Consider the following 221,076-nt stretch of genomic DNA (forward strand, 5'->3'; position numbering starts at 1 on the left):
CGCGCATGCGGCAGATGGCGTCGTTCACCTCGACGGCCAGGCCCGACGGCACCTTGCCGCCGTTGTCGTCGAGCTCGTGCACGCTGAAGTCGACGCGGTAGCTGGCGCAGCAGGCGCCGCATTGCTGGCAATCGGACATGCGGCGGCTGGCTGTGCTGCTGTTCGTGACGCTCGGTGTGACGCTCAGAGCCTGCCGAGCAGCAGGAACTCCATCAGCGCCTTTTGGGCGTGCAGCCGGTTTTCGGCCTCGTCCCACACCACCGACTGCGGGCCGTCGATGACCTCGGCCTGCACTTCTTCGCCGCGGTGGGCGGGCAGGCAGTGCATGAAGAGGGCGTCGGGCTGGGCCGCGCGCATCATGTCCTCGTCGACGCACCAGTCGGCGAAGGCCTTGCGGCGGGCCTCGTTCTCGGCCTCGTAGCCCATGCTGGTCCAGACGTCGGTGGTGACCAGGTCGGCGCCGCGGCAGGCTTCCATCGGGTCCTTGAAGACCTTGTAGCTGTCGCCCGAGCGGATGCCGGCGATCGACTGGTCGACCTCGTAGCCGCTGGGCGTGCTCACGTGCACCGTAAAGCCCAGGATCTCGGCCGCCTGCAGCCATGTGTTGGCCATGTTGTTGCCGTCGCCCACCCACGCCACGGTCTTGCCCTGGATGGAACCGCGGTGCTCGATGTACGTGAAGATGTCGGCCAATATCTGGCAGGGGTGGAACTCGTTGGTCAGGCCGTTGATGACGGGCACGCGCGAGTGCGCGGCGAAGGTGTCGATCTTGGTCTGCTCATAGGTGCGGATCATCACCAGGTCGACCATGCGGCTGATGACCTTGGCGCTGTCCTCGATGGGTTCGGCACGCCCGAGCTGGCTGTCGCCCGTGGTCAGGTGCACCACGCTGCCGCCGAGCTGGTACATGCCGGCCTCGAAGCTCACGCGGGTGCGCGTGCTGGCCTTCTCGAAGATCATGGCCATCGTGCGGTCGGTCAGCGGCTGGTGCTTCTCGTAGGTCTTGAACTTCTTCTTGATGACCGCCATGCGGTCGAACAAATAGACGTACTCGTCGGCCGTGAGGTCCGAGAACTGCAGGTAGTGCCGGATGGCATGCGGCGACGTGGTGGTGGCGGTAGTCGAGGCGGTCGTCATTGGGCGGCAGGCTCCGACAGGAAGTTTTTGACGATGGGCGCCAGGATGGCGACGATTTCGTCGGCCTCGGCAATGCTCAGGATGAGCGGAGGCACCAGGCGAATGACCTTGTCGGCCGTCACGCTCAGCAGCAGGCCGGCGTCGCAGGCGCGGTTCAGGATCGCGCCACAGGGGCGGTCGAGCTCGATGCCCAGCATCAGGCCCTGGCCGCGGATGTCGCTCACGCCCGGCAGCTCGCCGATCTCGCGCTCCAGCGCGGCCTTCAGGTGGGCGCCGACGGTGGCGGCGTTCTCGAGCAGCTTGTGCTCTTCCATGATGCGGATGGTTTCCACACCGGCGCGCATGGCCAGCGGGTTGCCGCCGAAGGTGGTGCCGTGGTTGCCCGGCCCGAAGATGTTGGCGGCCTTGGGGCCGGCCACCACGGCGCCGATGGGCACGCCCGAGCCCAGGCCCTTGGCGAGCGGCATCACGTCGGGCTTGATGCCCGCCCATTGGTGGGCGAACCACTTGCCGGTGCGGCCCATGCCGCACTGCACTTCGTCGATCATCATGAGCCAGTCGCGCTCGTCGCACAGGGCGCGCACCTGCTTGAGGTATTCAACGCGCATCGGGTGGATGCCGCCTTCGCCCTGGATGGTCTCGAAGAACACGGCGACCACGTTGGGGTTGCCTTCGGTGGCTTTCTTCAGCGCTTCGATGTCGTTCAGCGGCACGCGGATGAAGCCCTCGACCAGCGGGCCGAAGCCGGCCTGCACCTTGGGGTTGCCGGTGGCCGACAGGGTGGCGATGCTGCGGCCGTGGAAGGCGGCTTCGTACACGACGATCTCGGGGCGCTCGATGCCCTTGTCGTGGCCGAACTTGCGCGCCAGCTTCAGGGCGGCTTCGTTGGCTTCGAGGCCGGTGGAGCAGAAGAAGGCGTTGGTGAGGCCGGACAGCTCGGTCAGCTTGGCGGCCAGTTGCTCCTGGCCGGGCACGTGGTAGTAGTTGGAGCTGTGGATCAGCTTGGTCAGTTGGTCGTGCAGGGCGGGCACCAGCTCGGGGTGGTTGTGGCCCAGCGTGTTCACGGCAATGCCGCCGAGGCCGTCGATGTAGGCCTTGCCCGTGGTGTCCCACACTCGGCAGCCCTGGCCGTGCGACAGCGCGATCGGCAGGCGACCGTAGGTGTTCATGACGTGGGGCGAGGTGGGCTGGGCAGTGGCGCTCATTCGGTATCTCCAGTAAGGGAGCACGAATTCTAGGCGCGCGATTTGACGGCTTCGTTGAGGATTGCGCATCACAGCAATGCCCGATGTTCAGGATGCAAAAAGTGGCGCGGATACAATCGCTTGCTGCACCGCAGCACCTGTTCCGGTCGCCTCAATCAACGATGATTTCCCCCACAGCCAAAGAAATCTTCATCCAGGGCATCACCCGCGATGGCCGGACCTTTCGCCCGAGCGATTGGGCCGAGCGCCTTGCCGGCGTCATGAGCTCCTTTCGCCCCGGTGGCGCCTTTCCGGGCAGCTACCTGAGCTATTCCCCCTGGTGCGTGCCCACGTCCATCAACGGCGTGAAGTGCGTGATCGTCAACCGCGACCTGCGCGACGCCGAGCCCATGGCCTGGGACTTCTGCGTGAACTTCGCCAAGGACAACGACCTGCAGGTGTCCGAGGTGTCGCCGGCGCCGCCCGCACCCGCCATGCCCAAGGCCGCGCAAACGCCGGTGGCCGCCACGGTGCGATCAGACCCGGTTGCCCCCGTGATCCCGGTCGAGCCGCCCAAGCCCTGAAAACCGAGCGCCCATGAAAAAACCGCCCGAAGGCGGTTTTTTACACTTTGCTGCAGCGCACCCCGATCAAACGGCGGACCGGAGAATTCCGGTCCGGGCTTGCCTGACAGGTGTCAGGCGGCTGCCTTTTCAGGCGCGAGGGCGAGGGCCTTGACCTTGGCCGACAGGCGGCTCTTGTCGCGGGCTGCCTTGTTCTTGTGGAAGATGCCCTTGTCGGCGACGGTGTCGACGATGCTCTGGGCCTTCGCGAACAGTTCGCTTGCCTTGGTCTTGTCGCCAGCCAGAACAGCCTTTTCGACGTTCTTGACAGCGGTACGGTATTTGGAGCGCAGCGAGGTGTTCGCAGCGTTGAGCTTGGTGTCCTGGCGGACGCGCTTACGGCCGGAGGCGAGGCGCGGGTTCTTTTTCTTGGGCTTGGCGGATGCCATGATTTATTCCTTAGGTGTCTGAGGATGATGCAGCAAAGCCTTCCATTATAGGCCGGGTTGGCGGTTTTGCCCAATCCGGCGGCGAATCGGGCCGTTTCGGGGCCGTCTCCCCTGGCGTCGGGCCCTACACTCGGCCCCCGTGTCACTGCTCAAATCCGCTTCCACCGTCTCCCTGCTGACCCTCGCTTCGCGGATCACGGGCCTCGTGCGCGACGTGCTCTTCGCCTCGGTTTTCGGCGTCAGCGCGCTGACCGACGCCTTCAACGTCGCCTTTCGCATTCCCAACCTGTTTCGCCGGGTGTTCGGCGAAGGCGCGTTCAGCCAGGCCTTCGTGCCGGTGCTGGCCGCGCGCAAGACCGAAGCCGGGCAGGAGGGCGCCCAGCAGCTCATCGACCATGTCGCCACGCTGCTGACCTGGACCCTGGTGATCGTGTGCGTGGCCGGCGTGGCGGGCGCGCCGCTCCTGGTCTGGGCCATGGCCAGTGGGCTGCCGGGCTTCGACGCGGCCGTGGTCATGACGCGCTGGATGTTCCCCTACATCGGCTTCATGTCGCTGGTGGCGCTGGCGGGCGGTATCCTGAACACCTGGCGCAAATTCGCCGTGCCGGCGGCGTCGCCGGTGCTGCTCAACATCGCGCTGATCCTGTCGATTTCGCTCGGCGCGCCGCTGTTTCGCCGCTGGGGCATCGAGCCCATCTATGCGCAGTGCATGGGCGTGCTGGTGGGCGGTGTGCTGCAGCTGGGCCTGCAGATTCCGGCGCTCCGCAAGCTCGGGCTGATGCCGCGCGTGGGCGCGAGCTTCAAGGCGCTGCGCACCGCGTGGGCCGACCCGACCACCCGCAAGGTGCTCAAGTTGATGCTGCCGGCGCTGCTGGGCGTGAGCGTGGCGCAGATATCGCTGCTCATCAATACGCAGATCGCCTCGCACCTGGCCGAGGGCAGCGTCACCTGGATCACCAATGCCGACCGGCTGATGGAGTTCCCTACCGCCATGCTCGGCGTGGCGCTGGGCGTCATCCTGATGCCGCAGCTGGCCATGGCCCGCGCCGCGAAGGACGACGCGCGCTACTCGTCGCTGCTCGACTGGGGCCTGCGGCTGGTGGTGCTGCTGTCGGCGCCCTGCGCCGTCGCGTTGCTGCTGTTCGCGAAGCCGCTGGTGGCGGTGCTGTTCCACAACGGCGCGTACAAGGCCGTCGACGTCGACCACACCACGCTGGCGCTCATGGGCTACGGCGTGGGGCTGGTCGGCATCGTGGCGGTGAAGGTGCTGGCGCCTGGCTATTACGCCAAGCACGACACCCGCACGCCCATGCTCATCGCCGTGGGCGTGCTGGTGCTCACGCAGGTGCTCAATTTCTTCCTGGTGCCGGTGTTCCAGCACGCTGCGCTGACGCTGACCATCGCCATCGGCGCGCTGGTCAACTCGACCTGGCTGCTGGTCGGCCTGAAGCGCCGCGGCAGCTACAAGCCCGAGCCGGGCTGGGGCAAGTTCGCGCTGCAGGTGCTCACGGGCACGCTGGTGCTGGCCGCGCTGCTGGCCTGGGGCTCGCAGCATTTCGACTGGATCGGCCTGCGCGAGCATCGCCTGGCGCGCATCGGCCTGCTCGCCGCGCTGGTCGCCGGCGCCGCGCTGCTGTATTTCGCCGTGCTCACGGCGGTGGGCGTGCGGCTGCGCAGCTTCATGCGGCGCTGAGGCCGCATCCCCCGCCAATCCTTGACGCTCCGGGCGGGCTCCTCTACAAAGGCACATGACGTTCAGCTTTCAGCTTCCCACCGCACTGGAGTATTTCGAATCGCTGGTGCGCAGCGACGATCACTTTCCGCTGCTCGAGGCCGCCGCCAGCCTGGCGCAAGACGAGTATCCCGAGCTCGACGTGCAGCAGGTGCTCGGCGACGTCGACCAGCTGCTGGCGCGCCTGAAGCGCCGCCTGCCCAGCGACGCCGCACCGCTGGCGCGCCTGCGGGCGCTGAACCAGTTCTTCTTCAGCGACCTGAGCTTCGGCGGCAATGTCAACGACTACTACGACCCCGACAACAGCTACCTGAACGCCGTGCTGCGCACCCGCCGCGGCATTCCGATCTCGCTGGCCGTGCTGTGGATGGAGCTGGCGCAGGGCCTGGGCCTGCAGGCGCGCGGCGTCGGTTTTCCGGGCCACTTCATGCTGAAGGTGACGCTGCCCAAGGGGCAGGTGGTGATCGACCCGTTCACCGGGAAGTCGCTCTCGCGCGAGGAACTCGGCGAGCGGCTGGAGCCCTACAAGCGCAGCAACGGCCTGGTCGGCGACTTCGACGTGCCGCTGGGCCTGTACCTGCAGCCGGCCAGCTCGCGCGAGATCATCGCCCGCATGCTGCGCAACCTGAAGGAAGTGCACCAGGCGCAGGAAGACTGGCAACGCGTCATCGCGGTACAAGACCGCCTGCTGGTGCTGCTGCCCAGCGCCTGGGGCGAATACCGCGACCGCGGCATCGCGCATGCCGAGCAGGGCAACACCGCCCAGGCCGTGCGCGACCTGGAAACCTACCTGGCCAAGGCGGAAGACGCACTGGACATCGACCTGATCGCCGAGCGCGTCGCCACCCTGCGCCGACTGGCCAGCTGATGAGCGCCAAGGCCGGTGTGATCCCGGCGCCCGACCTAGGCACCCTGCACGGGTTCCATGGCGTGCAGCCGGTGCTGCCGGTGTCGGACGTGTCGCGTGCGGCGCGCTGGTTTTGCGAGGTGCTGGGCTTCGAGCTCGACTTCATCGCCGGGGAGCCGCCCAGCTACGCCCGTGTGAAAAAAGGCGACCCGAAGGGCGACCGCAGCCACGGCGACCCGGTCTTCCTGCGGCTGTGGCAATGCAATGCGCGGGACGCCAAACCCTGGCGCGGCGAAATCGTGATCCAGGTGGCCCGGGACATCGACGGCCTGCACGCGGCCTATGTGAAGCGCGGCGTGACGGTCATCGAGCCGCCCGCGTCCCAGCCCTGGGGGCTGCGCGAATTCGCGATCCGCGAGCCCGACGGGCACGTGCTGCGGTTCTGCAGCGATTCGGCCTGAGTTCGGGCCCGAGCCCGAACGTGGCCTGAGTCCGGAAACAAGAAATTACAGGCAGATCGATGCCACCGTGTCGATCCGCCTCTTGCTCGTTCGACGTGTGAACAGAGAGCGCGCTAATTCCAGTGTTCAGCGTGCAGCGCCTCCCCCGCTCATCAACCTCAGGAGAAACGACATGCGATTCATGATTCTGGTTAAGGCCAACAAGGATTCCGAAGCCGGCGTGATGCCCAGCACCGAGATCCTCACCGCCATGGGCAAGTTCAACGAGGAACTGGTCAAGGCCGGCGTGCTGCTGGCCGGGGAAGGCCTGCATCCCAGTTCCAAGGGCGCGCGCGTGCGCTGCGAGGGGCCCACCAAGCGCACCGTCATCGACGGCCCCTTCGCCGAAACCAAGGAGCTGCTGGCCGGCTTCTGGCTGTTCCAGGTCAAGTCGAAGGAAGAAGCCATCGAATGGATCAAGCGCAGCCCGTTCCAGGAAGGCGAGATCGAGATCCGCCAGGTCTTCGAGGCCGCCGACTTCGGCGACGCGATGACGCCCGAACTGCTCGCGCAGGAAGACCGCCTGCGCGCGGAGACCGCGGGGCACACCCAGACCGGGCGCTGAGGCCGCGTCGCAACGCAAGGAGACCGCCATGCGATTCATGCTGCTGATGATTCCCCAGGGCTACGAAACCGCCGCCCCCGGCACCATTCCCGACGATGTGGATGCGGTGTCGGCCATGATGGCCTACAACGAGTCGATGCAGAAGGCCGGCGTGCTGATCAGCTGCGACGGCCTGCATCCGCCCTCGATGGGCGCGCGCGTGAGCTTCAAGGGGCGCAAGCCCAAGGTCGTCGACGGGCCCTTCGCCGAGGCCAAGGAAGTGCTCGGCGGCTTCTGGGTGATCGACGTGCCCTCGCGCGCCGACGCCATCGAATGGGCCACGCGCTGCCCGGGCGGCGACAACGAGGTCATCGAGGTGCGCCAGGTCCAGGAGTTCGAAGACTTTCCGCCCGAGGTGCAGGCGGTGACCGCCGAGATGGCCACGATGCAGACGGTCAGGAAGACCGGGGGCTGAGCCGAGGTGGGCCGCGCGGGCACGGGTGCGGACGCTGGGATGGATGTGGCTGCGGGCACGGGCGCCGATGGGCCCGCCTTGCACCGCACCCTCGAGGCGGTGTGGCGCATGGAGTCCGCGAAGATCATCGCCACCGTCGCGCGCATGGTGCGCGAGGTGGGCCTGGCCGAAGAACTGGCGCAGGACGCGCTGGTCTCGGCCCTGGAGCAATGGCGCGAAGCCGGCGTGCCCGACAACCCCGCCGCCTGGCTCACCGCCGTGGCCAAGCGCCGCGCGCTCGACCGGCTGCGCCACCTGCAACTGGCCGAGCACAAGGCCGGCGAGATCGGTCGCGAACTCGACGCGCGGCACGAGATGGCGCAGCACGAGTTCTCGGAAGCCGTCGATGCGGCCATCGACGACGACATCGGCGACGACCTGCTGCGCCTGGTGTTCACCGCCTGCCACCCCGTGCTGTCGACCGAGGCGCGCGTGGCGCTCACGCTGCGGGTGATGGGCGGCCTCGGCACCGACGAGATCGCCCGTGCGTTCCTGGTGCCCGAGGCCACGGTGGCGCAGCGCATCGTGCGCGCCAAGCGCACGCTGGCCGAGGCGCGCGTGCCCTTCGAGGTGCCGCGCCGTCACGAGCTCGAAGCCCGGCTCGCGTCGGTGCTCGAGGTGATCTACCTGGTCTTCAACGAGGGCTACTCGGCCACCGCCGGCGACCACTGGATGCGCCCCGCGCTGTGCGAGGAAGCCCTGCGGCTGGGCCGCATCGTGGCCGAGCTGGTGCCGAAGCAGGCGGAGGTGCACGGGCTGGTCGCGCTGATGGAAATCCAGGCCTCGCGCACCGCGGCGCGCATGGGCCCGTCGAGCGAGCCGGTGCTGCTGCTGGCGCAGAACCGCGCGCGCTGGGACCACATGCTGATCGGCCGCGGCCTTGCGGCGCTGGCCCGCGCGGAGGCGCTCGGCGGCGCCCTGGGCCCCTACGCGCTGCAGGCCGCCATTGCCGCCTGCCACGCCCGCGCGCGCACCGCCGAGGAAACCGACTGGCACCGCATCGCCGCGCTGTACGACGCGCTGGCCCAGCTGTCGCCGTCGCCCATCGTCGAGCTGAACCGGGCGGTGGCGCTGTCGATGGCCTTCGGGCCGGCAGCGGGGCTGGAGGTGGTCGATGCGCTGGTGCACGAGCCCGCGCTGCAGGGCTACCACCTGCTGCCGACCGTGCGCGGCGACCTGCTCTTCAAGCTGGGGCGCCACGACGAGGCGCGCAGGGAGTTCGACCGCGCCGCCGCGCTCACGCGCAACACGCGCGAGCGGGCGCTGCTGCTGGCGCGGGCGCGCGCCTGCGTTGCTTCATGAGGTGAACGAGGTGGACCAGCCGAATCAGACCCCGGACGCCGACTGCGCCTCCGAAGGCGAGCCCGGCAGCCCGAACTGGTGCCACGCGCGGCGCAGCTGCGTGTCGGAGCCGAAGCCCGATTGCTCCGCCGCCCGCGTGACGCTGGCGCCCGAGGCCAGCGCCAGTTGCGCCGTGGCCAGCCGCAGCCGGCGCAGGTAGGCCAGCGGCGCCACGCCCGCGTGCTCGACGAAAAGGCGCGTGAGGTGCCGCGACGATGTGTGCCCCACCTCGGCCATGCGCGGCACGCTCCATTCGGCCTGCGGCTGCTCGCTGACGGCGTCCTGCACGCGGTGCAGCGCGGCATGCAGGTGGTTTCGGTAGGCGAGAAAGGGCGACAGCTCGGGGTCGTTGGGGCCGCGGCGCAGCGCCACCACCATGGTCTGCGCGACCTGCGCCGCCAGCGCCTCGCCGCAGAGCTCGGCGATGCGATGCAGCACCAGGTCGATGCCGGTCGTCACGCCCGCGCTGCTGTACAGCGGCGGGTCGATCACGAACACGCGGTTGCTCACCACGTCGCAGCGCGGCTCCACGGCGCTCAGCTCGCCCAGGTGATGGTGGTGCGTTGTGGCGCGGCGGCCCGCCAGCGCGCCGGCATGGGCGGCCAGCACGGCGCCGGCGCAGATCGTCACCAGCTCCAGCCGCCCGCGCTCGAAGCGCTGGCCGCGCAGCCAGTGCAGCATGTCCTGCGCCTCGGGCGTGTCGATGGCGATGCGGTCGCCGGGCTGGCCGACCAGCACCACCCAGCCCGGGCCGTTCCACTGCGCGGGCAATTCGGCAAGGCCCGACATCGCCACGCCGACCGAGCCGATGGCGGTGGGCCGCGGGCTCGCGAACTCGATGGCGAAGCGCTCGGGCTGCCCCATGGCGCGCAGCCGCTGGTTGGCGATGCGCAATGCCTCGGCCGGCCCGGCCCAGTCGAGCACCAGGCTGCCGGGCAGCAGCACGAAGACTACGCGGATGGGCTGGTGCGCGGGTCGCGAATCCATGCGTAGTCCATCTGGCGCGCGGTGCGCTCGGCCAGCTCGGCGCCGGCCAGCCGCGCCACGAGGTGCAGGCTCATGTCGATGCCGGCGCTGATGCCCGCCGAGCTGACGATGCGGCCGTTGTCGACCCAGCGCACGTCGTCGCGCACGTCGAGCGCGGGGAACTGGCCGCGCAGGTCGGCAATGTCTTCCCAGTGCGTGGTCACCGCGTCGTCGGTCACCACGCCGCTCGCGGCGAGCAGGAAGACGCCGGTGCACACCGAGGCAGTGACCTGCGCCTTGGCGGCTTGCGCGGCGATCCAGTGCAGCGTGTCGGGGCTGGCCATTGCCGCATCGACCACGCCACCGGGCACGACGAGCACATCGGCCTGCGGGCTGTTCGCGAGCGTGTGGTTGGCCAGCAGCTGCAGGCCGGCGCGGGCCTGCACGGGCTGGCCCGGCGCGGCGTGCGCGACCGAGGCCACGTCGAACACGGCGGCACCGGTGGCACCGACAGGGCGCATGCGCTGCGCGACCCGGCTCGCAGTGGTGAACACCTCGAAGGGGCCGGCGAAGTCGAGCGCCTCGACGCCGTCGAAGGCCAGGATGAGCACGCGCAGCGTCGGGTCGCTCATGCCACGGCCCGTTCCAGCGCCTGCGCCACGGTGCACACGGTGGCGAAGCGGCCCTGCAGCACGGTGGCCGTGCGCGCCTTGATGTCGGCGGCCGACAGCGGTTGGCCGTCGGGCTGCACCATGCCGAAGGTCAGCGTCGCGTCGACCACGTAGTCGACCTCCCAGCCCAGGTCCGAGGCGTGGCGCGTGGTGGTTTCGCAGCACTGCTCGGTGCGGATGCCGCTCACGATGAGCCGCCCGATGCCGTTCTGCGTGAGCCACACGTCCAGCCCGCTGTTGACCAGCGCGCTGTGGCGGTGCTTGGTGAAGGTGGCCGCGGCTTCGAAGTCGGTCAGACCCGCCAGGGGGCGCACATGGCCCGATTCGACGGCGAAGGGGTTGCTGGCGTCCGACGGCGCATCGGTGTGGAACACCCGCACGATGGGCATGCCGGACGCGGCGCAACCCTCGATCAGCGCGTTCTGCTGCGCCAGGTATGCGTCGGCCAGGGCTTGGTTCCAGTAGGAACGCTGGCGGAACGACTCCTGGGCGTCGATCACAATCAGACAGGTTTTCATGGCGGCGGACTCGCTGGGGCGGAGTGGATGATGCCGCGTATTCTCTGGCGATGCCAGGGGTGCGGTCCGCTCTGCGTCGGACCAGAATCGATCAGATCCGGACATGGCCGCCTGAAGGCGGCAACAGCCCCGGACCCCGTCAGACCAGCGCCGCCGCCTGCAGTTCTTTCTTCAGGTACGCGTAGTACAGCGGCGCGGCCACCAGCCCGGCCGGCCCGAAGATCGCCTCGGCCACGAACATCACGGCCAGCAGCTCCCACACGCTCATCTGCGTGCGCGCGCCCACCACCTTGGCGTTGATGACGTATTCGGCCTTGTGGATGACGATCAGGAAGATCAGGCAGGCCGCGGCCGTCACCGGCGACACCGACAACCCCACCAGCGTGATGACCGAGTTGCACACCAGGTTGCCCACGATGGGAACCAGCCCGGCCAGGAAGGTGAGGGTGATGAGCGCCGGCGTGTACGGCAGGTGCGCGCCCCACATCGGCATGATGAACAGCAGGAAGATGGCGGTCAGCAGCGTGTTGAAGGCCGCGATCCAGAACTGGGCGGCCACGATCTGCCCAAAGGCCTCGCCGAAGGTCTGCACGCGCTGGTGCAGCTGCTCGGCCAGTGGTTTGCGGCGCAGCGCCGCGTGCGACACCGCCGCCAGCGCGCCGACGATCAGCCCCACGTAAGAAAAGAGCAGCCCGTGCAGCCAGGCGCGCCCGGCCATGGCCAGCGAGCCGGCCTGCGCGCGCAGGTAGTTGGCGATGACGCGCTGGATTTCAGCCGCGCCCTCGGGCAGGTAGGCCGCGATCTCGACCGGGAGCTTGGAGCGCAGCTCGAGCACGGTGCGCGCCGTGTAGTCGAGCAGCTCGCGGTACTGGTCGGGCGCGTCGACGATGTATTCCCGCGCCTGCGACAGCGCCAGCGTGAGCAGCGCGATGGGGCCCAGCAGCACCAGGATGACAGCCAGTACGTTGGCCCAGCCCAGCGCCCGCTCGGGCCGCTTGCCCAGCGCCGGAATGCGCGCCAGGCCCGTGGTGAGGATGCGCGCGAACCAGCGCGTGGCCAGAAAGCCGATGCACACGCACAGCAACCCCGGCAGCAGGTGCTCCCACATCACCAGCAGCAGCGCCGCCAGCATCAGCAGGTAGCTGGCGACCATCACGCCGCGCGAGGCGGTCGGGCGGTAGGCGGGGCCCGAGGAACCCGGAGAACCTTGAGGGCCCGGGATCGCGGAAGGGGTGATGGGTTGCGGCTTCTTGGCCATCCGGGGGGTGTCGCTTGCTCTGCTCTGGAAGGGGACGGAGCAGCCGGCGCTCAGCCGACGATCACCGCGGCGCCTTCGCCGCGCGCGGCGATCACGCCGATCTCGTGCACCGATTCGCCGGCGGCGCGCAGCGTGGCGGCGCAGGCCGCGGCTTCGGCCGCGTCGATGACCACCACCATGCCGATGCCGTTGTTGAAGGTGCGGTTCATCTCGATGTCGTCGATGCCGGCCACCTTCTGCAGCCAGGCGAACAGCTCGGTCTGGGGCCAGCTGCCCTTCTTCAGGTGGGCGGCCGTGCCTTCGGGCAGCACGCGCGGAATGTTCTCGAGCAGGCCGCCGCCGGTGATGTGGGCCAGCGCCTTGATCGGGTGCTTAGCCAGCGCCTCGAGCACGGGCTTCACGTAGAGGCGGGTGGGCGCCATCACGGCGTCGCGCAGGGGCTTGCCGTCGAGCGTGGCGGGCAGGCCGCCCTCCTGTTGCTCGGCGCGTTCGAGCACCTTGCGCACCAGGCTGAACCCGTTGGAATGCACGCCGGCCGAGGCCAGGCCGAGCACCACGTCGCCGGGCTTGACGTTCTGGCCCGTGAGGATCTTCGACTTTTCGACCGCACCGACCGCGAAGCCCGCCAGGTCGTACTCGCCAGCGGGGTACATGCCGGGCATTTCAGCGGTTTCGCCGCCGATGAGCGCGCAGCCCGAGAGCTCGCAACCGCGGGCAATGCCGCCGATCACGGCCGCGGCGGTGTCGATGTCCAGCTTGCCGCAGGCGAAATAGTCCAGGAAGAAGAGGGGCTCGGCGCCTTGCACCAGCACGTCGTTCACGCTCATGGCGACCAGGTCGATGCCGACGGTGTCGTGCATGTTCCATTCGAAAGCCAGCTTGAGCTTGGTGCCCACGCCATCGGTGCCGCTCACCAGCACCGGCTCCTTGTAGCGCTTGGGCACCTCGAACAGGGCACCGAAACCGCCGATGCCGGCCAGCACGCCTTCGCGCATGGTCTTCTTCGCCAGCGGCTTGATGCGGTCGATCAGGGCGTCGCCGGCATCGATATCGACACCGGCATCCTTGTAGCTGAGCGGGGTGGGCGTAGGGGAGGTCATAGGGGTCGAGGTCGGGAAGAGAGGTCGGGAAGAGCAGCGAAAGACGCGAAAGGGTGCGAAGCGCAGGAACTGAAGGGGGCGCCGGCAACCGGGGTGGCCGGGCCGATAGAATTCCTCACGATTTTAAGGGCCCTCGCGGCCCCCTCCATGAACCTTCCCGGGATGAAACAGCTCGCGCTCGATATCGGCATTGCGACGGGCCCCAGCTTCGACGCCTTTTTTGCCGGCCCCAACGAGGCGGCGCTGCGCCACCTGCAAGTGTGGGTGGGCGCCGCCGGCAGCCCTGCGCTGCACTCGCCGGTGCCGACCTACCTGTGGGGCGAAGGCGGCAGTGGCAAGACCCATCTGCTCGAATCGGTGCGTGTCGCACTGAAAGAGCAGGGCGCCAGCGTGGGCTGGCTCCACGCCGGCCTGCTGGAGCCGCCCGAGTTCGACGAGCGCTGGGGCGCCGTCTTGCTCGACGACGTGCACCTCTACACCGCCGTGCAGCAGCACGCGGCCTTCAACTGGTTCGTCAACGCCCAGACCCTGCAGCGCGGCGTGGTGGCCGCCGGCGCCTTGCCGCCGGCCGACCTGACGCTGCGCGAGGACCTGCGCACCCGCCTAGGCTGGGGCCATGTGTTCCACCTGCAGGTGCTCAGCGAGAGCGAACGCCGCGCGGTGCTGCGCCAGGCCGCCGATGCGCGCGGCGTGATGCTGTCCGACGACGTGCTCGACTACATGCTGCACCGCTTCAGCCGCGACCTGGGCAGCCTGATGGAGCTGCTCACGCAGCTCGATGGCTACGCCCTGCAGACGCAACGCGCGATCACCATCCCGCTGATCCGCTCCATGCTCGAGAACGAATAAAAGAGCGAACAAGGCTTCCAACCAACAATGATCAAGAAATTCATCGACAAGCTGCTCGGCAAATCCGCCGACAGCACGCAGGGCAAGAGCCGCTTCGGCAAGCGCCAGGAGGTGCCGGCCGAGGTGCACAAGATCGATCCGGCCCTGGTCGACGAACGCGCGAAGAACGTGGTCACCACGTTGCAGCAGGCGGGGTACGAGGCCTACGTGGTGGGCGGCGCGGTGCGCGACCTGCTGCTGGGGCTGCGCCCCAAGGACTTCGACGTGGCCACCAACGCCACGCCCGAGCAGGTCAAGTCGCTGTTTCGCCGCGCCTTCATCATCGGGCGGCGCTTTCGCATCGTGCACGTGGTGTACGGCCGCGGGCGCGAGCACGAGGTGATCGAGGTCTCCACCTTCCGCGCCTACATGGACAACACCGCCGCCGAGCAGGTGTCGGGCAACGAGCGCACCAGCAAGGGCGAGCTCGCGAGCATGAAGCACGCCGTGGACGCCAGCGGCCGCGTGCTGCGCGACAACGTCTGGGGCCCGCAGGAAGAAGACGCGGCGCGCCGCGACTTCACCGTGAACGCCATGTACTACGACCCGGCCAACCAGGTGGTGGTGGACTATCACAACGGCATCAAGGACGCGCAGAAGCTCACGCTGCGCATGATCGGCGACCCGGCCACGCGCTACCGCGAAGACCCGGTTCGCATCATTCGCGCCATTCGCTTCTCGGCCAAGCTCGCCGCCCTGGGCTTCAAGATGGAAGCCAAGACGGCCGCCCCGCTCATCGAGTCGAGCAAGCTGCTGGCCGACGTGCCGCAGAGTCGCCTGTTCGACGAAATGCTCAAGTTGTTGCAGACCGGCCATGCCATCGCCACCATCGAGCAGCTCAACAAGCTCGGCCTGGCGCGCGGCATCTACCCGCTGCTCGACGTGGTGGTGGAGCGCGCCGACCAGCCCTTCGTGCGGGCCGCCCTGCAGGACACCGACCGCCGCGTGGGCGAAGGCAAGCCCGTGGCGCCCAGCTTCCTGCTGGCCTGCGTGCTGTGGGCCGACGTGCGCGACGGCTGGGCCCAGCGCCAGGAAGGCCGCCACGGCCAGCGCGCGCAGCCGCCGTTCCCGGCGCTGCAGGACGCCATCGACGACGTGTTCAATTCGCGCATCGGCGATGTGTCGGGCCGCGGCAAGCTGGCCGCCGACATGCGCGAGATCTGGATGATGCAGCCGCGCTTCGACAAGCGCACCGGCTCCACGCCCTACAGCCTGGTCGAGCAGGCGCGTTTTCGCGCTGCCTTCGACTTCATGCGCCTGCGCGCCGATGTGGGCGAGGTGAGCGAGGCCATTGCCGAGTGGTGGCAGGAGTTCAGCACCGCCGACGACCTGCGCCGCCAGGACCTGCTGGAGCAGGTGCGTGAAGAACAGAAGGTGCGCCAGCGCGTGCGGGTGCGTGAAACGCCGCCGCCGCCGAAGCCGCGTGGCGAACTGGTCGGACAAGAAAGCCGCGATTCGGACTCCGACGACGAGCCCGAAATCGAGGCCGGTGCCGTGCCGCCCGACGGCGAGGCCGTGCCGCGCAAGCGCCGGCGCCGCCGCAAGCCGCGCCCCGCAGGTGGTGGCGGTGAGGGCGGCGGCAGCGCCGCAGGCGAATGAGCGCGTTCGACCGGCCGAAGGACGGCAAGAAGGACGCGAAGAATCCGCCCGCGAAGGCCGCGGCAAAAAAGGTGGCCACAGGGGTGACCAAAGCGCCGGCAAAAGATGCGGCAAAGCCCGCCGCCAGGCCCAGGACCGCACCCCCGCGCGCAGGCGGCAAGCCACCGTCGGCCGGCGCCAGGAGCGGCCCGCCCGCCCGCCGTGCCCCGCGCGGCCCGCGCGAGGACTACCCCACCGTGCAGGCCTTCGTCGCCATCGGCGCCAACTTGGGCGACGCCGAGGCGTCCGTGAAGGCGGCCATGGCGGCCATCGGTGCGCTGCAGCGCACCCAGGTGACGGCCCGTTCGTCGCTCTACCGCAGCGAGCCGGTGGACGCGGAAGGCCCCGATTTCGTCAATGCCGTGGTCGCCGTGCGCACCGGGCTGGATGCCGAGCAGTTCCTGGTGGCGTTGCAGCGCCTGGAAACGCAGGCCGGCCGCGAGCGCCCCTTTCCCAACGCGCCGCGCACGCTCGACCTCGACCTGCTGATGCACGGCAATTCGGTGATGGACACCCCCACGCTCACGCTGCCGCATCCGCGCATGCGCGAGCGCGCCTTCGTGCTGAAGCCGCTGGCCGAAATTGCGCCCGACAAGGTGCCGCGCGCCGCGCTGGCACGCGTCACGGGCCAGGTGGTCAAGCGCATCACCTGACGCGGCCGCCCGCGCTGCCGCAGTGCTTCTGCTCTACGTCCTCGATCTCGCCGGCGTGGCGGTGTTCGCGGTCAGCGGGGCACTGGCGGCCGGGCACGCGGGGCTCGACTGGCTGGGCGTGGTGGTGATCGCCTCGGTCACGGCGGTGGGCGGCGGCACGCTGCGCGACCTGCTGCTCGACCGCCATCCGGTGTTCTGGATCAAGGACACGCGCTATGTCTACGTGATCCTGGCCGCCTGCGCGTTCACCATCGCCTGGGTCCATTTGCTGCCGGTGCCCGAGCACGCACTGGCCCTGGCCGACGCGCTGGGGCTCGGGCTTTTCGCCATCACCGGCGCGCAGGTGGCTGAGGAGCGGCGCCTGCCGGCCGTCATCGTGCTGCTGGTCGGCACCATGACCGGCGCGGCAGGCGGCCTGCTGCGCGACGTGTTCACCGCGCATGTGCCTCTGCTGCTCAGCAGCGGCATCTACGGCTCTGCCGCCATCGCGGGCATTGCGGCCTACCTGCTGCTGCAGGCGGGCGGCGTGCCGCGGCGCTGGGCCTTTCATGCCGCGGTGCTGCTGATCGTGGCGCTGCGTTTGGGCGGCATCTTCGGCGGCTGGCACCTGCCGGTGCTGCGCCTGCAGGGCTGAATCGCGGCCGATCCTGGGTCTGAAAAAAGCCGGTGCTGCGGGTTTGTGCCGCTGCGCCCGTTAAACTTCGCCGGTTTTTCATGAAGGCGTCATGAAATTGTGATTGGCGCGTCCCAGGAGTTGTCATGTTCGGCAAGCTGTTGCCCCGCGAGGGGAATTTTTTTGAGATGTTCAACCAGCATGCCGAGCGCATCGTCGAGGCGGCACGCGCCTTCGAACAGCTGGTGGCCAACTACAACGACGTGCACCTGCGCGAGCAGTACAACCGCGACGTCGACAACGCCGAGCGCGCGGCCGACCGCGTGACGCACGACGTCAACCGGCTCATCCACAAGACCTTCATCACGCCCATCGACCGCGAGCAGATCCACAAGCTCATCAACACGATGGACGACGTGGCCGACCTGATCCAGGACTCGGCCGAGACCATGGCGCTGTACGACGTGCGCCACATGACCGACGAGATCGTGCGCCTCACCGCGCTGAGCGTGAAGTGCTGCGACCGCCTGAAGGACGCCGTCAAGTTCCTGGGCAAGATCGCCGACCCCGCCGTGGCCGAGGCCACGCTGAAGACCTGCGAGGAAATCGACCGCCTCGAGTCGGACGCCGACCGCGTGATGCGCAGCGCCATGAGCAAGCTCTTCCGCGAGGAGCCCGATGTGCGCGAGGTGATCAAGCTGAAGGCGATCTACGAGCTGCTCGAGACGATCACCGACAAGTGCGAGGACGTGGCCAACGTGATCGAGGGCATCGTCCTCGAGAATTCCTGAGCGGGTAGCAACCGATGGCAACGGTTCAGGTCGCCCTTTGGGTGGTGATAGTGCTGGTCGCGCTGGCGATCCTGTTCGACTTCATGAACGGCTTCCACGACGCCGCGAACTCGATCGCGACGGTGGTCTCCACCGGCGTGCTCAAGCCGGGTCAGGCCGTGGTGTTCGCGGCCTTCTTCAACCTGATCGCGATCTTCATCTTCCATTTGAGCGTGGCGGCCACGGTGGGCAAGGGCATTGCCCAGCCGGGCGTGGTCGATGTGCACGTGGTGTTCGGCGCGCTGGTGGGCGCCATCAGCTGGAACCTCGTCACCTGGTACTACGGCATTCCGAGCAGCTCGTCGCACGCGCTCATCGGCGGCATCGTGGGCGCGGTGATCTCCAAGACCGGCACCGCCGGCCTGGTGGCCTCGGGCATATGGAAGACGGTGGCCTTCATCTTCGTGTCGCCGCTGCTGGGCTTCCTGCTGGGCTCGCTGATGATGATCGCGGTGGCCTGGGGCTTTCGCCGGGCCACGCCTTCGCGCGTCGACCGCTGGTTCCGCCGGCTGCAGCTGGTGTCCGCGGGCGCGTACAGCCTGGGCCACGGCGGCAACGACGCGCAGAAGACCATCGGCATCATCTGGATGCTGCTGATTGCCACCGGCTACGCCTCGGCCAGCGACGCGGCGCCGCCGCTGTGGACCATCGTGAGCTGCTACACGGCGATTGCGCTGGGCACCATGTTCGGCGGCTGGCGCATCGTGAAGACGATGGGCCAGAAGATCACCAAGCTCAAGCCCGTGGGCGGCTTCTGCGCCGAGACGGGCGGAGCGCTGACGCTGTTTCTGGCCACCGCGCTGGGCATACCGGTGTCGACCACGCACACCATCACCGGCGCCATCGTCGGTGTTGGCTCGACGCAGCGCGCGAGCGCGGTGCGCTGGGGCGTGGCGGGGAACATCGTGTGGGCGTGGATCTTCACGATCCCGGCGTCGGCCTTCGTGGCCGCGATCGCCTACTGGATCAGCATCCAGTTGTTCTGAGCGCCCGGGCGGTCACTGCGAAATCTTGCGGCCTTCTTCGATCTGGTGCTCGAAGTAGCGCTGGAAGCTGAACACGATGCTGGCCATCAGGATCGTGCTGCCGAAGAACAGGGCCAGCACCACCGCGCCGATGGTGAACCAGTTGGTCTGGCCGGGCGCCGCGTCCGTGGGCGCGCTGGTGTTGAAGCGAGCATTCCACTTCTCCGGCGTCATGAGGCCATAGACGATGGCCATCAGCGCGCAGCCGGCGATGGTGAACCCCAGTAAGGGAATCAGCGCCCAGCTGAGGCCGTCGTCCACCCCGTACATCCGCACGCGCTCGATGCCGTAGACGCCCAGCGCGGTGGGAATGGGCAGCAGCCAGCCGAGCCAGTCGCCGACGCCCCGCAGGTAGAAGCGGTGCAGGCCGAGCGGGCCGCCGAGGAAGGTGAGCCAGGCGGCGGTGGTCTTGTTTTTCATTCGGGCGTCATTCGGGTGTCATTCGGGTTTTGTGGTGCTGCCTTCGCCGAGCACCTTCTCCATCAGCACCACGTCGCGCCATTCGCCGAACTTCCAGCCGCAGTCTTTCAGCACGCCGACGTGCGTGAAACCCTGGCTGCGGTGCACGCCGACGGAACCGGCGTTGGCGGAGTCGCCGATCACCGCGATCAGCTTGCGCACGCCGGCCGCTTCGGCCGCTTGCGACAGCGCCGCCAGCAGCTTCGCGCCCAGACCCTTGCCGCGTGCGGACTCGGACATGTAGATCGAGTCTTCGGCTGAAAAACGGTAGGCCGGGCGCGGTTTGAACCAGTTGCAGTAGGCAAAACCCAACACTTCCGAATTTTCTTCGGCGACCAGGTAAGGCAGGTTCCTGCCCAGAACGTCCGCGCGGCGGGCGGCCATGTCGGCAGGGGAGGGAGGCTCTGTTTCGAAGGTGCCGGTGCCGTGCAGCACGTGGTGGGCGTAGATGGCCGTGATGGCTGCAACGTCTTCGTCGCGGCTGGGGCGGATGGTGAGGGGCATGCGGATGAAAACTGGAGGCGCGAGGCCGGAATTCGGAGAAAACGCGTGTCGGGCTATAATCGCAGGCTTTTCAGCGTGTCGCTGGCCGGGTGGCCATGTCGCGTGTCTCGACGCTGGAAGAACATTGTGAGCGGGCCTCTTCTTCATCCATAAGGCCTGCTGACCACCCAAGGATAAATCATGGTCGTCATTCGACTCTCCCGCGGCGGCTCCAAAGGCCGTCCGTTCTTCAACATCGTCGTGTCGGACAAGCGCGTTCGCCGCGATGGCCGTTTCATCGAGCGCCTGGGTTTCTACAACCCGACCGCCAAGGAAAACGAAGAAAGCATCCGTATCGCCCAGGACCGCCTGGCGTACTGGAAGAGCGTTGGCGCACAAGCTTCGCCCACGGTCCTGCGCATCATCAAGCAAGCTGCTTCGGCAGCTCCCAAGGCGGCGGCCTAAGCCGTCCCGCTAGGCGATGTTGCCCGCACTCGAAACCGCCGAATTGCCGGCGGACGCGATTGAGGTAGGGCGCATCGCCGACGCATGGGGCATCAAGGGCTGGTTCAAGGTCCTGCCCCACAGCGCCCAACCCGAGGCGCTTTTCTCTTCCAAGCGCTGGTTCCTGCAGGCTCCCGGAGCCTCGGCCAGCAGCGCTTTCCGGCTCGCGATCCGCGAAGCCAAAGAACACTCCGACTGCATCGTCGCCACGTCCGACGACGTGCCCGATCGCAACGCGGCCGAAGCGCTGCGCGGCGCGCGCGTGTTCGTGCCGCGCTCCAGCTTTCCCACGGCCGGCGACGACGAGTACTACTGGGTCGACCTGATCGGCCTGTCGGTGGTCAATCGCGAAGGCGTCGTGCTCGGCGCGGTGCGCGAACTGCTCGCCACCGGCCCGCAGACCACGCTGGTGCTGACCGCCGAAGAAGACGGCAAGCCCGTCGAACGGATGGTGCCTTTCGTCTCGGTCTTCGTCGACAAGGTCGACCTGCCCGGTCGCCTGATCACGGTCGACTGGCAACCCGAATACTGACCGGCGCCCGCGCGGCATGCGCTTCGACGTCCTCACGCTGTTTCCCGAACTGTTCGCGCCTTTCATGGCCAGCGGCGTGACGCGCCGCGCCTACGAATCGAAGCAGGTCGAGGTCGTGTTGTGGAATCCGCGCGACTTCGCGCTGGGCAACTACAAGCGCGTGGACGACCGCCCGTTCGGCGGCGGCCCCGGCATGGTGATGATGGCGGAGCCGCTATCGACCTGCCTGGATGCGGCGCTCGCGGCGCGTGGCGCGCAAGCGGCTGTCGTGCTGTTTTCGCCGATCGGCGAGGCACTGCGGCACGAGTCGGTCGAGCGCTGGTCGGCCAGCGAGGGGGCGGTGCTGGTCTGCGGCCGCTACGAAGGCATCGACCAGCGCTTCATCGACACGCGTGTCACGCACCAGATCAGCCTCGGCGATTTCGTGCTCTCCGGCGGAGAGATCGCGGCGATGGCACTGCTCGACGCGGTGGCGCGGCTGCAGCCCGGCGTGCTCGGCGATGAAGCCAGCCATGTGCAGGACAGCTTCAACCCCGCGCTCGACGGCCTGCTCGATTGCCCGCACTACACGCGGCCCGAGCAATGGAACGGTCAGGGCGTGCCGGCGGCTTTGCTCTCGGGCCACCATGCGCAGATCGAGCGCTGGCGGCGCGACCAGCGCCTGGCCATCACGGCCGCCCGGCGCCCGGAACTCATCGACGCAGCCCGCGCTGCAGGCCGCCTTGGCAAGGCCGATGAGGCCGCGCTGAAAAAAAAGCTATAATCTCGGGCTCCGCGATCCTCTGCCCGGCCGCGCCGGTCTTTTCAACGGCTCACCGTCGAAAGCCCAAGGCGCCCTTTGTGTAGCCCGACACGATCGACTTTCAGGAAATCATGAACCTCATCCAGACCCTCGAGCAGGAAGAAATTTCCCGCCTCGGCAAAACCATTCCCGATTTCATGCCTGGTGACACCGTCATCGTGAGCGTGAGCGTTGTCGAAGGCACCCGCAAGCGCGTCCAGGCCTACGAAGGCGTGGTGATCGCCAAGCGCAACCGTGGCCTCAACAGCGGCTTCACCGTGCGCAAGATCTCCAGCGGCGAAGGCGTGGAACGTACGTTCCAGACCTACAGCCCGCTGATCGCCGGCATCGAAGTCAAGCGTCGCGGCGATGTGCGCCGCGCCAAGCTGTACTACCTGCGCGAACGCAGCGGTCGTTCGGCACGCATCAAAGAAAAGCTGCCGAGCAAGTCGACGGCCGCTGCCAAATAAGCAGCCCTGTCGTGCAAGAAAAGCCGCCGCTCTGGCGGCTTTTTGCATTGGTGCTTCGCACAAAAAGACAGCTTCGCCTTTTTACGCTCTACTCAACGCCTCTTGACCACTTCTACCTCCGCCGCCTCCATGCAATCCGCTCCCGTCGAACCCATCAATGCCGTGGTACCGCCCACGCTGCTGCAGTTCGACCCGCGCGAGGCGCCGTTCGTGGATGGCAGCGACGGCTTGCCGGCAGTGGCGGCCGACCAGTTGACGGCGCAGGCATTGCGCGCGCGCTTCGCCTCGCCGCCTACGTGGGAGCCCGAGCTGCGTCGTGAGCCGCGCATGATCGACCGCGCGCCCGCGCAGGCGGCGGTGCTCGTGCCGATCGTCCAGCGCCCACAAGGCGCGACCGTGCTGCTCACCGAGCGCACCACCCACCTGTCGAACCATTCGGGCCAGGTGGCGTTTCCAGGTGGTCGTGTCGACCCCGAAGACGCGAACATCGCCGCTGCCGCGTTGCGCGAAGCATGGGAAGAGGTCGGGCTGTCTGCGCAGTTCATCGAGGTGCTCGGCAGCTTGCCGACCTACACGACGGTAACTTCGTTCATCGTGACGCCGGTCGTCGCGCTGGTGCAGCCCGATTTCGAACTCACCATCAACCCCTACGAAGTGGCGCATGCCTTCGAGGTGCCGCTGGCCTGGTTGATGGACCCCGCCAACCATCGCCGCCACACCGTGAGCGCGGTGGACGGCAGCCGGCGCCAGTGGTACTCGATGCCCTACCAGGATGGCACCGAAGAGCGCTTCGTGTGGGGCGCGACCGCGGGCATGCTGCGCAATCTCTACCGCTTTCTCGCGGCCTGAGATCCGTGCCCGGAAGGCCTGAACCGTCAGGCGCTCTCGCTATCATCGAAGGATGAGCTTTTTTGCCATCCTGTGCGCGCTGCTGATCGAGCAGGTGCGGCCCCTGGGCCCGCACAACCCCGTGTACGGCGGTGTCCTGGCGTGGACGCGCTGGACCAGCCGCAACTTCGACGCGGGCAAGCCGCATCACGGATGGATCGCGTGGGGCCTCGCGGTGTTCGTGCCCACGCTCATTGCACTGGGCGTTCACTGGCTGCTGGTGCTCACGCTCGGCCTGCCGTTCGCGGTGTTCTGGAGCATCGCGGTGCTCTACGTCACGCTGGGCTTCCGGCAGTTCAGCCACCACTTCACCGACATCCGCGATGCCCTCGACGAGGGCGACGAGCCGCTCGCGCGCTCCCTGCTCGCGCACTGGCAGGGCGTCGATGCGGCTGACCTGCCGCGCAGCGAAATCGTGCGCCACGTCATCGAGCATTCGGTGATTGCCGCGCACCGCCACGTGTTCGGCGTGCTGGCGTGGTTCTCGATCATCGCGGCCATCGGCCTCGGACCGGCCGGCGCCGTGTTCTATCGCATGAGCGAATTCGTCTCGCGCTATTGGGCCCACAAGAACGGCGCCGCGGTGCAGCCGTCGAGCGTCGCGGTGCAGGAGGCCGGCGGGCGCGCCTGGCATGCCATCGATTGGCTCCCTGCGCGCATCACCGCGCTGGGTTTCGCCGTGGTCGGCAGCTTCGAGGAAGCCATCGACTGCTGGCGCAACGACGCGCAGCGCTTCCCCAACGAGAACGACGGCGTGATCCTCGCCGCGACGTCCGGCGCGGTGAACGTGCGCCTGGGCGGCGGCTCGCTGAGCCCCATTCCCGTGACCGATCCGCTGTCGCGCGCGCAGGCCGGCGAGTCGATGGTCGACGGGCGCCGCATCGACAGCGGCAGCACCCCGGGGCGCGAGCCCGAGCCAGGCCATCTGCGCAGCGTCGTGGGCCTGGTATGGCGTTCGGTCGTCATGTGGATGGTGCTGCTGGCCTTGCTGACCCTTGCTCGCCTGCTGGGCTGAGCCGCAGGAGAATTTCATGACAGATCCCGTGCCGGCTTTCTGGAGCCCGCGCATCGGCGCGCTCGAGCCGTACGTGCCCGGCGAGCAGCCGCGCATCGCGAACCTCGTGAAGCTGAACACCAACGAGAACCCGTACCCGCCGTCGCCGATGGCCGTCGAGGCGATCCAGCGTGCGGCGGAAGAGGGGCTGGAGCGCTATCCCGACCCCACATCGCTCGCCATGCGCGAAGCCGTTGCGCGCCGCCATGCGCTGAAGCCCGAGCAGGTGTTCGCCGGCAACGGCTCAGATGAAGTGCTGGCGCACGCGTTCTTCGCCTTCTTCCAGCAGGCCGAGCCGCTGCTGATGCCCGACGTGAGCTACAGCTTCTACAAGGTCTATGCGCAGCTGTACGGCATCGACTGCGAGCTGCAGCCGGTGGACGACGGCCTGCGCATCGACATCGACGCCATGGCCGCGCGCGCGAGCCGAGACTGCGCGGGCGTCGTCATCGCGAACCCCAACGCCCCCACCGGCATCGGCCAGCCGCTGGCGCGCATCGAGCAGCTGCTCCAGGCTTGCGCCAACCGCGTGGTGCTGGTCGACGAAGCGTATGTCGATTTCGGTGGCGAAAGCGCGCTGCCGCTGATCGACAAATACCCCAACCTGCTGGTCGTGCAGACACTTTCCAAGGCGCGCTCGCTGGCCGGCCTGCGGGTGGGTTTTGCGTGCGGGCAGGCGCAGCTGATCGACGCGCTGGTGCGCGTCAAGGACAGCTTCAACTCCTACCCGATCGACCGCCTGGCCTCAGCGGGCGCGGTGGCGGCCCTCGACGACGAAGACTGGTTCCGCGCCACGCGCGACAAGATCGTCGACACCCGCGAAGGCCTGTGCCTCCAGCTGGAAGACCTGGGCTTCGAGGTGTTGCCGTCGCAGGCCAATTTCGTTTTCGCTCGCCATCCGCAGCGCGATGCCGCCGAACTGGCTGCGGCCTTGCGCGAGCGTGCTGTGCTGGTGCGGCATTTCAAGCAGCAGCGCGTGGCGCAATACCTGCGCATCAGCGTCGGCACGCGCGAGCAATGCAGCACGCTCGTGCAGTGCCTGCAAGACATTCTTGGGCCCACCGCCTGAACACACCAAAGGACCTTCCGGCAATGTCGACCCTCGACTCCGACCCGCGCGCAGCGGCCTGCGCAGGCTTCTGGAAAACCTTGAGCGCCGAGCTCGACAGCTTGCGGGCCCTGCCGGCCCACGAGCTGGTGCAGGCGCTGAACGCCCTGCTGGAGCCCTTCTTTCCGCGGCTGGCCGCCGAGGTGGCCGGCGAGCCACCCAACTTCAAGCTGGTGTTGACGGCGCATGGTTCCGTCGACGACTTCGACGATGTGATGGCGCTCGCACACAGCAGCCCCGTGTTGCCGCAGGTCGAGGTGGAGGCATTTCGCCAGCGCACCGGCGAGGGCTTCGGCATTCGCATGAACGACTTCGAACTGGCGAGCGCCGACATCCTGGTCAAGCACGAACCCTACGACGGCCTGGTGGCGCTGGAAATTGGCTTCGCCAAGCCCATTCCGATGGACATGCAGGACCACGCGCGCCACATGAGCCTCATCATGCTTGACCACATCCTGGGCGAGTACGACACGGCGGTGAAGGTCGGCCCGGTCGACTATGTCGACGCGCAAGACAGCGCGGATTTCGAGGGCGTGTCGCTCGATGCCTTCGTGCCGGTGTTCGATGCCTGCTGGCGCGACGAGCTCGGCCATACCGGCGTGTTCCCGGTGGGCGAGCACGCGTGGTCGGGCCTGACAGCCACGCGCGAAGCCGAGGACGGCAGCGAGATCGAACTGGTCGTCATGCGCAACGACTCCGCCACCTCGCTGCTGGGGCGCGCCGACCTCGGCCATCGGCTGTCGGCCGCGATGCCGGTGACCTCGGGCGAAGAGCTGGAAGACGCCCGCGTCTACGAAGACCGGCTGACCGCGCTGCTGCAGACGCACGAGGCGGGTTGCTGCACGCACGTGGTGCTGGAGGAGGGCGTGCGAACGGTCAACTTTCAGGTGGCCGACGCGGCCGCGGCGATCACGCATGCGCAAGCGCTGCAGGAAGACATGGACGTGCCGGTGACGCTGGACCTGGTGTTCGATCCGACCTGGAAGTCGTACCGGGTCTGGCTCGGCTGAGCCGGCCGCTGGGTATTGCGGCTGCTCAATACCGCTTCTGGCTCAGTTCGGCGAAGAGTTCGCCGTAGATCCTGTAGCGGCTCGCGCTGATGGCGCCGGGCTTGCTCGCTGTCTCCACGTTCGCGATCACGCCGCAGCCGGGTTCGTGCAGGTGGGTGCAGTTGTAGAACTTGCAGTCGCCCATGTGCTCGGCAATGTCGGGCATCAGGCCGGCGAGCTGCGTGGGCTCGATGTGGTTGAGCCCGAATTCCTGAAAGCCCGGCGAATCGATCAGCCCGGTGCTGCGGGCTTCGTCGATCCAGTACCAGGTGGTGCTGGTGGTGGTGTGCTTGCCCGAGTTCAGCGCCTGAGAAATCTCCTGCGTCAGCACGGTGGCGCCCGGCACCAGCAGGTTGGTCAGCGTGCTCTTGCCCGAGCCCGAGGGGCCCAGCACCAGCGTGGACTTGCCTGCCAGCAGCTTCATCAGCGAGGCGTAGTCGGCTTCGCCCGACGCCTTCAGCGACAGCGGCAGCACGCCGTGGTGCATGCGCCGGTAGGGCGCCAGCTTGGTCCAGGCGCGCTCGAAGGGCTCGACCAGGTCGCTCTTGTTGAGCGCGATGATCGGCGTGATGCGTTCGGCCTGCGCCGCTATCAAGGCGCGCGCGAGTTGGTGCTCTGAAAACTCCGGCTCCGCCGCGATCAGGATCAGCACATGGTCGAGGTTGGCCGCGAACGACTTGGTGCGGATCTCGTCCTGCCGATAGAACAGGTTGCGCCGCGGCAGCACCTGTTCGATGGTGCCTTCGTCCTCGGTGGCTTGCCAGAGCACGCGGTCGCCGACCACGGCCTGGCTTTTCTTGCCGCGCGGGTGGCAGATCAGGCGTTCACCCGTGGGTGTCTCGACCAGGCAGTGACGCCCGTGGCTGGCGACGACGAGGCCGTCGTTCAGCGCTTTCGCGGCAGGGGCCGCGGGCGTGGCGCGGCGGCCCGGCTTAGCCAAAAGCGAGTTCCGTCATGCGGCGGGTCCCGGGCTGGCGACCAGCGCATCGGCCTGGCGCGCGCAGTCGAAGTCGGTGACCGACAAGCCGCCCACATCGTGCGTGTTGAAGCGCACCACGCAGCGGTTGTAGTGCACCGACAGGTCGGGGTGGTGGTCTTGCGTGTGCGCGACGAAAGCCAGCGCGTTCACGAAGGCGATCGTCTCAAAGTAGTTGGCGAAGCTGAAGGTCTTCTCGATGGCGACGTCTGCGCCGTCGCCGGTGAGCTTCCAGCCGTCGAGTCGCGCGAGGCCGGCCACGATCTCGGTGGCGCTCAGGGCTTTGCGTGCAGGAAGGTTTTTCCAGTCTTTGGGCTTGAACATGCTGCTCATGAAAGGCTTCGCGAAGAAATTGAAAGTGAACAGGTCACGCCGCCGCCGTCATGCGCGCGAGGCGTTCGGAAGCAGGCGGATGGGAGTAATAGAAGCTGACGAACAGGGGGTCTGGCGTGAGCGTCGAGGCGTTGTCCTGGTAGAGCTTGAGCAGGGCGGCCGACAGGTCGGCGCCGCTCGTTTGGGCGATGGCGTAGGCATCGGCCTCGAACTCGTGCTTGCGCGACAGCCGTGCCGGCAAAGGCGCGACGAAGAAGCCGAAAACAGGCACGGCGAGCATGAAGAGCAGCAGGGCGAGGGCGCTGTTGGGCGCGCTCATGTTGGGCTGCACGCCCAGGCCTGTGTAGAACCAGACTTGTGTGGACACCCAGCCCAGCAGGGCGAAGCCGGCCAGGCTCAGCGCGAACATGGCAATAAGCCGCTTCACGATGTGACGGTGCTTGAAATGGCCGAGCTCGTGCGCGAGAACCGCCTCGACCTCGCGGGCGTTCAGCTGGCGCAGCAGCGTGTCGTAGAACACCACGCGCTTGCTGGCGCCGAAACCAGTGAAGTAGGCATTGGCGTGCGCGCTGCGCGTGCTGCCGTCCATCACGAACAGGCCCTTGGCAGCGAAGCCGCAGCGCTTCATCAACGCCGTGACGCGCGCCTTGAGCGTCGGATCGTCCAGCGGCTTGAACTTGTTGAACAGCGGGGCGATGAAGGTCGGGTAGATCAGCATCAGCAGCAGGTTGAAGCCCATCCACGCACCCCACGCCCAGAGCCACCACAGCTGGCCGGCGGCGCCCATGAGCCAGAGGATCAGCGCGGCGATCGGCAGGCCGATGATGGCGCCCAGCGCAGTCGACTTGAGGGTGTCGGCCAGCCAGAGCTTCCAGGTCATCTTGTTGAATCCGAAGCGCTCCTCGAGCCTGAAGGTCTGCCAGAGCGTGAACGGCAACTCGAGCAGCCCGCCGATCAGCGCAAATGCGCCCAGCAGCACCAGCTGCTGCACCATGCCGCCGCCCAGCCATGTCAAAAGCAGCTTGTTGAGCACGTCGAGCCCGCCGAGCAGCGTCCAGGCCAGCAGCAGTGCCGCGCTCCAGGCCAGCTCAATCAGGCCGAAGCGTGCCTTCGCGATGGTGTAGTCGGCAGCTTTCTGGTGCGCTGTGAGGGTGATGGTCTGGGCGAATGCGGCCGGAACCGCGCCACGGTGTTGCGCCACATGGCGCACCTGGCGCGACGCCAGCCAGAACTTCACGAGCAGGCCCGCAACCAGCGCGATTGCGAAAGCAATGGTGAAAATGAGGGAATAGGACATAGATATGGACCGGCGAGTTTAGTCCCCGGCATCTGGGGCCGCAGGCCTTCGACGACAATCCTGCGATGCCCGAATCCCTAGACCCGACATCCCCGGCCGCCGTGCCCACCCTGAAGAGAAGCGACCAGAATCTGGTCTGGCTGGACTGCGAAATGAGCGGCCTGGACCCTGAAAAGGAGTTCTTGCTCGAAATTGCCGTGGTGGTCACGGGCCCCGACCTGACGCCGCGCATCGACGGGCCCGTGCTCGTCATTCACCAGAGCGACGCCGTGCTCGACGCCATGGACGCCTGGAACAAAGGCACCCATGGCCGCAGTGGCCTGATCGACAAGGTGAAGGCCTCCACGCTCGACGAAGCTGCTGCCGAGAAGCTGTTGGTCGAATTCATCGCGAAGTACATCCCGCGCAGCGGCTCGCCCATGTGCGGCAACACCATCGGGCAGGACCGGCGCTTCCTGGTCAAGTTCATGCCCAAGCTAGAGGCGTACTTTCACTACCGCAACCTCGACGTCAGCACCCTCAAGGAGCTGGCGAAGCGTTGGAAGCCCACGGCCTACAACAGTTTCAAGAAGCAGCAGGCGCACACCGCGCTGGCCGACGTGCACGAATCCATCGAAGAGCTGGCGCACTACCGCGATACCTTCCTGCGCCTGACCGACTGAGCAGGGGCGGTATAAGAAGGATTAGGTAAAAACCCGAATCCGTGCCATAATCGCAGGCTTCGCTGATCAGGCAGGTGTTCCAAGCCCGGTCAGCGTCTCTTGCATCTCCCTATCTTGCACACCGCGCCCGATCGCATTCGCTGATCAAAAAGGGCCGCAACCTCAGGCGTCAGCCCGAAGTTGAATGTCGTTGGATGGTTGATGTTTTTAACCACCAACGGGGCGCCGCCTACGGCAGCGCTCGCGTTTGAGATTGATATTCATGACCGACGCTTTTGAAGCGCAGGGCGAGTTCGCGCCTGTGCAATCCGCTACCCATAACGAATTCACCGCTGCTGTGGACACCGTGTCCGAAGCACCCATCCTCGAGGCGCTCGATGCAGCCGCCCCCGAAGTGGCCGCGGTGGAAGAACCCAGCCTGCCCAACGGCTTCATCCGTCTCGGCCTCGCTCCCGAACTGATCGCCGCTGTGGCCGACCTGGGTTTCACCCAGCCGACCACCGTGCAAGACAAGGTGATTCCGCTCGCAATGGGCGGTGAAGCCGGCCAGGACGGCAAGGCCCGCTTCGTCGACCTGATGGTGTCCAGCCAAACCGGTTCGGGCAAGACCGCGGCATTCCTGCTGCCGGTGCTGCACACGCTCCTGAAGCGCCAGGCCGAAGCCGAAGCCGAAGCCAAGGCCGAATTCCAGCGCCTGGCCGCTGAAGCCGCTGCCCGCGGCGAAGCCGTGCCGAAGAAGCCGAAGCGCAAGGACCCGACCAACGCCCGCCACTTCAAGGCCGCTACCCCCGGCGCCCTGATCCTGTGCCCGACGCGTGAACTCGCGCAACAAGTGGCGCACGACGCCATCGAGCTGGTTCGCCATTGCCGCGGCCTGCGCGTCGCCAATGTGGTGGGCGGCATGCCCTACCAGCTGCAGATCGCCAAGCTGCAGAACGCCGACCTCGTGGTTGCCACGCCCGGCCGCCTGCTCGACCTGCAACGCTCGTCGCAGCTCAAGCTCGACCAGGTCAAGTTCCTGGTGGTCGACGAAGCCGACCGCATGCTCGACCTCGGTTTCTCCGACGACCTGGCCGAAGTCAACCAGCTCACCATCGAGCGCCAGCAGACCATGATGTTCAGCGCCACGTTCGCGCCGCGCATCCAGCAGCTGGCCCAGCGCGTCATGCGCGAGCCGCAACGCATCACGATCGACAGCCCGCAAGAAAAGCACGCCAACATCAAGCAGTCGCTGTACTGGGCCGACAACAGCCAGCACAAGCGCAAGCTGCTCGACCACTGGCTGCGTGATACTACCATCAACCAGGCCATCGTGTTCGCGAGCACGCAGGTCGAGTGCGACGGCCTCGCCGCCGACCTGCAGCAAGACGGTTTCAGCGCCGTGGCACTGCACGGTGCCCTGAGCCAGGGTCTGCGCAATCGTCGCCTGATGGCGCTGCGCCAAGGCCAGGTGCAGATCCTGGTGGCCACCGACGTTGCCGCCCGCGGCATCGACGTTCCCACCATCACGCACGTCTTCAACTTCGGCCTGCCGATGAAGGCCGAGGACTACACCCACCGCATCGGCCGCACCGGCCGTGCTGGCCGCGATGGCCTGGCCATCACGTTCGCCGAGTTCCGCGATCGCCGCAAGATCATGGACATCGAGCAATACAGCCGCCAGCAGTTCAAGGCGGAAGTGGTGCCCGGCATGGAACCGCAACAGCGCATGCCGCAGTCGCGTCCGCCGCAAGGCGAATACCGCGGCGGCCGCGGCGACAACCAGTCGCGTGACCGCAAGTTCGGCGGCGGCGGTGGTCATCGCGGCGGCAACGCCGGCGGTTTCGGTGGCGGCAACGGCAACTACGCCGGCGCCAGCGGTTTCAACGACCGCGGCTCGCGTCCCCCGGCACCGCGTGGCGGTGGCTTCGGCGGCCAGGGTGGTGGCGGTCACAACGCTGGTTTCGGCGGCAGCCGTGACGAAGGCGGCAACGGCGGCGGTGGTGGCTACGGTCGCAAGCCGGGTTGGGGCGACAACGCACCGCGCGGCGGCAACGGCGGCGGCCGTGGCGACTTCGCTCCCCGCGAAGGTTTCGCACCGCGTGAAGGTTTTGCACCCCGTGAGGGCTTCGCTCCCCGCGGCAATGGCGCAGGCCACGGCGGTCCGGGCAAGGTCTTCGTGCCCCGTGACGCACAGAAGCGCTCGTTCAAGCCCAGCCGCTGATCCTTTGCGAGCGGCTTGACAGCCGCTTCGCCCCGAAAAGCCCACGTTCCTTGCGAACGTGGGCTTTTCTCATTGGGGCTCCAGATTCGAGATTGACCCGCTCAGAGTTTTCTTAGACGGGCCTGTTCAGCGTCCAAATTCCCGCAGCATTTCAGCCCGTCACGCCGCAGCGTGACGGGCTTCTCTTTTTTGGTTGACCTGCTTTTCTTGGGCTCTGGCAGACCGCTGTCGACTCGAACGAGGTACGCGCGCCCGTGCGCAACACCGCGCTATTGCGGCTTTTTCCACAGACTCCTAGACCAGTTTTATTTATAGGACCAGTCTTATGGGACGGCGAGAGGGCCTTCTCTAAATTGCGGTCTGCGTTATCGCGCAGACGCTTACCTGAAAAGAGAACGTCAATAAACAGCAACCATCTCCCCGGAGTTTTCTTCAATGATTTCCAAGTCCCGCATTTTTTCCATCCTGATCGCTGCCACCGCCGCCCAATCCGCATTCGCCGCAGACGGCACGATCAACTTCGCTGGTGAAGTCAAAGACCAGACCTGCACCGTGACCGTCAACGGCCAGGTGAGCCCCGCCGTCTCGACGGTCACGCTGCCGACGGTTTCCAGCGCACTCCTGGACACCGCCGGCAAGACGACCGGCCAGACCGGCTTCAAGATCGGGTTGAGCGCTTGCTCCGGTCCTGCGATCACCGCCTCCGCGTTCTTCGAGTCCGGCGCGACCGTCGACGCGATCACCAACAACCTGCGCAACACGACCGGCACCGCCAGGTTGGTCCAGCTTCAGCTCGTGGATGGCGCGAACGGCAATGTCATCAAGGCTGGCGACACCTCGCAAGTTACGGCGACCACCGCCACGGCCATCACCGCCAATTCGGCCACGCTGCCGTACGCGGTTCAGTACTTCGCTACCGGCAAGGCCACGGCAGGCACCGTCCTCAGTTCGGTGACCTACTCCATCAACTACAAGTAAAGCGGCTGGCTGGGCGCACGTCCCCCGGGATGTGCGCCCATGCCACCGTGGAGTTCGTCATGTCTCTCAAGCCTTTCGTCCAGCGCCTGGTGCTGGCCGCCTCCGTTTTGCTGCTTGGCTCGCAAGCGGTGGCTGGCGTGGTGATCACCGGCACTCGCGTGATCTACCCCGCCGCTCAAAAAGAAGTCACCGTGAAGCTGAACAACAACGGGTCGCTGCCCGCGCTTGTTCAAGCATGGATCGATACGGGTGACATGACCTCCAGTCCCAGTAGTTCGAGCGCACCGTTCATTCTTTCGCCGCCGGTCTTTCGCATCGATCCTTCCAAGGGCCAAAGCCTGCGCATGATCTTCACGGGCGCCCCGTTGCAGCAGGCCAAAGAGGCCGTGTTCTGGCTCAACGTCCTGGAAATTCCGCCTGCCCCAGAAGCGCAGCCGGACGCCAATGTCCTGCAAATGGCATTTCGTTCGCGCATCAAGATTTTTTTCCGTCCCGTGGGTCTTTCCGGCAATCCGATCGAAGCCATGGAGCAAATTCAATGGAAAGTCGTCCGTGCCACAAATGGCTCGGGCTACGCATTACAGGCATTCAACCCCTCGGCATTCCATGTCTCGCTGGCCGACCTGCATGTGGTCGCGAACTCGCAGCACATCGCAAGTGAAGACGGCATGGTGGGCCCCGGCGAGACCGAGACCTTCGACCTGAAAGAGCCTAGCGCCGTTCCGCCGGCGGGCGCCACGGTCGAGTTCAACGCCATCAACGACTACGGCGCCCTGGTTCCCGTCAAGCAGCCGCTCAGGCCCTTTGGGTCCGGGCAGTAGTCCTCGTCGACCCATGAGCAATTCGTCATTTTGCGGGCGCGCGCCTTTGCAGCGCCGCGTCCTCGTCAGCGAGCCGGTGGCGTTCCGAGCAATGCGCGGCCTGGCCTTCTGTTCGGTTGCGCTGACCGCATCGGCGGCGAACGCCGAGAACGTGCAGTTCAACAGCGCTTTCTTGCCGGAGGACTCCCGGCATCTCGACCTGAGCGCTTACCAGAGCGGCAACCCGGTGTTGCCCGGCAGATACCGCGCCGACGTGATGCTGAACGGCCAGTTGACCACGCGGCAAGACGTTCGCATCGATGCGAACAGCGACGGCAGCAACCCTGTGGTGTGTGTCACCCGGGAATTGCTCGAGTTGTTGGGCGTCGATGTCGGCCGCGTGTCGACCCTGCCGAAGGGCGAGCAGGCAGGCCGCTGCGCATCGTTGGGAACCTTGATCGAAAGCGCCTCCGCGACCTTCACGCCGGAGAGCCAACTCCTTGAAATCAGCATTCCGCAAGCAGCAATGCGGCGCAACGCCCGCGGCCATGTCGGCCCCGAGCTCTGGAACCGTGGCGTGACGGCAGGAATGCTCAGCTACAACCTGAACACGAGCCACAACACCACCCGCAGCGGCAATTTCTCTTCTGCGTACCTTGGCTTGGACGGGGGCTTCAACCTAGGAGGCTGGCGCCTTCGCCACAGCGGCGCGATGAGCTGGCAGCCCCGCGCCGGCAGCCAATATCACGCGCTCAACACCTATGTGCAGCGTGACGTCACTTCGCTGAAGAGCCAGCTCACCTTGGGCCAGGCCAATACGAGCGGCGAAATCTTCGACACCTTGGCCTACAACGGCGCGCAGTTGGCCAGCGACGACCGCATGCTGCCCGACTCGATGCGTGGCTATGCGCCGGTCATTCGGGGCATCGCCCGGACCAACGCGCGCGTGACCATCCGGCAGTCGGGCAATGTGCTGCTCGAGACCACGGTGGCGCCGGGCGCCTTCGTCATCAACGACCTGTACCCGACCGGCTACGGTGGCGACCTCAACGTGACCGTCTCGGAAGCGGACGGCTCTCAGCAGATCTTCGTGGTTCCGTACGCCTCGGTCAGCCAGTTGCTGCGCCCGGGCACCATGCGCTTCAGTCTCACCGGCGGACAGACCCGCAACAACTTTGTCGACAAGCAGTCGAGCCTGCTGCAGGGCACCTTTCAATACGGGCTGAACAACAACTTCACCGCGTACGGCGGTGTCCAGGCGAGCGACGCCTACAGATCGTTTCTTGCCGGACTTGCATTCGGCACGCCCATCGGCGCAGTGGCGCTCGACCTGACGCATGCCCAGACTGAGCTGTTGGCGGGGCCGTCCAAGGGCCAGAGCATGCGCGTTTCTTACAGTAAGAACATTCTTAGTACGGGCAGCAATTTCGCGCTCGCGGCCTGCCGGTACTCGACCAAGGGCTTCCTGGATTTCAGCAATGCCATGCAGCAGTTGGATGCAGCCAAGCGGGGCTACGACGTGAACCAACTCTCGCGTCCGCGCAGCCGCCTCTCGCTTTCCGTCGACCAGAGCCTCGGCACGTGGGGCCAGATTGCGATCAGCGGCTACACGCAGGACTACTGGAACAGGTCGGGCACCGACGTGCAGTACCAGGCCAGCTACAGCAAGCAGGTCGGCCGCCTGAGCTTCGGCATCAGCGCCAACCGCAGTCGCAGCGGACATGGAGACATGATGAATCGCGTGCTGCTCACCATGAGCATTCCGCTGGGTGCGCTTGGTGAAGGGCCGCAACTTACTGCGCAGGCCGGCCGCGACCCTTACGGAAAAACCAACCAGCAAGCAACGCTCAGCGGAACCGCCGGTGAAGACCGCCAGTACGGCTACGGCGCGACTTTCGGGCGCGACGGCGCGGGCAAACTGTCGACGGCGCTCAACGGGCAGTACACGGGCCCCAGTGCGATGCTGATCGGCTCGCTGGGGCGCGGTGATGGCTATCGCAGCGCATCGTTCGGCATGAGCGGCACGGTGGTCGCTCATCCGGGCGGGGTGACCCTGACGCCTTACCGCGGCGAGACCATCGCCGTTATCAAGGCGCAGGGCGCGCAAGGCGCGAAGGTCGTCGGCTACCCCGGGCTGAGGCTCGACGCCAGCGGTCACGCGGTCGTGCCTTACCTGCGGCCTTACGAGCTGAACGAAGTGGCCATCGACCCCGTTGGCACGTCCATGAATGTGGAGCTCGGGGAAACCAGCCAGCAAGTGGCGCCGCGTGCCGGCGCTGTGGTGTACCTCAAGTACGGCACCCGCAGCGGGCGCGCGCTGTTGCTCAACGTGCGCCTTGACGACGGCAGCCCGCTGCCGTTCGGTGCGAATGTGGTGGGCGAAGACGGCAATACGGTCGGCGTGGCGGGACAGGGCGGGCAGTTGTATGTGCGGGTCAAGGAAGACACACGCCAGTTGGTTGTCAGCTGGGGCAACCAGGCGCGACAACGCTGTACCTTGGCGCTTCCGGCGCTGGCTCAACAAGCCGAACACAGCGCCCAAAACAACCACAACGACCAAAACGCCCGGAACGGCCAGAGCGGCCTTCTGAAACTGGACAGCACGTGCTCCGCCAGTCAGCGCTTTGCGAACGCCACGGCCGTCACTCCTGACAAGAAGTAGAGAACCATGAAGATCTGGACCGCGATACGAACCGTGCTGCTGCTGTGCGGAATCTGGGGCATGGCCGGCGCGGCCATGGCGACAAGTTGCATCTTCAACGATGGCAGCCGACCATCGAGCGGCTACATGCCGCTGCAGGTCGCCAACATCACAGTGGGCCGCGATGTGCCCGTGGGAACGGTGGTGTACCGGCAGCAATACAGGTCTGCCAAGCCCATCAATGTTCTTTGTGAATCAGGTCCCTTCACAGTCAAGATCAACTATTTCTATACGAGCGCTCCCAGGCCCTTGAGCAGCTGGTCAACGGGGCCCTATGCGGGCAAGGTCTATCTGACCGATGTCGCCGGCATCGGTGTGGTCTACCAAAACAACCAAGGCGTGGCACCTGTCACGACGGGCCCGTTTCCGTTCTGCACAACCACTCCGAACTGCACGGTTTACTTCGACAACGTCTCCAACTTCGAACTGTTGTTGATCAAGATCGGTGACGTTTCCCCAGGCACCATTCAGGGCTCGAATCTGCCGACCGTCGAAAACTCCATGAACATCGGCAACACGTCGGTGCGCGGTTTCTGGATGAGTGTCAGCGGAACGATCAATATCGTTGCCCAGACGTGCACCACCCCGGACCAGACGGTTGCCATGGGATCGCAGAGGGTGAGCGACTTCAAAGGCGTGAACACCTCGACACCCTGGAAGAATTTTGTCGTGTCCCTGAGGAACTGCCCTGCGTTCTGGGGTTCGTTCGTCAATGCCGGGCCTTCCTGGATAGCGGACAGCGGCGACAACCCATCAGCCACGACCAGAGCTGGCACGAAGGTCAGCAATTCGGTGGCGGTGCGTATCGATCCGGTAAGACCGGCGGTGGACTTGACCAACGGCATTCTGAGCATCGACCCTGCCGGGGCAGGAAAGCTCGCCGCCGCGACGGGAGTGGGCATACAGATCGGCAGCAGGGCAGGTGAACCCGTGCAGCTGTCGAGTGAGCGCGCCACTGGTCTTGGTTTGCTGCCCACCTCTGCCAGCTACGACATTCCTTTCAGTGCCAGGTACATCCAGACCGCGGCGAAGGTGACGCCGGGGCCGGCCAACGCGTCCGCCACTTTCACCATCATCTACAACTGAACTGTATGGGGTGAGGGCGCGGCTTCGGCGTCCGCCGCGTCCATGGCGCGCTTCTTCAGCCAGCCGCCAAGTTCTTTCTTGCCCTTTGCATTGGCCGTGCGCCAAGCTTCGCGCGCTGCCGCGATGAAGCGCTCTTCCGCTGCGTCGCGGACTTCGGAGGCGCGCTCCTGTTCATCGAGCCAGCCTGGCCCCACGCTGCAGTGCTTTTCGATCTGCCTGGCCAGGTTGTCGCCGATGGGGCGGGAATTCTTGATCTGGCTCCACATGCTCGGGGATATTTCGATCTTCCTGGCAAATGCTTGGTCGAGCCCTTTGGCAGGAAGGCCGGTGGCAACGGCCTCTTCGAGAAAGCGACGATGCAGCGCGAGGGCATTGCGACGACGCGCGACGGTGGTATTGGGCACTGTTCAAAAACAACAACAAGACGACAAAGATTGTCCCGGTTGTTGACGGTCGCGTAAACACTATTTACAGTCATCTTCAATCGCGGTCCAGCCGCAAACCTTTCCAGCCCTTACAGCCGACATCGGCAATTCTTTATTCAGGAACCATCGTGAACACCGCATTGAACCTCACCAGCATTCGACCCGCCTCGGGCCGATCGCTCGTGCGCGTCCTGGCATGTGGTGGTTTCGACAGCATGCCGTCGGTCCGAACGAACAAGCACCAGAGCCACGTGTATTTCGCGAACCCCGCAGCCAGCCTGCGCATTGGAAAACTCGAGGATCAGGTGCTACCGGGTGGAGGTTGCGCATAGGCGCAAACCTTCCAAGCTCTCTCATGCAGAGGCCCGGACACCGAAAGGTTCCGGGCCTTTTTGTTTTTTGCTTTGCACTTGTGCCTTGTTTGCCATTTCGGGTGTGCCTTCACCACACCGCCAGGGCCCACCGCGTAGACGGTCTGGCGGGATGTGCAGGAACTGATCACTCCTGTGCAGCGACGTCGTACGGGGCAGCGCCCAGCGCGCTGCCCGTCGCGTGAGGACACAACCGAAATGGAAGAGGGCACTGCTTTTTTAGACCCGCGTTAGCTCAATGGATCAGAGCACTTGCCTACGAAGCAAGGGGTTGCACGTCCGAGTCGTGCACGTGGGGCGACGTTTTACTGTTTGCTGTCACACACAAAGGAGAGTCACCATGCGCAAGCGCAACAACCCGATCCGGATGATCACCGTGCGCCCGGCACCGCCACGCAGGCGCCTGGTGGTCGCGCTGGCCCAACGCTTCGGCATCGTTGCCGATGCGCGACGCGCAGCGGAAGCCGCGCCGAATTTCCCTGGCGGCGAACCGCCATTCGACGGTGTAGACCTCGACCAACGCGTGCGTGCGTCGGGCGAGTGGTAGCTCGATTCGTTCGTTAACTCCGCTCTATTCACTTTTCATTTCCAAGACCATCGCCACGAAAGGAGGCGAGACATGCAACCACACGTCCTGCAACTCGACATTCAGGGCACGCCGCAGGCCTGGATCTCGCTGGAGCAGGCGGTGTTGCACTACGCCACCGGTTCCGTGGCGTGGGAAGACGGCGACCTGCCGCTGGCCACGCTGCGCGGCGGCTTCAACGTGGCGCGCGGTGTGCAGTCGCGCATCGACGTGGCGCCCATCATCGCGTTGAGCGGTGCATCGAAGATCAACCTCTTCGACGTGGTTCCGAGCGTCACCAAGGCCAAGTTGCTGCGGCGCGATCGCTACACCTGCGCGTACTGCGCGGAGGTGTTCCATGACCGCGATCTGCAATGTGAACACGTAGTGCCCGAGTCACGTGGCGGACCCTGGGCCTGGACCAACCTCGTGAGCGCGTGCGCTGTCTGCAACAACCGCAAGGCCGCGCGCACGCCGGAAGAGGCGGACATGCCGCTGGTCTACCTGCCGTACGTGCCGAGTCGCTTCGAGAACTTTTTGCTCGAAGGCCGCAACATCCGTGCGGACGTGCACGAGTGGCTGTCGAGGCGCCTGCCCAAGGGCTCGCGGCTTCAATGAAGGCGTGGCTTTGACGTCGGCCTGCGCCCATGAAAAAAGCCCGCTGTCTTTCGGACGGCGGGCTTTCTCGTCGGTGAGAGATGCCAGGTTGTCAGCGTCCCACGCCGAAGAAGCGGTAGGCGATGACGCCTGCGGCAGCAATGCCGCCGACGACGACAAGGAGCACCCTGGTTGCACGGCCGCCGCCTCGCTTCGAGCGGGGCCAATGGTCGGGCCCGATCAGGTCGATGGGTACCGTGGGTTTGCCTATGTCGGACGCCTTTTGCATGGGAGGAAATATAGCTCACGCGTGTATGCATATCGCCAGGCCCGTTGACTCCGTGGTCTTTGAACATCAGCGCTCAGCGCCGGGCGCGGTTGAGCCAAAGTCCGCACCAGAACTGTGAAAGATCTCCATATGAACAAGCAAGACATCTTCGAGAGTTTGATTCGCGCCCTCGACAGCTGGGTTCGCAACGCGTCCGCCGCGCAGCTTTGGCAAGTGCATGAGTCGGGCGGCCTTGGTGCGCTCATCGACGCGGATGAAGAGGTCGTGAGAGTGCGCATTGCGCTCGATGGTCCGCGTGATGCGTTGTCGACCTTGGGCAAGACCGATGGGCGCTTGCCGGTGACCGAAGCGTTTCTCGGGGCGAGCGCTGCCGCATGGGGCACGCCGCCTGCACAGGGAAGCGTGGAGCGGGCGCAGTGGTTCATGTCCAACGCGTTGGCGCAGGCGCACGCACGGCAATATCTGATGGCGGAAGTGAAAGAGCGTCGTGATCTGCTGACGCGGTGTGTCGACGACTGGATCGCGCGGTCGGTCGAAGCACAATGAAAAAAGCCCGCTACCGGTGAGGTAGCGGGCTTTTCAGCGTTTCCGCAATGTTGGTTGGTGGGCCCTGAGTGACTCGAACACTCGACCTACGGATTAAGAGTCCGCTGCTCTACCAACTGAGCTAAGAGCCCTTGCTTAGAAAGCGTTTAGTGCTATCTGGCAAGACCACGAGTATATCCCAGTTTTTGAGCTTGTCCAAAAAATTTGTAGTCGGACCGTTAGGATTCGTCATCAACGCAGGGCACCGCCCTTCAACCAGGAGAATTTCGATGAGCGACGCAAGCACCACGCCCCATGTCTTGATCACCGGCGCCGCAGGCGCATTGGGCCGCGCCGTGGCCCAGCACTTTCTCGACCAAGGCGCGCGCCTTGCGTTGGTCGATCATCATGCAGGCCGGCTCGCCGAAGTCTTTCCCGGTCTCGACAACTCGCAGCACCTGTTGATGGCCGGCGACGTGACATCGGCATCGAAGATGGCAGGCCTCGCGCAGCAGGCGCTCAAGTCCTTCGGCCGCATCGATGCGCTCGTCCACATCGCGGGTGGCTTCGAGATGGGTGAGGCCACGCATGCGCTCACGCGCGAGAGCTGGGACCGCATGATGAACCTGAACGCGTGGTCGTTCGTGGCGGTAACGCAAGCGGTGCTGCCCGCGATGATCGAGCGTGGCGCGGGCAGCGTCATCGCCGTCACGGCGAAGGTGGCTGCGCGTGGCGTGCCGGCAATGGCGGCGTACATCGCGTCGAAGAGCGCGCTGCAGCGGCTGGTCGAAGCCATGGCGGCAGAAGCGGCGCCGCATGGCGTGAACGTGAACAGCGTGGCGCCCAGCGTGCTCGACACGCCTGCCAACAGGCAGGCGATGCCCGATGCCAATCCGGCCGAGTGGGTCTCGACCTCGGTCGCGGCGCAGACCATCGGCTTTCTTGCTTCTCCGGCAGCCGCCGCGCTGCACGGCCAGCACCTCGCGCTGGACAGCTGAGCCTCCAGAAAAAAAGGCCCTGGCAGATGCCAAGGCCTTTTTCGTATCGGTTGGTGGAGAGGATGAGGATCGAACTCACGACCTCCGCATTGCGAACGCGGCGCTCTCCCAGCTGAGCTACCCCCCCAACGCAGGGCGGATTCTACTCAGAACTCCTGTTTTGGCGCATGCCGGCGTGCCAAGATGCGCGGCTCGCGAAACACGGAGAAAAATCGCATGGCTTCGTTCGATCCTGCCTGGCTGGAAGGCATGTACAACAACCTCGCCCGGGTAAAAGACCACCCCGCTTACTTCGCGCGCTGGGCGAGCGAGTCGGCCGCCGCGCGCGACGTCCTGGACGCCCGCATCGACCTTCCTTACGGCGACGGCATCAACGAAACCCTCGACGTGTTCCTGGCGCCGGTGCCCGACGCGCCGGTGCTGGTCTTCATCCACGGCGGCTACTGGCGCGCGATGGACAAGAAAGACCATTCCTTCATCGCACCCACCTTCAACGACCGCGGCATCTGCGTGGTGCAGCCCAACTACGCGCTGTGTCCGGGCACGCCCGACGCGCCGGTGACGGTGGCCGGCATCATGTTGCAGATGGTGCGCGCGCTCGCGTGGACCTGGCGCCACATCGCCGAGTACGGCGGCGATCCATCACGCATCACCGTGGCGGGCCATTCAGCCGGCGGCCACATGGCGGCGGCGTTGCTGGCCTGCGACTGGAAAGCGGTCGCGTCCGACCTGCCCGCGCAGCTCGTGCGCAGCGCGCTGTCCATCTCGGGCCTCTACGACCTGCGCCCGCTGCAACGCACGCCTTTCCTGGAGCGCACGCTGAACCTGAGCGACGCCGATGCCCTGCGCGCGAGCCCGGCGCTGTGGCCGGCGCCCCAACGCGGCCAGCTCTATGCAGCCGCCGGTGGCGAGGAGAGCGAGGAGTTCATTCGCCACAACGCCCTGATCCGCGACGCCTGGGGCCGCAATACCGTGCCGGTGTGCGAGGTACTGCCGGGGCTTGACCACTTCGGTGTGGTCGAAGCACTCGCCGATCCGGCGCACGCGCTGCACCGCCACGCGGTGCAACTGCTCGAAGCCTGACGACGAGCGCCCGGCGAACCCGCGCCGGGCGGGCTTACATCAGCAGGTGTTCGCCCGCGTTGTCACCGCCCAGGGTCACGTAGTTGACCTTGCGGATGTCCATCAGCGCGCGGCCACCGGCATAGCTGATGGAGCTCTGCACGTCCTGCTCCATCTCGACCAGCGTGTCCGCCAGCTTGCCCTTCACGGGTTCGAGGATGCGCTTGCCCTCGACGTGCTTGTACTCGCCCTTGTTGAAGTCGCTGGCCGAACCGTAGTACTCCTTGAAGAGCGCGCCGTCGACTTCCACCGTCTTGCCCGGCGACTCTTCATGGCCCGCAAACAGCGAGCCGATCATGACCATCGACGCGCCGAAGCGCACGCTCTTGGCAATGTCGCCGTGGTCGCGAATGCCGCCGTCGGCAATGATCGGCTTGGTCGCCACGCGCGCGCACCACTTGAGCGCCGACAGCTGCCAGCCGCCGGTGCCGAAGCCGGTCTTGAGCTTGGTGATGCAGACCTTGCCCGGGCCGATGCCGACCTTGGTCGCGTCCGCGCCCCAGTTCTCCAGGTCGATCACCGCTTCGGGCGTGCCGACGTTGCCGGCAATCACGAAGGTCTTCGGCAGCTTCTGCTTGAGGTAGCCGATCATGTTCTTCACGCTGTCGGCATGGCCGTGCGCGATGTCGATGGTCACGTACTCGGGCACCAGGCCTTCGGCCACCAGCGTGTCGACGGTGTCGTAGTCGGCCTTCTTCACGCCCAGCGAGATCGACGCGAACACCCCCTTGCCCTGCATGTCCTTCACGAACTGCACGTTGTCGAGGTCGAAGCGGTGCATCACGTAGAAGTAGCCGTTCTGCGCAAGCCACAGGCAGATCGACTCGTCGACCACCGTCTTCATGTTGGCCGGCACCACCGGCAGGCGAAAGCTGCGCTCGCCCAGCGTGACGCTGGTGTCGCACTCGGAGCGGCTCTCCACGCGGCACTTGCGCGGGAGCAAAAGGATGTTGTCGTAGTCGAAAATTTGCATGACCAGGCTCCAGTAAATATGGCCCCCCGGCTTGCCACTGCGTGTGCTTCGCCACCCCCCGAGGGGGAGGCTCGAGCCGCCTTGGGGCGGCCCGGCGGCGGCCGGGATCGTTGAAAGAAACGAATGAGCGCTTGGTCCGGCCGGTTTCCGCGGTGCGCCTTGCAAAAAAGACGCCCACAAAAAACCGGGCGCAAGAAACTTGGGCCCGGTGATTGAGTCTACGCGGTCTCGCGACGGCGGGTCTTCCGATTCTTCATATAACCCGCATACGCAGTGGTTTCTACAATCGCAGGATGTTGTTTAACGATCCCGCGGCTGACGCCCCCCTCCCGAATCCTTCGGACATGCCGCTGCTGCACAACCTGAACGCGGAGCAACTCGCCGCGGTCACGCTGCCCGAAGGCAACGCGCTCATCCTCGCGGGCGCGGGCTCCGGCAAGACCCGCGTGCTCACCACGCGCATCGCATGGCTGCTGCAGACGGGGCAGGTCTCCGCCGGCGGCCTGCTGGCCGTGACCTTCACCAACAAGGCCGCCAAGGAAATGATGACGCGGCTGACGGCCATCCTGCCCGTCAACGTGCGCGGCATGTGGATCGGCACCTTCCACGGCCTGTGCAACCGCCTGCTGCGCGCCCACTGGAAGCTGGCCAACCTGCCGTCGACCTTCCAGATCCTCGACACGCAAGACCAGCTGTCGGCCATCAAGCGCCTGATGAAGCAGTTCAACGTCGACGACGAGCGCTTTCCCGCCAAGCAGACCCAGTGGTTCATCGCCGGCGCCAAGGAAGACGGCCTGCGCCCCGACGCCGTGGAAACGCGCAACGAGGACGACCGCAAGAAGGTCGAGCTCTACCGCCTGTACGAAGAGCAGTGCCAGCGCGAAGGCGTGGTCGATTTCGGCGAGCTCATGCTGCGCAGCTACGAGCTGCTGCGCGACAACGACCCGGTGCGCGAGCACTACCAGCGGCGCTTTCGCCACATCCTGATCGACGAGTTCCAGGACACCAACCGCCTGCAGTACGCGTGGATCAAGATGCTCGCCGGCAACACCGTCGCGGGCCATTTCACGCCGGGCAACAACAGCGTGATCGCCGTGGGCGACGACGACCAGAGCATCTACGCCTTTCGCGGTGCGCGCGTGGGCAACATGACCGACTTCGTGCGCGAGTTCGACGTGCGCCACCAGATCAAGCTGGAGCAGAACTACCGCAGCTACAGCAACATCCTCGACTCCGCCAACGAGCTCATCAGCCACAACAAGAAGCGCCTGGGCAAGAACCTGCGCACCGACCAGGGCCCCGGCGAACCGGTGCGCGTGTACGAGTCGCCGACCGACCTGGCCGAGGCGCAGTGGATGGTCGAGGAAATGCGCCAGCTCGCGCGCGACGGCTTCGACCGCAAGGAAATGGCCGTGCTCTACCGCAGCAATGCGCAGAGCCGGGTGATTGAAACTGCGCTTTTCAACGCCTCGGTGCCGTACCGCGTGTACGGCGGCCTGCGCTTCTTCGAGCGCGCCGAAATCAAGCACGCGCTGGCCTACCTGCGCCTGCTGGAGAACAAGGACGACGACACCAGCTTCCTGCGCGTCGTCAACTTTCCGCCGCGCGGCATCGGCGCGCGCACGCTCGAAACCCTGCAGGACGCCGCGCGCGCGGCCAACCGCTCGCTGCACGACGCGGTGAGCGCGGTCGGCGGCAAGGCGGGCGCCAACCTGACGGGCTTCGTCGCCAAGATCGACGTGCTGCGCGAGCAGACGCAGGGCGTGAGCCTGCGCGAGATCATCGAGCTGGTGCTCGACCACAGCGGCCTCGTGGAGCACTACAAGGCCGACCGCGAAGGCGCCGACCGCATCGAGAATCTGGAAGAACTGGTGAACGCGGCCGAAAGCTTCGTCACGCAAGAGGGTTTCGGGCGCGACGCCGTGGCGCTGCCGGTCGACGAGTTGCGCCAGTCGCCCGCGAGCCAGGGCATCGACCTGACCCGCCCGGTGATCGACGAGCCGCTCGCGCCCGATGCCGAAACCGGCGAAACGCTGAGCCCGCTGGCCGCCTTCCTGACGCACGCCGCGCTCGAGTCGGGCGACAACCAGGCGCAGGCCGGCCAGGACGCGGTGCAGCTCATGACGGTGCACGCCGCCAAGGGCCTGGAGTTCGACTGCGTGTTCATCACCGGCATGGAAGAAGGCCTGTTCCCGCACGAGAACTCGATGAGCGACTTCGAGAGCCTCGAGGAAGAGCGCCGCCTGATGTACGTGGCCATCACGCGCGCCCGCAAGCGCCTGTACCTGAGCCATTCGCAGACGCGCATGCTGCACGGCCAGACCCGCTACAACGTGAAGAGCCGCTTTTTCGAAGAACTGCCCGAAGGCGCGCTGAAGTGGCTCACGCCCAAGAACCAGGGCTTTACGCCCTCGGCCTTCGGCTACGGCGGCGGCTACGGCAGCACGCGCGGTGGGGCAGGGGGCTATGGCGGCGGCAACGCCTACGGCGGTGGCACTAGCCGCGACAAGGACACCTTCGCCAGTCCGCCGGTGCCACCGCAGAAGACCGCGCCTTCGCACGGCCTGCGCTCGGGCATGCAGGTGTTCCACAACAAGTTCGGCGAAGGCACGGTCACCGCGCTGGAAGGCTCGGGCGACGACGCACGCGCGCAGGTCAAGTTCGCGCGGCATGGCGTGAAGTGGCTGGCGCTGTCGGTGGCCAAGCTCACGCCGATCTGAAGTTGCTACTAAAGCTATAGCTAACAACTCAGGCAGGGCGTGCGCAAAGGGCGCTTTTGACCTGAACCGCCGTACACTCCGCACTCGCCAAACAAGGGGAGTCAGGGATGTGGTTCATTGGCATCATTGCCGGCCTGTTCATCGGTGCGCTGTTCGAGTCGGTGCCCGTGGCGCTGGTGCTTGCGGTGGTCGGCGCGTTCGCGTTGCCGAAGCTGTTCGGCAAGAAGAAAAAGTCCGAGCCGCATCGCACCGAGGCTGAGCGCGCGACCGGCTCGCTCGACGCCAACGCCCAGGCCATCGCCGCCACGCCGGCCCCGCAAGGCGGCATGCTGAAGCTGCAGCAGCGCGTGTCGGAGCTCGAGCAGCGCGTCGCCTCGCTCGAACGCCGGCTGGCGCAGGGCGCGCAGGGTGCGCAGGCCGAGGCCGCCGAAATCGAGCCTTCAGCGATCCCCGAACTGATTCCCGGCGAGCTCGCCACGTCGGTGGCCGGCAAGCCATTGACCGACGCCCCCTCGCTCCCCGTCGCGACCCTCGAAGGCCGTGCCGAAGAAATTGCCCAGGCCCGCCTGTCGCGCATGCAGTCGACGGTGGCCGCGGCACAGGAGCCGGCTGCCGTTCAACCGACGACGGCTCCGCAGCCTCAACCCGTCGCCGTCGCAGCCACACCGCCGGTTGCCAAACCCGCAGCCACCCCGACGTCCACGCCCGCGGCCGCACCCGCACCGGTTCGCCGCCCCCCTGCGCCACCCCCGCCGCCAGTCCCGCTGCGCGACCGCCTGCCCGCACCCATCGCCAACCTGATCTTCGGCGGCAACACGCTGGTGAAGCTCGGCGTGCTCATCCTGTTCCTCGGGCTGGCCTTTCTGCTGCGCTACACGGCCGAACGCGTCACCGTACCGATCGAGCTGCGCTATGCGGCGGTGGCGCTGGTGGGCGCGGGCCTGCTGGTGCTGGGCTGGCTGCTGCGCCACAAGCGCGCGGGCTATGCGCTGATTCTTCAGGGCGCCGGCATCGGCGTGTTCTACCTGACGACGCTGGCCGCCATGAAGCTCAGCGGCCTGCTGCCGGCGAGCATCGGCTTCGCCTTCCTGTTCGGCGTGGCCGTGCTGAGCGCGGCGCTGGCCGTGCTGCAGAACGCGCCGCTGCTGGCCATCGTGGCCGCGCTCGAAGGCTTCGCGGCACCGGTGCTCGCATCGACCGGTTCCAACCAGCCGGTGGGCCTCTTCACCTACCTGCTGGTGCTGGACGTGGGCATCGTGCTCATCGCCTGGTTCAAGGCGTGGCGCGTGCTGAACCTGATCGGCTTCGTCGGCACCTTCACGCTGGCCGCGGGCTGGGCGCACAAGTACTACACCGACGACCAGTACGCGACGGTGCAGCCATTTCTGGTGGTGTTCTTCCTGCTGTTCACCGTCATCGGCCTGCTGTTCGCGCGCCGCACCCTGTTCGACGCGCCGGTGCAGCCCGCGCAGCCGCTGGCCAGCCGCGCGCTGGACACGCTGCGCCGCGCCGGCCGGGTCGACAGCTCGCTGGTGTTCGGCACGCCGATGGTCGCGTTCGGCATGCAGGTGCTGCTGATGCGTCCGTGGGAATACGGTACCGCGTTCTCGGCGATGGCGCTGTCGGCCTTCTACCTGGTGCTCGGGCGGCTGGTGTTCGCCACGCAGCCCAAGGGGCTGGCGCTGCTGGCGGAGGCCTATGCCATCGTCGGCGTGATCTTCGGCACGCTGGCCATTCCGCTGGGCCTCGAAGGGCAGTGGACGGGCGCGGCCTGGGCCGTCGAGGCGGCGGGCATGTACTGGCTGGGCGCGCGCCAGGGCCGCGTCTATGCGCGGGCCTTCGCGTTCGTGGTGTTCGCCGGCGCGGTGGTCAAGCTCCTCGAAGCCACGGGGCTCGACGCGGCGCCGGGCCATCCGCTGCTCGAAGGCTCTTTCATCGGCCCCGTGCTGGTAGCTGTGAGCGCCTTCGCGATGTGGGCCATCCATCGCCGCGCCAAGCTTGACGAGGGCAGGGGCGTGGAGGCCCTGGCCGGCATCGCCTTGCCCTGGCTGGCCATGGCCGCGCTCACGCTGCTGCCGTGGCAGTGGCTGGTGCCGCCCTGGGCCGCCGCGGCCACCGCGGTGCTGGCGTCGCTCACCTTCGCCGTGGCGATCCGCTTCGCCTTGCTGCCGTTGACGCATGTGAGCTTCGGCATGCAGGCGCTGTCGGTGGCGGGCTTCGTCGCCACGCTGCACGGCACCGGCGAAATGGTCGACGGCCAGGTGCTGCAAAGCGGCTGGCAGGGCGCGGCCGTGGCCTGCGTGATTGCGCTGAGCGTGCTCGGCAGCGCCGCCTGGTCGATGCTGCAGGCGCACCGCGCGGCGCTGGCGCGCGGCGTGCAGCCGGTGTGGTCGCTGGGCAATGTGGTCGGCGTGATCGCGGGCGTGAGCCTGCTGCACCTGGCGATGCTGTTCCAGCTGAGCCTCGCGCAGGCCGCGCTGCTGTGGCCGCTCACGGCGACCGTGGTGCTGTGGGTCGGGCTGCGCATGGCGCACTTTCCGCTCGCGGCGCTGGCCGGTGTGCTGCAGGTGATCGCCGCCGTGGCCTTCGGCATTTCCGCCGCCGATGGCGCTGGCGGTGCGAACGTGGTGCGGCCGGCTTTCGCCCACCTCGGCTTCTGGACGCCGGTGGTGCTGGGCCTGGCCGCCCTGCTGGCGGGCGACTGGCTGCGCGACGAGGCCCGTGCGGCTTTTTCCGGTGCGAGCGGGGCGGCGGGCAGCGCGCGCAAGCGCTGGGCCAACGCCTGGTGCGCCGTGCCGCCGGTGCTGTGGGCGCCGGTGGTCTGGGGGCTCGGCTGGTGGCTGTTCGGCACGCTCGACGAAACCGTTCGCGTGCTGAACCGCCATGGCCTGGCGAGCCACATTCCCGCGGGCGCGATGGCCGTGGTGCTGGTCACCTCGGTGCTGGCCGCCGTCGTGGCGCACCGGCGCGACTGGGCGCAGCTCGGCAAGGCGACGCTAGCCACGCTGCCGGCTTTCGGCCTGATCGCCGCCTATGGCATCGCGGGTGGCGCCACGCTGTTCTATGTGCCGTCGAGCGCGCTGGGCTGGCTCGCGTGGCCGCTGGCGCTGGCGTGGAACCTGCGGCTGCTGCACGCGCAGAGGCGGTGGTTCGGCGCAGCGGCGCTGACGCCGTTCCACGTCGCCGGTTTCTGGCTGTTCCTGGTGCTGGCCGCGCGCGAATGCCAATGGCAGCTGGGCCGCGTGGGTGCAGAGTGGTCGAGCTGGCAGTTGCTGGGCTGGGCGATCGTGCCGGCGTTGGTGCTGTGGGCCTTGCGCTCGCGCGCGCTGCTGCGGCGCTGGCCGCTCACCGAGTTCCGCAGCGCCTACCTGGAGTTCGCGGCCACGCCGGTGGCGGTCTACGTGCTCGCCTGGGTGTGGGTGACCAACGCGGTGAGCCCCGGCGATGCGTCGCCGCTGCCTTATGTGCCGTTGCTGAACCCGCTCGAGCTGGCGCAATGGCTGGTGCTGTTCGCGCTGGTGCTGTGGTGGCGCGCGCTGCCGGCCGGCTCGTTCGCGCGCGTGGAACCGATGGTCGCCAAGGGCGCCGCCGGCTTCACCGGGCTGGCGCTGCTGACCGGCATGGTGCTGCGCACCTGCCATCACTACGCAGGCGTCGAGTGGCGCTTCGACGCGCTGTACGCCTCGTGGCTCACGCAGGCGGCGCTGTCGATCACCTGGGCGGTGTGCGGCGTCGTCGCCATGGTGCTCGGCCATTCGCGCCGGGTGCGCACGCTGTGGGTGGCCGGCGCGGCGCTGCTGGGCGTGGTGGTGCTGAAGCTGTTCTTCGTCGAGCTGGCGGACCGGGGCGGGCTGTTCCGCATCGTGTCGTTCATCGGGGTGGGGGCCTTGCTGCTGCTGGTGGGCTACTTCGCGCCCGTGCCGCCGAAGAAGGAGGACGAAAAGAAAGACGACAAAGAGATGCCAGAAGTGCCGGAGCCGAAGGCGCCAGCGGAAGGCGGTGCGGCATGAACACGCAGGCGATGTGGACCCTTCGCGCAGGCGTCGCGCTGGTGGCCGTGGCCAGCGGACTCGCGAGCGCACAACCCGCGGCGACCGCCCTGACCGCGCTGACCGCGCCGATCACGCTGCAGGGCGCCGGCCCCTACCACCGGCTCACGCTGCCGCTGGCCCTCTACGGCCGCGCGGCGTACACCGACTTGCGAGACCTGCGCGTGCACAACGCCGCCGGGCATGCCGTGCCCTACGCCTGGCTGCGCAACGAGGCCGCCGCGCCGCGCACGGCCTCGCGCAACGTGCCGATCTTTGCCTTGCCCGGCAGCAGCGCCGCGTCGGGCGACGCCGCGCTCGCGTTCTCGGTGCGCGCCGACGGCTCGCTGTTGCTCGAAACAAAAAATGCCGCGGCCAGGACCGGCGATGCGGTGCAGTGGCTCATCGACGTGAGCCAGGTCAAGGGCAGCCTGTTGCAGGCCCGCTTCGACATCGCGCCCGATGCGCGCGGCCTGTTCGCCTTTCGCCTGGAAGCCAGCGACGACCTGCGCCAGTGGCGGCCCGTGGGCGGCGAAGAGCAATTGGTGCGGCTGGCCCACGGCGGCCAGACCATCGAGCGCCTCGCGGTCGACCTGAACAACCTGCTCACGCGCTTCCTGCGCCTGCGCTGGAGCGACCCGAAGCAGGGCGCCACGCTGACCGCCGTGGGCATCGACAGCGTGCAAGAGGTAGAGCCCGTGGCGCCGCTCGAATGGTCCGCCGCGCTCCGGCCCGAACGCTGTGCTGCCGACTATTGCGACTATGTGCTGCCGCGCGGCTTGCCGGTGCAGAGCCTGCGCATCGACCTGGCCGACATCAACACGCTGGCGCAGGTGGGCGTCTCGGGCCTGTCCGACTCCGTGGCGGCGCCTGCAGTGGCGCAGCAGCCGGTGCCGCGCAATCCGCTGTACGCCCTGCGCCACCAGCAGCGCAGGCCGGTGGTGCGCAACGCGGGGCCGGACGAGGCGCCGCTGGTCGATGCCGTGGTGTACCGGCTGGCGCAGGCCGGCGGCGAGGCGCGCTCGCCGCTGCTGGCGCTCGACGGGGCGGTGTACGCGCGGTTGCGACTGCGCACCGCGGGGCCGATCAGTGTTCTGGGCGCGACGCCGCCGAGCATTGCCGTGGGGGCGGTGCCGCGCGCGCTGGTGTTCCTGGCGCAGGGGGCGGCACCTTTTTCGCTGGCGTGGAGCGCCGCGCCGCAGGCGAATGCCGCAAGTCCCGTGGAAGGCAGCGTGCCCGGGGCGCCGCTGGCGCTGTCGACGCTGATTCCGGGCTATGCCGCGGACAAGCCGGTGGTGGCGGACGGTGCGTCGGTGGCGTTGCCCGTGGCTGCAGTCAATGCGGCCGCTGCTGCGGTTGCCGCCGCGGTGCAGGCACCGGTCCCCGCGCAGGTGGCGTCGCGCAAGTGGTGGCTGTGGGGGGCTTTGGGCGTCGGCCTGCTGCTGCTGGCCGGAATGGCGTGGTCGCTGTTCGCGAGCCTGCGCAAGGACGGGGCACCGCCGGCGGGCTGAGGCAAAGCCCGATCCTGGCGGCCCCGGTCAGGATCAGTTCGGCTCGAAGGTGTCGCGGAAGGTGAACCAGGTCGAGCTCAGCGACATGGCCGCCAGCACCAGCGCCGTGCCCACGATCAGCACGTTGCCGACCGCCAGCGCGGCGCCGCCCGAGCCCAGTGCGCCCACGCCGATCAACAGCGTGGCGACCAGCCCCATGCCGATGCCGGCGATCAGGAACACGCCGAACCACGCGATGCCGAACAGCGCATAGGCGCCGAAGTTGCGAAACAGCGCCACGATGCTGAAGAAGATGCTCTTCACCGGCTCCACCCGGTGCCAGTGCACCAGCGCCGGGGCGTGCCACATGGCCAGCGACAGCGGCAGGTTCAGGCACATCAGCAGCATGCGGGCGAGCTGGAAGTCGCTGCTGGCGATGACCTCGGGCGTGAGCGGGTCGTCCAGCAGGTAGGCGCGGGCGAGCTGGCCGCCGTCGACCAGCGTGGTCACCATCACGGCCAGCACGAAGTACACGGCGGAAATTACGCCCAGCACCACCAGCGAGCGCCATTCGGTGCGCATGGCGCTGAACACGGCCACGAACATCGCCGAGCCGGTGGGTCGCTGCGTGTCGCCCGCGCGGCCGACGCCTTCGGCGTTGTCCGTGTACGCCACCGACGTGGCGACCATGAGCCCCAGCGTCATGAAGGGCACCAAGCCGGGCGCCAGCAGGCTGCCGAGGATGGGCACGATCGACATCGTCGAGATGACCGCCATCAGCAGGAAGAACAGCGAGATGAAGGCCAGCGGTTGACGCCAGAAGGTCTTGAGTCCGAGGCGGACCCAGGCGGCGCCGGTTCGCGCCGGCACGAGGTTGAGTTTCATGTGTTGCGGTCAGGCCGCCATGGCCGGCTCTAGCGCCTGGGCCATGGCATGCGGGTGGGAGGCGCGGTCGCGCAGCACGCGCTCGAAGTGCGCGGGGTCGTGGGGCTTGAGCATGCTTGCCTCGCGCGGCAGGTGGAAGTCCCACAGGCGCGAGATCCAGAAGCGCAGCGCCGCGGCGCGCAGCATGGCGGGCAGCAGGGCGCGCTCGGCGGCGTTCAGGGGGCGCACGGTTTCGTAGGCCGAGAGCAATGCGTCGGCGCGCTCGGCGTCGTGCCGGCCGCTCGGCAGGTCGATGGCCCAGTCGTTCAGGCACACGGCCAGGTCGAACAGCCAGGTGTCGGTGCCGGCGAAGTAGAAGTCGAACACGCCGGTCAGGCGGGGAGCATGGCTGTCGGCGTCGTCCGTGCCGTGGCCGGTGGCGAACATCACGTTGTCGCGGAACATGTCGGCATGCACCGGGCCGCGTGGCAATGCCGCGTAGGCCGACGACTCGGCCACGTGGTTCTGGTAGGCCAGCTCCGCGCGCAGCAGGTCGGCCTGCGCTTCCTCGATGTAGGGCAGCACCACGGGCACCGTGTCGTTCCACCAGGGCAGGCCGCGCAGGTTGGGCTGGGTGCGCGGAAAGTCGCGCCCCGCCAGGTGCATGCGCGCCAGCATGGCGCCCAGCTCGGCGCAGTGCGCGGCGCCGGGGGCGAGTTCGCTGCGGCCCGAAAGCTTCAGCACCACGGCGGCCGGCTTGCCGGCCACGGTGTGCAGCAGGTCGCAGTCGGCCTCGGCGGACTGCAGGGGCAGCTGGCCCTTTTTCGCTTTCTCGACCACGGGAGGCCCGGCCACGGGCGCGGGCACCGGCAGGCCGGCGCCGGCCAGGTGCTTCATCAGGCAAAGGTAGTAGGGCAGTTGCTCGGCGCTCAGGCGCTCGAACAGCGTCAGCACGAACTCGCCCGACTCGGTGGTGGCGAAGTAGTTGGTGTTCTCGATGCCGCCCTCGATGCCGCGCAGCTCGCGCAGCGGGCCCAGGCCCAGGCGTTGGACGAGCGCGTCTGCCTCGCCGAAACCGACTTCGGTAAAAACTGCCATGGGGGTGTTCAGCGGGGCGTTGCCGCGGCGGGCGCGGCAGGAACGCAAAGGGAAGCGAAAGCGAAGACGAGGGAGCGCACGGCCATCAGAACTTCATCACGTTCCACACGCGCGGGCCGTTGGCGCCGGTTTCCGAGGAGCCCTGGCGGCCGGTGGCCTGGTCGGCCGGCAGCACTTCGTAGCCCGGCACGTTCGACTTGGGCTTGACGTTGATGCTCTGCGTGCGGCCGCCGTAGCGGACTTCGTCGACCGAGGCGCCGCTGTCTTCGGTGTGGAGGTTCTCGACCTTCTGGTTGCGTCGGCCGTCGGCGGCGGACTGCTCCTGATTTGGTAGCGCCTGGGCGGGGGCTGCCGAAGCAGGTGCGGCAGCGGGTGCGGGCTGCTGCGCGTGCGCGACGCTCACGGCGGCAAGGGGGGCTGTGAAAGCCAGCGCCAGCAGGATGCGGCGGGCGACCAGGAGTGTGGAGCTAGGCATGGCCTGATTGTAGGCGTGCGCCTGCATTTGGCGCGTCGGTTGCCACCTCATGGCGTCGTGGTTCCGGGCGCCGCTTCGGGCACGGCAAAATGCCCCGATGACCGACAAGAAAACGCTGCTGCTCGTCGATGGCTCGAGCTATCTCTACCGCGCCTTCCACGCCATGCCCGACCTGCGGGCCGTGCCCGGCGACCCCAAGAGCCCGGCGACCGGCGCGATCCGGGGAATGATCAACATGATGACCGCGCTGCGCCGCGAGGTGCGCGCCGACTACGCAGCCTGCATCTTCGACGCCCCCGGCAAGACCTTTCGCGACGACTGGTACCCCGAGTACAAGGCCAACCGCTCGCCCATGCCCGACGACCTGCGCAGCCAGATCGACCCCATCCACGACGTGGTCAGGCTGCTCGGCTGGCCGGTGCTCAGCGTGCCCGACGTGGAGGCCGACGACGTCATCGGCACGCTCGCCAAGATCGCCGCCGCGCAGGGTGTGGAAGTGATCGTCTCCAGCGGCGACAAGGACCTGAGCCAGCTGGTGGACGAGCACATCACCATCATCGACACTATGAACGGCAAGCGGCGCGACGTGGCCGGCGTCACCTCCGAGTTCGGCGTGCCGCCCGCGCTCATGATCGACTACCAGACGCTGGTGGGCGACACGGTCGACAACGTGCCCGGCGTGCCCAAGGTGGGTCCCAAGACGGCGGCCAAGTGGCTGCTCGAATACGGTTCGCTCGACGCGCTGGTCGCGCGCGCCGCCGAGGTGAAGGGCGCCGCCGGCGAAAACCTGCGCAACGCGCTCGACAAGCTCCCGCTCAGCAGGCGCCTGGTCACCATTCGCACCGACTGCGACCTCGACGGCCACGTTGCCGGCCTGCCGTCGCTCGAAGGCCTGCCGGTGGGCGCGCCGCAGACCGTCGAGCTGAAGCCCTTCTACGAGAAATACGGCTTCAAGAGCCTGGTGAAGGGGCTCGAGGCGCAGGAAGTGCCGCCCGAGCTCATCGAGGAAAACCTGAAGAAGAAGTCGGCCGCGAAGGCCGACAGCGACCAGGGCGGCCTGTTCGACGAGCCCTCTGAAATCGACGCGCTCGAAGCCGCCGCGCCCGCCAGCAACCTGAAGTACGACACCATCACCACCTGGGAGCAGTTCGACGCCTGGCTCGCCCGGCTCGAGGCGGCCGAGCTCGCAGCGGTGGACACCGAGACCACTTCGCTCGACGAGATGGTCGCGCAGATCGTCGGCGTGAGCTTCAGCGTGGTGCCCGGCGAGGCGGCCTACATTCCGCTGGCGCACAACTACCCCGACGCGCCCGAGCAGCTGCCCATCGACGAGGTGCTCGCCCGGCTCAAGCCCTGGCTGGAAAACGGCGAGAAGAAAAAGCTCGGCCAGCACATCAAGTACGACCGCCACGTGTTCGCCAACCACGGCATCGAGGTGCAGGGCTACGCGCACGACACCATGCTGCAGAGCTACGTGCTCGAAGTGCACAAGCCGCACGGCCTCTCCAGCCTGGCCGAGCGCCACCTGGGCCGCAGCGGCATCTCCTACGAAGACCTGTGCGGCAAGGGCGCACACCAGATCCCGTTCAGCCAGGTCGACATCGCCAAGGCGGCCGAATACTCGTGCGAGGACAGCGACCAGACGCTCGACGTGCACAACACTCTGTGGCCCCAGCTGCAGAAGGACGAAAAGCTGCTGTTCGTCTACCAGCTCGAAATGGATTCGAGCGAGGCGCTCTACCGCATCGAGCGCAACGGCGTGCTGATCGACGCGCCCACGCTGGCCGCGCAAAGCCACGAGCTCGGCACGCGCATCATGGCGCTGGAGCAGGAGGCCTACGACATCGCCGGCCAGCCCTTCAACCTCGGTTCGCCCAAGCAGATTGCCGAGATCTTCTTCACCAAGCTGGGCCTGCCCGTGGTCAAGAAGACGCCGAGCGGCGCGCCCAGCACCGACGAGGAAGTGCTCGAGAAACTGGCCGAAGACTATCCGCTGCCGGCCAAGATCCTGGAGCACCGCGGCCTGTCGAAGCTCAAGGGCACCTACACCGACAAGCTGGGGCAGCTCGCCAACCCGCGCAGCGGGCGCGTGCACACCCACTACGCGCAGGCCGTGGCCGTGACCGGCCGGCTGAGCAGCAACGACCCGAACCTGCAGAACATTCCGATCCGCACGCCCGAAGGCCGCCGCGTGCGCGAGGCCTTCGTGGCGCCGGCGGGCCGCGTGATCGCCAGTGCCGACTACTCGCAGATCGAGCTGCGCATCATGGCCCACATCAGCGGCGACGAGTCGCTGCTGCGCGCGTTCACCGAAGGCATCGACGTGCACCGCGCCACCGCCGCCGAGGTGTTCGGCTCCACGCCCGACCAGGTGTCCAGCGAGCAGCGCCGCTATGCCAAGGTGATCAACTTCGGGCTGATCTACGGCATGAGCAGCTTCGGCCTGGCGAAGAACCTGGGCATCGAGACCAAGGCCGCGGCCTCGTACATCGAGCGCTACTTCGCGCGCTACCCGGGCGTGAAGGCCTACATGGACGAGACCAAGGCGCTCGCCAAGGAGCAGGGCTACGTGGAAACGGTGTTCGGCCGTCGCCTGTACCTGCCCGAGATCAACTCGCCCAACGGCCCGCGCCGCGGCGGCGCCGAGCGCGCGGCCATCAATGCGCCCATGCAGGGCACCGCGGCCGACCTGATCAAGCTGAGCATGGTCAAGGTACAGAACGTGCTCGACGAAGAAAAGCGCGGCACCCGGATGATCATGCAGGTGCACGACGAACTGGTGTTCGAAGTGCCCGAGGCCGAGGTCGAATGGGTGCGCACCGAGATCCCCCGCCTCATGGCCAGCGTTGCCGCGCTGAAGGTGCCGCTGCTGGCCGAGATCGGCGTGGGTCCCAACTGGGACAAGGCGCACTGACCGCACGCCAAGACGAGACAACCCATACAACCCGCACGCACATGAAATTCCCGCATCGCCAACTCCTCATCGCCGCTGTCTGCGCCGCCCTGGCGGGCACCGCCTTCGCCGCGCCCGACGCCGGCATCGCCTCGCTCGCCGCCAAGGAAAAGCCCGCGCTGCTCGACACGCTGAAGGAGCTGGTCTCCATCGAATCGGGCAGCCGCGACCTCGACGGGCTCGAGAAAATCTCCGACCTCATCGCAGGCAAGTTCAAGGCGCTGGGCGGCGAGGTCGAGCTGATCGACCCGAGCGCCGAGGCCTACCGCATGGAAGACACGCCCGAGAAGATGGGCCGCGTGGTGCGCGCCACCTTCAAGGGCACGGGCAAGAAGAAGATCCTGCTCATCGCGCACATGGACACCGTCTACACCATCGGCATGCTCAACAAGCAGCCGTTCCGCATCGAGGGCGACAAGGCCTACGGCCTGGGCATCGCCGACGACAAGCAGGGCATTGCCGTCATCACGCACATCGTGTCGATGCTGCAGCAGATGAAGTTCAAGGAGTACGGCACGCTCACCGTGCTGATCAACGGCGACGAGGAAATCAGCTCGCCCGGCGCGCGCGCGCTCATCACGCGCATGGGCGCCGAGCACGACGCCGTCATGTCCTTCGAAGGCGCCTACGTGAAGGACGACAAGCTCTCGCTGGCCACCGCCGGCATCGCCTCGGTCACGCTGCACGTGGCGGGCAAGGCCTCGCACGCGGGCTCGGCGCCCGAGCTGGGCGTGAACGCGCTGTACGAGCTGTCGCACCAGATCCTGCAGATGCGCGACCTGTCGGACCCGGCCACGGGCCTGAAGATGAACTGGACCATCTCCAAGTCGGGCAGCAACCGCAACGTGATCCCGGCCAGCGCCACCGCCGGCGCCGACGTGCGCGTGCTCAAGGTCAGCGACTACGACCGCATCGAGCAGCAGGTGAACGAGCGCGTGAAGAAGCAGCTGATTCCCGAGGCCAAGGTCGAGCTCAAGTTCGAGCGCCGCCGCCCGCCGCTGGAAGCCACCGACGCCTCGCGCGCCATGGCCGCGCACGCGCAGCAGATCTACAAGGAAGAGCTCGGCCGCCCGCTGGGCGCCGACGACAAGGCGGCCGGCGGCGGCACCGACGCGGCTTTCGCGGCGCTGAAGACCAAGGCGCCCGTCATCGAGCGCTTCGGGCTGCAGGGCTTCGGCGCGCACTCGGCCGATGCCGAGTACGTGCTGGTCGACTCCATCGAGCCGCGCCTCTACCTGGGCACCCGCATGGTGATGGACATCGCCCGCGGCAAGACCGCCCGCTGACCCGGCGCCCGCGATGCGCCTGCGCCACATCGAGGTCTTCAACGCGATCATGCTCACGGGCAGCGTGAGCGCGGCGGCGCGGCTCATCAACATCACGCAGCCGGCGGTGAGCCGCACGCTGCAGCACGCGGAAATGCAGCTGGGTTTTCCGCTGTTCCAGCGCGCCAAGGGCCGGCTCACGCCGACCACCGAGGCGCTCACGCTGTACCCGCACATCGAGCGGCTGTTCGCGCAGCTCGACGAGGTGCAGCGCCTGGCGGGCAACCTGCGCACCGCGGGCGACACCGGCGAGCTGCGCATCCTGAGCGTGCTGGCGCTGAGCTACGACATCCTGCCGCGCGCGCTGAAGGCCTTTCGCGAGAAGCACCCGGGCTACAAGATCACGGTCGAGTCGCTGCACTCGCCGCAGATCATGTCCGCGCTGCTGGTGCAGGAGGCCGACGTGGGCTTCGCGTTCAGCCCCGCGGTGCACCCTTCGCTCACGCAGGAGACGCTGGCCGACAGCCGCATGGTGTGCATCGCGCCCAAGGGCATGCTGCCGCGCGCGCTGGTGCGCAACGGCTCGGTGGCGCTGCACGACCTGGTGAAGCGCCCGGTGATCGGGCTGGACAGCCGCGACCCCGTCGGCACCAGCCTGAGCCAGGCCTGCCGGCAGGCAGGCGTGGGCTTCCAGCAGGCGGTGGTGACGGTGCAGACCTACCATGCCGCGCTGGCCATGGCGCACCACGGCATCGGCGTGGCGCTGGTCGACGGCTGCACCGCGCGCTCGGCCGACCGCGACAAGGTCGACGTGCTCACGCTGGAGCCGCACATTCCGGTGCCGATCCGCGCGCTGCGCTTCGCCGCCAAGCCCGACTCGGTGGCGGTGCGCGGCATCACGCGGTGCATGCAGCAGGCGATCGAGGAAACGATCTAGGCCGCCCGATGCAAACGGGCAAGACCGGGCCCATCGCGCCTCCTTCACAGCTTTCACAACTTTCACGGCTTCCAGAGCTGTCCCCGCTCGACCCCGCGGCCGCCGAGCCCTACTACCGCCAGATCTACGACCGCTTTCGCAACGCCATCGCCCAGGGCCTGCTGAAGCCCGGCGACCGCATTCCCTCGGTGCGCGCGCTGACCCGCGAACTCGGGCTGGCAAGGGGCACGGTGGACGCGGCTTATTCGCTGCTGGCCGCCGAGGGCTACATCCAGGCCCGCGGACAGGCGGGCACCATCGTGTCGCCCGACCTGCAGCCGCGCAGGCCGGTGCAGAGCAAGGCGCCGCGGCCCGACAGCGACGTGCCCGCGGCCAGCTACCGCCCCGACTCGGTGCTGCCGTTCCAGATGGGCCTGCCCGCGCTTGATGCCTTCCCGCGAAAGATCTGGGCCCGGCTGGGCGCGCGCTGCATCCGCGCGACGCAGCCTTCGGACATGGTGCATCCGGCCGTCTTCGGGTCGGCGCCGTTGCGCGCCGAGATTGCCGCCTACCTGCAGGTGGCGCGCGGCATCGACTGCGCGCCGTCGCAGGTGTTCGTGACCTCCGGCTACCGCCACACGGTGCAGCTGGTGGGCCAGGCGCTGCTGAAGGCGGGCGACCGCGTCTGGCTCGAAGACCCGGGCTACCCGCCCACGCGCGAGCTGCTGGCCGGCATGCAGGTCGCGGCCGTGCCGGTGCCGGTGGACCGCGACGGCATGGTGGTGGCCGAGGGCATCCGCCGGGCGCCCCGCGCGCGCGCCGCCGTGGTCACGCCTGCGCACCAGAGCCCGCTGTGCGTGTCGCTCTCGCTGCCCCGGCGCCTCGCGCTGCTGGACTGGGCCGCGCGCACCGGCGCCTGGATCGTCGAGGACGACTACGACGGCGAATACCGCTACGTGAGCCGCCCGCTGCCCGCGCTGAAGAGCCTGGACCGCGAGGGCCGCGTGCTCTACGCGGGCACCTTCAGCAAGGTGCTGTTTCCCAGCATCCGGCTGGCCTACCTGGTCGTGCCGGAAGCGCAGGTCGAGCGCTTCGAGCAGGTCATGCAGGTCTTCGCCGGCGGCAGCCCCGCGCTGACGCAGGCCATCGTCACCGCCTTCATCAGGGAGGGCCACTTCGCGCGCCACATCCAGCGCACGCGCACGCTCTACGCCGAGCGCCGCGCCGCCGCCATCGCGGGGCTGGAGCGCGTGCTGGCGCCCCATGTGCGCATCGATGCGCAGCCCGGGGGCATGCACCTGATCCTGCGACTGAAAGGCGAGCGCTCCGACCGGCGGCTGGTCGCGCGCATGCGGCAGGAAGGCCTCTACGCCGAGGCGCTGAGGGACTGGGCATTGACGCCCGAGGAAGGCGACCCGGCGCTGCTGCTGGGCTTCACGAACATCGATTCGATGCAGACGGCGCAGACGCTGGGCAAGCGCATCCTGCGCCTGCTGGAGCCCGGCAGCCAGAGCGCGGCGTGAGCGCGAGGGCCGTCGATCATGGCCCAGTAGCTAGAGCCGATCTTGGCCCTTCTTGCCTGGGCCAAGAAATCGGACGATAGCGTCCTTTCCAACCTGCATACGAAGGACTCGCCATGAGCAACCGCATCGACTACACCCAGGCCGCCCCCGAGGGCTACAAGGCATTCGGAGGCGTCTACGCCGCCCTGCAGAAAGGCAGCCTGCCCAAGGCGCTGGTCGACCTCGTCTACCTGCGCGTGTCGCAGGTCAACGGCTGCGCCTACTGCATCGACATGCATTCGCGCGACCTGCTCAAGGCGGGCCTGCCCGTCGACAAGCTCGTGCTGGTGCAGGCATGGCGCGAGTCGGGCGCCGTGTTCGACCCGCGCGAGCGCGTGGCGCTGGCCTGGGCGGAGAGCGTGACGCGCGTGGCTGACACCGGCGTGCCCGATGCCGACTACGAGGCCGCCGCCGCCGAGTTCAGCGACAAGGAACTGTCCGAGCTCACCTACGCCATCGGCCTGATGAACGCCTTCAACCGCCTGGGCGTGTCGTTCCGCGTGCCGCCCGCGGCCGCCAAGGCCTGAGCGCGCGGCACCCCATGGAGCCGTCGCGCATGGCATGGGCACTGGTCGGCTTGGCCGGCCTTCTGGAAATCGCGTTCGCCTTCGCCATGAAGGCGTCCGACGGTTTCACGCGCTGGGTTCCCTCGCTGTTCACGCTCGCTGCGGGCGTGTCGAGCGTGGTGCTGCTGTCGCTGGCGATGCGCACGCTGCCGATGGGAACCGGCTACGCGGTGTGGACCGGCATCGGCGCGGCCGGCAGCGCCATCGTCGGCATCGTGGTGCTGGGCGACTCGGCGGCGCCGCTGCGCCTGCTGTGCATCGCGCTGATCCTGGCGGGCGTGATCGGGCTGAAGCTGGTGTCGGGCGACTGAAGCGGGGCAGGGCGAGCAGGGCAGGCGGGCCGGTGGGGCCGGTGGGTCGTGCTTCAGGCCGCCAATGCCTGCGCGATGCGCTGCGCCGAGCCGAAGGCCAGCGTGAACCCCAGCGCGCCGTGGCCCGTGTTGAACAGCATGTTCGGCGGCGCGCTCTGCAGCCGTCCGATGATCGGCAGCCCCCTGGGAGTGGCCGGGCGCATGCCCGTCCAGGGGTGCAGCTGCTCCAGCTTCGATGCGTGCGGAAACACCGCGCGCGTGGCCGCGGCCAGTGTCTCGATGCGCGTCGCCGGAATGCTGGCGTCGTGCCCCACCAGTTCCGCCATGCCCGCCACGCGCAGCCGCGAGCCGATGCGCGCGAACACCACCTTGCGGGCGCTGTCGGTCACGTTCACGGTTGGTGCGGCGCCCGGCGAAGGATCGACCTCCACCGTGATGCTGTAGCCCTTGAGCGGGTACACCGGCAGGTAAGCGCCCAGCGCGCGCCCGAGCGTGTGAGACGCCGAGCCCAGCGCCATGACGAACGCGTCGGCCTCCACGTCGCCAGTGCCGTCACCGTTGCTGGTGCGCACCGCCGCAATGTGGTTCCCGCTGCGCGCAAAGCCGTGCACGTCGGTGCCCAGCATGAAGCGCACGCCGCGCGCGCGCAGCGCCCGCAGCAGCTCGCCGCACACCTTCAGGCAATCTGCCGCGCACTCGCTCGGCGTGTACACGGCGCCCGCCATCTGGCCGCGGTAGCTGGCCAGCGCGGGTTCGATGGCGATGCATTCCTCTGGCGTCACCAGCCGCTGCTCGCTGCCCATGGCGCGCTGCAGCTCCAGCTGCGCGCGCGCGCCTTCGAGCGACGCCGCGCTGGCGTACAGCACCAGCTTGCCGGTGGCGGAAAAGTCGCAGTCGGGCGCGATGTCGGCCTGCATCGCCTCGAAGCCGGCGCGGCTCTCGGCGGCCAGCGCCAGCAGCCGGGCCGTGGTGTCGCGCGAGGTCTGCGCGTTGCAGGCCGCGAGAAATTCCATGCCCCAGCGCCACTGCAGCGGATCGAGCTGCGGCCGCAGCTTGAGCGGCGAAGTGGGCGAGAACAGCAGCTTGGGCAGCTGCTTCCAGATCGACGGGTCGGCCAGCGGCTGCACGTACGAGTAGCTCAGCTGCGCGCCGTTGCCGCCGCTGGCGCCCGCGCCGGGCGCGGCGCGGTCGATCACCGTGACCTGGTGGCCCTGGCGTTCGAGCTGCCAGGCGGTGGCGAGGCCCACGATGCCGGCACCGAGCACACACACATGCATGGGGCAACTTTCAGAAGGGAAGAGAAGGAAAGAGGGGGAAGCAAGAAGACAGAAGGACAGGCTTGACTGTAGGTTTGCGCCGCGCCCGGCGGAAATGCCAAAAGAAAGCCAGCCCATAACTTTTGGGTATGGGTCGGCGTTCTATTGGAATTGCCGGTTTGTGTCACTCCTTCTTACACTGGCCTTCCTGTTCAACGCAACCGACTGAAGGCTCGAATGAAACTCTCCGTCCTGATGGCATCCCTGGCTGCCGCGGTGCTCTTCACCGCTCCGGCGGCCCATGCGGCCGACACGCTGGCCAAGATCGCCGAGACCGGCAAGATCACGCTGGCCTACCGCGAATCGTCGGTCCCCTTCAGCTACCTGGACGGCCCCAACAAGCCGATCGGGTTCTCGGTGGAGCTCTCCAACGCCGTGGTCGAGGCGGTGAAGAAGAAGTTGAACAAGCCCAACCTGCAGGTCGCGCTGATGCCCGTCACCTCGCAGAACCGCATTCCGCTGATCACCAACGGCACCGTCGACCTCGAGTGCGGCTCCACCACCAACAACAGCGCGCGCGGCAAGGACGTGGCCTTCGCCATCAACCATTTCTACACGGGCACGCGCCTGCTGGTGAAGAAGTCCTCGAAGATCAAGGACTACGCCGACCTCGCCAAGAAGACCGTGGCCAGCACCACCGGCACCACCAACGCGCTGGTCATGCGCAAGTACAACACCGAGAAGAACCTCGGCATGGACATCGTGCTCGGCAAGGACCACGCCGACTCCTTCCTGCTGGTGGAAAGCGACCGCGCGGTGGCCTTCGCCATGGACGACATCCTGCTGTTCGGCCTGATCGCCAATTCGAAGGCGCCGGCCGACTACGAAGTGGTGGGCGAGTCGCTGCAGGTCGAGCCCTACGCCTGCATGCTGCCCAAGGACGACCCGGCCTTCAAGAAGCTGGTGGACGACACCTTCAGCGCCATGATGAAGAGCGGCGAGTTCGAGAAGCTCTACACCAAGTGGTTCATGCAGCCGATTCCGCCGAAGGGCGTGCCGCTGAACCTGCCCATGAGCGAGCAGCTGAAAGAAAACCTCAAGGCGCTGAGCGACAAGCCCGCGACCTGATACCGAAGTGACGCAAAGGACATCGCAGTGACGCACACCGTCGGCATCTTGGGGGGCATGGGCCCCGCGGCGGGCGCCGACTTCGTCCGGCTCTTCGTGCAGGCCTGCGCGCAGCAGATGCGCGCGCGCGGCGAGCCGGTGCGCGACCAGTCCTTTCCGGAGCACTGGCTGGCGCAGGTGCCGGTGCCCGACCGCACCGACGCGCTGGCCTCCACCGAGCAGGGCGCGCACCAGCCGCTGGAGCCCATGCTGCAGGCGCTGGGCCGGCTGGCCGCGCTGGGCAGCCGGGCCGTGGCCATCGCCTGCAACACGGCGCACGCCTGGCATGGCAGCCTGCAGGCGCGCTTTCCGCAGGTCGAGCTGCTGCACATGGCGCGCGAAACCGCGCGGCAGCTGGCCGAGCAGGGCGCGCGCGACGTGGCATTGATGGCCACCGAAGGCACCTACCGCGTGCGCCTCTATGAACAGGCGCTGGCCGAGGCCGGGCTGGGCTGCCACATTCCCTCCGTGGACGAGCGCCGCATCATCACGCGCGGCATCTTCGAGGGCGTGAAGGCCGGCAACATGCCGCTGGCCGCCCAATGCTTCTCCGACGTGGCGCTGCGGCTCGCCGAGCGCCACGGGCCGGTGACCATCATCATGGGCTGCACCGAGGTGCCGCTGGGGCTGCATGGCTTGCCCGCCGTGGCGGGGCTGGACCTGGTCGACCCGGCGCAGGTGCTGGCGGCGGCGCTGGCGCGCCGGGCCTACGGCTGAATCCGCCGATACCAGCCTCCGACCCCACCGAATTTCGGGGCATGCGGCCTCCAGCCGATTTGGCCTACATTGCGGCGTGCGTTTTTCGCGCCTCGCCCCTTGTGTCCTTTTCGATGCACCCACTGGAGCCTTTTCAATGTCCCTCGACGACCGCCGTTCCGACTTCGACTCGCTTCGCCCCGGCGACAGCACCGCGCAGGGCGCCACGCGCCGCACCGCGCTGAAGGCCGCCATCGGCGTGGGCTACGCGGCGGCCGTGATGCCCGTGGTGGCGCAGACCGCCATCGCCACCTCTTCCGAAGGCCTGACGGCCGGCCCCGTCAAGTACAGCGTGAACGGCTTCGACGTGCCCGCCTACGCGGCGGCGCCCGCGGGCAAGACCGGCCTGCCGGTCATCCTGGTGGTGCAGGAGATCTTCGGCGTGCACGAATACATCGCCGACACCTGCCGCCGCTTCGCCAGGCTCGGCTACCTGGCGATCGCGCCCGAGCTCTACGCGCGCCAGGGCGATCCGCGCGGCTACACCGACATTCCCAAGCTGCAGACCGACATCGTCACCAAGGTGCCCGACGCCCAGGTGCTGGCCGACCTCGACGGCGCGCTGGCCTATGCCAAGGCCCACGGCGGCGACATCACCCGGGCAGGCATCACCGGCTTCTGCTGGGGCGGGCGCATCACGTGGCTGTACGCGGCCACCGGCAAGGTGAAGGCGGGCGTGGCCTGGTACGGCCGGCTGGTCGGCCAGCCCGGCGAATTGCAGCCCCGGCACCCGGTCGACGTGGCCGCCAGCCTGCAGGCGCCGGTGCTCGGCCTCTACGGCGGAAAAGACCAGGGGATCCCCCTTGACACGGTTGATAAGATGAAAGCTGCTCTGGCCAATGGGACTCCGGCGGCCAAGGCATCGAGCTTCGTCGTGTACCCCGAAGCAGGCCACGCGTTCCATGCCGACTACCGCCCCAGCTACCTGAAGAGCGCTGCGGAAGACGGCTGGCAACGCGCCACGGCCTGGTTCAAAGCCAATGGCGTCGCCTGAACCCGGCGCTCTGTAGCCACCCCCGCCGAAGGCCGTCGAATGACGGCCTTTTCTCTTTTTATGAACGGACCACGGCTTCTGGAACAGTTCCAGCGGCCGTCCCTCTTGCGCAAGCAGCTATGAATTTGATAGTCATCATCGCGGCGACCCTGGTCTCCGGCATCGGCAGCGTCTGGCTCGCGGCCTTTCTCTTGAAGGTGGGCGTACGCAACGGCTCGGGCGGCGTGAACCCGCAGCACCTGCTGAGCCTGGCGGCCGGCGCGCTGCTCGCCACCGCCTTCATGCACCTCTTGCCCGAGGCCTTCGAAAGCCGCATCGAACCGGCGCTGCTGTTCGGCGTGCTGCTGTTCGGGCTGGTGTTCTTCTTCCTGCTCGACAAGGCCGAGCTGTGGCACCACGGGCACGAGCACCATCATGGCGACGAGAAGCCCGCGGCGGGACACGAAGGCCACGATCACGGGCACGACCACGGCCATGCGCACCACGGACATTCACATGACCACGGCCCCCGCACCGGCGGCTGGGCCGTGCTCACCGGCGACAGCGTGCACTGCTTCGGCGACGGCATCCTCATCGCCTCGGCCTTCACCGCCGACTGGCGCCTGGGCCTGGTGGCCGCGCTGGCGGTGCTGGCGCACGAGATTCCCCACCACATCGGCGACCTCGTGGTGCTGCGCCAGAGCTCGGCCAACCAGCGCGCGGCGCTGGTGAAGGTGTCGCTGGCGGGCACCATGACCGCGCTGGGCGGCATCGCGGGCTGGTGGCTGGTCGACCAGCTGCACAGCTGGCTGCCTTACTTCCTGGTGCTGGCCGGCAGCAGCTTCGTGTACGTGGCGCTGGCCGACCTGATTCCGCAACTGCAAAAGCGCCTGCCGGCACGCCAGACCGCCGCGCAGATCCTGTGGCTGGTCGCGGGCATCGTGCTGGTCACGGCCGTGAGCCGGCTGGCGCACGGCGAGCATGGGCACGAACACGGCCACGACGACCCGGGCCACGGCGAGCACGGGCACGTGCACAAGGACTGATCCAGCGCAAGCGGCGGTCGACGCTGCACTGAGACAAAAGCATCAGGTTCGGCCCACGGGCGCGCGGCGGGAAACTTTCCGACACCGACGCTGCGCCCCGGATGAGCCGCTGCGGCCCAAACAGGCGCACCATAGGGGGCCTGTCAGTCATCAGCCGAGGAACCCGATCATGAACAACATCGACGCCACCGCGCGCTCCGCCGCATCGTTGGAAGACGAGGACGACACCACGGACACCACGGACAACGCGCCCGCCGATGATTTCGAAGAACCCGAGAGCGAAGCGTCCGACGACCTGTCGGAGGAAACAGGCATCGACCTGACGGACGCGAGCGAGCTCGACGCCGACAACGTGCCGGCCGACGAGGAGTTCGACCGCGTCATGAATGCCCCGGACTGACTGCGCTCAGCTCGCGTCCCGCCGCGTGATCACCTGCCCGTTGCGCGCACCGCTGTGCACGCCGTGGCGCCAGGTGAGTGCACCGTTCACGATCACCGCATCGATGCCTTCCGCCGGCTGCGTCGGCGTTTCGTAGTTGGCCGTGTCGCGCACTGTCGCGGCGTTGAAGATCACCACGTCCGCGTGGTGGCCCGGCTTCAGCGTGCCGCGTTCGTGCAGGCCGAAGTTGCGCGCGGTGAGGCCCGTCATCTTCCACACCGCCGTCTCCAGCGGGAACAGCCCGATGTCGCGGCTGTAGTGGCCCAGCACGCGCGGAAAGGTGCCCCACAGCCGCGGATGCGGCTTGTCGCCCAGCGGAATGCCGTCGGAGCCGATCATGGTCTCGTCGAACGCGAGGATGCGCTGCACGTCGTCCTCGTCCATCATGAAATAGATCGCGCTGCCGGGCTGCAGCCGCTGCGCGGCTTCTTCGCCCGACACGCCCCATTCGGCCGCGATGTCCTTCAGGTCGCGGCCCGCGCACTCGGGGTGCGGCTCGCTCGACGCGATGAGCACGCGGCCTTCCATCATTCCGCGGTCGGTGCGGATCATGGTGGAGCCGGCGGTGTAGGGGTAGCAATCGAGCCCGATGCACTGGTGCTGCATGGCCTCCTTGATGAAGGGCAGCGTGACCTTGGTCTTGCCGAAGTTCTGCGTGTTCTGCACCTTGTGGTGCGACACCACCACCGGAATGTCGAGCGCGCGGCCGATGTGGAAGGTTTCTTCCAGCGACTCCATCACGCGGTCGCTTTCGTCGCGCATGTGCGTCACGTACAGCGCCTTGCGTGAACTGAGCGGGCGGCCGACCTCGATGATTTCCTCGGTCGTCGCCTTCACCGCCGGCGGATAGAAGGTGCCGGTCGACAGCCCGATGGCGCCGGCCTGCATCGCCTCTTCGACCAGCGCCTGCATGGCGGCGATCTCGGTGGCGGTGGCGGGCCGGTCGAGGTCGGCCATGACCACCGCGCGCAGCGTCGAGTGCCCGACCATCGCGGCCACGTTCACCGAAGAGGGCGTGGCGCGCAGTGCGTCGAGGTAGGCGGCAAAGGTCGTGAAGCGGCCTTCCACCGGCGAGTCGAGCAGGCTCAGCGGCATCGGCAGGTCCATGTCCGTGCGCAGCGGCGCGGCGCTGATGCCGCAGTTGCCGGCCACCACCGTGGTCACGCCCTGCGACACCTTGAACGGCATCTGCGCCTGCGACAGCACGGCCTGGTCGTCGTGCGTGTGCGAGTCGATGAAGCCGGGCGCGACGATGCGGCCGGTGGCGTCGATCGTCTGCTCGGCCGTGTGGCCCGCGAGCTTGCCGATGGCGGCGATGCGCCCGCCCGTGATGCCGATGTCCGCATCGAAGCGGGGTGCCTTGGTGCCGTCGATGACGGTGCCGCCGCGGATGAGCAGGTCGTAGTGGGTGATGGGTTCGGTCATGTCGATCCTTTCTGGTGTTGTGTCTGCGGGTGTTCCTGGCGCTGTTGTTCAGGGCGGGTGAACAGGCCGCCGGCGCGATCGCGCCCTGAACGAGTCATCAGCGAAAGTGACAAGCCACCCAATGCCCGCCCTGGGAAGAAGACGCACGCTCGCTCAGCTCAGGCACCTTCTCCTTGCACACCGCCTGCGCCATCGGGCAGCGTGTGTGAAAGCGGCACCCCGAGGGCGGGTTCGCAGGGCTGGGCGGGTCGCCCTGCAGCAACAAGCGGCGCGCGGGCGTGCGTGGGTTTGGCACGGGCACGGCCGACAGCAGGATCTCGGTGTACGGGTGCAGCGGCTTGGAAAAAAGGGTGTCGCGGTCGGCAATCTCAACGATGTGCCCGAGGTACATCACCGCCACGCGATGGCTGATGTGCCGCACCACCGCCAGGTCGTGCGCCACGAACAGGTAGGCGATGCCGAACTCGGCCTGCAGGTCCATCAGCAGGTTGACCACCTGCGCCTGCACCGACACGTCGAGCGCGGACACCGGCTCGTCGCACACGATGAGCTTGGGGTTCAGCGCCAGCGCGCGCGCAATGCCCAGCCGCTGGCGCTGGCCGCCAGAGAACTCATGCGGGTACTTTTTCGCGGCCTCGGGCCGCAGGCCCACGCGCGAGAACAACCACTGCACGCGCTCGCGGCGCTCGGCCGCCGCGCTCCCGCCGAAGTTGCCGAAATTTCGCATCGGCTCCGCCACGATGTCGCCGGCCGTCAGCCGCGGGTTCAGCGAAGCGTAGGGGTCCTGGAAGATGATCTGCAGGTCGCGCCGGCGCTGGCGCATGTCCTCGGGCGACAGCGACAGCAGCTCCTGGCCTTCCAGCTCCACCGAGCCCGAGGTCGGCTCCACCAGCCGCATCACCGACTTGGCCGTCGTCGTCTTGCCGCAGCCCGACTCGCCCACCAGCGACAGCGTTTCGCCGCGCGCCACCGAGAAAGACACGCCGTCGACCGCCTGTATCGCCGGCTTGGCCGGCTGCAGCCAGCGCTTGGGCGATGTGTAGTGCTTGCGCAGGTTGCGCACCCGCAGCAGCGGAGCCTCGGTGGTCGTCATGCCGATACCTCTGTGACTTCGGGCGCGTCCGCCCAGTGTTCTTCCACCGCGAAGCAGGCCACCACATGGTCGCCGCCTTGCTGCGCGAGCCGCGGCGTTTCGGCGCGGCAGCGTTCACGTGCATGGCTGCAGCGCGCGGCAAAGGCGCAGCCGCGGCCCAGTTCGTGCGCGGCCGGCACCAGGCCCGGAATCTCGGTGAGCCGCGTGCTCGCGGTGTTCATCGCGGGCATGGAGGCCATCAGCGCGCGCGTGTAGGGGTGCAGCGGGCGGTCGAAGAGGTCGATGACGTCGGCTTCTTCCACCTTCTTGCCTGCGTACATCACCACCACGCGGTCGCAGCTCTCGGCCACCACGCCCAGGTCGTGCGTGATCATCACCACGCCCATGCCCAGCTCCTTCTGCAGCCGCTTGATGAGCTCCAGGATCTGCGCCTGGATGGTCACGTCCAGCGCGGTGGTCGGCTCGTCGGCGATCAGCACCTCGGGGTTGCAGGCCAGGGCCAGCGCGATCATCACGCGCTGGCGCATGCCGCCGGAGAGCTGGTGCGGGTACTCGTTCACGCGGCGCTCGGGCTCGGGAATCTGCACCACGCGCAGCATCTCGACCGCGCGCTTCATCGCGTCGGCGCGGCTGGCCTTCTGGTGCAGCTGCACCGTCTCCGCAATCTGCCGGCCCACGGTGAGCACCGGGTTCAGCGATGTCATCGGCTCCTGGAAGATCATGGAGATGCGGTTGCCGCGTATCTGCCGCATCTCGCGCTCGCTGAGCTGCATCAGGTCGGTGCCGCGCAGCCGCACGGCGCCCATGTGGCGCCCGGGCGGGGTGGGCACCAGCCGCAATATCGACAGCGCGGTCACGCTCTTGCCGCAACCCGACTCGCCGACCACGCCCAGCGTGCGGCCGGCGCGCACGGTGTACGAAACCCCGTCGACCGAGCGCACCACGCCGGCCAGCGTGTGGAAGTGGGTGCGCAGGTTGTCGACCTCGAGCAGCGGCTCGCCGGGGGCGAGGGCGGTGTGGGACATGGGGGTGGTCATGGGCTGTGCCTCGTTCGCTCGTTCACTGGTTCGCTCGTTCGCTCGTGCAGTCGACCGGTCACAGTTGCCGCGCCAGCCGCGGGTCGAGCGCGTCGCGCAGGCCGTCGCCCAGCAGGTTGATGGCCAGCACCGTGGCCGCCAGCAGCAGCCCGGGGTACAGGATGATGTGGAACGCCACGGTCACGAAGTTGCGGCCCTCGGCCATCATGTTTCCCCAGCTCGGCGTTTGCGACGGCACGCCCACGCCCAGGAACGACAGCGCCGCCTCGGTCAGCACCGCGGCCGCCGCCACGAAGGTGGCCTGCACCACCAGCGGCGCCACGATGTTCGGCAGCACGTGGCGCACCAGGATGACCGGCAGCCGCGTGCCCACCGCGTGCGCGGCCTCCACGTAGAGCTGCTCGCGCAGGGTGAGCGCCAGCGAGCGCACCAGCCGCACCACGCGCGGGATCTCGGGCACGGTGATGGCCACGATCACCGTCGTGAGGCTGGCGCGCGTGACCGCCATCAGCGCAATGGCCAGCAGGATGCCGGGAATGGCCATGAGGCCGTCCATCACCCGCATGATGGGCCCGTCGGCCCAGCGCACGAAGCCCGACACCAGCCCCAGCACCACGCCGAAGAAAGTGGCCAGCACCGCCACCGCGGCGCCCACGATCATCGACACCTGGCCGCCCCACACGGCGCGGCTGAACACGTCGCGGCCCAGCGCGTCGGTGCCGAACCAGTGCTCGGCCGACGCCGGCTGCATGCGCGCGAGCGGGTCGATGTCCTGCGGGTCGTGCGTGGCGATCCACGGCGCGGCGATGGACAGCGCGGCCACCGCGATGAGCAGCAGCGCCCCGACGATCAGCGTCGGGTGCTTGCGCACCCAGCGCCAGCGCGGCGGCACGAAGGGGGCCTCGTCGGCCGGGGTCTCGGCGACGGAGGAAACAGGGGAGGTGTTCAAGGGAAGTACCGTGGACATGACGTGGGCTTCTTCAGTACTGGATGCGCGGATCGAACAGCCGGTAGCTCAGGTCGATCAGCAGGTTGATCAGCACGTACACGCCCGCCGACAGCAGCAGCACGCTCTGGATCACCGGGTAGTCGTGGCGCTGCACCGAATCGATCACCAGCCGGCCCACGCCCGGAATGGCGAACACCGTCTCGGTGACGACCACGCCGCCGATGAGCAGCGCGATGCCCGCGCCGATGGTGGTGGCGATGGGAATGGCCGCGTTGCGCAGCGCATGGCCCAGCACCGGCAGCACGCCCAGGCCCTTGGCGCGCGCGGTGCGGATGTAGTCCTCGTGCAGCACCTCGAGCACGGTGGCGCGCGTCATGCGCGTCACCAGCGCGATGTACACCAGCGCCAGGTTCACGCAGGGCAGCACCAGCGAATGCAGCCACTGCAGCGCGCCGTCGGCGAAGCGCGCGTAGCCCTGCACCGGAAACCACGGCAGCTGCACCGCGAAGCTGTAGACCAGCAGGTAGCCCACCAGGAACACCGGCACCGAGAAGGCCAGCACCGCGAACAGCATCACCAGCCGGTCGACCCAGCTGCCCGCGCGATAGGCGGCCAGCGTGCCCAGCGGCACCGCCACCACCAGCGTGATGAGCATGGTGAGCGCGGCGATCGACACGGTCGGCTCCAGCCGCTGCCCGAGCAGCTGCGTGACCGGCATCTGCGTGAAGATCGAGGTGCCCAGGTCGCCCGTGAAGAGCTTGCCCAGCCACAGCCCGAACTGCTGCCACAGCGGCAGGTTCAGCCCGAGCGCGGCGCGCAGCTTCTCGATGTCTTCGGTGGTGGCCAGGTCGCCGGCGATGAGCGCGGCCGGGTCGCCCGGCGACAGGTGGATCAGCAGGAACACCACCACGGCCACCACCGCCATGACCGGGAGCGTCGAGAGAAAGCGTCGAAGGATGTAGCCCATGGCGATGCCCTTGAACTGGGTTGGCTGGCGTTGTGCTGGCGGGGGGGCGCGGGTGTTGGCGTAGGCGTCAGGGGTGGCGCTCGGACTACTTGTCGAGCATCCACACCGTCGGCATGCCGGCCCAGAGCTTGTCCAGCCCCTTGAGGTTGGCGCGCGCGGCGAACGCGGCCGAGTACTGGCCCGCGTTGATGTACGGCACCGCCTCGTAGGCCCGGGCCTGGAAGGCGTCGAGCAGCTCCTTGCGCTTGGCGGGCACGGTTTCTTTCAGCCAGGCGGTGCGCAGCTCGTCCAGCGGCTTGTCGCAGGGCCAGCCGGGCAGGGTGTTGCCGCAGGCCGCGCCCAGGTAGGCGTTGGCGATGGGGGAGTTGGCGTCGAACTCGCCGGCCACGGTGACGTACATGTTCCAGCCGCCCGCGTCGGCCGCGTCGCGCTTGGCGCGGCGCGCGCCGATGGAGGCCCAGTCCATGCTCTGCGCGTCGACGTTCATGCCGATGCTCTTCATGGTCTGGGCGGCCATCAGCGCCTCGGCGTTCAGGTAGGGCACGTCGCTGGGCACCATGAGCACCACCTTCTCGCCCTTGTAGCCGGAGGCCGCGAGCATCTGCTTGGCCTTGGCCACGTCGGCCTTGCGGTAGGGCTCGGCGCCGGCGGCCGTGTCGTTCGGGCTGCCGCAGATGAAGTAGGTGGCGCAGTACGCCATGCGCATGTCCAGCGGGAAGCCCATGGCCGCCACGAAGCGCTCCTGGCTCACGGCCTGCAGCAGCGCCTGGCGCACCTTGGGGTTGTCGAAGGGCGGGTGCAGCTGGTTCATGACCAGGAAGCCCTGGTACGCGCCGCCGGAGCCGATCTTGATGCTGCTGTCGGTGCGCAGCGGCGCGATGTAGTCGGGCGGCAGCTGCTCGATGATGTCGACCTCGCCGCGCTTGAGCGCCGACACGGCGCTGTTGGCGTCAGGCAGGTAGAGCCACTCGACGCGGTCGAAGCTGGTCTTCTTGCTGCCGGCCAGGCCGCTGGGCGGCTCGCTGCGCGCCACGTAGTTGGGGTTGCGCACGAACACCGTCTTGTTGCCCGGCACCCATTCGTCGCGCTTGAACATGAAGGGCCCGGAGCCGATCACCTCGGTGAGCGGCGCGGTGGCCGGCAGCTTGGCGATGCGCTCGGGCAATATCACCGGCGGAAAGCCCGAAGGCTTGGCCAGCGCGTCGAGCACCATGCCGAAGGGTTCGTTGAGCGTGAGCGTGAAGCTGCGCGCGTCGGTGGCCTTCCACTCGGCGCCTACCGCCGTCATGGCGCGGCCCAGGCTGTCGCGCGCGGCCCAGCGCTGCAGCGAGGCCACGGCGTCGGCCGAGGTCACGGCGGCGCCGTCGGAAAACTTCAGCCCCGGGCGCAGCGTGAAGCTCCACTGCTTGCCGTCTTTCGAGGTCGTGTACTTCTCGACCATCTGCGGCTGCGGCTTGCCGGTGGCGTCCTGCGCGAACAGGGTGTCGTACACCATGTGGCCGAAGTTGCGCGAGATGTAGGCCGTGGTGAAGGTCGGGTCGAGGATCTTCAGGTCGGCATGCGCCACCACCTTCAGCGTCTTGGGCGGTGTCTGGGCGAGCGCGGGCAGGCTCACGGCAGCGGCTGCCGAAAGGGCCAGGGCAACGAGTGCGGCATGGGCGGCAAGCGTTCGTCGTTTCATCGTCGGTTCTCCGGTGGGGTGGGGCGAAAAAGAAGAGAAAAAAAGTTCAGGCCGCAACGCCGATCGGCCACTTCGGCAGGCGCGCCTTGCGGTAGGGCAGGGTGGTGAGGTCGAGCGTCACGGCGCCCGGGGCGCCCGCGTAGATCACGTGCTTCGCCACCTTCGAGTACGACGCGTAGAAGTGCTGCGACGACTTGACGACCACGATCTTCTTCGCGGCCAGGTCGCAGCCCAGCTGCGTGAACAGGTCGGTGCCCATGGCCTGGTTGCGCCGCGTGATCAGCACGACCTCGATGCCCGCGACCTCCACCAGCGCGCAGTCGCCCATGGCGGTGGGCGTGTTCGACAGGCCCGTCATCACCAGGTCGTGCTGCAGCGCCTTCACGGTGCAGTCCAGGTCCAGCGGGTCGCCCGAGAGCGGGCTGATCTTGCCGCCGATGCGCATCTGCAGCCGCGCGCCCACGCCCGCGTCGAACGCGATGCGCACCGCAATCGGGTCCCACATCGGGCCCAGCGCCGCGTTGGTGATGCCGCGCTCCAGCATGCGGCGCAGGATGAAGGTGGAATCGCTCGCCGCGCCGCCGCCGGGGTTGTCGGCGCCGTCGGCCAGCACCACGGGGCCGCCGTCGAAGGCCAGCGCTTCGTCGAGCGAGGCGTCGATGCTCGGGTAGTTCACCGTGAGGCCGTCGCGCATGGCCACGACCTCGTCGGCCAGCTGGCGCGCGAGGGCATCGGCCTGGGCTTGGTCGCCGTCGGTGTACACCAGCACCTTGGTGCCCATCTCGGGCACGTCGCCCCACGAGAAGCCGTGCGTGAGCGACACGGACAGCACGCCGTCCTTCCCCTCCAGCGCCTGCATGCGCTGCACGAAGCTGCGCGCCGGTTCGCGCGAGGTGTGCACGGTGACGATGATGTCGCAGTCGACCATCGCGGCCACCGGCTTGACCTTGCCTTCGACCGCGGCCGCGCAGATGTCGACCAGCTCCAGCCCGCGTTCGAGCACGTCGGTGTGCGGGTACTCCTTGAACGAGACCATCACGTTCGCGTTGTCGACCATCGCGGCCGTGAGGTGGTTGTGCGGGTCGAGCTCGGCGCCGACGACCACGTCGGGCCCGACGATCTGCCGCACGCGCTGCAGCATGTCGCCTTCGCAGTCGTCGTAGCCGTCGGCCACCATGGCGCCGTGCAGGCCCAGCAGCACCATGTCGACCGGCAGCGCGGCGCGCAGGTCGTTCAGCATCTCGTCGCGCAGCGTCTCGTAGGCGTGGCGCGTGGTGATGCCGCTGGGCTGCGCGCCCGCGACCATGCCTTCGAGCAGCGTCCAGCCCTTTTCCTTGCCGCGGATGCGCGCGGCCCACAGCGGGCCCGAGTAGATCGTGAGCGCATCGGGGTGCTGGCCGGCGGGAAAGTAGCCGCGGTCCTTGAAGGAGGCGATGCCGGTGGGCATCGGGCCGAAGGTGTTGGTTTCGGTGGCGAGGGAGGCACTGAAGACACGCATGGTGGTTTTTCTCGTGAGGTGAGGTTCTTGTCTCGGAAGAAGCGAAGCACTCGGCCTGTGTGGGCCGGTGTCAGCCCGGGTTGGCTGCGCGCAGCCGCCGCGGGCCGAGCATCTCGGCCGTGAGCCCGAAGCCCGCGATGCGCTCCGGCAGCGGCAGCCCGCGTGCCAGCGCGGCGCAGGCCTCGCCCATGGCGGCTGAGGTCTGGATGCCGTAGCCGCCCTGCGCGGCCACCCAGAAGAAGCCGGGCGCCTCGGGCTCGAAGCCGCCCACCAGGTCGCCGTCGGGCACGAAGGAGCGCAGGCCGGCCCAGGTGCGCGTGGGGCGGCGGATGGTGAGCGTGGTCGCCTCCTCGATGCGGTGCATGGCGATGGCGATGTCCATCTCTTCGGGCTGGATGTCCTGCGGCTCCACCGGGTCGGCGTTGGCCGGCGAGCCGAGCAGCATGCCGGCGTCGGGCTTGATGTACCAGCCCTCGTCGGCGCCGAACACCATGGGCCATTGCGCGGCGTTGGCGCCGCTGGCGCCTTCGGGCGGCGCGAAGATGAAGGCCGAGCGCCGGCGCGGCTCGATGCCCAGCGGCGGCACGCCCGCCAGCTGCGCCACCGTGTCGACCCACGCGCCCGCCGCGTTGAGTACCACGGGCGCCTCGTACACGCGGCCGCCGGCCGTCACGCGCCAGCGCTCGCCCACGCGCTCGATGGCGGTCACCTCGGCGTCGCACACCAGCTGGCCGCCGGCGCGCCGCATGCCGCGCAGGTAGCCCTGGTGGATGGCGTGCACGTCCATGTCGGCCGCGTCGGGCTCGTACACCGCGCCCAGCACCTGGTCGGGGCGCAGCACCGGCACCAGCTCGCGGGCCTGCTCGCCGCTCAGGCGCGAGGCGCCGGTGTCCATGGCGCGCAGCACCTCCCAGTGCGCTTCGAGCTCGGCCATGTGCTCGGCGCCCGCGACCATCATGGCGCCGCGCGGCGTGAGCAGCGGGTGTTCGGCGAAGCCCTCGGGCGGGTGCTCGAGGAAGGCGCGGCTGGCCATGGTGAGGGCGCGCACCTGCGCCGTGCCGTAGCTTTCCATGAAGAGCGCGGCCGAGCGGCCGGTGGAGTGGTAGCCGGGTTGCGATTCGCGCTCGAGCAGGATCACGCGCGCATGCGGTGCCAGCCAGTGCGCCGCCGAAGCCCCGGCAATGCCGCCGCCGATCACGAGGAAGTCGGTGGCGGTGGGAGTGGGTGTGGAGGAAGTCATCGGCGAAAAGTGTAGGAACAATTTTGCGGATACGCAAATTAAATGAAGGCCACCAAAGGGAAACCATGGTGCACCGCAACGGTGAAATTTGCGTTCCCGCAATTTGCGTATACGCAACTTCCGGGCCCGCGTCACGCGGGTTGGCATGGATGGCGTGCCCCCGGGCTGGCAGAATCCGGCTGCACCACAAGAGAAAGACGCGCGTGAATCCACACACAGGGACCAAGCCGGCAGCCAGGGCCAGGGAACAGCCGCCCACCCTGGACCGCACCACTTTCGGTCACCGCCTGCGCACCGCGCGCAAGCGCTTCGGCTGGACGCTGGCCGAGCTGGCCGAGCGCTCGGGCGTGTCGATCACCACCATCTCGCGCGCCGAGCGCGGCCAGCTCGCGCTGGGCTACGAGAACTTCACCGCGCTGGGCCGCGCGCTGGACATGGACATGAATGCGATGTTCGCGGGCGCCGGCGTGAAGCCCGCGCAGCTCGACGGGCCGGTGGTCACGCGCGCGGGCAAGGGCGTGGTGTACCGCGGGCTGGCCATTGCCTACGAGTTCCTGGGCACCACGGCCGCGGGTAAGCAGATGAGCCCCATCGTCGGCACCGTGCACGCGCGCCAGGTCCACGGGCCGGAAGACTTCGTGCGCCACGCGGGCGAGGAGTTCGCCTATGTGCTGTCGGGCGAGATCGACGTGCACTTCGACAACGGCGAGGTGGTGCGCCTGGGGCGCGGCGACTCGCTGTACTTCGACAGCCGGCTGGGCCATGCGTATGTGAGCGTGAGCCGGCAGCTGGCGCGCATCATCGGCATGACCATCGGCGAGAGCGAGCACATGACGTCGGCGCGCGAGGCGCCGGTGTTCGCGCCGGTGGTGGAGACAGCGGCGGCAGCAAGGCCGGCGCGCAAGACCAGGGCGGCGGCGAAGGCGCGTGCGCCCGCGCCCGCCCCCGCCCCCGCCCCTGCACCCGGCAAGAAGCGCGCGTCGCGCGGCAAGCGCTAGTCGCTTTTTCGCCGGCACCGCTCCCGCTCCCGCTGCCGCTGTCGCCGATTTGCTGGGAATTTCCGCTCGCATGGCTATGCTCGCCGCCGCCATTCACTTCGAGTCGAGAACCACCATGACCCAGCGCGCTTCCATCTTCTCCCTGCGTTCCATCGCCCTAGCCTGCGGCCTCGCGCTCGGCGCCGTCGCCACGGTGCAGGCCGCGCCCGACGCCAGGCTGCTTGCCGCCGCCGAGCGCGCGCAGCCCGCGGTGATCGACAACCTGAAGGAGATGGTGCTGATCGAGTCGGGCAGCCTGAACGTCGACGGCCTGCTGAAGATGGCCGACCTGGTCGAAGGCCGGCTGAAGGCCGCGGGCTTCAAGACCGAGCGGCGCAAGGCCACGGCCGGCGCGGGCGCCGACATCGTCATTGCCACGCTCAAGGGCACGGGCAAGCGCAAGATCATGCTGCAGGGCCACATGGACACCGTGTACCCCGCGGGCATCCTGAGCGGCCAGCCGTACAAGGTCGACGGCAACCGCATCTACGGCCCCGGCATCGCCGACGACAAGGGCGGCCTCGCGGTGATCATGGCGTCGCTGAAGATCCTGGCCGACGCCGGCTGGCGCGACTACGACACGCTCACCGTGGTGATGAACCCCGACGAGGAAGTGGGCTCGGTCGGCTCGGGCGAGCTGATCGCCACGATGGCCGACCAGCATGACACGGTGCTGTCGTTCGAGCCCACGGCGGCCAAGTCGGTGGCCAAGGGCGAGTCGCTGCTGCTGGGCGCGGCCGGCATCGCCACCGCCACGCTGGATGTGAAGGGCCGTGCATCGCACGCCGGCGCCGCGCCCGAGCTGGGCCGCAACGCGCTGTACGAGCTGTCGTACCAGATGCTGCAGACCAAGGACCTTGCCAAGGACATCCCCGGCGTGGCGCTGAACTGGACCGTGGCGCGCGCGGTCGGCCCGCTCAACCAGATCACCGAGAAGGCCCAGGCGCTGGGCGACGTGCGCATCACGCAACCCGGCGCCGAGAAGAAACTGGAGGCCGCGCTGCAGGCCAAGGTGGCCGCCGGCAAGCTGGTGCCCGACACCGAGACCACGGTGAAGCTCGAGGTGGGCCGCCCGGCCTTCGTCGCTGGCGAAAAGGGCCGCGCGCTGGCCGAGCGGGCGCAGGCCATCTACAAGGAACTCGACCGCGAACTGGCGCTGACCCCCATGACCGGCGGCGGCACCGACGCGGGCTTCGCGGGGCGCTCAGGCAAGGCCACGGTCGTCGAGAGCTTCGGCCTCGCGGGCTTCGGCTACCACGCACGCGACGAGTACATCGAGGTCGACTCGATCGTGCCGCGCATCTACCTCGTGACGCGGCTGCTGACCGAACTCGGCGAGAACTGAGGCAGGTGCGCTGAGCGCCTTGTGCGGCGCTCAGCAGCGCTTTGATTGCCCTGCCGTTGCATAGCCTCCGACGAGGCTTGCCGCAGCCTGCTTACTGAGGCTGCCCCGGCTCGCCCGGACGGCCCGGCGGACGCCGTTGCTGCGCAGCCGCCGCGGCGGCTGCCATGCGCTGTTGCTGCTGGGCCTGCTGTTGCTGCGCCTGCTGCTGGTGCTGCTGCTGTTGTTGCTGTGCCTGTTGCTGTTGGCGCTGCATCTGCTGTTGCTGCTGTTGGGCCTGCTGCTGCGCGCGCTGCTGGGCTTGCGCCTGTTGCTGCGCCATCGCGGCTTGCTGTTGCTGGCGTTGCTGCTGCATCGCCTGTTGTTGCTGCTGCTGTTGCGCGCGTGCGGCCTGCTGCTGGGCTTGTTGAGCCTGCTGCGCCTGTTGTGCCTGCTGCGCTTGTTGTTGTTGCTGCTGCTGGCGCTGGATCTGCTGTTGCTGCTGTTGAGCCTGCTGCTGCGCGCGTTGCTGGGCTTGCTGCTGCTGTTGCTCGCGCGCCTGTTGCTGGCCTTGTTGCTGCTGAGCCTGGGCCTGTGCTTGTTGACGGCGTGACTGTTCGGCCTGCGCCTGCTGTTGCTGGCGTTGCTGCTCCTGAGCGGCCTGCTGCTGGCGTTGCTGTTGTTGCTGCAGGGCCTGTTGTGGCGGCTGCCCGGGCGCGTTGCCGCCACGCTGCTGTTGTTGCGCCTGCTGCTGCGCCAGTTGGGCTTGCTGCGCCTGCTGCGCTTGCTGGCGGCGCTGTTGTTCTTGCTGCTGCCCCTGCTGCATCTGCGCCTGGCGTGCCTGCTGTTGCTGCTCTCGCGCCTGTTGCTGCTGCATCGCCTGCTGTTGCTGTTGTTGACGGGCTTGCTGGGCCTGTTGCTGCTGCGCTTGCTGCAGCTGGGCCTGCTGTTGTGCGCGCTGCTGGGCCTGTTCTTGCGCACGCTGCTGGCCTTGCGCCTGCTGCTGCGCCATCACCGCTTGCTGCTGCTGGCGCTGCGCGTTCTGCTGTTGCTGTTGCGCGAGCAGTGCCTGCTGCTGGGCCTGCTGCTGTTGCGCCTGCTGTTGCTGCGCGAACGCCGGCCCCGCCGAGAAGTTGGGCGGCAAGCCACCGCGTGCGCCACCGCCGTTGTTGTTGTAGACGGTGCGCTCGTTCACGTTGTTGATCACGGTGGTCGAGCGCGACACGTAGGTGCTGTTGTTGTAGACCACGGCCGGCCGTGCGAAGGCGGGCGGCGGCGCGCCACGGTCGCGATCGCGGTCACGTCCGCGCGGGCCGCCCCAGTTCACGTTCCAGGAGTTCCAGCCCCAGCCGTGCCGTTCGAAGGCGCTGCCCACCACCACGCCGGCGCCGAAGGCCAGCACGCCCGCCGCGGCCAGCTGGCCGCCGCTGTAGCCCTGCGGCGCCACCTGCACTGGCGGCGCGTAGGCGTAGCCGGGGTACACGGGCTCGGGCGAGCCGTAGATCACCTGCGGGTCGTACGCGGGCACGTACACCACGTCGGGCTGCACCGGCTCGATGGTGATGTACTGCGGCGGCGCCTCGATCACCGCGGGGCCGCCGTACACCGGCTGCATGTCGGGCGACGGCGCATAGCCTCGGGGCGTGGCGGCGCTGGCCACGCGCAGCTTGTCGTTGTTCTTCAGCCGGCCTGCCTTGGCCGCGCGCTGGCGCATGACCTGGATGGCGTTCATCACGTCGGCCGGGTCGTTGTAGTAGGCCTGCCCCAGCGCGGTGGTCCACGGGATGTTGCCGGCCAGCTGGTCGACCACCGGGCGGAACGCGGTGAGCGACTTCACGCTCGGGTCCCACGGCTGCTGGTTGGCCGCATCTGCGAGCGGACCGGCCTTGAGGTTGCGGTTCTGGCCCAGCCAGTCGTGCGCGGCGGTGATCTGCTCGGGGTAGGTGGCGCCGGCCAGCACTTGCGCCACCAGCTTGTCGGGGTACAGCGCGATGGGGGCGACCAGTTGGTAGAGCTGCTCGGCGGAGGGCGGCGTGTAGGCCGCGGGCGTGGCCACCGCAGGCGCGGATGGCGCGGCAGATGTCTGAGGCACCGAGGGCGCGGGCATGGTGGTCGCCGGGTCTGCAGCCGCTGCGGGTGCACTGGGTGTCTTGTCGCAGCCTGCGAGAACGAGAGCGCCGATGCACAGCGAGATCGTCAGCAGGCGGGGGGCGAAGTTGTTGTTTGTCATCGGAGTTCCATGAGGACGCCGGCGTCGTGCCCGGAACTCTTTCAACGGTGCGCGGCAGCAGGCGATGACAAAGCCTGCGCCCCGGATGCAACCGACTGTGTCGGTGGTGCGCCGTCAACCCTGTCGGCGCACAGCCACACGGCCGGGAGGCCGCGGGCTACAGCTGACCCGCCGCGGGTCTTTTCTTACTTCGCGCCGCCGGTGTACTTCGTGACGTTGGCCGCGCTCACGTGGTAGCCGCTCACGCCCATCATCGAATCGTTGCGCAGCGTCTGCAGCTTGCCGGTGACCCACACGGTGTCCATGGCGCGGAACTTGGCGCCCTTTTGCGGCACCACGTGCAGGATCTGGTTGGCCGGCGGCGGCGGCGTGTGGATGCAGGCGCCGAAGTAGGGCACCAGCAGGAACTCGGTGACCTCGCCCTTGGCTTCCTCGAGCGGCACGATGAAGCCCGGTATCTTCACTTCGACGCCGTTCATCGTCGGGTTGGTCGGTGCGTTGTTCGACACCTCCTGCATCTTCATGAGCAGCTCGTTGGCGCGCGGGTCGCCGTCGTCGAGCGCGCTCAGGTCCATGCCCTTGAATTCCTTGGCCGGGTCCCAGTCTTTAGGCACCAGCTCTTCCCAGGTGATCTGGCGCGCCTGGCCTGGCTGGCCCGGCGGGCCTAACGCGGGCTTGGCCGCGGCCGGCGCCGCCGCCTTGCCGCCCAACGGATTGGTGGCGGTGGTGTCCTTGGGGGCGGGCTCGGCGGCCCAGGCAGCGGCCGCGAGGCCGGCGCCGGCAATCAGCATTGAAAGCCGCGTGAAAGCCTTGGAGGAGTTCGATGCGGGTGCTTGAGAACGGGCGTGGACAGTGGACATGGTTCAGATCCTCGGCGAGAGGCCGTCGGCAAGGGAAAGGCGGTAGGCGCGAATGCCGGGCAGCAGGCTTGCCAGCCATCCGGCGACCAGCAGGCTTGCCATCAGCAGCCATTCGTTCAGTGTAGGTTCTGAAAGGCTCAGTGTCAGCCCGAACTGCGCCTGCAGCCATGGCGAGAGCAGGGCGATGCCCAGCACAGCCATCACCACGCCCAGCAGCACGCCCAGCACCGTGACCATGGCGCCTTCGAGCGCCAGCAGCGCCAGCACATGGCGCAGGCCCGCGCCCACGGCGCGCAGCACGGCAAGCTCGCGCCGGCGTTCGTTCAGCCCCGCCATCACCACCGACACCAGCCCCGCGAGGCTCACCAGCGCCACCAGCGCCGACATCAGCAGCAGCGCGTTCTCGCCGATGCCGATCACGCTCCACAGTTCGTCGAGCGCCACGCCGGGCAGGATGGCCATGAGCGGCTCGCCGGTGTAGGTCGAGATCCAGCGCTGCACGCCGAACACCGCAGCGCGGTTCTTCAGGCCCACCAGCGCGGCCGTCACGTTCTTGGGCGTGAGGTCGAACTTGCGCACCTGCTCCGCGGGAATGTGCACGCCGGGCATCGGCGCGCCGCCCACCCATTCGAGGTGAATCGCCTCCATGGCGGCCAGCCCGATGTGCACGGTGCGGTCGACCGGCGTGCCGGTGCGCGCGAGCACGCCGACCACGGTGAAGGGCTTGTCGGCATGTTCGGCCACGTTGAGCTCGCCGCTGCCGTGCGCCAGCGTGATCTTCTGGCCCACGTGGTAGCCGAGCTTGTCGGCCACCTCGGCACCCACCACCGCGTCGAACAGCTCGCTGAAGGGCTTGCCTTCGCGCAGCTTCAGCAACTGCTTGTCGCCGTAGCGAAAGCGCGTGAAGTAGTCGGTGGACGTGGCCAGCACCGCAAAGCCGCGGTGCGAGTCGCCCAGCGACAGCGGCACCACCCAGTCGACACCGGGGTGCGCCTGCAGCGCCTGCACGCTCTTCCAAGAGATGTTGTTGGTGGCCGCGCCGATGCGGAACACCGAGTACAGCAGCAGCTGCGTGGAGCCCGTGCGCGCGCCCACGATCAGGTCGGTGCCCGAGACCGAAGACGCGAAGTTCTCGCGCAGCTCGGTGCGGATGCGTTCCACGCCCAGCAGCAGGAAGGTCGACAGCGCAATGGAGAACACCGTGAGCGCGAGCGTGAAGCGGCGGTTCCAGGCGCTGCGCCATGCGATGGAGAAAAGAGCCTTCATGCGAGCGCCTTCATGCGTCCACCGCCATCGCGCTGCTTGCCGCGCGGTTGATCTCGGGCAGCAGCACGTGCCGCGCGAAGCGCTGCGCAATGCGCTGGTCGTGGCTCACGAAGACGAGCGCGCTGTGGTTCTCCACGCAGGCCGTGAGCAGCACGTCGAGGAAGGCCTCGCGCCGGTCTTCGTCGAGCGCGGAGGTGGGCTCGTCGGCAATCACCACCTCGGGCTGGCCGATGAGCGCGCGCGCCGCGGCCACGCGCTGCTGCTGGCCCACCGACAGCTGCAGCGCCTGGCGCTTCCAGAGGTTGCGGTCCAGCCCCATCTGGTCGAGCAGGTGCTCGGCCTCCTCGCGCGCGGGGCGGTGCTTCGAGGCCTGTATTTCTCGCCGTGCCGAGAAGCGGCAGGGCAGCAGCACGTTGTCGAGCACGCTCAGGTACGGCAGCAGGTTGAACTGCTGGAAGATGTAGCCCACGTGCGCCACGCGACTGCGGTCGCGCGCCGCGCCCGAGAGCTGCGACCAGTCGTGGCCCAGCAGCATGACGCGGCCTTCGTCGGCCACCAGCACGCCGGCCAGCAGCGACAGCAGCGTGCTCTTGCCGCAGCCGCTGGGGCCGTGCAGGAACACCGATTCGCCGGCCGAGATGCGGAACGCCTCGATGTCGATGCACGGCGTCTTCACGCCGGGCCAGGAGAAGCGCAGCGCTTCGGCGGAAAGCACCACGCGCAGTGGCGACGTGTCGGCGTTGTCGGTCGCGGCGTTGTCTGTGTTCGCGTTGGCTGCCGTGCGGGCCTCGGGGGCGACGCTCACGGTGTCACTTGCCCCAGCCCAGGCGGGCGGGCTGCGCGGCCTGCGCGCCGGCCGGGCGCTTCAGCTGGCGCTTGAACTGGCCCTGTGCGGTGGCGATTTGCGAGTCGATCTGGCGCAGGCCCTTGAACACCGCGAACAGGTTCACGTCGATGAACTTCGCGGCGGCCGCGTTGGTGCAGTTGAAGGAGAAGGTGGCGTCCAGGTCGGCATGGCCCACGGGCTCGCTCGGGTCGGGGTTGCCCAGGCCCAGCGCGCCGGAACGCAGGTCGACCGGGCCGAGCTTGCAGTTGGCTGCGGGGTCGACGATGAAGAGCTTGTCCGCGGCGCGCAGCTGGGCCACGGCTTCTTCGACGGTCTTTTTCTCGGCGTCGGTCTTCGGTGCGCGCTCGAAGCCCACGATGTTGTCCAGCGGGGATTCCATGTCGATCACCACCGTGGGGCCGTCGACGGCCACGTCGAGCTTGAGCTGGCCGTGCACGTGGGCGTGCTGCTCTTGCGCCTGTGCGGTGAGGAACGGGGCGGCCGCAAGAAATGCGGCGGCCAGTGCGAGTGCCGAGCCGCGTCGAAGGGCCTGGACTCGTCGATTCGTCAATGTCATGGTTGCGCGCCTTGCCGGGTCGGCAGCCCCGGCGTGTTGCTCCATTCGCTCCAGCTGCCGGCATAGAGCGCTGTGGTCCCCAGTCCGGCGACCTGCATGGCCAGCAGGTTGGGCACGGCGCTCACGCCGCTGCCGCACTGGTGGACAACGCTCGCCGGGTCTCGCCCCGCGAGCAAGGTCTCGAACTCGGCACGCAATTGCGATGCCGGCTTGAACTTGCCGTCGGGGCCGATGTTCTCGGCGAAGGGCCGGTTCAGGGCCCCGGGGATGTGACCGGCAATCGGGTCCAGAGGTTCCACCTCGCCGCGGTAACGTGCACCGGCGCGCGCATCGATCAGGTTCTGGTCAGGCTGCCCGAGCCGGCGCACCACGGTGTCGGTGGTCACCAGCCTGGCCAGCGGCTCGCCGGTGACGAAGTTCGACTGGAAGCGCGCGGGCTCCTCGCGGCCGGTGACCTCGCCGCCTGCTGCCTGCCAGGCCTGCAGGCCGCCGTCGAGCACGGCCACCGCGTCGTGGCCCATCCACTTGAGCATCCACCACAGGCGACCGCAGTAGTTGGCGCCGTTGCGGTCGTACACCACGGCCTGCATGCCGTTGGCGAAGCCGACGCTGGAGAGCCATTGCGCGAACTTCTCGCGGCTGGGCAGCGGATGGCGTCCGCCCGAGGCGGGCAGGCCGTCTTCCTGCGCGACCACCACTTCGCCGTGCGCGCCGGGCACGCCGTGCCTGGCGCTGAGCTCGGTGTCGAGGTTGGCGTAGTGCGCGCCGGGAATGTGCGCGGCGGCGTACTGCTGCGCGCCGCTGTCGGGCTTCATGAGGTCGAAGGTGCAGTCGAACACCATGAAGGGGGTGTCGCCGGCTTGCAGCTGCTGGAGTTGTTCGACGCTGATGAGGGTGGTGTACATGGTGTGTGTCCTTCGCTTGTCAGGTCATGCGCACGGGGCGCGAATCGATGTTGCTCGGCCGGCGAATCAATGTTCGTCGGCTGGCGCCTCAATGCTCCTCGGCTGGCGCCTTGGGCACCGCCCGCTGTCGCAACACAGTTGCAGCAATGCCGCTGGCGATGATAAGGGCCATGCCGCCCCAGCCGGCCGCGTCGATGCGGTCGTCGAACAGCACCACGCTGTAGAACGCCGCGAAGACGATGCCCGAATACTGCAGGTTGGCGACCACCAGCGTACCGGCCTGGGTCTTGGCGGTGGCGTAGGCGCGGGTCATGCAGAGTTGTCCGAGAGCGGCCAGCAAGCCGATGGGCAGCAGCCACAGCGCGTGCTGCCAGGTCCACGCGCCGGCGCCCGAAAACCCGGTGGCCGCGGTGGCAAAGCCGCCGGCCACGGCCGAGCCGACCGCGAAATAGAACACCGTGCGCAGCTCGGGCTCGCCGATGCGCGACAGCGCCACCACCTGCATGTAGGCAAAGGCGGCCGTGAGCCCCGACAGCAGGCCCAGCATGCCGGCGAAGCCTTCGTTGCCGTTCACCGTGGGCTTGAGCATCAGCACCACGCCGACAAAACCGGCCAGCACCGTCAGCGCCAGCGCGCCCTGCAGCGGCGGGCGCTCCACGCGGCCGTCGCGCCCGGGCACCGGCACCCAGGCCAGCAGCGCGCCGCCGATCAGGAAGGCCGCGACCCACACGCTGCTCATGTAGTTCAGCGTGACGGCGGTGGCCAGCGGCATGTGCGCGATGGCGTAGAACCATGCGCCCAGCGAGATCACGCCGATGGTGCTGCGCCAGGCGTGCATGCCGGGGTAGCGGGTGGCCAGCGACACGCCGCGGTTGCGTGCCAGCAGCCAGAGAAACACGATGCCGATCAGCCCGCGCCCCAGCACCATCTCGCCGCTGTTGAACCACTCGGAGGCGATCTTCACGACCACGCTCATCGTGGCGAACAAAAAGGCGCCGAGCACCATCCAGAGCGCTTGCATCGTCTCTACTTTATGAACAGAGGGGAAGGAAGGGTGCCCGGGTGGCCCCGGGGCTTGTTCGAGCTTGCTGGCGGCTTGGCGCGGTGAGCGGAATGGCGCGCGTCACGCGGCGCTGTTCTGCATGGCCACGCGGTACCACTCGTGGAACTGCTGCATGCCGTCTTCCATGGGGCTCTGGTACGGGCCGGTCTCGTTGTCGCCGCGCAGCATGAGCGCGCGGCGCCCGGCGTCCATGCGCTCGGCGATCTCGTCGTCTTCCACGCAGGTTTCCATGTAGGCGGCCTGCTGGGCCTCGACGAACTCGCGCTCGAACGCGACGATTTCCTCGGGGTAGAAGAACTCGACCATGTTCAGCGTCTTGGTCGGGCTCACCGGGTGCAGCGTGGACACCGTGAGCACGTGCGGATACCACTCGACCATCACGTGCGGGTAGTAGGTGAGCCAGATGGCGCCGTACTTCGGCGGCTTGCCGTCGCGGTACTTGAGCAGTTGCTCCTGCCACTTCTGGTAGACCGGGCTGCCCGCGCGGCCCAGGCGGTTGGCCACGCCCACCGTCTGCACCGAATAGCGCGGCTTGAACTCCCAGCGCAGGTCGTCGCAGGTGACGAAGCTGCCCAGGCCCGGGTGGAACGGGCCGACGTGGTAGTCCTCGAGGTAGACCTCGATGAAGGTCTTCCAGTTGTAGTTGCACTCGTGCAGTTCGACGCGGTCCAGCGCGTAGCCCGAGAAGTCGAGGTCGGCCTGCGGGCCCAGGCCCGCCATGTCGGCCGCCACGTCGGGGCCGGAACCGTCGGCGTTCTTCTCGAACAGGAGGCCGTTCCACTCGGTGAGCGGGTAGTTGTGCAGGTTCAGGCACGGGTCCTGGTCGAAGTGCGGGGCGCCGATGAGCGTGCCCGTGGCGCGCGCGTCGCTCGCGGCGTAGGTCCAGCGGTGCAGCGGGCACACGATGTTGCCGCCGGCCTGGTTGTCGAGCTGGCCCCGGCCCTGCAGGATGAGGGCCTGGCGGTGACGGCAGACGTTGGAGATCAGCTCCACGCCCTTGGGCGTGTGCACCAGCGCGCGGCCCTGGTGCTCTTGCGGCAGCGTGTGGAAATTGCCCATTTCGGGCACGGCCAGGCGATGGCCGACGTAGCGGGGCCCTCGCGCAAAAAGGTTCTGCATTTCGCGGGCATACAGCGCCTCGTCGAAATACGCGGAAACTGGAAGTTGGCTCGTGGCCTGCTGCAGTTGAAGACTTAAATCAGACATGGAGGACCTGACCAAGCTCCCCACAGGGAGAGAAAAAAGAAAAGAACGGAGGCGCCGCCTGGAGGCTTCGACGGCCCGGAGAGTGTGTTGGTGTCGCCAACGAGAGAAGTTCGCATTGTACCCGGGGGTGCCTGTTTCGGTCCGCGCCCTAAAATGCCCGGTTTCACCCACGTTTCGCTTGCATGCCCAAGGTGCCTTCTCCTTCCACGTCCAGCCCGGCGGCCACGCCCGACACGGGCCCGATGCCCGCCAGTTACGAAGCCGGGCTTCAGGAACTGGAACAACTGGTGGCGGAACTCGAATCGGGCCAGCTGCCCCTGGACCAGCTGCTCGGCAGCTACCAGCGCGGCGCCGCGCTGCTCGCCTTCTGCCGCGACAAGCTGCAGGCGGTCGAAGACCAGATCAAGGTGCTCGACGCGGGCAGCCTGAAGGTCTGGACGGCCGAATGAGCGCCGCCACGACCCACCCGTCGCCCGCGGTCAGCTGGGACGCCAAGACCCTTTCCGCCTGGAACGAACCCCATCTCGCGAACGTCGAGGCCGCGCTGTCGCGCTGGGTCGGCGTCGATGCGCCCGTGCTGCTGGGCGACGCCATGCGCTACGCCGTGCTCGACGGCGGCAAGCGGCTGCGGCCCCTGCTGGTGCTGGCCGCGGCCGAGGCCGTGGGCGGCAACACCGCCGCGGCCTTGCGCGCGGCCTGCGCCACCGAGCTGATCCACGCCTATTCGCTGGTGCACGACGACCTTCCCTGCATGGACAACGACGTGCTGCGCCGCGGCAAGCCCACGGTGCACGTCAAGTTCGGCGAGGCCGACGCCCTGCTGGCCGGCGACGCGCTGCAGGCACTGGCCTTCGAGTTGCTCACGCCCGAAGGCGACGAGGTGCCCGCCGCCATGCAGGCCCTGCTGTGCCGCCTGCTCGCGCGCGCCGCGGGCAGCCAGGGCATGGCCGGCGGCCAGGCCATCGACCTGGCCAGCGTGGGCATCGCGCTGAACGAAGCGCAGCTGCGCGAAATGCACCGCCTGAAGACCGGCGCGCTGCTGCAGGGCAGCGTGGAGATGGGCGCGGCCTGCGGGCCGGTCAGCCTCGCGGCGCTGGCCGCGCTGCGCGACTACGGTGCGGCCATCGGCCTGGCCTTCCAGGTGGTGGACGACATCCTCGACGTGGTCGCCGATTCGCAAACCCTGGGCAAGACCGCCGGCAAGGACGCCGCGGCCGACAAGCCCACCTATGTTTCGCTGCTGGGCCTCGACGGTGCGCGCGCACAGGCCCGGCAACTGCTGGCCGACGCGCTCGCCGCGCTCGAACGCAGCGGCCTGGCCGACACCGCGGCCCTGCGCGCACTGGCCCACATGGTGGTCGACCGCGACCGCTGAGAGAGAAAAGAACACACCACCCCATGGCTCCGTTGCTTCCCACACTCCACGACCCCGCGCCGATCCGCAAGTACGACCGGGCCCAGCTGCGCCAGCTGTCCGACGAGGTGCGCGCCTGCGTGCTCGACAACGTCTCGCGCACCGGCGGCCACCTGAGCTCGAACCTGGGCACGGTCGAACTCACCGTGGCGCTGCACCACGTGTTCAACACGCCGCACGACCGCCTGGTGTGGGACGTGGGCCACCAGACCTACCCGCACAAGATCCTCACGGGCCGGCGCGAGCGCATGCCCACGCTGCGCCAGATCGGCGGCATCTCCGGCTTTCCGCAGCGCACCGAGAGCGAGTACGACACCTTCGGCACCGCCCACTCGTCGACCAGCATCTCGGCCGCGCTGGGCATGGCCATGGGCGCCAAGCAGAAGGGCGAAGACCGCCATACCGTGGCCATCATCGGCGACGGCGCGCTCACGGCCGGCATGGCCTTCGAGGCGCTGAACAACGCCGGCGTGTGCGACTGCAAGCTGCTGGTCATCCTGAACGACAACGACATGTCGATCAGCCCGCCGGTGGGCGCGCTCAACCGCTACCTCGCGCAGCTGATGAGCGGCAACTTCTACGCCGCCGCCAAGAACGTGGGCAAGAGCGTGCTGCGCAACGCGCCGCCGCTGTTCGAGCTGGCCAAGCGCCTGGAGCAGCATGCCAAGGGCATGGTCGTGCCGGCCACGCTGTTCGAGCAGTTCGGCTTCAACTACGTGGGCCCGATCGACGGCCACGACCTCGACTCGCTGGTGCCCACGCTGGAAAACCTGAAGCACCTCGACGGTCCGCAGTTCCTGCACGTGGTGACCAAGAAGGGCCAGGGCTACAAGCTGGCCGAGGCCGACCCGGTGGCGTACCACGGCCCGGGCAAGTTCGATCCGCAGGTGGGGCTGGTGAAGTCGACCGCGGTGGCCAAGCAGACCTTCACGCAGGTGTTCGGCACCTGGCTGTGCGACACCGCGGCCGCCGACGGCCGGCTGGTGGGCATCACGCCCGCCATGCGCGAAGGCTCGGGGCTGGTGGAGTTCGAGAAGCGCTTTCCCGATCGCTACTACGACGTCGGTATCGCCGAGCAGCACGCCGTGACCTTCGCGGCCGGCCTGGCCTGCGAGGGGCTGAAGCCGGTGGTCGCGATCTACTCGACCTTTCTGCAGCGCGCGTACGACCAGCTGATCCACGACGTGGCGATCCAGAACCTGCCGGTGGTGTTCGCACTCGACCGCGCGGGCCTGGTGGGCGCCGACGGCGCGACGCACGCGGGTGCGTACGACGTTCCGTTCCTGCGCTGCATTCCGAACATGAGCATCGCGTGCCCGGCTGACGAGCGCGAATGCCGCCAGTTGCTGACCAGCGCCTACGAGCAGAGCCACCCGGTGGCGGTGCGCTACCCGCGCGGCGCGGGTGCCGGCGTGGCGCCGCATCTCACGCTCGACGCATTGCCCTTCGGCAAGGGCGAGGTGCGCCGCGAAGGCAAGCGCATCGTGATCCTGGCGTTCGGCACGCTGCTGTACCCCGCGCTCGCGGCGGCCGAGTCGCTCGACGCCACGGTGGTCAACATGCGCTGGGCCAAGCCGCTGGACGTCGAGTTGCTGCTGAAGGTCGCGGCCACGCACGATGCGTTCGTCACGCTGGAAGAGGGCGCCGTCATGGGCGGCGCGGGCAGCGCGGTGCTCGAGGCGCTGCAGGCCTCGAATGTGCAGAAGCCGGTGCTCCAGCTGGGCCTGCCTGACGTGTTCATCGAGCATGGCGATCCGGCGAAGCTGCTGTCGGGCATCGGGCTCGACGCGGCAGGCATCGAGAAGTCCATCGCCGACCGCTTCGGCCGCGCCTGAGTTTCCGGTATGGCTCCTTCCCCCTCTGGGGGAAGGCTGGGATGGGGGCAAGCGGCGCTCGATGCGCCGACGCGGTTCAAACGCCGCCGTGCCCCCACCCCGACCCTCCCCTAGCGGGGGAGGGAGAAAGAAAAGACAGCCTGCTCAGCTGCCCAGGTACGCGTCCTGCACCTTCGGGTTGCCCAGCAGCTCGCGCCCCGTTCCCGACAGCACGATCGATCCCGTCTCGATCACATAGGCCCGGTCCGCGATCTTCAGCGCCTGGCGCACGTTCTGCTCCACCAGGAAGATCGTCAGCCCCTGCTTGTTGATCTCGCGCAGCGTGCGGAAGATGTCCTGCACGATGATCGGCGCCAGGCCCATCGAGGGCTCGTCCAGCAGCAGCACGCGCGGCTTGGCCATCAATGCACGGCCGATGGCCAGCATCTGCTGCTCGCCGCCCGACAGGTTGCCCGCCAGCCCGTCGGCCCGGTCCTTCAGCACCGGGAACAGCGTGTAGATGCGCTCCAGGTCGGCCGCGCGCGCGGCCGCGCCGTCGCGCCGCGTGTAGGCGCCCAGCTCCAGGTTGTCGCGCACCGTGAGCGTGGTCAGCGTGGCGCGGCCTTCGGCCACCTGCACCACGCCGCCGGCCACGATCTTGTGCGGCGACAGGCCGGTGATGTCCTGGCCCGCGAAGGTCACGCGCCCGGCGGTCTTCTTCACCAGCCCCGACAGCGCCAGCAGCGTGGTCGACTTGCCGGCGCCGTTGGCGCCCACCAGCGTGGTGATCTGCCCTTCGTGCAGCTCGAAGTCGATGCCCTTCACGGCCTCGACGTGGCCGAAGGACACCTTCAGGTCCTGCACCTTCAGCAAGGGGGTGGTCGTCGTCATCGTCGCCGCGCTCATGCTGCGGCCTCCTGGTCGTTCGTGGCTTCGTCGTCTTCGCGGCCGAGGTAGGCCTCGATCACCTGCGGGTCGTTGCGGATCTGGTCCGGCCCGCCGCGCGCGATGATGCGCCCGAAGTTCAGCACCGCGATCTGCTCGCACAGCCCCATCACGAAGCGCATGTCGTGCTCGATCATGAACACCGTGAAACCGCGCTGCGCGATGTTCTCGATTTCGACCATCAGCTCGCTCTTCTCGGTGCTGTTCATGCCGGCGACGGGTTCGTCGAGCAGCAGCAGCTTGGGCTCGGTGGCCAGCGCGCGCGCCAGCTCCAGCTTGCGCTGGTCGCCGTACGAGAGGTTGTCGGCCACGTCGTTGGCCTTGTGGTCGAGCTTGACCCAGCTGAGCAGTTCGCGCGCACGGTCGCGCGCGCGCTTTTCCTCGCTGCGGAACAGGCCCGAGCCGGCCAGCAGGCCGAAGGGGCCGTAGCGCAGCTTGGCGTCCATGCCCACGGTGACGTTCTCCAGCAGCGACATCTCCTTGAAGATGCGGATGTTCTGGAAGGTGCGCGCGATGCCACCGCGCGTGATCTGGAAGGGCTTGCGGCCCGCCAGGTCCTGGCCCTCGAAATGGATGGTGCCGCTGGTGGTCGGCAGCAGCCCGGTGATCAGGTTGAACACCGTCGTCTTGCCGGCGCCGTTCGGGCCGATGAGCCCGAAGATGCCGCCCTTGGGAATGTCGAGGTTCACGTCCTGCAGGACCTTGAGCCCGCCGAAGTGCCGCGACACGTTCTTCAATGTCAAAAGTGTCTGGTCGCTCATGCTGCGCTCCCCTTGCGGCCGAACCACTGGCGGATGCGCGCCGGGTCCCAGATGCCCTTGGGCAGGAACAGCACGATCAGCACCAGGATGAAACCGTTCACCACCAGCCGGAAGGCGCCCAGCCCGCGCAGCATCTCGGGCAGCAGCGTGAGAATGGTGCCGCCCAGCACCGGGCCGGTGAGGCCGCCGATGCCGCCCAGGATCGCCATCGTCAGGATGTCGACCGCGCGGTTGAAGCCGTACTCGGCCGGGCCGATGAAGAAGGTCAGGTGCGCGTTCAGCGTGCCCGCCAGGCCGGCGATGGCGCCGCCCAGCACGAAGGCCAGCATCTTGTGGCCCGCCACGTCGATGCCCATGAGGCCGGCGGCGGTCTCGTCTTCCTTGATGGCCTCGAAGGCGCGGCCCACCTTGGAGCGGCGCACGCGCCACAGCACCAGCAGCACCAGCACCAACGCCAGCGCCACGTGCCACCACTGGGTGGATTGCGGAATGCCGTTCAGCCCCAGCGCGCCGCCCGTGAGCGACTCGGTGTTCAGGATGGCGATGCGCACCACCTCGCCGAAGGCCAGCGTGGCCATGGCAAGGTACACGCCCGAAAGCCGCAGCGTCGGCTTGCCGATGATGAAGGCCACCAGCGCCGGCGCCGCCATGCCCGCGGCAATGGCCACCGGGAAGGGCACGCCGTAGTTCAGCGTGAGGATCGACGCGGTGTACGCGCCGATGCCCATGAAGGCCGCGTTGGCCAGCGCGAGCATGCCGCAGGCCAGCGTGAGCCAGATCGAGAGTGCCAGCAGCGCGTTGATGCCCAGCGAGAGCACCAGGTTGCTGTAGACCGACCAGAAGTTGTCGAGCGCTTCCATCAGACCTTGCGCTCCTTGAGTGAGCCGAACAGGCCCTTCGGGCGCACCAGCAGCACGAGGAACAGCAGGCCGAAGGCCACCGCGTCGCGCATGTTGGAGCCCACGTAGGCCACCGACAGCACCTCGGCGAAGCCGAGGAACAGGCCGCCCAGCAGCGCCCCGCGGATGTCGCCCATGCCGCCCAGGATGATGACCGCGATGCCCTTCTCAAGCATCGGCTGGCCCATCAGCGGGAAGAGCGCGTTCGAGTACAGGCCGATCAGCACGCCCGCCACGCCGCCCAGGCCGGCGGCCACGAACGAGGTCAGGTAGAACAGTCCCTCGACGTTCACGCCCACCAGGTACGCCGCCTTGGGTGACTCGGCGATGGCGCGCAGCGCGCGGCCCAGCTGCGTGCGCTGCAGCGACAGCATCAGCACGCCCATGAGCACGAACGACGCCAGCACGATGCCCAGCTCGAGCACGGTGACGTGGATGCCGGCGAACACCAGCGCGTCGTCGGGAATGGTGCCGGGCGGGAAGCGCAGGTTTTCCGCGCCGAAGATGCCCTGGATGCCGTTGTTCAGGATGATGGCCACGCCGATGGTGGCGATCATCGGAATCAGGTGGGGTGCGTTGCGCTTGCGCAGCGGCTTGAGCACCAGCACGTCGACCAGGAAGCCGAGCACGCCGCAGAACGCGAACGCGAACGGCAGGCCGACCCACAGGGGCATGCCCGACACGCGCATGAACTCGGCGGCCGCATATGCGCCCACCATGAACACCGCGCCGTGCGAGAGGTTGATGACGCCGAGCACGCCGAAGATGAGTGTGAAGCCGAGCGCGAAGAGTGCGTAGACGCACCCCAGCGACAAGGCGTTGACAAGCTGCTGATCGAGCACGATGGGCTTCCGTCAGGCCGCAACGCACGAAGGCCGTTGCGGCAAATCAAAAAAGAAAACGGCGCAGTCGACAGTCCTGCGCCAGAAGCGAGAGTCATGGCGGGCCCCGCGGCCCGCCATCGAAGCGGCAAGACGGGTCTTGCTTACTTCTCAATCACGAACGCGGTGCCCTTCGTGACGCTCACGATGGCTTGCTGCTGCGCGTCGTAGCCGGCGGGCTTGCCGGCCTTGTCCTTGGCGCGCGCGAAGGTGAAGGCGCCGGTGGCACCGGTCCACTTCACGTTGGGCAGCGCGTCGCGCAGGGCGGTGCGGTCGGCGGCCAGGTTGCCCGAGAGCTTCACGCCCTTCAGGGCCTGGGCCACCACGTACAGGCCGTCGTAGGCCTGCGCGGCAAACTGGTCGGGCGCGGCCTTGAACTTGTCGTTGTAGGCCTTCTGGAACTTGGTGTTCTCTGGCGTGGCGTTGCTGGCCGACCAGGGGCTGCCGACGTACAGGTTGTCCGAGCTGCCCTTGGCCAGTTCGAAGATCTTGGTCGAGTTCATGCCGTTGCCGCCGATGATCGGCACGTTCAGGCCGAGCTGGCGGGCCTGCACCATCACCGGAGCGCCTTCGGCCAGCAGGGCCGACAGCACGATGGCGTCGGGGTTGGTGGCCTTGATCTTGGTGAGCTGGGCCTTGAAGTCGACGTCGCCCTTGGCGAAGGTCTCGGTCGTGGTCACGGGCAGCTTGAGGTCTTCGAGCGCCTTCTTGAAGTTGTCGTAGCCGCTCTTGGTGAACACGTCGTCGTTGCCGTACAGCACCGCGACCTTCTTCACGTTGGCGTGCTTGATGGCCACGCGCAGCGTCTCGGGCAGCACGTCGGCTTCGGTCACCGAGTTGCGGAACACGTAGTCGCCGATGGAGGTGATGCCGTCCGCGGTGTTCGAGGTGCCGAAGGCCACGGTCTTCGCGGCCTGCGCGATCGGGTCGGCCGCCTGGGCCGAGTTCGACAGCGTGGGGCCGAAGGTCATCAGGACCTTGTCCTGGAAGATGAGCTTCTTGAAGACGTTGATGGCGTCTTCCTTCTTGCCTTGCTCGTCCTCGATGGCGAGCACGATCTTGTCGCCGTTGATGCCGCCGGCGGCGTTGATTTCATCGGCCGCCAGCTGGAAGCCGTTGCGGATGGCCGAGCCGTACTGCGCGGCACCGCCGGACAGGGCGGCGGCGACGCCGATCTTGATGTCGGCCGCTTGCGCGCCGAAAGCGGTGGCCGCGGCGAACGCGAGCAGTGCGGGCTTGAAGGAAGTAGGGAGTCTCATGTTTGGATGCCGTCGTCGGACGTTGTCAGAAGGGATGTAAGGCGATTTAACATTTTATGCCTCGTCTGCCCGACCCTCCCGCACGCTGCCGGAACGCATGATGCGCGGCGCAGGGTAAACCCCCGCCGGAGGCTGTAAGTGCGTTTTTACAATCGCCCCGGCTTATACAAAAGTCCCCAACGCGGTCACAAGCCGCGTTTCGTTTTTTCCAAGAACTCGGAGAGCTATCAATGGATCGTCGTTCCCTCATCAAAAACGCCGGCATCGCGGGCGTTCTGGCTGCCGGCATCGCACCCGCGGTTCATGCCCAGGCCACCGTTCGCTGGCGCCTGGCGTCGAGCTTTCCCAAGTCGCTGGACACCATCTTCGGCACCGCCGAGGTGTTCGCGAAGAGCGTCAGCGACATGACGGGCGGCAAGTTCCAGATCTCGGTGCATGCGGGCGGCGAGCTGATGCCCGCGTTCGGCGTGGTGGACGGCGTGCAGAACGCCTCGGTTGAGATGGCCCACACGGCCCCGTACTATTTCTACGGCAAGGACCCGACCTTCTGCCTGGGCTGCGCCGTGCCCTTCGGCATGAACACGCGCCAGCAGAACGCATGGATGTACGAAGGCAACGGCCTGAAGCTGATGCGCGCCTTCTACGCCAAGTACAACATCATCAACCTGCCGGGCGGCAACACGGGCGCGCAGATGGGCGGCTGGTTCCGCAAGGAAATCAAGTCGGTCGCCGACCTGAAGGGCCTGAAGTTCCGCACCAACCCGTTCGCGGGCAAGGTGCTGGAGCCCTTCGGCGTGATTCCACAGTCGATTCCCGGCGCCGACCTGTACCCGGCGCTCGAAAAGGGCACGCTCGACGGCCTGGAGTGGGTCGGCCCGTACGACGACCAGAAGCTGGGCTTCAACAAGATCGCGCCGTTCTACTACTACCCGGGCTGGTGGGAAGGCGGCCCCGAGCTCGACTTCTACATCAACACCAAGGCATGGGAAGGCCTGTCGGCCGAGTACAAGGCCATCGTGGAGGCCGCTGCCGCGCACGCCAACATCACGATGACGGCCAAGTACGACGCCAAGAACCCGATCGCGCTGAAGCAGCTCGTGGGCTCGGGCACCAAGCTGCGTCCGTTCTCGCAGGACGTGATGAACGCGGCCTTCAAGTCGGCCCAGCAGATCTACTCGGACCTGAACAACACCAACCCCGAGTGGAAGAAGATCTACGGCGACTGGTCGAAATTCCTGGCCGACCAGAACGCCTGGTTCCGCTACACCGAAGGCACGTTCGACCGCTTCATGCAGCAGCAGAAGCTGTAAGCGTCGCGTCTTTCGCGATTCAAAGGCCTCGCCGGTTTCGGCGGGGCTTTTTTACTTGTGCCTTGGGGCCTGCCTGTTCACGCGCCCCGAACAGAGCCGACTACCGCGCTTCAGCAGGCGCTTCAGCAGGCGCGGCGACAGGCGAAGAAGAAGGCACTGCAAGCTCCGCCACGCGCTGCCCGAACGCGATCAGCACCTGCGGGTCGTAGGCGTGGAACCAGGTGATGCCGCCCATGCGACGGCGCACCAGCAGCCGCGGCGCAATCAGCCGCTCGAGCATGCGGATGTGCACCAGCTTGAGCTGCGCCACGTCTTGCGCCTTCACGCGCTTGTCCCACAGCCAGGTCTGCACCAGCTCGTCGCCTTCGAGCCGGGTGCGGCTGTAGACGATCCAGTAGCCGACCCACACCACGCACAGCGCCGCAATGGCCATCACCACCAGCGCGCTGGTCGTCCATTCGGCCGTGCGCAGCGACGGCAGGCTCCAGATGCCGAATGCGAAGAGGTCGACCACCAGCACCACCGCCAGCGTGCGCAGCAGGGGAGGGAAGGCGGCGCCTTCCGTGGCGCCCTTCGTGGCGTGCTCGGTGGCGCTCTCCGTGGCGTGTTCGCTCACGGCTTGGTGGCTTCGCTGGCGGCCGGCGGCGCGGGCTCTGGCGCAGGCTCGGACGTCGGCGCCTCGTCCTTCTTGCTGTTGCCGAACGGGTCTTCCATGTTCACGCCGTTGCTGTCGGGCGCGGGCGGGGGCTCGGCGTCGGCAGGCATGTCGAGGTTGACCTTGTCGATGTCGACGACCTTTTCCTTCTCGAGGAACACGGTCACGGTCTGCGGGAAGAAGATCACGATGGCCACCAGCAGCAGCTGCATCGCCACCCACGGCACCGCGCCCAGGTAGATGTCGCGGGACTCCACCTTCTTCGGCAGCGCCCCGTTCTTGAAGAGGGTGTCGGCAATGCCCCGCAAATAGAACAGCGCGAAGCCGAACGGCGGGTGCATGAACGAGGTCTGCATGTTCACGCACAGCAGCACGCCGAACCACACCATGTCGATGCCCAGCTTGTGGGCCACCGGCCCCAGCAGCGGCAGGATGATGAAGGCGATCTCGAAGAAGTCGAGGAAGAACGCCAGGAAGAACACGAAGATGTTCACCGCGATCAGGAAGCCCACCTGCCCGCCGGGCAGGCCCGAGAGCATGTGCTCGATCCACTTGGCGCCGTCCACGCCCTGGAACACCAGCGAGAACACGCGCGAGCCGATCAGGATGAACACCACCATCGCCGTGAGGCGCATGGTGCCTTCCATGGCGTCTTTCATGAGCTGCCAGTTCAGGCGCCGGTGGATCAGCGCGAGGATGAGCGAGCCCACCGCGCCCATGGCGCCGGCCTCGGTCGGCGTGGCGATGGCCTTGTCCATGAAGGGCAGGCCGCCCATGGAGCCGAGCACCGCGAAGATCAGGATGGCCGAGGGGATGATGCCGCGCAGGCACTTGCCCCACAGCGCCCAGCCGTGCAGCGTGCGCGCGCTGGCCGGCAGGCCCGGCACGTAGTGCGGGCGAATGCGCCCGACCATGAAGGTGTAGATCGCGAAGATGATCACCTGCAGGATCGACGGACCCCACGCGCCCTTGTACATCTGGCCCACGTCGGTACCGAGCTGGTCGGCCATGACGATCAGCACCAGCGAGGGCGGCACCAGCTGCGTGATGGTGCCCGAGGCGGCGAGCACGCCGGTCGAGTAGCGCATGTCGTAGCCGTAGCGCATCATGATCGGCAGCGAGATCATGGCCATGGCGATCACCTGGCCGGCCACCGTGCCGGTGATGGCCCCGAGGATGAAGCCCACGATGATCACCGAGTAGCCCAGGCCGCCGCGCACGGGGCCGAAGAGCTGGCCCATGGAGTCGAGCATGTCCTCGGCCAGCCCGCATTTCTCCAGTACGGCTCCCATCAATGTGAAGAACGGAATGGCCAGCAGCGTTTCGTTCGACAAAATGCCGAACACGTTCAGCGGCAGGTTGGCCATGAAGCCGGCCGGGAACCAGCCCATCTCGATCGCGAAGAAGCCGCAGATCAGGCCCAGGGCCGAGAGCGAGAACGCGACCGGAAAGCCGATCAGCATGATCACCACGAGCCCCGCGAACATGATCGGGGCGAAATTTTCCATGTGCATTGCGACTTACCTGCGGTGCGAAAGGGGCGGGCCTTGGGGAGCGGAAAACCGGAGAGAGCGGAAGGAGCGAGGCGCCCTTACTGCACCGGCTTCTCGTAATGCGTGTCCATGGTGATCAGGCCGCGCAGGTAGGCAATGCGCTTGATGATTTCCGAAACGCCCTGCAGGAACATCGCCGCGAAGCCCACGGGCATCAGCAGTGCGGCGGGCCAGCGAATGAGGCCGCCGATGTTGCCCGACATCTCGCCCGTGACCCACATGTTCCAGAAGAAGGGCCAGGTGAGGTAGGTGAAGAGCCCCATCACCGGCAGCAGGAAGAAGGTGAGGCCGAACAGGTCGACATACACCGGCCCGTAGCCCTTCAGCTTGCCGTAGATGATGTCCACGCGCACATGCTCGTTGAAGCGAAGCACCACGGGCGCGCCGAGCATCACGGTGGCGGCGAACAGGTACCACTGGATCTCGAGCCAGGAGTTCTTGCTGAAGTCGAGCCCGTAGCGAATGAGTGCGTTGCCGGCCGAGATGAGCGATGCGCCGAGGACGGCGTAGCCGGCGATCTTGCCGAGTTTTTCGCTGACCCAGTCCATGCCGGTCGCGAACTTGAGGAATGCAGACAAGGGGTGTCTCCCACGAAGCCCAAGGTGAAGCGCCGGCCCCTGGTGGGGGCTGCGCAAAGCCGCGGATGTTACCGCGGTGAACCTTTGTATTGCCTTGCTACACAGACGGGGTTTACCCGGTAGCCCCGGCCTTTTCGAGCCCCCGCATGCGAGCCTCGTCGCCATAATCTCCCATGTCTTCGCGCCTTCCGCCTTCGACGCCTTCGGGTGCCACGGGCCTGCCCCATTCGATCGATTCCCCCGACATGAGCCGCGCGGGCCGAGAGCTGCTGTCGCTGGCCCTCATCGACGCCCGCAACCACACGCTGCACCTGCTGTCGCTCTACGAGCAGGCGCTGGGCGTCGAGGCGCTCTCGGTGCCGCCGGTGCCTGAAGAAGAAGGCGTGGTGCCCCCGGTGTGGCTGGCCGGGCACATCGGCTGGTTCGCCGAATGGTGGATCGGGCGCAACACGCAGCGCGCCTTCGGTGTCGACTGCCCCGTGCGGCCCACGCGGCTGGCGGCCATCGACCCCGGCGCCGACGGCTGGTGGAACCCGGCGCAGAGCGCGCCCGGCCAGTGCTGGTCGCCCAGCCTGCCCGACCTTGCCCAGACCAAGGCCTACCTGCTGGAAACGCTGGAGAGCACGCTGGAGCTGCTCGAGCACGCGGCCGAGACCGACGCCGGCCTGTACTTCTACCGCCTGGCGCTGTTCCACGAAGACCTGCGCGGCGAGCAGTTCGTGGTGATGGCGCAGACGCTGGGGCTGCCCCTGGGCATCGAGCAGGCGCCCGTGGCCGTCACGCGTGAACCGTTGCTGCTGCCCGCCACGCGCTGGGAGCTGGGGCTGCCCGACAGCGGCTTCGCCTTCGCGCAGGAGCGCGCGGCGCACCGGGTGGACGTGCCCGAGTTCGAGATCGACGCGCAGCCCATCACCTGGAGCCAGTTCATCGAGTTCGTCGACGACGGCGGCTACGACCGCGAGGAGCTGTGGCACGGCCAGGGCTGGCGCTGGCTGGCCGCGCAGGTCGAGGGGCGGCGCGGGCCGCGGCATGTCGAGCAGATCGGCGTGGCGCGCAACGGCAGCGGCGGCTCGGTGCTGCAGCAGCGCTTCGGCGCGACCGTGCGCGCGGCCGGCCACCACAGCGCCGTGCACCTGAGCTGGTGGGAGGCCGATGCGTGGGCGCGCTGGGCCGGCCGGCGCATCGCGACCGAGGTCGAATGGGAAATTGCCGCGCACACCGCCGCGCGCCGCGGCTTTCGCTGGGCCGACGTGCACGAATGGACGGCCGGCACGCTGCAGCCCTGGCCCGGCTACCGGGCCGATCCGTGGAGCGCGGGCAGCGAGTTCGATCCGGCGGCGGCGTTCGGCAAGGCGCGCGTGCTGCGCGGTGCGTCTTTCGCGACGCGTGCGCGGCTGCGTTCGCCCCGGCGCCGCGGCTTCGCATTGCCGGAGCGGGACGACGGCTTCTTCGGTTTCCGCACCTGCGCGCTCTAGCGCGGAGACCAGGGGGCAGGGCCGGCAGGGCAGAGGCTCAGCGCCCGCCGCCTTCAGTGGCCAGCGGCGGCGCCACTTCTTCCAGCGGCTTGCGCTCCGCGTCTGCCGCATAGCGCAAGGCCAGCAGCCCCGCCACGATGACCAGCACGGCGCCGATGCCGTAGCCCACCATCACCGCGCCGCGGCTGCCGGTTTCTATCAACAGGCCGAACAGCAGCGGCGCCGCGAAGCCGCCCGCGCCCATGCCCACCGCATAGAAGATGGCGATGGCCATCGCACGCATCTCCAGCGGAAACACCTCGCTCACCGTGAGGTAGGCCGAGCTGGCCGCCGCCGACGCCAGGAAGAACACCGCCGACCAGCACAGCGCCTGGCTGCGCGCGTCGAGCCAGCCCATCATGAAGGCCCAGCCGGTGATGGCCAGGCCGATGCCCGCGAGCACATAGGTCAGCGCGATCATCTTGCGCCGGCCCAGGCTGTCGAACAGCGGCCCCAGCAGCAGCGGCCCCAGCACATTGCCCAGCGCGAACGGGAAGATATAGAACGCCACGCTGGCCTCGGGCACCGCATAGAAGCGCGTGAGCACCAACGCGTAGGTGAAGAAGATGGCGTTGTAGAAGAAGGCCTGCGACACCATCAGCGCCAGCGCCACCGCGCTGCGCTGCCGGTAGCGGCTGAACAGCACGCGCGCCACCTCGCGCATCGACGGGCTGGTCTGGCGCGCGTCGGTGTACGTGACATGGCCCTGCGGCGCCGGCAGCGGGCCGTGCTGCGCTTCGACCTCGGCCTCGATCTGCTCGACGATGCGCCTGGCCTCGTCGGCGCGCCCGTGCGCGATGAGCCAGCGCGGGCTCTCGGGCACGTCGCGCCGCACCAGCAGGATGGCCACCGCCAGCACCCCGCCCAGCGCGAAGCCCGCGCGCCAGCCCCACACCGGGCCGATGACGCGCGCGTCGAGCAGCACCAGGCTCAGCGCCGCGCCCAGCGCCGCGCCGATCCAGAAGCTGCCGTTGATCGCCAGGTTCACGCGTCCGCGCACGCGCGCCGGAATCAGCTCGTCGATGGCCGAGTTGATGGCCGCGTATTCGCCGCCGATGCCCAGCCCCGTGACGAAGCGGCACAGCGCGAAGAAGGCGAAGTTGGGGGAGAAGGCCGTGGCCAGCGTGCCGATGGTGTAGACCACCAGCGTGACCAGGAACAGCTTCTTGCGGCCGAGCCGGTCGGTGAGCCGGCCGAAGAGCAGGGCGCCGATGACCGCGCCCGCCACATACACCGAGCCCGAGAGGCCGATCTCGCCGGCCGTGAGCCCGAGCGTGTCGGGCCGCTCGAGCACGGCGCCGATGGAGCCCACCAGCGTGACCTCCAGGCCGTCGAGCACCCAGGCCACGCCCAGCGCGATCACCACGCGCCAATGCCAGCGCGACCACGGCAGGCGGTCCAGGCGGGCGGGGATGTCGCTGCGCAGTACCGTCATGCCGACGATTATGGGAAGGCGGCCCGCGAGCCACCTGTAGGACCGGGGCTTCGATGAAGCCGCGGTCCGGGGAACACCAGGGTCAGGCCGTCTCGGCCAGCGCGTCGGCCAGCGCGTTCACCATGCGGTCGATCTCTGCCTTCTCCGAGATGAAGGGCGGCGCCAGCTGGATGGTGTCGCCGCCGTAGCGCACGTAGAAGCCCTTCTTCCAGCAGTTCATCGCGATCTCGTACGGGCGGCGGGCGGGCTCGCCCGGCAGCGGCGCAATGGTCAGGCCGGCGGCCAGGCCGTAGTTGCGGATGTCCGTCACGTGCTTGCTGCCCTTCAGGCTGTGCACCGCGTTCTCGAAGTGCGGGGCCAGCGCCTGCACGCGGCCGACCATGTCTTCCTTCTGCAGCACGTCGAGCGCCGCGATGCCGGCGGCGCAGGCCACCGGGTGCGCGCCGTAGGTGTAGCCGTGCGGAAACTCCAGCATGTAGTCGGCGCCGCCGGCGGCCATGAAGGTGTCGTAGATCTCCTTGCTGGCCACCACCGCGCCCAGCGGCTGCGCGCCGTTGGTCACCTGCTTGGCGATGTTCATGATGTCGGGCGTCACGCCGAAGGCTTCCGCGCCCGTGAGCGCGCCGCAGCGGCCGAAGCCGGTGATGACCTCGTCGAAGATCAGCAGGATGTTGTTGGCCGTGCAGATGTCGCGCAGGCGCTTCAGGTAGCCCTTGGGCGGGATCACCACGCCGGCCGAACCCGAGAAGGGCTCCACGATGACGGCCGCGATGTTCGACGCGTCGTGCAGCGCAATGAGGTCGAGCAGGCGGTCGGCCAGCTCGGCGCCGTGCTCGGCCATGCCGCGCGTGAAGGCGTTGGACGCGAGCTGCGTGTGCGGCAGGTGGTCGGCTTCCACGCCCTGGCCGAAGAGCTTGCGGTTGGCGCCGATGCCGCCCACCGAGATGCCGCCGTAGTTCACGCCGTGGTAGCCCTTCTCGCGGCCGATCAGGCGGGTCTTGCTGGCCTGGCCCTTGGTGCGCCAGTAGGCGCGCGCCATCTTCAGCGAGGTGTCGGCGGCTTCGGAGCCCGAGCCGGTGAAGAACACGTAGTCCAGCCCGGCGGGCGTGAGTTCCTTGATCTTGTTGGCCAGCTCGAACGAGGCGGGGTGGCCGAACTGGAAGGCGGGCGAGTAGTCGAGCTTGGCGATCTGGCGGCTCACCGCCTCGGTGATCTCGGGGCGGCCGTGGCCCAGGCCCGAGCACCACAGGCCGGAGAGGCCGTCGAAGATCTTGCGCCCGTCCACGTCGGTGAAGTACGCACCCTTGGCCTCCACGATGATCCGCGGATCGGCCTTGAAGTTGCGGTTGCCGGTGTAGGGCATCCAGTGCGCGTCGAGCCAGGCGGCGTCGGTGCGCACGGCGGGCGTGGGGTCGATGGCGGGGGCGGCGAGTGTCATGGCGATTCCCGCGCGGGGCGGGCTCCGAGGGGCTGATGGAATGCGCCGATTGTTGGCACACCCTTCAGTGTGGAGAATGGCGCAATATCAATGTTCACTTGACACTTCATGCAAGTAAAAGAAAAGCCCCGCAACGGTGCCGCCGGCCCGCGCAACCGCGCCGTTTTGGGGCAACTCAGCGACATGGACCTGCGCCTGCTCAAGGTGTTCAAGAGCGTGGTCGATTGCGGCGGCATGGCGGCCGCCGAGCTGGAGCTGAACATCGGCACCTCCACCGTGAGCCGCCACGTGAAGGACCTGGAAACGCGGCTGGGCCTGGTGCTGTGCCGTCGCGGGCGCGCGGGCTTCGCGCTCACGGCCGAAGGGCAGCGCGTGTATGACGAAACGCTGCGCCTGCTGGCCTCGGTCGATGCCTTTCGCGGCAGCATCGACGACATCCACAACCGCATGGGCGGGCAGCTGGAGGTGGCGGTGTTCGACAAGACGGCCACCAACCCCAAGGCGCGCATCGGCCAGGCGATCGCGCGTTTCACCGAGATGGCGCCGGAGGTGAGCCTGGCGCTGCACGTGGGCTCCATCAACGCCATCGAGCAGGGGGTGCTCGAGGGCAACTTCCAGATCGGCATCATCCCGGCGCACCGCAGCTCCAAGAGCCTGGTGTACGCCGACCTGTTCGACGAGACCATGCTGCTGTACTGCGGCCAAGGCCATCCGCTGTTCGACGCCAGCCACGCCAGGCTCACCTGGGCGAAGCTGCGCGAACATCACTTCGCGGGGCTGGGCTACCACTCGCCCAACATGGAGCTGAGCCACCGCGCCAAGCTGTCGCGCAAGGCCACGGGCTTCGACCAGGAGGCGATCGCCACGCTGATTCTTTCGGGGCGGTTCCTGGGCTTCCTGCCCGACCACTATGCGCAGGCGTTCGAGCAGCGCGGGCTCATGAAGGCGGTGCTGCCGGCGCGCTTCAACTATGCGTGCCGGTTCGTGAGCCTGCTGCGCAGGTCACCGAAGCCGTCGCGGGCGGTGTTGGCGTTTCAGGAATGTCTGGAGAAGGCGCACGGCTAGCCGGACTCAGCGCTGCCCACTGGGCAGCAGCAGGTGCTTCGCCCCGATGTGCGCTTCCATCTCGTGCATGTGGTGTTCCGCGTCGACCATGTGCTCGGCCATCAGCCGCCGCACTTCGCTCGCGTCTTCCTTGCGGTAGGCGGCCAGCAGCTGCGTGTGGTAGTCGACGTTGGTCTCGCCGAAGTGGTGGTGGTCCAGCGCCTTCTTGTAGACCACGAGGTCGCGCAGCAGGTCGTTCAGGAAGCGACACATGAAGGAAAGCACCGGATTGGGGCAGCTTTCGGCCAGCATGGTGTGAAAGGCCAGTTCGGCCTCGCGCTGCGTGCGCAGCTCGTCCTCGTTGGTGGGCTCGACGGTGCACAGGCGCACGTTGGCTTCGAGCTTCTCGAACTGCTCGGGCGTGAGCTTGCCGACCACGCTCACTGCCAGTTCAGGCTCCAGCGCCTTGCGCAGCTGGTAGATGTGGTGCCCGTCGAGGTGGTGGAAGTGCAGGAAGTTGCGCAGCGGCTCCGACGCATGGTCCACCGACACCTGCTGCAGGTACGCGCCGCCGCCCGGGCCGGTGCGAATGGCGACGAGGCCGCGCACCTCCAGCGCCTTCAGCGCCTCGCGCACGGTGCTCTTCGAATAGCCGAAGAGCTCGATCAGTTCCTTCTCGTTGGGCAACCGGTCGCCGGGCTGCTTGCGCTCCGCCACGATCCAGCGCTTGACGTCTTCGACGATGACGTCCGAGAGCTTTTGCCGCTTCGGGCGGTTCTGCCCCACTCTCATTCACGCGCTCCATGCCCATCGGGAGATGCGCGGGATGCGCAACAGCGGGCGATCTTAAACGGCGTCATGCGAGGGCCCTCTCTGGCGTTGGGTACGGGTTTTGCTAGCGGGTTTTTACCAGCATATTAATCCTATTTATCCGCTTAAATTCGCCGGCATTCGCAGGCACCCCCGTTCCGTTCCCACCTCAACCGCTCCTCAACTTTCCCCCACGATCGGAGAACCCACCATGCAACGCAGACACCTCCTCCAGCTCGCCGCCCTGTCGGCCGCCCCGGCCTCGCTCCTGGCGAGCCGCCCGGTCTTCGCGCAATCGGCCGAGGCCATCCGCTTCGGCTGCCCGGTGCCGATGTCGGGCGCCTTCGCGGCCAACGGCAAGTTCGCCGACCTGGGCATGAAGCTGGCCATCGAGCAGTACGGCAGCGTGCTGAAGCGCCCGCTGGCCTACACGGTGCTCGACACCGAAGGCAAGCCCGCGACCGCCGTGCGCAAGGTGCAGGAGGCCTCGCAGCAGCAGGGCGCGAAGTTCTTCGCGGGCGGCATCCTGTCGTCCGAGGCCCTGGCAATGGGCAAGGAGGCCGAAAAGGCCGGCGGCCTGTTCATCACCACCGCGGGCGCGGACGAAATCACCGGAAAAGACTGCAACCCCGCCACCTTCCGCTGGTCGGTGCCCACCTTCGGCGCCATCGAGCAGACGGTGCGCCCGCTGATCGCCTCCATGCCGAAAGCCAAGCGCTGGTACACCATCACGCCGCAGTACGTGTTCGGCGACGGCTTGCTGAGCGCGGCCAAGAACATCTTCCAGGAGAAGGGCATCGAGCACGTGGGCAACAGCTACCACTCGCTCAACGAGAAGGAGTTCAGCGGCTACCTCACCAACGCCATGGCCGCCAAGCCCGACGTGCTGCTGCTGCTGAACTTCGGCGCGCAGTCGTCGGCGGCACTGCGCCAGGCGGTGAGCTTCGGCATGCACAAGAACATGACCATCCTCATGGCCTGGGCCTCTGGCCTGGAGCAGTTCGACGAGCTGGGCGCCGACCTGTGCGACGGCGTGTACTTCGGCGCGCAGTACTGGCACACGGCCGACACCCCGCTCAACAAGGACCTGGTCAAGCGCACGGCCGACAAGCTGAAGATCGTGCCCAACTACAGCCTGGCCGGCTCGTACATCTGCACCAAGATCCTGATCGACGGCATCGTCAAGGCCGGCACGGTCGACCAGAAGGCCGTCATCGCCGCGCTGGAAGGCATGAAGTACGACGGCCTCACGGGCGCCGAAGAAATCCGCAAGGCCGACCACCAGGTGGTGAAGGACTACTACCTGCTCAAGGGCAAGGCCAAGTCGAAGATGGCGAACCCGGCCGACTACGTCGACGTGGTGAGCTCGGGCAAGTCGTTCCTGCCCGTCGACAAGACAGGCTGCAAGTTGAGCTAACCCCCAGGCTTGCCCACTGCGCGTGTCCTCCAACCCCCTTTCAGGGGGCAGCACCTGCGGCCCGGCAAAGCCGGTTCCGCGGTGTTCTCGAGGGGGCACCGCATTCGAGCCTGCCATTACGCATAACCATGTCTGTCTACCTGCTCCAGACCATCAACGGAATCGGCATCGGCATGCTGTATTTCCTGCTGGCCGTTGGCTTGTCCATCGTGTTCGGCCTGCTGCGCTTCGTGAACTTCGCGCACGGCGCTTTCTACCTGCTGGGTGCCTACCTGTGCTACCAGGCCATGCAGTGGGGCCTGGACTTCTGGGTCGCGCTGGTGGTGGTGCCGCTCGTGGTGGGCGCGCTCGGCTGGCTGGCCGAGAAGCTGCTGCTGCGCCGCGTGTACGCCAAGCCGCACGAGTTCCACATCCTGGTCACCGTGGGCCTGGCGCTGGCGGTGCAGGAGATCGTCATCGTGTTCTGGGGCCCGCTGGGCAACAGCGTGCCCACGCCCGACCTGCTGCAGGGCGTGGTGATGTGGGGCAGCTTCATCTACCCGAAGTACCGGCTGTTCGTCATCGGCTTCACCGCCGTGCTCGCGGTGCTGCTGTGGTGGGTGCTCGAAGGCACGCGCCTGGGCAGCGCGGTGCGCGCGGGCAGCGAATCGACCGAGATGGTGTCGCTGCTGGGCATCAACGTGTTCCGCGTGTTCAGCCTGGTGTTCGCGCTCGGCGCGGCCACCGCGGCGCTGGCCGGCGTGCTGGCCGCGCCCATTCGCGGCGCCGAGCCGTTCATGGGGGTGGAGGCGCTCAGCGTGGCCTTCGTGGTGGTGGTGATCGGGGGGCTCGGCAGCTTCGGCGGCGCGCTGGTCGGCGGGCTGCTGATCGGCATCGTGCAGAGCCTGATGAGCACCATCTGGCCGCCGGGCGCGAGCCTGATGATCTACGTCGCGATGGGGGCCGTGCTCCTGTTGCGCCCGCATGGCCTGCTCGGCCGCAGAGGATGACCCACGCCATGCCAAGAAAATATTCATTCCTGCTGGCGCTCGTCGTCGCGCTCGGCCTGCCGCTGGTGCTGCGCTCGGGCTCGCTCGCGAGCGAAGTGCTCATCTACGGCCTTGCCGCCGTGGGCTGCAACCTGCTGCTGGGCTACACGGGGCTGCTCTCGTTCGGCCAGGGCATCTTCTTCGGGCTGGGCAGCTACACCATCGCCATCCTGCTCACGCGGCTGCAGGTGCCCATGCCGCTGGCGCTGCTCGCGGCCGTGGCCATGGGCGCGCTGGGCGCGGCGGTGGTCGGCTGGGTGGCCATTCGCCAGCGCGGCACCTACTTCGTGATGCTCACGCTGGCCTTCGCGCAGATGTTCTATTTCGTGGCGTACACCGCCTCGGGCCTCACGGGTGGAGACAACGGCCTGCTCGACGTGCCGCGCCCCGCCTTCATGGACACGCCGTGGAAGTACTACGCCTTCGTGGCGGTGGTCTTCCTCATCGCGTTCGCGCTGCTGCTGCGCGTGACCGACTCGGTGTTCGGCCGCACGCTGCTGGCCATTCGCGACAACGAGGACCGCCCCGCCGCGGTGGGCTACGACCTGAAGCGCTTCAAGCTGCTGGCCTTCGTCATCTCCGGGGCCGTCACCGGCCTGGCGGGCGGGCTGCACGCGATGATGACCGGCATCGCGCCGCTGTCGAACGCCGAGTACCACACCAGCGAGATGATCCTGGTCATCACCGTCATCGGCGGCACCGGCAACCTGTTCGCCTCGGTGCTGGGCTCGGCCTTCTATGTGCTGCTGGCCGACTGGCTCTCCACGCTGTGGCCGCGCTGGCTGCTGCTGCTGGGGCTGCTGCTAATCGGCGTGAGCATCGGCATGCAGCGCGGGCTGTGGGGCCTGGGCGAGAGCGCCTGGCGCCGCGTGTTCCGCAAGGCCGCGCTTGAAACGGCAACGTCAAAGGCGACAAAGGCGACACAGGCGGTCGCTGCGCAGGGAGACAAGGCATGAGCGACGTTCTCATCGAAGCCGTCGGCGTCACCAAGCACTACGGCAAGTTCGCCGCGCTGGGCGGCGTCGACATGAAGATCCGGCGCAACACCGTGCACTCGGTGATCGGGCCGAACGGCGCGGGCAAGACCACGCTGTTCCACATGCTCACGGGCACCGGCACCACCACGGGCGGGCGCATCGTGTTCGACGGCCACGACGTGACGCGCGAGCCCGACCACAAGCGCGTGCAGCGCGGCATGGCGCGCTCGTTCCAGGTCACCAGCCTGTTCGCGAGCCTGTCGGTGCGCGAGAACCTGCGCGTGGCCGCGCAGGGCATCGCGCCGCGCCAGGCCATGAACTGCTGGCGCGCGCCGGTGGGCGAGCGCGCCTGCGCCGACACCGTGGCCGAGGTGCTCGCACGCGTGGGCCTGGAGCGCCTGGCCGACACGCCCGCCAGCGTGCTGTCGCACGGCCAGCAGCGCCGTCTCGAGGTGGGCATGGCGCTGGCCGCGAAGCCCAAGGCCATCTTTCTCGACGAGCCGACCTCGGGCATGGGCATCGACGACCTCGACGACATGAAGCAGCTCATTCGCGGCCTGCGCGACGCGCACACCGTGGTGCTGATCGAGCACAACATGAACATCGTGATGGACATCTCGGACACCGTCACCGTGATGCAGCTGGGCCGCGTGCTGGCCGAGGGGCTGCCGGGCGACATCCGCGCGGATGCGCGCGTGCGCACGGCGTACCTGGGCAACATGATCACCGGAGGAAAAGCATGAGCGCGAACATCCTCGAAGTCGAAGCGCTGCACGCCCACTACGGCAAGAGCCATGTGCTGCAGGGCGTCTCGCTGACGGTGGGCGAGGCCGAGCTGGTCACGCTGCTGGGGCGCAACGGCGCGGGCAAGTCGACCACGCTCAAGAGCATTGCCGGCGCGGTCACGCCCACCGGCGGCCGCTTGCGCTTCCAGGGCGCTGACATTGCCGGCCAGCCGCCGCACCGCATCGCGCAGCGCGGCGTGTGCCTGGTGCCCGAGCACCGCGGCGTGTTCAAGCTGCTGTCGGTGGAAGAAAACCTGCTGCTCGGTCAGCGGCGCGAATCGCCCTGGCAGCTGGACGACATCTACCGCATCTTCCCGCGCCTGAAGGAGCGGCGGCGCAACGGCGGCGGGCAGCTCTCGGGCGGCGAGCAGCAGATGCTGGCCATTGGCCGTGCGCTCATGAACCATCCGCGCCTGCTGATCCTCGACGAGCCGGTCGAGGGGCTCGCGCCGGTCATCGTCGAGGAAATCGTCGCGCAGCTGAAGACCATCAAGGCCGCGGGCGTGGCCATCCTGCTGGTCGAGCAGAACCTGGAGGTCTGCGTGCAGCTGGCCGACCGCCACTACATCGTGGAGCAGGGCGTGATCGTGCACGAGGCCGCCAACGCCGACTTCGTTGCCGACCACGAAGTGAAAGACCGCTACCTGGGCGTGGGCCTTGCCTGAACACCCGCGCCCCTCTTTTCTCATTCGCAACACCATGACATCACACACCGAACTCCGCATCGACGGCCAGCGGCTCTGGAACTCCCTGATGGAGCTGGCGCAACTGGGCGCCACCGAGAAAGGCGGCGTCTGCCGCATCGCGCTGACCGAGCTTGACCGCCAGGGCCGCGACCTGTTCACGCGCTGGATGCGCGAGGCGGGCTGCGAGGTGCGCGTGGACGCCATCGGCAACATCTTCGCGCGCCGCGCCGGCCGCGACAACGCGCTGCCCCCCGTCACCACCGGCAGCCACATCGACACCCAGCCCACCGGCGGCAAGTTCGACGGCAACTACGGCGTGCTCGCCGGGCTGGAAGTGGTGCGGGCGCTGAACGACGCCAAGGTGCAGACCGAGGCGCCGATCGAGGTGGCCGTGTGGACCAACGAAGAAGGCTCGCGTTTCGTGCCCGTGATGATGGGCTCGGGCGTGTTCGTCGATGCCTTCACGCTGGAGCACGCGCTGGCCCAGCGCGACACCGAGGGCGTGAGCGTGTCCGATGCGCTGCAGGCCATCGGCTACGCGGGCAGCACGCCGGCCTCGGCCGCCGCTTCGCCGGTGGGCGCGTATTTCGAGGCGCACATCGAGCAAGGCCCGGTGCTGGAAGCCAACGAGCGCGTGATCGGCGTGGTCGAGGGCGCGCTCGGCCAGCGCTGGTACGACGTGGTGATGCAGGGCATGGAAGCGCATGCCGGCCCCACGCCGATGGAACTGCGCAAGGACGCGCTGCTCGCCGCGTCGGAGCTCGTCATCGAGGTGAACCGCATCGCGCTGGCGCACGCGCCGCACGCACGCGGCACGGTCGGCTGGATCGACAACTATCCGAACTCGCGCAACGTGATCCCGGGCCGCGTGAAGCTCAGCGTCGACCTGCGCGCGGCCGACGACGTGGTGCTGTCGGCCATGGACGCCGAGCTGAAGACGGCGGTGCAGCGCATCGCCACCAAGGGCAAGGTCGCGGCCACGGTGGAGCAGGTGGTGTACTTTCCGCCGCAGCCGTTCACGCCCCGGCTGGTGTCGGCGGTGCGCGACGCGGCGCAGGCGCAGGGCCTGGGCTGGATGAACGTGATCAGCGGCGCCGGCCACGATGCGGTGTACCTCGCGCGCGTGTGCCCCGCGGCGATGATCTTCGTGCCGTGCCTGGACGGCATCAGCCACAACGAGATCGAGGACGCGCAGCCCGACCACCTCGAAGCCGGCTGCAACGTGCTGCTGCAGGCCATGCTGCAAAGCGCGGGGGTGGTGTCGTGAAGGTCCTGATCGCGCGCCTCAACCACGAGACCAACACCTTCTCGCCCGTGCCCACGCCGCTCGCGGCCTTCGGGCCCGACGGCCCCACCTTCGGCGCGCAGGCGTACGCCGACAACAAGGGCATGCGCACCGCGATGTCGGCCTTCATCGACCTGGCCGAGCAGGCGGGTGCCACGGTGGTCACGCCGGTGTCGGCCTCGGCCAACCCGAGCGGGCCGGTCGATGCGCAGGCCTACACCACGCTCACGCAATGCATCGTGGACGCGGCGCCGGGCTGCGACGCCATCCTGCTCGACCTGCACGGCGCCATGGTGGCGCAGAACAGCGCGGACGGCGAGGGCGACCTGCTGGTGCGCCTGCGCGCCGCCGCGCCGGGCGTGCCCATTGGCGTGGCGCTCGACCTGCACGCCAACGTAACGCCGGCGATGGTGCGCAACGCCGACGTCATCGTCGGCTTCAAGACCTATCCGCACATCGACATGTACGAGACCGGCGCGCACGCGGGCCGCCTGCTGCTCGACCTGCTGGCCGGCCGCAGCACGCCTCACATGCGCTGGCGCCAGCTGCCGCTGATGGCGCACACGCTGCGCAGCGCCTCGTTCACCGGCGCGATGCAGCGGGCCATCGAGGCGGCGCAGGCGGCCGAGCGTTCGGAGTCGCTGGCGGTGTCGATCCTGGCGGGCTTCTCGCTGTCGGACATCGAGGCGCCGTGCATGAGCGTGATCGTGGTCGACGCGCAGTCGCCCGAGCGCGCGCAGGCCACGGCCGACTGCATCGCCACGCAGATGTGGAACGAGCGCGAGGCCTTCATCTACCGCAGCGAACCGCTGGCGGAATCGATTGCGCGCGCCAAGCTCATCGCGCATGGCGCCTCCAAACCGGTGCTGCTGCTCGACCACGGGGACAACTGCATGTCCGGCGGCAGCTGCGACACCATGGACGTGCTGCAGGAGGCGCTGGCCCAGGGCCTGCACGGCATCGGCGTGGGCCCGCTGTGCGACCCCGAGGCGGTGGCCGAGCTGGTCGCGGCGGGCGAGGGCGCCGAAGTGACCGTGGCGCTGGGCAACAAGGTGTCGCTCGAAGGCATCGGCCTGTCGAAGACGCCGGTGCGCCTGACGGGCACGGTGCGCGCCATCAGCGACGGCGACTACGTCATCACCGGCCCTACCTACACCGGCCAGCGCAGCAGCATGGGCCGCACGGTGCTGTTCGACATCGGTGCCGCGCGCATCGTGGTGACCGAGCGCACGCAGGAGCCGTGGGACATCGGCGTGTTCGAGTGCGCGGGGCTCGATCCGCGCACCGAGCGCTTCCTGCTGCTGAAGTCGCGCATGTACTGCCGGCCGGTGTTCGTGCCGCTGTCGGCCGCGCTGGTGGAGTGCGACAGCCCGGGCGTGACCAGCTCGGACTACGGGCTGTTCCCGTTCAGCAAGGTGCGCCGGCCGGTGTTTCCGCTGGACGCGGACGCGGCGATGGACACTGCCGCATAGCGTCCACATAACGCACACATAACCTGCCACGTCATCGACGCGAATCGCGTGCGCCGCGACCATTCCTTCACCCCGCGCTGTTGCGGGTCGACCCCCCCGAAAGGAATGGCCACCATGAACACCGCCGCACACGATGCCACCCAGATCGCCCGCGACTACATCGCCGTCTGGAACGAGACCGACGCCGCGCGCCGCGCCGCGCTGATCGAAGCCGGCTGGACCGCCAACGCCCACTACATCGACCCGATGGCGCAGGCCAGCGGCCACGCGCAGATCAGCGCGCTGGTGGGCGCGGTGCACCAGCGCTTTCCGGGCTTTCGCTTCCACCTGCTGGGCAAGGCCGACGCGCACGGCGACCAGATGCGCTTCTCGTGGACGCTCGGGCCGAGCGGGGCGCAAGACCTGATCCAGGGCACCGACTTCGCGCAGCTCGACGCGGGCAAGCTGCGCTCGGTGACGGGGTTCCTGGACAAGGTGCCCGTGGGTGCCTGATGGGGCCTGATGGCGCGTGGCGCCGCTTGATCTCTTCCTGGTGCGCAGCGCTCAGTCCGGCGCGCCCGCCGGCCGCCCGCGCCACAGCTTGCGGTACACCGTCGCCCGGCTGATGCCCAGCGCCCGTGCGGCTTCGGCCACGTTGCCGCGCGCATCGGCCACCGCCTTGCGGATCAGCGCGGTCTCCACGTCGCGCAGGCGCGGGCGCGCATCGACGGCGGGCGCGGCCACGGCGCCGCCGCGGCCGCCGGCCTGGGGCCGCACCTGCACCCGCAGGCCGGACCACAGCGGCACCTCCAGCACCGCGTCGGCGCGGCGGGCCGCGTCGAACATCATGTGCAGCGGCAGGGCGAACAGGTCGTTGAAATGCAGCGGCTGCGTGTTGCGCGCCAGCGGCTGGTGCAGCATCTGGCGCGCCGCCGCGTTGGCGCCGATCACGCTGCCGCCGGCATCGATGCACAGCAGCCCTTCGCTCGCCTCGCCGGCCGGACTGCCCGGCCAGGCCAGGTGCAGCAGCAGCTCGCAGGGCTCGCGCATGACCAGGGTGTTCTCGATGCTGCGCGCCGACAGCGCGGCCAGGTGCCGCAGCTCGGGGCGCTCCACCACCTGCACGCCGGTCAGGTCGAGCATGCCGATGCAGTCGCCCTGGGGACCGAAGAGCGGCGCGCCGGCGCAGCTGTACACGCTGGTGTCGTCGAAGAAGTGCTCGCCGCCGTGCAGCCACACCGACTCCTGCTCGGCCAGCGCCGTGCCGATGGCGCTGGTGCCGATGGCGCGCTCCGACAGGTCGACGCCCACGCGCCCAATGTCGCGCGCGCAGCGGCTGGCGGTGTCGGTGCCGTCGGGCAGGTTGCCCACGTCCACCACGATGCCCTCGGCGTCGGTCAGGATGGCGAAGTAGCGCGTGTCGGCAATGGCGCGCGAAAGCCGTTCGATCACCGGACGCGCCACGGCGATCAGCGCGCGGTTGCGCTCGGCGATGTCGCAGCTGTGACTCCGGCTCACCGGCTCGAAGCTCACCCGCTGCTGCGGCCGGCGGCCGGCCTCGATGCAGCGTTGCCACGACCGGGCGATCCATGAGTCGATGCAGGCCGCGCCGCGTGCGCGCGGCGACTCGCCATCGATCAGTTCGCGCCGGGCCTGGGCAATGGCCAGCGACCGCTCCGGCGGCGGTGAAACAAGAGAGACAGGCATCGTGGGGGGCTCGCGTGCACGCGCTTTTCGGGGCTTTTCCCGGCTCGCCGGATGGCAAGCTGTTTCATTTTGAGAATTTCGCGCGCTCTGTGCAAGTGGCAAGGGTTTTGCCTAGGATAGTGCGAAAGGTCGCCATCCAAGATGCTTTCGCTGAACCAGCCATCACCTTTCACGGAGACAGCCACATGCAGGTCGCTTTCAAGGTCAACGGCCGCCAGGTCACGGTCGACGCGCCACCCAACACCTTCCTTGTCCACGCCATCCGCGAGCACCTCCACCTCACGGGCACCCATGTGGGTTGCGACACCGCGCAGTGCGGCGCGTGCACCGTCCATGTGAACGGGCGGGCGGTCAAGTCGTGCAACATCCTGGTCGCGCAGGCGGCAGGCAGCGACATCACCACCATCGAGGGCATTGCCGAGGCCGACGGCACCATGCATCCCATGCAGGCGGCGTTCAAGGAATGCCACGGCCTGCAATGCGGCTTCTGCACGCCGGGCATGGTCATGAGCGCCATCGACCTGTGCACCCACCACCCCAAGTCGAGCGAGACCGAGATCCGCGAGCTGCTCGACGGCAACCTGTGCCGTTGCACGGGCTACCAGAACATCGTGAAGGCCGTGAAGATGGGCGGCGAGGCGATGGCCTCGGGCACGCCGGTCAAAGCAACCGTCACGGCGTGAAGGGAGCGACATCATGGGTGCCTCCGACTTCTCGAACCTGCCCCACATCGGCGAGGCGCTGCGGCGCAAGGAAGACTATCGCTTCCTGACCGGCGCGGGCAACTACACCGACGACATCACGCTGGCCAACCAGAGCCATGCGGTCTTCGTGCGCTCGCCGCACGCCCACGCCACGGTCAAGTCGGTCGACATCGCCGAGGCGTTGAAGATGCCCGGCGTGGTCGGCATCTTCAGCGGCAAGGACATCGAGGGAAAGATGGGCGGGCTGCCTTGCGGCTGGCTCATCAACAACCCCGACGGCACCCCCATGAAGGAGCCGATGCACCCGATCCTGGCGATCAACAAGGTGCGCTACGTGGGCGACCACGTGGCCATGGTGGTGGCCGAGACGGTCGAGCAGGCGAAGAACGCCGCCGAGGCCGTGGTGGTCGACTACGACGTGCTGCCCGCGCTGGTGAGCGTGGCCGACGCGGCGAAGAAAACCGGCAACACCACGCTGCACGACGAAGCCCCCGACAACCAGTGCTACAAGTGGGTGCTGGGCGACAAGGCCGCGGTCGACACGGTGTTCGCCACCGCCGCGCACGTGACCAAGCTCGACCTGGTCAACAACCGGCTCATTCCCAACCCGATCGAGCCGCGCGTGGCCATCGGCAGCTACAGCCGCGGCACCGACGACTACACGCTGTACGTGTCCAACCAGAACCCGCACGTCGAGCGGCTGCTCATGACGGCGTTCGTGCTGGGCCTGCCCGAGCACAAGGTGCGCGTGATCGCGCCCGACGTGGGCGGCGGCTTCGGCTCCAAGATCTTCCTGTACGCCGAGGACGTGTGCCTCACCTGGGCGGCCAAGCAGCTCAACCGCAACATCAAGTGGACGGCGGAGCGCTCGGAGTGTTTCCTTTCAGACGCGCACGGCCGCGACCACGTGAGCCATGCCGAGATGGCGATGGACAAGGACGGCAAGTTCCTCGCCATGCGCGTGCACACCGACGCCAACCTGGGCGCGTACCTGTCGACCTTCTCGACGGCGGTGCCGACCATCCTCTACGCGACGCTGCTGGCGGGCCAATACACCACGCCGCAGATCTACGTGGAGGTCGATGCCTGGTTCACCAATACCGCGCCGGTGGACGCCTACCGCGGCGCCGGCCGGCCCGAGGCCACCTACCTGCTGGAGCGGCTGGTGTCGCGCTGTGCCTGGGAAATGAACCTGGGGCAGGACGAGATCCGCAAGCGCAACTTCATCACCACCTTTCCGTACCAGACGCCGGTGGCGCTGCAGTACGACACCGGCGACTTCCACGCCTGCATGACCAAGGCGCAGGCGCTGGCCGAGGTCGACGGCTTCGCGGCGCGCAGGTCGGCCAGCGAGGCCAGGGGCAAGCTGCGCGGCATCGGCTATTCGAGCTACATCGAGGCCTGCGGCATCGCGCCGTCGAACATCGCGGGTGCGCTGGGCGCGCGCGCGGGCCTGTTCGAGTGCGGCGAGATCCGCGTGCACCCGACCGGCAGCGTGACGGTGTTCACCGGCTCGCACAGCCACGGCCAGGGCCACGAGACCACCTTCGCGCAGGTGGTGGCGGCGCGCCTGGGCATTCCGGTGGAGAACGTCGACGTGGTGCACGGCGACACCGGCCGCGTGCCCTTCGGCATGGGCACCTACGGCTCGCGCTCCATCTCGGTGGGCGGCGCGGCCATCATGAAGGCGCTCGACAAGATCGAGACCAAGGCCAAGAAAATCGCCGCGCACCTGATGGAGGCGAGCGACGCCGACATCGAGTTCGCCAACGGCGAATTCACGGTCAAGGGCACCGACAAGAAGATCCCGTTCGGCCAGGTGGCGCTCACGGCCTACGTGCCGCACAACTACCCGCTCGACAAGCTGGAACCGGGCCTGAACGAAACCGCCTTCTACGACCCGACCAACTTCACCTTTCCGGGCGGTACCTACATCTGCGAGGTCGAGATCGACAGGCAGACCGCCGAGGTGCGGGTCGACCGCTTCACCGCGGTGGACGACTTCGGCACCATCATCAACCCGATGATCGTCGAGGGCCAGGTGCACGGCGGGCTGGTGCAGGGCATCGGCCAGGCATTGCTGGAAAACTGCGTGTACGACAACGAAACGGGCCAGCTGCTCACCGGCAGCTTCATGGACTACGCCATGCCGCGCGCCGCGGAGTTTCCGCAGTTCAAGCTGGACACCGTGTGCACCCCGTGCACCCACAACCCGCTGGGCACCAAGGGCTGCGGCGAGGCAGGGGCCATCGGCTCGCCGCCGGCGGTCATCAACGCCGTGCTCGACGCGCTCGCGCCCCTGGGCGTGAAGGACTTCGACATGCCCGCATCGTCCAGCCGCGTCTGGGAAGCGATGCAGAAGGGCAGCGGCAGCGCCGCGAAGGACGCCATGCCGCAAGAGCCCGCGCTCGCCGCCAGCACCCAGGGCCGGCCCGCTCCCTGAACACAACAAAGAAGGAACCACACACCATGTACGCCTTCACACTCGAACGGCCCGCCTCGGTGGCCGATGCGGCCAAGCTGGTCGGCGCCGGCGCCAAGGCGCTGGCCGGCGGCCAGACCCTGCTGGCCTCGATGAAGCTGCGGCTTTCCGCCCCCGACCAGCTGGTGGACCTGAGCGGCATCAGCGAGCTCACCGGCATCAGGAAGGACGGCGACAGCTTCACCATCGGCGCCATGTCGCGCCACCTCGACGTGGCCAACCACGCCGAGCTGAAAGCGGCGTTTCCGGCGCTGGCCGACCTGGCCTCGCGCATCGGCGACCGGCAGGTGCGCGCCATGGGCACCATCGGCGGCTCGGTGGCCAACAACGACCCGGCGGCGTGCTACCCGAGCGCGGTGCTGGGCACGGGTGCCACCGTGGTCACGTCGAAGCGCGAGATTGCCGCTGACGACTTTTTCCAGGGCCTGTTCACCACCGCGCTGGAAGACGACGAGCTGATCACCGCCATCCGCTTTCCCGTTCCGAAACGCGCCGTGTACGAGAAGCTGCGCCAGAAGGCTTCGCACTTTCCGCTGGTCGGCGTCTTCGTGGCGCAGTACGACAGCGGCGTGCGCGTGGCCGTCACCGGCGCGGGCAACGGCGTGTTCCGCCATGCGGGGCTGGAAGACGCGCTGAACCAGAGCTTTACCGCCGCGTCCGCCGCGGGCGTGAAGATCGACGCGAGCGACCTCAACAGCGACCTGCATGCCTCCGCCGCCTACCGCGCGAACCTGATCAGCGTGCTCACGCAACGCGCGGTCACCAAGGCGCTGGGCTGAGCGCGCGGGCGCTCCCCACGAAGCCTACGAAGACGACGACGCCACAAGGAGGCTGGAAGGCGCGCTGCCCCCGCGCCTTCCGCTACGCTTGGCCATGATCTTCCCGACCATCGATTCGCTCTCCGACGGCCTGGTGCAGGCCGGCTACTTCGCCGACCGCCGCCTGGCCACGGCCGTGTTCCTCGCGCTGAAGCTGCAACGCCCGCTGCTGCTCGAAGGCGAACCCGGCGTGGGCAAGACGGAGCTGGCCAAGGCGCTGTCGAAGGCGCTGAAGCGCGAGCTGCTGCGCCTGCAGTGCTACGACGGGCTGGAGCAGCGCGAGGCGCTGTATGAATGGAACTACGCCGCGCAGCTGCTGCACATGCGCGCGGCCGAAGCCAGCGGCGCGGCGCGCGACGTGGAAGCCGAGGTCTACCAGCCGCACTACCTCATTCGCCGCCCGCTGCTGCAGGCGCTGCAGACACCGGCGCCCGGCGCGGTGCTGCTGATCGACGAGGTGGACCGCGCCGACGAGCCCTTCGAGGCCTTCCTGCTCGAGTACCTGGGCGAGTACCAGGTGAGCATTCCCGAGCTGGGCACGGTGCGCGCCGTGGTGCCGCCCGTGACCATCCTCACCAGCAACCGCACGCGCGAACTCAACGACGCGGTGAAACGCCGCTGCCTGTACCACTGGCTCGACTACCCCGAGCGCGAGCGCGAGCTGGCCATCGTGCGCGCCCAGGTACCGCAGGCGGGCGAGGCGCTGTCGGCGCAGGTGTCGGCCTTCGTGGCGCGGCTGCGCGAGGCGCCTTTCGTCAACGCCTTCCAGCGCGCGCCCGGCATCGCCGAAAGCGTGGAGTGGGCAAGGGCGCTGATTGCGCTGGACACGGTCGAGCTCGACCCCGAGGTGGTGGTCGACACTGCCGGCATCCTGTTCAAGCAGCGCGACGACGTGGCCGCGCTCACGCGCGAGCTGGCGTCGGACCTGCTCAAGCCCGAGGAGCCGGCCGCGCACTGAGCGCGCCGGGCATGCGCATGGCAGAGGCAGCCCGCACCGGCGGTGGTCCAGGTTCCCAGGGCATTCCGCAGCTGGGCGATGTGCGCAGCGGCAAGCTCGCCGGCAACATCACCGCCTTCGGCCGCGCGCTGCGGCGCGCGGGCGTTCGCACCGACGCCATGCGCATCGCGCTGGCGGCCGAGGCGGCCACGCTGGTCGGCGTGGAAGACAAGCGCGACCTGGGCGCCGCCATGGAAGCCGTGATGGTCAGCCGCGAGCAGGACCGCATGGTGTTCCGCGAACTGTTCGACGCCTGGTTCAAGGACCCGGAGCTGGCCAACAAGCTGCTCGCGCAGATGCTGCCCAGCGCCGAAGGCAAGGCGGAGCCGTCGAAGCGCCGGCCGCGCGTGCGCGAGGCGCTCACCGCGCCGCGCAACGCCGCGAAGCCCGCCGAGCCGGCCAAGCCCGACCGCGAGATCGAGTTCGACGCGGCCATGACCGCCAGCGACCGCCAGCGCCTGCAGCATGCCGACTTCAACGCGCTGGGCGCTTCTGAATACCGGCTGGTGGAGCGGCTGGCGCGCGACATCCGCCTGCCCGTGCCCGAGCTGCCGTCGCGCCGCCTGCGCGTGGCGGGCGAGGCCGGCCGGCAGCATGCGCGCATGCACTGGCCCGGCGTGCTGCAGGAGGCGGCGCGCACCGGCGGCGAAATCTTGCGGCTGCCCCGGCTCACGCGCCGCCCGCAGCCCTTGCCGCTGCTGGTGCTGGTCGACGTCTCGGGCTCCATGGAGCGCTACGCGCGGCTGCTGCTGGCCTTTCTGCATGCGGCCACGCGGAGGGCGGGGCGGCGCGACGTGTTCGCCTTCGGCACCCGGCTGACCGACCTGACGCCCGCGTTCCGGCTGGCCGACACCGACGACATGCTGGTCGCGGCCAGCCTGGCCATCGACGATTTCGCGGGCGGCACCCGGCTGGGCGATTCGCTGGGCGAACTGCGCCGCGCTCACGCCCGCCGCCTGACCGGCCGGCGCACGCTGGTGCTGGTGATCAGCGACGGGCTGGACACCGGCGAACCCGCGGTGCTCGAGCAGGAGCTGCTGTGGCTGAAGCGCCATTCGCGCCGGCTGCTGTGGCTCAACCCGCTGCTGCGCTTCGACGGCTACGCCCCTCTGGCCCGTGGGGCCGGCGTGCTGCACCGGCATGCGGACGCGATGCTCGCGGTTCACAATCTCAGCGCACTCGCGCAGCTGGCTTCGAGCCTGGCCGCCCTGATGAGGTCGGGGCAGAACGCACACTCCGGCCGCTAGCGCGGATCACGACAAGAAAAGGACACCCACCATGGAAATGCTCGGAAACCGCCGCCTCGGCGTCACCCAACAACAGGCCTGGGAAGCGCTCAACGACCCCGAGACGCTGAAGAAATGCATTCCCGGCTGCGACAAGTTCGAGCTGACGGGCGAGAACACCTACAGCGTGGCGCTGGCGCTGAAGATCGGCCCCGTGTCGGCCAAGTTCAGCGGCAAGGTGATGCTGTCGGACATCGTGGCGCCCGACGGCTACAAGCTGACCTTCGAGGGGCAGGGCGGCGTGGCGGGCTTTGCGAAGGGCTCGTCCAGCGTGTCGCTCAAGCCGCTGGCGGCCGGGGCGGCCGGGGCGGTGGAGGGCGATGCGCCGGTCGATGCCGCGCTGGCGCACGAAGCCACGGCCGCAACGCCGGCCGCGGGCTGCGAGCTCGACTACACCGTGCAGGCCCAGGTCGGCGGCAAGATCGCCCAGCTGGGCCAGCGCCTGATCGACGGCGCCGCCAAGTCCACCGCCGACGACTTCTTCAAGCGCTTCGACGCCGAGATGCAAAGCCGCTACGGCCCGCCGCCGGCGGCAGTGGCCGAGGACGCGGAAGCCCCGGCGGAGAAGGCCGGCATGATGTCCGGCCTGATGAAGAAGATCGGGCTGGGCAAGAAGGACGAACCCGCCGCTCCCGGCACAGCGGGCGCAGCGGGCACGACTGGCACAGCGGGCACGTCTGGCGAAGCCGGCTGAGGACGCACCCGCCCCATGGAAAACCTCGACGTCATGGTGCTGCGCACGCTGCGCGACTGGCGGCGTGCCGGAAAGCGCGCGCTGCTGACCACCGTGGTGCGCACCTGGGGCTCGTCGCCCCGGCCGGTGGGCTCGATCATGGCCCTGGCCGAAGACGGCGCCGTGGTCGGCTCGGTGTCGGGCGGCTGCATCGAAGACGACCTCATCGCCCGCTACAGCCATGCCCACGGCAAGGGCGAAGACGTGCCGCTGGGCGCGCCGCCCGCGCTGGTGAAGTACGGCATCACCGCCGACGAGGCGCACCGCTTCGGCCTGCCCTGCGGCGGCACGCTGGAGCTGCTGCTCGAGTACGCGCCCGACGCCGATTCGCTCGACCTGCTGGTCGCGCAGCTGGAGCAGGGCAAGCTCATGAAGCGCACCGTGACGCTGGCCACCGGCGCGGTGCGGCTCGCCGAGGCGCGCGCGCCCGACGAGCTCACGGTGAACGACACCGAGCTCACCAACACCTTCGGCCCCGAGTACCGCATGCTGCTCATCGGTGCCGGCCAGCTCGCCGAATACCTCGCCACCATGGCCAAGTTCAGCGGCTTCGCCGTGACCCTGTGCGACCCGCGCGCCGAGTACCGCACCGCGTGGTCGCTGCCCGGCGTGCACATCACCACCGAGATGCCCGACGACGCCGTGCTCGCCTTTCGGCCCGACCGCCGCAGCTGCGTGGTGGCGCTCACGCACGACCCCAAGCTGGACGACCTGGCCCTGCTGGAGGCGCTGCAGAGCGAGGCCTTCTACGTGGGCGCCATCGGCTCGCGACGCAATGCCGACGCGCGGCGCGACCGCATGATCGAGCACTTCGAGCAGACCGACGAATCGCTCGCGCGCCTGCGCGGGCCCATCGGCATCTACATCGGCAGCAAGACGCCGCCGGAGATCGCGGTGAGCGTGATGGCGGAGATCCTGGCGGTGAAGAACGCGGTCACGCTGCCCCGCGAGGTGGAGGTGGCGCGCGCGAAGGAGATGCAGCAGCTGCAGCCGAGCTGAGCGCCCAGCCGGTCAAGCCCAGTGCAACTGGCCAGCCGGTCAACCTGTCAGCCCGACTTGGCCTGCGGCGGCACGTCGCCGCCCTTTTGCCGCTCGCGGAACAGCGCCGCGCGCATCAGGAAGATGGTGGTGATGGGCGCGGTCAGCGCAATGAACAGCACGATCAGCACCGCGTGCAGGAACAGGCTGAAGCCCTGCACCGAGAAGTAGACGATGGTGGCAATCGTCATGCACCACACGCCCACCGTCGCGCCCAGCGTGGGCGCATGGATGCGGCGGAAGAAGGTGGGCAGGCGCACCAGCCCGAACGAGCCGATGGCGGCAAAGGCCGCGCCCAGCACCGCGAACACGGCGGTGATGATCTCGGCCCACAGCGGCAGCGGGCCCACGATGAAATCGTTCATTCGATGACCTCCCCGCGCAGCAGGAACTTGGCGATGGCCGTGGACCCCACGAAGCCGAACAGCGCGATCAGCAGCGCCGCCTCGAAGTACACGTTGCTCGCGTAGATGATGCCCAGCACCAGCATCATCAGCATGCCGTTGATGTAGAGGCAGTCCAGCGCCATCACGCGGTCTTGCGCGGTGGGGCCGACCAGCAGGCGCGACAGCGCGCACAGCATGGCCACGGCCAGCAGGAACAGCGCGAACTTCAAGGCCCAGAAAAGAACGGGTGTCATGACTCGAAGATCTCCATCAGGGGGCGTTCGTAGCGCTGCTTGATGAGCGCGACGAAGGCCGCTTCGTCGGCCAGGTCGAACACGTGGATCAGCAGGGTGCTGCGGTCGAACGACACCTCGCCCCAGGCGGTGCCGGGCGTGAGGCACATGATCATCGCGAGCACGGCCAGGCCGTTGGGGTCGCGCATGTCCAGCGGAATCTGCACGAAGCGCGCGTGGATGTCCGTGGTGCGGCGCGTGAGCAGCAGCCGGGCCACGTCGTAGGCCGACTTGAGCATGTCGTAGGTGACCACGAACGACAGCCGCAGCGCCACGCCGGGCCGGCGCATGCGCACGGCCGCCGGGCGCAGCCCCTTGGTGATGAGCGGCACGGCAATGGCCAGCACCACGGCCGACAGCAGCGTGGCGGCCTCCAGCGACTGCTCGAGCAGGATCCAGACGACGAACAGCGCGAAGGACAGCGGCGGCGAAGGAATCAGGCGCTTCATGGGGCCGGGGCTTCCTTCGTGGCGGGCTTCGGGGGATTGGGAATCTGCCTAGCCCCCAACACCGCGTCGCGGTAGGCCGTGGGCGTCTTCAGGCCCTCGGCCGTGGCCTTGGCGTGCTGCATGACGGGCTCGGCCCACACCGTGAGCGCCACGCAGGCGGCCAGCAGGGCGGCCACCGGCAACACCTCGAGCGCGGGCAGCGAAGGCATGGTGGCGTGCGGCTGAGTCCAGAAGTGGCGGATGCCGGTGCGGCTCAGCGCAATGAGCGACAGGAAGCCCGAAACGATCAGCAGCGCCAGAAAGGCCCAGCCCGCGCCGCCCACCGCCGTCGTGCCCAGCAGCCCCGAGAGCATCGCGAACTTGCCCACGAAGCCCGACAGCGGCGGCAGGCCCGCGAGCAGCAGCGTGCAGCCCATGAAGCTCAGCCCCAGGAAGGCCACGCCCGCGGGGATCGCGCGGCCGTAGAGCGCCTGCGCGTCGTCGTCGAGGTTCACGTCGGACAGCACGCGCAGGTCTTCGGTGAGGTAGGGCGCATTGCCCGCGGCCTCATGCGGCGCCACGCTCATGCCCGCGTTGCGCCAGCGCTCGATCATGTCGATCAGCAGGAAGAAGGCGCTCACCGCCAGCGTGGAGCTCAGCAGGTAATACAGGGCCCCGGCCCACACGGCGGGCTGGCCGAGCCCGACCGCCGCGAGCAGCGTGCCGGCGGACACCAGCACGCTGAAGCCCGCCAGGTTCGACAGCCGCTGCGTGCCCACGATGCCGATGGCCCCCACGAACAATGTGGCCAGCCCGATGCCCTCCAGCGCGTACTGCCCGAAGGCGGCCGAGGCGCCGGTGTCGGGCGCGAAGAGCACGGTCCACAGCCGCAGGATGGTGTAGATGCCCAGCTTGGTCAGCAGCGCGAACACGGCCCCCACCGGCGACACCGCCGCGCTGTACGCCGGCACCAGCCAGAAGTTGAGCGGCCACGCCCCCGCCTTGGCGAAGAAGGCCGTGGCAAGAATGGCCGCCGCCGCATGCACCAGCCCGCGGTCGCCCGGCGCGAGCTCGGCGATGCGAACGCCCAGGTCGGCCATGTTCAGCGTGCCGGTCACGCCGTACAAAATGGCCGCGCCGATCAGGAACAGCGACGAGGCCGCCAGGTTGATCGCGATGTAGTGCAGCCCCGCCTGCACGCGCAGCCGGCCCGAGCCGTGCAGCAGCAGGCCGTAGGAGGCGGCGAGCATCACCTCGAAGAACACGAACAGGTTGAACAGGTCGCCAGTGAGAAAGGCGCCGTTCAGCCCCATGAGCTGCAACTGCAGCAGCGGGTGGAAGTGCACGCCCGCGCGGTCCCAGCGCGAGGTGGAATAGATGGACGCCGCGAAGGCGACGACGCCGGTGAGCGCGACCATCATGGTGGAGAGCCGGTCGGCCACCAGCACGATGCCGAAGGGCGCGCGCCAGTTGCCTGGCAGGTACACGCCGATGGAGCCGGGCCCGCCGCCGGTGTCGGCCGCGTTCACCCAGCGCAGCAGCGCCAGCGCGGCCAGCAGGCCGACCAGGCCCGAGACCACGCTCAGCGCCGACTTGGTACGCCGGCGGTTCTCGCCCAGCAGCAGCATGAGCGCGGCCGTGAGCATGGGCACGAGGATGGGCACCGCCACCAGGTGCGGCATGCTGAACTCGAGCAGCTCGTCGAGCAGGTGCGAGATTTCGTTCACTCCGCCTCCTGCCGTTCTTCACCGTCCACGTGGTCGGTGCCGGTGAGGCCGCGCGAGGCGAGCATCACCACCAGGAACAGCGCCGTCATGGCGAAGCCGATGACGATGGCGGTGAGCACCAGCGCCTGCGGCATCGGGTCGGCCGTGTTGGCCAGCGTGGCCTCGAAGCCCTTGATGAGCACCGGCTCGCTGTCGACCTTGAGCCGCCCCATGCTGAAGATGAAGAGGTTGACCGCGTAGGAGATGAGCGTCAGGCCCATGATGACCTGGAAGGTGCGCGGGCGAAGCAGCATGTACACGCCCGAGCCGGTGAGCACGCCGATGGCGAGCGCGAGCACGATTTCCATCAGTGCGCTCCCTCCACGGCTTCGGCCGCGGCCTGGGCTTCTTTCTCGGCCTGTTCGTCGGCCCAGCGATGGCTGCGCACCGATTGGTGGGCCAGGGCGGTAAGGATCAGCATGGTGGCGCCGAGCACCAGCGCGAACACGCCGATGTCGAAGAAGAGGGCGCTGGGCACGTGCACCTCGCCCAGCACGGGCAGGTGCAGGTGCGCGGTGTGCGTGGTGAGGAACGGGTAGCCGAACACCACCGCGCCGCCGCCGGTGCACAGCGCCAGCAGCAGGCCAATGGCGATCCAGCGGCGCGGGTAGATGCGCAGGTGCTCTTCCACCCACTCGGTGCCCGAGACGATGAACTGCAGCACCAGCGCCACCGACATCACCAGCCCGGCGACGAAGCCGCCGCCCGGCGCGTTGTGCCCGCGCATGAAGAAGTAGACCGACACCAGCACCGCCAGCGGCAGCAGCAGGCGCACCAGCACGGCCGGCACCATCAGGTAGCCGACGGCGGTGTCCTTGGCGCGGCGCGGGTTCAGCAGGTCGCTGCTGCCGTCGTCGACCTGCAGGCGTTGCTGGGCCGGCAGCGCCATCGACTCGATGGCCGGGCGAAAGCGCCGCAGCAGCGCATACACGGTGAGCGCCACGATGCCCAGCACGGTGATCTCGCCGAAGGTGTCGAAGCCGCGGAAGTCGACCAGCATCACGTTGACCACGTTGGTGCCGCCGCCTTCGGTGAGCGCGCGCTCCAGGAAGAAGGGCGAGATGCTCTGCGGGAAGGTGCGCGTCATCATGGCCCAGGCCAGCGTGGCCATGCCGGCGCCCGCGATGGTGGCCACCAGCAGGTCGCGTCCGCGCCGGCCCCAGGGGCGCAGCCGCGCGCGCGCGGGCTGGATGACGTCCTTGCTGCGCATGGGCAGCCAGCGCAGGCCCAGCAGGATCAGTACCGTGGTCACGCCTTCGACCACCAGCTGGGTCAGCGCGAGGTCGGGGGCGGAGAACCAGATGTACGTGACGCACGACACCAGCCCCGCGCCCGAGGCGAGCATGAGCGCCGCGAGCCGGTGGAACTTGGCCTGCCACGCGGCGGCCAGCGCGCAGGTGCCGCCGATGATCCAGGTCATGGCGAACATCGGCGAGAAGGGCAGCAGCTCGCGCGTGCCGGGCGCCGCGGGCGTGGCCCACAGCGAGGCGGCGGCGCCCGCCACGGCCACCAGCACCAGCAGCAGCAATTGCCACTGCATGCGGCGGGTGCCGAACAGGCGGCGGCTGCGCCGGCCGGCTTCGCTCAGCAGCGCGAGCAGGTGCTCGAAGATGACCTGCCCGTCGAAGCGGTGCAGCAGCGGCGTGTTCTCCAGCCCGCCGCGCGCGCGCTGGCGGCGCTGCAGCAGGTACAGCACGCCGCCGCCCACCAGGGCCACGAAGCTCATCATGAGCGGCAGGTTGAAGCCGTGCCACACGGCCAGGCTGTATTCGGGCAGGGTGCCGCCGACCACCGGCGTGGCGGCCGCCGCCAGCAGCGGGCCGATGGACCAGGCCGGCGCCACGCCCACCACCAGGCACACCAGCACCAGCAGCTCGACCGGCACGCGCATCCAGTGCGGCGGCTCGTGCGGGTGCTTGGGCACGTCGTTGCCGCACGGCGGGCCGAAGAACACGTCGAACACGAAGCGCGCCGAGTACGCCACGCTGAAGATGCCCGCGATGGTGGCGATGACCGGCAGGCTGAAGTCGACCCAGGGCGTGGCCTGGATGAACACGGTTTCCGCGAAGAACATTTCCTTCGACAGGAAGCCGTTGAGCAGCGGCACGCCGGCCATCGAGGCGCTGGCGATGATGGCCAGCGTGCCGGTGATGGGCATGAGCCGCATCAGCCCGCTGAGCTTGCGGATGTCGCGCGTGCCGGTCTCGTGGTCGATGATGCCGGCCGCCATGAACAGCGACGCCTTGAAGGTCGCGTGGTTCATCACGTGGAACACCGCCGCCACGGCCGCCAGCGGGCTGTTCAGCCCCAGCAGCAGCGTGATGAGGCCCAGGTGCGAGATGGTCGAGTAGGCCAGCAGCGCCTTCAGGTCCCGCTGGAACATGGCGATGAAGCCGCCCAGCAGCAGCGTGATGGCGCCCGCGCCGCCCACCAGCCAGAACCACTGTTCGGTGCCCGAGAGCACGGGCCACAGCCGCGCCATCAGGAACACGCCCAGCTTCACCATGGTGGCCGAGTGCAGGTAGGCCGACACCGGCGTGGGCGCGGCCATGGCGCGCGGCAGCCAGAAGTGGAACGGGAACTGCGCGCTCTTGGTGAAGGCGCCCAGCAGCACCAGCACCAGCACCACCGGGTAGAGCGCGTGCGCGCGAATCAGCTCGCCCGAGGCCAGCACCTCGTCGAGCTCGTAGCTGCCCACGATGCGCCCCAGCACCAGCACGCCGGCCAGCAGGCACAGCCCGCCGGCACCGGTCACGGTGAGCGCCATACGCGCGCCGCGCCGCGCGTCGCGACGGTGGTGCCAGTAGCCGATGAGCAGGAACGAGAAGAGGCTGGTGAGCTCCCAGAACAGCACCATCTGGATCAGGTTGCCCGAGAGCACCACGCCCATCATCGCGCCCATGAACGCGAGGAAGAACGAGAAGAAGCGCGGCACCGGGTCGGAGGCCGACATGTAGTAGCGCGCGTACAGCACCACCAACGCGCCGATGCCCAGCACCAGCATGCAGAACAGCCACGCAAAGCCGTCCATGCGGAACACGAGGTTCAGGCCCAGGGCCGGCAGCCATTCGATTTCTTGCCGCAGCACATTGCCGTGCGCGATCTGCGGAAAGAACCATGCCGCCTGGATGGCGCAACCCAGCGCGACCAGCCCCGCGAGGGTCGACTCCCTGTTGCGCGCGTTGGACGGCATCAACGCGGCCAGCACGCTGGCGATAAAGGGGAGTGCGACGAGAAAGACCAGGGGCATTGGGGTTGATTCTATCGGCCGACCCTATGGAAAGCCTTATCTATAACCGTAAGACATAAGGCTGTTTTTGGGGCAATTCGCCTGTCATGCTCAGCCCGAGAAAGCCTGCACCGTGCGAAAGCCCAGCCAGGTGAGGCACAACGAGCCGCCCAGGTGCAGCATGAGCGTGCCCAGCGCCAGGCCGAGCCGCCCGGTCATCAGCATGCCGACGATTTCCGCCGAGAAGCTGGAGAAGGTGGTCAGCGTGCCGAGGAAGCCGGTAATGACCATCAGCCGCCATGCGGGGTCGATGTTCGGCAGCCCGTTGAACACGCCGATGGCCACGCCGATCAGGTAGCCCCCGATGAGGTTCACCGCCAGCGTGCCCCAGGGCAGCACGCCGCCGGGGTTCAACCACAGGGCGAAGCCCCAGCGCATGAGGGCGCCGACACAGGCGGCGAGGCAGATGACGAAGGCGTTCAGCAGCATGGCGGGGATTATCGGCATGCCGACAGTCGCCGCATGCTGCGGCTTCGGGCTTCTACTTTTCCTTGCCCATCACCAGGTCCGGCAGGATGGTCACGATGCTCGGAAACAGCGTGATCAGCGCGATGCACAACACCAGGCAGAAGAAGAACGGAATCGCCGCCTTCGCGATCACGTTGCTGTCCTTGCCCGTCATGTTCTGCAGCACGAACAGGTTGAAGCCCACCGGCGGCGTCACCTCCGCGATCTCGACCAGCAGCACGATGAAGATGCCGAACCACACCAGGTCGAAGCCCGCCTTCTGGATCATCGGCAGCACCACCGCGCTGGTCAGCACGATCATCGAGATGCCGTCCAGCGCCGTGCCCAGCACCAGGTACACCACCACCAGCGCGCCGATGAGCGCGTAGGGCGACAGGTGCATGCTGTCGACCCACTCGGCCAGCTCGCGCGGAATGCCGGTGAAGGCCATGGTCTTGGTGAGAAAGGCCGCGCCCGCCAGGATGAACATGATCATGCAGCTGGTGCGCGTGGCGCCCATGATGCCGTCCTTGAAGTTCTTCCAGGTCAGGCTGCGCCCCCAGGCCGCGATGGCCAGCGAGCCCAGCACGCCGAAGGCCGCGCACTCGGTGGCCGTGGCCCAGCCGGCCACCAGCACCCACACGATGAACACGATCAGCAGCGCGCACGGAATCAGGTTGCCCGACAGGCGAATCTTTTCCATGAAGGTGGTGGGCGGGTCGGCCGGCGGCACCTGGTCGGGGTGGCGCAGGCTCCACCAGCCGATGTAGCCCGAGAACAGCAGCATCAGCAGAAAGCCCGGCAGGAAGCCGGCCAGGAAGATGCGGATGATCGAGGCGTCGGCCGCCACCGCGTACACCACCATGGTGATCGACGGCGGAATCAGGATGCCCAGCGTGCCCGCGGTGGCCAGCGAGCCGATGGCCAGTTGCTCGTTGTAGCCGCGGCGCTTGAGCTCGGGCAGCGCCACCTTCGCGATGGTGGCGCAGGTGGCCGCCGACGAGCCCGACACCGAGCCGAACACGCCGCACCCGAGGATGGTGGTGTGCATCAGCCGGCCGGGCACGCGGTTGAGCCAGGGGCGCAGGCCCTCGAACATCTCCTCGCTGAGCTTGGTGCGAAACAGGATCTCGCCCATCCAGATGAACAGCGGCAGCGCCGCCAGCTCCCAGCTCGCGTTGCTTTCCCAAAAGGCCGAGAACAGGTTCTTGCCCGGCAGCGTGTTGGTGAAGAAAGCCTGGCCGACCCAGCCGACGATGGCCAGCGTCATCGCGATCCAGACGCCGCCCGCTAGCAGCACCAGCATGATGGCGAGCAGCAGCGCGCCCATGAGCAGTGTTTCGATCATGAAGGCCCGTCAGACGTCGGAAGAAAAGTCGCCGGCGGCATGCCGCTCTTCGATGGCGCGCTGGTAGCTCGGCTTCTCGCCGCGCACCACGCCGACCAGCTCGTCGACCATGGCGATCAGCAGCAGCCAGCAGCCGACCACGAAGGTCGATTGCGGAATCCAGATCGGAATGACGACCAGGCCCGTGGCCATTTCGGCGAACTCGTAGCTCTCGTAGGTGAAGCTGGTCGCCCAGTAGGTGAGGTAGGCCACCGACACCGATGCGATGAGCAGGCAGGCCACGTCGAGCACGCGGCGCACCTTGGGCGGCACCGCTTCCAGCAGCAGCGTCACGCGCACGAAGTCGCCGTGGCGAAACGCATGCGCCATCGCGAAGAACGCGGCGGCCGCGCACAGCCAGGCCACGATGTCGTTGAGCCCGCTCACGTGCCAGTTCATCTGCCGGCCCACGCCGGCCAGGATCATCAGCACGAAGATCAGGAACACGCAGAACGCGCCGAGCGCACCTGCACCGTCGTACAGGCGGTCGAGGACGCGGCGCATGGCTCAGGCGTCCCGCCGGGCCGTCCCAGGGGAGGCCTGCGCCCCCTCGGGGGGCGGCGATACACGAAGTGATGAGCGTGGGGGCGTCATCATTTCTTCTTGTACGTGTCCACGATGGCGGCGCCGTCCGCGCCGGCCACCTTGAGCCAGTCGGCCTGCATGATGCCGCCGACCTGGCGCATGTCGGCGTCGAGCTTGGCCGAGGGCTTGTGCACCTTCATGCCGCGTTCGGCGAGCAGGCGCTTGTACTCGTCGTTCTTCTCCTGCGCGACCTTCCAGCCGCGTGCTTCGGCGTCGGCCGCGGCCTTGGCGACGGCGGCCTTCGCGGCCGGGTCGAGCGCGTCGAAGGACTTGGCGTTGACCAGGATCGCGTTCTTCGGGATCCAGGCCTGCGTGTCGTAGAAGTTCTTGATGTGCTCGTAGGTCTTGGTGTCGTAGCCGGTGGAGCCCGAGCTCATGTAACTCTCGATCACGCCCGTGGCCATCGCCGCGCTGAGCTCGGCCTGCTGGATCTGCACCGGCTGCGCGCCGATGAGCTCGGCGATCTTGGCGGTGGCCGGGCTGTAGGCGCGCCACTTGATGCCGCGCAGGTCGGCCACCGAGCTGATTTCCTTCTTGGTGTAGATGCCCTGCGGCGCCCATGGCACCACGAACAGCACCTTGATGCCTTGCGCCGCGAGCAGCTTTTCCATGGCGGGCTTGGACGCGTCGTACAGCTTGCGCGCCTCGGGGTAGGTGGTGGCCAGGAAGGGCACGCCGTCGAGTGCGTAGATCGGGTTCTCGTTGGCGAAGTTGGCCAGCAGGATCTCGCCGGCCTGCGCCTGGCCGCTCTGCACGGCGCGCTTGATCTCGGGCGCCTTGAAGAGCGAGGCGTTGGCGTGCACCGTGATCTTCACCTTGCCGCCGGTGGCGGCGTCCACGTCCTTGGCGAACTGCGTGATGTTTTCGGTGTGGTAGTTGGTGGCCGGGTAAGCGGTGGGAAGGTCCCACTTGGTCTGCGCGAAGGCCGCGGCGCCGAGGGTGAGGCCCGCCAGGGCAATGCCGAACTTGTGATTCATGGACGCGCTCCGGAGTGTGATGAAAGCAGAATGAAAGCTCAGCTTACGTGCAAATTCCGGGCCACTTGCTGAGGCCTTTCCCTGCCTTGCACCGTGATGCGGAGGGCGTTGCAGCCTGCATGTGGCTGGCACGGCGCGCATGAAAAAGCCGCCCGAAGGCGGCTTTGCGTGGGCTCGATCCGGGGGCGGACCGAAGCGGCGTCAGAGGCCGGCTTGAGGCCAAACTCGGGCCGGACTCAGACCGGCGTCAGGGCTTGGGTGCTTTGGCAGCCTTGGCTTCCTTCGCCTTGGCGGGTGCACCGCCACCGAAGCTCTGGCCATTCACCGTCAGGCCTTCGGCCGACAGCTTCTCTGCGTTCTTTTCCTTCACGCCCTTCACGCGTTGCATGAGGTCGGGCCAGTCCTTGAACTCGCCTTCCTTGCGCGCATCGAGGATGCGTTTGGACATCGCGGGGCCCACGCCCTTGATGCCGTCGAGGTCGGCGACGGTGCCCTTGTTGACGTCGACCGCGGCGAACGACGCGACCGCGAACAGCATGGCCGTGGCGGCCAGGATTTTTTTGAACATGATTTTTTTACTCCCTGATTGGTTGATTTGACTCACTGCCGACAGAACGTCGGCCCGCGCTCAACGGGATCAGAAAGCAGGTCGTTGACGCGCGAAAGCATAGTTCGCGGCCATGTGACCTTTGTTCAAAACCTTGATCGGATTGCTCAAGGTTTTCGGGGGGCTCAGAGCTCTTCGACGCGGCGCGGCGGATAGCTGTCCCAGGCCTGGCAGCCGGGGCAGTGCCAGAAGTACTGGTGCGCCTCGAAGCCGCAGGCCGCGCAGCGGTAGCGCATGAGCGGGCGGGTGGCCTGGTCGAGCGCGCGTTGCACCTGCGGGTGGAACTGCTCGTGCTCGAACTTCTCGCCGGCCAGCCAGCGCGATGCCGCGACCAGCGAAGGCTGCTGCGCCAGGTGCGCGATGTAGCCGTCGCGCGGCGTGGGCTGCGGCTCTTCCACAGTGGCGCTCGGCGTGCCGCCGAGCGCGATCATGGCCTCGAGCACGTCGATGGAAGGCGACTCCACGTAGCGCCGCTGCAGCAGCTCGAGCGCGTCGGCTTCACGGTGCGCGGCCACCGCGGCCTGCTGCAGCGCGGCGGCATAGAGCGGCAGCGCGAGCGGCGCGGTGTCGCTGAGCGCGACCAGGGTGTCGAAGGCGCCGGCCGGGTTGCCGTTGCGCAGTTGCAGGTTGGCCGTGTCGATCGCCGGGCGCGGTGCCTGCGGTGCGAGCTCCACCGCCTGCGCGAGCAGCCTGGCGGCGCCGGCCAGGTCGCCCGACGCGACGTGCTCGGTGGCCTGCTCGCACAGGTGGTGCGCGCGTCGCGTGCTGTAACTCGCCTGGTCGGATTCGTCGAGCTTCTGCGCCACGTCGGCGGCCTGAGCCCACTCGCGCGAACGCTCGTAGATGGCCAGCAGCGACAGGCGCGCCTCGTTCTCGTAGCGCGTGCCCTCGAGCTTTTGCAGTGCGGCTTCCGCGCGGTCGAGCAGGCCGGCGCGCAGGAAGTCTTGCGCCAGCGCGTGCTGCGCGCGTTCGCGGTCGCTGCGGCTCAGGTCGCCGCGCCCGAGCAGGTGCTCGTGCACGCGCACCGCGCGCTGGTATTCGCCACGGCGGCGAAACAGGTTGCCGAGCGCGAAGTGCAGCTCCTGGGTGTCGGGGTCGTTCTGCACGGCCTCGATGAAGGCGTCGATGGCCTGGTCCTGCTGCTCGTTGAGCAGGAAGTTCAGGCCGCGAAAGTAGGCCTTGGGCGCCTGGCGGTTCTCGAGCTTGAGTTGCCGGATGTCGAAGCGCGATGCGAGCCAGCCCAGCACGAAGGCGACGGGCAGGCTGATCAGCAGCCAGCTGGGATCAAAGTCCATGTTGACGTACGGCGGGAAGGTCGGTGACTGAAATGGTCGGCGCCGCGGCCGGTGCGGCGGCGGGTGTGAAGGTTTGCGTGTCCGCCACGCTGGGCACGGCGGAAGTTGCGGACGTGGCGGGCAATTGCGCCGCCGCGCTGCGGTGTTTCCACCAGCCGGGCAGCATGCCCAGCGCACCCACCACGAGCCCGCCGGCGAACGCCGCGAGCACGACGAGCACCAGGGGTGCGCGCCAGTAGGTGCCGAAGAAGAAGTAGACGGTCGCGTCCTGCTGGTTGTTCAGCGCGAAAGCGAAGAGCGTAAAAAAAATGGCTGCCTTGAGCAGCCACAGGAGGTATTTCATAGCTGTTCCCGTTGCCGGGAGCATTCTACGTTTGCAGGCATTTCGAACCGCTGGTGTCCAGTGCGTTCAGGCCCTCAGGCCTTGTGGCCCTTGGCGTCCTTGCCGGCGTCGAGTTCGGCGGTCTTTGCATCGACCGCTTCGCGCAGCGCCTTGCCCGGCTTGAAATGCGGCACCCGCTTTTCGGGAATCTGCACGCTCTCGCCCGAACGCGGATTGCGCCCGATGCGTGGCGGACGCCGGTTGACCGAGAAGCTGCCGAAGCCACGAATCTCGATGCGGTGCCCGCGCACCAGCGCGTCGCTCATGGCGTCGAGGATGGTCTTGACGGCGTATTCCGCATCGCGGTGAGTGAGCTGCGCAAAGCGCGCTGCAAGTTCTTCGACGAGGTCTGAGCGGGTCATGGGCCAAACAAAAACGTGGACGAAAAAAAAGACAGAGTGGCCAAGCTGAGCGCCTGGCCTGCTCTGTCTTCGGACTCAGCTTACTTGTTGTCGCTGTTGTCGAGCTTGGCGCGCAGCAGGGCGCCCAGGCTGGTCGTGCCCGCGTTTTCGCGTGCCGACTGCTGGCTCAGGCTGGCCATGGCGCCTTGTTCGTCGACCATGTCCTTCTGCTTGATCGACAGCTGGATGTTGCGGGTCTTGCGATCCACATTCACGACGATGGCGGTGACTTCGTCGCCTTCCTTCAGCACGTTGCGGGCATCTTCGACGCGGTCGCGCGAGATTTCCGAAGCACGCAGGTAGCCGAGGATGTCCTCGCCCAGGTCGATTTCAGCGCCGCGGGCGTCCACGGTCTTGACCTTGCCGGTCACGATCTGGCCCTTGTCGTTCACGGTGGTGAACGTGGTGAACGGGTCGCTGTCGAGCTGCTTGATGCCCAGCGAGATGCGTTCGCGGTCGACGTCGACTGCCAGCACGATCGCTTCGACTTCCTGGCCCTTCTTGTAGTTGCGAACGGCGGTTTCGCCGGCTTCGTTCCACGAGAGGTCCGAGAGGTGAACCAGGCCGTCGATGCCGGCAGCCAGGCCAACGAACACGCCGAAGTCGGTGATCGACTTGATCGGGCCCTTGACGCGGTCGCCACGCTTCGTGTTCTGAGCGAACTCTTGCCACGGGTTGGCCTTGCACTGCTTCATGCCCAGGCTGATGCGGCGCTTGTCTTCGTCGATTTCCAGGACCATGACTTCGACTTCGTCGCCCAGCGAGACGATCTTGTTCGGAGCGATGTTCTTGTTGGTCCAGTCCATTTCGGAGACGTGCACCAGGCCTTCGATGCCGGGTTCGAGTTCGACGAACGCGCCGTAGTCGGCAATGTTCGTGACCTTGCCGAACAGGCGGGTCGATTGCGGGTAGCGGCGCGAAACGCCCATCCACGGGTCGTCACCCATTTGCTTCAGACCCAGCGAGACACGGTTCTTTTCGGTGTCGAACTTGAGGATCTTGGCGGTGATTTCCTGGCCGGCCTGAACGACTTCGCTCGGGTGGCGAACACGGCGCCATGCCATGTCGGTGATGTGCAGCAGGCCGTCGATGCCGCCGAGGTCCACGAACGCACCGTATTCGGTGATGTTCTTGACCACGCCGCGCACGACTGCGCCTTCCTTCAGCGTTTCCATCAGCTTGGCGCGTTCTTCGCCCATGCTGGCTTCGACCACGGCACGGCGCGACAGCACGACGTTGTTGCGCTTGCGGTCGAGCTTGATGACCTTGAATTCGAGGGTCTTGTTCTCGTACGGGGTCAGGTCCTTGATCGGACGCGTGTCGATCAGCGAGCCCGGCAGGAATGCGCGGATGCCGTTGACCAGGACGGTCAGGCCGCCCTTGACCTTGCCGCTGGTGGTGCCGGTGACGAAGTCGCCCGATTCCAGCGCCTTCTCCAGGGCGAGCCACGAAGCGAGGCGCTTTGCGGTGTCGCGCGAGAGGATGGTGTCGCCGTAGCCGTTTTCAACGCTGCCGATGGCAACGGAAACGAAATCGCCGGCCTGGACTTCGAGTTCGCCCTTGTCGTTCTTGAACTCTTCGATCGGCACATACGCTTCGGACTTCAGACCGGCGTTGACGACGACGTGGTTATGTTCGACGCGCACGACTTCGGCCGTGATGACCTCGCCGGTGCGCATTTCGGAACGCTTCAGGGACTCTTCGAATAGGTCGGCAAAAGATTCAGACATTTATGGTTCCTTCCGTCAGGCAGGGTTGGCAGGCGCTCTTGCGAAATTGCGTGCGACTGCTGTGGGTCTGGAGACGGCGGTTGGGTGGGCGTGAGCCCGGGTTCGTTGAACAACCAGCAGGCCGGTGCGCTGTCGCGCGAAGAGAGCCTGCTGGAGCGGTATGCGCCTTCCGATATTCCGTCGGGCGCCAGCTTTTCAAGCGGACTTGAAAGGCTGTACTTTTTGCCACCAGTTCAACACCGTGTCGATCGATTGCTCGATGGAAAGCCGGGAGTTGTCGAGGTGGCGAGCGTCTTGCGCCGGCTTCAGAGGGGCGACGCTGCGGGAGGAGTCCCGGGCGTCACGTGCTTCCAAGTCGGAGCGAAGACTGTCGAGTGTAGTCGAAATACCCTTTGAAATCAACTGCTTATGGCGCCGTTCGGCACGCTCGGCGGCACTGGCCGTGAGGAACACCTTGAGCGATGCGTCGGGGAAGATCACGGTGCCCATGTCGCGCCCGTCGGCCACCAGCCCGGGCAGCTCGCGAAAGCGCTGCTGCAGGCCCAGGAGGGCCTCGCGCACCGCGGGCAGCGTGGACACGCGGGAGGCGTCCATGCCGGCGGCCTCGGTGCGGATGTCCTCGCTGACATCCTCGCCGTCCAGCAGCACCTTGCCCTCGGTGAACTGCAGGGGCAGGGCGGCCGCCAGGGCGGCGATCTGCGCTTCGTGCTGCGTGTCGGCGCTCAGGCCGGCGCGCCGCATGGCCAAGCCGGTCACGCGGTAGAGCGAGCCGGAGTCGAGGTAGTGGTAGCCCAGCAGCCGCGCCACTTCGGCGGCCAGCGTGCCCTTGCCGGAGGCGGTCGGGCCGTCGATGCAGATCACCGGCACCTCGGCGGCTTGCGCGACCGAAAACAGGGTTTCGAAGTAGTCGGGGAAGGTCTTGGCCACGCAATGCGGGTCGAGGATGCGCACCGGCACGCCTGCCGGATTGAACGCCGCCAGCGAAAAGCACATGGCCACGCGGTGGTCGTCGTAGGTGTGGATGCTCGCGGCACGCCAGCCGGCCTGCGCCAGCGGATGCACGCGGATGAAGTCGGGACCGGCTTCGACCGTGGCGCCGAGCTTCTTCAGCTCGTTGGCCATGGCGTCGATGCGGTCGGTTTCCTTCACGCGCCAGCTCGCGATGTTGCGCAGCGTGCTCGGGCCGTCGGCGTAGAGCGCCATCACGGCCAGCGTCATCGCGGCGTCGGGGATGTGGTTGGCGTCGAGGTCGATGGCTTTCAGCGGCCAGGCGCCGCGACGCACTTCGAGCCAGTTCGGGCCGCTGTCGATCTCGGCGCCCATCTGGCGAGCCGCGTCGATGAAGCGGATGTCGCCCTGGATCGAATCGGCGCCCACGCCTTCGATGCGGATGCCGTTCTTGCCGGGCACGCCCGTGGCGATGGCGCCGAGCGCGATGAAATAACTGGCCGAAGAGGCATCAGCCTCCACGTGGATGTCGCCCGGCGAGCTGTAGCGGCTGCCCGCGGGAATGGTGAAGCGTTCCCAGCCGTCGCGCCGCACCTGGATGCCGAAGCGTGCCAGCAGGTTCAGCGTGATCTCGATGTAGGGCTTGGAGATCAGCTCGCCGACCACCTCGATCACGATGTCGCTGGCCGCGGCCAGGGGCAGCGCGAGCAGCAGCGCGGTCAGGAACTGGCTCGACACGTCGCCGCGCACGCGAATCGGCGCGTCGAGCGCCAGTTCGCGGTGCGGCACCGGGTGGATGCGCAGCGGTGGGTAGCCCGGGTTGCCGAGGTAGTCGATGCGGCAGCCGAGTTGGGTGAGCGCGTCGACCAGGTCGCCGATCGGGCGCTCGTGCATGCGCGGCACGCCGCTGAGCTCGAACTCGCCGCCCAGCAGCGACAGCGCCGCCGTCAGCGGGCGCATCGCGGTGCCGGCATTGCCGAGGAACAGCGGGAGCAGGCTTTCGCTGGGCGCCAACTTGCCGCCGAGGCCGGTGATGCGCAGCGTGGCGCCGTCCGGCGCGATGCCGCAGCCGAGTGCGCGCAACGCGTCGAGCATCACGCGGGTGTCGTCGGAGTCGAGCAGGTCGTGGATCGTCGTGGTGCCGCTGGCCAGCGCGGCCAGCAGCAGGACGCGGTTGGAAATGCTCTTGGAGCCCGGCAGGCGAACCGTGCCGGCGGCGCCGGAGAGGGGGGGCAGGTCGAGGAAGGCTGTCGAGAACATGTCAGCTGTCCTGTTGCTGCGACGAGGTGTCGGTGGCCGGTTTCCAGGCCGCGCGGGCCTTGCTGGCGGCGGCGATCGATTGCTCGATGGCCTGCAGGTCGCCCGCGGCCATCAGTGCCTCGAAGTCGTCCAGCGCCTTGCGAAAGGCGCGCGACTGCTCGAGCACCTGTTCGCGGTTGGCCATCAGCACGTCGCGCCACATGACCGGGTCGCTCGCGGCAATGCGCGAGAAGTCGCGAAAGCCGGGACCACCCAGGCTCAGGAAGCGCTCGCCCTGCGGCTGCGCGGTGAGGCCGTTGATGTACGCGAAGGCCAGCAGGTGCGGCAGGTGGCTCACTGCGGCGAAGGCGCCGTCGTGCTCCTCGTGCGTCATCGTGAGCACATGCGCGCCGATGCCGCTCCACACCTGCGAGGCGCGCTGCACGTTGGAGCGCAGCGTGGCCTTGACCGGCGTCAGCACGACCTGCCGACCGGTGAACAGCGACGCCTCGGCGTGCTCGATGCCCGAGAGCTCCTTGCCCGCGATGGGGTGCGCCGGCACGAAGCTCGAGAACTGCTTCTGCAGGCCGTTGCGCGCCGCCTCGATCACGTCGCCCTTGGTCGAGCCCACGTCCATCACCAGCGTGTCGCTCGAAATGCCGTGGCGAATGGCCTTGAAGGTGGCTTCCGACGCCGCCACCGGCACGGCCAGCAGCACGATGTCGGCGCCCGACACCGCCAGCAGCGCGGAAGGCGCGGCCACGTCGATCACGCCGAGCTGGCGCGCCCGCTCGGTGGTGGAGGGCGACTTGCTGTAGCCGACCACGCGTTTCACCAGCTTCGCGCGCTTCAGCGCCAGTGCGAAGGAGCCGCCCATCAGGCCGCAGCCGATCAGTCCCAGTTGTTCGAACATGCTGTCTGTCTGCCCCGCTCAGGCCTTCACGGGGTAGGCGCCGAGCACCTTGTAGAACGCGCACAGGCCGCGCAGCTCGGCCAGCGCCGCGGCCACGTTGGGCTGCGAGGGGTGGCCGTCGAGGTCGATGTAGAAGTAGTACTCCCACTGGCCGGTGCGCGCGGGGCGCGACTCGAAGCGCGTCATCGACACGTTGTTGGCCTTCAGGGGAACCAGCAGGTCGTGCACCGCGCCCGGGCGGTTCGGCACCGAGACGATCAGGCTCGTGCAGTCGCGGCCCGACACCGGCGGCATGGCCAGCGTCTGCGGCAGGCAGATGATCGCGAATCGGGTGCGGTTGTAGGAGTCGTCCTGGATGGCGTGCGCCACGATGTGCAGGCCGAAGCGGGTGGCGGCGCGTTCGCCGGCCAGCGCGGCCCAGGCCGGGTTGGTGGCCGCGAGGCGGGCGCCTTCGGCGTTGCTCGACACGGCGCGCCGCTCGGCGTTGGGCAGGTGCTTGGACAGCCAGGTCTGGCACTGCGCCAGTGCCTGCGGGTGGGCCAGCACGGCCTCGACGCCTTCGAGCGAATTGCTGCTGCGCAGCAAGTGGTGGCGCACCAGCAGGCTGACTTCGCCGACCACGTGCGTGGGCGAGTGCAGGAACAGGTCGAGCGAGCGGGTGACCACGCCTTCGGTGGAGTTCTCGACGCCGACCACGCCGTACTGGGCGCTGCCCGCGGCGGTGGCGTGGAACACCTCGTCGAAGCTGGCGCAGTAGATCAGGTCGGCCGCGCCGCCGAAGTACTCGATGGCGGCCTGTTCGCAGAAGGTGCCTTCGGGGCCCAGCACGGCCACGCGCTGCGGCGATTCGAGGGCCAGGCAGGCTGACATGATTTCGCGCCAGATGGCCGCGACATGGAGGTCCTTGAGCGGACCGCCATTTGTCTTCTGCATCTTGTCGATGACCTGCGCCACGCGGTCGGGGCGGAAGAAGGGCGTGCCTTCGCGCTTCTTGACCTCGCCGACCAGTTCGGCCACATGCGCGCGCTCGTTGAGCAGGCTCAGCAGTCGCTGGTCGAGCGAGTCGATCTGCACGCGCAGATCGGACAGGCTTTCGGATTGGTCGGCGGGAGCGCCGGGCGTGGTGGGTGGTGTGGGTGCGGAATCGGTCATCTGTGCGAGCAACTGAGCGGGGCACGCAACTAGGCGTGCGATCGCTCGAATTCTCGCATGTAGGTCACCAGCGCTTGCACCCCTGCCAGCGGCATGGCGTTGTAAATGCTCGCCCGCATGCCGCCGACCGACTTGTGGCCCTTGAGCTGCAGCAGCTCGGCCTTGCGGGCGCCGGCCAGGAACGCCTCGTTGCGGCTTTCGTCGGCCAGGAAGAACGGCACGTTCATGCGCGAGCGGCAGCTGGCGTCGATGCGGTTGGCGTAGAAGTCGGAGCCGTCGATGAAGTCGTACAACAGCTTCGCCTTGGCGATGTTGCGTTGCTCCATGGCAGCCACGCCGGTCAGCTCGCCTTCCTTCTGCGCCAGCAGCCACTGGAACGTGAGCCCTGCCATGTAGATGCCCCAGGTCGGCGGGGTGTTGTACATGGAGGTGTTGTCGGCCACCGTCTTGTAGTTGAACGCGCTCGGGCAGATCTCGAGCGCATGGCCGAGCAGGTCGTCGCGCACGACCACGATGGTCAGGCCGGCGGGGCCGAGGTTCTTCTGGGCGCCGCCGAAGGCAAGGCCCACGCGCGACCAGTCGACGCTGCGCGAAGCCACGTGCGACGAGAAATCGATGACCAGCGGGGCATTGCTGCCGAGTGCCGCCACGTCGGGCAGTTGCTGGAACTCGATGCCGTTGATGGTCTCATTGGAGCACACGTGCACGTAGGAGGCATCCTTGCCGAGCTGCCAGGTTGCCGGGTCGGGCAGCTTCGTGTGCTGGTCGTCCGCGTTGCTGGCGATCACGCGCGCATTGCAATAGCGCTGCGCTTCCTTGTGGGACTTGATGCTCCAGCTGCCGGTGATGACGAAATCGGCGGTCTGCCCGCGCGACAGGTTCAGCGGGACGATGGCGTTTTCGCCAAGGCCGCCACCCTGCATGAACAGGATGTGGAAATTGGAGGGGATGGCCAGCAGCGCGCGGATGTCGGCTTCGGCCTGGGTGCAGATGGCACCGAATTCCTTGCCGCGATGGCTCATCTCCATCACGCTCATGCCGCTGCCCTGCCAGTCGAGCATTTCGGCGGCGGCGCGTTGCAGCACCGCCTCCGGCATGGCAGCCGGACCGGCCGAGAAGTTGTAGGGGCGCTTGCCGGCCGGCGTCTGCTGCTGGGTCACGTTGCTTTACTTCTTGGCTGGTGCCTTGGCGGGAGCCTTGGCGGAACCTTGGGCGGCGCCTTCGGTGGGAGCACCCAGGGCCTTGGCGACGTTCTCGTCGAGCGCGCGCATCTTGGGTTCGATGGTGCCGCGCGTGTCGGCGACCAGCTTTTCCGTCAACGCGGTCTGCATCTTCGGGTTCAGGTCCTGGTACTTCTTGCTCAGGGGCGAGTTGATCCAGGCCAGCAGTTGCTTCAGTTCGTCTTCGCTGAAGTTCTGCTCGAGCAGCGGGGTCAGCGCGCCAGGGGCCAGTTGCACGGCCTTGTCGCGAACGATGGGGTAGGCGTCGTCGAAGTACTTCTTCAGCTCGGCATCGGCGGCCTTGGCAGCCGACTCGCGCTTGGCTTCAGGCACTTGCGTCTGCAGGTACTGCGAACCCGCCTGTGCGATCGGGGCGCTCGACTGCTCGACCAGGCCGCGTGCCAGCGATTCGATGCCGGGACGCTGAATGTCGATGAACTGCTTGATGAGCGTGGCCTTGTCCTGGGCCATTGCTGCCATCGAAGTGCCAGCCAGGGCGACCGTCAGAAGTGCGAGTTTGATTTTTTTCACTGAGGATTCTCCGTTGAAGATGAGGAAGTATCGTCCGCGTCAGGCTCGCTCTCGCCGTTCGCGTCGTTTTCGACGATACGTTGTAGCCCGCTGAGTTTGGCGCCTTCGTCGAGCCCGATCAGCGTGACGCCTTGCGTCGCGCGACCCAATTCGCGAATTTCGGCAACCCGGGTGCGCACCAGCACGCCCTTGTCGGTGATGAGCATGATCTCATCATCCGCATGCACGAGAGTGGCGGCAACGACCTTGCCGTTGCGCTCACTCTGTTGAATCGCGATCATGCCTTTGGTTCCCCGGCCGTGGCGGGTGTATTCCGTAATGCTTGTTCGTTTTCCGTAACCATTTTCCGTAGCGGTGAGCACGCTCTGCTGCTCGTCCTCGGCCACCAGCATGGCGATGACGCCCTGTCCGGGGTCCAGCGACATGCCACGCACGCCGCGCGCGGCGCGACCCAGGGGGCGAACGTCTTCCTCGTCGAAACGCACGGCCTTGCCGCCGTCGCTGAAGAGCATCACGTCGTGCTTGCCGTCGGTGAGCGCGGCGCCGATCAGGTAGTCGCCCTCGTCGAGGTTCACGGCAATGATGCCGCCCTTGCGCGGGTTGTTGAACTCGTCGAGCGCCGTCTTCTTGACGGTGCCCATCGAGGTGGCCATGAACACGTACTGGTCGGCGGGGAAGACGCGCTTTTCGCCCGTCAGCGCCAGCACGACGTTGATCTTCTCGCCTTCCTGCAGCGGGAACATGTTCACGATCGGGCGGCCGCGCGAGCCGCGCGAGCCGGCCGGCACTTCCCACACCTTGAGCCAGTAGAGCCGGCCGCGGTTGGAGAAGCACAGGATGTAGTCGTGCGTGTTCGCGATGAAGAGCTGGTCGATCCAGTCGTCTTCCTTCGTGGCCGTGGCCTGCTTGCCGCGCCCGCCGCGCTTCTGCGCGCGGTACTCGCCCAGCGGCTGGCTCTTGATGTAGCCGCTGTGCGAGAGCGTGACGACCATGTCGGTCGGGGTGATCAGGTCTTCGGTCGAGAGGTCGTAGGCGCTGTGCTCGACCATGCTGCGGCGTGCGCCGACCTTCGACTGGCCGAACTCCTGCTTGATGGTGCCCAGTTCGTCGCCGATGATGATCGACACGCGCTCGGGCTTCGCCAGGATGTCGAGCAGGTCGTCGATCTCGGCCATCACGTCCTTGTACTCGGCAACGATCTTGTCCTGTTCCAGGCCGGTGAGGCGCTGCAGGCGCATCTGCAGGATTTCCTGGGCTTGCGTTTCAGACAGGCGGTACAGGCCGTCGTTGCCCATGCCGTATTCGCGCTCCAGCCCCTCGGGGCGGTAGTCGTCGGCATTGATCGTGCCGCCGTCGGCACGCGAGCGCGTGAGCATCTCGCGCACCAGCTTGCTGTCCCAGCTGCGGGTCATCAGCTCGGCCTTGGCGACCGGCGGCGTGGGCGATTCGCGAATGATGCGGATGAACTCGTCGATGTTGGCGAGCGCCACCGCCAGGCCTTCGAGCACGTGGCCGCGTTCGCGGGCCTTGCGCAGCGTGAAGACGGTGCGGCGCGTCACCACTTCGCGGCGGTGCTGCAGGAAGACCTCGATCAGGTCCTTCAGGTTGCACAGCTTGGGCTGGCCGTCGACCAGCGCCACCATGTTGATGCCGAAGGTGTCCTGCAGCTGCGTCTGCTTGTAGAGGTTGTTCAGCACCACCTCGGGCACTTCGCCGCGCTTGAGTTCGATCACCAGGCGCATGCCCGACTTGTCGGACTCGTCCTGGATGTGGCTGATGCCTTCGATCTTCTTCTCGTGCACCAGCTCGGCCATGCGCTCCTGCAGCGTCTTCTTGTTCACCTGGTAGGGGAGCTCGTCGACGATGATCGCCTGGCGCTGGCCGCGGTCGATGTCCTCGAAGTGGCACTTGGCGCGCATCACGACCTTGCCGCGGCCGGTGCGGTAGCCGTCCTTCACGCCGTTGATGCCGTAGATGATGCCGGCGGTGGGGAAATCGGGCGCGGGCACGATTTCCATCAGTTCGTCGATGGTGGCCTGCGGGTTGCGCAGCAAATGCAGGCAGGCGTCGACCACCTCGTTCAGGTTGTGCGGCGGAATATTGGTGGCCATGCCCACCGCAATACCGCCGGAGCCATTGACCAGCAAATTCGGCAACTGGCTGGGTAGCACTTTTGGCTCTTTTTCGGAGCCGTCGTAATTGTCCTGAAAGTCGACGGTTTCCTTGTCGATATCGGCCAGCATTTCATGCGCAATTTTGGCCAGCCGAATTTCCGTATAACGCATTGCGGCTGCGTTGTCTCCGTCGACCGACCCGAAGTTGCCCTGGCCGTCCACGAGCATGTGGCGCATCGAGAAATCCTGGGCCAGCCGCACGATGGTGTCGTAGACCGACTGGTCGCCGTGAGGGTGGTACTTGCCGATGACGTCCCCGACGATACGGGCCGACTTCTTGTACGGCCGGTTCCAGTCGTTGTTGAGTTCGTGCATGGCGAAGAGCACGCGCCGGTGCACCGGCTTGAGACCGTCGCGGGCGTCGGGGAGCGCTCGGCCCACGATCACGCTCATGGCGTAATCGAGATAGCTGCTGCGCATTTCCTCTTCGAGACTGATGGGCAGGGTTTCTTTTGCGAAGGAGGTCATGAGCAAGGGGCTGGCGGCAGGAAGGCGAAATTTTACGCTGTGAGGGGTGTCGCACCGCCGCAACACAAGCCGCCTATTCCGCCTCCGTCCTACGCTTCCGGGGTGCCCGGCAGCCTGTTTGCCAAAGACCCTATGGCACAATCGCCTCAACGTTTTGGGTGGTGGTCACTTAAAGCGTCCTTGATTCGCAGCGCGGCTGCGGCTTTTTCCCCAAGAGGAGAACCATGAAGAAACTGAATAAAGTGGCGATGATGTTTGCAGTCGCTGCGCTCGCCACTGCCGCCGGCGCGCAGACCCGTGTCACCGCTGCGGACGGCGGTCCTACGATCGACAACTGGCAAAACGGCACTGGCGAACTGGTTTGGAAGAACGGCACGAACGAACTGTGCTGGCGCGATGCCAACTGGACGCCTGCTACGGCTGCTGCCGGTTGCGACGGCGCTCTGGTTCCTGCTGCTCCGGCTGCTGTTGCTCCCGCCCCTGGCGTGGTGCCTCCCGCTCCCGCTGCACAAGTCGCCGCTTCGAAGGTCACCTTCGCTGCCGACGCCTTCTTCGACTTCGACAAGTCGGTTCTGAAGCCTGAAGGTCGCGCCAAGCTGACCGACTTGGTCGAGAAGATCCGTGGCGTCAACCTCGAAGTCATCATCGCTGTGGGTCACACCGACTCGATCGGCTCGGTTGCTTACAACCAACGCCTGTCGGTCCGTCGTGCCGAAGCCGTCAAGGCCTTCCTGGTCTCGAAGGGCATCGAACGCAACCGCGTCTACACCGAAGGCAAGGGCAAGTCGCAGCCTGTGGCTGACAACAAGACCAAGGAAGGTCGCGCCAAGAACCGTCGCGTGGAAATCGAAGTGGTCGGCACCCGCGCCAACTGATCGGTTGATTCCATCGAATGAAAACCCCGCCTCGGCGGGGTTTTTTTATGGGCGTCGAATTGGCGATCCATCTTTCGTCAAAGCCATGCGGTGTTTATCCGGCATTGCTCGTTTCATAATCGCTGCATGACAGAAAACGTGAATGCTGATCCGGCCGAACTGGCCAAGTTTTCAGAGCTGGCGCATCGCTGGTGGGATTTGGAGAGCGAATTCCGCCCGCTGCACGAAATCAATCCATTGCGCCTGGAATGGATTGACGGGATTGCGCCTATTTCGCAGCAACGCGTGCTGGACATCGGCTGCGGCGGCGGCATCCTCGCCGATTCGATGGCCCGCAAGGGCGCGGATGTGCTGGGCATCGACCTTGCCGGCAAGGCGCTCAAGGTTGCGCAACTGCATGCGCTCGAGGCGGGTACGCGCGGCGTGAAGTACCGCGAGATCAGCGCGGAGGCCATCGCCGCGGAGCAGCCGGGCAGTTTCGATGTCGTTACCTGCATGGAAATGCTCGAGCATGTGCCCCAGCCGGCGTCGGTCATCCAGGCTTGCGCCACGTTGGTCAAGCCGGGCGGATGGGTGTTCTTTTCCACCATCAACCGCAACCTGAAGGCCTTCATGCTGGCGATCGTCGGCGCCGAGTACGTGTTGGGCATGTTGCCGCGCGGCACCCATGAGTACGCGAAGCTGATCCGGCCCAGCGAACTGGCCGGATATTGCCGCGCGGCGGGCCTCGACCTTCGACACACGCGCGGCCTGGAGCACAACCCGTTGACGCGGCGCTACTGGCTCGGCGGCGACACCAGCGTCAACTACATGTTCGCCACGCAAAAGCCGGCTTTGCCGAAAGCGCAAGGATGATGGGCGGCCAGACCCGGGCGGTGCTGTTCGACCTCGACGGCACGCTGATCGACAGCGCGCCCGACTTGGGCGCTGCCGCGGACAAGATGCGCACCGATCGCGGTCTTGCGTCGTATCCGCTGGAGCGCTATCGCCCGATGGCTGGCGCGGGCGCGCGGGGCATGTTGGGCGTGGCGTTCGGCATCACGCCGGAATCGCCGGAGTTCGACGAACTGCGCGAGGAATTCTTCGTTGCCTATGAGCGCCGCATGTTGCTCAACACGCACGTGTTCGACGGCGTCCAGACGCTGATCGAGGCGTTGCGCCAGCAAGGCTTGCTCTGGGGCGTGGTGACCAACAAGTCGATGCGCTTCACCGATCCGCTGACGCGCGCCATTCCGCTCTTCGAGAGCGCGGGTGCGGTGGTCAGTGGTGACACCACACCGTTCGCCAAGCCGCATCCCGAGCCGTTGCACGAGGCGGCACGGCGCCTTGGTGTGCCGTCGGACGCGTGTATCTACGTGGGCGACGACGAGCGCGACATCATCGCGGGCCGTGCCGCAGGCATGCGCACCGTTGCCGCCGCCTATGGCTACATGGGTTCGCAGGCCGATTCGGCGTTGTGGAACGCAGATGCTTCAATCTCTTCGCCCCTGGAGCTCTTGAAGTTGCTCAATAGCGCCTAAAATGAGTCGCTTGGGGCTGCACTGGTTTCGACGTGGGTTCGGAATCGCAGCGGGGCATGTCGAGCTGAATGCGCTCGTAAAACAGATTCAAACAAACTAACTGCAAACGACGAACGTTTCGCACTCGCTGCTTAATTGCCAGTGAGCTTTGCAACAGCAGGCCGATGGGCTGGGCAAGGGGGTGACAGAGCAATCTGAAACCTCCCGGCTGCAAAGATAATTACATGGGCTGGTTCCGATCCGGGTACCTTGGGTCGGGGCGAGAAAATAGGGTGCTGGCGTCCGGTTTAGCGTGTGACTGCGCGACTCCGGAAGCGAGACTTAAATCAGATCACTAAACATGTAGAACTGCGCGATGAAGGCTTGCGGACGGGGGTTCAAATCCCCCCAGCTCCACCATATTCCGGCAACCGGGTCTCACTGACCGTGAGGCCCGCGAGGCGTACCTAAACGGTACATGCTTCCTCGCCTTGTCTCCCTGCATCGCCGTCAGTCGAACACCAGGTTCGACAGCTCACAGGGTCGGAAAACCAAGGTCGACGCCATCAAGCGTCGTCGCCAGCTCCCCGAAGATCGAATCTCAACAGATCAGTTGCACTGGAACAGCACGCCCTGTTCGGCCGGTGCTTTGCCGAGCCAGCGCGGTGTCTTGCTTCTTGCGTCGCAGTAGTCAGACGCCTGCACGTAGGTCATGGCGCGGAACACGCCATCACGCACCTGGGTCACCTCGTTGGGGGGAGTCGAGCAGCCTGCGAGGACCAAGGCAAGCGGAAACAGTGTGCGCCAATTCATCGGGCCATTCTAAGACCGGGCATCGTTGCTCCCATGGCCGCGGCCCGGGTAGATGTACTTGAAGTATTCGCCCGAGTTGCCGAACATCCGCCGTGCCAATTGCACCGGGTCTTCCTGCTTGTGCTTCTCGTAGAGCACCGGCCCCCAGATGATGAAGCCGTCGATGCTCAGGCTGCGGGGCGCGGGCTCGATGGCCTGCCACGCATGCGCGAACTTCGAGATCCAGGCGAGCGCCTCCTTCAGCGCGTGATTGATGGGAGCGGGCGTTTCTGTGGTTACGGACATGTCGAACATCCTTGCTGAAAAGACTGTATGAATGTACAGTAAACCATGCCCACCGAAAACATGCCCGCCACGCTCTGGATCGCCGCTTGCGCGCACCGGCTGCAGCAGCATTGGCACAGCGTGGATGTGGTCGAGCTCGAAGACATGGCGCGCGTGCTGTGGCGTGACGAACGCCTGCGTGCCATGTGGCCCGAGGACGCTGCCGCCGACTGGCTGCGCCCGGTCATGCCCCGTAACGCCGACAGCGCGCGCAGCGCCACCGACGCCGCTCTCGGCGTTTCCAATTTCTCCTTGACGGGTAAACCGTCCCCCGCGGGTCGACCTGTGCGGGGGCCTTGATGCTTGCCAGGCAGATAGGCTTTCAAGCCCAGCCCTCGCGGCTGGGCTTTTTTTATGCGCGCGCAAGAGGCATTTGGCGCCCGTGTTTTTTGCCCGGCCGCGAAGCTATAGTCCGCCCAGCGCTGTCACATTGCATTCACGCAAACCGCTCGTCGCTGCTGCTGCAGCAAGGCGTCCCGCCTGCCCAGATCCCGAAAAAGGACACCCGTGCCGAATACGCTGACTTCCACGCTGACCCGCTACTACGACGAGGTGCCTTATGACTCGCACCCGTTCCCGCAGACGGCGATGGAGCATCTGGAAGCGCTGGCGTATCTCTTCGGCCTCGAGGCGCCCGACCCCGCCAAGGCCCGCGTGCTCGAGCTGGGCTGTGCCGCCGGCGGCAACCTGATTCCCTTCGCCGCGCGCCACCCGGGCGCGCAGGCCCTCGGCGTCGACCTGTCTCCGGTGCAGGTCGCGCATGGTGTTGCAGCCATCGGCCACACGGGCCTGTCGAACATCGAGCTGAAGGCGTTCGACATCGCCGACATCGACGCATCGTTCGGCCAGTTCGACTACATCGTCTGCCACGGCGTGTACAGCTGGGTGCCGGGCCCGGTGCAGGAAGCCATCCTGCGCATCTGCTCGCAGAACCTGGCGCCGAACGGCGTGGCGTACGTGAGCTACAACGTGTACCCCGGCTGGAAGGCGCGGGAGATCGTGCGCGACGCCATGATCCTGCGCGGTGGCCCACGCGACACACCCGAAGAAAAACTCTCGTACGCGCGCGGCATGCTCGAGTTCCTGGAGCAATCGGCGCGTGCCGACAGCGTGCTCAAGAAGACGCTCGAAGAAACGATGCCCATCGTGCGCAGCGCCAGCAGCTCCTACCTGCTGCACGAGTTCCTCGAGCCCTGCAACGCGCCGTGCTACTTCAAGGAATTCGTGGTGCGCGCCGAGGCCCAGGGGCTGGCGTACCTGTGCGATGCCGAGCCGTCGACCATGTTCGTGCAGAACTACGGCGACAAGGTGCGCGAGCCGCTGCTGCGCGAATGCGGCGGCAGCCAGGTGCTGATGGAGCAGTACCTCGATTTCCTGGTCAACCGCACCTTCCGCCAGACGCTGCTGGTCAAGCAGGCGAGCGCCGCGAGCGTGCGCTACCGGCTGGACCCGGCGCGCATCGGCGCGCTCGAGTTCGCCGGCGTGTTCGCGCCCGAAGACGGCGGTGCGTTCACGCTCGATGCGCAAGCCCAGCCCTGCAATGCCATGCGCGGGCTGAAGGTCACGCCGCGGCTTCCGGTGCAGAAGGCGGTGGCGCACCTGCTGAACGCCGCCTATCCCGCATCGCTGTCGCCCCAGGTGCTGACCGAGGCCGCTTCCCGCCTCACGGACCAACCGCCGGCCACCGTCGAACCCGTGGTGATGAGCATGCTGGAGGAGCTGCTGATCCTCGGTGCCTTGCGCATCCGCCGTTCGCCGGTGCTGGTGGCCGCCGCGGTTTCCAGCCAGCCGCAGGCACTGGCCGCCATGCGAAGCGCGCCCGCCTTGCCCATGGGCACGGGCGCGAACGCCGGCGTGTGCAACCAGTGGCACGAGCCCGTGTCGCTGTCGCCGCTCGAACGCAGCCTGCTGCCGCTGCTGGACGGCACGCGCTCGCACGACGCGCTCGCCGAGCACCTCGAAGCCGAGGTGCGCGCCGATCGCCTGCGCTTCGTGAAGGACGACAAGCCGCTCACCGACCCGGCGACGGTGAAAGAATTCGCCCGCCAGCAGGTGGCGCTGGCGTTGGCCGCATTGCGCCGCAAGGCGCTGCTCACGGCCTGACGCCGCCCCCGCGCCCTTTCTCTTTCTTTTTCCATCACACCTACAGAGGAGACTTCCACATGCAACACATCCACTGGACCCCCAAGCTGCGCACCGCGGTGGCGGCGGTGCTCGTGCTGGCGGCCGCCGGCGCGTCCAACGCCGCGTCGGTCGCGCCCGTCGCGGCCGAGCACGGCATGGTCGTGAGCGCGCAGCACCTGGCCAGCAAGGTCGGCGTCGATGTGCTCAAGCGCGGCGGCAACGCCGTCGATGCGGCCGTGGCCGTGGGCTACGCGCTGGCGGTGGTGTACCCCGCGGCGGGCAACCTCGGCGGCGGCGGCTTCATGACCGTGCAGCTGGCCGACGGCCGCAAGACCTTCCTCGACTTCCGCGAGAAGGCGCCACTGGCCGCCACGGCCAACATGTACCTCGACAAGGACGGCAACGTCGTCAAGGGCCTGAGCACCAACGGCCATCTCGCCGTGGGCGTGCCCGGCTCGGTCTCGGGCATGGAATACGCGCGCGAAAAGTACGGCACCATGAAGCGCGCCGCGCTGATCGCCCCGTCGATCCAGCTGGCCGAGAAGGGCTTTGCGCTGGAGCAGGGCGACATCGACATGTTGTGGACCTCCACAGCCGACTTCCAGAAAGACCCGGTCTCCGGTGCCATCTTCCTGAACAAGGGCGAGCCCTTCCAGGTCGGCCAGAAGCTGGTGCAGAAAGACCTCGGCAAGACGCTGCGCGCCATCAGCAAGAACGGCCCCGACGGCTTCTACAAGGGCTGGGTCGGCAATGCCATCGTGGCGTCGAGCCAGGCCGGCAAGGGCATCATCACGCAGGCCGACCTCGACCAGTACCAGACGCGCGAACTCGCACCCGTGGAGTGCGATTACCGCGGCTACCGCGTGGTGTCGGCGCCGCCGCCCAGCTCGGGCGGGGTGATCATCTGCGAGATGCTCAACATTCTTGAGGGCTACCCGCTGAAGGACCTGGGCTTCCGCTCGGCGCAGTCGGTGCACTACCAGATCGAGGCCATGCGCCACGCCTACGTGGACCGCAACAGCTACCTGGGCGACCCCGACTTCGTGAAGAACCCGCTGGACCGCCTGCTCGACAAGGGCTACGCCGAGAAGATCCGCGCGGCCATCGACCCGAAGAAGGCCGGCGTGTCGAAGGACATCAAGCCCGGCGTGGCGCCGCATGAAGGCAGCAACACCACCCACTACTCGATCACCGACCAGTGGGGCAATGCGGTGTCGGTGACCTACACGCTGAACGACTGGTTCGGCGCGAAGGTCACGGCCGCCAAGACCGGCGTGCTGCTGAATAACGAGATGGACGACTTCACCTCGAAGATCGGCGTGCCCAACATGTACGGCCTGGTGCAGGGCGAGGCCAACGCCATCGCTCCCGGCAAGCGCCCGCTGAGCTCGATGAGCCCGACCATCGTGTCGAAGGACGGCAAGCCGGTGTTCGTGGTCGGCACGCCCGGCGGCAGCCGCATCATCACGGCGGTGCTGCACACCATCCTGAACGTGGTCGACTACGGCATGAACGTGCAGGAAGCCGTGGATGCGCCGCGCTTCCACCAGCAATGGCTGCCTGACGTCACCAACGTCGAGGTGTTCGCGCTGAGCCCCGACACGCGCAAGATCCTGACCGACATGGGCCACAACCTGGGCGTTCCGCAGCCGGCCAACCACCTGGCGGCCATCATCGTGGGCGCGCCCACGCTGGGCGGCAAGCCGGTGGGCAACAACCGCTTCTACGGCGCCAACGATCCGCGCCGCAACACGGGCCTGGCGGCGGGCTACTGATCCTGCGGCACACTCGAAGGCGGTCGTGGCCCTGTGGCCGCGGCCGCTTTTTTTGATTCCCCATGCACCTGCAAGACATCCTCTATACCCAGGGCTTCGGCACGCGCCGCGTGTGCGCGGGCCTTGCACAACAAGGCCACGTGAGCATCGACGGCCAGGCCGTGACCGACCCCTTTGCCGACCTCGACCCCGAAGGCCTGCTCTTCACCGTGCAGGGCACGCCGTGGGCGTACCACGAGAAGGCCTACCTGATGCTGCACAAGCCGGCCGGCACCGAGTGCTCTCAGAAACCTTCGACTTACCCGAGCATCTACACGCTGCTGCCGTCGCCGCTGCGCCTGCGCCCCAACAAGGGCGCGGTGCAGGGCGTGCAGGCCATCGGCCGGCTCGACCAGGACACCACCGGCCTGCTGCTCATGACCGACGACGGCCAATTCATCCACAAGATGGGCTCGCCCAAGCACCACGTGCCCAAGGTCTACGAGGTGACGGCCAAGCACCCGGTCGACGAGACGCAGATCGCCCGGTTGCTGGCCGGCGTGGTGCTCGACGACGACCCCAAGCCCGTGCGCGCCGCCGCCTGCGAGTCAGACAGCCCGCTGCACCTGCGGCTCACGCTGACCGAGGGCAAGTACCACCAGGTCAAGCGCATGCTGGCCGCGGTCGGCAACCGGGTCGAGGGACTGCACCGCTCGCGCATCGGCGACCTGGCGCTGCCCGAGGGCCTGGCGCCGGGGCAATGGCGCTGGCTGACGGCCGAGGAGGTCGCTGCGCTGCGCGCGCCGACCAAGACGGCGAAGCCTGCCAAGCCGTCCGAAGGCCAGTGACGCCGAGGATCGAGGGCCAGCCACCGAGGGACAAGGGCTGAAGGGCGGCGCCTGGGGGAAAGAGGGCGCTCGCGGTCAGCCAGTCTTAATGCTCGACCGTTAACATTCCCAACTCTCTCTCGGAACTTCCCCTTGCGCCTCACTGCCCGACCGACCGGCCGCACCGCTGCCCTCCTGTTCTCCTGCCTGACTGCCTTCGCGGCCCTGGCGCTCCAGCCAGCCGCCGCCGCACCGGCCGAACCCCCGCCGATCTTCGTGCTCAATTCGCTGGACGCCAGCGTGAGCGTGATCAACCCGGTCGACTGGAGCGAAAAGCAGCGCATCGCCACCGGCAAGGAGCCGCACCACATCTACATGACGCCCGACGAAAAGTCGGTCATCGTGGCCAATTCGGCGGGCGACTCGCTGACCTTCCTCGACCCCCGCACGGCGGTGGTCCAGCGCGTGGTGTACGGCATCATCGATCCGTACCAGCTGCAGTTCTCGCGCGACATGAAGTGGTTCGTCACCGCGGGCAACCGCCTGAACCACGTGGACGTGTACCGCTGGGACGGCAAGGACCTGAAGCTGGCCAAGCGCATCGCCACCGGCAAGACGCCCAGCCACATCTGGATCGACAACACCAGCACCATCGCCTACGTGACCATGCAGGACAGCGACGAGATGATCGCCGTCGACCTGCCCACGCAGGCCATCAAGTGGCGCACCGCCACCGGCCCGATGCCGGCGGACATCTTCGGCGTGCACAACGACAAGACGCTGCTCGTGGGCCTGACCGGCGGCGACGGCGTGCAGGTGTTCGACGTGGCCGGCGCCGAGCCCAAGCTGGTCGGCAAGATTCCCACCGGCAAGGGCGCGCACGCCTTCCGCTCGGCCGGAGACGGCAAGACGGTGTTCGTGAGCAACCGCGTGGCCAACACCATCAGCCGCATCGACCTGAGCACGCTGAAGGTGGTCGCCAGCTACGCCGTGCCCGGCGGCCCCGACTGCATGGACGTGTCGGCCGACGGCAAGACGCTGTACGTGACCTCGCGCTGGGCCAAGAAGCTCACCGTGGTCGACCTGGTGGCGCAGAAGGTGGTGCGCCAGGTGAACGTGGGCCGTTCGCCGCACGGCGTGTGGACGCTCGACCATGGCAAGCGCACCTAAGCGCGCCGCCACCGCGCTGGCGCTGCTGCTGGCCGGCAGCGTGGTGCCGGGGGCCTGGGCGGCCGGGGCTGCCGGGGTGTCGCAAGGTGCGGCCACCTGCGAGAAGCCCGTCTACCTGACCTTCGACACCGGCCACATGGGCGTCGCGCCCCTGGTGGCCGACGTGCTCAAGCGGCAGAACGTGCGCGTCACCTTCTTCGCCGCCGCCGAGCGCACCCAGACCGACGGCGACAGCCTGGACGACCACTGGGCGCCGTGGTGGAAGGCGAGGGCGGCCGAGGGCAACGAGTTCGGTTCCCACACCTACGACCACGCCTACTGGCGCGCCGACGTCAAGGGCACGCCGCCCAGCTTCCGCATCAAGCCCTCGGCCGGCCCGCAGGACGGCAAGGAATCGACCTGGAGCGCGGCCGAGTACTGCGCCAACATCCGCAAGTCGTCCGACCGGCTGGCCGCCATCACCGGCAAGAAGCCGCTGCCGCTGTACCGCGCGCCGGGCGGCAAGACCTCGCCGGCCTTGCTGGCCGCCGCCGAGGGCTGCGGCTACAAGTACGCCGGCTGGTCGCCCGCGGGCTTTCTGGGCGACGAACTGCCGAGCGAGAAGTTCAGCAACGCCAAGCTGCTGACGCAGGCGCTGGGCAGCATCCGCCCCGGCGACATCCTGCTGGCGCACCTGGGCATCTGGTCGCGCAAGGACCCGTGGGCGCCGGCCAACCTGGAGCCGCTCATCGTGGGCCTGAAGGCCAAGGGCTTCTGCTTCGAAACCCTGCGCCAGCACCCCGACTTCCGCGCCTGGATCGCATCCCATCCTTGAGGTTTTTCCCGTGATCGAGTGGTTGACGGATCTTTTTTCGACGCTGCAGGGCTGGTTCTTCGAGACGGTGGTGCAGCCGCTGGTCTTCGCCGTGGGCCTGGGCGGCTGGACCGAGGACGCCTTCGATGCCACCGGCTGGCTGCTGGTCGGCGCCATCCAGATCGTGGTGCTGGTCGCGGTGATCGGCCCGCTGCAGCGCTGGCGCTCGGTGGAGCCGGTGGTCGACCGCCAGGCCATCCGCATCGACGTGCTCTACACGCTGATCCACCGGCTCGGCCTGTTCCGCCTGGCCATCTTCTTCGTGCTGCAGCCCTTCTTCGACGACGCCATGGGCAGCCTGCGCACGGCGGGCTGGGGCACCTTCCACCTCGACGAGGTGTGGCCCGGCGTGACCGACGTGCCGGTGCTGGCCTTTGCCATCTACCTGGTGGTGCTCGACTTTGTCGGCTACTGGATCCACCGCGGCCAGCACCAGTTCAACTGGTGGTGGAGCCTGCATTCGCTGCACCACTCGCAGCGCCAGATGACCATGTGGAGCGACGACCGCAACCACCTGCTCGACGACATCGTGCACGACACGCTCATCGTGGTGGTGGCGCAGCTCATCGGCGTGGCGCCGGGGCAGTTCATTGCCTTCGTCGCGTTCACGCAGCTCAGCGAGAGCCTGCAGCACGCCAACCTGCGCCTGAGCTTCGGCGCGCTGGGCGAGCGGCTGTGGATCAGCCCGCGCTTTCACCGGCTGCACCACAGCATCGGCCTGGGCCACGAGTCGAACGGCAAGAGCACGCTGGGCGGCCACAACTTCGGCGTGCTGCTGCCGTGGTGGGACATGCTGTTCGGCACCGCCAACTTCGAGAACCGCTACGACCCCACCGGCATCCGCGACCAGGTCGAGCCCGGCGCCGACGGCCGCGTGCGCGACTACGGCCGCGGCTTCTGGGCGCAGCAATGGCTCGGCCTGAAGCGAATGGTCGGGCGCGCCTGAGGGGCTACGGCCCCTGACCGGCCTGCCGCAGGCGTTATCCTCGCTGCCTCATGCGCCTGCTCCTCGACTCCTTCTGGCGCGCGGTCGCCTACTGCATGCTGCCGCGCGTGATCGTGCTGTCGCTGCTGCCGCTGGGCCTGATGGTGGTGCTGGCCGCGGGGCTCGGCTACTTTTTCTGGGAGGGCGCCGTGGCCTGGACGCGCGGCGCGCTCGATGCCTGGCCGCTGCTGTCGAGCTTCTGGGCCTGGATCGGCCGGCTGTTCTCCGGCGATGTCACGGGCATGCTGGCGCCCCTGGTCGTGGTGCTCGCCGCCACGCCGCTCATCGTGGTGGTGTGCCTGCTGATCGTGGCCGGCTTCATGGCGCCCGCGCTCACCAAGCTGGTGGCCGAGCGGCGCTTTCCTTCGCTGGAGCAGAAGAAGGGCGCTTCGTTCTTCGGCAGCGTGCTGCGCTCGCTGGGCGTCACCGTGCTGGCACTGGTGGCGCTGGTGGTGTCGATGCCGCTGTGGCTCATTCCGCCGCTGGTGCTCATTCTTCCGCCGCTGATCTGGGGCTGGCTCACCTACCGCGTGATGAGCTTCGACGCGCTGGCCGAGCACGCCAGCCCCGAGGAGCGCGCCGCGCTGCTGCGCGCACACCGGCTGCCGCTGTTGTGCATCGGCGTGCTGTGCGGCTACCTGGGCGCGGCGCCCAGCATCGTGTGGGCATCGGGCCTGCTGTTCGCCGCCGCTTTCTTCGTGCTGGTGCCGATCGCCATCTGGATCTACACACTGGTCTTTGCCTTTTCCGCGCTCTGGTTCGCGCACTACTGCCTCGACGCGCTCGGGCAATTGCGCGCGCAGCGCGCGCTGGCTGCGGCGTCGGTTGCCGGCGGCACAGCGGCGCCTGACGCCATCGAAGCCGCCCAGGTCGCGCAAGCCAACAAGGCCGCTCTTTCTCAATGGGGTTCACCATGACACGCGCGTTCGGTCTCATCGTCGTCGGCGACGAGATTCTTTCCGGCAAGCGGGCCGACAAGCACATGGCCAAGGTCATCGAGCTGCTCGCCGCCCGCGGCCTGCAGCTCAGCTGGTCCGAGTACGTGGGCGACGAGCCCGCGCGCATCACCGCCGCGCTCGCCCGGGCCTTTGCCTCGGGCGACATCGTCTTCTCGACCGGCGGCATCGGCGCTACGCCCGACGACCACACCCGCCAGTGCGCTGCCAAGGCGCTGGGCGTGCCGCTGGCGCTGCACCCCGAGGCCGAGCTGCTGATCCGCGAGCGCATGCAGGACACCGCGCGCGAGCAGGGCGTGCCCTACGAGCCCGACCGCTCGGACAACGTGCACCGGCTGAACATGGGCGTGTTCCCGCAGGGCGCGCGGCTCATCTACAACCCGTACAACAAGATCCCGGGTTTCAGCGTGGCCGACGTGCATTTCGTGCCCGGCTTCCCGGTCATGGCCTGGCCCATGGTGGAGTCGGTGCTGGACGGCCAGTATGCCCATCTGTTCACCAAAAACGCGGTCGCGGAGAAGTCCGTGATCGTTTTCGGTGCCATGGAAGCCACCCTGACCCCGCTCATGCAGGCCATCGAAGACCGGCACGCCGGCGTCAAGGTGTTCAGCCTTCCAAGCGTCGATCACCCCGAATATGGCCGCCACATCGAGCTTGGCGTGAAGGGCGACCCCGGCCGGCTCGATGCCGCCTACGCCCAGCTGATCGAAGGCCTGCACGGTTTTGATGCCAAGCTTGGCCCCGAATTGGTGCGTTAATGTTCATGGCACCAATTCGGTGAACTTCTGCTTTCATTTGGGGTTTGCAGCCGTCACCAAAGCCATATCCGGCGAGGTGACAATGGCACAGAAACTGCATCCCTCGTCCCTGTATTCCTAACCACCATCCAACTCAGGAGAAACTGATGGCAAAGACCGTCGCCGATGTACTCAAGCTCGTCAAGGAAAACGAGGTCAAGTTCGTCGACTTCCGCTTCACCGACACCCGCGGCAAAGAGCAGCACGTGACCGTGCCTGTGTCGCACTTCGATGAAGACAAATTCACCTCGGGCCACGCGTTCGACGGTTCGTCCATCGCTGGTTGGAAGGGAATCGAAGCCTCGGACATGCAGCTCATGCCCGACCCGAACACCGCCAACATCGACCCCTTCTTCGAAGAAACGACGCTGATCCTGACCTGCGACGTGATCGACCCGGCAGACGGCAAGGCCTACGAGCGCGATCCGCGTTCGCTCGCCAAGCGCGCCGAGGCGTACATGAAGGCATCGGGCCTGGGCGACACCGCCTTCTTCGGTCCGGAACCCGAATTCTTCGTGTTCGACGGCGTTCGCTGGAAGAACGACATGTCGGGCTGCTTCGTGAAGATCGAGTCCGAAGAAGCCTCGTGGAACACCGACAAGGAATACGAGCACGGCAACACCGGCCACCGCCCCGCGGTGAAGGGTGGCTACTTTCCGGTTCCCCCGGTCGACAGCTTCCAGGACATGCGCTCCGAAATGTGCCTGGTGCTCGAATCGCTGGGCATCCCGGTCGAAGTGCATCACCACGAAGTGGCCAACGCCGGCCAGATGGAACTCGGCACCAAGTTCAGCACGCTGGTTCAGCGCGCCGACTGGGTCCAGCTGCAGAAGTACGTGATCCACAACGTGGCCCACGCCTACGGCAAGACAGCCACCTTCATGCCCAAGCCCATCGTCGGCGACAACGGTTCCGGGATGCACGTGCACCAGTCGGTCTGGAAGGACGGCAAGAACCTGTTCGCAGGCGACGGCTATGCAGGCCTCTCGGACTTCGCCCTGCACTACATCGGCGGCATCATCAAGCACGCCCGTGCCCTGAACGCCATCACGAACCCCGGCACCAACAGCTACAAGCGCTTGGTGCCCGGCTTCGAAGCCCCGGTGAAGCTGGCCTACTCGGCCAAGAACCGCTCGGCCTCGATCCGCATCCCGTTCGTGGCCAACCCGAAGGGCCGCCGCGTCGAAGCGCGCTTCCCCGATCCGCTGATGAACCCGTACCTCGGTTTCGCAGCGCTGCTGATGGCCGGCCTCGACGGCGTGGAAAACAAGATCCATCCGGGCGAAGCCGCCAGCAAGGACCTGTACCACCTGCCGCCGGAAGAAGACGCGCTGATCCCGACCGTGTGCCACAGCCTCGACCAGGCCCTGGAATACCTCGACAAGGACCGTGCGTTCCTGACCAAGGGTGGCGTGTTCACCGATGCCTACATCGACGCGTACATCGAACTGAAGATGCAGGAAGTCACGCGCTTCCGCATGGCGACCCACCCGGTCGAGTTCGACATGTACTACTCGCTGTAAATCGGCTGTAGAGCGCTTAGGCGAAGCAGCCATTCCACTCGGCCCGCCGAGTGGAAGTACAACAAAAGGACGGCCTCGGCCGTCCTTTTTCATGGGCGCGGAACATCTGGTCACCATCGGCGTCGAATTGCCTGAAAATGCGCCTTTGTTGCGCTCTCCACCTGCCTTCCACCGATTCCACATGAAGACTGCTTCCCTCATTTTCCTGGCCGCCTCGCTGGCCGCGCTGCCGGCGCTCGCGCAGGAGCGCGTCTGGCGTTGCGGCAACGAGTACACCAACAACGCCACCGTGGCCCAGCAAAAGGGCTGCAAGGTGCTCGAAGGCGGCAACGTCACGGTCGTGCAGGGCACCAAGGCCTCGGGCGGCGGCACATCGTCTTCGGGTTCGTCGGGCTCTTCCGCCGCGCGTGCGCCGGCCGGCAGCCCGCGTGTCGAGGGCGTCGACCAGCGCGCCCGCGACGGCGAGGCCCGCTCGGTGCTCGAGTCCGAGCTCCGCAAGGCCGAGTCGCGCCAGGCCGAGCTGCAAAAGGAATACAACAACGGCGAGCCCGAGAAGCAGGGCAGCGAAGGCCGCAACTACCAGAAGTATCTCGACCGCGTGGCCGAGATGAAGGCCGAGCTTGCGCGCAACGAGAGCGACATTGCCGGCATCCGCCGTGAAATCGGCCGCCTGCCGGTCGTGAAGCAGCCGCAATAACATGGTGTTCGGGAAGAAGGCGAACGGCGCCAATCCGCGCTTCCAGTCCTTCGACCTGCTGTCCACGCTGATCGCGGTGGTCAACAGCAACGGCTCCGTGCTGTTTGCCAACGCAGGCCTCGAAGACGCACTGGGCACCTCGCGACGCACCCTCGAGGGCTCGCAGTTCGGCGCATGTTTCCATGAGCCCCAGGTGCTGCGCACCGCCATCGATGGCGCCAGCAGCAACGACTTCGCCACGCTGCGCTACGAGGCCTTCCTGCGCCGCGTGAACCACGAGCTGATGCCCGTGCAGGTCACGCTGGCGCACGGCGACAAGAAGGGCGAACTCATCATCGAGATGTCGCCGCTGGAGAACCAGGTGCGGCAAGACCGCGAAGAGCGGCTCATCGACCAGGCGCAGGCCAACAAGGAACTCATCCGCAACCTCGCGCACGAGATCAAGAACCCGCTGGGCGGCATCCGCGGCGCGGCGCAGCTGCTGCAGATGGAGGTCGAGTCGCGCGACCTCATCGAGTACACCCAGGTCATCATCCACGAGGCCGACCGGCTGCAGACGCTGGTCGACCGGCTGCTGGCGCCGCACCGCCGCCCGCACGTGGTGGGCGACGTGAACATCCACGAGGTGTGCGAGCGCGTGCGCTCGGTCATCCTGGCGGAGTTTCCTCGCGACCTGCACATCGAGCGCGATTTCGACGTGTCGATTCCCGAGTTCCGCGGCGACCGCGAGCAGCTCATCCAGGCCACGCTGAACATCGCGCACAACGCGGCGCAGGCGCTCGCCGAGCGCCGCGCGGCGGGCGATGCGCAGATCACTTTCAAGACGCGCGTGGCCCGCCAGGTGATCTTCAACAAGCAGTGGTATCGACTGGCACTGGAATTGCATGTCATCGACAATGGACCGGGTGTGCCGGACACGATCAAGGACCGCATCTTCTATCCGCTCGTCTCGGGCAGGGAAGGCGGAACGGGGCTGGGATTGACGCTCGCACAAACCTTTGTGCAGCAGCATCACGGTGTGATCGAGTGCGACAGCGTCCCGGGCCGAACCGATTTCAAGATATTGATACCGCTGCCATAGCGCAGCACCGGCAACAGAGGAGATGCATGAAGCCGATCTGGATAGTTGATGACGACCAATCGATTCGCTTCGTGCTCGAGAAGGCCCTGCTGCGCGAAGACCTGCCCACGCGCAGTTTCACGAACACGCGCGAGGTGCTCGCCGCGCTCGAGCAGGCCGCCGACGACGAACAGCAGGGACCGCAGGTCCTGGTGAGCGACATCCGCATGCCCGGCGGCTCCGGGCTCGACCTGCTCGACAAGATCAAGGCCAAGCACCCCGGCCTGCCCGTCATCATCATGACGGCGTTCTCCGACCTAGACAGCGCCGTGTCGGCCTTCCAGGGCGGCGCCTTCGAATACCTGCCCAAGCCCTTCGACCTGCCGCGCGCGGTCGAGCTCATTCGCCGCGCGGTCGACGAAAGCCAGCGCGAGGAAGTCGCTGAAGAGCGCATGGTCGCCGCACCCGAGATGCTCGGCCAGGCACCGGCCATGCAGGACGTGTTCCGCGCCATCGGCCGGCTGTCGCAGAGCAACGTCACGGTGCTCATCACCGGTGAATCGGGTTCGGGCAAGGAACTGGTGGCGCGCGCGCTGCACAAGCACTCGCCGCGCGCCAACGGCCCCTTCGTGGCCATCAACACCGCAGCGATCCCCAAGGACCTGCTCGAGAGCGAACTCTTCGGCCACGAGCGCGGCGCCTTCACCGGCGCGCAGACCATGCGCCGCGGCCGCTTCGAACAGGCCGAGGGCGGCACGCTGTTCCTCGACGAAATCGGCGACATGCCCTTCGACCTGCAGACGCGCCTGCTGCGCGTGCTCAGCGACGGCCATTTCTACCGCGTGGGCGGCCACAACTCGGTGAAGGCCAACGTGCGCGTCATTGCGGCCACCCACCAGGACCTGGAGCAGCGCGTCAAGATCGGCGGCTTCCGCGAAGACTTGTTCCACCGCCTGAACGTGATTCGCCTGCGCCTGCCGGCACTGCGCGAACGCGGCGAAGATGTGCCCGCGCTCACGCGCCACTTCCTGCAGGTGAGCGCGCGCCAGCTCGGCGTCGAGCCCAAGCGCATTTCCGACGCCGCGCTGGCCAAGCTCGCGACCTTCGGCTTTCCGGGCAACGTGCGCCAGCTCGAAAACATCTGCCACTGGCTTACCGTGATGGCGCCGGCCCAGCTGATCGAGGCGAAAGATCTGCCGCCCGAGGTCATGGCCGTTTCCACCGCCGAGTTCCATCCGCAGGACACATCGGGCGCGGGCATCGTCACGCCGGTGGCGGCGCCTCAGCCTTCAGCGGCGCCGCTTGCGGGCATCCCTGGCATTCCGGGCATCTCGGGTGCAGGCGGGCTTGAACGCGATGCCGCGCACCTGCCCCTGCCGGCAACGGCCTCCGAACACGCCGAAGCTCCCGTGGCAAGCGCCGTCAGCAGCTGGGAAAGCGGCCTCGAAGCCGAAGCCCAGGCGCTGCTCGCGGCCGGGCGCACCGATGTGTGGGACGTGCTCTCGCGTCGCTTCGAATCGCGGCTGATCCTTACGGCGCTGACCAACACCCGCGGGCGCCGCATCGAGGCCGCGCAAAAGCTGGGCATCGGGCGCAACACCATCACCCGGAAGATCCAGGAACTCGGAATCGAGTGAGAAAGACCCCCCGGGGTCTTTCGGAGTGACAAAGACCCTCCGGGGACGTTCGGAATGACAAAGACCCTTCGGGGTCTTTTGTGTTTCAGCGGCTGCGCTGGCCCAGCGTGAGCGAGTCGATCTGGAACTTGCCGCTCTTGTCCCACAGCCACGTGTCCACGTAGGTGTGGCCGCCCAGCCTGCCCGGGCTGGGCAGCGGCGAGGTGGCCTTGATCAGCTCCGCGATCATCGGGGCCACCTCCGGCGCATGGCTGGGCGTGCGGCTGAAGGTCACGTTCATCACCTTGCCGTTGGCGTCCAGGTCGGTCTCGACCACCACCACCGCGTACACCAGCGGCGGGATCTTGCCCTTGTAGATGCGGTCGGCGTACTTGTTGTAGATGTGGCGCGCGCCGATCTTGCGGTAAGCCCGCACGGCCGGCGTCTGCGCGGTAATGAGCCGCACCGTGGGAATGTCGCGGCTGCCGGGCGCGGCTTCGTCGGTGGGCGACGTGGGGCTGGCGCCCGGGCCGCTGTCGGCCGCCTTGTCCCCGGGCTTCAGCAGCGAGCAGGCCGACAGCGCCAGTGCTGCGAGCAGCAGCGCGAAGCGACCGCCGGTGCGGGTGAGCGCCTTCATGGGGTCAGGCGACCTGGTCGAGGTCGAGCACCACGGGCGCGTGGTCGCTGGGCTTTTCCCACTTCCGCGGCACGCGGTCGATCACGCAGCCCTTCACATGCGGCAGCAGCGGCTGGCTCACCAGAATATGGTCGATGCGCAGGCCGCGGTTCTTCTGGTAGCCCAGCATGCGGTAGTCCCACCACGAGAAGCTCTTCTCGGGCTGCTCGAACATGCGAAAGCTGTCCGTGAGGCCCAGCTCCAGCAGCGCCTTGAAGTGGGTGCGCTCCTCGGTGGTGTGGTGAATGGTTTCCTTCAGGCCCACCGGGTCGAAGCTGTCGCGGTCTTCGGGCGTGACGTTGAAGTCGCCCAGCAGCACCAGGTTCGGGTGCGCGGCCAGTTCCTCGCGCAGCAGGGCGTGCAGCGCGTCGAGCCACTTCATCTTGTAGGCGAACTTTTCGGAGCCCGGCGCCTGGCCGTTCACGAAGTAGCAGTTCACCACGCGCAGCGGGCCCGAGGGCGTGTCGACCGTGGCCGCGATCACGCGCGACTGCTCGTCGGCGAAGCCACCGATGTTCTTCGCCACGTCGCGCATCGGCGCCAGGCTCAGGATGGCCACGCCGTTGTAGGTTTTCTGGCCGAACACCGCGGCTTCGTAGCCGGCCGACTTGAGCACCTCGAGCGGGAACTTGTCGTCGGTCATCTTGAGCTCCTGCAGGCACAGCACGTCGACCGGGTTGGCAATGAGCCAGTCGAGCACGTGCTGAAGGCGTGCGGTGAGGGAGTTGACGTTCCAGGTGGCTATTTTCATGGGGCTGCGTGGTGCCCGTCGTGGCGACGGACCCAGGATTCGTTGAGTGGGAAAGAGTCGGCGAACAGCTTAGCAAAGGCCGCGGGGCTGGAAGTCGGCGCAGGGCTCTTTCGGGTTCTTCGGAGCGTTCCCACAAATCTGTCACCAATCGCAACAAAGAGGCCTAAAGATTGCATGCATGTGCCTGTTCCTGGAGGGATATGGTGCATTTCATTACCCGCCGCCTGAGCCGGCTGAGCGTGGGCCGCAAGTTGCTGGTCATCTATCTGCTCGACCTGAGCGCGGTGATCTTCATCAGCGGCATCCTCATCAACGAGAAGTTCATCGCCATCGACTTCGGCCGCAAGGAGATGGCGGGCGCGGCCTACATCGACCGCCTGCGCTCGACCCTGCTGGCCACCGCCGGCTGGCAGGGCGCCAAGCCCGCGCCGCCCGAGGCGCTGGCGCAGCTGGAGCAGCAGTACGGCGACGGCATGCAAAGCGCCGCGCTCAGCCAGCAGTTCCGCGAGTCGCTGGCCTCGGCGTCGCAGGCCGGGCGCGTCGGAACCACGGCGCGCGAGACCGCCACCCGCGAGGCGCTCGAGCAGGGCCGCGCGCTGGTGACGCGCATCGGCAACCAGTCGAACCTCATCCTCGACCCCGACCTCGACAGCTACTACACGATGTCGCTGGTGCTGCTGCGCTTTCCCGAGCTGCTGGAGCTCGGCTCCGACATGGCCGCGCGCCTGCACGCGCCCGGTGCCAGCGGGCTCGCGGCGACCGAGGCGCGCACGCAGTACTTCATCCTGGAAGGGCGCATCGACGCCATCGCGGCCAGCATCAAGAGCGACTACGCCGAGGCCTTCGCCGCCGCCAAGGGGCCGCTGCAGGCGCGGCTCGACCCGTCGCGTGCCCGCCTGCTGGCGAGCATCGAGGCCTTCCGCCGGGCCTCGCGCGAGGTGCTGGCGTCCAGCGACAGCACCGACAACAGCGGCAACTACCGGGGGCTGGCCGCCTTCGACGCGGCCCAGCAGGCGCTGTTCGCCGAGCTCGACGGCGCCTGGTTCAGCGCCGTGGGCGAGCTGAACGCCATGCTCACATCGCGCGAGCACGGTTTTTTCGCGCGCATGTGGATGCACCTGGGCACGGCGCTGTTCCTGCTGCTGATGATCCTCACGGCGGTGTTCTACGTGGCGCGGCAAATCTCGCTGCCGCTGCGGCGGCTCTCGGGCGTGGTCGACACCGTGCGCCGCACCGGCGACCACAGCCTGCGCGCCCACTGGGACAGCGGCGACGAAATCGGCGTGCTGGTGCTCGGCTTCAACGACATGCTCGCGCAGCTCGACCGCGAGCGGCAGGCGCAGCAGGAGCTCGCGGCCAGCGCCCGCGCGGCCGAGGCGCAGCGCGACCTGGTGGCGGCCATTCCGATTCCGCTGATGGTCACGGCCATTCCGAACCACGAAGTGCTCAACGCCAACCCCAGCGCGCAGGCCTGGCTGGGCGGCGGCACGCGCGACCCGTGGGCGCTGGGCGTGGCGCCCGGCGTGCGCTCGCGCTTCTTCCAGCAGCTGGCCGACCGCGGCGCCGTCGACGAGTTCGAGGTGCGCTGGCTCGGCGGCACCGAACCTTCGTGGGCCGTGCTGTCGGCGCGGCGGCTGGTGTACCAGGGGCAGGACGCGCTGCTCACGGCCTTCACGCCCATCAACCACCTGAAGCTGATGGAGCAGCGCCTGATGCTCTGGGCCAAGGTGTTCGAGGCCTCGTCCGAAGGCATCCTGATCATCGATGCCCAGCACCGCATCCTCACGGCCAACCGCGCGCTGTGCCGCCTCACGGGCCACGACCTGGGCGAGCTCGTGGGCGAGCCGCCCGAGGGGCTCATGAGCGACGACACCCTGCACTTTGCCGACCTGTGGCCCGTGCTCGACCAGCGCGGCACCTGGCAGGGCGAGGTCAGCGTGCGCCGGCGCAACGGCGACAGCTACCCCGCGTGGCTGGTGGCCAGCGTGGTGCGCGACGGGCCGGAGCGCATCTCGCACTACATCTTTACCTCCATCGACGTAAGCGACCGCAAGCGCAGCGAGGCGCGCATCCGCTTCCTGGCGCACCACGACGTGCTGACCGAGCTGCCCAACCGTTCGCTGTGCATCGAGCGGCTGGGGCTGGCGCTGCAGCAGGCGCAGCGCAAGGGGCAGCGCGTGGGGGTGCTGTTCATCGACCTGGACCGGTTCAAGAACATCAACGACTCGCTGGGCCACCACGTGGGCGACGCGCTGCTGCGCTCGGTGGCCCACCGCATGACGCAGGCCGTGCGGCCCGGCGACACGGTGAGCCGGCTGGGTGGCGACGAGTTCGTGGTGGTGCTGGCCAACGTGGCCGACGGCGAAGAGATTTTGTCGCTGGTCGAGCGGCGGCTCATCCAGCTGATTCGCCAGCCGCACGACATCGACGGCGCCGAGATCCATGTGTCCTGCAGCGTGGGCATCGCGGTGTACCCCGACGACGCGCAGGACATCGACGCGCTCATGCGCCATGCCGACGTGGCCATGTACCAGAGCAAGGCCAGCGGGCGCGACACCGCGCGCTTCTTCACGCCCGAGATGAACGAGCGCGCCCAGCAACGGCTGCAGCTGGAAAGCAGCCTGCGCCACGCCATCGAGCGCGACGAGCTCAGCCTGCACTACCAGCCGCGCATCGACGCCCACAGCGGCGAGCTGATCTGCGTGGAGGCGCTCTTGCGCTGGCAGAGCGCGGAGCTGGGGCCGGTGCCGCCCGCGCAGTTCATCCCCATCGCGGAGGAGTCGGGGCAGATCGTGGCCATCGGTTCGTGGGTCATCGAGCAGGCCTGCGCGCAGCACGCGGCCTGGCGCCGCGACGGGCTGGGCGCGATCCGGGTGGCCATCAACATGTCGGCACTGCAGCTGCGCGAGGGCGACCTGGTGTCGGTGCTGCGCGACGCCATCGCCCTGCACGGCGTGCCGCCGGGCGACCTGGAAATCGAGCTCACCGAATCGACACTGATGGACGCGGCCGAGCAGTCGCTGGTGCAGCTGCACGCGCTGAAGTCGCTGGGCGTGATGCTGTCGATCGACGACTTCGGCACCGGCTACTCGAGCCTGAACTACCTGAACCGCTTTCCCATCGACAAGCTGAAGATCGACCGCTCCTTCATCCACAACATGCTCGGCGACCCCACCGACATGGCGATTGCGCGGGCCATCATCGGCCTGGGCCACACGCTGGGGCTGCGCGTGGTGGCCGAGGGCGTGGAGCGGCGCGAAGAGGCCGACACCCTGCGCGCGGCCCGCTGCGACGAGCTGCAGGGCTACCTCATCGCCAAGCCGATGCCGGCCGCCAAGCTGGCGGCGTGGATTGCGCAGGACAGCCGCATGGGCGCGGCGTCCATCTGACAGGTCGGCTGGCCGAAGGCTCGCCGGTTTTCAATGTTTTGGGGCGGCAATAGCGCGGGGGCGCCTTTGTCTGCACCTGAATGGGGCTTTATGCCCGTGTTTGGTTCTCCAATCCGGCAAAATGCAAGATCCGCATAAGGTTATGCACCGATTTGGCAAATAGAAGGATTGGAATGAAGCACGCCACCGCCGAGGGTTTCCTGGCCCATGTCGCCCAGCGCAACCCCGGACAGCCCGAGTACCTGCAGGCCGTGACCGAGGTCATGGAAAGCCTCTGGCCCTACATTGCGCAGCACCCGAAGTACACAGCCCACAGCCTGCTCGAGCGGCTGGTCGAGCCCGAGCGCGTGCTCATGTTCCGCGTGTCGTGGGTGGACGACCATGGCGAGGTGCAGGTCAACCGCGGCTTTCGCATCCAGCACAGCCTGGCCATCGGGCCGTACAAGGGCGGCCTGCGCTTTCACCCATCGGTGAACCTGTCGATCCTCAAGTTCCTGGCCTTCGAGCAGACGCTGAAGAACTCGCTCACCACGCTGCCCATGGGCGGCGGCAAGGGCGGCGCCGACTTCGACCCCAAGGGCAAGAGCCAGGGCGAGGTCATGCGCTTTTGCCAGGCCTTCGTGGGCGAGCTGTTTCGCCACATCGGCGCCGACACCGACGTGCCGGCGGGCGACGTGGGCGTGGGCGGGCGCGAGATCGGCTTCATGGCCGGCATGGTCAAGAAGCTCACCAACCGCGCCGACTGCGTGTTCACCGGCAAGGGCCTGAGCTTCGGCGGCTCGCTGATCCGCCCCGAGGCCACCGGGTACGGCAACGTCTACTTCGCGCAGGAAATGCTCAAGCGCAAGGGCCGCAGCTTCGACGGCCTGCGCGTGAGCGTCTCGGGCGCGGGCAACGTCGCGCAGTACACGGTCGAGAAGGCCATGGCGCTGGGCGCGAAGGTGGTGACGGTGTCGGACTCCAGCGGCACCGTGGTCGACGAGGACGGCTTCACGCCCGAGAAGCTCGCCGTGCTGATGGACGTGAAGAACCACCTCTACGGCCGCGTGAGCGACTACGCCGAGCGCACCGGCGCGCGCTTCGTGGCCGGCGCCACGCCGTGGCACGTGCCGGTCGACGTGGCGCTGCCCAGCGCCACGCAGAACGAGCTGAACGAGGATGACGCGCGCATGCTGGTGAAGAACGGCGTGCTCTGCGTGGCCGAAGGCGCCAACATGCCGTCGACCATGGAGGCCGTGAAGGTGTTCGAGGGCCACGGCGTGCTGTACGCGCCGGGCAAGGCGAGCAACGCGGGTGGCGTGGCCACCTCGGGACTGGAAATGAGCCAGAACGCGGCGCGCCTGTCGTGGACGCGCGAAGAGGTCGACGCGCGGCTGCTGCAGATCATGCAGGGCATCCATGCCTCGTGCATCCACTACGGCGAAGGCAAGGACAAGCGCGTGAGCTACGTGGATGGCGCGAACATCGCCGGCTTCGTGCGCGTGGCCGACGCGATGCTGGCGCAGGGCGTCGTCTGACGCGCCGGGCGCAGGCTGGACTCAGAGTTCGATGAACGCCGAGGTGGCCTTGTTCAAGGCCAGCTGGCCCTTCACGGTGATCGATTCGACCTGCGCCAGCTGGCGGATCGCGCGCGCATCGCCCGCGCGGTCCGACGGTGGAATGAAGGCCGTTACCAGCTCCGCCGCACGCAGCACGCGCAGCCTGTCGATGTCTGCGGGCGTGTGAACGACGTATGGCAATTTCTGCTCGGCGAGCACCCGAAGAAATTCCATGGACATGTGCCGTCTCCTTGGGGGTTTGAGGGCGTGACGGCCATTTTGCGCACAAACAATTAGCGTTGTCTAAAGGCTTTCTAAACCCTGCGCGGCGCATGCCTTTCCGCCTGCACGCCGACACGTTTCGGTGTTTGCGCGGCGTGTACCGAAGGCCTAGTTTCGCGGCTGCACCGGCCACGCGGTGGTGTCCGGCAACACGATGTGCCAGTGCACCGGCGCGATGCCGTCGAAGCTTTCGCGGTAGCGCTGCGACAGGCGGTCTTCACCCGTCACGTCGCGGATCACGATGGCCTCGATGCGCCCGGGGTGCGCGCGAAACGTTTGCGCGTAAATCTCGGGGTCGGCCTCGCCCGAGTCTCCCACCAGCACGAAGCGGCGCTGCGGAAACTCGGCCAGCAGCCGCTCGATCACGCCCAGCTTGTGCGCGCGCGAATCTTCCGCGCCGGGCACCAGCGTGCGCCACGTGGTGCTCTCGCGCAGGTGCATGCTGCCCGCGGGAAAGTCGGCGCCGCGAATGAAATCCGCCAGCGGCGGGTACAGCTGTATCGGGCTTGCCGACAGGTAGTGAAAGCGCGTGTCGGGTGTCTTCGCCATTTCGCGATACCACTGCGCCATGCGCGGCGCGGGCTCGAAGCGGCGCGAGAAGGTGTTCAGCAGCATCTCGCGCCGGTCGCGCACCTGCGTGCGCTTGATGGTGTCGTCGATGTCCGAGATCACCGACAGGCCCTGCGGCGGCACGATCAGCGCCTGGCCGCGAAAGCGGTGCAGCAGCTCGCCCGGACCGGTCACGCCGTGGAACTGCACCCACTCCTGCGCCGATGCCTGCGGCGACAGCAGCGTGGCGCGCGGCATGTCGATGACCACGCGCAGGTTGACGCGGCCGTCCTTGCCCGACGGCGGCATCGTGACGCGGGTGGGGCTGCCGTCGAAGTCGATGTCGATGACCTTGTCTTCTTCCGATTCCGCATGGAACAGCGCAGTGCGCTGGTTGAAGCGAAGCCGCGCCGCGGGCGAGAGCTTCTTGAGGTTCAGCCCCAGGTAGCGCGCCAGCGCGGTGTTCAGGCCCCAGCGGTGCTCGCGCTCGAAGATCCAGCCGTGGATGTCGACCTCGAGCCGGCCGTCGGCGGTGGGGCGCGCGGTGCCGGTCATGAAGAGCGCCTCTTCGTCGGGCTCCAGCGGCTCGGGCGCTGCCAGTGCGCGCAAAGGTGAGAGGCCTGCAACGCCTGCGGCCAGTGCCGCACCCATCACCACGGACCGGCGCCGCAGGGGCGGGGCGGGCGGGTGGCGAGGGGCGGTGTCGTTCATTCGTGCGTGGAAGCTGCGGAAACGGTGGAAGGGCCCGGATCGGTGGCGCGCTCGTAGGTCACGAAACTGAAGGCGATGCCTTCCTTGGCGGATACATGCGACTCGCGCTGCGTTTCGCGCCACACGGCGGCGTCGAGTTCGGGCGCGTGGGCGTCGCCTTCGTAGTCGCGCGCCAGTTCGGTCACGACCGCGCGGTGGGCGAGGGGCTCGGCCTCGGCGTAGATCTGCGCGCCGCCGATGACCCAGATGTCTTGGGGTGCGTGTTGAGTGATGTGTTGGGCAATGAAAGAGAAGGCCTCCTGCAGGCTGCCCACGCGCTGTGCGCCTTCGGCCTGCCAGTCGGCCTGCCGCGTCACCACGATGTTCTGCCGGCCCGGCAGCGGCCGAAAGCGCGGCGGCAGCGAGTCCCAGGTCTTGCGGCCCATGACCACCGGCGCGCCAGTGGTCTGCTGCTTGAAGTGCGCCATGTCCTCCGGCAGGTGCCAGGGAATGGTGTTGTCCGCGCCAATCACGCCGTTGGCGGCGCGCGCGAAGATGAGGTTGATGCGGGGCTCGCTCATGCGGTCGCTCCGGTCACACCGCCACGGGCGCCTTGATCGGGTCGCCGTGCCGGTAGTCGAGCACCTCGAAGTCCTCGTACTGGTAGTCGAAGATCGAATCGGGCTTGCGCTTGATGTTCAGCGTGGGGTACGGGTACGGCGTGCGGCTGAGCTGCAGCGCCACCTGCTCGGCGTGGTTGCTGTAGATGTGGCAGTCGCCGCCGGTCCAGATGAAGTCGCCCACGTCCAGGTCGCACTGCTGCGCCACCATGTGCGTGAGCAGCGCGTAGCTCGCGATGTTGAAGGGCACGCCCAGGAAGATGTCGGCGCTGCGCTGGTAGAGCTGGCAGCTGAGCTTGCCGCGCTCGCCCTCGGCCTGCGGCGGCGCCACGTAGAACTGGAAGAAGGCATGGCAGGGCATGAGCGCCATCTTCGACAGCTCGGCCACGTTCCAGGCGCTCACGATGATGCGGCGCGAGTCGGGGTTGCTCTTCAGCGTCTTGATCACGTCGGCGATCTGGTCGATGTGGCCGCCGTCGGGCGTCGGCCAGCTGCGCCACTGCACGCCGTACACCGGGCCCAGGTCGCCGTCTTCGCGGGCCCATTCGTCCCAGATGCTCACGCCGCGTTCCTTCAGCCAGTTGTTGTTGCTGGAACCGGTCAGGAACCACAGCAGCTCCTGGATGATGGACTTCAGGTGCACCTTCTTCGTGGTGACCAGCGGAAAGCCTTCGTTCAGGTCGAAGCGCATCTGGTGGCCGAACACGCTCTTGGTGCCGGTGCCGGTGCGGTCGCTCTTGAACACGCCGTGCGTGTCGACGTGGCGCATGAAGTCTTCGTATTGGGAGCGGATGGGGCGTGAGGTCGTGGAGGTCATGGGCGAGGGCGTCTGGGCTGCGGGGCTGCGGGGCGTGTGAGGACGGTGTTCGAATTTTAAGTGCCGGTGCGCCGGGAGGCGGGCAGGCGGCGCTCGTGAAGGTGCGCCAGTGGTGGAGGCTGCTTGCCCCCACCCCAGCCCTCCCCCAGCGGGGGAGGGAGAAATACCCGAAGCCCGAGTCGCATGCAAATCCCGGTCTTGCTCCTTCCCCTTCCGGGGGAATGCCGGGATGGGGGCACGCGGCGCTCGAAAAGGCGCGCCGGTGATGAAGGCCGAGTACCCCCACCCCAACCCTCCCCATCGGGGGAGGGCGCAATACGCTAGACGCGGATCACCCGCCCCGGATTCAGGATGTTCTTCGGGTCCAGCCCGCGCTTGATCGCGCGCATCATCTCCAGCGCCACCGGCGACTTGTGCTTCTCCAGCTTGTCGACCTTCAGCGACCCCACGCCGTGCTCGGCCGAGAACGAGCCGCCGAACTTCTCCACCGCGTCGTACACCAGCGTGTTGATACGCTCTTCCTCGTTCTTCAGGAAGGCCTTGGTGTCGATGTTCTCCGGCGCCTGCACGTTGTAGTGCAGGTTGCCGTCGCCCAGGTGCCCGAAGTTGACGAGCCGCACGCCCTCGATCTCTCGCGCCAGCAGCGCGTCGGTCTCGGCCACGAAAGCCGGAATGCGCGACACGGGAATCGAGATGTCGTGCTTGATGTTCAGCCCCTCTTCGGCCTGCGCCAGCGGAATGCTCTCGCGGATGTGCCAGAGCTGGTGCGCCTGCGCCAGGTTTTCGGCCACCACCGCGTCGGTGACGCAGCCGTCTTCGAACGCGGTTTCCAGCAGCGCCTCGAAGCGCGCGCGGGCGTGGTCTTCGGATTCGCTGTCGGAGTTCTCCAGCAGCACGCAGTACGGCACCGCCTCGTCCTTGATGAAAGGCACGCGCAGTTGCGGCATGTGCTTGTCGACCAGGCTGAGCGCGAACTTGCCCATAACCTCGAAGCCCGTGAGGCCCGAGCCCAGGTGCTTGTGCGCCAGGCCCAGCAGCGTGACCGCATGGTCCAGCGAAGGCACGGCGGCCCAGGCGGTGAGCTGCGCGGCCGGCAGCGGGTAGAGCTTCATGGTCGCGGCGGTGATCACGCCCAGCGTGCCTTCGCTGCCCACGATGAGGTCGCGCAGGTCGTAGCCGGTGTTGTCCTTGCGCAGGCCGCTGGTGCCTTCCCAGATCTCGCCCTGCGGCGTGACCACTTCCAGGCCCAGGCACAGCTCGCGCGTGTTGCCGTAGCGCACGACCTGCGTGCCGCCGGCGTTGGTGGCCAGGTTGCCGCCGATGGTGCAGCTGCCTTCGGCCGCCAGGCTCAGCGGGAACAGGTAGCCGGCCTTCTCGGCGGTTTCCTGCAGCGTCTGCAGGATGCAGCCGGCCTCCACCGTCATGGTGAGGTTGGCGCCGTCGATGGTGCGGATGGCGTTCAGCCGCTGCAGGCTCAGCACCACCTGCGTGCCGCTCTCGTCGGGAATGGAGCCGACCGCCAGGCCGGTGTTGCCGCCCTGCGGGATCACGGCCGTGCCGGCGGCGGCGCAGGCCTTGACCACGTCGGCCACCTGCTGCGTGCTGCCGGGGCGCACCACGGCCAGCGACTTGCCGCGCGCGCGCTTGCGCCAGTCCTGCTCGTAGGCGGTGAGGTCGCCCTCGTTGAGCACGTTGGCCGCGCCGACGATGGCGCGCAATTGATCGAGAAGTGAAGAAGAAGTGGTCATCAGGCGGAGGCTTCCAGTTGACGGGCGGCGGCAGCGCTCGCGGCGGCGGCCTTGGCGTGGCGCAACCGCAGGCGCACATGCCATGCGCAGGCCGCGAACAGCACCAGGCACAGCAGCACCTCGACCAGCGCGAGCACCTGGCCCGTGCCGTTGGTGTCGCTCCAGGCGCGCACCACGCCCTCGGTGAAATAGAGCCAGATCATCAGGCTGACCCAGCGGTAGGTGTACATGCGGTTCTTCCACAGCCCCGCCAGCGGCACCACCAGCGGCAGCACCTTCAGCGCCAGCAGCGAGCCGCCCGGGCGCAGCGGCGCCAGCCACAGTTCCCAGGCCAGGCCCAGCACGATGAGGCCGACGAGGCTGCCCACGGCGGCCCAGCGGGTGGCGCGAACGGAGGAGGGGGGCAGCGGGGTGGCGGACACGGTGGAGGCGGGAAAAAAGCGGGAAAGAAGCGAGAACAAAGAGGACGCCCCGCGTCGCTGCGGGGCGTGAACAAAAAGAGCGAATGGCATGATACCGGCCATGAATCGTCGGCAACTCTGGAGGGATCTTTCTCGCTTTCCCTGGCGCAACACCGCGGCGGTGCTGGGCGAGCGTTTTCGCGAAGACAAGCTCGGCCTCACGGCCAGCAGCCTGACCTTCACGACCACCATCGCGATGGTGCCCTTCTTCACGGTGGCGCTGGCGCTTTTCACCGTGTTCCCGATGTTCGCCAAGATGCAGGGCCGGCTGCAGCGCTGGCTGGTGGAAAGCCTGATTCCCGAGAACATCTCGCGCCAGGTGCTCGGCTACCTGAACCAGTTCGCGAGCAAGGCCAGCGGGCTGGGCATCGCAGGGCTGATCGTGCTGCTCATCACCGCCATCGCGCTGATCCTCACCATCGACAAGACGCTCAACAACATCTGGCGCGTGCGCACGCCGCGGCCCTTCGCGCAGCGCGTGCTCATCTACTGGGCAGCCATCACGCTGGGGCCGGTGATATTGGCGGTGAGCCTGTCGACCACCTCGTACGTGGTGTCGGCCACCAGCGACGTGGTGGGGCGCGGCATGGTGAAGCTGTTCTTCGACACCTTCGAGTTCGCGCTGCTCGCGGTGGGCATGGCATCGCTTTACCACTACGTGCCCAACACCAACGTGCGCTGGTCGCACGCCTGGGCCGGCGGCGTGTTCGTGGCGGCGGCCATCGAGATTGCCAAGCGCGTGCTGGGCTACTACCTGAGCCTGGTGCCCACCTACTCGGTGGTGTATGGCGCCTTCGCCACCTTTCCGATCCTGCTGGTGTGGATCTACGTGGCCTGGGTGATCGTGCTGCTGGGCGCGGTCATCTCGGCCTACCTGCCCAGCCTGCTCACGGGCGTGGCGCGGCGCGGCGGCACCGCGGGCTGGCCGCTGCAGCTGGCGATGGAGTCGCTGCAGCACCTGGCCCGTGCGCGCGCCACGCCGGCCAAGGGCATGGGCGCGACGGAGCTGGTGACGCGCATGCGGGTCGATGCGCTGCAACTGGTGCCGGTGCTCGAAACATTGGTGGCGCTCGACTGGATCGCGCCGCTGGACGAGGAGCCCGACGACCGCGACCCGCGCTACGTGCTGCTGGCCGACCCGTCGACCCCCATCGAGCCACTGCTGCGCGAGCTGATGATGCCGCGCGCCGAACCGCTCGAAGACCTGTGGCAGAAGGGCCCGCTGCGCTCGCTGCGGCTGGGCGACGTGCTGCTGATCTAGCAGCGTTGCAGCGGACGGGCCGCTCAGATCTTCACGCGCCCCAGCCAGATGTCGCGGTACATGGCCCAGTCGCCCATGAACGAGTACAGCGGGCGCTTGAACGAGGCCGGCCTGTTCTTCTCGAAGCCGAAGTGCCCGACCCAGGCGAAGCCGTAGCCCGCCACCAGCGCGGCCAGCAGCCACCACGGGTTGAGCGTGACCACCAACGCCACCAGGCATAGCAGCGACAGCGTCGAGCCCGCGAAGTGCAGCCGCCTGCAGGTGCGGTCGGCGTGCTCGGTCAGGTAGAACGGATAGAACTCGGCAAAGCTCTTGAAACGGCGCGGATCGACGGCAGATCCGGGGGCGGTCGTGGTGTTCATCGTGCGAGTCTCCTGTGACTTTGGAACCCGTCTGGAATGCCTTTGGAACGGCTTGGCGGTGGATTCCGGGGGCTTTGTCCATAATAGCCACGACCTTCCGCCGGCACCATCCGGCCCTTCCATCACACCTTCGACGCATCAGCCTTGAGCGCTCTTTCCAGCACCCCTGAATCCGCCGGGCCTGCCGCCGATGCGCTGTGGGTCGTGTGCCTGTGCGCCGAATGGTGCGGCACCTGCCGCGACTACCGCCCGCTGCTCGAACAGGTGGCGCGCGCGCATCCGGAGCTGCGCTTCGCCTGGGTCGACATCGAGGACCATGCGGACATTGCCGACGCCTTCGACGTCGAGACCTTCCCGACCCTGCTGGTCGCGGGCGCGGACGGCACGCGCTTCCTGGGCCCGCTGCTGCCGCACGCCGAAACGCTCTCGCGCATGCTCGGCGCGCTGCAGCCGCCCAAGCCGTCGAGCCTGGACGTCGACCTGCTGCTGGCGGTGCTGAACAAGAAGCCGGCCGTCTTCACGCTCTGAGTTTTCTCTTTTCCTACCTACCCCGGCGGTCCCCTCATGAAGATCCTGATTTTTGGCGCCACCGGCATGGTGGGCCAGGGCGTGCTGCGCGAGTGCCTGCTGGCGCCCGACGTGCAAGGCGTGGTCGCCATCGGCCGCAACCCCACGGGGCAAAAGCACGCCAGGCTGCGCGACCTGGTGCACAAGGACATGTACGACTACAGCGCCATCGAGTCGCAGCTGCAGGGCTTCGATGCCTGCTTCTTCTGCCTGGGCGTGTCGTCGGTGGGCATGAAGGAGCCCGAATACAAGCGCATCAGCTACGACCTGACGCTGGCCGCCGCCACCGTGCTCGCCCGGCTGAACCCGGGCATGACCTTCACCTACGTGACCGGCGCGGGCACCGACAGCAGCGAGCGCGGCAGCAGCATGTGGGCACGGGTGAAGGGCGCGACCGAAAACGCCTTGCTGCGCCTGCCGTTCAAGGGGGCGTACATGTTCCGCCCCGGCGTCATCCAGCCGCTGCACGGCGTGCGCTCCAAGACGCCGCTGTACGACGGCATCTACGTCGTGCTTTCGCCGCTGCTGAGCCTGGCGTACAGGCTCTGGCCGAACAAGGTGACGACCACCGAGAAGGTCGGCCGCGCGATGCTGGCCGTGGCGCGCGGCGGCGCGCCGAAGAAGCTGCTCGACCCGGCGGACATCAACGCGCTGGGCTGAGCCGCGCCAGCTCAGCTCAGCTCAGCTCGGCTCGGCTCGGCTCGGCTCGGCTCGGCTCGGCTCGGCTCGGCTCGGCTCGGTTCAGCTCGGTTCAGGTCTCTTCATCTGGTGGAGCGCGCCCGCCCCAGCTTGCGCCGGCCCGCGCTGGCGATGGCGCCCACCAGGTGCTTCACGAAGTCCTGCGCCAGCGGCGGCAGCGTGCGGCCTTCGAGCGCCAGCACCTGCAACTGCCGCTGCTGCAGCGGCGCTTCGGCAAAGGGCCGCGCCACCACGGTGCCCGCGTCGATCAGGTGCATCACCGTGAGATGGCCCGACAGCATCACGTCGGGCGTGCGCAGCAGCGGCAGCAGCACCGAAGAGAAGTTGCTCACGAAGATCGCCTGGTAGCGCAGCCCCTGCAGGCTGCAGGCCTGGTCGAACAACTGGCGCGCGGTGACGCCCTTGTCGCCCACGGCCAGCGGGTAGCGCACCGCGTCGGCCACCGACACCACGCGCTGGCGCGCCAGCGGATGGTCGGGCCGCAGCACCGCATACACCGGCGCGGTGGCCGTGTGCGCGACGGCCAGGCCGGGCTCCGGCGCCACCACGTACTTGAGCGCGATGTCGGTCTCGCCGCGCGCCAGCAGCGCGCTCACGCCGTCGGGCGAGCCCACGTGCAGCTCCAGCTGGCAGCCCGGGTTCGCCTGCTCGAAGCTGCGCATCACCAGCGGCATGAAGTGCCCCGCGAAGCCTTCGGTGCAGGCCATGCGGATGCGCCGCGCGCCCTGGCCGCCCAGGTCACGCACCTGCTCGACCACCTGCTCGATGTCGAGTTGCGCGTTGCGCAGGTGCGCCGCCAGCCGCTCGCCCGCGGCCGTGAGCGCCATGCCCCGCGCGTGCCGCTCGAACAGCGGCGTGCCCAGGCTGTCTTCCAGCTTGGCGATCTGCCGGCTCACCGCCGACGAGGCGACGAACAGCCGCGCCGCCGCCTGGTTGACCGAGCCGCTGCGCGCCACTTCGAGAAAGTGCCGCATCGGGATGCTGAGAAGCGGGAGTGTCATGGGGGCGGGTAGGTCGGTTGGTCGGTAGAGAGGTGCCGGGCATTGCCTTCAAGGCAATGCTAGCTTGCCAAAACGATGCTGGAAGCATCGGCTCCCAGGCCTTGTACTTGCTGCACCCCGATGGACAGACAAGGACACCCCCTCATGCAACGCACCGACAGCCTGGCCGCCGCCAGCGCCTACTTCGACGGCGGCGGCTTCTTCGCCGACCTCCAGCGCCGCGTCGCCTTTCGCACCGAAAGCGACACCGGCGCCGTCACGCCCGCGCTGGAGGCCTACCTGCGCGATGAAATGATTCCGCCGCTCGCGGCGCTCGGCTTCAGCTGCGAGGTGGTGCCCAACCCGGTGGCCGGCGGCGGCCCTTTCCTCATCGCGCGCCGCGTCGAGGACCCGGCCCTGCCCACCGTCATGACCTACGGCCACGGCGACGTCGTGAGCGGGCAGGACGCGCAGTGGCAGGAAGGCCTTGCCCCCTGGGCGCTCACCGTGCGCGGCGAGCGCTGGTACGGCCGCGGCACCGCCGACAACAAGGGCCAGCACAGCATCAACCTCGGCGGGCTGGCCGCGGCCATCGAGGCGCGCGGCGGCCGCCTGGGCTACAACGTGACGTGGCTGGTCGAGATGGGCGAGGAAGCCGCCTCGCCCGGCCTGCACGCGGTGTGCGCGCAGCAGCGCGACCGGCTGCGCGCCGACCTGTTCATTGCCAGCGACGGGCCGCGCGTGAGCGCGGAGCGGCCCACGCTGTTCCTGGGCTCGCGCGGCGCCGTCAACTTCAGCCTGCGGCTGCGCGCCCGGCCGCGCGGCTACCACTCGGGCAACTGGGGTGGCGTGCTGCTCAACCCGGGCACCGTGCTCAGCCACGCGGTGGCCTCGCTGGTGGACGCGCGCGGGCGCATCCTGGTCGAGGCGCTGCGTCCGCCGCCGGTCAGCGAGGCCGTGCGCCATGCGCTGGCGAGCATCGCCATCGGCGGCGGCGCGGACGACCCCGCCATCGACGAAGGCTGGGGCGAGCCGGGCCTGAGCCCGGCCGAACGGCTGGTGGCGTGGAACACCATCGAGGTGCTGGCGCTGGGCGCGGGCTCGGCCACGCGGCCGGTCAACGCCATTCCCTCGGAGGCCGTGGCGCATTGCCAGCTGCGCTTCGTGGTCGGCACGCCGTGGCAAGACCTGCAGCAGATCGTGCGCGCTTATCTCGATGCGCACGGCTTCGGCCAGGTCGAGGTGGCCGTCACGCTCACCGGCGCGGCCACGCGGCTCGACGTGGAGAACCCCTGGGTCGGCTGGGCCCGCGAGTCCATCGAGCGCAGCAGCGGGCAGCGGCTCGACCTTCTGCCCAACCTCGCGGGCTCGCTGCCCAACGACGTGTTCGCCGATGTGCTGGGCCTGCCGACGCTGTGGGTGCCGCACTCGTACCCGGCCTGCGCGCAGCACGCGCCCAACGAGCACCTGCTCGCGCCGCTGGCGCGGGAGGGCCTGCGGATCATGGCCGGCCTGTACTGGGACCTGGGCGAGCCGGGGCGCGCGCCGTGGACGGCCGGGCGGGTTTCGCCGGCGGCTCCTGCTTCTTCTTCCAACTCCTGATACGCATACGACCGATGAACCTCACCGTTTCCCGCCGCACTGTCGGCCTGTTGCTCGGCGCCTGTGCCGTCCTGGGCGCGCAGGCGCCCGCTTTCGCCCAAGACACACAGGCCGCGCAGGCCACACAGGCCGCAAAGGACGCGCAGAACGCCTGGCCCGAACGCGCCATCAAGCTCGTCGTGCCCTTTCCACCGGGCGGCGGCACCGACCTGGTGGCGCGCGCGATGGGGCAGGCCCTGTCGGAGCGGCTCGGGCAGCCCATCGTGATCGACAACAAGCCCGGGGCCGCCACCATCATCGGCACCGACGCCGTCGCCAAGGCCGCGCCCGACGGCTACACGCTGCTGCTCTCGGGCTCGACCAGCTACAGCGTGAACCCGGCGTTGCGCGCCAAGCTGCCCTACGACCCGGTGCGCGACCTGGCGCCCATCGCCATCGTGGCGCGCACGCCGCTGGTGCTGGTGGTGGGCAAGGGCACGCCGTTTCATTCGGTGGCCGAGCTGGTCGCCGCGGCCAAGGCGCGGCCGAAGAGCATCCGCTACGCCACCTTCGGCTCGGGCTCGGGCCCGCACCTGGCGGGCGAGCTGCTGGCGCTGGCGGCCGGCATCCAGCTGCAGGACATTCCATACAAGGGCAGCAGCCAGGGGTCGATGGCCGTGATCGGCGGCGAGATCGAGGTCGGCATCGACACCGTGGCCGCCGTGGCGCCGCACGTGCGCTCGGGCAAGCTGCGCGCGCTGGGCATCGTGGGGGCCACGCGCTCCAGCATGCTGCCCGAGGTGCGCACGCTGGCCGAGCAGGGCCTGCCCGACGCCACCTTCGACGCCTGGTACGGCTTTGCCGCGCCGGCGCGCACCCCGGCGCCGGTGGTCGACAAGCTGGCACATGCGGTCACGGCCACCATGGGCAACGCCGCCTTGCAGGCGCAGCTGCGGGCGCAGGGCATGGAGCCGGTGGCCATCGGCGCGGCGGCGTTCCGCGCGCAGATGGAAGGCGAGATCTCGCGCTACCGCGCGCTGGCGCACCGCGCGGGCATTGCCGCCGAGTAGGACGCGGGCGCGAAGGGCGAAGGTGGCCCCGGCGCGGCGCGGGGCCGTGCCATCGGGCAAACTCGAAAACTGTTCGTTGCCCGCGCGGCGACAGGCCGTGCCGCTCGCCCGGCCCCCGGCAGATTCCATGACACAGACTTCGTCCCGCACCTCGGGTGCTTCTCGCGCCCGGTTCATCCTTCGCCGTTGCTTGCCGTTGGCGTTGCTGTGCTTTGCCGCCATGCCCGGCGCCCCTGCGCAGGCCGCGTCCACAGGCGCCTGGCCGCAGCGCCCGATCCGCGTGGTGGTGCCGTTTTCGGCCGGGGGCGGCAGCGACATCGTGGCGCGCGCGCTGGCGGGCGGCCTGGCGGCGCGGCTGGGGCAGCCGGTGTACGTCGAGAACCGGCCCGGCGCGGCCACGGTCATCGGCACGCAGTCGGTCGCCAGGGCCGCGCCCGACGGCTACACGCTGCTGCTGTCGGGCTCCACCAGCTTCAGCGTGAATCCCGCGCTGCGCAAGAAGCTGCCTTACGACCCGGCGCGCGACCTGTCGCCCGTCGCCATCGTGGCGCGCACCTCGCTGGCGCTGGTGGCGGGCCGGGGCACGCCCTGGCGTTCGCTGCCCGAGATGATCGCGCACGCCAAGGCCCACCCGGGACGCATCCGCTACGGCACCTTCGGCCCGGGCTCGGGCCCGCACCTGGCCGGCGAAATGCTCTCGGTGGCCGCGGGCATCCAGCTGCAGGCCATTCCGTACACCACCACCGGGCAGCTCGTGACGGCGGTGAACGGCGGCGAGGTCGAGCTCGGCATCGAGGTCGCTGGCGCGCTGGAGCCGCAGGTGCGCGCGGGCAAGATGCGCGCGCTGGCCGTGCTGGGCACGGCGCGCGCCAGTTCGCTGCCCGACGTGCCCACGCTCGCCGAGCAAGGGCTGGGCGAAGCCACCTTCGAGGCCTGGTTCGGCCTGGCCGCGCCGGCGCACACGCCGGTGGCGGTGGTCGACAAGCTGTCGCGCGCGCTGGCGGCCACCGTGCGCGATGCGGATGTGCGGGCGGCCCTGCGCGCGCAGGGCATGGAGGCCGTGTCGGTCGGCCCGGCCGCGTTCCGCAGGGAGGCCGACAGCGAAATTGCCCGCTACCGCATGCAGGCCAACCGGGCCGGCATCTCGGTGGACTGAAGCCACCGGGCCACAGCGTTACAGCGCCATGGCTCCGTGGCCCCGTGGCGCGCGGACTCAGGACGCCGCGAAGTCCCTCAGCGCGAACAGCACCGCATCGGGCGCCTCGCTCATCAGCGCATGGCCGGCCTGCACCGTCACCACCTTGCCATGGCGGGCCTTGGCCACCAGCGGCTTGGTGGCGCGCGGCGGCGTCATCTGGTCGGCCTCGCCCAGCAGGAACAGCACCGGGCACTGCACCTTCTCCATCGCCGCTTCGCCGTTGGCGTAGTCGTTGCAGGCCTTGAAGCCGATGTGGAACACGTTCGCTTCGCGGTTGCTCGCGAGCACGCGGCGCATCAGCGCGCGCGAACTGCCGTGCAGCCAGGTGCCCGGGCCCAGCGAGGAGGGCGGCGGCGCCATCATCGAGTGCGAGAAGGTGTTGACCATCGCGATGGCGCGTTGCGGGTCGTTGAGCGCGCCGTCGAGCAGTGCGGGCGACACCACCATCGGGTAGGCCGTGCCGACCATCGCCAGGTGCGTGACGCGCTCGGGCGCGCGCGCGGCGGCCTCCAGCGCAATCAGCGAGCCGAAGCTGTGGCCGACCAGCACCGCCTTCTGCACGCCGGCCGCGTCCAGCAGCGCAAGGACGAACTGGGCCGCGTCTTCCACGCTGGCGGGCGGCGGGCCTTCGCTCTTGCAGTGGCCGGGCAGGTCGACCGCGAGCACGTTCCAGCCGTGGTTGGCGAACCAGCGGCTTTGCAGGATCCACACGCTGTGGTCGTTCAGCACGCCGTGGATGAACACGACCGTGGGCTTGGCCGGGTCGAGGGGCTTGGCGCCGGTGTAGCAGTAGGTGGCGTGGCCGTTGACGGTGTAGTTCATGTCAGGCACCCGCCTTTTCAGCGGCCTTCAGCGCGCGCTTCAGGTCGTCGATCAGGTCGGCCGGGTCTTCCAGCCCGATCGACAGCCGAATGGTGCCCTGCGAGATGCCCGCGCCGGCCAGCGCCTCGTCGGTCATGCGGAAGTGCGTGGTGCTGGCCGGGTGGATCACCAGGCTGCGGCAGTCGCCCACGTTGGCCAGGTGGCTGAACAGCTTGAGCGCCTCGATGAAGGCCTTGCCCTGCGCGCGGCTGCCCTTGATGTCGAAGCTGAACACCGCGCCGGCGCCGCGCGCGCCGTGGCGCAGCAGCTTCTGCGCGAGCGCGTGGCTGGGGTGCGACTCGATCAGCGGGTGGCCCACGCGCGAGACGAACGGGTGCGTTGCCAGGAACTCGACCACCTTCTGCGTGTTGTCGATGTGGCGCTCCATGCGCAGCGGCAGCGTCTCGATGCCCTGCAGGATCAGCCATGCCGTGTGCGGGCTCATCGAGGCGCCGAAGTCGCGCAGCCCCTCGCGGCGCGCGCGCAGCAGGAAGGCGCCGACGGTGCTTTCCTCGCTGAAGACCATGTTGTGGAAGCCGTCGTAGGCCTGCGTCAGCTCGGCGAACTTGCCCGCGCTGCCGTCGGGGGCGTTTCGCGATGCCTTTTCCCAGTCGAAGCTGCCGCCGTCGACCACCACGCCGCCGATGACGGTGCCGTGGCCCGACAGGAACTTGGTCGCCGAGTGGTAGACCAGGTCGGCGCCCCAGTCGAAGGGCTTGATCAGGTAGGGCGAGGTGAGGGTGGAGTCGACCAGCAGCGGCACGCCGGCTTCGTGCGCGATGTCGCTCACGGCGGGAATGTCGAGCACGTCGAGGCCGGGGTTGCCCACGGTTTCGCCGAAGAAGAGCTTGGTCTCGGGGCGCACCGCGGCGCGCCAGCCGTCCAGGTCGCCGGGCTTCACGAAGGTGGTCTCGATGCCGAAGCGGCGCATCGTGTAGTGCAGCAGGTTCTGCGAGCCGCCGTACAGCGCCGTGCTGGCCACGATGTGCGAGCCCGCGCCCATTAGCGTGGCCACCGACAGGTGCAGCGCGGCCTGGCCGCTGGCCGTGGCGATGGCGCCGATGCCGCCTTCGAGCGCCGACACGCGCTGCTCGAGCACCGCGTTGGTCGGGTTGCTGATGCGCGAGTACACGTGGCCCGCGCGCTCCAGGTTGAACAGGGCCGCGGCGTGGTCGCTCGACTCGAACACGAAGGACGTGGTCAGGTGGATGGGCACCGCCCGTGCGCCGGTGACGGGGTCGGGCGAGGCGCCGGCGTGCAGTGCGAGGGTGTCGAAACCGGGGTCGGAATATCCGGGCATGGAGGCCTTTCTCTGTTGTCTCTATGGGGTCGCTGGGGGGCGCCGGGGGGCGCTGCGCACGGCCCGCGGCGCGCGCAATTCATGCGTGCGCGACAGGGGCGTGCGGGTCGGCGCCGATTGTGGGCTATATTCAAAAACGGTACGCCTGTACAGGCACCCCAGAGACACCCCAGCGACACCCCCTGAGATAGCCGAGATTGAGTCCCGAGAGGAGCACACGATGAAAGTCAGCGACATCCTTCGCGTGAAGGGCAATACGCTCTTCACCATCACGCCAGACGACCAGCTGGCAGAGGCCGCCAACACCATGGCGGAAAAGGACATCGGTTCGCTGGTGGTCATGGAGCACGGCGACCTGGTCGGCATGCTGACCTTCAGGGAAGTGATCGTGGCCATCGTCAACAACGGCGGCCAGGTCGGCACCACGCTCGTGCGCAAGGCCATGGACGACGCGCCCGTTACCTGCACGCTGGAAACCGACCTCGACGAAATCCGCCGCATCATGCTGGAGCGCCACGCGCGCTACATGCCCGTGATGGACCAGCGCATGCTGATGGGCGTGATCAGCTTCTACGACGTGGCCAAGGCCGTGGTGGACAGCCAGAATTTCGAGAACAAGATGCTCAAGGCCTACATCCGCGACTGGCCGGCGGAAGACGAGAGCAAGACCGGCTGACCTGCCGGTCTCGCTGCCACGTCACTCCTTGATGTTGGCGGTCTGCACGATCTTCTGGTTGCGGGCGTATTCCGCCTGCACGAACTTCCCGAACGACTCCGCCGTGCCGCTGCCCGGCAGCGCGCCTTGCTCCACGAGCTTGCTGCGCACGCCTTCTTCCTGCAGCACCGCGTTCAGCTCCTGGTTGATCTGCGCCACCACGGCGAGCGGCGTCCTGGCGGGCGCGAAGATGCCCGTCCAGCTCACCATGTCGAAGCCCTTCAGCCCGGGCATTTCGTCGAAGGTGGGCACGTTGGGCAGCGCGGCCAGGCGCTTGCTGCTGGTGATGCCCAGCGCCTTCAGGCGCTTGCCGTTCACGTGCGGAATGGCGCTGGTGCTCACCAGCATGGCCAGGTCGACCTGCTCGCCGATCACGTCGGTGGCAATCTGCGCGCCGCCGCGGTAGGGCACGTGCGTCACGAAGATGCCGCTGCGCTCCTTCAGCAGTTCCATGGCCAGTTGCAGCACGGTGCCCACGCCCGAGGTGGCGTAGTTGTACTTGCCGGGCTTGGCCTTGGCGAGCTTCACGAAGTCGGTGAAGGTCTGGGCCTCCAGGCCGGGGCGCGCCACCAGCACCATGGGCGCGGTGTTCAGCAGGCCGACCGGCGCCAGGTCCTTCAGCGGGTCGAAGCGAAACGCCGTGGGGTTGACCAGCTTGCCGATGGCGATGGCGCTGTCGGGCCCGACCACCAGCGTGTAGCCGTCGGGCGCGGCGTTCACCGCCTTGGCCACGCCGATGGCGCCGCCCGCGCCGCTCACGTTCTCGATCACCACCGACTGCTTCAGCCGCTCGCCCAGGCGCTGTGCCACGAGGCGCGCGTTGACGTCCACGCTGCCGCCGGCCGAGTAGGGAACGATCAGCGTGATGGGCTTGGCGGCGGGCCAGGCCTGCGCGAGCGCCGCGGTGGGAAGCGCGGCGATGGGCAGTGCGGCGCAGATTGCGGCTGCAAGAAGAAGGCGGCGAGGGGTGTTCATGGCGTGGGTCATCCGAGGGTCGGGGGAACGGCGGGGGTGGGTTCGGTGGCCAGGCGCGCGCGCAGCGAGTCGAAGGCGTCGCTCCATTGCGCGCGCCAGGCGCGGCGCTGGGTGTCGTCGATCCAGGCGCCGTCCAGGCCGTTGTGCATGAAGCCGCGCAGGTCGTCCAGCCCGAAGCCGAAGTCGCGCACCATCATCAGCCAGGCCTGCGTGGGCGTCACCTTGTGCAGCGTCGGGTCGTCGGTGTTGGGGTGGATGCGCAGGCCCAGGCCGGGCATGCGGCGAATCGGGTGGTCGAGCGCCCAGCGCTCCGGCGGCAGCGTGCGCAGGTAGTACGAGTTGGTGGGCACCACGGTGAAGAGAATGCCGCGCTCGGCGCACTGGCGGGCGAAGTCGGGCTGGTCGACCACCGTGTAGCCGTGGTCGATGCGGTCGACCTGCAGCACGTCGAGCGCGGTGCGCACGTTGGTCCAGGGCATGCCGAACTCGCCCGCGTGCGCGGTGGTCTTCAGCCCGGCCTTCTTCGCGTTGGCGTAGGCCTGGGTGAACAGCTCGGGCGGGCGGTCGTTCTCGCGGTAATCGATGCCGATGCCGATCACCTCGTCGCAGCGGTGCGCCTTCACCCACTCGACCATCTCCACCGCCGCCGCGGCGCTGGCCTCGCGGTCGATGGCGGCGATGAGGCGCCCGACGATGCCGAACTCCTGCTGCGCGTCGTGGATCGCCCGCACGATCGCGCCCTGCGCCAGGGCGTACGGAATGCCCGACGCGTGCACCGTGCCGGTCGGGTTCCAGAAGAACTCCGCGTAGCGCACGTTGTGCGAGGCCGCGTCCTGCAGGTACTCGAGCGTGAGCTGGTAGAAGTCGCCGGCGCTGCGCACCAGTTGCGCGTCGAGCGCGCGCAGCACGCGCAGCACGCCCACGGGCTTTTCGCCGCGCGTGTAGAAGCCTTCGATCTCGTCGGCCGCCAGCGGCGCGCCGGCGCGCTGGTTCAGCTGCTTGAAGGTGTCGTGGCGCACCGTGCCGAACAGGTGGCAGTGCAGCTCGACCTTGGGGATCGCGCGCAGGAAGTGCTCCAGCGTGAACGGGGCGAGGGTGGGGCTGTTCATCCGTGGCAGTCTAGTAATGAAGAAGCCATAAGGAAAATTTTGAATTTCTATAATTTGATTCACTGAATCAATGACCGATGCAACCAGGAGTGCCCATGGCCGCCTTGCCCCTGCGTGCGCTCACGCTGCGCCAGCTGCAGTTCTTCTCGGTGCTGGTCGAAGAAGGCCAGTTCGGCCGCGCGGCCAAGCGCCTGGCCATCACGCAGCCGGCGCTCAGCAACGCCATCAAGCAGATGGAAAAGCTGCTGGGCGCCGAACTGCTCACGCGCTCCACCCACCGGCTGGAACTCACGCCGGTGGGCGCCGAGGTGCTGGCGCGCACCGATTTCCTGGTCAACACCTTCGAGGTGGCGCTGCGCGACATCCAGAGCACGGTGCAGCGCGGGCGGGCGTTCGTGCGCATCGGCGTGATTCCCTCGGCCAGCGCGCGCGTGGCGGCTGCGGCGAGCGAGTTTCTTCAAGCCGGCCAGCGCGGCGGACGCGAGGTGGAGCTGGCCTGGCGCGATGCACCTTCGAACGCGCTGCTGGCCGAGCTGCGCAGCGGCCAGCTCGACATGGCCGTGGCCGCCATCACCGAGCCGCCGGGCGGGCTGACCTGCATCGACCTGTTCCGCGACCCGCTGGTGCTGGTGGTGCGGCGCGACCACGCGCTGGCGGCCGCCGGCGACGCCCAGTGGGAGGCCATCGGCAGGGAGCGGCTGGTGCTGTTCGAAAGCGGCAGCATGCCCGCGCTGGGCAACCCGGCGCGCGCCCAGTTCGCGCAGGGCGCGGAGCCGTACCGCGTGAGCTATTCCGAAACGCTCTACGCGCTGGTGCGCAGCGGGCAGGCGCTGGGTTTGATGCCGCGGCTGTACACCTCGTCGCTGCGCGACCCCGAGCTGGTGGTGGTGCCGCTGCTGAAGCCACGCGTGGAGCGCCGCGTGGTGCTGGCCTACCTGCCGGGGCCGATGCGCAACGTGGTGGCACAGGAGCTGATCGCGTTCCTGCGCGAGCGGCTGCCGCAGGCAGGGGAGCTGGCGGTGCGGCGGATGAGCAAGGCGCCGCGAACACGGCGTTGAGGCTCCAACGCCTCAGCCCATCTGCGCGTCGCGCCTGAAGCGCGCCAGCGTCCAGCCATCGCCCAGCAGGAACATGCGCGTGTGCAGGTCGGCCAGCGTGGCGCTGGCCACTTCGCGCCCGAGGTAGTTCAGCTGCTTGCGGCGCAGGTCGGCAAAGCCGGCCTCGTAGTGGCGCGACAGGCTGCGCCAGAGCGCGTGCGCGCCGTGCGACTGCCGTGCGCCGCTCATGAGGCAGATGCCCTGGTCCAGCGCCCACCGGTATACGGACGACGCCAGCCCGCGCCGCTGGTATGCCGGGTCGTACTGCGAATGCGGCGCCCGAATGTGGCGGTCGGCCTGGCGACCCAGTTCGACGAGTCGGTTGAACACGGTGTAGCCGACCAGCCGGTCGCGGCGCAGGTCCTCGATGTAGACGTACAGCTCGCCGTCGGCCTCGCGAAACCGCGCACGCAAGCCCGGATCGTCCAAGCCGAAGTGCGGCATCGCTTGCAGTCGGTCGCCCAGCGCGCGCATGCGCTCGCGTACCGGCACCAGCGTGTCGGCCGGCTTGGCCTTGCGCGGGTCGACGTCGATGCGCAACTCGAGTGGCCGTAGCAGCCACGCCGGCAGCACCGGGAAGAAGGGCTGTGGGAGCACCATGGGGTGCCTCACCGTGCAACCGCCGCTGCACGGCGCCCCTGCGTTTCCCGCGCTTGCGAAGGGCCCACCGCGCCACGCGGCACCACCAGCACGTCGCCCGTCGACCATCGCAGCACGCGCAGCGCCACGCTGCCGAACAGGAAGTCCATGAGCGCGCCGCGGTGCCGCTTGCCGACCACCAGCAGGTCGGCCTGGGTGTACTGCTGCTGCACGGCGGCCTGGCGCGCCGGGTCGCCGCGCCCGATGGAAGACACCACGCGGTTGCGCCGCGCGCTCGATGCGTCCGACAGCCACAGCATGCGTTCGCGCGCATGGCGGGCACAGGCGTGGCGGTAGGCGTCGATGACGTGGGCCGACACGTCCGCATAGCGCAGCTTGCCCTCGTGCATGGCGGTGAAGGCGTGGAACAGCTCGATCTCGGCCGCGCTGTCGAAGGCGCAGGCCAGGTCCACCAACGGGCGCGACGCGTCCATCAGATCGACGGCGACGAGGATGCGGCCGTAGCCGCCCGCGCGGGCGTGCAGCCGCGCGACCAGCACCGGGCGTTGCGCGGCCCGCAGCAGGCGCTCGGCGGGCTGGCCGTGGAAGAAGGCGCGCAGCGAGCGGTCGGGCTCGTCGCCGATCACGACGAGGTCGCACCAGCGGGCCTCTTGCGCCGCGCCGTCGAGGCTGCCGCTTGGGTCGTCGACCTTCTTCACGAGGATGCCGAAGCGCTCCGCCACCTCGAGGCACACCGCGCCCAGGCCTCGGGCCGCATCGGCGTCGGCCGGCCCGCTGAAGGCCGAGGGCGCGTACATGACCTTCAGCAGCGCGCCGTGCGCCGCCGCGATGGAGGCCGCGCGCACCACGGTGCGCAGGCCGTGCGCGGACAGGTCCGTCACCGCCAGGATCGATTGGATGTTCATCAAAGTTCTTTCCGCATGGCAAGGCCGGCCGCGACCGGGGTGAAGCGGCGCGGCGGGCGAATCAATCAGCTGGGGGAAAGCGCGGCGTGCCCGTGGTCGTGCACGGGCACGGGCGCGCTACCGCGCAAGGCTGGGGCCCGGCGGTCGAAGAAAGATGCTGAAGAAAAGGAAGGGGAGGCTGACCGCCGGGCTCAGAGATCTGCGAGGGTCTGGTGCGATTCCGCAGTCATCCGCGCAGTGAAGACTGCGCGCAATGTCTCGCGGATGGGTGCCTGGCGTTGCATGGGGCCCGAGTGTAGGAAGGCCTACGTGCAAGGGCAAACAATGGCCTCACACCTCTTGCCAGATTGAAGCGCGGTAGACCTGTGACGGCTAACCGTGCAGCTCTGCCGCCGCGTGGATCACCTCGCGCACGCGCGGGTAGATCTGCGCGTTCCACTTGCTGCCGCTGAACACGCCGTAGTGCCCCACGCCGGCCTGCAGGTGGTGTGTTTTCAGGTAGGGGCGGATGTTGGTGCACAGGTCTTGCGCCGCCACCGTCTGGCCCACGGCGCAGATGTCGTCGCGCTCGCCTTCCACCGTCAGCAGCGCGGTGCGGCGGATGGCGGCGGGGTTCACGGTGCGCTCGCCCACGGTGAGCACGCCGCGCGGCAGGTCGTAGGTCTGGAACACGCGCTCCACCGTCTCCAGGTAGAACTCGGCCGGGAGGTCGTTCACCGCCAGGTACTCGTCGTAGAAGGCGCCGATGGTGCGGGCCTTGTCGAGCTCGCCCTCGACCAGGTGGGTGACCATGTCCTGGAACTGCTTCTTGTGCCGCTCGGGGTTCATGCTCATGAAGGCTGACAGCTGCAGGAAGCCGGGGTACACGCGGCGCATCACGCCGGCATGCGGCCACGGCACGTGGCTGATGAGGTTGCGCCGGAACCACTCGATGGGCTTGCTGGTGGCCAGCACGTTGACGCCGGTGGGGTTGATGCGGCAATCGACCGGCCCGGCCATCAGCGTGAGGCTGCGCGGCGTGGCGGGGTTGTCGTCCTCGGCCATCAGCGCGGTGGCGGCCAGCGCGGCCACGCAGGGCTGGCACACCGCCACCATGTGCACGCCGGGGCCGATGGCCTCCAGGAACCTGATGAGCTGCAGCGTGTAGTCGTCCAGGCTGAAGCCGCCATGCCACAGCGGCACGTCGCGCGCGTTGTGCCAGTCGGTCAGGTACACGTCGTGGTCGCGCAGCAGCGTGCGCACGGTTTCGCGCAGCAGCGTGGCGAAATGGCCCGACAGTGGTGCAACCAGCAGCACGGGCGGGTGCACGGCGGCAATGTCCTTCCTGAAATGCAGCAGCGTGCCGAAGGGCGAGACGAGGGCGGTTTCCTCGTGCACGGCCACCTCGGTGCCCTCGGCGCCGGCCACCTGCACGCTGTCGATGCCGTAGGGCGGGCGCGTGTGCGTGAGGCGCATGCGCGAGAACACCTCGAACTGGGCGGCCATGCGCCGCATCATGGTGCGCTCGGTGCCGTCCTGCCACAGGGCCTTGCCCAGGTACTGCGACGCGAGCCGCGCCGGCGAGAGCAGGTCGGCTTGGTTCTGGTAGGCCCGGTACAGCATGCCCCTGCAGCAGGCAAGTTGCGGGCCAGCCGCATGGCATGGCGCTTGCACGCGGTGGTGCAACCTCAAGGAGCTTCCCGATGGCCAAACCCGTTCTCACCATCAGCAGCAAGAACTACGGCGCCTGGTCGCTGCGCGGCTGGCTGATGTGCAGGCTGGCCGGCCTGGAGTTCAGCGAGAAGGTCATTCCGCCCGACGACCCGGCCATGAAGGCCGAGATGCTGCTGCTGTCGTCTTCCATGCTCGTGCCCTCGCTGCAGCACGGCGGCGTGAAGGTGTGGGACACGCTGGCCATCGGCGAGTACCTGAACGAGATCAAGCCCAAGGCCGGCCTGCTGCCCGACGACGTGGCCGCGCGCGCCCATTGCCGCGCCATCTGCGGCGAGATGCACTCGGGCTTCGGCTCCATGCGCGGCGCGCTGCCGATGAACATCAAGGCCCATTTCAAGAACTTCAAGGTGTGGTCGCGCGCGCAGGCCGACATCGACCGCATCGTCGCCATCTGGCGCGAGTGCCTGAAGGCCTACGGCGGCCCGTTCCTGTTCGGCAAGCAGCCGGGCATGGCCGACGCGATGTACGCGCCGGTGGTCACGCGCTTTCTCAGCTACGACGTGGCGCTCGACAGCGTGTGCGCCTCTTACTGCAAGCGCGTGATGGAGCTGCCGGCCATGAAGGAATGGGTGGCCGAGGCGAAGAAGGAACCCGAGGAAATCGACGAGCTCGACGCGGAGTTCTGAGGCGCCCGCACCCGCCGATCTTTCAGCCGATGGCAACGGGTGGTGGCCCGAAGCCCGCCTGCGCCAGCTTGCGCTCGATGTTCTGCGCGGCCTGCCGCAGGTCGGCCAGGTGCGCCGCGACGATGTCGCGCTCGCTCTTCACCGCGGGCAGCCACGCGCAGCTCAGGCAACCCACCACGCGTTCGCCCAGGCGCAAGGGCACCGACACCGCGCCGAAGCGGTCGGGCGAATCCAGGCTGGTCGCGGTGGGGTCGCGCGCCACGTAGCCCAGGTCGCGCGCATGCGCCACCATGCGGCGGATGTTCTCGGGCCGCCGCGCGCTGCGGTCGAAGTCGTTGGGCGAACGCGCCAGCGCCGCCAGGATTTCGCGCCGCTCGTCTTCCGGGCAGAACGACAGGTAGCAGCGCCCCAGCGACGACAGCAGCATCGGCGGCCTGAAGCCCAGCGCGCGGTAGTTCACGGCCAGGCCGTTGCGCGGGCGGTCGGTGTCCAGGATGAGCATGGCCGTGCCGTCGCGCACGCCCAGGTCGATGGGCCAGGGCACCACGCGCTGCAGCGTGGCGCGCGCGGGCGCGGCCAGTGCGGACAGCCGCGTGCGCCATGCCACCACCGGTCCCGCCTGGCCGGTGGCCGAGGTGGGCACGTAGCGCTTGTCGACCTCGCTGCGCTCGGCCCAGCCCGCCTGCTGCAGCGTCTTCAGGATGCGAAGCAGCGTGGCCTTCGACAGGCCGGTCTGCCGGTGCAGCTCCTGCAGCGTGACGGCCGACGAGCGCTGGATGGCCAGCATCACGTCGAGCCCGCGCCGCAGCGCATCGATGGATTTCACGCTCTGCGCGCCTGCGGTGTCCGACATGCGGCCTCCCGAAAATGGTTCACTCGGTGAAACTATAGCTTCTGGCTTCGCGGTGCCGTTCCTAAAGTGCGACGACCTTCAACGTCGTTCCCACTGAAAGAAAAGAGCATGATGTTTCACCACCGAAACGCGGTCCGTGCCGCTGCAGGAGCCATTCTTTTGCTATGTGCCACGGCAGCGGCCACGGCGCAAGGCTGGCCCTCGAAGCCCATCACCATCGTCGTGGCCTACCCCGCGGGCGGCGACACCGACGCCATCGCGCGCACCTACGCCGAGAAGCTCTCGCAGCGCGTCGGCCAGCCGGTGCTGGTCGACAACCGGCCCGGCGCCAGCGGCATGATCGGCAACGTGTGGGTCGCCAAGGCGCCGGCCGACGGATACACGCTGCTGTTCACGCCCAGCACCTTTCCCATCGCGCAGCATGTGCTCAAGGCCGGCCCCGGCGTGGCGCACGACGTGGTGAAAGACTTCACGCCCATCGTCAAGACCGGCAACATCCCGCTGCTGCTGGTGACCGCGCCGGCCACCGGCATCCACAACGTCGCGCAGCTCGTGGCGGGCGCCAAGGCCGGCAACACCACCACCTACGGCACGCCGGGCGCGGGCTCGCCGATGCACATCGCGGGCGAGCTGCTCAACAAGGACGCGGGCATTGCCGCCACGCACGCGCCGTACCGCGGCGTGGCGCCGGTGGTCAACGACGCGCTGGGCGGGCACATCAGCGTGGGCTGGATCACGCCGGGCGCGGTGGCGGGCCACATCGCCGCGGGCAAGCTCGTGGCGCTCGCCGTGGCCGAGCGCCAGCGTACAAAGCTGATGCCGCAGGTGCCCACCTTCATCGAGCTGGGCTACAGGGACGTGGACGTGAGCGCCTGGATGGGCCTGCTCGGCCCCAGGGCCATGCCCGCCGACGTGGTGCAGGCGCTGAACAGGCACTTCAACGAGATCCTGAAGATGCCCGACGTGCAGGCCAAGATGGCCGCGCTCGGCATCGAGCCCGTGGGCGGCGCGCCGGCCGTGCTGGCGCAGCAGATTTCAGACGACGACCAGCGCTTCGGCAAGCTGGTGCGCGAGTTCGGCATTCGCGCCGATTGATGAACAAGGGAGACGATGCATGTTGAGCGAAGAAAAGAACCGCCTGCTGACCGAAGTGGGCCCCGGCAAGCCGATGGGCGACTACCTGCGCCGCTACTGGCACCCCGTCGCGGGCGCCAGCGAGTTCGACGACAAGGCCGTGAAGCCGCTGCGCATCCTGGGTGAAGACCTGGTGCTCTACAAGGACCTGGGCGGCAACTACGGCCTGGTCGACCGGCGCTGCCCGCACCGCAACGCCGACATGTCGTACGGCTACGTGGAGCAATGCGGCCTGCGCTGCAGCTACCACGGCTGGCAGTACGACGCCAGCGGCCAGTGCGTGCACCAGCCCTTCGAGGAAACGCTGGACCCCGGCGCGCGCATGCGCAAAAACACGAAGATCAAGGCCTACCCGGTGCAGGAAAAGGCCGGCCTGCTGTGGGCCTACATGGGCCCGCTGCCCGCGCCGCTGCTGCCCGACTGGGAGCTGTTCAATTGCAGGAACGGCTTCGCGCAGGCGGTGTTCGCGGAAATTCCGTGCAACTGGTTCCAGTGCCAGGAGAACTCCATCGACCCGGTGCACTTCGAGTGGACGCACAACAACTGGACCACGCGGCTGCAGGGCGACGAGGGGCCCTACGTGCCCACGCACCTGAAGCTGGCCTTCGAGGAGTTCGAGCACGGCTTCGTCTACAAGCGCCTGCGCGGCGGCGAGCGCGAGGACAACGTGATGTGGACCACCGGGCGCGTCACGCTGTGGCCCAACGGCTTCTTCCTGGGCCACCACTTCGAATGGCGCGTGCCCATCGACGACCACCACACGCTGAGCGTGCTGTGGGTGCTCAGCCGCGTGCCGAACGAGCAGGAGCCCTATGTGCAGCAGCGCATCCCGTCGTGGTACGGCCCCATCAAGGACCCGGTGACGGGCCGGTGGATCACCAGCCACGTCGCCAACCAGGACTTCGTGGTGTGGGTGGGGCAGGGCGCGGTCACCGACCGCACGCGCGAGAAGCTGGGCCAGAGCGACAAGGGCATCGTGATGATGCGGCGCCGCTTCTTCGAGGAAATCGAGGCGATGCAGTCCGACCCCGCGCACGAGCCCAAGGGGCTGATCCGCGATGCTGAAAGGAACCGCGATGTGTTCCTGCCTTCAGCGTGCCGCGACGAGATGATCCACGGGCTGCCGCGCGAGCAGCTGGCGGCGCACCCACTGCTGGGGCCGTACCTGAAGGACTTCTTCGGGCAGGCCGGGCAACCCGACGATGTGCGCGCGGCCTACGAGCAGGCCATCGGGCAGAAGGTCGAGGGCGCGACCTTCTTCAAGGTGCACGGTGCGGGAGCCGAGGCCGAGGCAGCGAAGGAAGAAGAGACGGCCGAAAAGAAGACGGAAGAGAAAACAGAAGAGAAAACAGAAGAAAAGGCAGCCTAGCGGTTCAGTGCCGGAACATCCGCAGGTCGAGCGCGCTTTCCTCGCCCAGCCACATGGCATGCGCCGTGTGGTCGGCGAAGTCGTCGCCGGTCAGGCCGTGCACGAACACGTCGAGACCGTCGCGGTTGGCGTCGAGCCAGCCGATGACCTGGTCGAACTGGCCGGCGTCGAAGGCGAGCTGGCAGCTCCAGTGCGGGTGCGGCCCCACCAGCCGCTCGTGCACCCGGCCGACCACCACCATCAGCTCGCGGCCCGCGCGCTCGACCAGGGCGCGGGCCTGCGCGAGCGTGGCGGGTGCGAAGTAGATGTGGGCGTGGTACTGGGGGTAGAGGTTTTCGGGGCGGCGCGGCATGGTGGGCGCATTGTGGCCCGAAGTGCGCCGAGATGCCTCCACCTGCCTTGCGCGCCCCTGGAGAACTTGCCGCTCCAGGTGAAAACGCCCGCTGTAGCGAAACACGTCGCCGAACCAGCGGTGGCGCAGGCGCATCCGCATGGTGAAGTGGTCGGCGTCGTGCGGATCGGGGCGCTCTTCCACGTACGCGGTGCCCAGCAGCAGCCCCAGCGGCAGCGCGATGCGCAGCCCGGCAATGCGCCAGACATAGCCCAGGTCACGGAAAACCAGCGCGCCTTCTTCCTCGCTCACGGCCAGCCGCATGCCGACGCCGAAGCGCACGTACTCGATCACCTCGGTGCCGCGCCGCACGTCATGCGCCATGTGCGAACGGAAGTGAAAGGGCGGCTTGCCGGCGAAGTGGAAGACGCGGTTCCAGTACAGGTGCGCGTTGCCGGGGTGGCAGCGGTAGTGCACGTCGATGGGCACGTTGCTGCCCGTGTGCGGCACCAGCGCGCCGAAAAGCCGGCCGAAGGGCATCAGCAGCGCGGCCCAGGGCGCATGCCAGACCTCGCTCATCACGCCGCGCACGCACACCTTGTCGTCGGAGAACGGCGCCATCGTGTAGTGCCGGCGAACCACGTCGCCGAGTTGGTCCCACGCCGGGCCCAGCACCTGCTGGAAGACGGGTTGCCGTGTCATCGTGCGGCCTGCGCGATGGCGGTCGTGGCTTCGCTGCGCGCCTTGTAGAAGCGCAGGATGTTTTCCGAGCCGTTGCCCAGCAGGGCCTGCAGCACGCGGTCCGCGTACCAGTTGAAGCGCGTGCTCAGCCGCCACGACACGTCGATGCGCAGGTCGGTGCCGCCGTCGCGCGGAGTCAGCGTGTAGGTGGTGTCGCGCAGGTCGAAGTACTGGCCGCCGATCATCACGTGGTCGTCCAGCGCGCCGGCGGGAAATGATTCGGGCGTGAAGCGGTAGCGCCACTTCAGCACGCGCTCGGGCTGCCACTCGGTGATGATTTCTTCGAAGTGCACGTTCTTCTGCCACTGCACCTGGCGCACGCGGCCGCCGGGTGTGTCGACGGTCACGCCCGACACCGGCATCGGCACGCCGATGCGGTAGGCCCAGGCCTCGCCGACCTCGGCGGGCTGTATGTCGCGCGCCTCGTTCAGCGAATGCCACACGCGCGCGGCCGGCGCCGCGATGAAGAGCGTGCGCGAGGTCTGCGAAAACTGGTCGGGGTTGGGCAGCTGGGGCTCGATGCCGCCCAGCAGCAGGGGCACGAGCGCAAAGCCGTACAGCGCGGGCCTGGGCCAGTTGGTGATGCGGCACACGATGCCCATCGCCAGCCCGCCGACGCTGCCCATCACCGCGAACAGCGGAACGATGACGATGGCGCAGATGATCCCCTCGATGAACACCGCCAGCGTGCCGGTGACGAACAACGCCGTCGCCACCCACGGCGCCCACAGGTAGTAGCCCCAGCTGCGCCGCTCGATGCGCTCGGCCAGGTACACCGTGACCCCGCCGCACACCGCGGGCACGAAGTACACGAAAGAACCCAGCATCGGCGAGAAGCGGTGCCCCGGCCCGCCGCTGAACACGATGCGCAGCACCAGCGCGACGAGCGCGCCCGCCAGCATCGGCCAGAACCATGCGAAGGGCATGCGCCGCTGCGGTTCTTCCGGCATGTCGGCGAGCCTGCTTTCCTCGGTGTCGTTGTGCATGAAAGAACCTTCTCCTCGTTGCGTTGTCTTGTTTTTTGCGTGCGGGCCCGGTCAGTCGGCGCAGCGCCTGGCGGTGACCATGCAGTAGTCGAAGTCGCGCCAGAACATGCCCAGTGCCAGCGCGCAGTAACTCGCCACGATGTGCTTGCGCCGCCACGGGCTGAGCTTGCCGCGGGCCTTCCACAGCTCGGCCAGCGTGAAGCGCGTGGCCAGCACCGGGATGTGCAGCGCGCTGGGTGCCACCCGCCAGCGCAGCGACTTCACTTCGATGTCCTCGAAGCCGTGCGCGCGCAACGCCGCGACGAAGTCGTCGCGCACGGCCAGCGTGGGCACGGCCCAGCTGTCGGCCCACAGGCGGTGCAGCCAGCCGGCCAGGCGGCCCGGTTCGCGCCGCAGCAGGAAGCCGTCGACCACGGCCAGCCGCGCGCCGGGCTTGAGCAGCCGTGCGGCCTCGCGAACGAAGCCGGCCTTGGCCGTGCCGTCGGCGTAGCAGGCGCTCTCGACGGCCCATGCGCCGTCGGCCTGCGCCGCGGGCAGGCCGGTGCGGGTGTAGTCGGCCTCCAGGTGCGCCATGCGGTCGGCCACGCCGGCGGCGGCGTCCAGCCTGGCGGCGATGCGGTTCTGCACGGCCACGTTGGTCACGGTGATGGCGTACAGAGACGGGTCGTCGCCCACCAGCGTGCGCGCGGTGGCGCCGGCGCCGCAGCCCAGGTCGAGCACGCAGCGGCGCGGCGTGCTGCCTTGCGGCGGCTGCGGAAGCTGCAGCGCGCGGCCGATGACGCGGTTCATTTCCACCAGCATGCCCTCGCGCCGCAGCGGGTTCAGGCCGGCGCGCCAGAAGCCGAAGTGCATGTTGTAGCTGGGGCTCCAGGCGCTGTAGTCGACCGCCACTTCGGTGAAGTAGTGCTGGGTGTCTTCGGCCGTGATGGAGGCGCTGGCGTGGCCGGACGGGGCGTTCGTCGGCATACCCTGCGGTACGCGGAAGTCGGGCTGGAAGACGGTGGGCATGGCAGTTCCCTCGCTGGTTGGTTCTTCGGTTTTCAAAGGCGGCAGCTGCCGTCGTGGCAAGAAGGCGCGATGCGCCCGGCCAGCCGGTTGGCCAGCCAGCGCGGAATGCGGTAGCGGTTGCGCGCCAGCAGCGCATAGGCGCGGTCGGCCAGCGGCGCGACGAGCGGCAGGTCGAGCAGGAAGCCGCCGCTGGAAAGCCCGACCGCCGTGCGGCACAGGCGAATGGCCGGCACGCCGACGAACACGCGGCCGTCGGCGTCGGCCATGTGGATGGCGGCCATCAGCGCCTCGCGCGGCGCCGGGCCGGCGTCGAAGCCCGGTGGCGAGCAGTCGACCAGCTGCAGCCGGCCGGCCGTGTCGCGCGCCTTCATGTTGCCCATTTCGGCGGAGCAGATCGCGCAGCTGGCGTCGAAAAAAATCGTGAACGGATAGCTCGGTGCGGCGGTGTGGCTCATGGTGTTCTTGGTTCTCGATATTTCTGTTAAAACAGAAATTGAGGGACAAAAAAAGGGAGGTTCAGATCATGGGGAGGCTGGCGTGGTGGGCATCCGGGTCTTCGCCCTTGTTGCCTTTGTCGCCGCTGCCGTCCTTGCCGTCCTTGCCGGAGGCGATGGCGTCGCCACGCACGAACTTCTGCACGCTCGCGCCCAGCGTCAGCACCTTGTCGAGCGTGCCGGGCGACAACCGCAGCATTTCGTCGGCCCAGGTGGCCAGCTTGTCCATCAGCTCCATGGTGGAGCGGATGCGGTCCTGCGCATCGGCCGGTTCCTTCTGGAAGTCGGGGCTGGACACCAGCTCGCGCAGCACGCGCACGGTGGGGTCGAACTCGCGCTCCTTGCGCTCGCGCACCACGGTGCGAAACAGCTCCCACACGTCGACGCTGGTCTCGAAATAGTCGCGCCGGTCGCCCAGCGTGTGGGTGATGCGCACCAGGTTCCACGCCTGCAGCTCCTTCAGGCTGTTGCTGATGTTGGAGCGCGCCACGCCCAGCGTGTCGGACAGCTCCTCGGCGTTCATGGGCTTACCGTGCGCGAAGAGCAGGGCGTGGATTTGCGAGACCGTGCGGTTCACGCCCCACATGGAGCCCATTTCGCCCCAGTGCAGGACGAACTTGCGTTGAATGTCGGTGAGTTCCATGGCGTCGAGTTTATGATTTGCGAAATTTCTGTCAATAGAGAAATTGAAAAATCGTTGGACATTCGCGGAGCGCTGGAATACTGTATGAATAACCAGTAAATGCCTTTTGTCCAAAGGACCCGCCATGCCCGCCGCCCTGATTCCCATCCACGCCATCAAGGGCCGCGGTGCGGCCACGCACCTGGCGCACCGTTTTTCGCGCGACGAGCGCAACGACTTCGACGACGGCTGGGGCACGCTCGAAGAAGGCGTGGCCGAGGCGGCCGAGCTGCAGCCGCTGGCCACCGAAATTCGCTTCGAGGACGTGAAGTCGGTGCTCAGCGAAAACGACTCGCCCGACATTCCCTTCGACCGTTCGCTCAACCCGTACCGGGGGTGCGAGCATGGGTGCATCTACTGCTTCGCGCGCCCCACGCACAGCTACCTCAACCTGTCGCCCGGCCTCGACTTCGAGACCAAGCTGATCGCCAAGCGCAACATCGTCGAGGTGCTGCGCACCGAGCTCGGCCGCAAGAGCTACCGCCCCAGCCACGTCGCCATCGGCACCGCCACCGACTGCTACCAGCCCATCGAGCGCGAACTGCGGCTCACGCGCTCGGTCATCGAGCTGCTGCAGGAAACGCGGCATCCGTTCGCGCTGGTCACCAAGTCGAGCGCGGTCGAGCGCGACCTCGACCTGATCGCGCCCATGGCGGCCGACCGGCTGGCGGCCGTGTACGTCACCGTGACCACGCTCGACGGCGAGCTTGCGCGCAAGCTGGAGCCGCGCGCCGCCGCGCCGCACCGGCGGCTGCGCACCATTCGCGCGCTGGCCGATGCCGGCGTGCCGGTAGGGGTGAGCGTGGCGCCGCAGATTCCCTTCGTCACCGAAGACATGGAGCAGGTGCTCGAAGCCGCCTGGGAGGCCGGCGCGCGCAGCGCCTTCTACACGGTGGTGCGGCTGCCGTGGGAGGTGGCGCCGCTCTTCAAGGAATGGCTGGCGTTGCACTACCCGCAGCGCGCCGATCGCATCATGGCGCGCATCCACGAGATGCGCGGCGGCAAGGACTACGACGCCGACTTCGCCACCCGCATGAAGGGCTCGGGCCTGTGGGCCGACCTGATCCGCCAGCGCTTCGAGAAGGCCACGAAGCGCATCGGCTTCAACCGCGAGCGCATCGCGCTGGATGTGGGCGCGTTCCGCCCCCCGGGCGCGGCGGGGCAGGGCAGCCTGTTCTAGGCTGGCGCCTTCAGTTCTTGTCGAGGAAGTCGCCGACCAGCTTGGTGGTGGCGCTCGGGTTCTCTTCCATGATCCAGTGGCCGGAGCCGGGCACGATGCCCTCGGTCACGTCCGTCGCCGTGGCGCGCATCACCACCGCCATCGTCGGGCCGAACGACTTTTCTCCGCCCACGGCCAGCACCGGCATTTCGAGCTTGCCTTGCGCCATGAAGGCCTTGTTGTCGATGGCGTCCTGGTCGAAGGCGGCGAACTGCGAGAAGCCCGCGTGCATGTTGCCCGGCCGTGCGTACAGGCGGGCGTAGTGCTTGCGCGCGGCCTCGCTGAAGCTGGCTGGCGTGGCCGAGAACTCGTTCCAGAAGCGGTCGAGGTAGATGCGCTCGCGCCCGGCCACCAGCCGCTCCATGTCGGGGCCGCCGAAGCGAAAGTGCCACAGCAGCGGGCTCTTCAAGATTTCTTCCCACGGGCCCACGCCGGGCACCGGCGCGTCGATGAGCACGAAGCGCGTCACGCGGTCGCGGTACTGCGCCGCGAAGGCGTAGCCCACCATGTTGCCGATGTCGTGCGTGACCAGCTGGGTCTTCGCCACGCCGAGCGTGTCGAGCAGCTGGGCGATGTCCTGGCCCTGCGTCTTCTTGTCGAAACCGGTGGTGGCGCGCGCCGACAGGCCCATGCCGCGCAGGTCGGGCACCACCACCGTGTGGTCGCGCGCGAAGGCGTTGGCCATGGGGGCCCACATGTCGCCGGTTTCGCCGAAGCCGTGCAGCAGGGTGATGGCGGGGCCGGTGCCGCCCACGCGCACATGCAGCGTGGTGCCGTTGACGGCGATTTCGCGTGTCTTGAAGGCGGAAGAGAAGGCCGGCACGCCCTGTTCCTTCTGCGCCTTCCCTTGCGCGTGGGCCTGGGTGAGTGCGGTGGTCGCGAGCAACGCGGCGGTGAGGAATCCGAGAATCCGTTTGCGCATGGTCGCGTCCTTCGGTACGAGGCAGCGTCCGTACGACGCGGGGGGTGTGTGCCTTGTGCGCAGCGCACGACTCAAAGGGCCGCCACGGCAAGGCGGCGCGATGCTACTGGCTTTTGGCCACGCCCACCATCCCCTGCAGACTTCCCTGCAGATGGCAGCCGGCGGCCGCGTCGTCCGCCCCGCACCAGTCGCCCCCCAGCGCCTTCACCAGGAACACCGAGGTCAGCAGCCGCTGCCCCTGCAGCTGCGCGGCCTGGCGCTCCACCGTCAGCAGCGACTGCTGCGCGGTGATCACGTCGAGGTAGGTCGACGCACCGCCCTCGTAACGGCTGCTCGCCATGTCGAGCACGCGGCGCGCGGCCGACACCGCCGACTGCGCCTGCGTGGTGGCGCTGTCGAGCGCGGACAGCCCGGTGATGCCGTCTTCCACCTCCTGCATGGCGGTGAGCACGGTGCGGCGGTAGCTGCCCACGGTGGCGTCGTATCCGGCCTTGGCAAAGTCGACGTTGGCGCGCACGCGCCCGCCGTCGAACAGCACCTGCGTGGCCGACACGCCCACCGACCACAGCAGGCTGGGGCCGTTGAACAGCGCTTCGATGGTGCGGCTGTCCACGCCCAGGGTCGGCGAAATGAAGATGCTCGGGTAGAAGGCCGCGGTGGCCACGCCGATCTGCGCATTGGCCGCGGCCATGGCGCGTTCGGCCGAGGCCACGTCGGGCCGGCGCTGCAGCATTTCCGAAGGCACGCCCAGCGGCACCGCGGGCGGCTTGATCTCGCGCAGGTCCACCGGCAGCGCGAAGAGCGGCGCCGGCGTGCCGGTGAGCGTGGCCAGCGCGTGCTCGTACTGCGCGCGCTGCTTCTTGAGCACGTCGATCTGCGTGAGCGTGGTTTCCAGCAGCGCCTGCTGCTGCGCCACGTCCAGCCCCGACACGGCGCCCAGGTCGTGGCGCGCGGTCACGAACTCCAGCGCGCGGCGCTGCAGGCCGACCGAGCGGGTGATCACGTCGAGCTCGATGTCGCTGGAGCGCAGGTTGAAGTAGTTGCTGGCGACGTCGGCGCTCAGCAGCAGCCGCGTGTTGGCCAGGTCGGCCGCCGATTGTTCGGCCGACGCGCGGGCGCCCTCGACCGTGCGCTGCACGCGACCGGCCAGGTCGACCTCGTAGCTGGCGTTGAGCGACAGCGCGAAGTCGTTCTGCACGGTCGACGAGTTGGGGCTGGCGTAGTTGGTGAGCGGCCGGTTGGCCGAGATCTTCAGGCGCGAGGCGCGCGTGCCCAGCCCCAGCTGCGGGTACAGGCTGGCCGAGTTGGAGGCCAGCGCGGCGCGGGACTGCGCCAGCCGCGCATTGGCGATGGCCAGCGTCGGGCTGCCGGCCATGGCCTGCGCCTGCAGGGTGTCGAGCGTGGCGTCGTCGAAGCGCTTCCACCACGGGCCCTTGTCGGCGCTGTCGCTGGGCGTGCTCACGCGCCAGGGCTCCTCGAGCTTCCAGCTGACGGGCAGGGGCGTGTCGGGCGTCTTGTAGTCGGGGCCGACGGCGCAGCCGGCCACGAACAGCAAGGGCAGCAAAGGCAGCAAAGGCCGGAGGAGGGCAGCCGTGTTCGCTGCCACGGGCATGCGCAGCTTCACGCCGGTTCCTTCTTCGGCGCGGGCGCCGCGCCGGCCGGGACGGCCTTGGCATCGGCCGGCGGGGCATCGGGCGCCACCGCCACCACGTCGCCTTCGGCCAGCGAATCGGAGGGGTTCAGCACCATGCGGTCGGTGCTCTCGAGCCCGTCGATCACCTCGACGTTCTCGCCGTAGTTGCGCCCCAGCGTCACCGGGCGCAGGTTGATGCGGCCCTGCGCGCCGACCACCGCGATGCGCGTGCCCTCGGCGCGGAACAGCAGCGCGTTCGACGGCACGGTGAGCGTGCGGCTGGCCGCCAGCGGCAGCGACACCTGCACGTAGGCGCCCGGCAGCAGCGCGCCGTCCTTGTTGGGCAGCGCCACCTCGACCTGCATCATCCGCGTGGTCGTGTCGATGGCGCCGGCGGTGCGCGCCACCTCGCCCTTGAAGGTCTGGCCGCGCAGCTCGGCCTGCGTGACCACCACCGGCTGGCCGGCCTTCACGAGCTGGGCGTAGGCCTGCGGCACGTTGATGTACACGCGCAGCGGATCGGTCTGCGCCAGCACGAACAGCGCGCGGCCCGCGCCACCGCCACCGCCTGCGTCGATCAGGTCGCCGGTGTCGACATTGCGCCGCGTGATCACGCCCGCGAACGGCGCCACCACGCGCTTGAAGCCTTCGGTCTGCTTCAGCCGCTGCACGTTGGCATCGGCCGCGGCCACGTTCGAGGTGGCCTGCGCCACGGCGCTGCGGCGCTCGTCGAGGTCCTGCTGCGAAACCACGTCCTTCTTGCGCAGCGCCTCCCAGCGCTCGGCGGTGCTGCGGGCCAGCTCCAGGCCCGAGGCGGCCTGCGCGCGCGCGGCCACGGCCTGTGAAAGCTGCTGGTCGATTTCGGGCGTTTCTATTTCCGCCAGCAGATCGCCTTTTTCGACGCGGCTGCCGATGTCCTTGGTCCAGCGCTTCAGGTAGCCGCTGGCGCGCGCCGAAATGGGCGACTGCACGAAGCCCTGCAGCGTGCCCGGCAGCGCCAGCGTCTGGCCGGCGGTGGGCGTGCGGGGCAGGGCGGTCTGCACGTACTGCCTGGCCCGTTCGGTGGTGCCGGTTTCGAGCGCGCGGGCGTTGGCCATGCGCACGAACACGGTGCGCGCCGCGCCCAGCGCCAGCAGCACCAGGACGACCAGCACCAGCCAGCGCGTGCGGCGCACGATCTGCCGGCGGCGCAGCAGCTCGCCTTCGCCCTCTTCGACGGCGATGGGGTGGATGGCCAATGCCGAGTGGCGTTGCTCCGTCATGGAATCAGTTCTCCTGGGGCGCTGCGCCCGCTGGGGGTTGTGGCTGCTGTTGCTGGTGCGACGCTTCGCGTGCCGCCCTGCGGTGCGCAAGCCGACTGTGCACCCCCGCGAACACGGCGGGTACGAAAAACAATGTCGACACCGTGGCAAAGATCAGGCCACCGATCACCGCGCGGCCCAGCGGCGCGTTCTGCTCGGCGCCTTCGCCCAGGCCCAGGGCCATGGGGATCATGCCGATGATCATCGCCAGCGCCGTCATCAGCACCGGGCGGATGCGGGTGGCGCCGGCTTCCAGCGCGGCCGACAGCGGCGGAATGCCCGCGGCCAGCCGTTCCCTGGCGAACGACACCAGCAGGATGGAGTTGGCCGTGGCCACCCCCATGGTCATGATGGCGCCCGTGAGCGCCGGCACGCTCAGCGTGGTGCCGGTGATGAACAGCATCCATGCGATGCCCGCCAGCGCGGCCGGCAGCGCGGTGATGATGATGGCCGCGTCCAGCCACGACTGGAAGGTGACCACGATCAGCAGGTACACCAGCACGATGGCCATCGCCAGCCCCACGCCCAGGCCGATGAACGACGACTGCATGGTCTGCACCTGCCCGCGTATCTCGACCCGGCTGCCGCGCGAGAGCTTGGGGCGCATCTCGTCGACCAGCTTCTGCACCTTGGAGGCCACGCTGGCCAGGTCGGTGCCCTGCACGCTCACGTACACGTCGATGACGGGCGCGATGTTGTAGCGCGACATCACGGCCGGCTGGCGGTCGGCCTGGGTGGTGACGAGGTTGCCCAGCAGCTGCTGCGCGCCCGTGCCGGCCGCTGCGTTCGCGCCCGCGCCCACCGGAATGTTCAGCAGCGAGTCCAGCGAATCGACCGTGTACTGCGGCGTTTGCACCGCGATGCTGTAGACCACGCCGTTCACCGGGTTCAGCCAGAAGGCCGGCGCCGTCTGCGAACTGCCCGACAGCGCGATGAGCACGTTCTGCCCCACGTTCGAGGCCGTGAGCCCGTACTGCTGCAGCCGCGTGCGGTCCATCTGCAGGCTCAGCGCGGGGCCGTCCAGGCGCTGGTGCACGTGGGCGTCGACAGCGCCCGGAATCTGGCGGATGGCCTTGGTGAGTTCGGCCGCGCGCAGGGCGTTGCCGGCCATGTCGTTGCCGCTGAACTGCACGTCGATGGCCGCCGGCAGGCCGAAGTTCAGGATCTGCGTGACGATGTCCGCCGGCTGGAAGAAGAACTCGATGCCCGGAAAGCGCCTGGGCAGTTCGGCCCGCAGGATCGACACGAAATGGTCGGTCGGCTTGTGCCCTTCCTTCAGCGACAGCAGCAGCTCGCCGTCGAAGGTGCCGATGGTGCCGGCGTTGCTGTAGGACAGGTTGATGCCGCTGTTGGGCACGCCCAGGTTGTCCAGGATGGTTTCGAGCTGGTCCGGCGGCACCAGCTCGCGAATGGCGGCCTCGACCTGGTCGGTGAGGCGCGCGGTTTCCTCGATGCGCGTGCCCGTGGGCGCGCGCAGGTGCAGGCGGATCTGGCCGGCGTCCACCGTCGGGAAGAAGTCGCGGCCCAGCGCCGGGTACAGCAGGCACGACAGCAGGCAGAAGCCCAGGAACAGCCCGATGAAGCCCGCGCGCTTCGACAGCACCGCCGACAGCACCAGCGTGTAGGCGCGGCGCACGCGCTCGAAGCGGCGGTCGAAGGCGCGGTACAGGCGCTGCAGCGCGCTGGGTTTCGCGTCGGCCGCCGGCGCGTGCTCGCCGTGCGAGCCGCCCATGAGCAGCATCACCAGCGTGGGCACCAGCGTGCGCGAGAGCAGGTAGGAGGCCAGCATGGCGAACACCACCGCCTCGGCCAGCGGCACGAACAGGAAGCGCGCCACGCCCGACAGGAAGAACATCGGCACGAACACGATGCAGATGCACAGCGTGGACACGAAGGCGGCCGAACCGATTTCGCCCGCGCCCACCTCTATGGACTCCATCAGCGGCGTGCCCATGTGCAGGTGCCGCTCGATGTTCTCGATGGTCACGATCGCCTGGTCGACCAGGATGCCCACCGACAGCGCCAGCCCGCCCAGCGTCATGAGGTTGAGCGTTTCGCCCAGCGCGTACAGCACCAGGATCGACGCCAGGATCGACAGCGGAATGGTCAGCCCGATGATCAGCGTGCTGCGCCAGTTGCCCAGAAACAGCAGCACCATCGCGGCCGTGAGCGCGGCCGCCAGGATGGCCTCGAACACCACGCCCTTCACCGCCGCCTTCACGAACACCGACTGGTCGAACAGCGGGGTGATCTTGATGTCGTCCGGCATGGTCTGCGCGGCAACCGGCAGCATGGCGCGAATGTTCGACACGATGTCCAGCGTGGAGGCGCCGCCGTTCTTCAGCACCGACAGCAGCACGCCGCGCACGCCGTCCTGGCGCACCACGTTGGTCTGCGGGGAGAAGCCGTCGCGCACGTAGGCCACGTCGCGCAGGTAGGTGGTGGCGCCGTTCACTGTGCGCACCGGCAGGTCGTTCAGGCCCGCGATGGCGTCGGGCGAGCCGTTCATCTTCACGTTGTATTCGGTGGAACCGAACTTGGCCGTGCCCGAGGGGAGGATCAGGTTCTGCGTGTTCACCGCGTTCACCACGTCGGCCGGCGAGAGGCCGCGCGCCTGCAGCGCCTGGGTGTCGAGGTCGACCGAAATCAGCCGGTTCTTGCCGCCGTAGGGAAACGGAATGGCCGCGCCCGGCACCGTGATGAGCTGCGGGCGCAGCTGGTTGACGGTGGCGTCGAACAGCGAGTTTTCAGAGCGCGTGGGGCTGGACAGCGCCAGCTGGATCACCGGCACGCTGGAGGCCGAGTACTTGATGACCAGCGGCGGCGTGATGCCCGGCGGCAGCTGCCGCACCTGCGCCTGCATGGAGGCGACCACCTGCGAGATGGCCATCTCGATGTTGGCCGTGGGCTGGAAGAACACCTTGATGATCGACACGCCCGCCAGCGACTGCGACTCGATGTGCTCGATGTCGCTCACCGTGGTGGTCAGCCCGCGCTCCACCTGGCCGGAAATGCGCTGCCCCATTTCCTGGGCCGGCAGGCCGGTGTAGTTCCAGATGACGCTGACCACCGGAATGTTGATTTCCGGGAAGATGTCGGTGGCCATGCGCGCCAGGACAAAAGGCGTGGCCAGCACGATCAGCATCGCCATGACGATGAAGGTGTACGGGCGACGCAACGCAAGCTGGACCATGGAGAGGACTCTCTGCTTCCGACGGAAAAAGGTTTCGCATCATAAGGAAGTAGATTTAAGTTTGCGGGCGCCGTTTATTAGGTGTGGCGCTTTACCAAAAGGGTGAATATGGACAGGGTCTGGCTGGTAGTGATGGGCGTGTCGGGATGCGGCAAGTCGAGCCTGGGCGCGGCGCTGGCCACAGCCCTCGGGCTGCCGCTGATAGAAGGCGATGACCACCATCCGCCGGCCAACGTGCAGAAGATGAGCCACGGCATCGCGCTCACCGACGCCGACCGCGCCGGCTGGCTGGCCACGCTGGGCCGCGCGCTGGCTGATTCGCCCCAGGGCGCGGTGCTGACCTGCTCGGCGCTCAAGCGCATCTACCGCGAGCAGCTGCGCGCGGCGGCGCCGGGGCTGCGCTTCGTGTTCATGGCCATCGAGCGGGCGGAATCCGAGCGCCGGGTGGCGGCGCGGGCCGGCGCGGGCGAGCACATGTTTCCGGCGAGCCTGGTGGCCAACCAGTTCGCGACGCTCGAATCGCCCGTGGGCGAGCCGGGGGTGCTGGCGGTGGACGCAACCTTGCCGCTGGGGCAGGCGGTGGCGCAGGCGATGGCCTGGTTGGCGTCTGAAACTAAGTAATCGAACAAGGCTCAGGTTTTTTTCATTGGTAATTTGTGGACGGATTGATCTATGATTGAGCAACGCTCAGGAACAGGCCTCGCATGCCCGACACAGACACCCTCAACACACGCCGCGCCGCGCGCGGCGAAAAATCCGGCCGCCGCATCGAAAGCCTGCTCGCGATAGCGAAGGAGGTGTTCGCCGAAAAAGGCTTCGAGCGCACCACCACCGCGGAGATCGCGCAGCGCCTGGGCGTCTCCGAGGCCACCGTGTTCACCTACTTCGGCAGCAAGCGCGAGCTGTGCCTGGAGGTCATTCGCCGCTGGTACGACCAGATCTCGGGCGAGCTGGAGCGCGAGCTGCCGCCGCTGAACGGCCTGCGCGCCAAGCTGGCCTTCGTGGTGCGCAAGCACCTGGTCAACCTGATGGGCGAGGGCGCCGGCCTCTGCGCGCTGGTGCTGAGCGAAGGACGCACGGCGGACGCCGCCTTCGGCAGCGTCATCGCCGACCTGAAGCGCCGCTACACCGCGCCGCTGATGCATGCGCTGGGTGCCGCGCGCGAGGCGGGCGAGCTGCGCGAAGGCGTGCCGCTGCGGCTGCTGCGCGACATGGTCTACGGCGCCATGGAGCACGTGCTGTGGGACTACGTCGTCTCCGGCAAGAAGCCCGACATCGAGCAGACCGCCGCCCAGCTCACCGACATGCTGTGGAGCGCCTTCATGCCCGCCGACGCCTCGCTGGACGCGCTCTCGCAGTTCCGCGCCGAGGTGGGCGACGCGCTGCGGCGGCTCGACGCGCCCGCCACGTTCCGCAAACCGACATCGAACCCCGAATCCGCATGAACGACACCGCCACGCCCTCGTCCCTGACGTCGCCATCCCTGCCAGCCCAGTCAGCGCTCCCGGAGCGCTGCGTGATCGTCGTCGACAACGCGCTGCCCTCGGGGCTGGCGGCCAATGCCGCGGCCGTTGTCGCGCTCACCGTGGGCCAGCGCCATCCGGGGCTGGTCGGTGCGCCGCTGGTCGATGCCTCGGGCGGCGTGCACCCGGGGCTGATCCCCATCGGCATCGCCGTGCTCGGCGCCAGCCAGGACGAACTGGCCGCCGTGCGCCAGAAGGCCATGGCCACCACCGAGTGCGACGTGGTCGACTTTCCGGTGCAGGGCCAGCAGACCACCAACTACGCGGCCTTCGGCGAAGCCGTGGCGGCCGTGCCCGCGACGGACCTGCGCTATGTGGCGGTGGCGCTCATCGGCGAGCGCAAGCCGCTGGGCAAGGTGGTGTCCAAGCTGGGGCTCCTGGGCTGAAACAGGCGGGGGCAGGCCGGTTCAGGCTGGAACCATGCCCCCGGCTTCAGCGCGAAGGCGCGTCCAGCGCCAGCCGCAGCCGGGTGACGTTCGGGTTGCCCGGATCGCGCTGCAGCCTGAAGCCCAGCTTGCGCGCCAGCGCCAGCATGCCGATGTTGTCGTAGAGCGTGATGTCCGCCAGCTGCTTCACGCCGGCGGCCCTGGCGGCGTCGATCAGGTTGCGCAGCAGCTTGTAAGCCAGGCCGTGGTGCTGCCATGCATCGGCGATGACCACGGCAAATTCGGCGATGTGCGCCGTCTCGGGCGTTTCGCCGCGCACGTAGCGCACCACGCCCATCTGCTGTTCATGGCCGTCGACCTCGGTGGTCGCGATGAGCGCCAGCTCGTGGTCGTAGTCGATGTGCGTCATGCGCCACAGCTCGTCGGGCTGCGGCTTGCGCGGCGACAGCAGCCGGTGGTAGCCCGTTTCGCTCGACAGGCCCGCGACGAAGGCCGTGTGCATGTCGAGGTCGTCGGCGCGAATCGGGCGGATGCGCACCGGCGTGCCGTCGCGCAGTTGCCAGTCCTCGACCAGGTGGCTGGGGTAGTCGAGGGCTGGCATGGCATCAGCCGATCACTTCGGGCCAGTCGGTGTGGAAGAACTTGCCTTCGGGCTTGTCGGTGCGCTCGTAGGTGTGCGCGCCGAAGAAGTCGCGCTGCGCCTGCAGCAGGTTGGCCGGCAGGCGCTCGGTGCGGTAGCTGTCGTAGTAGGCCAGCGAGGCGCTGAACGCCGGCACCGGAATGCCGTTGCTCACCGCCAGCGCCACCGTTTCGCGCCAGTTCTGCTGCGTGCGGTTCAGCAGGTCCTTGAAGAAGGGGTCCAGCATCAGGTTGGGCAGCGCCGGGTCGGTGCGGAAGGCGTCGGTGATGCGGTTCAGGAAGCGCGCGCGAATGATGCAGCCGCCGCGCCAGATCGACGCGATGCCGCCCAGGTCGAGCTTCCATTCCTTCTTGTCGCCCATCGTCTTGATGAGGTCGAAGCCCTGCGTGTAGCTGATGACCTTCGACGCATACAGCGCGTCGTGCACCTTGGCCACCAGCGCCTTCTTCTCGAGCGACAGTTCCACCTTCGGGCCCTGCAGCTGCTTGCTGGCGGCCACGCGCGCCTTCTTCTGCGAGGACAGCACGCGCGCCTCGACGGCGGCGTTGATGGTGCTGATGACCACCGCGTTCTCGGCCGCGTTGATGAGCGTCCACTGGCCCGTGCCCTTCTGGCCGGCCTTGTCGAGAATGACGTCGACGATCGGCTGGCCCGTTTCCGGGTCTTTCTGCTCCAGCGCCTTGGCGGTGATCTGGATGAGGTAGCTCTGCAGCTCGCCGTCGTTCCACTCGTTGAAGATGGCGGCCATCTCGTCGGTGGTGAAGCCGGCCGCCTTGAACAGGCTGTAGGCCTCGCAGATGAGCTGCATGTCGCCGTACTCGATGCCGTTGTGCACCATCTTCACGTAGTGGCCGGCGCCGCCCGGGCCGATGTGGATCACGCAGGGCTCGCCGTCCACCTTGGCCGCGATGCTCTCGAAGATCGGCTTCATCACTTCCCAGGTGGAAAGCGGCCCGCCCGGCATGATCGACGGCCCCTTGCGCGCGCCTTCTTCCCCGCCCGAGACGCCTGCGCCGATGAAGCGCAGGCCCTTGCTCGACAGGTAGGCGTCGCGGCGCTCGGTGTCGGTGTAGAGGCTGTTGCCGCCGTCGATGACGATGTCGTCCTTGTCCAGCAGCGGAATCAGCTGCTCGATGACCTGGTCGACCGGCGCGCCGGCCTTCACCATGATCTGGATCTTGCGCGGCTTGGCCAGGCTCTGCACGAACTCCTCGAGCGTCTTGGCGCCCACCAGCTTCTTGCCGGGGTTGGCGGCGACGAAGGCTTCGGTGGTCGCTTCGGTGCGGTTGTAGACGCTGACCTGGAAGCCGCGGCTTTCCACGTTCAGCACGAGGTTCTGGCCCATCACGGCCAGGCCGATCAGTCCGAAATCGCTTTGCTTGCTGCTCATGACCTGTCTTGCCCTTCTTTCGTGTGCATGCGCCGGGGTGTCCGCGCACGGGTTGGTTCGCCGGTCATTTTGCCGGTGTGGCGGGCGGGGTGCCGTGGGAGAGGGGCTATACCCGCTTGGCAAGCGCGTGTGGCGTAGTTGCCCGCTTGGCAAGCGGGCATGGGCTATTTACCCGCTTGGCAAGCGTGCATGGGCGATTTACCCGCTTGGCAAGCGGGCGTGCCTTCGGTAACTTCCCCTCCATGAGCCAAGCCCCCCAAGCGTTCCACCGCTGGTCCACCGACGCCGTGCCCCCCGCGCAGCGGCTGGACTACTGGGTGGGCGCGGTGTGCGAGGGCTTTCTCGAGATGGACATCACCAGCCCCGTGCAGGCCAGCCACTTCGCCGCCTCGCTCGAATCCGCGCCCCTGGGCCCGCTCGTCGTCAACGAGGTGCGCGGCAGCGCGCAGGACGTCTACCGCACGCGCCGCGCCATTGCCCACAGCCGTCACAACTATTACTACCTGCTGTGCAAGACCGATTCGGCCTGGACCATGGCGCAGGACGGCCGCTGCGCGCGCCTGCTGCCCGGCGACCCGGTGCTGGTCGATTCGCGCCGGCTCTACGAGTTTCACCTGCTGCAGTCGGCCGACACCGTGTCGCTGGAGCTGCCCACCGCCTGGGTCGACGCATGGCTGCCCGACGCCGGCGACCAGGTGGCGCGCCGCATCGACGGGCAGGCGGGGTGGGGCGGTGTGCTGAGCGGCTTCGTGCGGCAGTGCACGCCGCAGATGGCCGCCAGGCCGCCGTTGCCCGCGCAGTTGCTGTGCGACCAGCTCGGCAGCCTGCTGGCTTTGGCGCTCGGACAGGGGCAGCCCCAGATGCAGCAAGCCGGCAGCGAAGGCCGTGCCGCGCTGCGCGCCCAGGTGCTTGACGCCACGCGCGAGCGGCACACCGAAGCCGGCCTCACCGCCGCCTGCGTGGCGAACGGGCTGGGCATTTCGCAGCGCAGCCTGCACCGCTGCCTGGCCGAGGGCAACACCACCTTCGCGACCGCGCTGGCGGGCTTTCGCATGCAGGCCGCGCAGCGCATGCTGGCCGATGCGCGCTTCGACCGGCTGAGCGTGGCGCAGATCGGCTTTCGCGTGGGGCTGGCGGACGCTTCGCACTTCGTGCGGCAGTGCCGCCGGCACCTGGGCGCGACGCCGGGCGTGCTGCGCCGGCTGCTGCGCGACTGACCGACCCGGGCCGCCCGCTCAGATGCTGCGCAGGTTCACCCGCGCCGACAGCGCCTGCGCGCTCTCGCGCCGCTCGCTGTAGCGGTCGACCAGGTAGGTGGCGCAGTCGCGCGTGAGCAGCGTGAACTTCACCAGCTCTTCCATCACGTCGACCACGCGCTCGTAGTACGGCGAGGGCTTCATCCGGCCGTCTTCCTCGAACTCCGTGAAGGCCTTGGCCACCGAAGACTGGTTGGGCACGGTAAGCATGCGCATCCAGCGCCCCAGCACGCGCAGCTGGTTCACCGCGTTGAACGACTGCGAGCCGCCCGACACCTCCATCACCGCCAGCGTCTTGCCCTGCGTGGGCCGCACCGAGCCGACCGCCAGCGGAATCCAGTCGAGCTGCGTCTTCATCACGCCGGTCATGGCGCCGTGCCGCTCGGGCGAGCACCACACCATGCCCTCGCTCCACTGCGCCAGCGTGCGCAGCTCCTGCACCTTCGGGTGATCGTCCGGCGCGTCGTCGGGCTGCGGGAGGCCGCGCGGGTCGTAGATGCGGGCCTCTGCCCCCATGGCGCGCAGCAGGCGCGCGGCCTCTTCGGTCAGCAGCCGGCTGTACGAGCGCTCGCGCACCGAGCCGTACAGCAGCAGGATGCGCGGCGCGTGCGTGGCACGCTGCGCCGGCCACAGGCGCTGCAGGTCGGGCGCGCGGAAGTGCGCGGGGTCGAGGTGGGGGAGCTCAGGGGTGGCGGACACGCTGGCCTTTCGCGTCGATGACGGCTTCGCCGTCTTCCTTGGTGAACGCGCCCAGGTGCGGGCGCGGCAGCAGGTCGAGCACCGCCTCGGAGGGCCGGCACAGCCGCGTGCCGAGCGGCGTCACCACGATCGGGCGGTTGATGAGCAGCGGGTGCGCGAGCATGAAGTCGAGCAGCTGCGCGTCGGTCCACTTCGGGTCGTCCAGGCCCAGTTCGTCGTAGGGCGTGCCCTTGCGGCGCAGCAGCTCGCGCACCGGCGTGCCCATGGCTGCAATCAGGCGCGCGAGCGTGGCCCGGTCCGGCGGATGGCGCAGGTACTCGATGACCGTGGGTTGCTCGCCCGTGTTGCGGATCAGCGCGAGCACGTTGCGCGAGGTGCCGCAGGCCGGGTTGTGATAGATCGTGATGTCGTTCATGAAAGCGAAAAGCCCAGTCGGAGTGCCAGCGCCGCCAGGGTCGCGCACAGCACGGGAAGGGTCAGCACAAAGCCGACCCTGAAGTAGTACCCCCAGCCGATGACCATGCCCTTGCGGGCCAGCACATGCAGCCAGAGCAGCGTGGCCAGGCTGCCGATGGGCGTGATCTTCGGACCGAGGTCGCAGCCGATCACGCTGGCGTACACCATGGCTTCCTTCACCGCGCCGGTGGCCGAAGACGCGTCGATGGACAGCGCCGCGACCAGCACGGTCGGCATGTTGTTCATCACCGAAGACAGCGCCGCCGCGAGCAGGCCGGTGCCCATCGCGGCGCCCCAGACGCCGCCCTGGGCGAACACGTCGAGCAGCGACGCGATGTGCACGGTGAGCCCGGCGTTGCGCAGCCCGTAGACCACCAGGTACATGCCGAGCGAGAACACGACGATCTGCCACGGCGCGTTGCGCAGCACCTTGCGCGTGTCGATGACCGGGCCGCGCCCCGCGACCATCAGCAGCACGAAGGCGCAGAAGGCGGCCACCGCGCTGACCGGCACGCCCAGTGGCTCCAGGGCGAAGAAGCCGGCGAGCAGCAGCGCCAGCACCACGCAGCCGGCGCGGAAGGTCGCGGGGTCGCGAATCGCCTCGGCCGGCGCCTTGAGCCGGCCCATGTCGTAGCGCACCGGAATGCCGCGGCGAAAGTACAGCATCAGCACCAGCAGGCTCGCGAGCACCGCCACCGCGTTCACCGGGACCATCACGGCGGCATACGCGTTGAAGCCGATGCCGAAGAAATCCGCCGAGACGATGTTCACCAGGTTCGACACCACCAGCGGCAGGCTGGCGGTGTCGGCGATGAAGCCCGCCGCCATCACGAAGGCGAGCGTGGCGGCCGGCGTGAAGCCCAGCGCCAGCAGCATCGCCATGACGATGGGCGTGAGGATCAACGCCGCGCCGTCGTTGGCGAACAGCGCGGACACGGCCGCGCCCAGCAGCACGATGAGCGCGAACAGCAGCCGCCCGCGCCCGCCGCCCCAGCGCGCCACGTGCAGCGCGGCCCATTCGAAGAAGCCGGCCTCGTCCAGCAACAGGCTGATGACGATCACCGCGATGAAGGTGGCGGTCGCGTTCCATACGATGCCCCACACGACCGGAATGTCGGCGAGATGGACCGTGCCTGTCAGCAGCGCGGCCGCGGCGCCCAGCGACGCGCTCCAGCCGATGCCCAGGCCGCGCGGCTGCCAGATGACGAGCACCAGCGTGCAGGCGAAGATCGCGAGGGCGATCAGCATGCCGGTGTGCCCGATGTGCCTGCTGTGTCACATGCCGGCGAACAGCTCGCGTCGCAGGCCTCGCCCTGGCAGCAGTTCTCCGTGAGATAGGCCAGCAGGCCGTTCATCTGCGCGAAGGCCGCGCGGTACACCAGGTTGCGGCCCTGGCGCTCCTGCGAGACCAGCCCCGAGTGCATCAGCTCCTTCAGGTGGAACGACAGGCTGGTGGCCGAAACCTCGAGCGATTCGGTCAGCGTGCCGGGGGTCAGGCCCGCCGGCCCGGCGACCACCAGGGCGCGGAACACCCGGAGGCGAATGGGCTGCGCCAGGGCGGCGAGCGATCGGACGACGTCGTTTTCTTCCATATTTCAAATATCGTTGAATAGTTGAATTGAAGCAACCCAAGCGGCATCGATCAGGATGAACTGGCACGAACCGGCCATCGCGCTGGCATGCATCGGCCATCCGCGGAACAAAGCCGTTCCTACAGTCTGTCTCCGTCACAAAGGAAGGAGACCCCATGTCCGACACCTATGTCATCGTCCACGGCGCGTGGCACACCGGCGCCGAAATCGAAGCCGTGGCCGACGGCGTTCGCGCGGCCGGCCACACCGTGCACTGCCCCACGCTGGCCGGCAACAACCCCGGCGACGATCGCGCCACCACCACGCTGGACGACGCCATCGCGTCCGCCGTGCGCTTCATCGAGCAGAAGAACCTCACGCAGGTGCGCCTGGTGGGCCACAGCTACGGGGGCATGGTGATCTCGGGCGTGGCCGACCGCATCGCCGCGCGGCTGAAGCGGCTGGTGTACATCAACGCCTTCGTGCCGCTGGACGGCGAGTCGCTCAACGACATGGTGCCGCCGCACTACGTGAGCATGTTCGATGCCGTGGCCGCCGCGAACGCCAACGCGGTCACGCTGCCCTTCGAGATCTGGCGCGAGGCCTTCATCAACGACGCCGACCTGCCGACCGCGCAGGCCGCCTACGACAAGCTCAACCCGCACCCATACCGCACCTTCACCGACAAGATCCGGCTGAGCCAGCCACTGGCGGCGCTGGCGCTGGGCAAGTCGTACGTCAATTGCCTGCAGGACACGGCGCTGCCGCACGGGCTGCCGTGGCATCCCAGGCTGTCGGAGCGGCTGGGGTTGTTCAGGCTGGTGGAGTGCCCGGGCAGCCACGAGATGTTCTTCTCGAACCCGCTGCGGCTGGCGCAGGCGATCGTCGAAGCCGGGCGCGACTGAGCGGCCCGGGGCGCTTCGGTTTCAGTTGCCTGCGAACAGCGCGTCGTACACGCGGATCGACGCATACGCGTCGTTCGCGGCGTAGCGGATCTGCGCCTCGGTGAGCTGCTTGTTGGCCCAGTTCGAGGTGGTCGCCTTGCGCGACTTGATGAAGCGGCGCTCGAACACCAGCGCCACCGCCGCCTTCACGCCCACCGACTTGCGGTAGCCGCGGCGGCGGAACTCGTTGTCGATGTCGAACACCGCGCCCGGCTCGATGCCCAGCCGGTTGCGAATGAGCGTGAGGTCGCCCGACAGGCCGAAGCCCACCTTGCGCAGCTCGGTGGAGGCGATCAGCGCGGCCACCACCGGATTGCATTCGGTGCGGTGCAGCTGGAAGAGCCAGGCCCTGTCGCGTGTCGAAAACTGCACCACGTGCGGGCCGCCCGACACCTCGTTCTTCGCGAAGGTGGGCTTGGATTCGGTGTCGAAGCCGGCAATGCCGGCCGCCAGCAGCGTGGCGGCGGCGTGCTCGGCGTCCGCCAGCGTCTGCACGACCACGATGTCTCGCAGGCCGAGGCCGTCGAAGGGTTCGAGCAGCGCGATCTGTTCGCGCTCGGGCAGCGGCGGGAGATGTGGGAGAGAGGCGTTGTCGTTCACCGGGCGCTGGCTTTCGCTGTGTTCTTCGCTGCTTTTTTCGTTGCGTTCTTCACTGGGGCTTTCTTTGCGGGTGTCTTGATGGGTGCTTTCCTGGCCGCCGCCTTTTTGGCCGGCGCCTTTCTGGCGGCGGGTGGCTTTCTCGGCTTGGGCGGCTGGCCTGAACGCAGCGCGGCTTCATACGCGCGCCGGCCCCACAGCGCGGCCTCTTCACGGTCCTCGAACAGGTCCGCCGGGGCTTGCCGGTACGACAGCGGCGTCTCCTGGCCCTGGCGCATGTACGTGAAGGGCGGCAGGTTCTGCCGGTCGAAGTGCGGCGCGCTTTCGGCGTCGGACTTCAGGTAGAGCGTGTCGCCCTGCACGATGGCGATCATGCGGCCCTCGTGGAAGATGCCGTGCCCGCCGAACATGCGGCGCGGCGTGATGCGCCCGAAGCGCTCGAAGATCTCGTGCAGGCTGTCGACAAAGGCGCTCATGAAGTGGTCTCGATGCGGTGGCCGTTCCGAAGGGCGACGGGCTCGGTGCGCACGGTGGCGGGATGGTGGCTGGAAAGAGGGGTGCGGCTCAGCCCACGCGCCACGGCGGGCGCGAGGGCGACCAATGGTAGGCGATGCGTTCGCGCCCGCTGGTGGGGTGGCGGTCGACGGTGCCGCGCTCCAGGCCGTAGCGCTCGTAGAAGCGCTGCGCCGACGTGTTGGTCACTGCCACGTGCAGCCGCCACCCGGTGGGAATGCGCACGCAGGCCTCGTCCAGCAGCGCCTTGCCCAGCCCCTGGCTGCGCAGGTGCGGCTCGACGAAGAGCTGCGCCACGTACTCGCGCCGGCCCAGCAGCACCATGAAGGCCAGCACCTGGCCCTCGCGCTCGGCCAGCACCACGTCGGCGGGCGGGCCGAATTCGGTCTGCACGCGGTGCAGCCAGTGGGCAATGGGCTCGATGATGGCGGCCCCACGGTTGGCCGAGGTCCAGGCACGGCGCCAGATGCCGGCCAGCACCATGTTTTCTTCGGGACCGCCTTCGCGCGATCGCAGTTGAAAGGCGGGGATCTGGGCGGCGGACATGCGAACCATGATACGGCCCGTGAACAGCGCGGTGAACACCCGATGCGAACGTTTCCCTCGGCTTCCCTTGGCTTGCCCTCCGGCGTTTTCCCTGAACTTTCTTTGTCGTTCAGGCCTGCCCGAACGCCGACCAATCCTTGCCGCCCAGCCCCTGCGCGATGGCCGCGTGCATGCGCTGCTGCACGATGCGCGCGGCGGGCAGCACCACCTGCCTGGCCGCGCCCGCGTCGAGCGCGAGATTGACGTCCTTCAGTCCCAGCGTGAGCTTGAAGCCGGGCTCGTAGTCGCCCGTGGCGATGCGCTTGCCGTAGCGCTGGTAGCTGGGGCTCGCGAACAGCGTGTTGGTCACGATGTCGATGAAGTCCGCGCCCCGCAACCCGTACGACTCGCCCAGCGCCACGGCCTCCGACAGGGCCTGGATGGCCTGCGCGATCATCATGTTGCCGGCGATCTTGGCCACGTTGGCGCGCAGCGGGTCTTCGCCCAGCGGCCACACGCGCCGGCTCATCGCCTCAAGCAGCGGGCGCACCGTGGCCAGCGCCTGTTCCGGCCCCGCGGCCACGATGTTGAGCTGGCCCGCGGCGGCCACGGCCGGCACACCGAACACCGGCGCCGCAACGTAGGCCACGCCCGCCTCCTGGTGCAGCGCCGCCAGTTCGCCGGACAGCGCGGGCGAGATGGTGGCCATCATCACGTGCACGCAGCCGGGCCGCGCCGAGCGCAGCGCGCCCGAATCGACGATCACGCCGCGCACGGCCGCGTCGTCGGCCAGCATCGTGAGCACCACCGCGTGCTGGAAGGCCGCGGCCGGGGCGTCGAGCAGCGTCACGCCCTCCAGCGCCTCGGCGGGCGCCGGGTTGCGGTTCCACACCGCCACCCGGTGGCCCGCCGCGACCAGGTTCGGCACCATGGCCGCGCCCATGCTCCCGATGCCGATGAATGCTGTGTCCATTGAGTCGATCTCCACGTTGAAGGCCGGCCAGTCTGCCGGCCCGCGCGGCGTGGCGGAAGTACGCGCCGCCGCAAAAGCGCTATACGCTCGGCGCATGGAAAAGAACACGGCCGCCGCCGACCGCATCGAGCTGATG

At 68.1% G+C, this 221,076-nt stretch carries 214 protein-coding genes, 3 tRNA genes, 1 other RNA gene and 1 pseudogene (2 of these 219 running past the window's edge); 107 read left to right on the plus strand and 112 right to left on the minus strand.

Going from position 1 to position 221,076, the window contains the following annotated elements; translation table 11 throughout:
- The 3 genes in view from AB6807_RS00265 to AB6807_RS00275 are tightly spaced (at most 44 nt apart) and all read right to left on the minus strand, a layout consistent with a single transcriptional unit that may run on beyond the window.
- Window positions 1–139, minus strand: partial view of a YkgJ family cysteine cluster protein gene (locus AB6807_RS00265; protein WP_371083088.1) — the 5' end (the start) only. The gene continues 194 nt to the left of window position 1, outside the view; only the first 139 of its 333 coding nucleotides appear in the window; it begins with the start codon at window positions 137–139; the stop codon falls past the left edge of the window.
- A 44-nt stretch (window positions 140–183) separates the two neighbouring features.
- On the minus strand, window positions 184–1,137 hold the full coding sequence (argF, locus tag AB6807_RS00270; protein ID WP_371083089.1) for an ornithine carbamoyltransferase: 954 nt from the start codon (window positions 1,135–1,137) through the stop codon (window positions 184–186).
- The gene (locus AB6807_RS00275; RefSeq protein WP_116908210.1) at window positions 1,134–2,342 is read right to left on the minus strand and encodes an aspartate aminotransferase family protein; all 1,209 of its coding nucleotides are present in this window, start codon (window positions 2,340–2,342) and stop codon (window positions 1,134–1,136) included. The genes argF and AB6807_RS00275 overlap by 4 nt, the downstream gene beginning before the upstream one ends.
- A gap of 161 nt (window positions 2,343–2,503) precedes the next feature.
- Here AB6807_RS00275 and AB6807_RS00280 point away from each other — a divergent pair, with 161 nt between their 5' ends.
- Entirely contained in the window at window positions 2,504–2,905 is a 402-nt protein-coding gene (locus AB6807_RS00280) for a DUF3579 domain-containing protein (RefSeq protein ID WP_116908209.1), read from the plus strand.
- A gap of 113 nt (window positions 2,906–3,018) precedes the next feature.
- Here AB6807_RS00280 and rpsT read toward each other — a convergent pair whose 3' ends face one another.
- On the minus strand, window positions 3,019–3,333 hold the full coding sequence (gene rpsT / locus AB6807_RS00285) for a 30S ribosomal protein S20 (protein WP_007831346.1): 315 nt from the start codon (window positions 3,331–3,333) through the stop codon (window positions 3,019–3,021).
- Between the two features lie 139 nt (window positions 3,334–3,472).
- On the opposite strand from rpsT, the gene murJ reads away from it, so the two are divergent.
- The 6 genes from murJ (at window position 3,473) to AB6807_RS00315 (ending at window position 8,772) form a co-directional block, all read left to right on the plus strand.
- A complete protein-coding gene (gene murJ, locus AB6807_RS00290; RefSeq protein ID WP_371083090.1) occupies window positions 3,473–5,026 on the plus strand; it encodes a murein biosynthesis integral membrane protein MurJ in 1,554 nt (517 codons plus the stop codon).
- 55 nt (window positions 5,027–5,081) lie between these two features.
- Entirely contained in the window at window positions 5,082–5,933 is an 852-nt protein-coding gene (locus AB6807_RS00295; RefSeq protein WP_371083091.1) for a SirB1 family protein, read from the plus strand.
- The gene (locus AB6807_RS00300) at window positions 5,933–6,373 is read left to right on the plus strand and encodes a bleomycin resistance protein (protein ID WP_371083092.1); all 441 of its coding nucleotides are present in this window, start codon (window positions 5,933–5,935) and stop codon (window positions 6,371–6,373) included. Before AB6807_RS00295 ends, AB6807_RS00300 begins: the two co-directional genes overlap by 1 nt.
- Before the next feature lie 172 nt (window positions 6,374–6,545).
- The gene (locus AB6807_RS00305) at window positions 6,546–6,977 is read left to right on the plus strand and encodes a YciI family protein (RefSeq protein ID WP_371083093.1); all 432 of its coding nucleotides are present in this window, start codon (window positions 6,546–6,548) and stop codon (window positions 6,975–6,977) included.
- Between the two features lie 28 nt (window positions 6,978–7,005).
- Window positions 7,006–7,431 carry a YciI family protein gene (locus AB6807_RS00310; protein WP_371083094.1) on the plus strand — a complete coding sequence of 142 codons (426 nt, stop codon included), beginning with the start codon at window positions 7,006–7,008 and terminating at the stop codon, window positions 7,429–7,431.
- Window positions 7,432–7,470: 39 nt separating this feature from the next.
- Window positions 7,471–8,772, plus strand: a complete 1,302-nt coding sequence (locus AB6807_RS00315; protein WP_371083095.1) for an RNA polymerase sigma factor — start codon at window positions 7,471–7,473, stop codon at window positions 8,770–8,772.
- A gap of 24 nt (window positions 8,773–8,796) precedes the next feature.
- Here the strand turns inward: AB6807_RS00315 and AB6807_RS00320 are convergent, their stop codons facing one another.
- The 5 genes from AB6807_RS00320 to purM form a co-directional block, all read right to left on the minus strand.
- Window positions 8,797–9,798, minus strand: a complete 1,002-nt coding sequence (locus AB6807_RS00320; protein ID WP_371083096.1) for a GlxA family transcriptional regulator — start codon at window positions 9,796–9,798, stop codon at window positions 8,797–8,799.
- Complete coding sequence (locus AB6807_RS00325) at window positions 9,762–10,409, minus strand: DJ-1/PfpI family protein (RefSeq protein WP_371083097.1); 648 nt, start codon at window positions 10,407–10,409, stop codon at window positions 9,762–9,764. The genes AB6807_RS00320 and AB6807_RS00325 overlap by 37 nt, the downstream gene beginning before the upstream one ends.
- Complete coding sequence (locus tag AB6807_RS00330) at window positions 10,406–10,966, minus strand: cysteine hydrolase family protein (protein ID WP_371083098.1); 561 nt, start codon at window positions 10,964–10,966, stop codon at window positions 10,406–10,408. The genes AB6807_RS00325 and AB6807_RS00330 overlap by 4 nt, the downstream gene beginning before the upstream one ends.
- Before the next feature lie 139 nt (window positions 10,967–11,105).
- Entirely contained in the window at window positions 11,106–12,224 is a 1,119-nt protein-coding gene (locus AB6807_RS00335) for an AI-2E family transporter (protein ID WP_371083099.1), read from the minus strand.
- 50 nt (window positions 12,225–12,274) lie between these two features.
- Window positions 12,275–13,324, minus strand: a complete 1,050-nt coding sequence (gene purM / locus AB6807_RS00340) for a phosphoribosylformylglycinamidine cyclo-ligase (protein WP_371083100.1) — start codon at window positions 13,322–13,324, stop codon at window positions 12,275–12,277.
- Between the two features lie 162 nt (window positions 13,325–13,486).
- Between purM and hda the strand changes: the two genes are divergently transcribed.
- The 6 genes from hda to AB6807_RS00370 all read left to right on the plus strand — a co-directional run bounded on the left by hda (window position 13,487) and on the right by AB6807_RS00370 (window position 18,932).
- Entirely contained in the window at window positions 13,487–14,173 is a 687-nt protein-coding gene (gene hda, locus AB6807_RS00345) for a DnaA regulatory inactivator Hda (RefSeq protein WP_286512900.1), read from the plus strand.
- Between the two features lie 27 nt (window positions 14,174–14,200).
- Complete coding sequence (gene pcnB / locus AB6807_RS00350) at window positions 14,201–15,811, plus strand: polynucleotide adenylyltransferase PcnB (protein ID WP_371083101.1); 1,611 nt, start codon at window positions 14,201–14,203, stop codon at window positions 15,809–15,811.
- Window positions 15,808–16,503, plus strand: coding sequence for a 2-amino-4-hydroxy-6-hydroxymethyldihydropteridine diphosphokinase (gene folK, locus AB6807_RS00355; RefSeq protein ID WP_371083102.1), 696 nt, complete (start codon window positions 15,808–15,810; stop codon window positions 16,501–16,503). The genes pcnB and folK overlap by 4 nt, the downstream gene beginning before the upstream one ends.
- Window positions 16,504–16,525: 22 nt before the next feature.
- Window positions 16,526–17,137, plus strand: a complete 612-nt coding sequence (locus tag AB6807_RS00360; protein ID WP_371083103.1) for a trimeric intracellular cation channel family protein — start codon at window positions 16,526–16,528, stop codon at window positions 17,135–17,137.
- Between the two features lie 125 nt (window positions 17,138–17,262).
- The gene (locus AB6807_RS00365; protein ID WP_021006205.1) at window positions 17,263–17,907 is read left to right on the plus strand and encodes a DUF47 domain-containing protein; all 645 of its coding nucleotides are present in this window, start codon (window positions 17,263–17,265) and stop codon (window positions 17,905–17,907) included.
- A 14-nt stretch (window positions 17,908–17,921) separates the two neighbouring features.
- A complete protein-coding gene (locus tag AB6807_RS00370) occupies window positions 17,922–18,932 on the plus strand; it encodes an inorganic phosphate transporter (protein WP_116908194.1) in 1,011 nt (336 codons plus the stop codon).
- Window positions 18,933–18,944: 12 nt separating this feature from the next.
- Here AB6807_RS00370 and AB6807_RS00375 read toward each other — a convergent pair whose 3' ends face one another.
- Window positions 18,945–19,391, minus strand: a complete 447-nt coding sequence (locus tag AB6807_RS00375; protein WP_116908193.1) for a TM2 domain-containing protein — start codon at window positions 19,389–19,391, stop codon at window positions 18,945–18,947.
- 18 nt (window positions 19,392–19,409) lie between these two features.
- Window positions 19,410–19,934 carry an N-acetyltransferase family protein gene (locus AB6807_RS00380; protein WP_371083104.1) on the minus strand — a complete coding sequence of 175 codons (525 nt, stop codon included), beginning with the start codon at window positions 19,932–19,934 and terminating at the stop codon, window positions 19,410–19,412.
- Between the two features lie 180 nt (window positions 19,935–20,114).
- Between AB6807_RS00380 and rpsP the strand changes: the two genes are divergently transcribed.
- From rpsP to AB6807_RS00420, 8 genes are all read left to right on the plus strand, one after another.
- A complete protein-coding gene (gene rpsP, locus AB6807_RS00385) occupies window positions 20,115–20,378 on the plus strand; it encodes a 30S ribosomal protein S16 (protein WP_093124286.1) in 264 nt (87 codons plus the stop codon).
- 16 nt (window positions 20,379–20,394) lie between these two features.
- Window positions 20,395–20,949 (plus strand): ribosome maturation factor RimM, encoded by a 555-nt coding sequence (gene rimM / locus AB6807_RS00390; protein ID WP_116908191.1) that lies wholly within the window; start codon window positions 20,395–20,397, stop codon window positions 20,947–20,949.
- Window positions 20,950–20,965: 16 nt separating this feature from the next.
- A complete protein-coding gene (gene trmD / locus AB6807_RS00395) occupies window positions 20,966–21,712 on the plus strand; it encodes a tRNA (guanosine(37)-N1)-methyltransferase TrmD (protein ID WP_371083105.1) in 747 nt (248 codons plus the stop codon).
- Window positions 21,713–21,822: 110 nt separating this feature from the next.
- Window positions 21,823–22,200 (plus strand): 50S ribosomal protein L19, encoded by a 378-nt coding sequence (rplS, locus tag AB6807_RS00400; RefSeq protein ID WP_116908189.1) that lies wholly within the window; start codon window positions 21,823–21,825, stop codon window positions 22,198–22,200.
- Between the two features lie 129 nt (window positions 22,201–22,329).
- A complete protein-coding gene (locus AB6807_RS00405; protein ID WP_371083106.1) occupies window positions 22,330–23,049 on the plus strand; it encodes a CoA pyrophosphatase in 720 nt (239 codons plus the stop codon).
- Between the two features lie 52 nt (window positions 23,050–23,101).
- Window positions 23,102–24,103 (plus strand): CobD/CbiB family protein, encoded by a 1,002-nt coding sequence (locus tag AB6807_RS00410; protein ID WP_371083107.1) that lies wholly within the window; start codon window positions 23,102–23,104, stop codon window positions 24,101–24,103.
- A gap of 16 nt (window positions 24,104–24,119) precedes the next feature.
- On the plus strand, window positions 24,120–25,211 hold the full coding sequence (hisC, locus tag AB6807_RS00415; RefSeq protein WP_371083108.1) for a histidinol-phosphate transaminase: 1,092 nt from the start codon (window positions 24,120–24,122) through the stop codon (window positions 25,209–25,211).
- 23 nt (window positions 25,212–25,234) lie between these two features.
- Entirely contained in the window at window positions 25,235–26,260 is a 1,026-nt protein-coding gene (locus AB6807_RS00420; RefSeq protein ID WP_371083109.1) for a hypothetical protein, read from the plus strand.
- Between the two features lie 25 nt (window positions 26,261–26,285).
- Here AB6807_RS00420 and rsgA read toward each other — a convergent pair whose 3' ends face one another.
- From rsgA to AB6807_RS00435, 3 genes are read right to left on the minus strand one after another with little or no spacing between them, the layout of a single operon-like run.
- Entirely contained in the window at window positions 26,286–27,239 is a 954-nt protein-coding gene (gene rsgA, locus AB6807_RS00425) for a ribosome small subunit-dependent GTPase A (protein WP_371083110.1), read from the minus strand.
- A 12-nt stretch (window positions 27,240–27,251) separates the two neighbouring features.
- Window positions 27,252–27,608: a 4a-hydroxytetrahydrobiopterin dehydratase gene (locus AB6807_RS00430; RefSeq protein WP_116908183.1), complete on the minus strand. Its 357-nt coding sequence runs from the start codon at window positions 27,606–27,608 to the stop codon at window positions 27,252–27,254.
- A gap of 34 nt (window positions 27,609–27,642) precedes the next feature.
- Window positions 27,643–28,905, minus strand: coding sequence for a M48 family metallopeptidase (locus AB6807_RS00435; RefSeq protein ID WP_116908182.1), 1,263 nt, complete (start codon window positions 28,903–28,905; stop codon window positions 27,643–27,645).
- 65 nt (window positions 28,906–28,970) lie between these two features.
- Between AB6807_RS00435 and orn the strand changes: the two genes are divergently transcribed.
- The 6 genes from orn (at window position 28,971) to AB6807_RS00465 (ending at window position 37,335) form a co-directional block, all read left to right on the plus strand.
- Complete coding sequence (gene orn, locus AB6807_RS00440) at window positions 28,971–29,567, plus strand: oligoribonuclease (protein ID WP_371083111.1); 597 nt, start codon at window positions 28,971–28,973, stop codon at window positions 29,565–29,567.
- A gap of 262 nt (window positions 29,568–29,829) precedes the next feature.
- Window positions 29,830–31,770 carry a DEAD/DEAH box helicase gene (locus tag AB6807_RS00445; protein WP_371083112.1) on the plus strand — a complete coding sequence of 647 codons (1,941 nt, stop codon included), beginning with the start codon at window positions 29,830–29,832 and terminating at the stop codon, window positions 31,768–31,770.
- 435 nt (window positions 31,771–32,205) lie between these two features.
- Window positions 32,206–32,748 carry a fimbrial protein gene (locus tag AB6807_RS00450; protein WP_371083113.1) on the plus strand — a complete coding sequence of 181 codons (543 nt, stop codon included), beginning with the start codon at window positions 32,206–32,208 and terminating at the stop codon, window positions 32,746–32,748.
- A 59-nt stretch (window positions 32,749–32,807) separates the two neighbouring features.
- Window positions 32,808–33,569: a molecular chaperone gene (locus tag AB6807_RS00455; RefSeq protein WP_371083114.1), complete on the plus strand. Its 762-nt coding sequence runs from the start codon at window positions 32,808–32,810 to the stop codon at window positions 33,567–33,569.
- Between the two features lie 13 nt (window positions 33,570–33,582).
- Window positions 33,583–36,210 (plus strand): fimbria/pilus outer membrane usher protein, encoded by a 2,628-nt coding sequence (locus AB6807_RS00460; protein WP_371083115.1) that lies wholly within the window; start codon window positions 33,583–33,585, stop codon window positions 36,208–36,210.
- A 6-nt stretch (window positions 36,211–36,216) separates the two neighbouring features.
- The gene (locus AB6807_RS00465; RefSeq protein ID WP_371083116.1) at window positions 36,217–37,335 is read left to right on the plus strand and encodes a fimbrial protein; all 1,119 of its coding nucleotides are present in this window, start codon (window positions 36,217–36,219) and stop codon (window positions 37,333–37,335) included.
- On the opposite strand, the gene AB6807_RS00470 is transcribed toward AB6807_RS00465, so the two are convergent.
- Window positions 37,326–37,739, minus strand: coding sequence for a hypothetical protein (locus AB6807_RS00470; RefSeq protein ID WP_371083117.1), 414 nt, complete (start codon window positions 37,737–37,739; stop codon window positions 37,326–37,328). The two genes, AB6807_RS00465 and AB6807_RS00470, sit on opposite strands and share 10 nt — an antisense overlap.
- A gap of 616 nt (window positions 37,740–38,355) precedes the next feature.
- Here AB6807_RS00470 and AB6807_RS00475 point away from each other — a divergent pair.
- From AB6807_RS00475 to AB6807_RS00485, 3 genes are all read left to right on the plus strand, one after another.
- A tRNA-Arg gene (locus AB6807_RS00475) sits at window positions 38,356–38,429 on the plus strand.
- A gap of 42 nt (window positions 38,430–38,471) precedes the next feature.
- Window positions 38,472–38,678 (plus strand): short-chain dehydrogenase, encoded by a 207-nt coding sequence (locus AB6807_RS00480; RefSeq protein ID WP_371083118.1) that lies wholly within the window; start codon window positions 38,472–38,474, stop codon window positions 38,676–38,678.
- A gap of 72 nt (window positions 38,679–38,750) precedes the next feature.
- Window positions 38,751–39,314 carry an HNH endonuclease gene (locus tag AB6807_RS00485; protein ID WP_371083119.1) on the plus strand — a complete coding sequence of 188 codons (564 nt, stop codon included), beginning with the start codon at window positions 38,751–38,753 and terminating at the stop codon, window positions 39,312–39,314.
- A gap of 91 nt (window positions 39,315–39,405) precedes the next feature.
- Here AB6807_RS00485 and AB6807_RS00490 read toward each other — a convergent pair whose 3' ends face one another.
- Complete coding sequence (locus AB6807_RS00490; RefSeq protein ID WP_165840286.1) at window positions 39,406–39,582, minus strand: hypothetical protein; 177 nt, start codon at window positions 39,580–39,582, stop codon at window positions 39,406–39,408.
- 129 nt (window positions 39,583–39,711) lie between these two features.
- Here AB6807_RS00490 and AB6807_RS00495 point away from each other — a divergent pair, with 129 nt between their 5' ends.
- A complete protein-coding gene (locus tag AB6807_RS00495) occupies window positions 39,712–40,128 on the plus strand; it encodes a hypothetical protein (protein ID WP_371083120.1) in 417 nt (138 codons plus the stop codon).
- 55 nt (window positions 40,129–40,183) lie between these two features.
- Here AB6807_RS00495 and AB6807_RS00500 read toward each other — a convergent pair.
- Window positions 40,184–40,259: transfer RNA gene (locus AB6807_RS00500), tRNA-Lys, on the minus strand.
- Window positions 40,260–40,397: 138 nt separating this feature from the next.
- Here AB6807_RS00500 and AB6807_RS00505 point away from each other — a divergent pair.
- On the plus strand, window positions 40,398–41,105 hold the full coding sequence (locus AB6807_RS00505) for an SDR family NAD(P)-dependent oxidoreductase (protein ID WP_371083121.1): 708 nt from the start codon (window positions 40,398–40,400) through the stop codon (window positions 41,103–41,105).
- Window positions 41,106–41,156: 51 nt separating this feature from the next.
- On the opposite strand, the gene AB6807_RS00510 is transcribed toward AB6807_RS00505, so the two are convergent.
- A tRNA-Ala gene (locus tag AB6807_RS00510) sits at window positions 41,157–41,232 on the minus strand.
- Between the two features lie 89 nt (window positions 41,233–41,321).
- On the opposite strand from AB6807_RS00510, the gene AB6807_RS00515 reads away from it, so the two are divergent.
- Window positions 41,322–42,188 carry an alpha/beta hydrolase gene (locus AB6807_RS00515; protein ID WP_371083122.1) on the plus strand — a complete coding sequence of 289 codons (867 nt, stop codon included), beginning with the start codon at window positions 41,322–41,324 and terminating at the stop codon, window positions 42,186–42,188.
- Window positions 42,189–42,222: 34 nt separating this feature from the next.
- On the opposite strand, the gene AB6807_RS00520 is transcribed toward AB6807_RS00515, so the two are convergent.
- The gene (locus tag AB6807_RS00520; protein WP_116908172.1) at window positions 42,223–43,200 is read right to left on the minus strand and encodes a GMP reductase; all 978 of its coding nucleotides are present in this window, start codon (window positions 43,198–43,200) and stop codon (window positions 42,223–42,225) included.
- Between the two features lie 293 nt (window positions 43,201–43,493).
- Here AB6807_RS00520 and AB6807_RS00525 point away from each other — a divergent pair, with 293 nt between their 5' ends.
- From AB6807_RS00525 to AB6807_RS00535, 3 genes are all read left to right on the plus strand, one after another.
- Entirely contained in the window at window positions 43,494–45,920 is a 2,427-nt protein-coding gene (locus AB6807_RS00525; RefSeq protein WP_371083123.1) for a UvrD-helicase domain-containing protein, read from the plus strand.
- Between the two features lie 107 nt (window positions 45,921–46,027).
- The gene (locus AB6807_RS00530) at window positions 46,028–49,930 is read left to right on the plus strand and encodes a DUF2339 domain-containing protein (protein ID WP_371083124.1); all 3,903 of its coding nucleotides are present in this window, start codon (window positions 46,028–46,030) and stop codon (window positions 49,928–49,930) included.
- On the plus strand, window positions 49,927–51,459 hold the full coding sequence (locus tag AB6807_RS00535; RefSeq protein ID WP_371083125.1) for a DUF3999 domain-containing protein: 1,533 nt from the start codon (window positions 49,927–49,929) through the stop codon (window positions 51,457–51,459). Before AB6807_RS00530 ends, AB6807_RS00535 begins: the two co-directional genes overlap by 4 nt.
- A gap of 33 nt (window positions 51,460–51,492) precedes the next feature.
- On the opposite strand, the gene AB6807_RS00540 is transcribed toward AB6807_RS00535, so the two are convergent.
- The 3 genes from AB6807_RS00540 to AB6807_RS00550 all read right to left on the minus strand — a co-directional run bounded on the left by AB6807_RS00540 (window position 51,493) and on the right by AB6807_RS00550 (window position 53,875).
- Window positions 51,493–52,323, minus strand: a complete 831-nt coding sequence (locus AB6807_RS00540) for a BPSS1780 family membrane protein (RefSeq protein WP_116908169.1) — start codon at window positions 52,321–52,323, stop codon at window positions 51,493–51,495.
- 9 nt (window positions 52,324–52,332) lie between these two features.
- Window positions 52,333–53,400: a homoserine kinase gene (locus AB6807_RS00545; RefSeq protein ID WP_371083126.1), complete on the minus strand. Its 1,068-nt coding sequence runs from the start codon at window positions 53,398–53,400 to the stop codon at window positions 52,333–52,335.
- An 85-nt stretch (window positions 53,401–53,485) separates the two neighbouring features.
- Complete coding sequence (locus AB6807_RS00550; protein ID WP_371083127.1) at window positions 53,486–53,875, minus strand: hypothetical protein; 390 nt, start codon at window positions 53,873–53,875, stop codon at window positions 53,486–53,488.
- A gap of 97 nt (window positions 53,876–53,972) precedes the next feature.
- On the opposite strand from AB6807_RS00550, the gene polA reads away from it, so the two are divergent.
- The 6 genes from polA to AB6807_RS00580 all read left to right on the plus strand — a co-directional run bounded on the left by polA (window position 53,973) and on the right by AB6807_RS00580 (window position 61,448).
- Entirely contained in the window at window positions 53,973–56,789 is a 2,817-nt protein-coding gene (polA, locus tag AB6807_RS00555; protein ID WP_371083128.1) for a DNA polymerase I, read from the plus strand.
- Window positions 56,790–56,830: 41 nt separating this feature from the next.
- A complete protein-coding gene (locus tag AB6807_RS00560) occupies window positions 56,831–58,114 on the plus strand; it encodes a M20/M25/M40 family metallo-hydrolase (protein ID WP_116908167.1) in 1,284 nt (427 codons plus the stop codon).
- A gap of 13 nt (window positions 58,115–58,127) precedes the next feature.
- Window positions 58,128–59,030, plus strand: a complete 903-nt coding sequence (locus AB6807_RS00565) for a LysR family transcriptional regulator (RefSeq protein WP_116908166.1) — start codon at window positions 58,128–58,130, stop codon at window positions 59,028–59,030.
- Window positions 59,031–59,038: 8 nt separating this feature from the next.
- Window positions 59,039–60,532: a PLP-dependent aminotransferase family protein gene (locus AB6807_RS00570; RefSeq protein WP_371083129.1), complete on the plus strand. Its 1,494-nt coding sequence runs from the start codon at window positions 59,039–59,041 to the stop codon at window positions 60,530–60,532.
- A 113-nt stretch (window positions 60,533–60,645) separates the two neighbouring features.
- Window positions 60,646–61,098, plus strand: a complete 453-nt coding sequence (locus AB6807_RS00575) for a carboxymuconolactone decarboxylase family protein (protein ID WP_116908164.1) — start codon at window positions 60,646–60,648, stop codon at window positions 61,096–61,098.
- A gap of 29 nt (window positions 61,099–61,127) precedes the next feature.
- A complete protein-coding gene (locus tag AB6807_RS00580) occupies window positions 61,128–61,448 on the plus strand; it encodes a multidrug efflux SMR transporter (RefSeq protein WP_371083130.1) in 321 nt (106 codons plus the stop codon).
- Between the two features lie 53 nt (window positions 61,449–61,501).
- Here the strand turns inward: AB6807_RS00580 and AB6807_RS00585 are convergent, their stop codons facing one another.
- Window positions 61,502–62,725 (minus strand): D-amino acid dehydrogenase, encoded by a 1,224-nt coding sequence (locus tag AB6807_RS00585; protein WP_371083131.1) that lies wholly within the window; start codon window positions 62,723–62,725, stop codon window positions 61,502–61,504.
- Between the two features lie 216 nt (window positions 62,726–62,941).
- Between AB6807_RS00585 and AB6807_RS00590 the strand changes: the two genes are divergently transcribed.
- From AB6807_RS00590 to AB6807_RS00610, 5 genes are all read left to right on the plus strand, one after another.
- Window positions 62,942–63,832, plus strand: a complete 891-nt coding sequence (locus AB6807_RS00590; RefSeq protein WP_371083132.1) for a transporter substrate-binding domain-containing protein — start codon at window positions 62,942–62,944, stop codon at window positions 63,830–63,832.
- Window positions 63,833–63,853: 21 nt separating this feature from the next.
- Window positions 63,854–64,588 (plus strand): aspartate/glutamate racemase family protein, encoded by a 735-nt coding sequence (locus tag AB6807_RS00595; protein WP_371084128.1) that lies wholly within the window; start codon window positions 63,854–63,856, stop codon window positions 64,586–64,588.
- Window positions 64,589–64,724: 136 nt separating this feature from the next.
- On the plus strand, window positions 64,725–65,621 hold the full coding sequence (locus tag AB6807_RS00600) for a dienelactone hydrolase family protein (RefSeq protein ID WP_371083133.1): 897 nt from the start codon (window positions 64,725–64,727) through the stop codon (window positions 65,619–65,621).
- Between the two features lie 119 nt (window positions 65,622–65,740).
- The gene (locus AB6807_RS00605; protein ID WP_371083134.1) at window positions 65,741–66,646 is read left to right on the plus strand and encodes a ZIP family metal transporter; all 906 of its coding nucleotides are present in this window, start codon (window positions 65,741–65,743) and stop codon (window positions 66,644–66,646) included.
- A gap of 169 nt (window positions 66,647–66,815) precedes the next feature.
- On the plus strand, window positions 66,816–67,046 hold the full coding sequence (locus AB6807_RS00610; protein WP_116908158.1) for a hypothetical protein: 231 nt from the start codon (window positions 66,816–66,818) through the stop codon (window positions 67,044–67,046).
- 6 nt (window positions 67,047–67,052) lie between these two features.
- On the opposite strand, the gene AB6807_RS00615 is transcribed toward AB6807_RS00610, so the two are convergent.
- The 8 genes from AB6807_RS00615 to AB6807_RS00650 form a co-directional block, all read right to left on the minus strand.
- On the minus strand, window positions 67,053–68,510 hold the full coding sequence (locus AB6807_RS00615; protein WP_371083135.1) for an amidohydrolase family protein: 1,458 nt from the start codon (window positions 68,508–68,510) through the stop codon (window positions 67,053–67,055).
- A 97-nt stretch (window positions 68,511–68,607) separates the two neighbouring features.
- Window positions 68,608–69,603, minus strand: a complete 996-nt coding sequence (locus AB6807_RS00620) for an ABC transporter ATP-binding protein (protein ID WP_116908156.1) — start codon at window positions 69,601–69,603, stop codon at window positions 68,608–68,610.
- Window positions 69,600–70,640, minus strand: a complete 1,041-nt coding sequence (locus AB6807_RS00625) for an ABC transporter ATP-binding protein (RefSeq protein ID WP_116908155.1) — start codon at window positions 70,638–70,640, stop codon at window positions 69,600–69,602. Before AB6807_RS00625 ends, AB6807_RS00620 begins: the two co-directional genes overlap by 4 nt.
- Before the next feature lie 58 nt (window positions 70,641–70,698).
- Window positions 70,699–71,607 (minus strand): ABC transporter permease, encoded by a 909-nt coding sequence (locus AB6807_RS00630; protein WP_116908154.1) that lies wholly within the window; start codon window positions 71,605–71,607, stop codon window positions 70,699–70,701.
- Between the two features lie 13 nt (window positions 71,608–71,620).
- Window positions 71,621–72,556 (minus strand): ABC transporter permease, encoded by a 936-nt coding sequence (locus AB6807_RS00635; protein ID WP_116908153.1) that lies wholly within the window; start codon window positions 72,554–72,556, stop codon window positions 71,621–71,623.
- Between the two features lie 85 nt (window positions 72,557–72,641).
- Entirely contained in the window at window positions 72,642–74,237 is a 1,596-nt protein-coding gene (locus tag AB6807_RS00640) for an ABC transporter substrate-binding protein (protein WP_371083136.1), read from the minus strand.
- A 46-nt stretch (window positions 74,238–74,283) separates the two neighbouring features.
- The gene (locus tag AB6807_RS00645) at window positions 74,284–75,735 is read right to left on the minus strand and encodes a M81 family metallopeptidase (protein ID WP_371083137.1); all 1,452 of its coding nucleotides are present in this window, start codon (window positions 75,733–75,735) and stop codon (window positions 74,284–74,286) included.
- Between the two features lie 70 nt (window positions 75,736–75,805).
- Complete coding sequence (locus AB6807_RS00650; protein WP_371083138.1) at window positions 75,806–76,975, minus strand: NAD(P)/FAD-dependent oxidoreductase; 1,170 nt, start codon at window positions 76,973–76,975, stop codon at window positions 75,806–75,808.
- A gap of 203 nt (window positions 76,976–77,178) precedes the next feature.
- Between AB6807_RS00650 and AB6807_RS00655 the strand changes: the two genes are divergently transcribed.
- Together AB6807_RS00655 and AB6807_RS00660 are read left to right on the plus strand one after the other, a co-directional pair.
- Entirely contained in the window at window positions 77,179–77,973 is a 795-nt protein-coding gene (locus AB6807_RS00655; RefSeq protein ID WP_371083139.1) for a helix-turn-helix domain-containing protein, read from the plus strand.
- A 115-nt stretch (window positions 77,974–78,088) separates the two neighbouring features.
- Window positions 78,089–79,357: a M20/M25/M40 family metallo-hydrolase gene (locus AB6807_RS00660; protein WP_371084129.1), complete on the plus strand. Its 1,269-nt coding sequence runs from the start codon at window positions 78,089–78,091 to the stop codon at window positions 79,355–79,357.
- A 91-nt stretch (window positions 79,358–79,448) separates the two neighbouring features.
- Here the strand turns inward: AB6807_RS00660 and AB6807_RS00665 are convergent, their stop codons facing one another.
- From AB6807_RS00665 to AB6807_RS00700, 8 genes are all read right to left on the minus strand, one after another.
- Complete coding sequence (locus tag AB6807_RS00665; RefSeq protein ID WP_371083140.1) at window positions 79,449–81,563, minus strand: DUF3300 domain-containing protein; 2,115 nt, start codon at window positions 81,561–81,563, stop codon at window positions 79,449–79,451.
- Between the two features lie 185 nt (window positions 81,564–81,748).
- Entirely contained in the window at window positions 81,749–82,423 is a 675-nt protein-coding gene (locus AB6807_RS00670; protein ID WP_371083141.1) for a DUF3299 domain-containing protein, read from the minus strand.
- A gap of 3 nt (window positions 82,424–82,426) precedes the next feature.
- Window positions 82,427–83,689 carry an ABC transporter permease gene (locus tag AB6807_RS00675; RefSeq protein WP_371083142.1) on the minus strand — a complete coding sequence of 421 codons (1,263 nt, stop codon included), beginning with the start codon at window positions 83,687–83,689 and terminating at the stop codon, window positions 82,427–82,429.
- A 10-nt stretch (window positions 83,690–83,699) separates the two neighbouring features.
- Window positions 83,700–84,413, minus strand: a complete 714-nt coding sequence (locus tag AB6807_RS00680) for an ABC transporter ATP-binding protein (protein WP_116908548.1) — start codon at window positions 84,411–84,413, stop codon at window positions 83,700–83,702.
- Window positions 84,414–84,498: 85 nt separating this feature from the next.
- Complete coding sequence (locus tag AB6807_RS00685) at window positions 84,499–85,092, minus strand: DUF2796 domain-containing protein (protein ID WP_371083143.1); 594 nt, start codon at window positions 85,090–85,092, stop codon at window positions 84,499–84,501.
- Window positions 85,089–85,997, minus strand: a complete 909-nt coding sequence (locus AB6807_RS00690; RefSeq protein WP_371083144.1) for a sulfurtransferase — start codon at window positions 85,995–85,997, stop codon at window positions 85,089–85,091. Before AB6807_RS00690 ends, AB6807_RS00685 begins: the two co-directional genes overlap by 4 nt.
- 88 nt (window positions 85,998–86,085) lie before the next feature.
- Window positions 86,086–87,018, minus strand: a complete 933-nt coding sequence (locus tag AB6807_RS00695) for a DMT family transporter (RefSeq protein ID WP_371083145.1) — start codon at window positions 87,016–87,018, stop codon at window positions 86,086–86,088.
- A gap of 102 nt (window positions 87,019–87,120) precedes the next feature.
- A complete protein-coding gene (locus tag AB6807_RS00700; protein WP_371083146.1) occupies window positions 87,121–88,266 on the minus strand; it encodes an aromatic ring-hydroxylating dioxygenase subunit alpha in 1,146 nt (381 codons plus the stop codon).
- 182 nt (window positions 88,267–88,448) lie between these two features.
- Here AB6807_RS00700 and xseB point away from each other — a divergent pair, with 182 nt between their 5' ends.
- From xseB to dxs, 3 genes are read left to right on the plus strand one after another with little or no spacing between them, the layout of a single operon-like run.
- Window positions 88,449–88,715, plus strand: coding sequence for an exodeoxyribonuclease VII small subunit (gene xseB, locus AB6807_RS00705; RefSeq protein ID WP_116908142.1), 267 nt, complete (start codon window positions 88,449–88,451; stop codon window positions 88,713–88,715).
- Complete coding sequence (locus AB6807_RS00710; RefSeq protein ID WP_371083147.1) at window positions 88,712–89,641, plus strand: polyprenyl synthetase family protein; 930 nt, start codon at window positions 88,712–88,714, stop codon at window positions 89,639–89,641. The genes xseB and AB6807_RS00710 overlap by 4 nt, the downstream gene beginning before the upstream one ends.
- Window positions 89,642–89,664: 23 nt before the next feature.
- Complete coding sequence (dxs, locus tag AB6807_RS00715; RefSeq protein ID WP_371083148.1) at window positions 89,665–91,515, plus strand: 1-deoxy-D-xylulose-5-phosphate synthase; 1,851 nt, start codon at window positions 89,665–89,667, stop codon at window positions 91,513–91,515.
- Window positions 91,516–91,659: 144 nt separating this feature from the next.
- Here the strand turns inward: dxs and AB6807_RS00720 are convergent, their stop codons facing one another.
- From AB6807_RS00720 to AB6807_RS00740, 5 genes are all read right to left on the minus strand, one after another.
- Window positions 91,660–92,400, minus strand: coding sequence for an ABC transporter ATP-binding protein (locus AB6807_RS00720; protein WP_371083149.1), 741 nt, complete (start codon window positions 92,398–92,400; stop codon window positions 91,660–91,662).
- Window positions 92,397–93,200 carry an ABC transporter ATP-binding protein gene (locus tag AB6807_RS00725; RefSeq protein WP_116908138.1) on the minus strand — a complete coding sequence of 268 codons (804 nt, stop codon included), beginning with the start codon at window positions 93,198–93,200 and terminating at the stop codon, window positions 92,397–92,399. The genes AB6807_RS00720 and AB6807_RS00725 overlap by 4 nt, the downstream gene beginning before the upstream one ends.
- Complete coding sequence (locus AB6807_RS00730; RefSeq protein ID WP_116908137.1) at window positions 93,197–94,060, minus strand: branched-chain amino acid ABC transporter permease; 864 nt, start codon at window positions 94,058–94,060, stop codon at window positions 93,197–93,199. Before AB6807_RS00730 ends, AB6807_RS00725 begins: the two co-directional genes overlap by 4 nt.
- On the minus strand, window positions 94,060–94,941 hold the full coding sequence (locus AB6807_RS00735) for a branched-chain amino acid ABC transporter permease (RefSeq protein ID WP_108134767.1): 882 nt from the start codon (window positions 94,939–94,941) through the stop codon (window positions 94,060–94,062). Before AB6807_RS00735 ends, AB6807_RS00730 begins: the two co-directional genes overlap by 1 nt.
- A 143-nt stretch (window positions 94,942–95,084) precedes the next feature.
- Window positions 95,085–96,239 carry an ABC transporter substrate-binding protein gene (locus AB6807_RS00740; protein WP_116908136.1) on the minus strand — a complete coding sequence of 385 codons (1,155 nt, stop codon included), beginning with the start codon at window positions 96,237–96,239 and terminating at the stop codon, window positions 95,085–95,087.
- Window positions 96,240–96,469: 230 nt separating this feature from the next.
- Here AB6807_RS00740 and AB6807_RS00745 point away from each other — a divergent pair, with 230 nt between their 5' ends.
- On the plus strand, window positions 96,470–97,549 hold the full coding sequence (locus AB6807_RS00745; RefSeq protein WP_116908135.1) for a TRAP transporter substrate-binding protein: 1,080 nt from the start codon (window positions 96,470–96,472) through the stop codon (window positions 97,547–97,549).
- A gap of 100 nt (window positions 97,550–97,649) precedes the next feature.
- Here the strand turns inward: AB6807_RS00745 and AB6807_RS00750 are convergent, their stop codons facing one another.
- From AB6807_RS00750 to AB6807_RS00760, 3 genes are all read right to left on the minus strand, one after another.
- A complete protein-coding gene (locus AB6807_RS00750; RefSeq protein WP_371083150.1) occupies window positions 97,650–98,165 on the minus strand; it encodes a hypothetical protein in 516 nt (171 codons plus the stop codon).
- Window positions 98,162–99,718: a TRAP transporter large permease subunit gene (locus AB6807_RS00755; protein WP_371083151.1), complete on the minus strand. Its 1,557-nt coding sequence runs from the start codon at window positions 99,716–99,718 to the stop codon at window positions 98,162–98,164. The genes AB6807_RS00750 and AB6807_RS00755 overlap by 4 nt, the downstream gene beginning before the upstream one ends.
- 77 nt (window positions 99,719–99,795) lie before the next feature.
- Window positions 99,796–100,335: a TRAP transporter small permease subunit gene (locus tag AB6807_RS00760; RefSeq protein WP_116908133.1), complete on the minus strand. Its 540-nt coding sequence runs from the start codon at window positions 100,333–100,335 to the stop codon at window positions 99,796–99,798.
- A gap of 173 nt (window positions 100,336–100,508) precedes the next feature.
- Between AB6807_RS00760 and AB6807_RS00765 the strand changes: the two genes are divergently transcribed.
- Window positions 100,509–101,810: an SUMF1/EgtB/PvdO family nonheme iron enzyme gene (locus tag AB6807_RS00765; RefSeq protein ID WP_371083152.1), complete on the plus strand. Its 1,302-nt coding sequence runs from the start codon at window positions 100,509–100,511 to the stop codon at window positions 101,808–101,810.
- Between the two features lie 37 nt (window positions 101,811–101,847).
- On the opposite strand, the gene AB6807_RS00770 is transcribed toward AB6807_RS00765, so the two are convergent.
- Entirely contained in the window at window positions 101,848–103,284 is a 1,437-nt protein-coding gene (locus AB6807_RS00770; protein ID WP_371083153.1) for an MFS transporter, read from the minus strand.
- Between the two features lie 82 nt (window positions 103,285–103,366).
- Complete coding sequence (locus tag AB6807_RS00775; protein WP_116908130.1) at window positions 103,367–104,722, minus strand: aspartate aminotransferase family protein; 1,356 nt, start codon at window positions 104,720–104,722, stop codon at window positions 103,367–103,369.
- 108 nt (window positions 104,723–104,830) lie between these two features.
- Here AB6807_RS00775 and AB6807_RS00780 point away from each other — a divergent pair, with 108 nt between their 5' ends.
- Entirely contained in the window at window positions 104,831–105,787 is a 957-nt protein-coding gene (locus AB6807_RS00780; RefSeq protein ID WP_371083154.1) for a LysR family transcriptional regulator, read from the plus strand.
- 6 nt (window positions 105,788–105,793) lie between these two features.
- Here the strand turns inward: AB6807_RS00780 and AB6807_RS00785 are convergent, their stop codons facing one another.
- Complete coding sequence (locus tag AB6807_RS00785) at window positions 105,794–106,558, minus strand: FadR/GntR family transcriptional regulator (protein ID WP_371083155.1); 765 nt, start codon at window positions 106,556–106,558, stop codon at window positions 105,794–105,796.
- 229 nt (window positions 106,559–106,787) lie between these two features.
- Between AB6807_RS00785 and AB6807_RS00790 the strand changes: the two genes are divergently transcribed.
- From AB6807_RS00790 to AB6807_RS00825, 8 genes are all read left to right on the plus strand, one after another.
- Window positions 106,788–107,993 (plus strand): ABC transporter substrate-binding protein, encoded by a 1,206-nt coding sequence (locus AB6807_RS00790; protein WP_371083156.1) that lies wholly within the window; start codon window positions 106,788–106,790, stop codon window positions 107,991–107,993.
- A 128-nt stretch (window positions 107,994–108,121) separates the two neighbouring features.
- On the plus strand, window positions 108,122–108,982 hold the full coding sequence (locus AB6807_RS00795) for a branched-chain amino acid ABC transporter permease (protein ID WP_116908125.1): 861 nt from the start codon (window positions 108,122–108,124) through the stop codon (window positions 108,980–108,982).
- Window positions 108,983–108,990: 8 nt separating this feature from the next.
- On the plus strand, window positions 108,991–109,977 hold the full coding sequence (locus AB6807_RS00800) for a branched-chain amino acid ABC transporter permease (protein WP_371083157.1): 987 nt from the start codon (window positions 108,991–108,993) through the stop codon (window positions 109,975–109,977).
- Entirely contained in the window at window positions 109,974–110,741 is a 768-nt protein-coding gene (locus AB6807_RS00805) for an ABC transporter ATP-binding protein (RefSeq protein WP_371083158.1), read from the plus strand. The genes AB6807_RS00800 and AB6807_RS00805 overlap by 4 nt, the downstream gene beginning before the upstream one ends.
- Window positions 110,738–111,448 carry an ABC transporter ATP-binding protein gene (locus tag AB6807_RS00810; RefSeq protein WP_371083159.1) on the plus strand — a complete coding sequence of 237 codons (711 nt, stop codon included), beginning with the start codon at window positions 110,738–110,740 and terminating at the stop codon, window positions 111,446–111,448. Before AB6807_RS00805 ends, AB6807_RS00810 begins: the two co-directional genes overlap by 4 nt.
- Window positions 111,449–111,482: 34 nt before the next feature.
- On the plus strand, window positions 111,483–112,736 hold the full coding sequence (locus AB6807_RS00815) for a Zn-dependent hydrolase (RefSeq protein ID WP_371083160.1): 1,254 nt from the start codon (window positions 111,483–111,485) through the stop codon (window positions 112,734–112,736).
- On the plus strand, window positions 112,733–114,226 hold the full coding sequence (locus tag AB6807_RS00820; RefSeq protein WP_371083161.1) for a M81 family metallopeptidase: 1,494 nt from the start codon (window positions 112,733–112,735) through the stop codon (window positions 114,224–114,226). Before AB6807_RS00815 ends, AB6807_RS00820 begins: the two co-directional genes overlap by 4 nt.
- Before the next feature lie 114 nt (window positions 114,227–114,340).
- A complete protein-coding gene (locus AB6807_RS00825) occupies window positions 114,341–114,718 on the plus strand; it encodes a nuclear transport factor 2 family protein (RefSeq protein WP_371083162.1) in 378 nt (125 codons plus the stop codon).
- Window positions 114,719–114,769: 51 nt separating this feature from the next.
- On the opposite strand, the gene AB6807_RS00830 is transcribed toward AB6807_RS00825, so the two are convergent.
- Window positions 114,770–115,912: a helix-turn-helix domain-containing protein gene (locus AB6807_RS00830; RefSeq protein ID WP_371083163.1), complete on the minus strand. Its 1,143-nt coding sequence runs from the start codon at window positions 115,910–115,912 to the stop codon at window positions 114,770–114,772.
- Window positions 115,913–116,097: 185 nt separating this feature from the next.
- Between AB6807_RS00830 and AB6807_RS00835 the strand changes: the two genes are divergently transcribed.
- The 7 genes from AB6807_RS00835 (at window position 116,098) to AB6807_RS00865 (ending at window position 123,931) form a co-directional block, all read left to right on the plus strand.
- On the plus strand, window positions 116,098–116,595 hold the full coding sequence (locus AB6807_RS00835) for a (2Fe-2S)-binding protein (protein ID WP_371083164.1): 498 nt from the start codon (window positions 116,098–116,100) through the stop codon (window positions 116,593–116,595).
- Window positions 116,596–116,608: 13 nt separating this feature from the next.
- Window positions 116,609–119,059: a xanthine dehydrogenase family protein molybdopterin-binding subunit gene (locus tag AB6807_RS00840; RefSeq protein ID WP_371083165.1), complete on the plus strand. Its 2,451-nt coding sequence runs from the start codon at window positions 116,609–116,611 to the stop codon at window positions 119,057–119,059.
- 26 nt (window positions 119,060–119,085) lie between these two features.
- Entirely contained in the window at window positions 119,086–119,877 is a 792-nt protein-coding gene (locus tag AB6807_RS00845; RefSeq protein WP_371083166.1) for a xanthine dehydrogenase family protein subunit M, read from the plus strand.
- Window positions 119,878–119,971: 94 nt separating this feature from the next.
- Window positions 119,972–120,874, plus strand: a complete 903-nt coding sequence (locus AB6807_RS00850) for an AAA family ATPase (RefSeq protein WP_371083167.1) — start codon at window positions 119,972–119,974, stop codon at window positions 120,872–120,874.
- An 11-nt stretch (window positions 120,875–120,885) separates the two neighbouring features.
- Window positions 120,886–122,160, plus strand: coding sequence for a VWA domain-containing protein (locus tag AB6807_RS00855; protein ID WP_371083168.1), 1,275 nt, complete (start codon window positions 120,886–120,888; stop codon window positions 122,158–122,160).
- Window positions 122,161–122,191: 31 nt separating this feature from the next.
- The gene (locus AB6807_RS00860; RefSeq protein WP_371083169.1) at window positions 122,192–122,893 is read left to right on the plus strand and encodes a CoxG family protein; all 702 of its coding nucleotides are present in this window, start codon (window positions 122,192–122,194) and stop codon (window positions 122,891–122,893) included.
- Between the two features lie 15 nt (window positions 122,894–122,908).
- Window positions 122,909–123,931 carry an XdhC family protein gene (locus AB6807_RS00865; RefSeq protein ID WP_116908113.1) on the plus strand — a complete coding sequence of 341 codons (1,023 nt, stop codon included), beginning with the start codon at window positions 122,909–122,911 and terminating at the stop codon, window positions 123,929–123,931.
- Window positions 123,932–123,978: 47 nt separating this feature from the next.
- Here AB6807_RS00865 and mnhG read toward each other — a convergent pair whose 3' ends face one another.
- From mnhG to gyrA, 21 genes are all read right to left on the minus strand, one after another.
- Entirely contained in the window at window positions 123,979–124,335 is a 357-nt protein-coding gene (mnhG, locus tag AB6807_RS00870) for a monovalent cation/H(+) antiporter subunit G (protein ID WP_116908112.1), read from the minus strand.
- Entirely contained in the window at window positions 124,332–124,610 is a 279-nt protein-coding gene (locus AB6807_RS00875; protein WP_116908111.1) for a K+/H+ antiporter subunit F, read from the minus strand. Before AB6807_RS00875 ends, mnhG begins: the two co-directional genes overlap by 4 nt.
- Window positions 124,607–125,098, minus strand: coding sequence for a Na+/H+ antiporter subunit E (locus tag AB6807_RS00880; RefSeq protein ID WP_371083170.1), 492 nt, complete (start codon window positions 125,096–125,098; stop codon window positions 124,607–124,609). Before AB6807_RS00880 ends, AB6807_RS00875 begins: the two co-directional genes overlap by 4 nt.
- A complete protein-coding gene (locus tag AB6807_RS00885; protein ID WP_116908543.1) occupies window positions 125,095–126,759 on the minus strand; it encodes a monovalent cation/H+ antiporter subunit D in 1,665 nt (554 codons plus the stop codon). The genes AB6807_RS00880 and AB6807_RS00885 overlap by 4 nt, the downstream gene beginning before the upstream one ends.
- Before the next feature lie 41 nt (window positions 126,760–126,800).
- Window positions 126,801–127,151, minus strand: coding sequence for a Na+/H+ antiporter subunit C (locus tag AB6807_RS00890; protein WP_093124545.1), 351 nt, complete (start codon window positions 127,149–127,151; stop codon window positions 126,801–126,803).
- The gene (locus tag AB6807_RS00895; protein WP_116908109.1) at window positions 127,151–130,093 is read right to left on the minus strand and encodes a monovalent cation/H+ antiporter subunit A; all 2,943 of its coding nucleotides are present in this window, start codon (window positions 130,091–130,093) and stop codon (window positions 127,151–127,153) included. The genes AB6807_RS00890 and AB6807_RS00895 overlap by 1 nt, the downstream gene beginning before the upstream one ends.
- A gap of 90 nt (window positions 130,094–130,183) precedes the next feature.
- Window positions 130,184–130,561 (minus strand): fluoride efflux transporter CrcB, encoded by a 378-nt coding sequence (gene crcB / locus AB6807_RS00900; RefSeq protein WP_371084130.1) that lies wholly within the window; start codon window positions 130,559–130,561, stop codon window positions 130,184–130,186.
- Window positions 130,562–130,613: 52 nt separating this feature from the next.
- A complete protein-coding gene (locus AB6807_RS00905) occupies window positions 130,614–131,927 on the minus strand; it encodes a TRAP transporter large permease (protein WP_371083171.1) in 1,314 nt (437 codons plus the stop codon).
- A 9-nt stretch (window positions 131,928–131,936) separates the two neighbouring features.
- Window positions 131,937–132,470, minus strand: coding sequence for a TRAP transporter small permease (locus AB6807_RS00910; RefSeq protein ID WP_371083172.1), 534 nt, complete (start codon window positions 132,468–132,470; stop codon window positions 131,937–131,939).
- Between the two features lie 89 nt (window positions 132,471–132,559).
- Window positions 132,560–133,528, minus strand: coding sequence for a TRAP transporter substrate-binding protein (locus tag AB6807_RS00915; protein WP_371083173.1), 969 nt, complete (start codon window positions 133,526–133,528; stop codon window positions 132,560–132,562).
- Window positions 133,529–133,775: 247 nt separating this feature from the next.
- Window positions 133,776–134,096 (minus strand): helix-hairpin-helix domain-containing protein, encoded by a 321-nt coding sequence (locus AB6807_RS00920; protein WP_116908104.1) that lies wholly within the window; start codon window positions 134,094–134,096, stop codon window positions 133,776–133,778.
- A gap of 164 nt (window positions 134,097–134,260) precedes the next feature.
- Complete coding sequence (lapB, locus tag AB6807_RS00925; protein ID WP_116908103.1) at window positions 134,261–135,430, minus strand: lipopolysaccharide assembly protein LapB; 1,170 nt, start codon at window positions 135,428–135,430, stop codon at window positions 134,261–134,263.
- Window positions 135,420–135,773: a lipopolysaccharide assembly LapA domain-containing protein gene (locus AB6807_RS00930; RefSeq protein ID WP_116908102.1), complete on the minus strand. Its 354-nt coding sequence runs from the start codon at window positions 135,771–135,773 to the stop codon at window positions 135,420–135,422. Before AB6807_RS00930 ends, lapB begins: the two co-directional genes overlap by 11 nt.
- 74 nt (window positions 135,774–135,847) lie before the next feature.
- Window positions 135,848–136,174, minus strand: a complete 327-nt coding sequence (locus AB6807_RS00935; RefSeq protein ID WP_116908101.1) for an integration host factor subunit beta — start codon at window positions 136,172–136,174, stop codon at window positions 135,848–135,850.
- An 80-nt stretch (window positions 136,175–136,254) separates the two neighbouring features.
- Window positions 136,255–137,943: a 30S ribosomal protein S1 gene (gene rpsA / locus AB6807_RS00940; RefSeq protein WP_116908100.1), complete on the minus strand. Its 1,689-nt coding sequence runs from the start codon at window positions 137,941–137,943 to the stop codon at window positions 136,255–136,257.
- A 195-nt stretch (window positions 137,944–138,138) separates the two neighbouring features.
- Window positions 138,139–140,151, minus strand: coding sequence for a bifunctional 3-phosphoshikimate 1-carboxyvinyltransferase/cytidylate kinase (locus AB6807_RS00945; RefSeq protein WP_371083174.1), 2,013 nt, complete (start codon window positions 140,149–140,151; stop codon window positions 138,139–138,141).
- A 1-nt stretch (window position 140,152) separates the two neighbouring features.
- Window positions 140,153–141,043 (minus strand): prephenate dehydrogenase, encoded by an 891-nt coding sequence (locus tag AB6807_RS00950; protein ID WP_371083175.1) that lies wholly within the window; start codon window positions 141,041–141,043, stop codon window positions 140,153–140,155.
- Window positions 141,044–141,061: 18 nt separating this feature from the next.
- Window positions 141,062–142,195, minus strand: coding sequence for a prephenate dehydratase (pheA, locus tag AB6807_RS00955; RefSeq protein ID WP_116908542.1), 1,134 nt, complete (start codon window positions 142,193–142,195; stop codon window positions 141,062–141,064).
- Window positions 142,196–142,224: 29 nt separating this feature from the next.
- Window positions 142,225–143,292 carry a 3-phosphoserine/phosphohydroxythreonine transaminase gene (gene serC, locus AB6807_RS00960; protein ID WP_371084131.1) on the minus strand — a complete coding sequence of 356 codons (1,068 nt, stop codon included), beginning with the start codon at window positions 143,290–143,292 and terminating at the stop codon, window positions 142,225–142,227.
- Between the two features lie 69 nt (window positions 143,293–143,361).
- On the minus strand, window positions 143,362–143,895 hold the full coding sequence (locus AB6807_RS00965; protein ID WP_286512813.1) for a DUF2059 domain-containing protein: 534 nt from the start codon (window positions 143,893–143,895) through the stop codon (window positions 143,362–143,364).
- Window positions 143,896–143,942: 47 nt separating this feature from the next.
- Window positions 143,943–146,588: a DNA gyrase subunit A gene (gyrA, locus tag AB6807_RS00970; protein ID WP_116908095.1), complete on the minus strand. Its 2,646-nt coding sequence runs from the start codon at window positions 146,586–146,588 to the stop codon at window positions 143,943–143,945.
- A gap of 224 nt (window positions 146,589–146,812) precedes the next feature.
- Between gyrA and ompA the strand changes: the two genes are divergently transcribed.
- The 4 genes from ompA to ssrA all read left to right on the plus strand — a co-directional run bounded on the left by ompA (window position 146,813) and on the right by ssrA (window position 149,382).
- On the plus strand, window positions 146,813–147,463 hold the full coding sequence (ompA, locus tag AB6807_RS00975; protein WP_116908094.1) for an outer membrane protein OmpA: 651 nt from the start codon (window positions 146,813–146,815) through the stop codon (window positions 147,461–147,463).
- 126 nt (window positions 147,464–147,589) lie between these two features.
- Window positions 147,590–148,318: a bifunctional 2-polyprenyl-6-hydroxyphenol methylase/3-demethylubiquinol 3-O-methyltransferase UbiG gene (gene ubiG, locus AB6807_RS00980; RefSeq protein ID WP_371083176.1), complete on the plus strand. Its 729-nt coding sequence runs from the start codon at window positions 147,590–147,592 to the stop codon at window positions 148,316–148,318.
- Window positions 148,318–148,983, plus strand: a complete 666-nt coding sequence (locus AB6807_RS00985) for an HAD family hydrolase (protein ID WP_371083177.1) — start codon at window positions 148,318–148,320, stop codon at window positions 148,981–148,983. Before ubiG ends, AB6807_RS00985 begins: the two co-directional genes overlap by 1 nt.
- A 12-nt stretch (window positions 148,984–148,995) precedes the next feature.
- Window positions 148,996–149,382, plus strand: a transfer-messenger RNA (tmRNA) gene (gene ssrA, locus AB6807_RS00990).
- Window positions 149,383–149,571: 189 nt separating this feature from the next.
- Here the strand turns inward: ssrA and AB6807_RS00995 are convergent.
- On the minus strand, window positions 149,572–149,775 hold the full coding sequence (locus AB6807_RS00995) for a hypothetical protein (protein ID WP_116908092.1): 204 nt from the start codon (window positions 149,773–149,775) through the stop codon (window positions 149,572–149,574).
- A gap of 9 nt (window positions 149,776–149,784) precedes the next feature.
- Complete coding sequence (locus AB6807_RS01000; RefSeq protein ID WP_116908540.1) at window positions 149,785–150,060, minus strand: hypothetical protein; 276 nt, start codon at window positions 150,058–150,060, stop codon at window positions 149,785–149,787.
- A gap of 45 nt (window positions 150,061–150,105) precedes the next feature.
- Between AB6807_RS01000 and AB6807_RS01005 the strand changes: the two genes are divergently transcribed.
- The 13 genes from AB6807_RS01005 to ntrC all read left to right on the plus strand — a co-directional run bounded on the left by AB6807_RS01005 (window position 150,106) and on the right by ntrC (window position 164,482).
- Complete coding sequence (locus AB6807_RS01005; protein ID WP_371083178.1) at window positions 150,106–150,399, plus strand: hypothetical protein; 294 nt, start codon at window positions 150,106–150,108, stop codon at window positions 150,397–150,399.
- A 207-nt stretch (window positions 150,400–150,606) separates the two neighbouring features.
- Window positions 150,607–152,202 carry a methyltransferase regulatory domain-containing protein gene (locus AB6807_RS01010; protein ID WP_371083179.1) on the plus strand — a complete coding sequence of 532 codons (1,596 nt, stop codon included), beginning with the start codon at window positions 150,607–150,609 and terminating at the stop codon, window positions 152,200–152,202.
- A gap of 59 nt (window positions 152,203–152,261) precedes the next feature.
- Window positions 152,262–153,998, plus strand: a complete 1,737-nt coding sequence (gene ggt / locus AB6807_RS01015) for a gamma-glutamyltransferase (protein WP_371083180.1) — start codon at window positions 152,262–152,264, stop codon at window positions 153,996–153,998.
- Window positions 153,999–154,060: 62 nt separating this feature from the next.
- Window positions 154,061–154,825, plus strand: coding sequence for a pseudouridine synthase (locus AB6807_RS01020; RefSeq protein ID WP_116908088.1), 765 nt, complete (start codon window positions 154,061–154,063; stop codon window positions 154,823–154,825).
- A 132-nt stretch (window positions 154,826–154,957) separates the two neighbouring features.
- The gene (locus tag AB6807_RS01025) at window positions 154,958–155,974 is read left to right on the plus strand and encodes a YncE family protein (protein ID WP_116908087.1); all 1,017 of its coding nucleotides are present in this window, start codon (window positions 154,958–154,960) and stop codon (window positions 155,972–155,974) included.
- On the plus strand, window positions 155,958–156,788 hold the full coding sequence (locus AB6807_RS01030; protein ID WP_371083181.1) for a polysaccharide deacetylase family protein: 831 nt from the start codon (window positions 155,958–155,960) through the stop codon (window positions 156,786–156,788). Before AB6807_RS01025 ends, AB6807_RS01030 begins: the two co-directional genes overlap by 17 nt.
- A 10-nt stretch (window positions 156,789–156,798) precedes the next feature.
- Window positions 156,799–157,773: a sterol desaturase family protein gene (locus tag AB6807_RS01035; protein WP_371083182.1), complete on the plus strand. Its 975-nt coding sequence runs from the start codon at window positions 156,799–156,801 to the stop codon at window positions 157,771–157,773.
- Between the two features lie 50 nt (window positions 157,774–157,823).
- Window positions 157,824–158,729, plus strand: coding sequence for an EI24 domain-containing protein (locus AB6807_RS01040; protein WP_371083183.1), 906 nt, complete (start codon window positions 157,824–157,826; stop codon window positions 158,727–158,729).
- On the plus strand, window positions 158,726–159,526 hold the full coding sequence (locus AB6807_RS01045) for a competence/damage-inducible protein A (RefSeq protein WP_371083184.1): 801 nt from the start codon (window positions 158,726–158,728) through the stop codon (window positions 159,524–159,526). Before AB6807_RS01040 ends, AB6807_RS01045 begins: the two co-directional genes overlap by 4 nt.
- A gap of 146 nt (window positions 159,527–159,672) precedes the next feature.
- Window positions 159,673–161,088, plus strand: a complete 1,416-nt coding sequence (gene glnA, locus AB6807_RS01050) for a type I glutamate--ammonia ligase (protein ID WP_116908082.1) — start codon at window positions 159,673–159,675, stop codon at window positions 161,086–161,088.
- A gap of 181 nt (window positions 161,089–161,269) precedes the next feature.
- Window positions 161,270–161,785, plus strand: coding sequence for a hypothetical protein (locus tag AB6807_RS01055; RefSeq protein ID WP_116908081.1), 516 nt, complete (start codon window positions 161,270–161,272; stop codon window positions 161,783–161,785).
- A 1-nt stretch (window position 161,786) separates the two neighbouring features.
- Window positions 161,787–162,866 (plus strand): nitrogen regulation protein NR(II), encoded by a 1,080-nt coding sequence (gene glnL / locus AB6807_RS01060; protein WP_116908080.1) that lies wholly within the window; start codon window positions 161,787–161,789, stop codon window positions 162,864–162,866.
- 26 nt (window positions 162,867–162,892) lie between these two features.
- Window positions 162,893–164,482: a nitrogen regulation protein NR(I) gene (gene ntrC, locus AB6807_RS01065; protein ID WP_371083185.1), complete on the plus strand. Its 1,590-nt coding sequence runs from the start codon at window positions 162,893–162,895 to the stop codon at window positions 164,480–164,482.
- An 85-nt stretch (window positions 164,483–164,567) separates the two neighbouring features.
- Here the strand turns inward: ntrC and AB6807_RS01070 are convergent, their stop codons facing one another.
- Both AB6807_RS01070 and xth read right to left on the minus strand, forming a co-directional pair.
- Complete coding sequence (locus tag AB6807_RS01070; protein ID WP_371083186.1) at window positions 164,568–165,098, minus strand: hypothetical protein; 531 nt, start codon at window positions 165,096–165,098, stop codon at window positions 164,568–164,570.
- 4 nt (window positions 165,099–165,102) lie between these two features.
- The gene (xth, locus tag AB6807_RS01075) at window positions 165,103–165,888 is read right to left on the minus strand and encodes an exodeoxyribonuclease III (RefSeq protein ID WP_371083187.1); all 786 of its coding nucleotides are present in this window, start codon (window positions 165,886–165,888) and stop codon (window positions 165,103–165,105) included.
- Window positions 165,889–166,088: 200 nt separating this feature from the next.
- Here xth and AB6807_RS01080 point away from each other — a divergent pair, with 200 nt between their 5' ends.
- On the plus strand, window positions 166,089–169,277 hold the full coding sequence (locus tag AB6807_RS01080; protein ID WP_371083188.1) for an EAL domain-containing protein: 3,189 nt from the start codon (window positions 166,089–166,091) through the stop codon (window positions 169,275–169,277).
- A gap of 173 nt (window positions 169,278–169,450) precedes the next feature.
- The gene (gene gdhA / locus AB6807_RS01085) at window positions 169,451–170,794 is read left to right on the plus strand and encodes an NADP-specific glutamate dehydrogenase (RefSeq protein WP_371083189.1); all 1,344 of its coding nucleotides are present in this window, start codon (window positions 169,451–169,453) and stop codon (window positions 170,792–170,794) included.
- A 21-nt stretch (window positions 170,795–170,815) separates the two neighbouring features.
- On the opposite strand, the gene AB6807_RS01090 is transcribed toward gdhA, so the two are convergent.
- The 6 genes from AB6807_RS01090 to AB6807_RS01115 all read right to left on the minus strand — a co-directional run bounded on the left by AB6807_RS01090 (window position 170,816) and on the right by AB6807_RS01115 (window position 175,943).
- Window positions 170,816–171,055, minus strand: a complete 240-nt coding sequence (locus tag AB6807_RS01090; RefSeq protein WP_116908074.1) for a hypothetical protein — start codon at window positions 171,053–171,055, stop codon at window positions 170,816–170,818.
- 150 nt (window positions 171,056–171,205) lie between these two features.
- The gene (locus AB6807_RS01095; protein ID WP_371083190.1) at window positions 171,206–172,357 is read right to left on the minus strand and encodes an App1 family protein; all 1,152 of its coding nucleotides are present in this window, start codon (window positions 172,355–172,357) and stop codon (window positions 171,206–171,208) included.
- Window positions 172,354–172,917, minus strand: coding sequence for a dihydrofolate reductase (locus AB6807_RS01100; RefSeq protein ID WP_371083191.1), 564 nt, complete (start codon window positions 172,915–172,917; stop codon window positions 172,354–172,356). Before AB6807_RS01100 ends, AB6807_RS01095 begins: the two co-directional genes overlap by 4 nt.
- A gap of 13 nt (window positions 172,918–172,930) precedes the next feature.
- Window positions 172,931–173,773, minus strand: coding sequence for a thymidylate synthase (locus AB6807_RS01105; RefSeq protein ID WP_371083192.1), 843 nt, complete (start codon window positions 173,771–173,773; stop codon window positions 172,931–172,933).
- A gap of 320 nt (window positions 173,774–174,093) precedes the next feature.
- A complete protein-coding gene (locus AB6807_RS01110; protein WP_116908070.1) occupies window positions 174,094–175,521 on the minus strand; it encodes an FAD-binding oxidoreductase in 1,428 nt (475 codons plus the stop codon).
- The gene (locus AB6807_RS01115; protein WP_116908069.1) at window positions 175,521–175,943 is read right to left on the minus strand and encodes a DUF2069 domain-containing protein; all 423 of its coding nucleotides are present in this window, start codon (window positions 175,941–175,943) and stop codon (window positions 175,521–175,523) included. Before AB6807_RS01115 ends, AB6807_RS01110 begins: the two co-directional genes overlap by 1 nt.
- A gap of 88 nt (window positions 175,944–176,031) precedes the next feature.
- On the opposite strand from AB6807_RS01115, the gene AB6807_RS01120 reads away from it, so the two are divergent.
- Entirely contained in the window at window positions 176,032–177,243 is a 1,212-nt protein-coding gene (locus AB6807_RS01120) for a YihY family inner membrane protein (RefSeq protein WP_371083193.1), read from the plus strand.
- Between the two features lie 23 nt (window positions 177,244–177,266).
- Here the strand turns inward: AB6807_RS01120 and AB6807_RS01125 are convergent, their stop codons facing one another.
- Complete coding sequence (locus AB6807_RS01125; protein WP_371083194.1) at window positions 177,267–177,605, minus strand: Mpo1-like protein; 339 nt, start codon at window positions 177,603–177,605, stop codon at window positions 177,267–177,269.
- A 144-nt stretch (window positions 177,606–177,749) separates the two neighbouring features.
- Here AB6807_RS01125 and AB6807_RS01130 point away from each other — a divergent pair, with 144 nt between their 5' ends.
- Window positions 177,750–178,133, plus strand: a complete 384-nt coding sequence (locus tag AB6807_RS01130) for a thioredoxin family protein (protein ID WP_371083195.1) — start codon at window positions 177,750–177,752, stop codon at window positions 178,131–178,133.
- A 36-nt stretch (window positions 178,134–178,169) separates the two neighbouring features.
- Entirely contained in the window at window positions 178,170–178,832 is a 663-nt protein-coding gene (locus AB6807_RS01135; protein ID WP_371083196.1) for an NmrA family NAD(P)-binding protein, read from the plus strand.
- Window positions 178,833–178,933: 101 nt separating this feature from the next.
- Here the strand turns inward: AB6807_RS01135 and AB6807_RS01140 are convergent, their stop codons facing one another.
- Window positions 178,934–179,872: a LysR family transcriptional regulator gene (locus AB6807_RS01140; RefSeq protein ID WP_371083197.1), complete on the minus strand. Its 939-nt coding sequence runs from the start codon at window positions 179,870–179,872 to the stop codon at window positions 178,934–178,936.
- Window positions 179,873–180,016: 144 nt separating this feature from the next.
- On the opposite strand from AB6807_RS01140, the gene AB6807_RS01145 reads away from it, so the two are divergent.
- The 3 genes from AB6807_RS01145 (at window position 180,017) to AB6807_RS01155 (ending at window position 183,658) form a co-directional block, all read left to right on the plus strand.
- Window positions 180,017–181,453, plus strand: coding sequence for a M20 family metallopeptidase (locus tag AB6807_RS01145; protein ID WP_371083198.1), 1,437 nt, complete (start codon window positions 180,017–180,019; stop codon window positions 181,451–181,453).
- A gap of 14 nt (window positions 181,454–181,467) precedes the next feature.
- Complete coding sequence (locus AB6807_RS01150) at window positions 181,468–182,502, plus strand: Bug family tripartite tricarboxylate transporter substrate binding protein (RefSeq protein ID WP_371083199.1); 1,035 nt, start codon at window positions 181,468–181,470, stop codon at window positions 182,500–182,502.
- Between the two features lie 220 nt (window positions 182,503–182,722).
- Window positions 182,723–183,658, plus strand: coding sequence for a Bug family tripartite tricarboxylate transporter substrate binding protein (locus tag AB6807_RS01155; protein WP_371083200.1), 936 nt, complete (start codon window positions 182,723–182,725; stop codon window positions 183,656–183,658).
- A gap of 57 nt (window positions 183,659–183,715) precedes the next feature.
- On the opposite strand, the gene AB6807_RS01160 is transcribed toward AB6807_RS01155, so the two are convergent.
- Complete coding sequence (locus tag AB6807_RS01160; protein WP_371083201.1) at window positions 183,716–184,522, minus strand: alpha/beta fold hydrolase; 807 nt, start codon at window positions 184,520–184,522, stop codon at window positions 183,716–183,718.
- Window position 184,523: 1 nt separating this feature from the next.
- Window positions 184,524–185,861 (minus strand): O-acetylhomoserine aminocarboxypropyltransferase, encoded by a 1,338-nt coding sequence (locus tag AB6807_RS01165; protein WP_116908060.1) that lies wholly within the window; start codon window positions 185,859–185,861, stop codon window positions 184,524–184,526.
- Window positions 185,862–186,081: 220 nt separating this feature from the next.
- Between AB6807_RS01165 and AB6807_RS01170 the strand changes: the two genes are divergently transcribed.
- On the plus strand, window positions 186,082–186,537 hold the full coding sequence (locus AB6807_RS01170) for a CBS domain-containing protein (protein WP_116908059.1): 456 nt from the start codon (window positions 186,082–186,084) through the stop codon (window positions 186,535–186,537).
- Between the two features lie 21 nt (window positions 186,538–186,558).
- Here the strand turns inward: AB6807_RS01170 and AB6807_RS01175 are convergent, their stop codons facing one another.
- Together AB6807_RS01175 and AB6807_RS01180 are read right to left on the minus strand one after the other, a co-directional pair.
- Window positions 186,559–187,551: a Bug family tripartite tricarboxylate transporter substrate binding protein gene (locus tag AB6807_RS01175; RefSeq protein ID WP_371083202.1), complete on the minus strand. Its 993-nt coding sequence runs from the start codon at window positions 187,549–187,551 to the stop codon at window positions 186,559–186,561.
- A gap of 8 nt (window positions 187,552–187,559) precedes the next feature.
- The gene (locus tag AB6807_RS01180; RefSeq protein ID WP_371083203.1) at window positions 187,560–188,660 is read right to left on the minus strand and encodes an adenosine deaminase; all 1,101 of its coding nucleotides are present in this window, start codon (window positions 188,658–188,660) and stop codon (window positions 187,560–187,562) included.
- Between the two features lie 95 nt (window positions 188,661–188,755).
- Between AB6807_RS01180 and AB6807_RS01185 the strand changes: the two genes are divergently transcribed.
- Complete coding sequence (locus AB6807_RS01185; RefSeq protein WP_371083204.1) at window positions 188,756–189,718, plus strand: LysR family transcriptional regulator; 963 nt, start codon at window positions 188,756–188,758, stop codon at window positions 189,716–189,718.
- Window positions 189,719–189,730: 12 nt separating this feature from the next.
- Here AB6807_RS01185 and AB6807_RS01190 read toward each other — a convergent pair whose 3' ends face one another.
- The 3 genes from AB6807_RS01190 to AB6807_RS01200 all read right to left on the minus strand — a co-directional run bounded on the left by AB6807_RS01190 (window position 189,731) and on the right by AB6807_RS01200 (window position 192,864).
- Window positions 189,731–190,357, minus strand: coding sequence for an N-acetyltransferase (locus AB6807_RS01190; protein WP_371083205.1), 627 nt, complete (start codon window positions 190,355–190,357; stop codon window positions 189,731–189,733).
- Window positions 190,358–190,365: 8 nt separating this feature from the next.
- Window positions 190,366–191,262, minus strand: a complete 897-nt coding sequence (locus tag AB6807_RS01195; protein WP_371083206.1) for a universal stress protein — start codon at window positions 191,260–191,262, stop codon at window positions 190,366–190,368.
- 372 nt (window positions 191,263–191,634) lie between these two features.
- Window positions 191,635–192,864 (minus strand): polyhydroxyalkanoate depolymerase, encoded by a 1,230-nt coding sequence (locus AB6807_RS01200; protein WP_371083207.1) that lies wholly within the window; start codon window positions 192,862–192,864, stop codon window positions 191,635–191,637.
- Between the two features lie 80 nt (window positions 192,865–192,944).
- Between AB6807_RS01200 and AB6807_RS01205 the strand changes: the two genes are divergently transcribed.
- On the plus strand, window positions 192,945–193,601 hold the full coding sequence (locus AB6807_RS01205; RefSeq protein WP_116908052.1) for a glutathione S-transferase family protein: 657 nt from the start codon (window positions 192,945–192,947) through the stop codon (window positions 193,599–193,601).
- A 22-nt stretch (window positions 193,602–193,623) separates the two neighbouring features.
- Here AB6807_RS01205 and AB6807_RS01210 read toward each other — a convergent pair whose 3' ends face one another.
- Window positions 193,624–194,454: a helix-turn-helix domain-containing protein gene (locus AB6807_RS01210; protein WP_371083208.1), complete on the minus strand. Its 831-nt coding sequence runs from the start codon at window positions 194,452–194,454 to the stop codon at window positions 193,624–193,626.
- 108 nt (window positions 194,455–194,562) lie between these two features.
- On the opposite strand from AB6807_RS01210, the gene AB6807_RS01215 reads away from it, so the two are divergent.
- Together AB6807_RS01215 and AB6807_RS01220 are read left to right on the plus strand one after the other, a co-directional pair.
- Complete coding sequence (locus tag AB6807_RS01215) at window positions 194,563–195,549, plus strand: Bug family tripartite tricarboxylate transporter substrate binding protein (RefSeq protein WP_371083209.1); 987 nt, start codon at window positions 194,563–194,565, stop codon at window positions 195,547–195,549.
- 19 nt (window positions 195,550–195,568) lie between these two features.
- On the plus strand, window positions 195,569–196,957 hold the full coding sequence (locus tag AB6807_RS01220; RefSeq protein ID WP_371083210.1) for a Rieske 2Fe-2S domain-containing protein: 1,389 nt from the start codon (window positions 195,569–195,571) through the stop codon (window positions 196,955–196,957).
- A 4-nt stretch (window positions 196,958–196,961) separates the two neighbouring features.
- Here AB6807_RS01220 and AB6807_RS01225 read toward each other — a convergent pair whose 3' ends face one another.
- The 6 genes and pseudogenes from AB6807_RS01225 to AB6807_RS01250 all read right to left on the minus strand — a co-directional run bounded on the left by AB6807_RS01225 (window position 196,962) and on the right by AB6807_RS01250 (window position 201,160).
- Window positions 196,962–197,309, minus strand: a complete 348-nt coding sequence (locus tag AB6807_RS01225) for a DOPA 4,5-dioxygenase family protein (RefSeq protein WP_116908048.1) — start codon at window positions 197,307–197,309, stop codon at window positions 196,962–196,964.
- A 93-nt stretch (window positions 197,310–197,402) separates the two neighbouring features.
- A pseudogene (locus AB6807_RS01230) lies at window positions 197,403–197,990 on the minus strand (DUF4166 domain-containing protein); the annotation flags it as partial.
- Complete coding sequence (locus tag AB6807_RS01235; protein ID WP_371083211.1) at window positions 197,987–199,015, minus strand: SRPBCC domain-containing protein; 1,029 nt, start codon at window positions 199,013–199,015, stop codon at window positions 197,987–197,989. The gene AB6807_RS01235 and the pseudogene AB6807_RS01230, both read right to left, overlap by 4 nt.
- Window positions 199,016–199,066: 51 nt before the next feature.
- Window positions 199,067–200,023, minus strand: a complete 957-nt coding sequence (locus AB6807_RS01240; protein WP_371083212.1) for a cyclopropane-fatty-acyl-phospholipid synthase family protein — start codon at window positions 200,021–200,023, stop codon at window positions 199,067–199,069.
- 32 nt (window positions 200,024–200,055) lie between these two features.
- On the minus strand, window positions 200,056–200,478 hold the full coding sequence (locus tag AB6807_RS01245; RefSeq protein WP_371083213.1) for a thiol-disulfide oxidoreductase DCC family protein: 423 nt from the start codon (window positions 200,476–200,478) through the stop codon (window positions 200,056–200,058).
- A gap of 61 nt (window positions 200,479–200,539) precedes the next feature.
- Window positions 200,540–201,160, minus strand: a complete 621-nt coding sequence (locus AB6807_RS01250) for a GbsR/MarR family transcriptional regulator (protein WP_116908043.1) — start codon at window positions 201,158–201,160, stop codon at window positions 200,540–200,542.
- Between the two features lie 124 nt (window positions 201,161–201,284).
- Between AB6807_RS01250 and AB6807_RS01255 the strand changes: the two genes are divergently transcribed.
- Window positions 201,285–202,379 carry a PA0069 family radical SAM protein gene (locus tag AB6807_RS01255; protein ID WP_371083214.1) on the plus strand — a complete coding sequence of 365 codons (1,095 nt, stop codon included), beginning with the start codon at window positions 201,285–201,287 and terminating at the stop codon, window positions 202,377–202,379.
- Between the two features lie 10 nt (window positions 202,380–202,389).
- On the opposite strand, the gene AB6807_RS01260 is transcribed toward AB6807_RS01255, so the two are convergent.
- The 4 genes from AB6807_RS01260 to AB6807_RS01275 all read right to left on the minus strand — a co-directional run bounded on the left by AB6807_RS01260 (window position 202,390) and on the right by AB6807_RS01275 (window position 209,467).
- A complete protein-coding gene (locus tag AB6807_RS01260) occupies window positions 202,390–203,340 on the minus strand; it encodes an alpha/beta fold hydrolase (protein ID WP_371083215.1) in 951 nt (316 codons plus the stop codon).
- 103 nt (window positions 203,341–203,443) lie between these two features.
- Window positions 203,444–204,952: an efflux transporter outer membrane subunit gene (locus AB6807_RS01265; RefSeq protein WP_371084132.1), complete on the minus strand. Its 1,509-nt coding sequence runs from the start codon at window positions 204,950–204,952 to the stop codon at window positions 203,444–203,446.
- An 8-nt stretch (window positions 204,953–204,960) separates the two neighbouring features.
- Window positions 204,961–206,235: an efflux RND transporter periplasmic adaptor subunit gene (locus AB6807_RS01270; RefSeq protein ID WP_371083216.1), complete on the minus strand. Its 1,275-nt coding sequence runs from the start codon at window positions 206,233–206,235 to the stop codon at window positions 204,961–204,963.
- 4 nt (window positions 206,236–206,239) lie between these two features.
- Complete coding sequence (locus tag AB6807_RS01275) at window positions 206,240–209,467, minus strand: efflux RND transporter permease subunit (protein ID WP_371083217.1); 3,228 nt, start codon at window positions 209,465–209,467, stop codon at window positions 206,240–206,242.
- Window positions 209,468–209,575: 108 nt separating this feature from the next.
- On the opposite strand from AB6807_RS01275, the gene AB6807_RS01280 reads away from it, so the two are divergent.
- From AB6807_RS01280 to AB6807_RS01290, 3 genes are all read left to right on the plus strand, one after another.
- Entirely contained in the window at window positions 209,576–210,088 is a 513-nt protein-coding gene (locus AB6807_RS01280; RefSeq protein ID WP_371083218.1) for a gluconokinase, read from the plus strand.
- An 83-nt stretch (window positions 210,089–210,171) separates the two neighbouring features.
- A complete protein-coding gene (locus AB6807_RS01285; protein ID WP_371083219.1) occupies window positions 210,172–210,912 on the plus strand; it encodes a TetR/AcrR family transcriptional regulator in 741 nt (246 codons plus the stop codon).
- The gene (locus AB6807_RS01290) at window positions 210,909–211,376 is read left to right on the plus strand and encodes a DUF2000 domain-containing protein (RefSeq protein ID WP_371083220.1); all 468 of its coding nucleotides are present in this window, start codon (window positions 210,909–210,911) and stop codon (window positions 211,374–211,376) included. Before AB6807_RS01285 ends, AB6807_RS01290 begins: the two co-directional genes overlap by 4 nt.
- Before the next feature lie 46 nt (window positions 211,377–211,422).
- Here the strand turns inward: AB6807_RS01290 and AB6807_RS01295 are convergent, their stop codons facing one another.
- Together AB6807_RS01295 and gnd are read right to left on the minus strand one after the other, a co-directional pair.
- Window positions 211,423–211,977: an N-acetyltransferase family protein gene (locus AB6807_RS01295; protein ID WP_371083221.1), complete on the minus strand. Its 555-nt coding sequence runs from the start codon at window positions 211,975–211,977 to the stop codon at window positions 211,423–211,425.
- A gap of 4 nt (window positions 211,978–211,981) precedes the next feature.
- Window positions 211,982–213,406 carry a decarboxylating NADP(+)-dependent phosphogluconate dehydrogenase gene (gene gnd, locus AB6807_RS01300; protein ID WP_116908035.1) on the minus strand — a complete coding sequence of 475 codons (1,425 nt, stop codon included), beginning with the start codon at window positions 213,404–213,406 and terminating at the stop codon, window positions 211,982–211,984.
- Window positions 213,407–213,648: 242 nt separating this feature from the next.
- Between gnd and AB6807_RS01305 the strand changes: the two genes are divergently transcribed.
- A complete protein-coding gene (locus tag AB6807_RS01305) occupies window positions 213,649–214,623 on the plus strand; it encodes a helix-turn-helix domain-containing protein (RefSeq protein ID WP_371083222.1) in 975 nt (324 codons plus the stop codon).
- An 18-nt stretch (window positions 214,624–214,641) separates the two neighbouring features.
- Here the strand turns inward: AB6807_RS01305 and arsH are convergent, their stop codons facing one another.
- From arsH to AB6807_RS01325, 4 genes are read right to left on the minus strand one after another with little or no spacing between them, the layout of a single operon-like run.
- Window positions 214,642–215,361 carry an arsenical resistance protein ArsH gene (gene arsH / locus AB6807_RS01310; protein ID WP_371083223.1) on the minus strand — a complete coding sequence of 240 codons (720 nt, stop codon included), beginning with the start codon at window positions 215,359–215,361 and terminating at the stop codon, window positions 214,642–214,644.
- Window positions 215,345–215,776: an arsenate reductase (glutaredoxin) gene (gene arsC, locus AB6807_RS01315; RefSeq protein WP_371083224.1), complete on the minus strand. Its 432-nt coding sequence runs from the start codon at window positions 215,774–215,776 to the stop codon at window positions 215,345–215,347. Before arsC ends, arsH begins: the two co-directional genes overlap by 17 nt.
- Complete coding sequence (locus AB6807_RS01320; RefSeq protein WP_371083225.1) at window positions 215,773–217,065, minus strand: arsenic transporter; 1,293 nt, start codon at window positions 217,063–217,065, stop codon at window positions 215,773–215,775. The genes arsC and AB6807_RS01320 overlap by 4 nt, the downstream gene beginning before the upstream one ends.
- A complete protein-coding gene (locus AB6807_RS01325) occupies window positions 217,059–217,409 on the minus strand; it encodes an ArsR/SmtB family transcription factor (protein ID WP_371083226.1) in 351 nt (116 codons plus the stop codon). The genes AB6807_RS01320 and AB6807_RS01325 overlap by 7 nt, the downstream gene beginning before the upstream one ends.
- Before the next feature lie 155 nt (window positions 217,410–217,564).
- On the opposite strand from AB6807_RS01325, the gene AB6807_RS01330 reads away from it, so the two are divergent.
- Window positions 217,565–218,293 carry an alpha/beta hydrolase gene (locus AB6807_RS01330; RefSeq protein ID WP_371083227.1) on the plus strand — a complete coding sequence of 243 codons (729 nt, stop codon included), beginning with the start codon at window positions 217,565–217,567 and terminating at the stop codon, window positions 218,291–218,293.
- A 21-nt stretch (window positions 218,294–218,314) separates the two neighbouring features.
- Here the strand turns inward: AB6807_RS01330 and AB6807_RS01335 are convergent, their stop codons facing one another.
- The 4 genes from AB6807_RS01335 to AB6807_RS01350 form a co-directional block, all read right to left on the minus strand.
- A complete protein-coding gene (locus tag AB6807_RS01335) occupies window positions 218,315–218,932 on the minus strand; it encodes a 3'-5' exonuclease (RefSeq protein WP_371083228.1) in 618 nt (205 codons plus the stop codon).
- On the minus strand, window positions 218,929–219,405 hold the full coding sequence (locus AB6807_RS01340) for a TfoX/Sxy family protein (protein ID WP_371083229.1): 477 nt from the start codon (window positions 219,403–219,405) through the stop codon (window positions 218,929–218,931). Before AB6807_RS01340 ends, AB6807_RS01335 begins: the two co-directional genes overlap by 4 nt.
- An 88-nt stretch (window positions 219,406–219,493) precedes the next feature.
- Window positions 219,494–219,988 (minus strand): GNAT family N-acetyltransferase, encoded by a 495-nt coding sequence (locus AB6807_RS01345; RefSeq protein ID WP_371083230.1) that lies wholly within the window; start codon window positions 219,986–219,988, stop codon window positions 219,494–219,496.
- Between the two features lie 109 nt (window positions 219,989–220,097).
- Entirely contained in the window at window positions 220,098–220,940 is an 843-nt protein-coding gene (locus AB6807_RS01350; RefSeq protein WP_371083231.1) for an NAD(P)-dependent oxidoreductase, read from the minus strand.
- 94 nt (window positions 220,941–221,034) lie between these two features.
- Here AB6807_RS01350 and AB6807_RS01355 point away from each other — a divergent pair, with 94 nt between their 5' ends.
- Window positions 221,035–221,076, plus strand: the 5' portion of a protein-coding gene (locus AB6807_RS01355) for a LysR family transcriptional regulator (protein ID WP_371083232.1). 915 nt of this gene lie beyond the right edge of the window; 42 of the gene's 957 nt are visible here — the first part of the coding sequence; the start codon lies at window positions 221,035–221,037; its stop codon lies beyond the right edge, outside the window.

The sequence above is a fragment of the Variovorax sp. RCC_210 genome (assembly GCF_041355175.1).
In the GTDB taxonomy this organism is placed as follows: domain Bacteria; phylum Pseudomonadota; class Gammaproteobacteria; order Burkholderiales; family Burkholderiaceae_C; genus Variovorax.

What these genes read in the sequence shown, in the direction of transcription:
- argF (WP_371083089.1), bottom strand. Translation starts at nt 1,137, where the DNA reads ATGACGACCGCCTCGACTACCGCCACCACCACGTCGCCGCATGCCATC.
- AB6807_RS00275 (WP_116908210.1), bottom strand. Translation starts at nt 2,342, where the DNA reads ATGAGCGCCACTGCCCAGCCCACCTCGCCCCACGTCATGAACACCTAC.
- AB6807_RS00280 (WP_116908209.1), top strand. Translation starts at nt 2,504, where the DNA reads ATGATTTCCCCCACAGCCAAAGAAATCTTCATCCAGGGCATCACCCGC.
- rpsT (WP_007831346.1), bottom strand. Translation starts at nt 3,333, where the DNA reads ATGGCATCCGCCAAGCCCAAGAAAAAGAACCCGCGCCTCGCCTCCGGC.
- AB6807_RS00295 (WP_371083091.1), top strand. Translation starts at nt 5,082, where the DNA reads ATGACGTTCAGCTTTCAGCTTCCCACCGCACTGGAGTATTTCGAATCG.
- AB6807_RS00300 (WP_371083092.1), top strand. Translation starts at nt 5,933, where the DNA reads ATGAGCGCCAAGGCCGGTGTGATCCCGGCGCCCGACCTAGGCACCCTG.
- AB6807_RS00305 (WP_371083093.1), top strand. Translation starts at nt 6,546, where the DNA reads ATGCGATTCATGATTCTGGTTAAGGCCAACAAGGATTCCGAAGCCGGC.
- AB6807_RS00310 (WP_371083094.1), top strand. Translation starts at nt 7,006, where the DNA reads ATGCGATTCATGCTGCTGATGATTCCCCAGGGCTACGAAACCGCCGCC.
- AB6807_RS00315 (WP_371083095.1), top strand. Translation starts at nt 7,471, where the DNA reads ATGGATGTGGCTGCGGGCACGGGCGCCGATGGGCCCGCCTTGCACCGC.
- AB6807_RS00320 (WP_371083096.1), bottom strand. Translation starts at nt 9,798, where the DNA reads ATGGATTCGCGACCCGCGCACCAGCCCATCCGCGTAGTCTTCGTGCTG.
- AB6807_RS00325 (WP_371083097.1), bottom strand. Translation starts at nt 10,409, where the DNA reads ATGAGCGACCCGACGCTGCGCGTGCTCATCCTGGCCTTCGACGGCGTC.
- AB6807_RS00330 (WP_371083098.1), bottom strand. Translation starts at nt 10,966, where the DNA reads ATGAAAACCTGTCTGATTGTGATCGACGCCCAGGAGTCGTTCCGCCAG.
- AB6807_RS00335 (WP_371083099.1), bottom strand. Translation starts at nt 12,224, where the DNA reads ATGGCCAAGAAGCCGCAACCCATCACCCCTTCCGCGATCCCGGGCCCT.
- purM (WP_371083100.1), bottom strand. Translation starts at nt 13,324, where the DNA reads ATGACCTCCCCTACGCCCACCCCGCTCAGCTACAAGGATGCCGGTGTC.
- hda (WP_286512900.1), top strand. Translation starts at nt 13,487, where the DNA reads ATGAAACAGCTCGCGCTCGATATCGGCATTGCGACGGGCCCCAGCTTC.
- pcnB (WP_371083101.1), top strand. Translation starts at nt 14,201, where the DNA reads ATGATCAAGAAATTCATCGACAAGCTGCTCGGCAAATCCGCCGACAGC.
- folK (WP_371083102.1), top strand. Translation starts at nt 15,808, where the DNA reads ATGAGCGCGTTCGACCGGCCGAAGGACGGCAAGAAGGACGCGAAGAAT.
- AB6807_RS00365 (WP_021006205.1), top strand. Translation starts at nt 17,263, where the DNA reads ATGTTCGGCAAGCTGTTGCCCCGCGAGGGGAATTTTTTTGAGATGTTC.
- AB6807_RS00370 (WP_116908194.1), top strand. Translation starts at nt 17,922, where the DNA reads ATGGCAACGGTTCAGGTCGCCCTTTGGGTGGTGATAGTGCTGGTCGCG.
- AB6807_RS00375 (WP_116908193.1), bottom strand. Translation starts at nt 19,391, where the DNA reads ATGAAAAACAAGACCACCGCCGCCTGGCTCACCTTCCTCGGCGGCCCG.
- AB6807_RS00380 (WP_371083104.1), bottom strand. Translation starts at nt 19,934, where the DNA reads ATGCCCCTCACCATCCGCCCCAGCCGCGACGAAGACGTTGCAGCCATC.
- rpsP (WP_093124286.1), top strand. Translation starts at nt 20,115, where the DNA reads ATGGTCGTCATTCGACTCTCCCGCGGCGGCTCCAAAGGCCGTCCGTTC.
- rimM (WP_116908191.1), top strand. Translation starts at nt 20,395, where the DNA reads ATGTTGCCCGCACTCGAAACCGCCGAATTGCCGGCGGACGCGATTGAG.
- trmD (WP_371083105.1), top strand. Translation starts at nt 20,966, where the DNA reads ATGCGCTTCGACGTCCTCACGCTGTTTCCCGAACTGTTCGCGCCTTTC.
- rplS (WP_116908189.1), top strand. Translation starts at nt 21,823, where the DNA reads ATGAACCTCATCCAGACCCTCGAGCAGGAAGAAATTTCCCGCCTCGGC.
- AB6807_RS00405 (WP_371083106.1), top strand. Translation starts at nt 22,330, where the DNA reads ATGCAATCCGCTCCCGTCGAACCCATCAATGCCGTGGTACCGCCCACG.
- AB6807_RS00410 (WP_371083107.1), top strand. Translation starts at nt 23,102, where the DNA reads ATGAGCTTTTTTGCCATCCTGTGCGCGCTGCTGATCGAGCAGGTGCGG.
- hisC (WP_371083108.1), top strand. Translation starts at nt 24,120, where the DNA reads ATGACAGATCCCGTGCCGGCTTTCTGGAGCCCGCGCATCGGCGCGCTC.
- AB6807_RS00420 (WP_371083109.1), top strand. Translation starts at nt 25,235, where the DNA reads ATGTCGACCCTCGACTCCGACCCGCGCGCAGCGGCCTGCGCAGGCTTC.
- AB6807_RS00430 (WP_116908183.1), bottom strand. Translation starts at nt 27,608, where the DNA reads ATGAGCAGCATGTTCAAGCCCAAAGACTGGAAAAACCTTCCTGCACGC.
- AB6807_RS00435 (WP_116908182.1), bottom strand. Translation starts at nt 28,905, where the DNA reads ATGTCCTATTCCCTCATTTTCACCATTGCTTTCGCAATCGCGCTGGTT.
- orn (WP_371083111.1), top strand. Translation starts at nt 28,971, where the DNA reads ATGCCCGAATCCCTAGACCCGACATCCCCGGCCGCCGTGCCCACCCTG.
- AB6807_RS00445 (WP_371083112.1), top strand. Translation starts at nt 29,830, where the DNA reads ATGACCGACGCTTTTGAAGCGCAGGGCGAGTTCGCGCCTGTGCAATCC.
- AB6807_RS00450 (WP_371083113.1), top strand. Translation starts at nt 32,206, where the DNA reads ATGATTTCCAAGTCCCGCATTTTTTCCATCCTGATCGCTGCCACCGCC.
- AB6807_RS00455 (WP_371083114.1), top strand. Translation starts at nt 32,808, where the DNA reads ATGTCTCTCAAGCCTTTCGTCCAGCGCCTGGTGCTGGCCGCCTCCGTT.
- AB6807_RS00460 (WP_371083115.1), top strand. Translation starts at nt 33,583, where the DNA reads ATGAGCAATTCGTCATTTTGCGGGCGCGCGCCTTTGCAGCGCCGCGTC.
- AB6807_RS00465 (WP_371083116.1), top strand. Translation starts at nt 36,217, where the DNA reads ATGAAGATCTGGACCGCGATACGAACCGTGCTGCTGCTGTGCGGAATC.
- AB6807_RS00480 (WP_371083118.1), top strand. Translation starts at nt 38,472, where the DNA reads ATGCGCAAGCGCAACAACCCGATCCGGATGATCACCGTGCGCCCGGCA.
- AB6807_RS00485 (WP_371083119.1), top strand. Translation starts at nt 38,751, where the DNA reads ATGCAACCACACGTCCTGCAACTCGACATTCAGGGCACGCCGCAGGCC.
- AB6807_RS00490 (WP_165840286.1), bottom strand. Translation starts at nt 39,582, where the DNA reads ATGCAAAAGGCGTCCGACATAGGCAAACCCACGGTACCCATCGACCTG.
- AB6807_RS00495 (WP_371083120.1), top strand. Translation starts at nt 39,712, where the DNA reads ATGAACAAGCAAGACATCTTCGAGAGTTTGATTCGCGCCCTCGACAGC.
- AB6807_RS00505 (WP_371083121.1), top strand. Translation starts at nt 40,398, where the DNA reads ATGAGCGACGCAAGCACCACGCCCCATGTCTTGATCACCGGCGCCGCA.
- AB6807_RS00515 (WP_371083122.1), top strand. Translation starts at nt 41,322, where the DNA reads ATGGCTTCGTTCGATCCTGCCTGGCTGGAAGGCATGTACAACAACCTC.
- AB6807_RS00520 (WP_116908172.1), bottom strand. Translation starts at nt 43,200, where the DNA reads ATGCAAATTTTCGACTACGACAACATCCTTTTGCTCCCGCGCAAGTGC.
- AB6807_RS00525 (WP_371083123.1), top strand. Translation starts at nt 43,494, where the DNA reads ATGTTGTTTAACGATCCCGCGGCTGACGCCCCCCTCCCGAATCCTTCG.
- AB6807_RS00530 (WP_371083124.1), top strand. Translation starts at nt 46,028, where the DNA reads ATGTGGTTCATTGGCATCATTGCCGGCCTGTTCATCGGTGCGCTGTTC.
- AB6807_RS00535 (WP_371083125.1), top strand. Translation starts at nt 49,927, where the DNA reads ATGAACACGCAGGCGATGTGGACCCTTCGCGCAGGCGTCGCGCTGGTG.
- AB6807_RS00540 (WP_116908169.1), bottom strand. Translation starts at nt 52,323, where the DNA reads ATGAAACTCAACCTCGTGCCGGCGCGAACCGGCGCCGCCTGGGTCCGC.
- AB6807_RS00545 (WP_371083126.1), bottom strand. Translation starts at nt 53,400, where the DNA reads ATGGCAGTTTTTACCGAAGTCGGTTTCGGCGAGGCAGACGCGCTCGTC.
- AB6807_RS00550 (WP_371083127.1), bottom strand. Translation starts at nt 53,875, where the DNA reads ATGCCTAGCTCCACACTCCTGGTCGCCCGCCGCATCCTGCTGGCGCTG.
- polA (WP_371083128.1), top strand. Translation starts at nt 53,973, where the DNA reads ATGACCGACAAGAAAACGCTGCTGCTCGTCGATGGCTCGAGCTATCTC.
- AB6807_RS00560 (WP_116908167.1), top strand. Translation starts at nt 56,831, where the DNA reads ATGAAATTCCCGCATCGCCAACTCCTCATCGCCGCTGTCTGCGCCGCC.
- AB6807_RS00565 (WP_116908166.1), top strand. Translation starts at nt 58,128, where the DNA reads ATGCGCCTGCGCCACATCGAGGTCTTCAACGCGATCATGCTCACGGGC.
- AB6807_RS00570 (WP_371083129.1), top strand. Translation starts at nt 59,039, where the DNA reads ATGCAAACGGGCAAGACCGGGCCCATCGCGCCTCCTTCACAGCTTTCA.
- AB6807_RS00575 (WP_116908164.1), top strand. Translation starts at nt 60,646, where the DNA reads ATGAGCAACCGCATCGACTACACCCAGGCCGCCCCCGAGGGCTACAAG.
- AB6807_RS00580 (WP_371083130.1), top strand. Translation starts at nt 61,128, where the DNA reads ATGGCATGGGCACTGGTCGGCTTGGCCGGCCTTCTGGAAATCGCGTTC.
- AB6807_RS00585 (WP_371083131.1), bottom strand. Translation starts at nt 62,725, where the DNA reads ATGCATGTGTGTGTGCTCGGTGCCGGCATCGTGGGCCTCGCCACCGCC.
- AB6807_RS00590 (WP_371083132.1), top strand. Translation starts at nt 62,942, where the DNA reads ATGAAACTCTCCGTCCTGATGGCATCCCTGGCTGCCGCGGTGCTCTTC.
- AB6807_RS00600 (WP_371083133.1), top strand. Translation starts at nt 64,725, where the DNA reads ATGTCCCTCGACGACCGCCGTTCCGACTTCGACTCGCTTCGCCCCGGC.
- AB6807_RS00605 (WP_371083134.1), top strand. Translation starts at nt 65,741, where the DNA reads ATGAATTTGATAGTCATCATCGCGGCGACCCTGGTCTCCGGCATCGGC.
- AB6807_RS00610 (WP_116908158.1), top strand. Translation starts at nt 66,816, where the DNA reads ATGAACAACATCGACGCCACCGCGCGCTCCGCCGCATCGTTGGAAGAC.
- AB6807_RS00615 (WP_371083135.1), bottom strand. Translation starts at nt 68,510, where the DNA reads ATGACCGAACCCATCACCCACTACGACCTGCTCATCCGCGGCGGCACC.
- AB6807_RS00620 (WP_116908156.1), bottom strand. Translation starts at nt 69,603, where the DNA reads ATGACGACCACCGAGGCTCCGCTGCTGCGGGTGCGCAACCTGCGCAAG.
- AB6807_RS00625 (WP_116908155.1), bottom strand. Translation starts at nt 70,640, where the DNA reads ATGACCACCCCCATGTCCCACACCGCCCTCGCCCCCGGCGAGCCGCTG.
- AB6807_RS00630 (WP_116908154.1), bottom strand. Translation starts at nt 71,607, where the DNA reads ATGTCCACGGTACTTCCCTTGAACACCTCCCCTGTTTCCTCCGTCGCC.
- AB6807_RS00635 (WP_116908153.1), bottom strand. Translation starts at nt 72,556, where the DNA reads ATGGGCTACATCCTTCGACGCTTTCTCTCGACGCTCCCGGTCATGGCG.
- AB6807_RS00640 (WP_371083136.1), bottom strand. Translation starts at nt 74,237, where the DNA reads ATGAAACGACGAACGCTTGCCGCCCATGCCGCACTCGTTGCCCTGGCC.
- AB6807_RS00645 (WP_371083137.1), bottom strand. Translation starts at nt 75,735, where the DNA reads ATGCGTGTCTTCAGTGCCTCCCTCGCCACCGAAACCAACACCTTCGGC.
- AB6807_RS00650 (WP_371083138.1), bottom strand. Translation starts at nt 76,975, where the DNA reads ATGACTTCCTCCACACCCACTCCCACCGCCACCGACTTCCTCGTGATC.
- AB6807_RS00660 (WP_371084129.1), top strand. Translation starts at nt 78,089, where the DNA reads ATGACCCAGCGCGCTTCCATCTTCTCCCTGCGTTCCATCGCCCTAGCC.
- AB6807_RS00665 (WP_371083140.1), bottom strand. Translation starts at nt 81,563, where the DNA reads ATGACAAACAACAACTTCGCCCCCCGCCTGCTGACGATCTCGCTGTGC.
- AB6807_RS00670 (WP_371083141.1), bottom strand. Translation starts at nt 82,423, where the DNA reads ATGTCCACTGTCCACGCCCGTTCTCAAGCACCCGCATCGAACTCCTCC.
- AB6807_RS00675 (WP_371083142.1), bottom strand. Translation starts at nt 83,689, where the DNA reads ATGAAGGCTCTTTTCTCCATCGCATGGCGCAGCGCCTGGAACCGCCGC.
- AB6807_RS00685 (WP_371083143.1), bottom strand. Translation starts at nt 85,092, where the DNA reads ATGACATTGACGAATCGACGAGTCCAGGCCCTTCGACGCGGCTCGGCA.
- AB6807_RS00690 (WP_371083144.1), bottom strand. Translation starts at nt 85,997, where the DNA reads ATGTACACCACCCTCATCAGCGTCGAACAACTCCAGCAGCTGCAAGCC.
- AB6807_RS00695 (WP_371083145.1), bottom strand. Translation starts at nt 87,018, where the DNA reads ATGCAAGCGCTCTGGATGGTGCTCGGCGCCTTTTTGTTCGCCACGATG.
- AB6807_RS00700 (WP_371083146.1), bottom strand. Translation starts at nt 88,266, where the DNA reads ATGTCTGATTTAAGTCTTCAACTGCAGCAGGCCACGAGCCAACTTCCA.
- xseB (WP_116908142.1), top strand. Translation starts at nt 88,449, where the DNA reads ATGCCCAAGGTGCCTTCTCCTTCCACGTCCAGCCCGGCGGCCACGCCC.
- AB6807_RS00710 (WP_371083147.1), top strand. Translation starts at nt 88,712, where the DNA reads ATGAGCGCCGCCACGACCCACCCGTCGCCCGCGGTCAGCTGGGACGCC.
- dxs (WP_371083148.1), top strand. Translation starts at nt 89,665, where the DNA reads ATGGCTCCGTTGCTTCCCACACTCCACGACCCCGCGCCGATCCGCAAG.
- AB6807_RS00720 (WP_371083149.1), bottom strand. Translation starts at nt 92,400, where the DNA reads ATGAGCGCGGCGACGATGACGACGACCACCCCCTTGCTGAAGGTGCAG.
- AB6807_RS00725 (WP_116908138.1), bottom strand. Translation starts at nt 93,200, where the DNA reads ATGAGCGACCAGACACTTTTGACATTGAAGAACGTGTCGCGGCACTTC.
- AB6807_RS00730 (WP_116908137.1), bottom strand. Translation starts at nt 94,060, where the DNA reads ATGGAAGCGCTCGACAACTTCTGGTCGGTCTACAGCAACCTGGTGCTC.
- AB6807_RS00740 (WP_116908136.1), bottom strand. Translation starts at nt 96,239, where the DNA reads ATGAGACTCCCTACTTCCTTCAAGCCCGCACTGCTCGCGTTCGCCGCG.
- AB6807_RS00745 (WP_116908135.1), top strand. Translation starts at nt 96,470, where the DNA reads ATGGATCGTCGTTCCCTCATCAAAAACGCCGGCATCGCGGGCGTTCTG.
- AB6807_RS00755 (WP_371083151.1), bottom strand. Translation starts at nt 99,718, where the DNA reads ATGCACATGGAAAATTTCGCCCCGATCATGTTCGCGGGGCTCGTGGTG.
- AB6807_RS00765 (WP_371083152.1), top strand. Translation starts at nt 100,509, where the DNA reads ATGTCTTCGCGCCTTCCGCCTTCGACGCCTTCGGGTGCCACGGGCCTG.
- AB6807_RS00770 (WP_371083153.1), bottom strand. Translation starts at nt 103,284, where the DNA reads ATGACGGTACTGCGCAGCGACATCCCCGCCCGCCTGGACCGCCTGCCG.
- AB6807_RS00775 (WP_116908130.1), bottom strand. Translation starts at nt 104,722, where the DNA reads ATGACACTCGCCGCCCCCGCCATCGACCCCACGCCCGCCGTGCGCACC.
- AB6807_RS00780 (WP_371083154.1), top strand. Translation starts at nt 104,831, where the DNA reads ATGCAAGTAAAAGAAAAGCCCCGCAACGGTGCCGCCGGCCCGCGCAAC.
- AB6807_RS00785 (WP_371083155.1), bottom strand. Translation starts at nt 106,558, where the DNA reads ATGAGAGTGGGGCAGAACCGCCCGAAGCGGCAAAAGCTCTCGGACGTC.
- AB6807_RS00790 (WP_371083156.1), top strand. Translation starts at nt 106,788, where the DNA reads ATGCAACGCAGACACCTCCTCCAGCTCGCCGCCCTGTCGGCCGCCCCG.
- AB6807_RS00795 (WP_116908125.1), top strand. Translation starts at nt 108,122, where the DNA reads ATGTCTGTCTACCTGCTCCAGACCATCAACGGAATCGGCATCGGCATG.
- AB6807_RS00800 (WP_371083157.1), top strand. Translation starts at nt 108,991, where the DNA reads ATGCCAAGAAAATATTCATTCCTGCTGGCGCTCGTCGTCGCGCTCGGC.
- AB6807_RS00805 (WP_371083158.1), top strand. Translation starts at nt 109,974, where the DNA reads ATGAGCGACGTTCTCATCGAAGCCGTCGGCGTCACCAAGCACTACGGC.
- AB6807_RS00810 (WP_371083159.1), top strand. Translation starts at nt 110,738, where the DNA reads ATGAGCGCGAACATCCTCGAAGTCGAAGCGCTGCACGCCCACTACGGC.
- AB6807_RS00815 (WP_371083160.1), top strand. Translation starts at nt 111,483, where the DNA reads ATGACATCACACACCGAACTCCGCATCGACGGCCAGCGGCTCTGGAAC.
- AB6807_RS00825 (WP_371083162.1), top strand. Translation starts at nt 114,341, where the DNA reads ATGAACACCGCCGCACACGATGCCACCCAGATCGCCCGCGACTACATC.
- AB6807_RS00830 (WP_371083163.1), bottom strand. Translation starts at nt 115,912, where the DNA reads ATGCCTGTCTCTCTTGTTTCACCGCCGCCGGAGCGGTCGCTGGCCATT.
- AB6807_RS00835 (WP_371083164.1), top strand. Translation starts at nt 116,098, where the DNA reads ATGCAGGTCGCTTTCAAGGTCAACGGCCGCCAGGTCACGGTCGACGCG.
- AB6807_RS00840 (WP_371083165.1), top strand. Translation starts at nt 116,609, where the DNA reads ATGGGTGCCTCCGACTTCTCGAACCTGCCCCACATCGGCGAGGCGCTG.
- AB6807_RS00845 (WP_371083166.1), top strand. Translation starts at nt 119,086, where the DNA reads ATGTACGCCTTCACACTCGAACGGCCCGCCTCGGTGGCCGATGCGGCC.
- AB6807_RS00850 (WP_371083167.1), top strand. Translation starts at nt 119,972, where the DNA reads ATGATCTTCCCGACCATCGATTCGCTCTCCGACGGCCTGGTGCAGGCC.
- AB6807_RS00855 (WP_371083168.1), top strand. Translation starts at nt 120,886, where the DNA reads ATGCGCATGGCAGAGGCAGCCCGCACCGGCGGTGGTCCAGGTTCCCAG.
- AB6807_RS00860 (WP_371083169.1), top strand. Translation starts at nt 122,192, where the DNA reads ATGGAAATGCTCGGAAACCGCCGCCTCGGCGTCACCCAACAACAGGCC.
- AB6807_RS00865 (WP_116908113.1), top strand. Translation starts at nt 122,909, where the DNA reads ATGGAAAACCTCGACGTCATGGTGCTGCGCACGCTGCGCGACTGGCGG.
- mnhG (WP_116908112.1), bottom strand. Translation starts at nt 124,335, where the DNA reads ATGAACGATTTCATCGTGGGCCCGCTGCCGCTGTGGGCCGAGATCATC.
- AB6807_RS00875 (WP_116908111.1), bottom strand. Translation starts at nt 124,610, where the DNA reads ATGACACCCGTTCTTTTCTGGGCCTTGAAGTTCGCGCTGTTCCTGCTG.
- AB6807_RS00880 (WP_371083170.1), bottom strand. Translation starts at nt 125,098, where the DNA reads ATGAAGCGCCTGATTCCTTCGCCGCCGCTGTCCTTCGCGCTGTTCGTC.
- AB6807_RS00885 (WP_116908543.1), bottom strand. Translation starts at nt 126,759, where the DNA reads ATGCCGCACCTGGTGGCGGTGCCCATCCTCGTGCCCATGCTCACGGCC.
- AB6807_RS00890 (WP_093124545.1), bottom strand. Translation starts at nt 127,151, where the DNA reads ATGGAAATCGTGCTCGCGCTCGCCATCGGCGTGCTCACCGGCTCGGGC.
- AB6807_RS00895 (WP_116908109.1), bottom strand. Translation starts at nt 130,093, where the DNA reads ATGCCCCTGGTCTTTCTCGTCGCACTCCCCTTTATCGCCAGCGTGCTG.
- crcB (WP_371084130.1), bottom strand. Translation starts at nt 130,561, where the DNA reads ATGCTGCTGAACGCCTTCGTCATCTGCCTCGCCGCCTGTGTCGGCGCC.
- AB6807_RS00905 (WP_371083171.1), bottom strand. Translation starts at nt 131,927, where the DNA reads ATGATCGAAACACTGCTCATGGGCGCGCTGCTGCTCGCCATCATGCTG.
- AB6807_RS00910 (WP_371083172.1), bottom strand. Translation starts at nt 132,470, where the DNA reads ATGCGCCGCGTCCTCGACCGCCTGTACGACGGTGCAGGTGCGCTCGGC.
- AB6807_RS00915 (WP_371083173.1), bottom strand. Translation starts at nt 133,528, where the DNA reads ATGAATCACAAGTTCGGCATTGCCCTGGCGGGCCTCACCCTCGGCGCC.
- AB6807_RS00920 (WP_116908104.1), bottom strand. Translation starts at nt 134,096, where the DNA reads ATGTTCAAAAAAATCCTGGCCGCCACGGCCATGCTGTTCGCGGTCGCG.
- lapB (WP_116908103.1), bottom strand. Translation starts at nt 135,430, where the DNA reads ATGGACTTTGATCCCAGCTGGCTGCTGATCAGCCTGCCCGTCGCCTTC.
- AB6807_RS00930 (WP_116908102.1), bottom strand. Translation starts at nt 135,773, where the DNA reads ATGAAATACCTCCTGTGGCTGCTCAAGGCAGCCATTTTTTTTACGCTC.
- AB6807_RS00935 (WP_116908101.1), bottom strand. Translation starts at nt 136,174, where the DNA reads ATGACCCGCTCAGACCTCGTCGAAGAACTTGCAGCGCGCTTTGCGCAG.
- rpsA (WP_116908100.1), bottom strand. Translation starts at nt 137,943, where the DNA reads ATGTCTGAATCTTTTGCCGACCTATTCGAAGAGTCCCTGAAGCGTTCC.
- AB6807_RS00945 (WP_371083174.1), bottom strand. Translation starts at nt 140,151, where the DNA reads ATGTTCTCGACAGCCTTCCTCGACCTGCCCCCCCTCTCCGGCGCCGCC.
- AB6807_RS00950 (WP_371083175.1), bottom strand. Translation starts at nt 141,043, where the DNA reads ATGTTCGAACAACTGGGACTGATCGGCTGCGGCCTGATGGGCGGCTCC.
- pheA (WP_116908542.1), bottom strand. Translation starts at nt 142,195, where the DNA reads ATGACCGATTCCGCACCCACACCACCCACCACGCCCGGCGCTCCCGCC.
- serC (WP_371084131.1), bottom strand. Translation starts at nt 143,292, where the DNA reads ATGCCGGAGGCGGTGCTGCAACGCGCCGCCGCCGAAATGCTCGACTGG.
- AB6807_RS00965 (WP_286512813.1), bottom strand. Translation starts at nt 143,895, where the DNA reads ATGGCAGCAATGGCCCAGGACAAGGCCACGCTCATCAAGCAGTTCATC.
- gyrA (WP_116908095.1), bottom strand. Translation starts at nt 146,588, where the DNA reads ATGACCTCCTTCGCAAAAGAAACCCTGCCCATCAGTCTCGAAGAGGAA.
- ompA (WP_116908094.1), top strand. Translation starts at nt 146,813, where the DNA reads ATGAAGAAACTGAATAAAGTGGCGATGATGTTTGCAGTCGCTGCGCTC.
- ubiG (WP_371083176.1), top strand. Translation starts at nt 147,590, where the DNA reads ATGACAGAAAACGTGAATGCTGATCCGGCCGAACTGGCCAAGTTTTCA.
- AB6807_RS00985 (WP_371083177.1), top strand. Translation starts at nt 148,318, where the DNA reads ATGGGCGGCCAGACCCGGGCGGTGCTGTTCGACCTCGACGGCACGCTG.
- AB6807_RS00995 (WP_116908092.1), bottom strand. Translation starts at nt 149,775, where the DNA reads ATGAATTGGCGCACACTGTTTCCGCTTGCCTTGGTCCTCGCAGGCTGC.
- AB6807_RS01000 (WP_116908540.1), bottom strand. Translation starts at nt 150,060, where the DNA reads ATGTCCGTAACCACAGAAACGCCCGCTCCCATCAATCACGCGCTGAAG.
- AB6807_RS01005 (WP_371083178.1), top strand. Translation starts at nt 150,106, where the DNA reads ATGCCCACCGAAAACATGCCCGCCACGCTCTGGATCGCCGCTTGCGCG.
- ggt (WP_371083180.1), top strand. Translation starts at nt 152,262, where the DNA reads ATGCAACACATCCACTGGACCCCCAAGCTGCGCACCGCGGTGGCGGCG.
- AB6807_RS01020 (WP_116908088.1), top strand. Translation starts at nt 154,061, where the DNA reads ATGCACCTGCAAGACATCCTCTATACCCAGGGCTTCGGCACGCGCCGC.
- AB6807_RS01030 (WP_371083181.1), top strand. Translation starts at nt 155,958, where the DNA reads ATGGCAAGCGCACCTAAGCGCGCCGCCACCGCGCTGGCGCTGCTGCTG.
- AB6807_RS01040 (WP_371083183.1), top strand. Translation starts at nt 157,824, where the DNA reads ATGCGCCTGCTCCTCGACTCCTTCTGGCGCGCGGTCGCCTACTGCATG.
- AB6807_RS01045 (WP_371083184.1), top strand. Translation starts at nt 158,726, where the DNA reads ATGACACGCGCGTTCGGTCTCATCGTCGTCGGCGACGAGATTCTTTCC.
- glnA (WP_116908082.1), top strand. Translation starts at nt 159,673, where the DNA reads ATGGCAAAGACCGTCGCCGATGTACTCAAGCTCGTCAAGGAAAACGAG.
- AB6807_RS01055 (WP_116908081.1), top strand. Translation starts at nt 161,270, where the DNA reads ATGAAGACTGCTTCCCTCATTTTCCTGGCCGCCTCGCTGGCCGCGCTG.
- glnL (WP_116908080.1), top strand. Translation starts at nt 161,787, where the DNA reads ATGGTGTTCGGGAAGAAGGCGAACGGCGCCAATCCGCGCTTCCAGTCC.
- ntrC (WP_371083185.1), top strand. Translation starts at nt 162,893, where the DNA reads ATGAAGCCGATCTGGATAGTTGATGACGACCAATCGATTCGCTTCGTG.
- AB6807_RS01070 (WP_371083186.1), bottom strand. Translation starts at nt 165,098, where the DNA reads ATGAAGGCGCTCACCCGCACCGGCGGTCGCTTCGCGCTGCTGCTCGCA.
- xth (WP_371083187.1), bottom strand. Translation starts at nt 165,888, where the DNA reads ATGAAAATAGCCACCTGGAACGTCAACTCCCTCACCGCACGCCTTCAG.
- AB6807_RS01080 (WP_371083188.1), top strand. Translation starts at nt 166,089, where the DNA reads ATGGTGCATTTCATTACCCGCCGCCTGAGCCGGCTGAGCGTGGGCCGC.
- gdhA (WP_371083189.1), top strand. Translation starts at nt 169,451, where the DNA reads ATGAAGCACGCCACCGCCGAGGGTTTCCTGGCCCATGTCGCCCAGCGC.
- AB6807_RS01090 (WP_116908074.1), bottom strand. Translation starts at nt 171,055, where the DNA reads ATGTCCATGGAATTTCTTCGGGTGCTCGCCGAGCAGAAATTGCCATAC.
- AB6807_RS01095 (WP_371083190.1), bottom strand. Translation starts at nt 172,357, where the DNA reads ATGAACGACACCGCCCCTCGCCACCCGCCCGCCCCGCCCCTGCGGCGC.
- AB6807_RS01100 (WP_371083191.1), bottom strand. Translation starts at nt 172,917, where the DNA reads ATGAGCGAGCCCCGCATCAACCTCATCTTCGCGCGCGCCGCCAACGGC.
- AB6807_RS01105 (WP_371083192.1), bottom strand. Translation starts at nt 173,773, where the DNA reads ATGACCTCCACGACCTCACGCCCCATCCGCTCCCAATACGAAGACTTC.
- AB6807_RS01110 (WP_116908070.1), bottom strand. Translation starts at nt 175,521, where the DNA reads ATGACCACTTCTTCTTCACTTCTCGATCAATTGCGCGCCATCGTCGGC.
- AB6807_RS01120 (WP_371083193.1), top strand. Translation starts at nt 176,032, where the DNA reads ATGATACCGGCCATGAATCGTCGGCAACTCTGGAGGGATCTTTCTCGC.
- AB6807_RS01125 (WP_371083194.1), bottom strand. Translation starts at nt 177,605, where the DNA reads ATGAACACCACGACCGCCCCCGGATCTGCCGTCGATCCGCGCCGTTTC.
- AB6807_RS01135 (WP_371083196.1), top strand. Translation starts at nt 178,170, where the DNA reads ATGAAGATCCTGATTTTTGGCGCCACCGGCATGGTGGGCCAGGGCGTG.
- AB6807_RS01140 (WP_371083197.1), bottom strand. Translation starts at nt 179,872, where the DNA reads ATGACACTCCCGCTTCTCAGCATCCCGATGCGGCACTTTCTCGAAGTG.
- AB6807_RS01145 (WP_371083198.1), top strand. Translation starts at nt 180,017, where the DNA reads ATGCAACGCACCGACAGCCTGGCCGCCGCCAGCGCCTACTTCGACGGC.
- AB6807_RS01150 (WP_371083199.1), top strand. Translation starts at nt 181,468, where the DNA reads ATGAACCTCACCGTTTCCCGCCGCACTGTCGGCCTGTTGCTCGGCGCC.
- AB6807_RS01155 (WP_371083200.1), top strand. Translation starts at nt 182,723, where the DNA reads ATGCCCGGCGCCCCTGCGCAGGCCGCGTCCACAGGCGCCTGGCCGCAG.
- AB6807_RS01160 (WP_371083201.1), bottom strand. Translation starts at nt 184,522, where the DNA reads ATGAACTACACCGTCAACGGCCACGCCACCTACTGCTACACCGGCGCC.
- AB6807_RS01165 (WP_116908060.1), bottom strand. Translation starts at nt 185,861, where the DNA reads ATGCCCGGATATTCCGACCCCGGTTTCGACACCCTCGCACTGCACGCC.
- AB6807_RS01170 (WP_116908059.1), top strand. Translation starts at nt 186,082, where the DNA reads ATGAAAGTCAGCGACATCCTTCGCGTGAAGGGCAATACGCTCTTCACC.
- AB6807_RS01175 (WP_371083202.1), bottom strand. Translation starts at nt 187,551, where the DNA reads ATGAACACCCCTCGCCGCCTTCTTCTTGCAGCCGCAATCTGCGCCGCA.
- AB6807_RS01180 (WP_371083203.1), bottom strand. Translation starts at nt 188,660, where the DNA reads ATGAACAGCCCCACCCTCGCCCCGTTCACGCTGGAGCACTTCCTGCGC.
- AB6807_RS01185 (WP_371083204.1), top strand. Translation starts at nt 188,756, where the DNA reads ATGGCCGCCTTGCCCCTGCGTGCGCTCACGCTGCGCCAGCTGCAGTTC.
- AB6807_RS01190 (WP_371083205.1), bottom strand. Translation starts at nt 190,357, where the DNA reads ATGGTGCTCCCACAGCCCTTCTTCCCGGTGCTGCCGGCGTGGCTGCTA.
- AB6807_RS01195 (WP_371083206.1), bottom strand. Translation starts at nt 191,262, where the DNA reads ATGAACATCCAATCGATCCTGGCGGTGACGGACCTGTCCGCGCACGGC.
- AB6807_RS01200 (WP_371083207.1), bottom strand. Translation starts at nt 192,864, where the DNA reads ATGCTGTACCGGGCCTACCAGAACCAAGCCGACCTGCTCTCGCCGGCG.
- AB6807_RS01205 (WP_116908052.1), top strand. Translation starts at nt 192,945, where the DNA reads ATGGCCAAACCCGTTCTCACCATCAGCAGCAAGAACTACGGCGCCTGG.
- AB6807_RS01210 (WP_371083208.1), bottom strand. Translation starts at nt 194,454, where the DNA reads ATGTCGGACACCGCAGGCGCGCAGAGCGTGAAATCCATCGATGCGCTG.
- AB6807_RS01215 (WP_371083209.1), top strand. Translation starts at nt 194,563, where the DNA reads ATGATGTTTCACCACCGAAACGCGGTCCGTGCCGCTGCAGGAGCCATT.
- AB6807_RS01220 (WP_371083210.1), top strand. Translation starts at nt 195,569, where the DNA reads ATGTTGAGCGAAGAAAAGAACCGCCTGCTGACCGAAGTGGGCCCCGGC.
- AB6807_RS01225 (WP_116908048.1), bottom strand. Translation starts at nt 197,309, where the DNA reads ATGCCGCGCCGCCCCGAAAACCTCTACCCCCAGTACCACGCCCACATC.
- AB6807_RS01235 (WP_371083211.1), bottom strand. Translation starts at nt 199,015, where the DNA reads ATGCACAACGACACCGAGGAAAGCAGGCTCGCCGACATGCCGGAAGAA.
- AB6807_RS01240 (WP_371083212.1), bottom strand. Translation starts at nt 200,023, where the DNA reads ATGCCCACCGTCTTCCAGCCCGACTTCCGCGTACCGCAGGGTATGCCG.
- AB6807_RS01245 (WP_371083213.1), bottom strand. Translation starts at nt 200,478, where the DNA reads ATGAGCCACACCGCCGCACCGAGCTATCCGTTCACGATTTTTTTCGAC.
- AB6807_RS01250 (WP_116908043.1), bottom strand. Translation starts at nt 201,160, where the DNA reads ATGGAACTCACCGACATTCAACGCAAGTTCGTCCTGCACTGGGGCGAA.
- AB6807_RS01255 (WP_371083214.1), top strand. Translation starts at nt 201,285, where the DNA reads ATGCCCGCCGCCCTGATTCCCATCCACGCCATCAAGGGCCGCGGTGCG.
- AB6807_RS01260 (WP_371083215.1), bottom strand. Translation starts at nt 203,340, where the DNA reads ATGCGCAAACGGATTCTCGGATTCCTCACCGCCGCGTTGCTCGCGACC.
- AB6807_RS01265 (WP_371084132.1), bottom strand. Translation starts at nt 204,952, where the DNA reads ATGCCCGTGGCAGCGAACACGGCTGCCCTCCTCCGGCCTTTGCTGCCT.
- AB6807_RS01270 (WP_371083216.1), bottom strand. Translation starts at nt 206,235, where the DNA reads ATGACGGAGCAACGCCACTCGGCATTGGCCATCCACCCCATCGCCGTC.
- AB6807_RS01275 (WP_371083217.1), bottom strand. Translation starts at nt 209,467, where the DNA reads ATGGTCCAGCTTGCGTTGCGTCGCCCGTACACCTTCATCGTCATGGCG.
- AB6807_RS01280 (WP_371083218.1), top strand. Translation starts at nt 209,576, where the DNA reads ATGGACAGGGTCTGGCTGGTAGTGATGGGCGTGTCGGGATGCGGCAAG.
- AB6807_RS01285 (WP_371083219.1), top strand. Translation starts at nt 210,172, where the DNA reads ATGCCCGACACAGACACCCTCAACACACGCCGCGCCGCGCGCGGCGAA.
- AB6807_RS01290 (WP_371083220.1), top strand. Translation starts at nt 210,909, where the DNA reads ATGAACGACACCGCCACGCCCTCGTCCCTGACGTCGCCATCCCTGCCA.
- AB6807_RS01295 (WP_371083221.1), bottom strand. Translation starts at nt 211,977, where the DNA reads ATGCCAGCCCTCGACTACCCCAGCCACCTGGTCGAGGACTGGCAACTG.
- gnd (WP_116908035.1), bottom strand. Translation starts at nt 213,406, where the DNA reads ATGAGCAGCAAGCAAAGCGATTTCGGACTGATCGGCCTGGCCGTGATG.
- AB6807_RS01305 (WP_371083222.1), top strand. Translation starts at nt 213,649, where the DNA reads ATGAGCCAAGCCCCCCAAGCGTTCCACCGCTGGTCCACCGACGCCGTG.
- arsC (WP_371083224.1), bottom strand. Translation starts at nt 215,776, where the DNA reads ATGAACGACATCACGATCTATCACAACCCGGCCTGCGGCACCTCGCGC.
- AB6807_RS01320 (WP_371083225.1), bottom strand. Translation starts at nt 217,065, where the DNA reads ATGCTGATCGCCCTCGCGATCTTCGCCTGCACGCTGGTGCTCGTCATC.
- AB6807_RS01325 (WP_371083226.1), bottom strand. Translation starts at nt 217,409, where the DNA reads ATGGAAGAAAACGACGTCGTCCGATCGCTCGCCGCCCTGGCGCAGCCC.
- AB6807_RS01330 (WP_371083227.1), top strand. Translation starts at nt 217,565, where the DNA reads ATGTCCGACACCTATGTCATCGTCCACGGCGCGTGGCACACCGGCGCC.
- AB6807_RS01340 (WP_371083229.1), bottom strand. Translation starts at nt 219,405, where the DNA reads ATGAGCGCCTTTGTCGACAGCCTGCACGAGATCTTCGAGCGCTTCGGG.
- AB6807_RS01345 (WP_371083230.1), bottom strand. Translation starts at nt 219,988, where the DNA reads ATGTCCGCCGCCCAGATCCCCGCCTTTCAACTGCGATCGCGCGAAGGC.
- AB6807_RS01350 (WP_371083231.1), bottom strand. Translation starts at nt 220,940, where the DNA reads ATGGACACAGCATTCATCGGCATCGGGAGCATGGGCGCGGCCATGGTG.